Raw genomic sequence first — 225,163 nt, forward strand, 5'->3', positions numbered from 1 at the left:
GTTCTGGGCGGTGATCGAACGGAACTGTACGCCCATGAAAAAGCCCACCAAAAGGTGGGCTTCCTGTGTTGCTACGCCGATCAGAACAACTTGAGCTTCGGCGCTTCTTCTTTCACCGGCTCATTCTGCGCCGTCTGTTCGTTCCAACCGCCACCGAGGGCCTTGTACAAGGTCACTTCGCTGGTCAGTTGGGCCAGGCGGTCGGTGATCAGCGTTTGCTGGGCAGCGAACAGCTGGCGCTGGGCGTCGAGGAAGGTCAGGTTGCTATCAACCCCGATGCGGTAGCGACGCTCGGCCAGACGGTAGTAGTCCTGGTTGGCCGAGACGAAGTCACGCTGGGCCTGCAACTGTTGGTTGTAGGTCGCACGTGCTGCCAGGCCGTCGGAGACTTCCTGGAACGCGGTCTGGATCGACTTCTCGTAGGTCGCGACGTTGATCTCTTTCTGGATCTTCGAGTAGTCCAGGCTTGCGCGCAGGCTACCGGCGTTGAAGATCGGGATGTTGATCTGCGGTGCGAACGACCAGGTACCCGAGCCGCCCTTGAACAGGCCGCCGAGGTCCGGGCTCAAGGTCCCGGCATTGGCCGTCAGGCTGATGCTCGGGAAGAACGCAGCCCGTGCCGCGCCGATATTGGCGTTGGCAGCCTTGAGGTTGTGCTCGGCCTGGAGGATGTCGGGGCGACGTTGCAGCAGGTCTGAAGGCAGGCCGGCCGGTACTTCGCTCAACAGGTCGTCGGACAGCGGCTGAGTGACGAGATTCGCCGGCAGACCGGTGCCCAGCAGCAGGGTCAGGTTGTTTTCATCCTGGGCCACCTGGCGGGTGTAGCGGGCCAGTTGCACGCGGGCGCTTTCAACCGAGGTCCGCGCCTGGCTCAAGTCCAGGGCCGAGGCCACGCCGACTTCGTTGCTGCGCGAGGTGAGCTTGAAGCTCTGCTCGTAGGCGGCCAGGGTGTCCTGGGTCAGCTTCAGCAGTTCCTTGTCGGCCTGCCAGGTCAGGTAGGCATTGGCCACGCTGGCCACCAGGCTGATCTGCGTGCTGCGGCGTGCTTCTTCAGTGGCGAAGTACTTCTGCAACGCTTCTTCGCTCAGGCTGCGCACCCGGCCGAACAGGTCCAGTTCGTAGGCGTTGATCCCGAGGGTCGCCGAGTAGGAGCTGGTGATGTTCGATTCGCCGGTTTGCGAGGCCCGTGCCGGAACGCGCTGGCGGCTGCCGCTGCCATTGGCGCCGACGGCCGGGAACAGGTCGGCACGCTGGATGCGGTACTGCGCGGCAAAGGCGTCGATGTTCAGCGCGGCGACGCGCAGGTCACGGTTGTTGACCAACGCGACCTGAATCAGTTGCTGCAGGGCAGGGTCGTGGAAAAACTGCTTCCAGCCTTGCTCGGCCGCGGCCTGGCTTGGTGCCTGGGCCGACGAGTACGCCGGCCCCTGCGGGAACTGGGCGGCCACCGGCGCTTCAGGCTGCTGATAATCAGGGATCAGCGAGCAGCCACTGAGCACAAATGCCGTGACTGCCAGGGAGAGTAGCGACTTGCGCATTAGCCAGCCTCTTTAGGAGTATTCGGTGTATCGGACTTGTCAGTTTTTTTCCGGCTGCCAATGGCGGACACGGTCACGAAGAACAGTGGCACCCAGAAGATAGCCAGAACAGTGGCGGTGATCATACCGCCAATTACGCCGGTACCGATTGCGTGTTGGCTGCCCGAACCTGCACCCGAGGAGATCGCCAGCGGCAGTACGCCGAGGATGAACGCCATGGACGTCATGATGATCGGACGCAAACGCATGCGGGACGCCTCGATGGCCGCCTCGACGATGCCCTTGCCCTGTTCATGCAGTTCCTTGGCGAACTCGACGATCAGGATGGCGTTCTTCGAGGCCAGGCCCACGGTGACCAACAACCCCACCTGGAAGAACACGTCGTTGGACAGTCCTCGCAGGCTGGTGGCCATCAGTGCACCGATCACGCCCAGCGGTACTACCAGCACTACCGCAATCGGGATCGACCAGCTTTCGTACAACGCTGCCAGGCAAAGGAACACCACCAGCAACGACAGGGCATACAGCGCAGGTGCCTGGGAGCCGGACAAGCGTTCTTCATAGGACAGACCGGTCCAGGCATAGCCCACACCTGCCGGCAATTGCTTGGCGATGCGTTCGACTTCCGCCATCGCATCACCGGTGCTGTAGCCAGGCGCCGGGGTACCGAGGACTTCCATCGCCGCTACACCGTTGTACCGCGACAGTTTCGGCGAACCGAAGATCCAGTTGCCAGAGGCAATTGCTGATAGTGGCACCATTTTTCCGTCGTTGGCGCGCACGAACCATTTGTTCAGGTCTTCAGGGGTCATCCGGCCAGCGGCCTCACCCTGGATGTAGACCTTCTTCACTCGACCGCGGTCGATGAAGTCATTGACGTAGCTGCCACCCAAGGCAATCGCCAGGGTCTGGTTGATGCTCGACAGGCTGATGCCCTGGGCACTGGCTTTCTCGTCGTCGATGGTCAGCTCGTACTGCGGCTCATCGTTGACGCCGTTGGGACGTACGCCGGCCAGGATCTTGCTCTGCGCGGCCATGCCGAGGAACTGGTTACGTGCGTTCATCAACGCTTCGTGACCCACACCGCCCTGGTCCTGCAGGAACACGTCGAAACCGGTGGCGTTACCCAACTCCAGTACCGATGGGGGCACGATGGCAAACACCATGGCGTCCTTGAAGGTCTGGAAGAAGTAGCCCTGGGCACGCTTGGCCACTTCGAACACCGACATGGATGCGTCGCGCTGGTCCCATGGCTTGAGCATGACGAATGCCAGGCCCGAGCTTTGGCCACGACCGGCAAAGTTGAAGCCGTTTACGGTAAATACCGATTGCACGGCCTTGCCTTCACCGGGCTCGCCTTCCTTGTCGTTCAACAGGAAAGCACGCATGTCGTCGATAACGGTCTGGGTGCGTTCGGCCGAAGAACCAACCGGCGTCTGTACCTGGGCGAAGATCACGCCCTGGTCTTCCTCGGGCAGGAACGCGCTTGGGATACGGGTGAACAGCCAGATCATGCCGGCGAAGATGATCAGGTACACCAGGAACGAAGGCGCCTTGTGCTTGATCATGTTGCCCACGCCGCGCTCGTAGCTCAGTACGCCACGGTCGAAGGTGCGGTTGAACCAGCCGAAGAAACCACGCTTGGGTTGGCCGTGTTTCTCGGGGTCGACCGGCTTGAGCATGGTGGCGCACAGGGCCGGGGTGAAGATCAGTGCAACCAGTACCGAAAGTGCCATCGCCGACACAATGGTGATGGAGAACTGTTTATAGATGACCCCCGTCGAGCCGCCAAAGAACGCCATCGGCAGCAGTACCGCCGAGAGTACCAGGGCAATACCTACCAGGGCGCCCTGGATCTGGTCCATGGACTTGACCGTTGCCTCTTTAGGCGACAGATGCTCCTCGGCCATCACCCGCTCGACGTTTTCCACTACCACGATCGCATCGTCCACCAGCAAGCCGATGGCCAGGATCATGCCGAACATGGTCAAGGTGTTGATGGTGAAGCCGAAGGCCGCGAGGATGCCGAACGTACCCAGCAATACCACCGGTACTGTCATGGTGGTGATGATGGTGGCGCGGAAGTTTTGCAGGAACAGGTACATCACCAGGAACACCAGGATGATCGCCTCGACCAGGGTATCGACTACCCCGGAAATCGACTCGGTCACCACTGGGGTGGTGTCATACGGAACCACGGCTTTCATGCCTGGCGGGAAGAACGGCTCCAGGGACGCGACCGTGGCACGGATGGCCTTGGCGGTGTCCAGGGCGTTGGCGCCCGAGGCCAGTTTGATCGCCATGCCGGAAGCCGGCTTGCCGTTGAACTGGGCACTGATGCTGTAGTTCTGGCCACCCAACTCGACACGGGCGACATCGCCCAGGCGCACCTGGGAGCCATCGCTGTTCACGCGCAGCAGGATCTTTTCAAACTGCTCGGCGCTTTGCAGACGGGTCTTGCCGATGATGGTGGCGTTCAACTGGGTGCCGGGCAGGGCTGGCAGGCCGCCCAACTGGCCGGTGGCCACCTGGACGTTCTGCGCCGCAATGGCACTGCTGACATCCACCGGGGTCATCTGGAAGTTGTTCAACTTGGCCGGATCCAGCCAGATACGCATGGCGTACTGGGAACCGAAGACCTGGAAGTCACCCACGCCAGACGTCCGCGAAATCGGATCCTGGATGTTGGAAACGATGTAGTTGGACAGGTCATCCTTGCTCATGGTGCCGTCTTCGGACACTAGGCCGATCACCATCAGGAAGTTCTTCACCGACTTGGTTACGCGGATCCCTTGTTGCTGCACTTCTTGCGGCAGCAATGGGGTCGCCAGGTTCAGTTTGTTCTGCACCTGAACCTGGGCGATGTCCGGGTTGGTACCCTGGTTGAACGTCGCGGTGATGGTCATGCTGCCGTCGGAGTTACTGTCCGAGGCCACATAACGCAGGTTGTCGATACCGTTGAGCTGCTGCTCGATCACCTGTACCACGGTGTCCTGCACGGTTTGTGCGGACGCGCCTGGGTAGGTCACCTGGATATCAATGGCGGTTGGCGCGATGGCCGGGTATTGGTTGATGGGCAACTTCAGGATCGACAGTGCCCCGACCAGCATGATCACCAGGGCAATTACCCAGGCGAAAATGGGACGGTCGATAAAAAATTTCGACATGTATTACTCCCCTTTGCCAGCGGCGGCGGCAGGAGCAGTACCGGCAGGCTTGGCGTTGGTGGCTTCCTTCGCGTCAACCGTGATGCCCGGCTTGATGAACTGCAAGCCTTCGGTGATCACACGGTCACCGGCATTCAGGCCCTTTTCCACCAGCCAGTAGGCGCCAGCGGTACGGTTGGCCACCAGCACGCGCTGTTCGACCTTGTTGTCGGCGGTCACGACCAGCGCAGTCGGGATGCCCCGGATGTCGCGGGTCACGCCTTGTTGTGGGGCGAGGATCGCCTTGCTGTTCACGCCGGCCTGCAATTGGGCGTGGACAAACATGCCCGGCAACAGGGTGTGATCAGGGTTGGGGAACACGGCGCGCAGGGTTACCGAACCGGTGGTCTGGTCGACCGACACTTCAGAGAATTCCAGCTTGCCCTGTTGCGCGTACTCGCTGCCGTCTTCCAGGGTCAGCTTGACCATGGCCGCGTTTTCACCGGATTTCTGCAGTTGGCCGCTTTCCAGGTCGCGACGCAGCTTCAGCATCTCGGCGGAGGATTGCGTGACGTCGACGTAGATCGGGTCCAGTTGCTGGATCACGGCCATGGCATCGGCCTGGCCATTGCTGACCAGCGCGCCTTCGGTGACCGAGGAACGCCCGATACGCCCGGAGATCGGGGCAAACACCTTGGTGTAGCGCACGTTGATCTGGGCGGTCTGCAGGTTGGCTTCGGAAGTCATGCGGTTGGATACGGCGGTGTCGTATTCCTGGCGGCTGACGGCCTGCTCGTTGACCAGTTGTTTGTAGCGGTCGGCAATCGACTTGGTCTGTTGCAGGTTGGCCTGGGCGCTTTTCAGGGTCGCCTCATACACCGACGGGTCGATCTGATAGAGCTGCTGGCCTTCCTTGACGTCGCCGCCTTCCTTGAACAGACGCTTGAGAATGATGCCATTGACCTGCGGGCGGACTTCCGCGATGCGGAATGCAGTGGTGCGGCCCGGCAATTCGGAGGTCAGGGTATAGGCTTGAGGTTGAATAGTGACCACGCCGACCTGAGGGGTTTGAGCGGGCGGAGCCGCTTCTTCCTTTTTACATCCGCTGAGCAGCGATGCCAGGGCGACGGCAGTGACCAGAGCGGTAACAGCTGGCTTAAGTTGCATGAAGATCCTCGGGTCAGGCGCGCTCGATGCGCACAAGAAGTGTGGAAGGGTAAAAAACAGGCAGTGAGTAGATAAGTAGCTTGCTAGGCAATATACTTACGTTCATGGTTGTTTGTAAACTCTTGACAGGCTTCGCGGATTCCTTGCAAGGCAGCGCTGAAAGCCTCGATTCTATTACGTTCGGCGCCCTTGACGGTGTCGTCCCATAATTATTCAGAAGGTGGTTATCAACCACCGCTCGTGTCCTGATTGAGGTGTTACTGCCATGGTTCGTCGTACCAAAGAGGAAGCTCAGGAAACGCGCAGCCAGATTCTTGAAGCTGCCGAGCAAGCCTTTTATGAGCGTGGCGTTGCCCGTACTACGCTGGCGGATATCGCGGCGCGGGCGGGCGTGACGCGAGGCGCGATCTATTGGCACTTCAGCAACAAGTCGGACCTGCTGCAGGCGCTGCTGGACACGCTGCACGAGCCCCTGGACGAATTGGCCAGGGCCAGTGAAAGCGAGGATGAGGTAGATCCGCTGGGCTGCATGCGCAAGCTGCTGATCCATCTTTTTCATCAGGTGGCCCTGGACCCGAAAACCCGGCGCATTAATGAGATCTTGTTCCATAAGTGCGAATTTACCGATGAAATGTGTGACATGCGCCGTCAGCGCCAGACCCACAGCCTTGAGTGCAACCTGCGCATTGGCCTGACACTGCGCAATGCAGTCCACCGCGGGCAACTTCCGGAAAACCTCGACACCGCTCGCGGGGCAGTGTGCATTCATGCCTACATCAACGGGCTTATTGGCCAGTGGCTACTGGTGCCAGACAGCTTTGAGCTGTATCAGCAGGCCGAGCGTCTGGTGGATATCGGGCTGGACATGCTGCGCTTGAGTCCCAGCCTGCACAATTGATACAAAATGCGTAATTGCGTTCGTTGGTGTCAACAGTAAAGCCTAAGGATGATCAATCGTCCTTCCGACTTATTTGTGGGGTGACGTTATATACGCGCTGGCCCCAGGTTGAAAGGTAGCCGGCTAAGTATTTTGTAGCGATATTGTTTCATTGCTGTGAAGGATTGTTACCGAACCTGTGGGAGCGGGCGCGGTGTTTTCAAGATCCAATAAAAAGCCCCGGCTCTTGCGAGCCGGGGCTTTTGCATTGTTGCGGGTCAGAGCGCCAGGGTCGGGTAGTCGATATAGCCGACCGGGCCTGGGCTGTAGAAGGTTTGCGGGTTCGCTTCGTTTAATGATGCATCGGCCTTGAGACGGGCCGGCAGGTCCGGGTTGGCGATAAACGGCACGCCAAACGCCACCGCATCGGCCTTGCCCGAGGCCAGCCAGGCATTGGCGCTGTCCTTGGTGAAGCGTTCGTTGGCAATGTACGGACCGCCGAACGCGGCTTTCAATTGCGGGCCCAGGCTGTCGCCGGCTTCTTTCTCGCGGGCGCAGATAAAGGCGATGCCACGCTTGCCCAGTTCACGGGCGACGTAGGTGAAGGTTTCTGCCAGGTTGGCATCGCCCATGTCATGCAGGTCGGCCCGTGGCGACAGATGCATCCCCACGCGGCCGGCGCCCCAGACTTCGATCACCGCGTCAGTCACTTCCAGCAACAGTCGCGCGCGGTTTTCCAGGGAACCGCCGTATTCGTCGGTGCGCTGGTTGGTGCTGCTTTGCAGGAACTGGTCGAGCAGGTAGCCATTGGCGCCGTGCACTTCCACCCCGTCAAAACCGGCAGCCTTGGCGTTCTCGGCACCCACGCGATAGGCATCGACGATATCGGCGATTTCTGCGGTTTCCAGGGCTCGTGGGGTTGGGTAGTCGGCCAGCGGGCGCACCAGGCTGACGTGGCCGGCGGGCTGGATGGCGCTCGGGGCTACCGGGCTCTCGCCGTTCAGGTACGACGGGTGGGAGATCCGCCCCACGTGCCACAGTTGCAGGAAGATCTTGCCGCCGGCGCCGTGCACGGCCTTGGTGATGTTGGTCCAGCCGCGCACCTGGTCGTTGGACCAGATGCCTGGGGTGTTCGGGTAGCCCACGCCCATCGGCGTCACCGAAGTGGCTTCGCTGAGGATCAGGCCGGCAGACGCCCGCTGCACGTAGTATTCAGCCATCAGCGCATTGGGCACGCGACCGGCGTCGGCACGGCAGCGGGTCAGCGGTGCCATGATGATGCGGTTCGACAGCTGCACATCACCCAGTTTGATCGGATCGAAAATAGTCGTCATCGCAAATACTCGTCTGTTCTAAGTGATTAATGGGTAGCAGGGGCCAGGTCAGCATCGGCGCTCTGGCGGAAGGTGATCAGCGTGACCACCAGCGCCAGGATCGCCAGGGCCGCAGCCGCCAGCGGCACGCTGGTCAGGCCGAAACCGTGGGCAATCACACTGCCGCCGACCCAGGCGCCCAGGGCGTTGCCGATATTGAAAGCGCCGATATTGAGGGTCGACACCAGGTTGGGCGCGGCCTTGCCGAAGGTCACCACGTTGATCTGCAGTGCCGGTACGGCGGCAAACGACGCGGTGGCCCAGAGGAACAGGGTGATTTCGGTGGGGATGATGGCGACGCTGGTCCAGGTCAATGCGGTGGATACCACGGCCATGCTGATAAACACGCCGATCAGGGTCGCCGCCAGGCGTTTGTCCGCCAGTTTGCCGCCGATGATATTGCCCACGGTCAGGCCCAGGCCGATCAGCAGCAGGGTCCAGGTCACGCCTTTGGGCGAGACGCCGGTGACATCACCGAGCAGCGGCGCGACGTAGGTGAAGAGGGTGAACATCGACGCGGCAAACAGCGCGGTCATGCTCAGCGACAACCAGATCCCGGCACCCTTGAGGGCCGCCAGTTCGGCGCGCATATCGAGTTTCTCTTCATCACGCTTGGGCGGCAGGAAGCGGATCAGGCCGATCAGCGCGATCACACCAATCACCGTCACCGCCCAGAAGGTCGAGCGCCAGCCGGCTTCCTGGCCCAGCGCGGTGCCCAGGGGCACGCCGAGCACGTTGGCCAGGGTCAGGCCGGTGAACATCAGGGCCACGGCCGATGCGCGTTTGTTGGCTGGCACCAGGTTGGCGGCCACCACCGAGCCGATCCCAAAGAAGGCACCGTGGCACAACGCGGTGACTACCCGGGCAAACATCAACACGTTGTAGTCACTGGCCAGGGCGCAGAGCAGATTGCCGACGATGAAAATGCCCATCAACGCTACCAGGGCAGCCTTGCGCGGCAGTTTGGCGGTGGCCAGTGCCATGAAGGGTGCACCAATGGCCACGCCCAGGGCGTAGCCAGTCACCAGCCAGCCGGCGCCAGGAATCGACACACCAAGGTCGGCCGCCACATCGGGCAACAGGCCCATGATGACGAATTCGGTGGTGCCGATGGCGAAGGCGCTTAAGGCCAGTATGAGGAGCGAGAGAGGCATGCGGGATCCTTTACAGCGGTGGGCTGAGTTCTTCGGTGATGGCTTGGATAAACGCCTGGATGACGTCTTCATTGCGGCGGAAAAAGTGCCACTGCCCGGCTTTCTGGCTACTGATCAGGCCTGCTCGTTGCAGGGTTGCCAGGTGCGCCGACACAGTGGACTGCGACAGGCCGCAGCGTTGGTCGATCTGCCCGGCGCAGATGCCGTACTCGTGGTTGTGGACTTGTTCGGGGAACTGCACTTTCGGGTCTTTCAGCCAGTTGAGAATGTCTCGCCGTACTGGGTGTGCCAGGGCTTTTATTATTTCGTCGAGGTCAATGGACATGGCAGGGCTCGGTGTGGGTAAAACGTTATATCGCGATGAGGCGAACTTTAAATCGCTATATCCCGATATACCAATACGATTTTGATCTTGTTACTTAATAAATCGGTATATCGGGTTATAACGATACGTTGGCAGCAGTGCTAAACTGCGCGCCATGAATTATCTCGCACATCTGCACCTTGGCGGCCAACTTCCTGCACAACTGCTGGGCAGCCTCTATGGCGATTTCGTCAAAGGCCGCCTGCAGGGCCAGTACAGCCCGCAAATCGAGGCGGCGATCCAGCTGCATCGCTCCATCGACCGTTTCACCGACAGCCACCCATTGGTCGGGCAGGCGTTGTCACGGTTTACCCTGACTCGGCGTCGTTATGCGGGGATCGTCCTCGACGTGTTCTTCGACCATTGCCTGGCGCGGGATTGGGCGTTGTATGCCGATCAGCCACTGGAGCGCTTTACCTCCCAGGTGTACCAGGTGCTGGCGGCCGAACCGCAATTGCCGGGGCGCCTGGCGCAGATTGCACCGTCTATGGCGACGGATGACTGGCTGGGCTCCTACCGCGAGTTTGCGGTGATGGAGCATGTGCTGCGGGGGATTTCCCGGCGTCTGAGCCAACCCCAGGAACTGGACCAGGCGATGCAGGAGTTGCGGGTGCTGTATGAGCCGTTGAGCGAGGATTTTCGGGTGTTCTATCCCCAGTTGCAGGCGTTCTCGAATAGCCACTTGGTAATACAAACCTGAATGTGGGAGCAAGCCCCCACATTGGGTACTGCGTTTGCTTCAGGCCGCATACGCCGGCCGAACCGGCACTGGCTGGTTTTGTGGCACCGGCCCGAACAAGGCCTTCTGCACCGCCTGCTGCGCCTGATACGCCAGCGCCGCACGTTCCTGGCCGGCGCAGGCAATGGGCTTGAGCAGATGAATCTCAACGTCGCCCTGATCATTGGCAAACAAACGCATCAGGTGCGATAGCAAATCATCGTCACCAATAAACGGTGCGAGCGGATCAATCTGTCCCTCGCGCAAATAACGGATCGCCACCGGTTGTAGCGCCACCTCGGCATCAATCGCGCTGGCCAGTAGCCGGCCATGGAAGGTGCGCAGGCTGCGGCCATCGGTGGTGGTGCCTTCGGGGAACATCAGCAGCGGGTGTTTTTGCTCGAGATGACGAGTCATCTGTTTGCGAATCAACTGACTGTCCCCCGAGCCACGGCGGATAAACAGGCTGCCGGCCTTCGCGGCCAGCCAACCGGCCACTGGCCAGGTGCGCACTTCGGCCTTGGACAGGAATGACAGCGGCGCCACCATCCCCAGCAGCGGGATGTCGGTCCAGGACACATGGTTGCTGACCCACAGCATCGGCTGTTGCGGCAGCTCACCGTGCACCGTCACGCGAAAGGGCAGGGCATTGCTCAGGCGCGCCATGAAAAACCGCGACCAGCGCTGGCGCCGCACCATGGAGTTGGCGATTCCCAGGCGCTCGAACACACCAAACACGCCGGCCATGCTCAAGCCCAGGGCCACCACCAGCAGCACGCGGGCGATCCGCCCGTAGACCCGCAGGCGGCCCATCACATGGCCGCCTTGAAGTGGCGGGCATACCGCGGGCACAACTCGTCGCGTTTGAGCAGGATGAACACGTCGGCCACCTGGAAGTCCTCGTCCCAGCACGGCTCGCCGCAGATCTTTGCGCCCAGGCGCATGTAGGCCTTGAGCAGCGGCGGCATTTCGGCGATGACGTTGGACGGCAAGTCCAGGCTCGGCAGGGGTTTTTTCGGTTCGGCGCGCAGGTGTTCGTTGCACAGATAGCGTTCGCGCAGGCGCTGCATGATCGCATGGGCCTGGATGCCGCCGTCGTGCATCGGGATGCTCGCGCAGCCCATCAGGTAGCTGTAGCCGCCCTGGTTGAGCACCTCGGCCAACTCGCCCCACAGCACCGCGATGGTGCCGCCGTTACGGTAGGCCGGGTCGACACAGGTACGGCCGATCTCCAGGATCGGCCCCTGCAAATGCAGGAGGCCGTGGAGGCTGAACTCTTCTTCGCTGTAGAACCGGCCCAGGGTGCTGGCCGCCTGGTGATCCAGCAGGCGGGTGGTGGCCACCAGGCGCCCGGTGTTCAAGTCCCGTACGCCAATGTGGCTGCAGTGAACATCATAGTCATCCATGTCCAGGCCCAGCTCCGCGCCTTTCAGCTTGGCATTGAACTCGCCGCTGAAAACGCTGAAACGCAGGGCCTGAGCTTCCTGCAAAGCCTGGGCGCCGATCAGGCGTTCGGCTTGCAGACGGCGTTCATTGCCGGTGTCACTGATGCGGGCGATCTGAGTCATGGCGAGTCTCCAGGTGCCGGCCAGGGTTGCGGCCAGTCGACTTTGTTGTGCAAAGTCAGGCTATGTACCCCCGGTGTCATCTCCATGAATCTACGGTGACGCTTAGATGACAGCCCCCAAGGAGCCTTTCATGCCCTGGCACGCGTTGCTCGACCGACCTGCCCGACTGCCCGTCCACGCCAACCTGGCCGAGGGCTACAGCGTTTTATTGCAACGCCTGGGGCCGCTCACACCCTTTGAGTTGGCAACCCAGGGCGCCCGCCTGATGGCCACGCCCGGCCTGGCGTTCCTGGTGGGTTATCAAGCAGCGTTGCGCGCGTTATGGCCCAGCGCGCCCCACAGCCTGGGCGCCCTGTGTGCGACCGAACAGCGCAGCCTGCGCCCGTTGGATATGCAAACGCGCCTGGACGACCTGCGCCTGAGCGGACGCAAGGACTTCGTCACCGCCGGCGATGCCGCCGACTGGCTGTTGATCGCCGCCCGCTGCGAGGCCCCCGGCGAAAAGCCGCGCCTGACCCTGGCCGTGGTGCTGGCCGGCGAGCCCGGCGTGCGTGTGGAGCCCTTGCCGGCGATCCCCTTGATGCCCGATATCAGCCATGGTCGCGTCTACCTCGACCACGCCGCCTGCGAGCGCTTGCCGGGGGATGGCTGGGACGATTACGTCAAACCCTTCCGCACCCTGGAGGACACCTATGTACTCAGCGCGATGACCGCCTGGCTGCATGGCATCGGCCAGGAGTGCGACTGGCCCCAGGCCCTGCGTTTGCAGTTATTGGCATTGCTGGCCGGCTGCGCCGAGGTTGTTCGCCAACCCAGCGCGTCGGCGGCGGGGCATGTGTTGTTGGGGGGATTGTTTGTGCAGTTTGAGGCGCTGAAGGCGCAGGTCAATCAGGCGATGGGGGCGGGACCGTGGGCCGCGATGTGGCAGCGCGACCAAGCCGTGCTGGACCTCGCCGCCAGCGCCCGGGCCAAACGTCTGGAAAAAGCCCTGAACCCAGCCCCCCGCTGACTGTGGGATGAGCTTGTGTGGGAGCGGGCTTGCCCGCGATAGCAGGGGGGGCAGGCAATACAGGCGGTGACTGATATACCGCCATCGGGGCATAGGTATCTACACATCTCTTTAGTGATTCTTAGGTTTGTGTACATATCCGTTGCTGCGGTCATGGCCACTTAGGGTTCCGCCCTGACGGCGGCTCACTTTGGAAAAGCCCCAAAGTAAGCAAAGGGCTCTTGCCCCACCACTCGGCACCTCGCCTAGGCTCGGTGTGCCCGTCATCCGACATTGATTTGGGGGGCCGCCGCGATGGGCCATCCATGGCCCAGCGCGGCTAACCCGGCGTCCTGCCGGGTTACCCCCCAAATCAATATCGGATGACGGCCAGCGTGGTTTAACGGGGCGCCTCAGATCAAAAGCAAAGCAAAGCGAGGCGGCCTGACAGCCGACCTGATCGTCGAGATGTACGCATATACCTGTGGGAGCTGGCTTGCCTGCGAAGGCGGTGTATCAGCCAATACATTTATCGACTGATACACCGCCATCGCAGGCAAGCCAGCTCCCACAGGGGGGAATGCAGCTTCGCGCCCCGGCTTTGCTGTTGCTCTGCTGTTGCTCTGCTGTTGCTCTGCTTTTGATCTTGATCTTGGGCGCCCCGTTAAACCACGATGGCCGCAGGCAGGTATTGCGCAGTGGGCACCCCGGCATGGATGCCGGGGTAGCCGCGACACGGCCATGGATGGCCGATCGCGGCGGGCCCACGGAGCAATGCCTGACTGCGGGCATGCCGAGCCTAGGCGAGGTGCCGAGTGGTGGGGCAAGAGCCCTTTTGGTTACTTTTGGGGCTCTTTTCCAAAAGTGACCCGCTGTAAGAGCGGAACCAATAGCCGCCGTGACCACAGCAACGGATATGTACACAAACCCAATAAGCACTAGATAAAAGAGTTGTGTAGATACCTATGGCCATCGCGGGCAAGCCCGTTCCCACAGGCGTTATGTGGTGGTTCCCAGGCCTGTCGCCAAACCGTCATTTATCTGCATTAGGCTCGCGGGCTTGAATGCCCCCGAGTGCTTGTCCATGGTCAAAGGCCTGCTGTCCGTCGCCTTGCTGCTGTTCACCGCTACCGCACATGCCCAGACCTGGCCGACGAAGGATTGGTCCCAGGGCCCGCAGTTGGCCGGTCCCGCCGTCAAGGCGCTGGAGGACTATGCGTTCCCGGCGCGCAATGACATCACCCGCGAAGGCATCCGCACCGACGCGCTGCTGGTGATCCGCGATGGCGCAGTCATTTATGAGCGCTATGCAGCACCGACCACCGCCACCACGCCGCACCTGACCTGGTCCATCAGCAAAAGCCTGATGGCCACCGTGCTGGGCGTGGCGTACGGTGAAAACCGTTTCAAACTGAGCGACCCGGCCGCGCGCTTTTATCCACCGATGAAGCAGCACCCGACCATTACCCTGGGGCACCTGCTCAACTGGGCCTCGGGCCTGGACTGGCAGGAAGACTACGAATACGCGCCGCTGAAATCCTCGGTGGTGGCCATGCTCTACACCCGTGGCCGCGCTGATATGGCGGAGTTTGCCGCTGATACCAGCCCCTTCGCCGAACCTGGCCAGGCATTCCGCTACTCCAGCGGTGACAGCAATCTATTGTCTGCTGCCCTCAAGGGCATGCTTGGCCATAAGGCTTATGTCGATTACCCGTGGACCGCGCTGTTCACGCCCTTGGGCATTCGCAGTGCCAGCTGGGAAAGCGACGCCAATGAAACCTTTGTCGCCTCATCCTATGCCTATATGACTGCCCGCGATCTGGCACGGATTGGCTTGTTGATGGCGCGGGACGGGCGTTGGGGTGAGCGGCAATTGCTGCCCAAGGCCTGGGTCGATTTCAATCGCCAACCCCTGGCGCAGTACATCGCGGGCCAGGACGAGGCGGTACCCGGCGGCCACTGGTGGCTCAACCTCCACGTGCAGGGCGCTGCCCGGCCCTGGCCGGATGCGCCCGACGATGCCTTCGCGGCCCTGGGGCACTGGGGCCAAGCGTTGTATGTGTTGCCCGAGGCACAGCTGGTGATCGTGCGCTACGGCGATGACCGCGATGGCAGCTATCGCCACAACGAACTGCTCAAACGCGTGCTCGCGGCGGTGCAACCATGATCCGTCGTCGCCCGTTTATCAGCCTGTTTCTCCTGCTGTTGCTCGCCTTGCTGGGGTGGATCTGGCACGAGCGCGTCAACCTGCAAGCCTTCCCCGACATCATCGCGGCGTATACGGCCAAGGAGTATTGCTCGTGTCGGTATGTGGTGGGCAATCCTGCTGACTATTGCCTGGGGTATGTGAAGCAATACGTTCCCACCAGCGCCTTTGCCGATCATCCGCAAACGCGCCTGGTCACCGCCAGCGGCCTGGGCCGCAGCCACAGCGCCCAATGGCTGGGCGAACGCCAGGGTTGCCGCCTGCTGCCCTGAGGTTCCACAGGGTGGAACCACCTTTGATTGTCCTCGCACGCCCATCGCGGTTATCTGTGGCGGTGCCACAAAAAAGAACGGGAACACCCGCCTGCGAGGAGAGTCACCATGCGCCCACACCAGCACATCCTGGATTGGCTGAGCGATGTCGCCAGCGACCTGCACGCCGTGCGCCAGGACATCCACGCCCACCCTGAACTGGGGTTTGAAGAAAACCGCACCTCGGCCCTGGTCGCCCAATCCCTGAAGGACTGGGGCTTCGAGGTCCATACCGGCATCGGCCACACCGGCGTGGTCGGCGTGCTGCGCAATGGCAGCAGCCCACGCACCCTGGGGATCCGGGCCGATATGGATGCCTTGCCGATTATCGAAAACACCGGCGTCGCCTACAGCAGCCAGCACGCCGGCTGCATGCATGCCTGCGGTCACGACGGTCACACCGCCATGCTGCTGGGCGCCGCGCGCTACCTGGCGGCGACGCGTCAGTTCGACGGTACCCTCAACCTGATTTTCCAGCCGGCCGAAGAAGGCCAGGGCGGCGCCGAAGCGATGCTCGCCGATGGCTTGCTGGAGCGCTTCCCCTGCGACGCGCTGTTCGGCATGCACAATATGCCCGGCCTGCCCGCCGGCCACCTGGGCTTGCGGACCGGGCCGATGATGGCTTCCCAGGACCTGCTCACCGTGACCCTCGAAGGCGTCGGCGGTCACGGTTCCATGCCGCACCTGACCGTGGACCCGCTGGTGGCCGCCGCCAGTACGGTGATGGCTTTGCAGACGGTGGTCGCGCGCAATATCAATGCCCAGGAAGCTGCGGTAGTCACGGTCGGCGCCCTGCAAGCGGGGCAGGCCGCCAACGTGATTCCTCAGCAGGCCATCCTGCGCCTGAGTCTGCGTGCCCTCAATGCGCCGGTACGCGAGCAGATGCTGGAGCGGGTCAAGGCAATCATCCAGACCCAGGCCGCCAGCTTTGGTTGTACCGCACAGATCGAACACCGCCCGGCCTACCCGGTGCTGGTCAACCATGCCGACGAAACCGAGTTCGCCCGCCAGGTCGGCATTGCCTTGCTCGGTGAAGCGGCGGTCGACGCCAATACGCCCAAGTTGATGGGCAGTGAAGACTTCGCCTGGATGCTCCAACGCTGCCCCGGCAGCTACCTGTTTATCGGCAACGGCGTGTCGCGGCCGATGGTCCACAACCCTGCCTATGACTTCAACGACGAGATCCTGCTGACCGGCGCCGCCTATTGGGGCGCCCTGGCCGAGAGCTGGCTCAAGCCGGCCTGACCACCTGCCTTTTTCCTGCCGCTGGACCTTTCCTCAACAGGTTGAATGGAGTGTTCTCATGCAGACTTCAATAAAAGGTGTGTCCCGCACCCGGCAAGTGGTAGCGGCGGTGGTCGGCAACGCGCTGGAGTGGTACGACTTCATCGTCTATGGCTTTCTGGCCAGCATCATCGCCCGGCAGTTCTTCCCCTCTGACGATGAATACGCATCGCTGCTGATGGCCCTGGCCACCTTCGGCGTGGGCTTTTTCATGCGCCCGGTGGGCGGCATCCTGCTCGGCATGTACGCCGACCGCAAAGGCCGCAAGGCCGCCATGCAGTTGATTATCCGCTTGATGACCGTGTCTATCGCACTGATCGTGTTTGCGCCCAACTACGCCGCCATCGGCATGGGCGCGCCGCTGCTGATCGTAGTGGCGCGGATGCTCCAGGGCTTTGCCACCGGCGGCGAATATGCCAGCGCCACGGCGTTCCTGGTGGAAAGCGCACCGGCTCATCGCAAAGGCCTTTACGGCTCCTGGCAATTGGTCGGGCAGTGCCTGGCGGTGTTTGGCGGCGCGGCGATGGTGGCATTGGTCACTCACTTCTTTTCCCCGCAGACCCTCGACCTGTGGGGCTGGCGCCTGCCGTTTGTATTCGGCTTGCTGATCGGCCCGGTGGGCTTGTGGATTCGTCGGCACATGGAAGACCCCGAGGAGTTTATCGAAGCGCGCAAACAGGCCACTGGCCCGGCGCCGAGCCTGATGACAGTGCTGCGTGAGCATCGGCGCAGCATCCTGGTGAGCATGGGCCTGGCGTGCGGTGCGACGGTGTCGTTCTACGTGGTGCTGGTGAATATGCCGACCTTCGCCCACAAGAACCTCGGCCTGCCCCTGGACCAGGTATTGATGGTGCAGATGTTTGCCGTAGCGCTGATGACCGTGGTCATTCCCTTGTCCGGCCTGCTCTCGGATCGCCTGGGCCGGCGACCGGTGTTGATGGGCTTTACCCTGGCGTTCTTTGTGATGGTCTACCCGCTGTATGTGTGGGTCGCGGCGGCGCCGTCCATCGAGCGTTTATTGGTGATGCAAGTGATGCTGTGCACCGCCATCGGCGGCTTCTTCGGCCCGGCGCCGACCGCCCTGGCCGAGCAGTTTCCCATCGAGGTGCGTTCCACCGGTGTGTCGGTGGCCTATAACGTAGCGGTGATGGTGTTCGGCGGTTTTGCCCCGCTGATCGTCACCTGGTTGAGCAAAGAGTTGGGCACACCGGTGGCCCCGGCGTTTTATGTGCTGTTCGCTTGCGTCTTGACGCTGCTGGGCACTTACTGCATGCATGAAGCGCCGAGGGCTGCAGCGCCGGCGCGCTTTGCCAAGGGGGTGAAACCTTGAACATCGTTGAACTGGATGCGCTCGAGCTGTCCCGGGCGATCCATGCACGGCAGGTGTCCTGCCACGAAGTGATGCAGGCCTATCTGGCGCAGATCGCGCGCTTCAACCCCTCGGTCAATGCCCTGGTGTCGTTGCGCGACGAAGCCGATGTGCTGGCCGAAGCCCGTGCCTGTGACCTTGAGCTGGACCAGGGCCGCTCCCGTGGCTGGATGCACGGCATGCCCCAGGCCATCAAGGATCTGGCGGCGACCCAGGGCCTGCGCACCACCCTGGGCTCGCCCCTGTTCGCCGAGCAGATTCCCAGTGAAGACGCGATCGTCGTGGCGCGGGTGCGTGCCAGTGGCGCGATTATCATCGGCAAGAGCAACGTGCCGGAGTTCGGCCTGGGTTCGCAGACCTACAACAGCGTATTCGGCACCACCGGCAATGCCTATGACCCGACCTTGGTCGCGGGCGGCAGCAGCGGCGGGGCGGCGGTGGCCCTGGCGCTGCGCATGCTACCGGTGGCCGATGGCAGCGACATGATGGGCTCGCTGCGCAACCCGGCGGCGTTCAACAACGTGTTCGGCCTGCGTCCTTCCCTGGGCCGCGTACCCCATGGCCCGGCGCCGGAGGTGTTTGTCCAGCAACTGGCCACCGAAGGCCCGATGGGGCGCAGTGTGGCGGACGTGGCGCGGCTGTTGAGCGTCCAGGCCGGTTATGACCCGCGGGTGCCGTTGTCGCTCAAAGACGATCCCGGCGTGTTCGGCACGTCGTTGGCCCGTGATTTCAACGGCGCACGCCTGGGTTGGCTGGGGGACTACAACGGCTATCTGCCGATGGACGACGGCGTGCTGGGCCTGTGTGAGTCAGCCCTCGGCGATTTCGGCGCGCTGGGGTGCGAGGTAGAAAGCTGCCATCCGGACTTTTCCATGGCGCGCCTGTGGCAAACCTGGCTGGTCCATCGCCATTGGGTGGTGCAGGGCACGCTGGGGGCGGCCTATGCCGACCCCCATAAACGTGCGCTGCTCAAGCCTGAAGCGCAGTGGGAAGTCGAGGGCGGCCTGGGCCTGAGCGCGGCGGATGTGTATCAGGCGTCGCTGGCGCGCAGCGACTGGTATCGCGCCTTGGCCAGGTTGTTCGAACGTTACGATTTTCTGCTGCTGCCCAGCGCACAAGTGTTCCCTTTCGATGCACAACAGCCCTGGCCACGCGTCGTCGGGGGGCAAACCATGGACACTTATCATCGCTGGATGGAGGTGGTGATCGGCCCCACATTGGCCGGCCTGCCGAGCATGAGTGTGCCGGTGGGCTTCAACCACCGTGGCTTGCCCATGGGCTTGCAGATCATTGGCCCGGCCCAGGCGGATCGCGCCGTGCTGCAACTGGCGTATGCCCATGAACAACTGACGCGCTGGGTGCAGCGTCGCCCTCCGCAATGCTTGCGGGCGAACGCCTGAGCGGGTATCGGCCTGTATCTTGCTGTGAAATTCGATCATCCATCAGCAACCGGGAGATCAGCCATGGGCAGCAACGCCGACACAGGTACTGTGCGCTCAGTGGAGCGGGCACTGGCCATCATCGAGTTGCTCGGTGAGCACCAGGCCCTGGGGCTTGAGGAGCTGCATTACCTGACGCGCCTGCCCAAGGCCACGGTGTCGCGCATGCTGCTGACCTTGCAGGAGCAGGGCTGGATCTATCGCGGCCTGAGCGACCGGCGTTATCGCATCAGTGCCCAGCGTTTGTTTGGCGATACCCAGCAACGGTTCAAGCGCCGCCTGGTGGAATGCGCGGCGCCCTGGCTGCTGGAACTCAGCGAACGCACCGGGCTGGTGGCGGATTTGTCGAACTTTGACGGCGAACGCCTGGAAGTCATGGAGAGCGCGATCCCCACGGTGCTGCGCAAGCTGTACCCGAACAACTGCCAGATCGTCGGCCAGCATGCCAGTTTGTTCCACTCGGCCATGGGCAAGGCGTGCCTGGCCGAGTTGGCTTCTGATGAAGTAGAGCGCCTGGCCAGCCGCGAACATGTGCCGGCCGACGACCAGTACCGCGCCTGTGAGCAATCCCAGCACCAGGGGTTTGGCCAGCGTACCGAGGGGTACTGGGAGTATCCGGTGCGCTTGCCGTTCCTGATCCGAGCGGTGGCCCTGCCGGTGCGGGCCAATGGCCGGTTGGTGGGGAGCATGGCGTTGCACTGGCCGATGCACCAGGCGCCGGTGGAGCGGGTGTTGAGTTTGCATCTGGCCAGCCTGGAGGCGACTGTGCGTGGGGTACAGCATGCGTTGGGCTGAGGGGGATATACATTGCTGTCTCCCTTACATTGCGTGCAGCAAGCCGGCCAGTTAATGTTCAGGCAGGTTTTTCTCCGCGCGAGTGTTTAATGTTCAACACATCCCTCCTCAAACCCCTGGCTCTCTTGCTGCTGGCCACTGCCTCCCTGCCCGCACAGGCCGCCTGGTACCTGGATAACGAATCCTCACGGCTGTCGTTCGTCACCACCAAAAACACCGATGTTTCTGAAGTCCAGCGCTTCCTGGTGCTGCATGGCAAGGTCGATGAGAAAGGTGCCGCGCAGTTGGAAGTCGAGTTGGAGTCGATCAACAGTGGCATCCCGCTGCGTGACGAGCGCATGCGCAACGACCTGTTCCAGATCAAGACCTACCCTGATGCGCAGATCAACGCGCAAATCAATCTGCAGCCGATCAACGACCTGGCCACCGGCGCGCAACTGGAGTTGCGCCTGCCGCTGTCGGTCACCCTGCACGGCAAGACCCAGACCTACAACGCCGAGCTGCTGGCCACGCGCCTGGATGACCGGCGTTTCCAGGTGGTGACCCTGGAGCCGCTGGTGCTGCACGCCAAGGATTTTGATTTGCTCACCGGTGTCGAGACCCTGCGCAAGGCTGCCGGCCTGGACGCGATCAGCCTGTCGGTGCCGGTAGGTGCGGTGCTGATTTTCACGGCGCGCTGACATGAGTGGCGCGGTGTTCCCCTGGCGCAGCGCCAACCACTATGAATTGCTGATCGACGGCCCGAATTTTTTCCCGCAGATGCTCGTGGCGATTGCCCGTGCCGAGCACCAGGTGGAGCTTGAGCTGTATCTGGTGGAGGCGGGCGCCTGCGCCGAGGCGATGGTCCAGGCCCTGGTGCAGGCGGCCGAGCGTGGGGTGCAGGTGCGTTGCCTGTTCGATGACTACGGCAGCCAGGCGTTTACCCTCAGCCTGCGGCGCCGCCTGATCGAGGCCGGGGTGCAACTGCGATTCTACAATCCGCTACGCTGGCGCCGCGGGATGCGCAACCTCTACCGCGACCATCGCAAGCTGCTGTTGGTCGACCAGACCATTGCTGTGGTGGGCGGTACCGGGGTCACCGACGAGTTCTGGACCCCTGGCCAGGACACCTGTGACTGGCACGAAGTGATGGTGCAAATCAGCGGCCCGCTGGTGCAGGACTGGCAGGCCCTGTTCGACAGGCAATGGCGGGTCAACGACCACCGCCGGGCCTGGAAGCCGGCCACGCATTTTGGTTTGCCGCGCCTGCCCAAGGTGCCAGCGACCGGGCCGGGCCTGGGACGAGTGGCGTATGCCGACGCCGGGCAACACCGGGACATTTTGCAATCGCTGATCCGCGCCTTGAACAACGGCCAGCACCGTATCTGGCTGGCCACGCCGTACTTCTTGCCCACTTGGGGCGTGCGTCGGGCCCTGCGCCGTGCGGCAGGGCGTGGTGTGGACGTGCGCCTGCTGCTGACCGGGCCGCGTACCGACCACCCCTCGGTGCGTTACGCCGGGCACCGCTACTACCCGCGCCTGCTCAAGTCGGGGGTGAAAATCTTTGAGTACCAGCCGTGTTTCCTGCACCTGAAGATGGTGCTGGTGGACGACTGGGTGAGCATTGGCTCGTGCAATTTCGATCACTGGAACCTGCGTTTCAACCTGGAAGCCAATCTGGAAGCATTGGACCCGGCGTTGACGCTGGCGGTGGCGGGCAGTTTCGAGCGCGACTTTGCCCAGAGCCAGGCGGTCAGCCTTGAGGCGTGGAAGGCCCGACCGTTGTGGCGGCGGGTGAAGCAGCGGGTGTGGGGGTGGATCGACCGGTTGGTGGTCAATCTGCTGGATCGAAGAGGGTAGGGAACACACCGCAATCAACTGTAGGAGCTGGCTTGCCTGCGATGCAGGCACCTCGGTCTATCAGTTACACCGAGGTGCTGCCATCGCAGGCAAGCCAGCTCCTACATTGACCGTGTTTACAGCTTCAAGTCAGAGCAGTTCAAAGCTCTGCTGCTGCACATCCTGGGAGTCCAGGCCGATCTGCACATTGAACTGGCCAGGTTCGGCGGCGAACTTGAGCTGGGTGTTGTAGAACTTCAAGTCATCCTCGGTAATGCTGAAGTGCACCACCTTCGATTCGCCGGCCTTGAGCAGGATCTTCTGGAAGTTCTTCAGCTCCTTGATCGGGCGGATCATCGAGCCAGCCACGTCCTGAATGTACAACTGCACCACGGTTTCACCGTCAACTTTGCCGGTGTTTTTCAGGGTGACGCTGGCGTCGAGCTTGCCGGTCTTGTTCAGGGTGGTGGACGACAGCGCCATGTCCGACAGGCTGAAGCGGGTGTAGCTCAGGCCATAACCGAACGGGTACAGGGGGCCTGTGGTGTCGTCGAAGTACTGTGAGGTGTAGTTGCCCGGTTTGCCCGGGGTGAACGGCCGGCCAATGGTCAGGTGGTTGTAGTAGGTCGGAATCTGCCCCACGGAGCGTGGGAAGGTGATCGGCAGCTTGCCCGACGGGTTGTAGTCACCAAACAGCACGTCGGCAATCGCGTTGCCGCCTTCGGTGCCGGCGAACCAGGTTTCCAGGATCGCGTCGGCTTGCTGGTGCTCTTCGAGGATCGACAGTGGTCGGCCGTTCATCAACACCAGCACCAGCGGCTTGCCCGTGGCTTTCAGGGCCTTGATCAGGTCGCGCTGGCTTTGCGGGATGTTCAGGTCGGTACGGCTCGATGATTCGTGGGACATGCCACGGGATTCACCCACTGCAGCTACCACCACATCGGCGTTTTTCGCGGCCTTGACCGCTTCGTCAATCAGCACCTGGGCCGAGCGCGGGTCATCCACCACTTCCGGGGCATCGAAGTTGAGGAAGTTCAGGTAGTCCACCACCGCCTTGTCGCTGGTGATGTTGGCGCCACGGGCGTAGATCAGCTTGCCCTTTTCGCCGATCACCGCGTTCATGCCGTCCAGCAGGGTTACCGATTGCGCGGGCTTACCGGCGGCGGCCCAACTGCCCATCATGTCGATGGGGGCCTTGGCCAGCGGGCCGACCAGGGCGATGGTCGCGGATTTCTTCAGCGGCAGGGTGTCGTTCTGGTTTTTCAGCAACACCAGGCTGCGCCGCGCGATATCGCGCGCTTCGCTGCGGTGCAGGCGGCTTTCGGCATAGGTGTCGGCCGGATCATCCTCGGCCTTGCCGATACGCAGGTACGGGTCGGCAAACAGGCCCATGTCGTACTTGGCACCGAGCACTTCACGTACGGCGTTGTCGATGTCGCTCTGCTCGATCTCGCCGGACTTGAGCAGCCCTGGCAATTCCTTGCCGTAGAGCTGGTCGTTCATGCTCATGTCGATGCCGGCCTTGATCGCCAGCTTGGCCGCTTCGCGACCGTCCTTGGCCACGCCGTGCTTGATCAGCTCGAAGATCGCGCCGTGGTCGCTCACGGTCAGGCCCTTGAAGCCCCACTCCTTGCGCAGCAGGTCGTTCATCAGCCAGGTGTTGGCGGTAGCAGGCACGCCGTTGATCGAGTTCAGCGCCACCATCACGCCGCCAGCGCCGGCCTTGATGGCGGCGTGGTAGGGCGGCAGGTAGTCCTGGTACATCTTGACCGGGCTCATGTCGACCACGTTGTAGTCGCGACCGCCTTCCACTGCACCGTACAGGGCGAAGTGCTTGACGCTGGCCATGATGCTGTCGGCCTGGGCCGGGCTCGGGCCCTGGAAGGCCTTGACCATCACTTCGCTGATGCGCGACACCAGGTAGGTGTCTTCGCCAAAACCTTCGGAGGTCCGACCCCAGCGCGCGTCGCGGGAAATATCGACCATCGGCGCGAAGGTGATGTCGAGGCTGTCGGCGGCGGCTTCCTTGGCGGCAATGCGCCCGGAGCGGCCGATGGCGTCCATGTCCCAGCTCGAGGCCAGGGCCAGGCTGATCGGGAAAATGGTGCGGTGGCCGTGGATCACGTCATAGGCGAAGAACATCGGGATCTTCAAGCGGCTGCGCATGGCCGCGTCCTGCATCGGACGGTTTTCCGGGCGGGTGATGGAGTTGAACGTGCCACCAATGCGCCCGGCGGCGATTTCCTTGCGGATCATCTCGCGGGGCATTTCCGGGCCGATGCTGATCAGGCGCAACTGGCCGATCTTTTCATCCAGGGTCATCTGCCGGAGCAGGTCGCTGACGAACGCGTCCTTGTCTTTAAGCGCAGCGGGCTTGGTCTCGGCAACGACGGAGTGACTGGCCAGAGTGGCAACAAGGCCCAGCAAACACAGCTTTTTCATGAATATCCTTTTTCGGCGTACTGCGCAGCGTTCAGGTAAAACACTGCTCGGCCAAAATGTGGGGAGCGACTATTGTTGTTCGGGTGTTGTGTGGATAAATACCGCACACTTCTCAGCTCTTTATGAACTATCCATAAAGAAGGGCATCTTTTAGCTGATTGGCTCGCTGTAATCCAGTAGTGGCGGATTATGCCCCAAGCGCGTGATGTATAGGGTCAGTCGTCAAATTCCATAAGGTTGGTCAGGAGACACACCATGCAAGCAGCACAGACTATTCGATGGGGCTGGAAAGCCGCCGCCCTGCTACTGATCAGCAGCGTGCTGAGCGGTTGCGGCATCAACAAGATCCCGACCCTGGACGAACAGGTCAAGGCGGCCTGGGCCCAGGTGCAGAACCAGTATCAACGGCGTGCCGACCTGATCCCCAACCTGGTGGAAGTGGTCAAGGGCTATGCGGCCCATGAGCAGGACACGCTCACCGCCGTGATCGAAGCGCGGGCCAAGGCCACCTCGATCCAGGTCGATGCCAGCACCCTCGACAACCCGGAAAAACTCAAGCAGTTCCAGCAGGCCCAGGAAGGCCTGAGCGGAGCCCTCAGCCGCCTGATGGTGGTGTCCGAGCGCTATCCGGACCTCAAGGCCAACCAGAACTTCCTGGCCCTGCAATCCCAGCTTGAAGGCACCGAAAACCGCATCAGCGTGGCCCGTCGTGACTTTATCGCCGCGGTGCAGGCCTTCAACACCGAGATCCGTACCTTCCCTGGCCGCCTGTGGCACAGCGTGATGTACAGCGACTTGCCAGTACGCGCCAACTTCGAGGCCACCAGTGCCGATGCCGATAAAGCGCCGCAAGTGAAATTCTGATGACCCGGCGTGCTTGGTGGCTGGCGGCGCTGCTGCTGGCCTTTAGCCTGACTGCCCAGGCGGCCCCGGACTTTCCGGCGCTGACCGGGCGGGTGGTCGACAACGCGCAGATGATTGACCCGGCGGTGCGCACGCAACTGAACCAGCAATTGCAGGCGCTGGAGCAAACCCGTGGCGACCAGATAGTGGTCGTCACGGTGCCCGACCTGCAAGGCCTGCCCATTGAAGACTTCGGTTATCAACTGGGCCGGCACTGGGGCATCGGCCAGAAGGGCAAGGACAACGGCGCGCTGTTGATCGTGGCCCGGGACGAGCGTCAGTTGCGCATCGAAGTGGGCTACGGCCTGGAAGGCGTGCTCACCGATGCGCAGTCGTGGGTGATCATCAACCAGGTGATCGCGCCCAAGTTCAAGGCGGGCAATTTCACCCAGGGCATCAGCGACGGCGTGGCCGCCATGATCCAGGTGGTTGGCGGTGAGCCGTTGGCCGTGCCGGCCCATGTGGCGGATCCCAATTTCGCCAAGGACAACCCGGTATTTTCCATCGGTCTGTTCATCCTGTTGCTGGTGGTACTGTGGCTGTGCAACCGCATGGGGCTGCCGGTGGGCGCCATCCTGCTGGCGATTCTCAGCAGCAGCAGCGGGCGTGGCGGTGGCGGTGGTGGAGGCGGCGGTTTCCGGGGCGGCGGCGGTGGTTTTGGCGGCGGCGGGGCTTCGGGTGGCTGGTAATGACAATAACTAAAGAGCATCTACAACCATGGCTTTACTGACAGAACACGAGCAGCGCCAGGTGGCCGAAGCGATTGCCAGGGTCGAGCAACAGACCGATGCCGAACTGGTGACCGTACTCGCCGCCCGCGCCGACGACTACGCCTATATCCCGCTGTTGTGGGCCAGTGTGGTGGCGTTGGTGGTGCCGGGGATCGTGCATTACCTGTCGGGCTGGCTGACCATGCACACCTTGTTGCTGGCGCAATGGGCGACCTTCATTGTGCTGTGCCTGGTGTTCCGTCTGCCGGCCATCACCACCCGCTTGATCCCGCGATCGGTACGGCATTGGCGTGCGTCAAACCTGGCACGCCGGCAGTTCCTGGAGCAAAACCTGCACCACACCCTGGGTAGCACCGGAGTGTTGATTTTTGTCAGCGAGGCCGAGCGTTACGTGGAGATCCTGGTGGATGACGGCATTTCCACACGGCTGGATGACAGCAGTTGGGATGCCATCGTCAAGACGTTTACCCAGCAGGTGAAACAGGGGCAGACGTTGAGCGGGTTTATCACGTGCATTGAGGCCTGTGGCGAACTGCTCAAGGTGCATGTGCCGCAGACGCACACGCGCAATGAACTGCCCAACCGCTTGGTCGTCCTGAAATAACCTGTGGGAGCTGGCTTGTGTGGGAGCTGGCTCCTACACAAGCGACATTTTGAATTGCGCTGACCGTTGGGCAAATAACTCCGTGCCCTGAGCCCCCATCCCCCCTAAAATGCCCGGCATTCCCAGCCCGAGGCGTTTTTGTTCATGTCTGTCACCGCTAAACCTGCCAGCCCCGCGCCGGACCATCACGCCCAGTTCATCGAACTGCTGCGCGCAAGCCTTGAGCAGAACGCCTTTATCAAGCTGGTGCTGGCCAAGTATGTGGGCGACGAGGCGGACCTGCAGCGCCTGATCATCAAGCCAGTGACGGTCAAGGAGCAGGCCTGCCTGTCCTTTGTCTATCGCTACAAGACCCGTGACATCACCAAGAACTTCGCCCTGGCCGATGGGGTCGCGATGATTGCCGAGCTGCTGCCGGCCTCGTTCAAGAACGCGCACCTGCTGGCGTTGACCGATGAGGCACAGCTGGAATACAGCAAGAAGAACAAAAGCTCGCTGTTCAAAAGCAAGCCCCAGCAACTGCGTGAGGCGCCGTCGGCCGAGCACAACCGCGAGAAAAACCGCTTCCTTGACCTCAGCCGGCCATTTCTCGCCGACCTGGGCGTGACCAACGCCAAGCACGAGCTGATCCCGGCGATGTCGCGCAAGTGGAAGCAGATCAACAAGTTCATCGAAGTGTTCAGCCATGCGCTGACCTCATCCCCCTTGCAACTGGACCGGCCGGTACGTGTCGCGGACTTTGGTTCGGGCAAGGGCTACCTGACCTTCGCCATCCACGACTACCTGCGCAACACCCTCAAGGCCGAAGGCCAGGTGACGGGTGTGGAGTTGCGCGAAGACATGGTGACCCTGTGCAACAACGCCGCCGCCCGCCTGGACCACCCGGGGCTGGTGTTCAAGTGCGGTGACGTGCGCAGCGTGGCGCCCAGCGAGCTGGACGTGATGATCGCCCTGCATGCCTGCGACATCGCCACCGACTACGCAATCCACACCGGCATCCGCTCCGGGGCGTCGATCATCATGTGCTCGCCGTGCTGCCACAAACAGATCCGCTTGCAGATCCAGAGCCCGGCGCTGCTCAAACCGATGCTGCAATACGGCCTGCACCTGGGCCAGCAGGCAGAAATGGTCACCGACAGCTTGCGCGCCTTGTTCCTGGAAGCCTGTGGGTATGAGACCAAGGTCTTTGAGTTCATCTCCCTGGACCACACCAACAAGAACAAGATGATTTTGGCGGTCAAGCGTGCGGAGCCTGCGGATAACACGCAGTTGCTGGAGAAGATCCGGGAATTGAAGGCGTTTTATCAGATCAGTGAGCACTGCCTGGAAACCTTGCTGCGCGCTGACGGCTACCTATCCTGAAGAGTGCGCGGATCAAAATGTGGGAGCGGGCTTGCCCGCGATGACGGAGTGTCAGTCAACCTATCTGGCGCCTGATACACCGCTATCGCGGGCAAGCCTCCTCCCACATTAGATTGCATTTACCTTGGGAGAGGGTGCCGGCTGCACGGCGGTCTTGCGGCCCAGCATCACCGTCACGATTACCCCGCAGGCAAACAGCCAGGTAATCGGTTCGATGTGTTCGCCAAAAAACAGTGCGGAAAAGGCGATGGTGAAAAAGATCTGCAGCAGTTGGATCTGGCTGACCCGCGCAATGCCGCCCATGGCCAGCCCGGCGTACCAGGCAAAGAACCCCAGGAACTGCGAGAACAACGAGACGTAGCCAAATGCCCACCAGGTGCGCGCCGAGATTGCGCCGTCGTGTTGCAGCGCCAGGTACGTCACCGGCCCGATCAATAGCGGCGTCGACAGCACCAGCGCCCAGCAGATCACCTGCCAGCCGCCCATTTCCTTGGCCAGTCGGCCGCCTTCGGCATAACCCAGGCCACCCACGGCAATCGCCCCGAGCATCAACAAGTCGCCGGCCTGGATGCTGCCGGCACCGCTGATCAATGCATACCCGAGCACCAACGCACTGCCCAGCGCCGCGCAGGCCCAGAAGGCCTTGGACGGACGCTCATGGGACAACCACGCCGCATACAGCGCCACGCACAGCGGTTGCAGGCCGTTGACCAGGGCGCCATGGGAGGCCGGCAGGGTTTGCATGGCCCAGGCCGACAGCACTGGGAAACCAAGGATCACCCCGGCAATCACCAGCGTCAGGCCGCGCACCTGGCGCCAGGTCGGCCAGGCTTCGCGGCGCCACAGCAACAGCAAGGCCGCCGGCACCGCCGCGAACAGCGCGCGGCCCAGGCCGTTGAGCAGCGGATGGATTTCCTGCACCACGATGCGGGTGAAGGGCAGGGTCAGGCTGAAGATAACGACGCCGAGCAGGCCGAGGGCCATGCCGGTGTTTTCGCGGGAGTTCATGGGGCGCGACCGGATTCAAATGGGCTAGAGGTTGATGCCCATCTAGCCACAAAGCCCGCAGGATGCGGGCTTACAGCTGGTTGCAGATTGAACCGTACAGTTCCTGCAGGCGCTGGGGTTAGAAGAACCGCGTCACGCTGATCTTGGCGTTGCGCCCGACGCTGGTGGCGCTGTCGCCGCTCAAGGCTGGCATGTAGCTGCGGTTGAACAGGTTGTCGACGGTGAAGTTGACTTCGGTGCCCTTGAGGTACGCCTGTTGCGGCGTCCATTTGGCGAACAGGCCCTGGGTGTCGTAGCTGGCGTTGGGGTACTGGTCGTAGAAGCTGTCGCCGAAGCCGCTGTTCAGGCCGCCTGAGTATTTGTCGCTGGGCAGGCGATCGGTCTTGCGCACGAACTGACCTTGCCAACCCACCTGAGCGTCCCAGGCCGGAATCTTGGTGCCCAGCACGGCAACCCACTTGGCCGGTGGAATATCCCGGGCCCAGACGTGGATGTCGGTCGCCCATGGGTTGGTGTAGGGGTTTTCGCGTTTGCCGGTGGCCCACGAGTAACTCAGGGAGCCGAACAGATAAGTCGAGTCGTAGTAGCCCTCAAGCTCGAAGCCCTTGATGGTCATGCTGCCGACGTTGCGGTAGTTGGTCTTCGACGCCATATCGGTGCAGACCTCGGCGATGGAACCTTTGATGTAGTTCTGTTGCGCGCAGCCCAGGCCGGTGGCCTTGAAGATCTCGTCCTCGATCTTGTTGTGGAACAACGTGCTGCGCAGTTGCAGGCTGTCGCCGCTGGCGATCACGTTGGCGAAGCTGGTGACGTTACCCACGGTAATGGCGGTGATGCGTTCCGGGTCGAGGTTGCGGCTGGTGGAGGTGCGGCTGCCCAGGCCCTGGACTTCGTATTGCTCGTCGATCACCGGTGCGCGCCAGGTGCGGCTCCAGTTGGCGAACATCACCACGTCCGGGGTGACTTTCCAGAACACCGCCAGGCGCGGAGACCAGCCGGCATAGGTGCGGTCGCCGTAGTCATGGCCGTAGGCCGGATCGGGGTTGCTGTAGTACGGCGCATCGTTGGCTTTGCCACGGTTGAGCACGTGGTCATAACGCAGGGATGGGGTGATAGTCACGTCGCCCAGGGTGACCGCGTCCTGGATGTAGAACGCGTTGGTGTCGACCTTGCCGTGGGGCATGAACGCCGGCTGGAAATGCCCGTAGTTGTACTCAGGCGTGTCGTACTTGGCGCCGGGCATCCAGCTGTCGGTATCGCGGATGTGCTTGCGGATCTGCACCCCGGTGGTCAGGGCATGGTCCAGCGGGCCGGTGTTGAAGCGGCTGATGTTGCGCAGCTCCAGAATCTTGTCGGTGTAGGCGGTGTCCATCTTGCGCCCGCCGGTGGACAAGCCGACAACGGCCGTGGCGTCGCGCTCGTCGGTCTGGTCGGTGTTGGACTCCGAGTAGCTGAGCTTTATGTCGATCAGCGGGTTGTCCAGGGGGTGGTATTCGTACTTGCCCGACCACGTGGTATCGACGGTGTGGCGGTTGGCCAGGTACCGTCTTACGGCAGCATCGTAGCCATAGAGATCGATATCTTTCTGCAGCGGTGGCGATGGGTAGCTTCTGGACGAGAAGGGCGTCCAGCGTTCGCTGTTGGCCCGGGAGTAGGAGAAACCGAGGCTGTGTTCATCGGTGAGGTACATGTTCAGTTTGAACAGTTGACCGTCCACATCCTGGGCGCTGTTGGGCAGGCGCTGCGGGTTGATCGGGTAGCGCTTGCTGTCGTAGTCGCGCGCAGCGGCCAGCTTCAAATCGCCGCCGTCGCGTTGGGTCAGGTAGGCCAGGGCGTCGATGCGCCCGTCCTCGGTGCGGCCATACACGGCGCCGGTGTAGACCTGTTCGTGGTCGTTGCTGGCATACCCGTATTTGAGCATCGCACCGCTGTTGCGCCCGTCCTTGAGCAGGTCCGGTGCATCTTTGGTGACCATATTGACCGTGCCGCCAAACCCGCCGTTACCGGTGAAGGCCGAGTGCGGGCCTTTTTCCACCTCGACGTTCTTGATCATCTCGGGCTCGATAAAGATGGTGCCTTGCTGATAGCGCTCGAATCCGCTTTTGGTGGCGCCATCGACGGTCATCGGCACGTCTTCGGCCTCGCCCATGCCGCGAATGTTGATGATCTGCCCGCCCGGTTTCATCGAGCCGCCCATGGTCACCCCCGGCAGCGTCTGCACCAGGCTGGCGATGTTGTTGGGCTGCAGGCGGTCGATATCGGCCTGGGACAGGGTGGAGCGGCCGACGGTGCTGGCGTCGACCTGGTTACCGGTGCCGATCACGCTCAAGGCGTCCAGTTGTAAGCTGGCGCTGTTGGTGGTGCGGCTTTCTTCGGGGCGCACGACATAGGTGTTGCCCACTTTGATCAGGGTGAACGCGCCGGTATTGAGCAGGGTGCGGATCGCCACTTCGGGGGTGAAGTCGCCGTTGAGCGCGGGCGCCTGGATATTTTTCAGCAGGTCTTCATCGAACAGCAGCTGGATTTTTGCTTGTTGCGCCACCTGGCTCAGGGACGTGGCCAAGGGTTGGGCCGGCAGTTGCAGGGTGAACGACTCGGCCTGGGCCGTGAGGCTGACGGCCAGGCAGGCGGCGATCAGTGTCGGTCGAACAAACAGGTGCTGGGCAAGGCAAGGCGCGCGAAACATGAAATCCCCCAAAGCGGCTAAATAGCCAAAAAAGGCATGCGTATCAAACGCAGACCGGAGGAAGACGCGGCAGGAAAAAAAATCCTCACATGCGAATGCAAAATATTCTCAAGTGGTGTTACTTGCGCGCTTCGATACGGATCTTGCCATCGCCCAGGGCCACGGTTTTCACCGGCAACAGGGCCGGCAGGGCACTGATCAGCGCGTCCGGGTCATTCACGTCGAGATTGCCAGAAACCTTCAACCGCGCCACCGCGCCATCGGCCAACACCACGGCCTTGGGCCGGTACAGACTCAACTCATCCAGCAGGCTGGCCAGTTCGCGGTTGCGAAAGGACAGGTGCCCGCTGCGCCAGTCGGCGACTTCGCCAGCGGCCACGGTTTGCTGCTGCACGGAGCCCTTGGCGTAGCTGTAGGTCGCCCGCTGCTGGGCGCCGAGCATAACGGCGCTGGCTTTCTGGTCGGGGGCGAAGGCGACCATCCCGTGGGCTACGCTGACCACCAGCTGCTGCTGGCCGCGGCGCACATCAAAAGCGGTGCCCACCACCCGCACATCGGCCTCGCCTGCGCGCACGAACAGCGGCCGCTCCTTGTCGGGTGCCACCTCCAGGTACAACTGGCCCCGGTCCAGATGGATCACACGGCGATGGGCATCGAAGTCCACCCGCAACTGCGTGCTGGCATTGACGTACAAGGTGCTGCCGTCCGGCAGGTCCAAGGTGCGCATGCCTTTGTCCTGCGCCGCGATGTCGGTGTGATACAGCCCGCGCGGGGCCCCGAGGTTGCTGGCGAGCAAGGCGCAGACCAGCGCGGCTGCCACCGCCAGGGCGGGGCGCCAGGGCGCGGGTTTGCGGGCGGGCAAGGGCACGGGTTTGTTCAGTTGCTGCAACTCGCCGAGGTCGGCCCACAGCTGTTCGAATTCGGCGTAGGCGCGCGCATGGGCCGGCACGGCATGCCAGGCGGCGAAGGCCTTGCGCTCCTGCGTGTTGCCTTCGTTGCGATTGCGCGCAAACCAACTGGCAGCCTGGGCATCGATGCAGTCGTGCTCATCAATGTTGTGGCTGTCGCGGTTACTCAAGCGGGTCATTCTGGCTGCTCCTTGCCCGGTCTTTTTGAAGTCGCTGCTTGCAGTGCAGCAGGGCAAAGGCGATGTGCTTTTCCACCATGCTGATCGAAATACCCATGCGTTCGGCGATCTGCGCCTGGCTCAGGCCTTCGAAGCGGTGCAGCATAAGGGCTTCTCGCCTGCGGGGCGAGAGTTCGGCGAGGACTTCTTTCAACTGTTCCAGGCGTTGGAGGCGTTGGGCGGCGGCCAGGGGATCGTTTTGCTCGTCGCTGACAGGTTCGGCATCCCGTTCGGCCTGCTCGTGATGGACGCCGTGGCGCACCTTCTGTTTGCGCCAATGGTCGCGCAACAGGTTGCGCGCCATCTGAAACAGAAAGGCCCGTGGCTGCTCGACCTTGGCTCGGTCGCGGTAGTCCAGCCATTGGGTAAAGACATCCTGGGTCATGTCCGCCGCGTCGCTGGCATTGTCCGTGCGTTTACGCAGGTAATGCAGGATATCTGCATAGAACCCGCGAAAGGCATCGGCCGACAGCGGGTCGGGATTGAAACGAGGCATGGATATCCTTCTTGACGCAGCACGCTGCAGAAAAGTCGCGAATGATATCGAGAATTATTGCTATTTGTCTCCGTAAATTTAGCGATGCATACATTCCCCTGTGGGAGCGGGCTTGCCCGCGATGGCGGTGTGTCTGGTCCACCGCTATCGCGGGCAAGCCCGCTCCTACAGGGGGATGTTTTAGCTCAATGAGGTCAGCAGCTTCTGCAACTGCGCCTGACCCGCCATGTCCAGTGGGAACACCGGTAACCGTGGATCACCCACCTCCAGCCCGGTCAGGCGTAAGCCGGCCTTGATCGTCGCTGGCAAGCCGCCCTTGAGGATGAAGTCCAGCACCGGCAACTGCCGATAGAACAGCTCCCGCGCCTGGTTCAGGTCATTGGCCAGTATCGCCTGGTACAGGTCCAGGTTGAGTTGCGGGATCAGGTTCGGTGCAGCCGTGCACCAACCCTTGGCACCGGCGGCGAACGCTTCCAGGGCCAGTGGGTTGCAGCCGTTGTAGAACGGCACCTGGCCTTCGCTCTGGCGGTACAGCTGGTGCATGCGCTGGATATCGCCGGTGCTCTCCTTGACCATCGTCACGTTGTCGACGCTGTGGACGATACGCAGGATCAGCTCCACCGACATATCCGTGCCGCTGGTGGCCGGGTTGTTGTAGAGCATGATCGGCACGCCGACGCTGTCGCCGATGGCCGCGTAGTGCGCAAGGATCTGCGCCTCACTGAGCTTCCAGTACGACGTCGGCAGCACCATCACCACATCGGCGCCTTCGGCTTCGGCAAAGCGTGCGCGGCGCACGGCCTTGGCGGTGGTCAGGTCGGATACGCTGACGATGGTCGGCACGCGCTTGGCGACCTTTTGAATGCTGTAGGCGCTGACGTCGTCCCACTCGGCGTCGCTCAGGTAAGCGCCTTCACCGGTGCTGCCCAACGGGGCAATGGCGTGGACGCCGCTGTCGATCAAGCGGTCGATGGATTGGCCCAGGGCGTCGAGGTCAACGGTGCTGCCGTCGGCGCTGAACGGGGTGATGGTGTAGCCGATGATGCCGTGAATAGTAGGGCTGGACATGGAATATCTCCGGTCGAAAAAGGCTTCAGTTCAGGCAATCGGCGTGTTGACGCAGGTTCTGCCGAGCGTAGTAGTTGAACGCGGCGCCGTGGCGCTTGGGCTTGGAGATCCAGTCATGGGCCTCGCGTCCCAACTGCGGCAGGATCGGCTTGATGGTCCCGGCGGCCATGGCCAGCAATTGCAACTTGGCCGCCCGTTCGATCAATTGCGCGATCACGCAGGCTTCTTCGATGGTGCTTCCGGTGGACAGCTGCCCGTGGTGCGACAGCAGGATGGCGCGCTTGTCGCCCAGGGCTTGGGTGATGATTTCGCCTTCTTCGTTACCCACCGGCACACCCGGCCAGGCTTCGAGGAACGCGCAGTCTTCATACAGCGGGCACAGGTCCATGTGCGACACCTGCAGCGGTACTTCGAGCATCGACAGCGCGGCGATGTGGGTGGGGTGGGTGTGGATGATGCAGTTCACATCCGGCCGGCCACGGTACACCCAGCTGTGAAAACGGTTGGCCGGGTTGGGCATGCCGTGGCCTTCCAACACTTCCAGGTCTTCGTTGACCAGCAGCAGGTTGCTGGCGGTGATTTCATCGAAACCCAGGCCCAGTTGCTGGGTGTAGTAGGTGCCAGGCTGTGGGCCACGGGCAGTAATCTGCCCGGCCAGGCCCGAGTCGTGGCCGTTCTCGAACAGAATACGGCAGGTCAGGGCCAGCTTTTGCCGGTCGGTCCACGTATTATCCGCCAGGGTACTTTGCATCTGGGTCAGCGCTTGCTTGACCAGTTGTTCTTTCGGGAGTGCTAATGTCTTGGCCATATCGGTGTCCTTTGGGTGGTTCAATGGACGTCGATTTGCTGGTTCCCGCTGCTCGCAAGGTCGTTGGGTTCTGCAAATGACACTAAAGAGGCTATATGACACTTCGTGTCATTGGCAAGCAATAATCATCGCATTCTGCTTGGATTAATCGCTGCGCATGTCTATCCGTTTGAAACTATTGAGAAAAAAACTCGGCGTCACCCTGGAGGCATTGGCCGAAAAATCCGGGATGACCAAGAGTTACCTGTCCAAGGTCGAGCGCGGCTTGAACACCCCGTCGATTGCCGCCGCGCTGAAACTGGCCAAGGCGTTGAACGTCAAGGTCGAGGAACTGTTCAGCGAAGACAGCGTCAGCCTTGACAGCTACAGCCTGGTGCGCAGCCACGAGCGGCCCGAGACCGCGCCGGGTTATGCAGTACTGGCCCATCAGGTCAGCGAGCGCAGCCTGCTGCCGTTCATCATTTATCCGCCGGCAGAATTCAGCGACAAGACCTTCAAGGAGCATTTGGGGGAAGAGTTTCTGTTTGTGCATGAAGGCCGGGTGGAAGTGGACTTCATGACCGAACGGGTGCTGTTGGAGCGTGGCGATGCATTGCACTTCAACGCGCAAAAGCCCCATCGGATTCGCTCGGTGGGCGAGGTGCAGGCGCAGTTGCTGGTGGTGGTGCACAGCGCCGAGGAATAACGCCAACGCTGTGTTGGAACTCGGTCAATGTGGGAACTGGCTTGCCTGCGATAGCGGTGTGGCTGATACACCGCCATCGCAGGCAAACCGGCTGCTACATTTGATCGCCTTCGTTAACCCGATCAGTGTTCGACAGGTACCGCCAGGGCTGGGTTGCCGAGTGCATGGCTGCGTGCCGCAAAGAACCTGAGCTCCACTTCCATCCCCTCAAACAGTGCGGCAAACCGGCGTTTCTGCTGTTGGATAAACCCGTCGCTGCGGCCAAACACCGAGATCGCCAGGGTCTTGATCTTCGACCGGCGAATTGCCTCCACCAAGTGCCCATCCTGTTCGCTCAGGTGATGGCCGAACAGGCACAACGCACCTTCCTGTCCCAGCAATTGCTCATAGCAGAACGACAGGTAATCCGAGCTGCGAATGCTCTTGAGCTTTTCGCTGCTGGGGCCTTCGTTGATAAACAGCGGCACATCGTCGAGGGTCTTGATCGTGTTGTTGATCGCAAAGCTGCTCAGCAACGTGCTGTCGGTGGAGGCCAGCTTGCGCGCCGAACCATCCAGGTTGCGTACCAGGTGCAGGCCGCCGTGCAGGTACAGAATGCGCGTCGCGGTGGTTGCGGTATCGCGTAAGTCAAAGCGTGATTCGGCGCCGCGAAACAGGTCGTCGATACCCGGCGTATGCAGGATCGACCAGTAATTGAGCAGGTCGTAATTGCTGGTGAACACTGTCTTGTAGCTCGCCAGTTCCTGATTGATGGTCACCAGGGTCGACGGCTGTACCAGGCGCCACGGGATATGCACGGTGTGGACGGTATTGATCAGCGCTTCCTTGATCGCGTAGTAGCGATTGCGCGGCGCGGCGGAGCTGACGGCCAGGGCCTTGTTGACGCGGCTGGTGGTTTTCAGGGCGCCCAGCACCTGCTCGAAGCTGCGGGTCTGCATCGCGTCAAACACGCTCAGTTCGGAAGCGCTCAAGGGCTTTTCTTCCACGGTGCGTGCGTTTTCAAACAGCGAGTCGTAGGCAAAGTCTTCCCATACTGTGCGACTGGCGCCGTTGCCGATCAGGATGGCGTCGAAGGCGATGCTGTTGCGCAGTGCGTTCCAGTCTTCAAGGGTGGCGTCGATATCCTGGAAATCCTTCATTGCGGCGGGTCTACTCAAAAACGGCTGGGCGGTGACTTTATCACGGGCGGGCGTTGATCTTGGTCAAGATGCCGCAGGCGGGTGAGGTTGATGCTGTAGGAATCAACGCATCCCCGAGGATTCATCATGAGCAGCACGTTCTTCATTCCCGCCGTCAACATCATGGGCATCGACTGCCTCGACGAAGCCATGAACGCGATCCGCAACTACGGTTTTCGCAAAGCCCTGATTGTCACCGACGCCGGCCTGGCCAAGGCGGGCGTGGCCAGGATGATTGCCGAGAAACTGGCAATGCAGGACATCGACTCAGTGATTTACGACGGCGCCAAGCCCAACCCCAATGTGGAGAACGTCGAGAACGGCCTGGCGTTGTTGCAGCAAAGTGCCTGCGATTTCGTGGTGTCGCTGGGCGGCGGCTCGCCCCATGACTGCGCCAAGGGCATTGCCCTGTGTGCCACCAATGGCGGGCATATCGGCGACTACGAAGGTGTCGACCAATCGAGCAAGCCACAGCTGCCTCTGGTGGCGATCAACACCACCGCCGGCACCGCCAGCGAAATGACCCGTTTCTGCATCATCACCGACGAAACCCGCCACGTGAAAATGGCCATCGTCGACCGCAACGTCACGCCGCTGCTGTCGGTCAACGATCCTGCACTGATGGTCGCCATGCCCAAGGGCCTGACCGCCGCCACCGGCATGGACGCGCTGACCCACGCCATCGAAGCCTATGTGTCCACGGCCGCCAACCCGATCACCGACGCGTGCGCGATCAAGGCTATCGAGCTGATCAGCGCCAACCTGCGCCTGGCCGTGCGCGACGGCAGCGATATGGCGGCCCGGGAAAACATGGCCTACGCGCAGTTTCTCGCCGGCATGGCCTTCAACAACGCCTCCCTGGGGTTTGTCCACGCCATGGCCCACCAGTTGGGCGGCCTCTACGACTTGCCCCACGGCGTATGCAACGCGGTGCTGTTGCCCCACGTGCAAAGCTTCAACGCCAGTGTCAGCGCGGCGCGCCTGAGCGACGTCGGCCGCGCCCTTGGGGTGGATAACAAACACGCCAGCCCGGAAGAGGGCGCCCAGGCGGCCATCGCGGCGATCCGCTGCCTGTCCCAGGACGTCGATATCCCGGCCGGCCTGCGTGAGCTGGGCGCCAAGCTGCAGGACATCCCGCTGCTGGCCACCAACGCCCTTAAGGACGCGTGCGGCCTGACCAACCCACGGCGGGCGGACCAGCGCCAGATTGAGGAGATTTTCCGTAGCGCGTTTTAATCCGCCCTGGAACGGGCGACGCACCACAGTGCGCCGCCCGCCAGAGCTACACATAGCGCCGCCAATGGCCACACTTGCTGACTGACCAGCAAGCTGGCCACACCCCCTATCAGCGCCGCCAGCAACTGGTGCAAAAAGCCACTTAGGGCCATGGCGTACGAGCCGCTTATCGGAGAATGATCGTTGGCCAAGGACAGACTGATGGGGTAACTCATCGACTGCCCGAACACCGCCACGCAATATGGCAGCCACAGCAGCCAGGCCCAATCGCTGGCGAACCAGCCAGCGAGCAACATCACCGAGCTGCCGCCCATCACCAATGTCACACCCCATGTCATCATCGGCAGGCGCCCGCTGCGGGCAACCCAGCGATTGACCATCAGTGCGCCCGCCAGATAGGCCGCGCTGATCGGCCAGCCGAGCAGCCCGTACTGCGCGGCAGTCCACTCGAAGCGACCCTGCAGAATCAGCGGAGCGCAGGTGTTGAACGCAATGATCACGCCATACCCCAATCCGCCCGCCAACGCCGCTCGGAGAAACGCCGGGTGTTGCAAAATCATGTGGTAGATACGCCACGCAGAAACCTGTCCATCGGCTTTCATCCGCGCCGGGAACGCCACTCCTTGCAGTACGCCAATCAGCCCGATTGCCGCCAACGCCAGGCCATAGAAGATCGCCTCCCAACCAAACGCCACCTGCAATACCGAGCCAATGAACTGGCCGATGCCCAGGGCGATCACGAAGGTCATGCCCAGCCACGACAGCCCCTTGGCCAACAATGCACCGCTGAAACTGTCACGCACCAACACCCGAGCCATCACCGAAACGCCACCGGCGCCCAGGCCCTGGGCAAACCGTAGCGACAGAAACGTCTCGATGTTGTGAGCCAAGGGGATGGCCGCACTGGCCACTGCATACAGGGCCAATGCCGCCAGCAATACCGGCTTCCTGCCCAGGCGCTCACCCAGGCTGCCCCACAGCAGCATAGGCAGCGCCATGCCTACCAGATACACCGCCAAGGCGAGCGAAGCTTGAGCCTCCAGGGCCTGCAGCGCTTGGGAAATGGCCGGGACTGCGGGAAGGTAAATGCTGATGCCAACCTGGGACAGGAAGGCGGTGCAGCAGGCAATGGCGAGGGTTGTGGTGCTCTTCAAGGGGGCGAGTTCCTTTCTGAACGCTAAATTTCAGGCGCAAAGCTACAAGCTGTTAGTGTATTTGTCTTTAGCTTGAAACTTGCCACTGAGGCCTCCCTGATGAGAGTTCTGCTATTCGGCGCCACCGGCATGGTCGGCCAGGGCGTGTTGCGTGAGTGTCTGCTGGCCGCTGATGTGCAGGAAGTGGTGGCGGTGGGGCGCACGGCGTTGACCCAGGCGCATGGCAAGCTGCACCAGGTGTTGCATGCCGATATGTTCGACTTCCAGCCCCTGGAGCATTTGCTGCAGGGCTTTGATGCCTGTCTGTTTTGCCTGGGGGTGTCGTCGGTGGGCGTGGATGAAGCCACCTACACCCGGCAGACCTACGACCTGACCCTGGTCGCCGCCAGTACCCTGGCGCGGCTCAATCCGCAGATGACGTTTGTGTACGTGTCCGGTGCCGGCACCGACAGTTCCGAGCAGGGCAAGGTGATGTGGGCGCGGGTCAAGGGCAAGACCGAGAACGCCTTGCTGCGCCTGCCGTTCAAGGCGGTGTATCTGTTCCGGCCGGGGATCATTCAGCCGCTGCATGGCGTGCGTTCGAAAACCGCGCTCTACCAGACGATCTACAACCTGATCGGGCCGCTGCTGTCCCTGGTCCGGCGCATGCGGCCAGCCTGGGTGGTGAGTACCGAGACCGTGGGCCGGGCGATGCTCGCGGTGGTCCGGCATGGCGCTCCGCAAGCGGTGATTGAGCCTGCGCAGATCCATCGCCTGGCTGCCGAGCGTTTGTAATGCTCTCGAAAAGCCTGATCCGTCGCCTGGCGCCTGATGCCGTTGATCATGGTGTGTTATCTGTTTGCCTTTTTTGATCGCATCAATATCAGCTTCGCCAAGTTCCAGTTGCAGGCTGACCTGGGTTTGAGCAACACCGCCTAGGGTTTGGGCGCGGGGCTGTTTGTGATCGGGTATGTGATCTTCGAAGTCCCGAGCAACATGATGTTGTACAAGGTCGGCGCCCGGCGTTGGATTGCCCGGATCATGGTGTCCTGGGGGCTGGCGACGGCCGCGATGGTGTTTGTGACGGCCGAGTGGCAGTTCTATGCATTGCGCTGATCAATACGTTGGGCCAACTCGGTGGCATCGTCAGCCCGGTAATGGTCGGGCGCATCAAGGACATCACGGGCAGCACGACCCCGGCGCTGTATGTGATTGGCGTGTGTGCATTGATTGCGGCGGCGCTGCTGCTGTGGGGCTTGCCGCATAAGTTGCGCACCTCCGACAAGCGCTGACGACTCAGCTCACGCCAGCCAATGCCTTGGCTGGCGCGCTGCTGAACTGAATCAACACCACCCCGCCAATCAACATCAAAACCCCAAGCAAGCGGGGGGCGGTCAGTTGCCGCTCCACCAGACCAAACAGGCCGAAGTGGTCGAGCAACAATGACGCGAGGATTTGCCCGGCCATGGCCAGGGCGATAAACCCCGAGGCCCCGAGCTTGGGCAGCAGGACCAGGGCCAGGGAGATAAAGCACACGCCGAATGCGCCGCCGGTCCACATCCATAGCGGCGCCTTGGTGATAAAGCCGAGGCTTGGCAGCGGCAGCCGTAACGCCAGGATCACCGGCAATAACACCAGAATACTCACCAGCAGCGAGGCCAGGGTCGCCCACAACGGATGCCCGAGGCCGCGCCCGAGGTTGGCGTTGATTGCGCTTTGAAACGGCACCACCGCCCCGGCAATCACCGCCAGCAGTAACAAGCCCAGCCAATGCAACGTGGTCATGATCAATCTCCAAAAGGTTTTACTGGACTCTACGGTATTCGTCGCGCAGATTTAAATTCCAAGTTCTTATGCCGAACATGCATGCCATGAATGATCTGCGCCGTGTTGACCTCAACCTACTGGTGATCCTCGACGCGTTGCTCAGCGAGCAGCACGTCACCCGCGCTGCCGAGCGCCTGCACCTGAGCCAGCCGGCGGTCAGCCATGCGCTGGGGCGCTTGCGTGATTTGTTGGGCGACCCGTTGCTGGTGCGCCAAGGCGGCGGCCTGGTCGCCACCGCTCGCGCGCTGGAACTGGCGGCGCCGCTGGCTGATGCCTTGGTCCAGGTCCAGTCGTTGCTGGCGCCGAACCGTTTTGATCCGGCGTCGGCCAGGCGCACCTTTCGCCTGGCCATGTCCGATTACGGCGCGGCTCTCTTGTTGCCCGGGCTGGTGCGGGCGCTGCGCGAGCAGGCGCCGGGGATTGACTTGGCCATCACCCACGCCAGTCGCGAAGGCATGCAGGAAGGGGTGCTCAGTGGGGAGATCGACCTGGCCGCCGGCGTGTTTCCCGACCTGCCGGCCGAGTTGCGCAGCACGCCGTTATTCGAAGAGCACTACGCCTGCCTGGTGGACCGCGACAGCTTGCCCGCCGACGGCGGGCTCGACCTGCCGACCTACCTGGCACGGCCCCATGTGCTACTGGAAATGCGCGGCAGCGGCACCCCGGAAATCGAGCGGGCGCTGACCGCGATCCGCGAGCGACGGCACGTGGCGATCAGCCTGCCGCATTGGGGTATCGCGCCGCAGTTGATCCAGGGCACCGACCTGATCCTTACCGTGTCCTCCCAAGGGCTGCTGAACATCGACTCGCGGCACTTGCTGGTGGTGCCGCCGCCGTTTCATATCCCATCCTTCGGTTTTGTACTGGCCTGGCATAAACGCCGCGCGGGGGATGGCGCCTTGCAGTGGTTGATCACCCAAGTGCAAGACGTGTTGGCCAAACGTGCGGCCTAGCATTGCAGTGCCCGGTGGATTGTGCACAATCGACGCGCCCCCTCTTTTCTGAGCGTGTTACCCATGACTTCATCATTGCTGTTTGCCGTCATCGCCTCGGGCTTTATCTATGGCATCACGCCGGGCCCCGGGGTGCTGGCGGTATTTGGCATTGGTGCGGCACGCGGCCGTCGGGCCGGCGCGGGTTTTCTGTGCGGGCATTTGCTGGGCGATGTGCTGTGGTGCAGTACCGCGTTGGTGGCGATTGTCGGCGCCCGGGAGATCGGTAGCAGCGCGTTTGATGTGCTGGGTGTGCTCAGTGCCCTTTACCTGTTCTGGCTTGGCATCCGTGCCATTCGCACCCGCAACCGCAGCGGGGACGCGCCTCAGGGGGCGGCGCGCCAACCGTTCTGGCACGGCATTCTGTTTGGCCTGACCAACCCCAAGGCCTATCCGGTGGCCGTGGCCACGTTCACCGCACTCCTGTCGAGCCGGGCCGAGCTGCTGACCTGGAGCATGCTGCCGTGGTTGATTGTCCTGAGCTTTGTAGGCGGCCTGCTGGCTTACGGGATCCTCATCGGCGTCGTGGGTGCGCGGCAGGTGCGTACGGTGTATCAGCGTCATGAAGTGTTGATCACCAAGCTGTGCGGGGTGATGTTTATCGGCTTCGCGATCAATGCCCTGGCCCATGCGTTGCCGGGCTTGCTGGGCAGTAAAACGTCCTGAGTACCGACGACCGTTCGTCGCACCAGCAAGTTTTTTCTAAACCTTTGCCGCCCTGAAAATTCAGATTCAGGGCGGGGCTCGTTCCCCGGCATGTATTTATTACCTGGAGGAACCCATCATGAGCCGCATGGCTATCCGGTTACGCACCGCCACTTTCGCGATGCTGCTGGGCCTCGGCGCCAGCAATGCTTTTGCCCAAGGCCCCGCCGAATTTATCGAGCAAGCCTCGGCCAAGGGCATGGCCGATATCGAAACCAGCCGCATGGCCCACGCCAAGACCTCGTCTCAGGAAATCAAGGACTACACCATCGAGGTCATCAACGAACGCACCCTGGCCAATCAACATTTGGCGGCCATTGCGAAAAAACTCGACTTGCCGGTGGCGCCTCGCGACCAGATCGTCGACAAGGCTGAAACCTTGATGCCTGAGCTGACCGATGGCGACTCCTTTGACGCCGCCTACACGGCTCAGCAGGTCAAGGCCAACGAAGATGCAATCGCGTTGTTCAAGCAGGAAGGTGCTGCTTCGGATATCCCTGAGATAAAGGCATTGGTCGACGAAACCCTGCCCAAGCTGGAAACCCGCCTGGAAAAAGCCCGGGCGCTGGCTTCGTCCTACAGCAAGAGCCGCAACAGCGACGGTTGATCGCGGGCTTTGCCAGGAAACGGCGGTTGGAGCTGATCCAACCGCCGTTTTTTTACGCCTGGTTCAGGTCGGTCTTGCCTGGGTCCGCCGCTGTGCCGTCGCCGCCGAGGCTGACGGTATGGCGCTCGCCCAAGGTACGGTATTCGCTGCGCAGTTTTTCCAGGGCTTTGAAGTCCAGGCCATCGAGGCTTCATGGCGATGCTCCAGGTAAGTGCTGATGAAAGTACTGACCGTGGCGGCACGCTGAAATTTCTTTTTACAATTGTTGACCTGCATGAATTCGGTCGGGCCGTGCAACCGTTGGGCAGGTGCGGGGTGCAGGCATCGAACCCTGCTTGTGCAGGCTGGTCACTGTTTCATCACCCCGTTGAATGGAAGCGCGATCATGAGCCTCTCTCGTACTCTCTGCCTGGCCTGCTGCCTGGTGCTGTTGCAAGGCTGTTTCGACAGCTCTGACAATGAAACCCAGGACAACACCGACGGCAGCAAATCCTCGGTGCAAATGAAGGACTCCAAGGCTGATCAGCCCTAGCGTTAGGTGGTTGTCAGAACAACGACCTTGTGGCTTCGCTATCCTCGAGGGTCAGCAAGTACTGCTTGGCTTCAAGCCCGCCGGCAAACCCGGTGAGGCCGCCCGCAGCACCAATCACCCGATGGCAGGGCGCGACGATCGAAATAGGATTGCGCCCGTTTGCCGCCCCCACCGCGCGTACAGCCTTGGGGTTGCCGATCTGTTGGGCGATCTGGCTGTAGCTGCGGGTTTCACCGAAGGGAATAGTCAGCAGCGCACCCCAGACTTTTTTCTGGAACTCGGTGCCGTCAAAGTCCAGTTCCAGCTCGAAGCACTCGCGGGTGCCGGCAAAATACTCGTTCAACTGCCGCTCGGCCTCCAGCAGCACCGCGCTGTGGTTGACTTCCACCAGCTCGCCCAGGCGCACACGGTTGGCGCGCTCGGCCTCCCACAAGATGGCGGCGAGCTTGCCGTTGCGGGCAACCAGGGTCAGTTGGCCGACGGGGGAGGGCATGAGTTTGCATTCACACGGCATAAGCGGGCTCCTTGTTGAGTGGATCGTTTATCGCCTGCACTTTAGCGCTCGTCGCGGGTAGTTGAACTACGTTTCTTGCGCTCAAATTCGGCGATGTTATCGCTCCTGTTGCAGCACCTTCAGCGCTGCCGATGCCAGGAACCCCGAACGGCTTTTTTCTTCCGGGTGGTGCAGCACGTACTCATCAATGCGGTTGAGCAAGTAGCCAGGCAGCGTGATGTTGAGTTTTTGCGCCTTGCCCAGGTACTTGGTTACATCAATATCCACCACCGCCCAGGTACAGCCGGCGTACAGGGGGTTGGCTGCGTGCAGCGTGACCTTTTGTGCGCTGGGAATGGGCGCGCCCTCTTCGGCCAGCAGCTCAAAATGGCCTTCTATGGCTTCCCGTGCCATGGCCATGGCGTCGTCCAGGTCATCACCGGCAGAGAAGCAGCCAGGGATGTCAGGGACTTCTACGCCCCAGGCGTGGTGATCGTCGCCGGTTGAAATTGCAATCGGATACAGCATGTTCTTGTCCTCCAGGTACGCTTCAAGCGAGCAGAGCTTGTTTCAAGATGCTCTTGGCGGTCTTGTCCAACAGATGCTTCTTGGGGTGGGGAATGGTCACCAGCCCAGGCTTGGCAGGGTGTTTAAAATGATGATGGCTGCCCCTGACGCGCACCAGGTACCAGCCATCAGCCACGATATGGCCTATCAAATATCGGCTATCCACATCACCTCCTTGTGGTGTGTTGGTGGTGACTATAACTACTAAATAAAAATTATCAATACTCTACCCACCAACAAAAGAGGGCAGGCGGTGCAAGAAGTTTATGGGGGCGGGGCGAGGCTGCTGGATGAAGGTATTGCGGGGTTTTACTGATAAATCCCAGGCACAAAAAAACCGGCTTCAGGAGCCGGTTTTTTATTCATCCTCCATCAAGGTCAAGCTGATGGGGGAGGACAATCTGAGTGGAGCGGGTAGAGGGAATCGAACCCTCAACTAAAGCTTGGGAAGCTTTCGTTTTGCCACTAAACTATACCCGCTCAGAGCGGCTGACTTTGTACCAGAAGTGCGCGGCGATTTGAAGTTTTTCTTTGAAAAATGTGCAAGTTGCGAGCGTCAGCGGATGCTTTGAGCCCACCCCAGGCAGAAACGCTGCGCCGTCCCTGCCCAGGGCCTTGCTTTCAAATCGCAAACGCATGCAGGGCCTGGCCCTGGTGATGCCGCAGTCGACTCACCGACTGTTCCGGTTTCAAAAAGCCCATCAATGCCTGCCGACTGTCATTGCACGCGGCCTTGTGCTCCATGTCCAGAAAGTGCCCGGTGGCCTGGATGGTGCCGAAGCTGCTGTTCGCTACATGTTGCCCAAACAGCCGGGCATCCTCGGCACTGGTGTATTCGTCCCACTCGCCATTCAAGAACAGAACCGGAATGTCGATCTGCCGTGCGGCCTTGAGGTAGCACTGGCGGTCGCTATTGAGCACCTGGCTGATGTGGTAGTGCATCTGCCCGTACTCGTGCTCGGCCAGGGTGCTGACGTGTCGATAGTTGAAGCGCTTGAACAGTGGCGGCAGGTGTTTGCCGATGGTGCTGTTGACCAGGTTGCCGACGCTGTGACGGTCGAGGGTGCCGAGGTAGTCGACGCCACGTTCCAGGTAGTCGCGCATCGGTGCGTTGATCACTGGGGAGAAGGAGCTGATCACGGCTTTCTCCACGCGCCGGGGACGCTGGGACAGGGCGACGAGCGTGGCGACACCGCCCCAGGAAAACGACAGCACATGCTCGGCGGCGAAGTGTTCGATGAGTTCCAGAAGGATCTGGCCCTCAATGTCCTTCGTCAGCATTTGCTCATGGCGGTTGTGGGCTTTGGAACGACCGGCGTAGGGCTGATCGTACAAAACCACATTGAATTGCGGATGCAGGCTTTTCACGGTCTGGGCGAACGACGCGGTGGTGGCCATGGAGCCGTTGACCAGGATGATGGTCTTTTGAGCAGCGTCCGCGCGATAGAACTCCGTGTAAACCCGATACTGACCCTGTATATCCAGCACAGCGATTTCTGGCCTCATGTCGTAAGACTCCTGGCAAGCGGGTGATGCGCGCAGATCACTCTGCACGAGCTTTGTGACAGGTAGGCATACGCCTGGAAGGGAGGCCCATGTCGGTTCGATGAGGCTGGCCGACGGGTGTTGTTATGGCGGGCAACTTGCCTGGGCCCCTACGTCAAGCGGTACGGGCCGGCAATGTGTTTCTTGGAGGTCGGGTGACTCGCCAGTCAGATTGCGGCTGGCGGTTTGATTTAAGCAGGAGGCGGGCCAGGTCGCACGTTTGACCCTGGGCTTTTGCCGATCACCGGCTGAACGGTCATATCTGGCGGATTTCAGCTTCTGTCAGCGGCCGATATTGGCCGGGGGCGAGTTGTTCATCCAGCACCAGCGGGCCCATGCGTTCGCGATGCAGGCGCGTCACCTTGTTGTCGAAGTGCCCGAACATGCGCTTGACCTGGTGATAACGCCCTTCAATGATGCTCAGGCGCGCACTTTTGGGGCTCAACACTTGCAGGTCGGCCGGTTGGGTGGTCAGGTCTTCGAAGGCGAAGTACAGGCCGGCACTGAACGTTGCGGCGTACTGCGGGCCAATCGCCTGTTCGGTCTCCACGTAGTAGACCTTGGGCAGCTTGGTCCTGGGCTGGGTCAGGCGCCGGGACCACTGGCCATCATTGGTGATCAGCAGCAGGCCGGTGGTGTTGAAGTCCAGGCGGCCGGCGATATGCAGGTCGCCCTTGTCCGGCTCATCCAGCAGGTCGAGGACGGTGGGGTGTTGTGGGTCGACGGTGGCACTGACGCAGCCTGGCGGCTTGTGCAGCATGAAGTAGCGCGCGGGTTTCCCCACCTGCAGGATCTCGCCATCACATTCCACGCTGCTGAACTCGCGCACTTCATGGTGGGGGTCGGCAACCGGCAGCCCATCGACTTGAATCCGTCGCTCCGCCAGCAGTAAGCGCACTTGCTGGCGATTGAAGCGGGGCAGGTTACTGAGGAATCGGTCGATACGCATTACCGGGGCTCGGCTGCGCGCAGTTGTGCGTCGACCTGGGCACAGCGCGGGCACAGGCAGGCCTTGTTGCGCAGCTCCATCGGCAGGGCTTCGAGCACCTTGGGATCGATGGTGACGCTGTAGCACCAGCAGGCACGGTCAGCGGTGCGCGGGTCGGCCAGGGTGCAATCGTTGCGAGCGCCGCAGGCCGGGCAAAGTGTGGGAGTGTTCATCGGTCGGTTCAGGTGTCATGGCGTCGAGGTTCCGGCGAAACCGGTGTATTTGGCACGATACAGACCTGGGCGGTTTATTGCGCCATAGATGTATCAATCTATGTCCAAGTCGCACCAGATTTGCTTTTTGCGGTCTGATCTATTGTCATTCAGTGAAAGCTGTCTGTCGCCCCCCAGCGTCGCTGGTGTGTGCTCTTCCGCGGTCCAGGAGGCCGCCATGTATCGTCGATTGCTCATCATAGCTGTGCTCGGTTTGACCCTTTCTGCTTGCGTGCCCTATTACGATGGAGGCTCCAGCTACTATCGATCCGAAGTCTATACCGCACCCGCGCCGGTCTATTACTACGGCGGCGGTCCGTCATACCAGTACCGGCGCGGCTATTACGCACCGCCACCACGCTATTACCCGGCGCCGCGTTATTACCAGCCGGCGCCCCGTTACTATCAGGCCGGGCCAAGGGCGGGCTACCGTCCCTATCCCAGTCAGGGATGGGGGGATCATCGGGGCTACAACGGCCATGGTCGCGGCGATGGACGTGGCGGTGATCATGGCCGGGGACGTGGCGGGCATCGGTAGTCAGACTTTTCTTTGAAACGGCGCGAAATGCGCCGTTTTTTTGTGGGCGACCATCTGTCTGGGCTGTCATATTTAACAGCTATCTTAAGTGCTCTTCTAGGACTTTACTGGGTGGCAAGACCTCAGTAGCTCAACGGAATGACACATGATCAGCCGGGCACTTATTCTTTTTTTACTCGGTTTTTTTTCCTTCGCTCACGCCAGCGCAGAATTCAGCTGCCCCTATCCCTCGTCGATCAAGCGCAAGGCGGGCCATTTCCAAAGTGACAATGGCCACTGGAGGAGCCCTGCAGGCGGGGCCGACAGTTTTTTGGAAAGATTTGTCGGGGCGGTTTTTATTCCGGCCAATGACCAGGAGCGCAAACAAGGCTACTTGGAGTATTGCACCTACAAGGCGGCCAACAACCAGTGGGTCAACCTCAGGTTCCAGGCGCCCGAGCCCCTGTCCGGCATGTCGCTGACCGACTCCACCCATTGGATGCAGGCCCGCGGGCCGTTTGACCAGGAAATTTTTGTGTGCACGGACAGCCAGCCCGACAACTGTTCGTTCACCCTCGATCGCCCAAAATACTAGCCCGTCGCTTGACTTGCGTCTGTCATAAATCAGACAGGTCTGCCAGCGGATGGCGGCCTTCCCAGGCCTTGTGAAAGTGCGCCTCGACCACCGCCTCGGGAATGCGCTTGATATCTGGCCAGTGCCAGTGTGGCTGCTGATCCTTGTCGATCAGGCGAGCGCGTACCCCTTCGCTGAACTCCGGATGCCGACAGCAGTTGAGGCTCAAGGTGTATTCCATCTGGAACACCTGCGACAGAGAAAGGTGCCGCGCCCGTCGGATCTGCTCCCAGACCAGGTGTGCGGTCAGCGGGCAGCCCTCGCTCAAGGTCTTGCCGGCCCGGCTGAACAGCGGGTCGGCATGCTCGCGCAGTTGGCTCAAGGCGCGCCAGGCGCAGTGCACATCACCCACATCCAACCATGCGTCGATCTGCTGGCGGCGCGGCAGCCACTGTGGTTCGGGCTGCTGGCTGGCGGCCTCCTGGGCCAGGGCCTTGAACAGGCTGTTGAGCTGCATCGCCGTCTGTTCCTGCCAGTTCAGCTGTAACAGGCCCTCAAGCATTTCGTCCTGTTGCTCATCCAGCAGGAAGCGGTCGGCCAGGCCCAGGTCCAGGGCGTCGCGCCCGTTCATATGGGCGCCGGTGAGGCCCAGGAACAGGCCGAGCTTGCCGGGCAGGCGCGAGAGGAACCAACTGGCGCCGACATCCGGGTACAGGCCGATGCTGATTTCCGGCATGGCCAGCCGGCTGCTCGGGGTGACGATGCGGATGGCGGCGCTTTGCAGCAAGCCCATGCCACCGCCCAGAACATAGCCATGGCCCCAGCAAATCAGGGGCTTGGGGTAGGTGTGCAGGTGGTAGTCCAGACGATATTCGGCAGCAAAAAACTGCGCGGCCAGGGCGGGTACTTCGCCCGGGTGCTCGCGGCAGGCCTGGGCCAGGCTGCGCACTTCACCGCCGGCGCAAAACGCCTTGGCGCCGTTGCCGCGCAGCAGCACGCAGACGATTTGCGGGTCTTTGGCCCAACTCGCCAGGCGCTCGCCCAGGGCCAGGATCATCGGCAGGGAGAGGGCATTGAGGGACTTTTCTGCGTCCAGGCTGGCGATGCCGATACGGGCGCCGTCTGTGCCAGTGAGCTCTTCGAAGTGCAGATTCATCATGACCTCAATCGGTAAATTGAACGTTGAGTATGATCCCTTCGTGGGAAAGTGCCGGTTGCGCGTCAGATCAATTGACAAGTGGGGTGGGCTTTCCTAGGGTTCGCCCATTCTTTTTACATGATGCTTTTCTGATGACTGTCGACGACCGTATCAAACTTGAACCGAGCTGGAAACACGCCCTGCGTGAGGAATTCGAGCAGCCGTACATGAGCCAATTGCGCGAGTTCCTGCGCCAGGAGCATGCGGCGGGCAAGGAAATCTACCCGCCGGGCCCGTTGATCTTCAACGCGCTCAACTCCACGCCGCTGGACAAGGTCAAGGTGGTGATCCTCGGCCAGGACCCGTATCACGGCCCGGGCCAGGCCCACGGCCTGTGCTTCTCGGTGCAACCGGGCGTGCCGGCGCCGCCGTCCCTGGTCAATATCTATAAAGAGCTCAAGCGCGACCTCAATATCGAGATCCCCAGCCATGGCTGCCTGCAAAGCTGGGCCGACCAGGGTGTGTTGATGCTCAATACCACCATGACCGTGGAGCGCGCCAATGCCAACGCCCATGCGGGCAAGGGCTGGCAGTTCTTCACCGACCGGGTGATCGAGATTGTCAGCGAGCATCAGCCGCACCTGGTGTTCCTGCTGTGGGGCGCCCATGCCCAGGGCAAGCAAAAGCTGATCGACGCGACCAAGCATCTGGTGCTGACCTCGGTGCATCCGTCGCCGTTGTCGGCGTATCGCGGGTTTTTGGGCTGCGGGCATTTCAGCCGGACGAATAAGTTTCTTGAGCAGAATGGCGAGACGCCGATCGAGTGGCGGTTGCCGCCGCTCTGAAGGTCAGCACAAGTTAGAAGTTGCCTGCGATGACTGACAGTCTGCCGATATCTCTGTTGGCAGACACACCGCAATCGCAGGCAAGCCAGCGCCTATATTTAAATGGTGTCCGGCTGGCGGTTCCAATGGCGGAATAACGGCTCCGCCAGGAACAGCACAAACAACAGCCGCATCACCTGCATCGCCGTTACCAACGGCACCGACAGTTGCAGGGTCTCTGCCGTCAAACTCATCTCGGCAATCCCACCGGGCATCATCCCCAGCGTCAGCGAGCGCAGATCCAACTGCGTCAATGCACTCAAACCCACCGCCGCAAAGGTCGCGATCAGCATGCTCAGCAGTGTGCCAACCACCGTGCGGCCCATGAACGACGGTGCCCGTCGGAAGAACTGCCGGTTGAAGTGGCAACCCAGGCCACTGCCGATCAACCATTGGCCGATCTGGCTGCCACCTTCGGGCAGGCCGATGTGCAAATCCCAGGTGATACTGGCGACGGCACTGACCAGTAACGGCCCGAACAACCAGGGGTTGGGTTGGCGCAAGCGTTGCCAGCCCCAGGCCACCAGCGCGCCAATGGGAAACAGCAGGGCCAGCCAGGCCCAATCCACAGGCGCCGGGTGAAACTGTGGTGCGCCGCCGCCCAGTAAATACTTGAAGATTGCCGGCACACACAGCACCACCAGCAACACCCGTAGACTCTGGCCAGCCGCCACGCGACTGAGCACCGCGCCATTGCGTGCGCCCAGGTTGACCATCTCCCCGGAACCGCCCGGCATGCTTGAGAAAAACGCAGTGGCGCGATCTTCACCGCTGCGGCGCATCAACCACACGCCGACAATGCTCGACAGGCTGGTGACCAGCGCGCCGAAGAAGATCAGGCCAAAGTGGCTCATCACCTGTTCGATCACCACCGGGGTGAAGTGCAGGCCGATACCAATGCCCACCACCCACTGCCCGCATTTGCGCCCGCCGGGAATCTCGCCCAACTGCCAGGGCGTCAGGCAGCGCACCAGGATGATCGCCAGCAACGAGCCGACCATATACGGCAAAGGCCAGCCGACCAGGCTGGCCAGGTAACCGCCGGCCAGGCCGACCAGCGGTGTTCCCCACCATTGTCTAAGGGTGACCTCAGACATCGGCTACGGCACGACGCTGCAACGCGCGCTTGCGCCAGATACGCAGCAATGGCACGAGCAGCATGATGGCGGTCAGTACCCAGACGCCCAAAGTGATCGGGCTCGACCACAGAATTTCCAGCGTGCCATTGGAAATCGACAACGCACGCCGCAGGTTCTGCTCCATCAGGCCGCCGAGGATAAAGCCCAGCAGCAGCGGCGACAGTGGGAAGTCCAGCTTGCGCAGGATGTAGCCGAAGATGCCGATGGCGATCATCAGGAACAGATCGAAGGTGGTGGCGTGTACGGCATAGACGCCAATCGCGGTGATGATTGCGATCACCGGCACCAGTGCCCAGTTCGGCACGGCAAGGATGCGGGTGAAGATGCGGATCATCGGGATGTTGAGGACCACCAGCATGATGTTGGCGATAAACAACGAAGCGATCAGGCCCCAGACAATGTCCGGTTGCTGTTGGAACAGCAGCGGGCCAGGTGTGATGTTGTACAGCGACAGGGCGCCGATCATCACCGCCGTGGTGCCCGAGCCCGGAACGCCGAGGGTCAGCATTGGCACCATGGCACCGCAGACTGATGCGCCGATGGCGGTTTCCGGGGCGGCCAGGCCGCGCATGTCGCCTTGGCCGAACTTGCCGCTGGCGCCCGCGATACGTTTTTCGGTCATGTAGGCCACGGCCGAGGCCATGGTTGCGCCAGCACCTGGCAATACGCCGATGATGAAGCCCGATACACCGCAGCGCAGGTTCACGGTCAACACCGACAAGGCTTCCTTGACGTTGAACATCATGCGCCCGGTGGCCTTCACTGCCTCCTGGCCACGGTGGGTTTTTTCCAGGAGCAGGAGGATCTCACTGATGGAGAACAGACCCAGGACCAGGACCACGAACTGGATACCATCGGTCAGATGGATGTTGTCACCGGTAAATCGGTAGACACCGCTATTGGCATCGATGCCGACGCAGGCAAGGAACAGGCCGATCAACGCCGAGACAAAGGTCTTCAGCGGCTTGTCACCGGCCATGCCGCCCAGGCAGACAATCGCAAACACCATCAGTACGAAATATTCCGCAGGTCCGAAGGCAATCGCCCATTTGGCCAGCAGCGGGGCGAACAGCACCATGCCGCAGGTGGCGATAAACGCACCGATGAACGAGCTCCAGGCTGAGAGCGACAGCGCCACCCCGGCCATGCCTTTGCGGGCCATTGGGTAGCCGTCGAGGGTGGTCATCACGGTGGAGGCTTCGCCCGGGATGTTCAGCAGGATCGAGCTGATCCGGCCGCCGTATTCGCAGCCCAGGTACACGGCTGCCAACAGGATCAGTGCCGACTCGGGCGGCAGGCCCAAGGCAAATGCGATGGGGATCAACAACGCCACGCCGTTGATCGGGCCCAGGCCCGGCAACAGGCCGACGACGGTGCCGATCAGGGTGCCGCACAGTGCGGTCACCAGGTTATAGGGGCTCAGCGCGACGCCGAAGCCCTGGCCCAAATAGCCAAAAGTATCCATATCAGTTCTCCAGAACGTCGAGCAGACCGAGGGGCAGCGGTACGTCCATGGCTTTATCGAACAGCAGATAAAGACCGACGCTCATCAAGGTGATGATCACCACGCCGGGCAACCAGCGCCCTCCATACAGCCGTGCCATCGGAATACCAATCAGCATGCTGCTGAGAATGAAACCCAGAGATTCGAAAGTGCCGGCAAACACCAGCAGCAAGCTCACGCAGATCCCGATCTTAATCAGGGTCGGGCGGTCCAGCGGCGGTTCATCGTCAGTGTGTTTGGTCGGTTGCGGACGAATCAGCATGTAGGTCAGAGCCAGGCCCATCAGCCCGAGCAACAGCAGTGGGAAGGCCCGAGGCCCTACTGGCTCGTAGGAAAAGGCCGCCTGATAGGGCCAGGCCATCAGCGCCAGGCCGATACACACCAGTAACAGCACTGCGGCGAATATGCGTTGTAAGAGCATGTAGAACTCCTGGGCCACGCCCCCGGTTCAAAAGGGCGTGGCCGCGCGACAGAGGGGCGATTACTGGATCAGGCCGAACTCTTTGGCCAGCACTTTGTAGTCAGCCACCTGTTTCTTCACGTAGGTGTCCAGTTCCGGGCCGGTCAGGGCGAACGGGAACAGCTCGCGCTGGTCACGCAGCTTGGCGAACTCTTCGGAGGCCAGCAGCTTGTCGAACGCAGCCTTCCACCAGGCGTAGTCTTCATCGCTGACTTTTGGCCCGAGGTAGAAGCCCCGTACCACTGGCCAGACGATGTCGTAGCCTTGCTCTTTGGCGGTCGGAATATTCTTCATTTCCGGCTCGTCCAGGCGCTCTTCGGAGAACACTGCCAGCAGGCGCATATCGCCGCTGAGGATGTGTGGCATGGAGTCGGAGATATCGGTACTGCCTACCTGGATGTGACCACCGAGCAGGGCAGTGGCGATTTCACCGCCGCCTTCGAGGGCCACGTAACGCAGGTCACGCGGGTTGATCCCGGCAGCCTTGGCGATCAGTGCGGTCTGCATCCAGTCCTGGCTGCCGACGGTGCCGCCGGAACCAATCACCACTTTGCTCGGATCTTTCTTCAGGGCCTGTACCAGATCGTCGAGGCTCTTGTAGGGCGAGTCGGCTTTCACCGCAATCGCGCCATAGCTGGTGCCGACGGCGGCCAGCCATTTCACTGCGCTTTCATCAAATCGACCGAATTTGCCTTGGGCCAGGTTCAACAGCGAACCGCTGGACCAGGCCACCAGCGTGCCGGCATCGGCAGGGCGCTGGGCCACCACGGCGTTGTAGGCCACCGCGCCCACGCCGCCGGGCATGTAGGTCACGCGCATCGGTTTGCTCAGCAGTTTTTCGTTGATCAGCGCGCTTTGCACCAGCTTGCAGGTCAGGTCAAAACCACCGCCGGGGGAGGCTGGTGCGATGCATTCCGGGCGCTTGGGTTCTTCGGCAGCCAGCAGTTGGCCGGCAAACAGCATGCAGCCGGCGGCCAGGGCAAATTTACGCAGGGATGAGGACATGGGGAACTCCGTCATTGTTGTTATTGGGGATATGACTTGCAGGGTTACCACAGCGCGACGCTGTAACTGACCAGCACGCGCACTTCGTCTGCGTCCCGTGCCGAATAGTTGGAGCGGTAAGTGGCGTTACGCAGGCGTACGGCCACATCCTTGAGGGTGCCGCTTTGCACCACGTATTTGATCTCGGTGTTGCGTTCCCACTCTTTGCCGGTGTCGCCGTTCTTGAGTTGGATATTGTCACCGGACAGGTAGCGGCTCATGAAGCTCAGGCCGGGGATCCCCAGCTTGGCGAAGTCGTAGTCGTAGCGAGCCTGCCAGGAGCGTTCTTTGGCGCCGGCAAAGTCGTTGATCTGCACAAAGTTGACCAGGTACGGGTCGCTGCCATCCACATACGGGAACGCGCTATCGCCGGACATGTGCTGGTAGCCGGCGCTCAGTTTATGGCCGTTGAGGGCGTAGCTGAAAAGGCCGTTGAGGGATTTGTTATCAATGCTGCCGCCGCGCGCGCTGCCGGTGTCATCACTGATGGCCAGGCGCAGGTCGGTACCGAAGGTGCCGGGGCCCATCGGAGTGGAGGCGACCACACCGAGGAAGTGCTGGCGGTACACCTCGTCCAATTGGGCGAAGTGATAGCTGCCGGTGACCTTCTCGGCAAACTTGTAGTCCACGCCACCAAAGTTGAAGTGCTTGCCGGTGGCCCCGCTGACGAAGCGGCCGTTCTTGTTGTTGAGGGCGATGTCCTCGTAGTTGCTGTCGTCGCGGTCCTTGGCCTTGTCCAGGCGGCCGCCGGTGAACGTCAGGTGCTTGAACTCCTTGGAGGTCAGCAGGCCGCCGTTGAACGTCTGCGGCAGGATGCGTCCGTCGTTGGCCTTGAGGATTGGCAACTCAGGAATCAGCGAGCCGATTTTCAGCTCGGTAGCCGAGATTTTCACTTTGCCGGTCAGCCCCAGTTTCGAGTACTCGTCAGCAGCGCGCCCATCATCGTGGGTGGGCAGCAGGCCGCTGCCGGTGCGGTCCGGGCTGGAGTCGAGCTTGACCCCGAGCATGCCCAGTGCATCCACGCCAAAACCGACGGTACCGTCGGTGTAGCCCGATTGCAGGTTGAGCATGAAGCCCTGGGCCCATTCGTCGCGTTTGGATTGCTGGGCGCTGGTACCGTCGCGAAAGTCGCGGTTGAAGTACATGTTGCGGGTTTCCAGGGTCGCGCTACTGTCTTCGAAGAAGGCAGCCTGGCTAAGCGGCGAAAAACCGGCAAGGGCAGCGGCACTGGCGAGGGCGGTCTGGGTCAGGCGGGAAAAACGAACAGGCGGGCAAGCCTGGGGCTGTGTCGACAGCATCGTAGAGCACTCCGTTTATTGTTCTTATAGGGCGAAAACGCTTCGAGGCGTTTTTCGGGCGCTATGGGTGAAATAGCTCGGAAGGTGTAACCGTCCGTTTCTGGATGCTAATGGGCGAACCTTTCACTAACCTTTCAACGGTCTTTCAATGTTTTCGGGCTTCACAGCACAGGCGGCGGCTGTAAACTGAGCCGCGAGTCGGTAAACAGAGGGCGGCATCGGCTGCCCCTTAACGAGGTACAAATCCATGCGTGTCCTGCTCGTCGAAGACCATTTGCAGCTCGCCGAAAGTGTCGCCCAGGCGCTCAAGAGCACGGGCTTGACGGTGGATGTGCTGCACGATGGCGTGGCTGCGGACCTGGCCTTGAGCAGCGAGGAATACGCGGCAGTGATTCTCGACGTGGGCCTGCCGCGCATGGATGGTTTCGAGGTATTGGCACGCTTGCGGGCCCGTGGGAAAAATCTTCCGGTGCTGATGCTCACTGCCCGCAGTGATGTAAAGGATCGGGTGCATGGCCTTAACCTGGGCGCCGATGACTACCTGGCCAAGCCCTTTGAGCTGACCGAGCTGGAGGCCAGGGTCAAGGCGCTGTTGCGCCGCAGCGTGCTGGGTGGCGAGCGGCAGCAGACCTGTGGCGTGCTGGTGTATGACGTGGAAACCCGGCGCTTCACCCTCGGCGGTGACCTGCTGACCCTGACCTCTCGCGAGCAGGCGGTGCTCGAGGCGCTGATCGCCCGTCCCGGCCGGGTCATGAGCAAGGAGCAATTGGCGTCCCAGGTGTTTGGCCTGGATGAGGAGGCCAGCCCCGACGCCATCGAAATCTATGTGCACCGCTTGCGCAAGAAACTCGATGGCCAGCCGGTCGCCATCGTCACCTTCCGTGGCCTTGGCTACCTGCTGGAAGCCCGCGATGCGTAAGCACAGCAGCCTGCGTTGGCGCCTGCTGTGGAACCTGGCGCTGCTGTTGGTGGTGCTGATGCTGGCCAGCGGCCTGAGCGCCTACTGGAACGGTCGCGAGGCCGCAGACACTGCCTACGACCGCACCCTGCTGGCCTCGGCGCGGACCATCGCCGCCGGGCTGTCCCAGCGTGACGGCACCCTGAGTGCCGATGTGCCCTACGTGGCGCTGGACACTTTCGCCTATGACAGTGCCGGGCGGATTTACTACCAGGTCAATGATATTCACCAGAAGCTGATTTCCGGTTACGAACACCTGCCAGGCCCGCCGCCCGGGACGCCACGCACCGACGATTACCCGGCCCTGGCGCGGTTCTATAACGCCAAGTACCAGGGGCAGAATGTGCGGGTGGTGAGCCTGCTCAAGGCGGTGTCGGAGCCGAACATGAATGGCATGGCAGAAATCCGCGTCGCAGAAACCGACGAAGCCCGGGTCAGCATGGCCCGCAGCCTGATGGCCGATACCCTGCTGCGCCTGGGCATGCTGGGCGTCGGGGCCCTGCTGCTGGTGTGGTTTACCGTGAGTGCGGCGCTGCGCCCGCTGGAGCGTTTGCGCACGGCGGTAGAGGAGCGCCAGCCGGATGATCTGCGGCCGCTGCCGCTGGTTGAAGTGCAGCACGAACTCGGGCCGCTGGTGCGGGCGTTGAACCACTTCACCGAACGCCTGCGCGGGCAGTTCGAGCGCCAGGCACAGTTTATTGCCGACGCGTCCCACGAATTACGCACCCCGCTGGCCGCGCTCAAAGCCCGCCTGGAGCTGGGGCTGCGTGCCGAGGAGCCGGCGATCTGGCGCAGCACCCTGGAAACGGCGGCGCAAGGCACGGATCGCTTGACCCACCTGGCCAATCAGTTGTTGTCCCTGGCACGCATCGAAAACGGGGCGCGGGCGATTGCCGAGGGCGGCGCGCAATTGCTCGACCTCAGCCAATTGGCCCGTGAGTTGGGTATGGCCATGGCGCCCCTGGCACATGCCCGTGGGGTGGCGCTGGCGTTGGAGGCGGATGAGCCGGTGTGGCTGCGGGGCGAGCCGACCTTGTTGAACGAGCTGCTGAGCAACCTGGTGGATAACGCCCTGGCCCACACGCCGTCAGGTGGCAATGTGATCTTGCGGGTGACGGCGCCGGCAGTGCTGGAAGTGGAGGACGATGGCCCAGGGATTCCGCAGGACGAACGGGACCGGGTGTTCGAGCGATTCTATCGACGTAACCAGCAGGGCGCGGGTTCGGGCCTGGGGTTGGCGATTGTCGGGGAGATCTGCCGCGCACACCTGGCCCAGATCAGCCTGCATGATGGCGAGCTGAAAGGGCTTAAGGTGCGGGTGAGTTTTATCGCTGGGTAGGGCCGTGCTTGCCACACCGACCGGTCAATAGAACATCGAGCGCGCTTCGTCCAGCTCGGTGCGCACCGCTTCGTTGAGCGGGTCGATGCGCAGCTTCCTGAATGCCGGCAAGCTCGACAGCGCAGCGTTGGCCAGCGGGTGATCGGTATTCTTGTGGCAGTACAGCACCGCCACTTGCACCAGGTCGACGTAGTCCAGGCTGGCCGAATCGCGCTCGAGGTCCTGGTAGTGTGCGGGCACATTTACCAGCATTTCCGGGAAGTCCCAGCCCCTCAGCAGCTTGTCCCCCAGCAGCGGGTGGATGCTGTCAATCACATGGTTGAGGCTGACCGGGTCGGAGAGCAGTTCATAGTGATCTTCGGCGTAGGTCAGGATCGGCAGCACACCGATCTGGTGCACCAGCCCGCCGAGTGCCGCCTGGTCCGGCTTGAGCTGGCTGTGGTTGCGGCACAAGGCGTAGCAGACGCCTGCCACTTCCAGGCTGCGGCGCCAGACGTCACGCATCTTCTGTTCGACGACTTCTGAGCGGGCATGGAAGATTTGCTCCATCACCAGACCAATCGACAGGTTGCTGCTGTAGTTGGTGCCCAGGCGCGTGATGGCGGTGTGCAGGTCGGTGACCTCCTGGGTGGCGCGCAACAGTGGGCTGTTGACGACCTTGATCAGCCGCGCCGTCAGGGCGGTATCGCGGCTGATGACTTTGCTCAAATGACTGATGCTGACTTCGGGGTCTTCGGCGGCCTGACGAATTTTCAGGGCCACTTCCGGTAACGTGGGCAGAACCAGGTCATCGTTACCGATGGCCATCACCAACGCCTGTTGGACTTTTTCCGCCAGTTTATTCATTCATGCTCTCTAGGGTGCTGCAAAAGGGTACGGCGATTAGCGCTGGATCTCGCGATCACGGTCCAGTTGGTAAGGCAGGTCAAGTAACTTGAGGCCTGGGCCTTCCAGCGTGCCTAAATGCACGTTGCCACTGTCGGCTGCTTCGGCTTGCAGCACCGCCAGAAGTTCAATCCCTTCGTCGGCCCGGGCGGCGATGACTACCTCACCGATGGCGCTGTTATGGCTGGGGGCAAACAGTGGCGTGCCGGGCTCGGGCAGCGCATGGCTGTCGAGACTCAGGCGATACAGGCGGCGCTTGAGTTTGCCCAGGTATTGCATGCGGGCGACGATTTCCTGGCCGGTGTAGCAGCCTTTCTTGAAGCTTACGCCGCCGACCGCTTGCAGGTTGAGCATCTGCGGGATGAACAGCTCGCGGGTCTGGGCCATGACCTGGCCGATACCGGCACGAACCTGCCCCAGCAGCCAGGCATTGAGATCGCCTTCGGCAAGTGTGGCGGCCAGTTGGCTGCGCAGGGACTCGGCTTGCGCGGCGGGCGCCCAGAGTTCGGCGCGGCCCGGGGAGACGCGAATGGCCAGCAGTTCTTCATGGCGCGCCACACTGTCGGTCTCGGCCGGCAAATCCAGGCCCAGGCTGGCGAGGGCCTGATCGGCATTCACCAGACCGAAGCGGGCCCAGGTAGCACTTTCGTCCGTCAGCTTGGACTTGGAAAACACAGCGTATTTCTTCAGGTCCGCCAGTTGCGGTTCCAGCAGTTCGCTGGCCATGGCCAGCAGTACACCGTCACCTTGCAGCACGATCCGGAAGCTCGACTGCATGCGCCCCTTTTGGGTGCAGCGCGCGCCGAGGCTAGCGTGGGTGTCGTCGAGGTAATTGAGGTTGCAGGTCAGTTGCCCCTGGAGGAACTTGGCCGCGTCAGCGCCGCGAACGGCCAGGACACCTTCGTGGGACAGGGAGCAGAAGAAAGCAGAGTCAGCCATGGGTCATCGCAGTTGGAAAGTCATGAGTGCATCATAGAGGGGCGCCCGGCAAATGGGTAGTTTCATAAGCCCGACCAAAGCCGACTGTTCCGAGGGGCGTGGGCCTGTATACTTGCGCCCTATTTGAGGAGCGCTCCATGGTCGAAGATGTAGAAATCAATCGCCTGTACTGGCACAGCCGTCGCGGCATGCTGGAGTTGGATGTGTTGTTGGTACCGTTCACCAAAGAGGTGTACGCGACCCTCGATAAGGTAGACCGCGACCTCTACGTCAGGTTGCTGACCTGCGAAGACCAGGACATGTTCGGCTGGTTCATGGAGCGTGCCGAATCAGAAGATCCGGAGCTGCAGCGCATGGTCCGGATGATCCTGGATCGTGTCCAGCCCAAGTAATAGCTTCGAATGCCGCTGGCAGGCCTGCGGGCTGTTGCTGGCGGCGTATCTCCTCGCACAGGTGCTTGCACTGGGTGCGCTGTGTCTGCTGGCTATACCTTTTTCGATCGCGGCACTGGGTGTGCTCGCGTGCCTGGGCCACGCCCTGTGGACGCTGCCACGCCATATTCGCTTGACCCACCGTTCGTCGGTTCGTGGCCTGCGGCGCAATGCTGACGGCTGGCAACTGTGGAGCGTAGCGCGGGGTTGGCATGCGGTGCAGTTGCGTCCCGACAGCCTGGCGTTGCCGCTGATCGTGGTGCTGCGCTACCGACTGCCGGGAGACTGGCGAGTACGCTCGGTGTGCGTACCGCGCGGTTCGCAGGCCGCCGATGTGCATCGGCGCCTGCGCGTGCGCTTGAAGTTCAGTCGCCGTAGGTGGTTGGCACCAGGATAGTGTCGAGGGCCTCTGGCAGCATCTCGGGATAATCCAGCGTGTAGTGCAGCCCCCGGCTTTCCTTGCGCGCCATGGCCGAGCGGATCATCAGTTCGGCGACCTGGGCCAGGTTGCGCAACTCGATCAGGTCGCGGCTGACCTTGTAGTTGCTGTAGAACTCGTCGATTTCATCCAGCAACAACCGCACCCTATGCTGCGCCCGCGCCAAGCGCTTGTTGGTGCGCACGATACCCACGTAGTCCCACATAAAGCGCCGCAGCTCGTCCCAGTTGTGGGCGATGATCACGTCTTCGTCTGAGTCGGTGACCTGGCTCGCATCCCAGCGGGGCAGGGCGGCCGGTACCGGGATGCGTGGCAGTTGTTCGAGGATATCGGCGGCGGCGGAACGGGCGTAGACGAAGCATTCGAGCAACGAGTTGCTGGCCATGCGGTTGGCGCCGTGCAGGCCGGTGAAACTGGTCTCGCCAATCGCGTACAGGCCGGGGACATCGGTGCGGCCTTGCTGGTCGACCATCACGCCGCCGCAGGTGTAGTGCGCCGCCGGCACCACCGGGATCGGCCCTTGGGTGATATCAATATTGAAGGTCAGGCAGCGCTCGTAGACCGTCGGGAAATGGGTCTTGATGAAGTCGGCGGGCTTGTGGCTGATGTCCAGGTAGACGCAGTCGATGCCCAGGCGCTTCATCTCGTGGTCGATGGCGCGAGCCACGATGTCCCGTGGCGCCAGTTCGGCCCGTGGGTCAAAGCGCTGCATGAAGCGTTCGCCATTGGGCAGTTTGAGGTGCGCACCTTCCCCCCTGAGGGCTTCGGTGATGAGGAAACTCTTGGCCTGGGGGTGATACAGGCAGGTGGGGTGGAACTGGTTGAATTCCAGGTTCGCCACCCGGCAGCCCGAGCGCCAGGCCATGGCGATGCCATCCCCGCAGGCGCCATCGGGGTTGCTGGTGTAGAGGTAGACTTTGGCGGCGCCCCCTGAGGCCAGGATGGTGAAGCGCGCGCCGTAGGTATCCACTTCGCCGCTGGCGCGGTTGAGCACGTAGGCGCCGAGGCAGCGTTCACCCGCCAGGCCCAGGCGTTTCTCGGTGATCAGGTCGACGGCGACTCGTTGCTCGAGCAGTTCGATATTCGGCCGCTGCCGGGCCTGGGCGAGCAGGGTCTTGAAGATCGCGGCGCCGGTGGCGTCGGCGGCATGGATGATGCGCCGGTGGCTGTGGCCGCCTTCACGGGTCAGGTGAAACTCGAAACCGCCGTCGTCACTGCCGGCATGTTCATCGCGGGTAAAGGGTACGCCCTGGTCGATCAGCCACTGAATGGCTTCGCGACTGTGCTCGACGGTGAAGCGCACCGCGTCTTCATTGCACAGGCCGCCGCCGGCGTTGAGGGTGTCTTCAACGTGGGATTGCACCGTGTCGGTGTCATCCAGCACGGCGGCAACCCCGCCCTGGGCCCAGAACGTCGAACCGTTAGCCAGGTCGCCCTTGCTCAGGACGGCTATGCGCAGATGGCTCGGCAGAGTCAGAGCAAGGCTCAGGCCTGCGGCGCCGCTACCAATCACCAGGACATCGTGTTGAAACTGTTGGCTCATTTATGGGATTCCGCAAAAAGCGATCCGAAGGGGTGGCGCAAACAGGACGCCTGGATCGGCGAATCAAAGGGTCACACGGCCCACTAGTATATAGAGGGGGGGATCGGCACAATAGCCGGGCATTCGTGGCATTGTGAGACTACGGTGAACGAACTGCACGGTTTGATGAGGCGGTCCGGCGTCGAGGTGGGAACTTTTGTATCCACGCCGACTCCATAACAGGATGCCCGAAAGCTGGGAAAACGTTGGTTTTACTGATTGGCCTGGAGCATGGGAGCGTCAGAAAACCGGCGACAAGATTATTCACGCAGCCGGCTATGCCCGCGCTGCGTTTTTCGTGTGTGCCAAAACAGAGCCCACCGGAAACTTGCTTGAAGGGGGAGAACTTTTGCGAAAAGTCCTAGTCTATGTTTGCAAGCCTGATCGTTTAGTTATGCAAGCCTCCTTCAAGTACAACGAGGAGTGTTCATGCTAACCCAGGAAGAGGATCAGCAGCTGGTCGAGCGCGTTCAGCGCGGTGACAAGCGTGCATTTGATCTGCTAGTGCTGAAATACCAGCACAAAATTCTCGGGTTGATCGTGCGGTTTGTGCACGACACCCATGAAGCGCAGGACGTTGCACAGGAAGCCTTTATCAAGGCCTACCGTGCACTCGGTAATTTTCGCGGTGACAGTGCGTTCTACACGTGGCTGTACCGCATCGCCATCAACACGGCGAAGAACTATCTGGTGTCTCGCGGACGCCGCCCACCCGATAGTGATGTGAGTTCGGAAGATGCAGAATTTTACGATGGTGATCACGGCCTCAAGGATCTCGAGTCGCCGGAGCGTGCATTGCTGCGCGACGAGATCGAAGGCACTGTCCATCGCACTATTCAGCAACTGCCAGAAGATTTGCGTACGGCATTAACTTTACGTGAATTCGATGGTCTGAGTTACGAGGACATTGCGAGCGTCATGCAATGTCCGGTGGGGACCGTACGCTCCCGGATTTTCCGGGCTCGGGAAGCCATTGATAAAGCCTTGCAACCGTTGTTGCAGGAAAACTAAAGACAGCGGCGACAGCCAAGAGAGGAACCGCCATGAGTCGTGATGCCCTGCAGGAATCGCTGTCCGCAGTGATGGATAACGAAGCGGATGAACTGGAACTTCGTCGAGTGCTCAATGCATTTGATGATGCCGAAACCCGTGATACCTGGTCTCGTTACCAAGTCGCTCGGGCGGTGATGCACAAAGATCTGTTAATCCCTCGTCTGGATATTGCTGCGGCCGTTTCTGCTGCGCTGGCTGATGAAGCCGTTCCGGCAAAAGCTACTCGTGGTCCTTGGCGTAGCCTGGGTCGCCTGGCAGTCGCTGCCTCGGTGACGGTGGCCGTACTGGCTGGTGTGCGCCTGTACAACCAGGACGAGATCGCCGGTGCCGAACTGGCCCAGCAAACCCAGCAGCCGGTCATGGCCGGTCCGCAGGTCAAGGGTCCAGCTGTTCTGGCTGGCTACAAGGAAAGCTCCGACGCAACGGGTCCGATGGCCAATGGCGTGCTTCAAGGGCAATCCGGCTGGCAGGATCAGCGTCTGCCAGGCTATCTGCGCCAGCACGCTCAGGAATCGGCTGTAAAAGGCACTGAAAGCGCGCTGCCATACGCTCGCGCTGCAAGCCTGGAAAACCGCTAAACCGTTAAGGAGCCTTATGCGTGCCATACCGCTCCTTGCGCTTTTGCTCAGTGGCTGGTTTACAGTTCCCGCCCATGCCGATGAAGCCCAAGACTGGCTGAAGCGTCTTGGGCGGGCAGAGCAGCAGCAAAGCTACCAAGGTACATTTATCTACGAGCGTAACGGTAGTTTCTCTACCCATGACATCTGGCATCTAGTCCAGAATGGTCAGGTCCGCGAACGGATATTGCAGCTCGATGGATCAGCTCAGGAAGTCGTACGTGTCGATGGGCACACTCAATGTGTCAGCGGCAGCCTGGTAGCGGGTCTTGGTAACTCCCCGGGCGGTTCCGCCCATGTGCTTGATCCGCAAAAACTCAATTCTTTTTATACGCTTGCCACCATTGGCGAATCCCGTGTGGCTGGTCGTAAAGCGGTGATCGTCTCGTTGACGCCGCGCGACCAGCACCGCTACGGCTTTGAGATGCATCTGGATCGTGAAACCGCGCTGCCGCTCAAATCATTGTTGATCAATGACAAGGGGCAGTTGCTGGAGCGTTTCCAGTTCACTCAATTGAGTACCAAAGCCCCGGATGAAAGCGCTTTGCAACCCGGCAGGGACTGCAAGCCATTGTCGGTCGCCAGCAGCAAGGCCGAGGACGTGGTCGCCCCCCAGGCTTGGCATCCGAGCTGGCTGCCGCCTGGCTTCCAGTTGGCCCGTAGCGCTTCGCGTAAGGACTCCCGGACCCATGTGGTGGTAAACAGCTTGATGTACGAGGATGGGTTGGCGCGCTTTTCGGTGTTCCTGGAGCCCGTCAGTGGCGAGGCTGCGACGGAGAGCCGGGTGCAACTGGGGCCAACGGTTGCCGTATCGCGCCGCATGAATACCCCTCAAGGCGAGATCATGGTGACGGTGGTCGGGGAGATCCCCCTCGGCACCGCCGAACGGATCGCGCTGTCGGTGCGCAGTGGCACGGCGCCCGAAAAACCGTGAGCTGTTAATCCTATGCTCATCCAGATTGTTCACAGTAATGCGGGAAGTGCCTGCCCTGCTGCACAGAACATGAAATGTCTGGAGAGTATTTTCACTTGCAAAATTTCCTTATGTTTTTTATAGGTCAGAACTTCTCGGTTCTGGCCTTGTGTTGTTCACGCAATGTTGACGTCGGTAGTAGTAGTCTCCGGCGTTTAAAGAACCTTGTCGCCCAACCCTGCTCGTCGTAACGGGAGCTGTATGTCGATACCACGTTTGAAGTCTTACCTTTCCATAGTCGCCACGGTGCTGGTGCTGGGTCAGGCCGTTACCGCGCAAGCGGCGGAACTGCCTGACTTCACCCAGCTGGTAGAGCAAGCCTCGCCTGCCGTGGTGAACATCAGTACCACGCAGAAGCTGCCGGAGCGTAAAGTCTCGAACCAGCAGATGCCTGACCTTGAAGGCCTGCCGCCGATGCTGCGGGAGTTCTTCGAGCGCGGTATGCCTCAGCCGCGTTCACCCCGTGGCGGCGGTGGCGGTCAGCGTGAAGCCCAGTCCCTGGGGTCGGGTTTTATCATTTCGCCTGATGGCTACATCCTCACCAATAACCATGTGATCGCCGACGCCGACGAAATCCTCGTGCGCCTGGCAGATCGCAGTGAACTCAAGGCCAAGCTGGTCGGCACCGATCCACGCTCCGACGTGGCCTTGCTGAAGATCGAAGGCAAGGACCTGCCCGTGCTGAAACTGGGTAAGTCCCAGGATCTGAAAGCCGGGCAATGGGTGGTGGCCATCGGTTCGCCGTTTGGCTTTGACCACACCGTGACCCAGGGCATCGTCAGTGCCATTGGTCGTAGCCTGCCGAACGAGAACTACGTGCCGTTCATCCAGACCGACGTGCCGATCAACCCGGGTAACTCCGGTGGCCCGCTGTTCAACCTGGCGGGCGAAGTGGTGGGGATCAACTCGCAGATCTACACCCGTTCCGGCGGTTTCATGGGCGTCTCCTTCGCCATCCCGATTGATGTGGCCATGGATGTTTCCAACCAGCTCAAAGCCGGTGGCAAGGTCAGCCGTGGCTGGTTGGGCGTAGTGATCCAGGAAGTGAACAAAGACCTGGCCGAGTCCTTTGGCCTGGACAAGCCTGCTGGCGCCCTGGTCGCGCAGATTCAGGACGACGGCCCGGCGGCCAAAGGCGGCTTGCAGGTTGGCGATGTGATCCTGACCATGAACGGCCAGCCGATTGTCATGTCGGCCGACCTGCCGCACCTGGTCGGCGCACTCAAGGCGGGCAGCAAGGCCAAGCTGGAAGTGATCCGCGAAGGCAAGCGCCAGAACGTCGAGCTGACCGTGGGCGCGATCCCTGAAGAAGGTCAGGAGCTTGGCGCGCTGGGCGGTAAATCAGGTGCCGAGCGCAGCAGCAATCGCCTGGGCATCGCCGTGGTCGAGTTGACTGACGAGCAGAAGAAGAGCTTCGACCTCAAGAGTGGCGTGGTGATCAAGGAGGTCCAGGACGGCCCGGCCGCCCTGATCGGCCTGCAACCGGGTGATGTGATCACCCACTTGAACAACCAGGCGATCAACTCCACCAAGGAATTCACCGACATCGCCAAGGCGCTGCCGAAGAATCGCTCGGTGTCGATGCGCGTCCTGCGTCAAGGGCGTGCCAGCTTCATCACCTTCAAGCTGGCCGAGTAAGCCGCTAGCCGTAGGTCAATAAAAAGCCCCGCTCTCGATAGTCGAGAGCGGGGCTTTTTTGTGGGCGCTGGATTTAGCTCATCATGCCTTTGACGATGCGTTCCTGTTCGATCAACTCACGCTGGCGCGCATCAATGCGTGACGACAGCGGGAAGTTGCTGCCGGCCCGGCGCTTGGCAAAGTCCAGTTGCTGGATGGCCTGCTGGAAGTCGCCGACCAGCGCGAAGTACTCGGCGCGGGCTTGATGCAGGCCAATGATATTGCCGGACAGGCCGCGGGTCTCGGCCACCTGGTACCACACGTCCGGATCGTCGGAGCGCGACTTGAGCAGGCCTTCCAGGGCTTTTTCCGCGTCGGCGGTGCGGTTCTGCTTGAGCAGCAGGTCCACGCGCACCTGGTTCAGCGGGTAGTTGCTGGGGTACTGGGCCAGCATGCGGTCGGTGCGTTGCTGCGCATCGGGCATGCGATTGTTGGTGATATCCAGCTCAATCTGCGCCAGGTTGTAGGTGATGTCGTTGGGCGCCTTGGCCAGCAACGGCTTGAGGGTCTCGCGCGCCTCGTTGAGCTGGGTGCCCTTGATCTGGGCGATGGCCAATCCATAACGTGCTACATCGCTTTTCGGGTTCTCATCCAGTTGCGCACGGAAGCGTTTGGCGGCCAGCCCGGGCGTGTCTTCGTAATACAGCTGAACTCGGGCGCGAATCAGTTGATAGCGCAGGCTGTCTTCGGTGCCGCCGGTCTTGGCCTGTTCGGCGCGGTTGCGCGTATCGGCGATCCGCGATTCGGTGACCGGGTGCGTCAGCAGGAATTCCGGAGGTTTGGCATCGAAGCGGTACTGGCGCATCAAGCGTTCGAACATGGTCGGCATCGAGCGCGGGTCGTAACCGGCCTTGACCATGTTGAGGATGCCGATGCGGTCGGCCTCTTGTTCATTCTGCCGCGAGAAGCGCCGCTGCTCCTGAATCGCTGCAGCCTGGCTGCCGGCAATCGCGGCAATCCCGGCGTCACCGGCACCGGCGGCGGCCGCGATAATCCCGCCGAGCAGCGCGGCCATCATCGGGATCTGCATCCGTTGTTGGGCTTCCACGCCACGGGCGAAGTGGCGCTGGGACAAGTGCGCCAATTCGTGGGCCATCACTGAGGCGTATTCGCCTTCGGTCTGGGCATTGAGAAACAGGCCGCCGTTGACCCCGACAATCCCACCTGGCGCGGCAAACGCGTTGAGTTGCGGGCTGTTGATCAGGATGAACTCCAGGCGCCGGTCATTGACCTGGCTGGTCTCTACCAGCTTGTAGACGCTGGTCTCGACGTAATCCTTGAGCTGCGGGTCATTGAGGACCGAGACCTGGCCGCGCAGGAACGCCAGCCATGCCCGGCCCAGTTGGTGTTCCTGTTGTGGCGAGACAATGGCAGAACTGGCGTCGCCAAGTGACGGCAGGTCGTCGGCGAAGCCTGGAGAGGCAAGCAGGCAAGCCAGCGTCAGCAGGGTAGGGCGCAAAAAAGTCATGCACAAAGCCTTTCGACAAAGACCTTACTGTAGCCGGACACTGAGCCTGGGACCAGATATTCTAAGCATCCCCTGATGCCATCCGGAGCAAAACCATGACCGCTGCTGTAAACCACGACGCTGAGCTCGATGCCAGTGGCCTCAACTGCCCGTTGCCACTGCTCAAGGCCAAGATGGAGCTCAATCGGCTGGCCAGTGGTGCGGTGCTCAAGGTGATTGCCACGGATGCCGGGTCGCAGCGGGACTTCCGCACGTTTGCCAAGCTGGCGGGGCATGTGCTGGTGCACGAAGAGGCCGACAATGGCGTCTATCGCTACTGGTTGCGCAAGGCCTGAGCCTGCGGGGAGGGGGGGCGGATTCGGCGCCCACACTGGCCGGGCTGTCTTGCCTGGCACCGATCCAATGTGGGAGCTGGCTTGCCTGCGATAGCTATCTAACTGCCACTCGCCCCATCAAGCCTTGTGCAGTGCCTGTGCCGCGGCCAATACCGCCTCCACATGCCCCGGCACTTTCACGCCGCGCCATTCCTGGCGCAGCACGCCTTCCTTGTCGATCAGGAAGGTGCTGCGATCAACGCCCAGGTATTCCTTGCCGTATAGCTTCTTCAGCTTGATCACATCAAACAGCTGGCAAACCGCCTCATCCTTGTCGCTGATCAGCTCGAAGGGGAAGGCTTGCTTGGCCTTGAAGTTTTCATGGGACTTCAGGCTGTCCCGGGACACCCCAAACACCTCGGTGTTGGCAGCCTGGAAGGCAGCATGCTGGTCGCGGAACCCCTGGCCTTCAGTAGTGCAGCCCGGGGTGCTGTCCTTCGGGTAGAAATACAGGACCACTTGCTTGCCCTTGAGCCCGGCGAGGCTGAACGTCTGCCCGCTGGTCGCCTGGGCTTCGAAATCGGCCACTGGTGTGTCGATGACTACCGCCATGAAAAACCTCCTTACATTGGATTCTGTGGGCGCCACGGTTCGATCAGTGCATCCAGGTTCAGCGCATCGGCGAAATCCAGGAACTGGTCGCGCAGCCAACTGATCTGCACGCCTGCCGGCAAGGTCACGGTAAAGGTGGCGTTGAGCATGGTGCCGCCGGTCTGGGGGGCCTGATAGGTGTCGAAGGTCAGGTTTTCCAGTTCGACGTTATGGTCGATAAAGAACTGGCACAGCTCATTGACGATGTCCGAACGGTAGGCCGAACTGACGTAGGCCACATACGGCAGCGCCTGGGGACGGTTCTCCAAGGCTGCACTGCGTACTACATTGACGGTGAAGTCGTGCTTCTTGGCCAGGGTCGGCAAGCCGGCTTCCAGGCGCGCCAGGGCGTCCCAGCTCCCGGAAATCTGCAGGACCAGCGCGCTGCACTCGCCATGGCGAGTCAGGCGTGAAGTCACAACGGCGCAGCGATTTTCATGGCTGGCGCGGCACAGGACGTTAGTCAGCTCCATGGGGTTGGCGCCAAGGGCACTGATAACAAGGAATTGTTCGCGGACTGTGGGGGTGGACATGCAGCATTCCTAAAGCGATGAGCGGTCGATACGAACGTGCGGTACCGATCAAAGGATCAAGGGTAGCGAAAAGCGCCGCCAAGGGCTAGGACGTGGCGTTTTCATTGCATATTCAGCGGCATCTGGCCGTGCTTTGGCCCAATGATGGCGTTGCTGGCAACTAAGTTGATCCAGAACGCGTCCTCAGAGGGTACTTCGCTTGTGCAAGCATCTTGGCGCCAGTACCATTACGGCTCTCTTTTTCCGGCAGGAGCGGTTGCATGATTGCGGGCAGTATGGTGGCACTGGTCACACCCATGGATGCACAAGGTAATCTCGACTGGGACAGCCTGGGCAAACTGGTGGACTTTCACCTGCAAGAAGGCACCAACGCCATTGTGGCCGTCGGCACCACAGGTGAATCGGCCACGCTTGATGTGGAAGAACACATCAAGGTGATCGAGTTTGTGGTCAAGCGCGTGGCAGGGCGTATTACGGTGATAGCCGGTACGGGCGCCAACTCGACGCGCGAAGCGATCGAACTGACCAAGAACGCCAAGAAAGCCGGTGCGGATGCCTGCCTGCTGGTGACGCCGTACTACAACAAGCCGACCCAGGAAGGCTTGTACCAGCACTTCAAGACCATCGCCGAAGCCGTCGACATCCCGCAGATCCTGTACAACGTGCCAGGTCGCACAGCGTGCGACATGCAGGCCGCGACCGTGATCCGCCTGTCCACCGTGCCGAACATCATCGGTATCAAGGAAGCCACCGGCGACCTGCAACGCGCCAAGGACATCCTGGCCGGTGTGAGCAGCGACTTCCTGCTGTACTCCGGTGACGACGCCACGGCTGTTGAACTGATGCTGCTGGGTGGCAAGGGCAACATCTCGGTGACCGCCAATGTGGCCCCGCGTGCCATGAGCGAACTGTGTGCCGCTGCAATCGCCGGTGATGCCGTCAAGGCCCGGGCGATTCATGAGCAACTGATGCCGCTCAACAAAACCCTGTTTATCGAATCCAATCCAATCCCCGTGAAATGGGCGCTGCATGAGATGGGCCTGATGCCGGACGGTATCCGTCTGCCGCTCACCCCCCTCAGCCCCGCCTGTCACGAACCGCTGCGACAGGCCCTGCGCCAGTCCGGCGTCCTGGTTTAATTGAGGAAGCACTACGCATGAAGCGATTGGCCGGACTTTCCGCACTTGCCTTGATTATCTCCAGCACCAGTGGCTGCGGTTGGATCTGGGGCCCGGAAGGCTACTTCCGTGACCGCGGCAGCGATTACCTGGAAGCACAACAAACCGCACCGATGCAATTGCCGCCGGACGTCAATGTCGCCAAGCGCCTTGACCCGCTGTTGCCGATCCCGCGCAACGTGGCCGACGACACCGTCAAGGGCGAGTACGAAGTGCCGCGTCCACAGCCGATTTCGGCCATGGCCGATGCCAGCGACTACAGCCTGCAGAAAAGCGGTGACTCGCGCTGGATCATGGCTCAGCGCCCACCTGCCGAAGTCTGGCCGGTGGCGGTGCAGTTCTTCCAGGACAATGGCTTCCGTATCGACGAACAACGTCCGCAGACCGGTGAGTTCACCACCGCGTGGCAGCAGTCGAACGAACTGTCGGCCAATATGGCCAAGCGCCTGCAGGCCGGTGGTGTTGCCGCTGATGGCGAAAGCCGGATCCGCGTGCGCATCGAGCCAGGCGTGCAGCGCAATACCAGTGAAGTCTACGTGGTCAGCGCCGCGCGTCCTGCCGGCAGCACCGCCAACGTCGAGTTCACCAACCGTTCGGTCAACAGCGGCGTCGATGCTGCGCTGGTCGACGAGATGCTTGCCAGCATGAGCCGCATCTCCGAGAAGGGTGGTTCCGTATCCCTGCTCGCTGCCCGTGATTACGACACGCCTAGCCGTGTCAGCCTCACCGAAGACGGCAGCGGCAACGTCGTGCTCAACCTGGGTGAAGACCTGGATCGTGCCTGGGCCAGCGTCGGCCGTGCCCTGGAGCAAGGCCCATGGCGCGTCGAAGACATCAACCGCAGCCTGGGCCTGTACTACATCAACGTGGCTGAAAAGGCCGAGAAGAAAGACGAAGAGCGTGGTTTCTTCAGCAAGTTGTTCGGCAGCGAGCCGACCAAGGAAGAGATCGAGACCCGCGCCGAGCGTTATCAAGTGCGCTTGAGCAAGGTTGGCGACAACGTGCAAGTCACCGTCGAGAAGAACATCAACACCGTGGCGCCAGCAGAAACGGCGCGCAAAGTGTTGGGCGTGATTCAGGACAACCTGGGCTGATCTGATGCGTTTTGCTGTTCTCGGCAGCGGTAGCCAAGGGAACGGCACGCTTGTAGCCCACGACGACACGTACGTCCTGGTGGATTGTGGTTTCTCCCTGCGGGAAACCGAGCGACGCCTGCTGCGCCTGGGGGTTCACCCGGCGCAGTTGAGCGCGATTCTAGTGACCCACGAACATGCCGACCACGTGCATGGCGTGGGTTTGCTGTCTCGGCGCTACAATCTTCCGGTGTACCTGAGTCGCGGCACCTTGCGCGGTATGCGCAAACCCGTTGAGCCCGCAGGTTTCCTGGCTGGTGGCGAGCAACTGCAAGTGGGTGCCTTGAGCATCGACGTGATTGCCGTGGCCCACGATGCCCATGAGCCTACGCAATATGTATTCAGTGACGGCGAGCGCCGCTTCGGCCTGCTTACCGACCTGGGTTCCTACTGTGCCAAGGTGCTGGAAGGCTATCGGGACCTCGATGCATTGATGATCGAGTCTAACCATTGCCGGGACCTGCTGGCGCGCGGTCACTACCCGTACTTTCTCAAGCAACGGGTTGGTGGCGAGTTGGGACATTTGAACAACCACCAGGCGGCGTACCTGGTGTATGAGCTGGGCTGGCAAGACCTGCAACACCTGGTCCTGGCCCACCTGAGCAGCAAGAACAACCTGCCGCAGCTTGCCCGGCAATGTTTTGTCGACACCCTCGGGTGCGACCCGGACTGGCTGCAACTGGCCGATCAAGATTCAGGGCTCGACTGGCGACATATCGCCTAGCCCACCTACTTACCAAGCGGAGCCCATCATGGAAAAACGTGAAGAACTCTACCGCGGCAAAGCCAAGTCGGTTTACAAGACCGACGACGCCAACCGCTTGATCCTGCTGTTTCGCAACGACACCTCGGCGTTCGACGGCAAGCGCATCGAACAGCTCGACCGCAAGGGCATGGTGAACAACAAGTTCAACGCCTTCATCATGCAGAAGCTCGAAGCGGCCGGCATTCCGACCCAATTCGACAAACTGCTGGGCGACAACGAATGCCTGGTGAAAAAACTCGACATGATCCCGGTCGAGTGCGTCGTGCGTAACTACGCTGCCGGTAGCCTGGTCAAGCGCCTGGGCGTGGAAGAGGGCCTCAAGCTCAACCCTTACACGTTCGAACTGTTCCTCAAGGACGACGCCAAGGGTGACCCGTTCATCAACGAATCCCACGTCGTGGCATTCGGCTGGGGCACCGCAGAGCAACTGGCGCGCATGAAAGAGTTGTCCCTCAAGGTCAACGACGTCCTGAGCAAACTGTTCGACGACGCCGGCCTGCTGCTGGTGGACTTCAAACTGGAATTCGGCGTATTCCACGACGGCTCCATCGTCCTGGGCGACGAATTCAGCCCGGACGGCTGCCGCCTGTGGGACAAAGACACCCGCAAGAAGATGGACAAAGACCGCTTCCGCCAGGGCCTCGGTGACGTGATCGAAGCCTACGAAGAAGTCGCCAACCGTCTCGGCGTACCGCTGTAATCGACGCAAGCATCTGATAGCACGGAAAAAAATTGCTTCGGCGCTTTGCTTCCACGAAACAGACTGTTATGATGCGCGCCGTTGGAGAGATGCCAGAGTGGCCGAATGGGACGGATTCGAAATCCGTTGTACCTTCACCGGTACCTAGGGTTCGAATCCCTATCTCTCCGCCATTACACAGAAAAAGCCCCGTAGTTGAAAAACTACGGGGCTTTTTCGTTTCCGAAACTTGCTGAAAATACCGCCTCCTATGATTCACTCCCCGTACTACACAACACACCCACCTTTCGTGCAGGCTTCCAAAACGTTACGCACAGCGCCTGCGTTGCGCGCCCCTCTGTAAGTCAATATCGTTTGCCGTGCGCGAGATAGTTCTCCCATCCCAACACTGCAAAGGAATGCCTGATGAGCAAAAACACGAAAAAGACCTCCGACAAGATGGCCACGTTAGCAGCCGAAACCCTGAATAATCCAAGCGCCTCAGCTATCGCCAGAAGCCTGGCTGCCTCGGCGTTGGCTCAAAGTGGTACGGATAAGCAGACCAGTGCGCAGATGGAGGAAAAAGCTGGAAAGACGCTTCAGAGCGATCAGTACAGCGAGCAGACGAAAGCGCTTGCCGCCTCTGTGCTCTCCCAATCCAATAAAGAGCGAGGAAGCTGAGAGGCGACCCTTCTGAATAAGGCCGGTGGTTGTTTCCATAGGTTATGGGGGAATGGGCTGTCTTACCTGAGGCTGTCCATTTCTCACGAAAAGGCTTGGCTTGCCACCATCCATCAGAAAAGCTGCCCATGGCTATCTCCAGTTCTATGCTGGGTCATAAGACCAATTCTTATGGATGGGAGGTGGGTATGAATAACGAACCCAAGCCACGCGACGACTCGGCGCAGGAGCGGGCTCGGCGGCTTCACGAAGAAGAGAAACCGCAGACCTGGAAGCACCCGGATGATGGGACGGAATTGTCCGAGCGCGACCAGGAGCGCCCGCTTAAGCCCTGACGTCCGACGATGAGAGCGTCCCCAGCGCTTTCATCCGGCTATCGGCGTACACAGCTCTACCAGCGTGCCATCCGGGCAGCGCACGTATGACACTACCTGGCCCCAGGGCTTGCTGCTCGGTGCCGAGAGTTCGCTGGCACCTGCGGCCAGCGCTTTGGCGTGGGCCGCCGGTACGTCTTCGGTTACAAACCCCAGCTCCATGCCCAGCGGTTGCTTCGAGGTATGGGCGGCGACGTGCCCACCCTTGAAGTTCATCTCCCCCAGCTCATGGGCGGCGAAGGACAACGTAGTGCCCCCGGTTTCCAACTCGCCATAGGTCCCTGATTCATGCAGGAAGCGTCGGCTGAAGCCAAAGGCTTTTTCGAAAAACTGCAGTGACGCGGCCACGTCCGGGACGTAGACGATGGTGTAGGCGAATTTCATGGCTAAGCGCTCCTTGCTTGAAGAAAGTGGCTAATTAGAGGGCGAGGCGCCGGGCTCGTCAATCTGCCTATACCAGCAGCGCCGCGGGAAACCCCGACGCCAGGACCAGATACGCAACGATGGCGGCCAGGCACAGCCCGACAAACACCCGCAGCAGTGTCCTGGCGGTTGGGTGGGCGATGAGTCTGATACTCCAGATACACAGCCCGGCCATCAGGATGGCCAGGGCAAGAATGACCAGCACGGGGATGTTCTCGGTTGTCATGGAAGCTGATTTATAGTCTCAAACACGTGGGTTGGATAGTCGACGCATAGACGCAGGCCCCGCAGTGTTCCTAAACTGCCGGCAGTCTTGGGCTGTAGGGCGTTTGCCATGAATCGCAATGAATTACGCAAGGCCGACATCAACCTGATGGTGGTCTTTGAAACGCTGATGCTCGAGCGCAACGTAACGCGTGTGGCAGAGAAGCTGTTTCTCGGCCAACCCACGGTCAGTTCGGCCCTCAACCGCTTGCGCACGTTGTTCAACGACCCGCTGTTTATCCGTGTCGGCCATCGTATGGAGCCCACGGCGCGGGCCGAGGAGCTTATCTTGCATCTGTCGCCGGCCCTGGACTCGCTGTCGGCGGCGTTGAGCCTTACCCATGATTTCGATCCGTCTGTCAGTACCATGACCTTTCGCATCGGCCTGTCCGATGACGTCGAGTTCGGCCTGTTGCCGCCGCTGCTGCGGGCCCTGCGTACCGAAGCGCCGCAGGTGGTGTTTGTGGTGCAGCATGTCGATTACTGGCGGATCCCGGACTTGCTGGCCTCTGGCGATATCACCGTCGGCATCACCCAGACCCGTGGCCTGCCGGCCAATGCCAAGCGCAAGTTGCTGCGCCATATCCGCCCCAGCGTGCTACGCGCCGATGCCTCGGACCAGCCGCTGACCCTCGATGAATATTGCTCACGACCCCATGTGCTGGTGTCCCACACCGCCAACGTCGCAGGGTTTGCCGATGAGTGGCTGGCGGAGATCGGTCGCAAGCGGCATGTGGTGTTATCTGTGCCGCAATACAGCTCCTTGCCGGCACTGCTGGCCGGCACCGATATGATTGCCAGCCTGCCGGATTACACGGCCCAGGCCATGGCCGCAGCGGGCAATCTGTTTTGTGAGCCGTTCCCGTTCGATACGCCGACCCTGGACTTGTCCATGGTCTGGCTCAGCCACGTTGACAGTGACCCCGCCGAACGCTGGATGCGCTCGCGGCTGGAAGCATTTATGGGGGGTTGAGAGGACTAAGCGGCACGTCATATCTGCGCTTCTTTTGCCGCATCCTGCTTGACGCTTGCCACTGCCTTGACCACCTGCTCGCGAAACCACGCGTTGGCAGTTTCCTGCTCGCTGACGTCGTTCCACTGCATATCCAGAGTGAACCCCGGCAGGCCGTTGGGGGCTTCGCAGTGGCCGAACTGCGGCTCCAGGGCCAGCAGCTGTTGCACACGCCGGGGCAGGGTGACGATAAAGTCGGTGCCGGCAATCATCTTCAGCGCCGCGCTGTAGCTGTTGGCCCGGGCAATAACCTGGCGCTTGTGGGCCTGGCGGGCGAGCCAGCCGTCGATCATGTTGGTGTCCGAGGTCCAGGGTGTCGGGAATACATGGCGGCGGGCCACAAACGACTGCAGGCTGAACGCCGGCTCGCGTGGGGCAGCGCGCTTATCGAAGACGCAGACCAGGTCGTCCTCCAGCAGCATCTGCGTCCTGAGATCCTTGTGCTCACGGTGAAAGTGCGGGCCGAAGCAAATCACCAGGTCCAGGCGCCCGTCGCGCAGGGCCTCGACGGGAATCTCGGTTTCCAGCTTCTGCACATTGACGATCACTGGCAGGTCGGCGTGATCGAAGTGTTTCAGCAACCTGGGCAGGATCAGTTGCTCGAAGTATTCGGGCGCGCAAAGGTTGAAGGTGACGGCTTTTTGCGTGGGGTCGAACGTCTGGGCGCCCGCGTGGCAGAGGTTGATGCTTTCGAGGATTTTCTGCACATGCCCGTACATGCTGCTGGCTTTGTAGGTCGGGCGCATGCCCGCACGGGTGTTGATAAACAGATCGTCTTCGAAGCTGGTGCGCAGTTTCTTCAGGCTGTAACTGACCGTGGACTGGCTGACAAACAGGGTTTCGGACACATCGGTGACGCTGCTTTGCTCATACACAGCGACAAAAACCATCAGGTCCTGCATATCGAGCTTTCTAAGCAAGTTGCTGTTTAGCATTCGTTCCGTCCGTGAGCCTGTTGCGCGACCGCAGCGCAAACAAGGCAAAATGTTAACGGAACGCTCGTGCCAATAGAAAGGTCTGTCGGACCTTTCTATGTCTGTTGTGGGACAGATACTGTTTGGAACACGACGCCCTAGCGAATATGCCGTGCGTAGTGGCGCGGGTCGAAGCGCAGGACCATCAGCAGCATCACCCCCACCACCGCCGTGAGCGACCACCAGGCCCATTCGAAACTGCCCAGTTGGTCGCGAATCACCCCAGCGATCAGTGGCGACACGCCAGCAATCAGGTAGCCGATACCCTGCACGAAGGCTGTCAGGCCACCCGCACGGCGCGGGTTGTCCAGGTGGTCCAGGGACAGGATCAGGCTCATTGGGAACAACCCGCCAATGCCCAGGCCCAGCAGGCATGGCCACAGTAGGGTGAGGTGCTGTGGGGAGAGGATCAGGCCACAGAAGCCGGCGATGATCAGCACCAGCAACACGGCCACCACCGCGCGCTTGTCCTGGCGCCGGTTGGCGATGGCCGGGGTGATCAGCCCGGAGACCACCTCCATGGCGGTCAGGAAACCCAGCAGCAAACCGGCACTCTGTTCGCTCCAGCCCTGCTCGACGTAGTACGGCGCCAGCCATGCCAGCACGCAGGTGTAGGAAGCGGTCCCGAGGCCGAAGAATATCGCCAGCAACCACGCGCGGCGATTACCCAAAAACGACGCCTGCGCACCGGTAGCGGCGTGGGGCAGGGGAGGCAATGCCGCGCGCTGGGCATACCAGAACAGCAGCGCCAGCACGGCGAGCACCGCCCAGATGGCCAGGCCGATCCGCCAACTGCCGGTCTGCACCTGGATAAACGGCGAGAACGACGCCGCCAATGCCGCGCCGCCCATGATCGCGGTGACGTATAGGCCCATGAACAGTGAAACATTGTCACGAAAGCGCGACTTGATCAGCGCCGGCATCAACGCCTGGATCAGCGCAATGCCCACGCCGGCGGCGATGGCGCTGAGGATCAATTCGGCGGCGGAGTCGAGAAACAGCCGTGACAGGGTGGCGAGGCCAATCACTACCAGCGACAGCACGATGCTGCGATGTTCGCCAAAGCGTTTGCCCAGGCCCATGCCGAAGAACATCGCCAAGCCCATCGCCATCACCGGCAGCATGGTCAACAACGACGCGGTGCTGAAACTCAGCGGCATATCACCACGGATCGACGATAACAAAGGACCGACTGCTGCCATGGACGGGCGCAGGTTGAGGGCCACCAGCACAACACTGATCATCAGCCAGAGGGCGGTGGTGGGTTTGGCGTGGACGTTTTCCATGGGCGGGCCTTGAATGGACAAGGCTGCTATTAGGCGGCTGCGCAGGGCAGTGGGCAAATCAGAAAGTCGCAGGGACTATTGAAAAAACCGGCACCGGCTTGTGTGGGAACCGGGTAAGACAGTTCCCACACAAGCCAGGGCGATTTCGTCGGCAGGGTGTGTCAGTAACCCACGGTAAAGCGTTGGCGCGAATGCTTCGGTGTTTCCACTTCGTCAATCAGGGCAATGGCGAAGTCGGCAAAGCTGATCCAACTACGGCCTGCACTGCTCACCAACAGGTCGTCCTGGCCCAGGCGGAACGTGCCGGTGCGCGCGGTCTCGACAAATTCTGCCGAGGGCGAAAGGAAGGTCCAGTCCAGGTCCTTTTCCTGACGCAAGGTGTCGAGGAATGCCGCGCCAGCACTGGCCTCGGCCTTGTATTCGGCAGGGAAACCCTGGCTGTCGATGACCCGCCCGCCGTCCGGCAACAGCAGCGAGCCCGCGCCACCCACTACCAGCAGACGCTTCACGCCCGCCTGTTTTACCGGCCCGATCACCGCAGGGGCCGGCAGGGTGGCGAAGTGCGCAGCGCTGATCACCACGTCGCTGCCGCTGATGGCCTGTTGCAGCGCTGCAGCGTCCAGGGCGTCGGCCTGTTTGACGGTCAAGCCCGGGCGCGCGGCGATAGCTCCAGTGTTGCGTGCGATGGCCGTGACCGTATGGCCGCGACGCAGGGCTTCTTCCAGCAGTTGGCTACCGGCACGGCCGGTGGCACCAATGATTGCGATCTTGCTCATGACGTTCTCCAGTGCGGTAAGAGTTGGATCAATTCACCACTGCATTTCGCCCTTGGCGACTTTGGCACTCAGCTCCAGGGAGCTTTCATCGGCCAGCTTCGGGTAGCGTTTTTTCATGGCTGCGATCAGGGCGGCGGAATCCTTGGCCTTGGCGGTTTCTACATCGAAAGCCTTGATGTAGTCGGCCGTGAAGGCGACGGATTTGACCGAAGGCGTGCCCAGGTAGTGGCCTGGCACCACGGTGACCGGCTTGAGTTTTTCGATACGTTGCAGGGTGCCCAGCCAATCGGCGTGGGATTGCGCACCCTGGGTGTCGGCCATCCACAAGTGGATATTGTCCGAGACCACCACGCCGCCGATCACGGCCTTGATTGATGGGATCCAGACGAAACTGCGATCCGGCTGCGGGCCGTCCAGGCCGATGACTTCCAGCGGTTGCCCTTCGAGCGTCAGGCTATGGCCTTCGAGGACCTGAGGAATGATGGTCTTGGCGGGTTTGTCGGCACCCATTTTCGGGCCCCAGTAGGCGACTTTTCCGGCAACGGTGGCCTTGATATGGTCGACCACCGGCTGCGGTGCAAGGATCTTGGCCTGTGGGAAAGCACTGGCCAGGGTGTCGAGGCCGAAGTAGTAATCCGGGTCGCCATGGCTGATGTAGATGGTGGTCAGCTGTTTGCCACTGGCGCGGATCTTCTGCACCAGTTGCTCGGCCTGGCCCTTGCCGAACTGCGCGTCTACCAGGATCGCGTCTTTCTCGCCGCTGACCAGCACCGAGCTGACGGGGAAGATCGCCGATTCACCGGGGTTGTACACGTCGAGAGTAAGGTCGGCGGCAGCTGCGTGAGCGGCAAAGCCGAGTACGGTGGTGGCCAATACAAAGCGCTTGAGGGTGGTGAGCATGTTCAGGTCCAGGTCAGAGGTGCCTTGGCAGGCGATGGACAGAGCTTAGTTGCACTTAACGCAGCAAAAAATGCGATGCTGGAACATAGTTTGTTTCTAAAACCGGGCAAATCATGGATCGTCTTCAAGCAATGCGCGTGTTTGTCACGGTGGTCGACCTGGGCAGCCAGTCTGCGGCCGCCGATCATCTGGACCTGTCGCGCCCAGTCGTGTCGCGCTACCTGGCAGAGCTGGAGGACTGGGTGGGCGCGCGCCTGATGCACCGCACCACGCGCAAGCTCAGCCTGACCGCCGCCGGCAGCGAAACCCTGCCGCGTTGCCGGCAGATGCTGGAATTGTCCTGCGACATGCAGGCCGCCGTCAGCGAACCGGACGACACCCCTCGGGGCCTGGTGCGCCTGAGTGTCAGCACCTCGTTTGGCCAGGCGCAATTGGCGGAGGCGATGGCCGAATACGTCAAGCGCTACCCGCAGGTGACCATTGATCTGCAAATGCTCGACCGCACGGTGAACCTGGTGGATGAGCGCATCGACCTGGCGATCCGCACCAGCAACGACCTGGACCCCAACCTGATTGCGCGGCACCTGACGGTATGCCGCTCGGTGATCTGCGCGTCGCCGGCCTATCTGCTGGAACATCCGCAACCGCAGCGGGTAGAAGAGCTGGCGGGGCACAATTGCCTGACCCATTCCTACTTCGGCAAAAGCCTGTGGCATTTCGAGGAAGATGGCGAGCCGGTGTCGGTGCCGGTACACGGCAACATCAGCGCCAATGAAGCCAGCACCTTGCTACGCGTGACCCTGGCCGGGGCGGGGGTGGCGATGTTGCCGACCTACCAGGCCGGCGACTACATCCGCAGCGGCCAGTTGATCCGCCTGCTGCCCCATGCCGAGCCACGGCAGATGAACATGTACGCGGTGTATGCCTCGCGCAAGCACATGCCCCAGGCGTTGCGCAGCCTTCTGGATTTCCTGGTGTTGAGGTTCCCGCCGCAGCCGCAATGGGATGCAGGGCTGGACGTGCGATAAGGCGCCTGAATACCCCTCAATACTGGCAACTCGCCCTGGCTGACCTATGCTTACCACAGCACCTTCTTGATCTGTCCGGAGGTCACCGCCATGACGATCAAAACCAGAAAGTACCTGATGATTTTTACCCTCTGCGCCCTGGCCACGGCCCTCTATGGCACCGCCGCCTACCGCGCCGAACAGGCCCGCATGCAGCCCGGCATGGCCGCAACCTGCAACCACGGACAATGCACCTACTCGGCGACCCTGAGCGCGTTGCGCTAAGCCGGAGGGCTGTGGTGGCAATGGGGCTCCTGTGGCTTCTGGGGCTTCTATGGCTCTTGTGGCGAGGGAGCTTGCTCCCGTTGGGCTGCGTAGCAGTCCCATTTCAGGGCCGCTTCGCGCCCCAACGGGGGCAAGCCCCCTCAGCACAACAAACCTTCTCACCACGGTAAATCGGCCTACAGAAGGTGGGCGGACGATCACTCTGCATTCAACTGTTCGCGAAACACCTTGGGTGAAAACCCGACGCGGCGGCGAAACAGTCGAGAAAAGTTCGTCGGATCAGAGAACCCCAGTACGTCGGACATTTCATTGATGGTCATGCTGGTGTAGGTCAGCAGGCGCTTGGCCTCCAGTAATTGGCGGTCGTGCATGATCTGCAAGGCCGGCTGCCCGCCCAGTTCGCGGCAGGTGCCGTTGAGGTGCGACACCGAGATCCCCAGCTTGTGCGCCAGGTCTTCGATCTTCGGGTGTTCGCGGTAGTGCTGCTCCACCAACTGGGTGAAGCGCCGAAAATACTCAAGGCTGCGTGGCACCCGGGTATGGCAGCGCTGGATGGCCTGGCGGCTGATCCACACCAACAGCACGCTGACCAGAGCGTGCATCATCATGTCCCGGGCCGGGAAGTTGTCGTTGTATTCATCCTGCAACCGGGCAAACAGGCTATTGAGGTAGTCACTGTCCTGGCCCGCCGGATAACTGCCCAGGGCGCTCAAGCCATCTACCGCCGAGCCCAGTTGGCCTTGCAGATGCGCCACCAGCGGCGCAGCCAGCGTCACCACAAACCCTTGCACATCCTCGGCAAACCGAAACCCATGCACGCATAACGGCGGCAGCACTTGCAGGGTCGATTCCGTCAGCGTCGTGCGCTGGCCCTCGATCTCCAACTGCGCCTGGCCTTTGTACACGTAGAGCAACTGGCACAGGTCCGCATGTCGGTGGGGCTGGATCTCCCACTGGTACTCACGGCTGCGCCGGGAGATGGTTTCACAGTGCAACAAATCCGGGGTCGGCCACTGTTGGCTTTCCCCATAGAGTTTGAACACTGGAACGGCGGGACTGGCATTTTTGGTCATGGTTTCAATCCGATACTCAGGACAGTGGTTCGGTAATCGCCCCAATTGGCGAAAAGCGCAGGCTTTGGCTCAGTTTTCACCTTCTTATGGGGCTCACTCAAGGGAAAAATGCCAGCACCAAAACCAATGACAACGCTTTCACTGAATACGTTCGGGGGAAGCAGGCGGGCCATAAAAATAATGAAAACCCTGAAAACCCAAGTCGCCATTATCGGCGCCGGCCCTTCGGGGCTGCTGCTCGGCCAGTTGCTGCACAATGCCGGAATTGAAACCCTGATTCTTGAGCGCCAGGCCCCCGACTATGTCCTCGGACGTATTCGCGCCGGTGTGCTGGAGCAGGGCATGGTCGACCTGTTGCGCCAGGCCGGGGTCAGCCAGCGAATGGATGCCGAGGGCCTGGTACATGCAGGCTTCGAGCTGGCGCTGAACGGGCGCTTGCAACATATCGACCTGAAATCACTGACCGGCGGCAAGACCGTGATGATCTACGGCCAGACCGAAGTCACCCGCGACCTGATGGCGGCCCGCGAGCAAGCCGGCGCGATCACCCTGTATGAAGCGCGCAATGTTCAGCCCCACGACCTCAAGGGCGAACGGCCCTGGCTGACCTTCGAGCACCAGGGCCAACACGTGCGCCTGGACTGCGACTACATCGCCGGCTGCGATGGCTTCCACGGCGTGGCACGCCAGTCGATCCCCGCCGATGTGCTCCAGACCTTCGAGCGGGTCTACCCGTTCGGCTGGCTGGGTATCCTCGCCGATACCCCGCCGGTCCACGCCGAACTGGTCTACGCCAAGCACCCACGCGGCTTTGCCCTGTGCAGCATGCGTTCGCCCAGCCGCAGCCGTTATTACCTGCAGGTGCCGGCCGAGGAGTCGCTTGAGGCATGGTCCGACCAGCGCTTCTGGGATGAACTCAAGGCGCGCCTGCCCGATGAGTTGGCCGCGCAATTGGTGACCGGGCCGTCGATCGAAAAGAGCATCGCCCCGCTGCGCAGTTTCGTGGTGGAGCCGATGCAGTACGGGCGTCTGTTCCTGCTGGGGGACGCCGCCCATATCGTGCCACCCACTGGCGCCAAGGGCCTGAACCTGGCGGCCAGTGATGTCAGCACCTTGTTCAGCATCTTGCGCAAGGTGTACCGGGAAGGGCGCGTGGAGTTGCTGGAGAAATACTCACAGATCTGCCTGCGGCGCATCTGGAAGGCTGAACGGTTTTCCTGGTGGATGACCTCGATGCTGCACCAGTTTCCCGAGGCGGATGGCTTCAGCCAACGCATTGCCCAGAGCGAGCTGGAGTACTTTGTCGAGTCGCAGGCGGGGCGCAAAACCATTGCAGAAAATTACGTCGGACTTCCTTACGAGGCTATCGAGTAGCCGGCTATCGAGTAAGCTATCGGGCATTGCCACGGGGCTCTTTTCCCGTGGGCCTTGCCTACAGGTTCTGTCGTGACCCCGCCCACTCCTTCTGTACGCAGTATCCTCGCCGCCCTGATGCTGGCGATTTTCCTCGGCGCGCTGGACCAGACTATCGTCGCCGTGTCGATGCCGGCCATTTCTGCGCAGTTCAACGACGTCAACCTGCTGGCCTGGGTCATCTCCGGCTACATGGTGGCGATGACTGTGGCCGTGCCGATCTACGGCAAGCTCGGCGACCTGTATGGGCGGCGGCCGATGATGCTGATCGGCATGGGCCTGTTTACCGTCGCCTCGCTGTTTTGTGGCATGGCGCAAAGCATGGAACAACTGGTGCTGGCGCGCATCCTCCAGGGCATTGGCGCAGGCGGGATGATTTCCGTGAGCCAGGCGATCATCGGCGACATTATCCCGCCCCGTGAGCGTGGGCGTTACCAGGGTTACTTCAGCAGCATGTACGCGGTCGCCAGCGTGGCCGGGCCGGTGTTGGGCGGTTATATGACCGAGTACTTGTCGTGGCGCTGGGTGTTTTTGATCAACCTGCCATTGGGCGCGGGTGCCTGGTGGGTGGCCCATCGCACCCTGGTGGGGCTGCCGGTGCCGCAGCGCAAGCCGGTCATTGATTACCTCGGCACGCTGCTGATGATCATTGGCTTGACGGCATTGTTGCTGGGCATCACCGAAATCGGCCAGGGCCATCATTGGCGTGATGAACAGGTGCTGAGCCTGCTGGCGTGTGCCCTGGTGGCGCTGAGCATATTTGTCTGGCATGAGCGCCGGGCGCGGGAGCCCTTGTTGCCCATGCACCTGTTCGCCAACCGCAGCGCGGTGTTGTGCTGGTGCACGATTTTCTTCACCAGCTTCCAGGCCATCTCGCTGATCGTGCTGATGCCCCTGCGTTACCAGAGCGTCACCGGTGCCGGTGCCGACAGCGCCGCCTTGCATCTGCTGCCGCTGGCCATAGGCTTGCCGATGGGCGCGTTCTTTGCCGGGCGCATGACCTCGGTGACCGGTCGCTATAAACCGATGATCCTTGGCGGGGCGCTGCTCACGCCGATTGCGATCCTCGGCATGGCCTTCAGCGCACCCCAATCGCTGATGCTCAGCAGCCTGTTCATGGTGCTCAGCGGCATTGCCTCGGGCATGCAGTTCCCGACTTCCCTGGTGGGCACGCAAAACTCGGTGGCGCAACACGACATCGGCGTCGCCACCAGCACCACCAACCTGTTCCGCTCACTGGGTGGCGCGGTTGGGGTGGCGTGCATGTCGGCCTTGCTGTTGGCGTTGTTGCAGGATTCGAGTTTTGCCCATCTGGCCAGTGGTTCGATGATGGCCGAAGGCAACTCCGGCAATGTGCTGCTCGATGGCCTCAACGCGGCGCCTGGCCCGGCGCAGGATGCGTTGCGGAGGGAGTTGCTGAGCACCTTCCGGCATTTACTGATGGTCAGTGCGGCGGTGTCGTTGCTGGGGTTGGCGGCGGCGATTGCGATGCCAAACCACCTGTTGCGGGGGCGCGAAGACAAGGCGCGATAGCGTAGGCGCCGGCAAGCCGGCTCCTACATGGAGTGCAACTGTGCGCGTAGCCCGCTTACGGGCTGTAGTAACCCACCGCCACCAGAAAATGCCCGCTCTTACGCAGATAGGCATGCTTGTTTTCCACCTTGCCGGTCACCGGGTTTTTCCAGCGGTATTGATATTCCCCCTGATCCTGCTCCTTCATCAGTTGCAGGATCGGCTCGCCCACGGGCTTGCCGTCCGGGTCCTTGACCTTGGCGAAGTCGGTGTTGATCAGGCGCAGGTTGGTGCCGTGGGCCACATAGCGCCCGGTATCCAGGTCGACCACAAACACATACAGGTCGTCCTGCAAAAATCCGCCTTGCAGCGCATTGATGGCTTTCAACGCGCCGGCTTCGTTTTTCTCCAGTTCCCTGACCGCTTTGTCCCGCAGGGCCTTGGCCTGTTCGGGTGTGGCCCGGGGCAGGTAATAGCCGACGGCGAGGATGCGCTGGCCGATGCGCTGGTAGAACACATGTTTGCGCTCCACCTTGCCGTCGTTCCAGTTCTGCCAGCGGTACTCGGCCTGCTGGATGCCATTGCCTTCCGGGATCTTCAGCGCCGCCTTGAACGACTGGCGCAGGTCCGGCCCTAGCACTTCGGACACGTCGCGCCCGATCAGCGCCGATGACGGACCGCCACTGGCCAGCAGCACGCCCTTGGTATCGACCACGAACACATAGCGGTCCTTGTCGACAAACTCGCCCTGGCGGCTGAAGGCGGCGAAGGCCTTGTCACCGTTGTCGTGGTAATAAGCCAGGGCCTTCTCCAGCAGCGGCTTGGCGGCCTGGGCGTCCTGTTCATTGGGGGTTGCGGCCTGGGCCTGGCTGAAACACAGCAACAGTAGCAGCCAGGTGGCGCGGAGCATTCCCTTCATTACCCGTCCCTCGTTCTTGTGAATGTCCCAAGAGCGTAGACGGTTGCCCGGGGATTAGAACGGCTGGGTCGGCAGGTATTTTCCGTCCAGGGTAATGACCGCGCGGGAGCCTCCGTCCGGGTCTTCGACCTTTTTGATGTCCAGCTTGAAGTTGATGGCGCTGATGATGCCATCGCCAAACTGCTCGTGGACCAGGGCTTTGAGGGTTGAACCATAGACCTGCAGCATTTCATAGAAACGGTACACGGTCGGGTCCGTCGGAATGCCACCGGGGATGCTGCCGCGCAGAGGCACGCTTTGCAGCAGACGGCTGGCGTCCGCGTCCAGGCCCAGTTTGGCGCACACCACATCGGCTGCGTCCTTGGGCAGCGGGTGTTGCCCGAGCAGGGCCGCGGTGACGAACGCCAGGCTCAGGCCGGTGCCGTCGCTGAGGTCCTGCCAGGACAGGTTTTTGCGGGCCTTGATATCAATCACGGTGTCAGCCAGGGCCAGGCGTGGGGTTTGGGACAATTGGGATTGCAGCATGATGACTTCCTCTTCGGTTAAATAAGGTTCAGGCGGCGTGTGCGCGGGTCTGTGGATTGTCCAGCAGGGATACAAAGCGAGCGGTGCGGCCATCCAGGGCGTTGATGCAGCCGCTTTCGATATCGTAGACCCAGCCATGCAGGCTCAGCCGGCCCTGTTCCAGCGCCAGGGCGACGCTGGGATGAGTCTTGAGGTTGGCCAATTGTGCGACCACGTTTTCCCGTACCAGAGCGCTCAGTCGCTCTGCATCCGAGGCATGGGTACGTGCGGCGTTGATCACCTTGGCCGACTCGGCATGGCGTAGCCAGTTGGCCACGGCGGGCAAGTGATCCAGGCATTTGCAGGTGGAAATGGCCGTCATGGCGCCGCAGTCGGAATGGCCGCAAATCACGATATCGCTGACCCCCAGCACGGCCACCGCATATTCGACCGTGGCCGAGACCCCGCCAGGCTCCGGGCCGTAGGACGGCACGATATTGCCGGCATTGCGGATCACAAACAGATCGCCTGGTTCCTGCTGGGTCAACAACTCCGGGACTACACGGCTGTCGGAGCAGGAAATAAACAGCGTGCTGGGGTGTTGCGTGGTTGCCAGTTGCTTGAACAGGTCACTGCGCTGGCTGAAGGCTTCGCTCTGGAACTTGCGCAAGCCGTCGATGAGATGCTGCATGGTGTTTCTCCTTGCGTCGCTGATGGGGCAAGGATGGAAGTGTTTGGTTATAGCGTCCAAGACCGGCTTATTATGGTTTCTATAAGTCATGCCTATAGTTGGAGTGTTTTGCATGCTGCTACGCCATATCCGCTACCTGCTGGCCGTCGCCGAGCACCGTAACTTCACGCGGGCCGCCGAGGCGTTGCATGTGTCGCAGCCGACATTGTCGCAACAGATCAAGCAACTCGAAGAGAGCCTGGGGGCACCGCTGCTGGATCGTTCCGGGCGCAGTGTCAACCTGACCGACGCGGGCCAGGCCTATGTGCGGTTTGCCCGCCTGGCGCTGCAGGATCTGCAGGCGGGCACCCGGGCCATGCATGACGTGCAGGACCTGAGCCGCGGCAATTTACGCCTGGCCATGACCCCGACGTTCACCGCGTACCTGATTGGGCCGCTGCTGGCTCGGTTTTATCGGCAGTATCCGGGGATCACCGTCAGCGTCGAGGAAATGCCCCAGGACCGTCTTGAGCGCGCGCTGACCGAGGATCAGCTGGATATCGGCATTGGCTTCAGCGGCGAGCACATGCCAGACATCGAATGCCAAGGGGTGTTTGTCGAGGAGTTGAGCGTAGTGGCCAGCGCCAGTCATCCAACCTTGAAGCGCAAACAGTGGCTCAAGCTGGCTGACTTCAAGCAGCAACCCCTAGTGCTGTTGAACAGCGGATTTGCGACGAGACGTTACATTGATGACTACTGCCGGACGCTGGAGATAACGCCGCAGATTGCCATGCAGGCCAATTCGATCAGTGCGGTGATTGAAATTATTCGCCATACCCAACTGGCGACGATCCTGCCCCGCGAGGTGGCCATGGCCCAGCAGGGCTTGCACGCGGTGCAACTGCGCCCGCCGTTGCCGCAGCGCACGGTGGCCCTGCTCAGTCGCAAGGGCGCTTATCGCAGCGCGGCATGCCGGGCGTTTGTCGACGTGGTGAGTGGGTGGCGAATGTTTAGTCATCCTGAAAGTGAACTCCACCAAGACTGAATTTAAGGGCGTAACCCAGCGTGTGAGGCTGGCGCTCATCTCTTCACTGTGATCCCTGCATGGACGGTTCCCCCGACACTCATCCCGAGGCCTCGCCTGGCGCCACCGCGCCCAGCCGCCCGGTGTGTCGGCTGGGCGTTGATGCACTGCCTTCTGAACTGGCCTTTTGGGCACTGTGGCACTGCCGCCATGCCCGCCCGCCGGATACCGCTCCCTTACGCTGATTGCCCCCATCACGGGTGCGCCGTCGCGCGCGCCTGCCTGACGCAAACGTAAGAGAGTTGCCATGAGTACCGTCTTTGCCAGCCTGCACGAAGCCCAATCCTTTCTTGACCAAAACCCCGATATCGAGATGTTCGAGCTGTTCATCCTCGACAGCAACGGCGTGCCCCGCGGCAAGCTGCTGCACCGTGATGAACTGCTGGCGGCCTACGCCACCGGCCGGCCGCTGCCCAGTACCATCCTGGGCCTGACCCTCAATGGCGATGACGTGGAAAACTCCGGCCTGGTGTGGGAGGTGGGGGATATCGACTGCCGCGCCTACCCGATCAGCGGCAGTTTGCAGCGTATGCCGTGGCGGTTGATTCCCACGGCGGCGGTGCAGGTCAGCATGCACCCGGAGGAAGGCTTGCCGGCGACCGTGGCCGACCCCCGACACCTGCTGGCCAAGGTCATCGACGGGCTCAAGGCCGATGGTTATTACCCGGTGATGGCGGCGGAACTGGAGTTCTACCTGCTGGACCAGAAGCCCGACAGTAACGGCCGCCCACAACCGGCGCGTGATATGGACGGCGGTCGCCCGCGCTCGACCCAGGTCTACGGCCTGCGCGAGCTGGAGCAGATCGAGCCGTTTCTGGCCGACCTGTACAGCGCCTGCAAGCTGCAAGGCATTCCCGCGCGCACGGCGATTTCCGAATACGCCCCCGGCCAGGTGGAGATCACCCTCGAGCATCGCAGCGATGCGTTGCAGGCGATGGACGAGGCGGTGCGCTACAAGCGCCTGGTCAAGGGCGTGGCCCACAAACACGGGATGACCGCCTGTTTCATGGCCAAGCCGTTCGACGACCTGGCCGGCACCGGCATGCACATGCACGTCAGCCTGGCGGACGCCGATGGCAACAATCTGTTTGCCAGCGAGGCAGCCGACGGTACGCCGCTGCTGCGCCAGGCGGTCGGCGGGATGCTCAGTACCTTGCTCGATTCCTTGCTGCTGTTCTGTCCCAACGCCAACTCTTACCGGCGTTTCCAGAGCAACAGCTATGCGCCGCTGGCGGCCACCTGGGGTGTCGACAACCGCACCGTCAGCCTGCGGGTGCCGGGTGGGCCGGCGTTTTCGCGGCATATCGAACACCGCATCTGTGGCGCCGATGCCAACCCGTACCTGGCGGCGGCGGCCATTCTTGCGGGGATCCACCGTGGCATTCGCGAGCAGCGCGATCCCGGCGCGCCGGTGACGGGCAACGGTTATGCCCAGGCCAAGGAGCTGCTGCCCACCGACTGGCTCACCACTTTGCGTGCCTTGGAAGGTTCGGCCTGGGCGCGTGAAGCGTTCGGCGAGGAATTTCTCGGCGTGTACCTGGCGGTCAAGCGGGCCGAGTACCGGCAGTTCATGGGCGAGGTGGGCGAGCAGGACTGGCGCTGGTACCTGCACCAGGCGTGATGATGAACCCTGAGTCTTTCGACCTTTTTTTCACGCGGGGGTGATTAAGCTGAAAGTCCAGTGTCCGTAGAGACCGGTTCATCTACATGAGTACCGTGATGTCGTCGCAACCCCCATCGTCCATCGAGGCTGAATTCGCCGCGCGCTGTGATCGTGACCACGCTCGCGTCTGTGGTGACCCACGGCCGCCAGGCTTGTTGCGGCGCCTGTGGTTATGGCGCGACGAGCGCCTGGTGCGCCAGGCTCTGAAAGTCGCGGGGGAGCCCGGCCTGTTGCTGGACCTGGCCTGTGGGGCGGGACGCTTCTGGCCGGTGCTGGCCGAGCACAGCAATCGCGTGATCCTGGCCTCGGACTTTTCCCAGACCATGCTTGATCATGCCCAGAGCCACTATGGCGCGGCCTTTCTGCGGCGGATCAAGACGTTCCAGGGGTCGGCATTTTCCATCGGCCTGTCGGCCAACGCGGTGGACTGTATTTTTTGCCTGGAACTGTTTCGCCACGTCTCCAGTGTCGAAGCGCGACTGACGCTGTTGCGCGAGTTTCACCGGGTCAGCCGCGACACGGTGATTGTCGCGGTGGACAGTGACAGCCGCCATCGTCAGCTCCACCCGCCGGGCACAGGGCAACCCTTGTTGTCCCATCGTGTGGAGGTGGAAGCGGAGTTTCGCCAGGCGGGCTTCACGGTGCTGAACCAGCAAGAGTTCATGCCCGGCTCGGCCCTGTGGCGGGTTTATGTACTGCGCAAAAGAGGATAACCCTCAACTGTCGGGCTATTCTTCGTCTCCTGTCAGAGTTTTCATGATAGCTGGCACACTGCGGGTGCTCGAAAGTCCCGCTGGCGATATATACTGCGCGCCATTCTTCAAGGGAGAGCCGTGTGGCCATCGATATTCACTGGATCTGCGACAACGATAGCCTCGGCCAGCATTGCGCCGAATGGCAGCAGTTGCCATTCGTCGCCCTCGACACCGAATTCATGCGGGTCGACACCTTCTATCCCATCGCCGGGTTGATCCAGATCGGGGATGGTGTACGCGCTTATCTGATCGATCCCCTGACCATTGATAACTGGCAACCCCTGGCCGCCTTGCTGGAAAACCCGGCGGTGATCAAGGTGGTGCATGCCTGCAGTGAAGACCTGGAAGTGCTGCTGCGTCTGACCGGCAGCCTGCCGGTGCCATTGTTCGATACCCAACTGGCAGCCGCCTACTTGAACCTCGGTTTCTCCATGGGCTACTCGCGCCTGGTGCAAGCGGTGCTGGACATCGAGTTGCCCAAGGGCGAGACCCGTTCGGACTGGCTGCAGCGGCCATTGTCCGAGACCCAGGTCAGTTACGCCGCCGAAGACGCGGTGCACCTGGCGGAAGTCTATACACGCCTGCGTCCGCGACTTTCGGACGAAAAATACGCCTGGGTTCTGGAAGACGGCGCCGAGCTGGTGGCCAACCTGCGCCGGGAAATCGACCCTTACGAGGTGTACCGCGACGCCAAGCTGGCCTGGAAACTGTCCCGTGCCCAGCTCGCCGTCCTGCGCGAACTGTGCGCCTGGCGCGAGCAGCAAGCCCGTGCCCGCGACCTGCCACGCAACCGCATCGTCCGCGAACACTCGCTATGGCCCCTGGCCAAGTCGCAGCCGGATAACCTCGCGGCCTTGGGCAAAATCGAAGACATGCACCCGCGTACCGTGCGCCAGGACGGCGAATTCCTGCTGGGCCTGATCAAGCGTGCCGCCAGTGTGCCGATGGACCAATGGCCGCCGGCCGTGCCTGAGCCGTTGCCGGTGGATGCCGCTGTGCTGATCAAGCAACTGCGCGCCCTCGGCCAGACCTTCGCCGAACGCCTGGACATGGCCCCGGAGCTGATGCTGCGCAAGAAAACCCTCGAGGCACTGGTCAAGAGTGGCTACCCCGATGGGCCTTACCAATTGCCTGACTCGCTGCGTGGCTGGCGCCGCGAGTTGATGGGCCAGGCGCTGCTCGACAGCCTGGCCACTGCCGGAGAACAGCCTTGAAACATATTTGTTCCATCTACCGCAGCCCGAAACGCGCAGGCATGTACCTCTATGTGCTCAAAAGCGATGCCCTGGAACGCGTGCCCGAGGGCCTGCTGACCGTGTTCGGCAAGCCGGTACACGCGTTCAACCTGGTGCTGACGCCGGAACGCAAACTGCAGCAGGAAGATATCGTCGCGGTCCTGGACAACCTGCAAAAGCAGGGCTACCACCTGCAAATGCCACCGCCGGATGACGAGTACATCGAGCACTTGCCCGAAGAACTGCTGCGCCGTAACGACCCGATGTGATCGACCCGTGTCCCGCTCGGGACACGTTTGAATCGAATGACCTGGCGAGCCCCGAGCCCTGCAGTCAGTTTGCTGTCGGTGGCCGCCTGCACTGTTTTTGAAAGGTTTGAACCATGCGCGTTCTGATAGCAGAACAGGACCACCCGCTGTACGCCCGACTGCTGCGCGAAGCGGCGCCGGATCTTGAAGTCCTGACCAGTGGCGACTCGGCCCAATTGTCGCGCCATGCCGCCGATTGCCCGGTATGGCTGGGCCAGCCGGACCTGCTGGCAACCCTGCTGCGCCAGGGCCATCACCCGCAATGGCTGCAATCGACCTGGGCTGGCATCACGCCGCTGCTGGCCGATGGCTTGCCTCGGGATTATCGCCTGACCCGCGCGGTCGGCATTTTTGGCCAGGTGATGGCCGAGTACGTGCTCACCTACATGCTCGGTCACGAGCGTGAGGTGCTGGCGCGCCTGGTCAGCCAGGTCGAGCGCAAGTGGGACAACCGCATGGGCCAGAGCCTGGCGGGGCGCAAGGTGCTGATTGTCGGCACCGGTGATATCGGCCAGAGCGTGGCGCAATTCCTGCTGCCCTTTGGTGTGGAGTTGTACGGCATTGCCAGCCAAGCCCGGGAGCAGGCCCCGTTTATCGAGGTAGCCGGGCCGGATCAACTGGGCCGTCTGGTGGGCGAGGTGGACTATGTGGTCAACCTGCTGCCCAACACCCCCAATACCCACGATCTGTACGATGCGGCGCTGTTTAAGCAGTTCAAGCCCACCGGCCTGTTTATCAACGTCGGCCGGGGTGTGGCGGTGGTGGATGCCGATCTGGTCGAGGCCCTGAAAGAAGGGCACCTGGCCGGCGCGGTCATCGACGTTTGTCGCCAGGAACCACTGCCACAGCGCCATCCGTTCTGGACCGCCTGGGGCTTGTTGCTGACCGGCCACAGCTCGGCGCCGACCTGCCCGCGGCGCATGGTGGCACTGTTTGTCGAAAATCTGCGGGCGTACCAGGCCAAGGATTCGCTGCGTGGCGAGGTGAGTTTCGAGCGGGGATACTGAAACACCCCACATCGCGAGTAGCGCGCATCTGATTTTATCGCTGGCGGCAACGTGGGAGGCTCACTGACCTTAAGAAGGGAGGCCTCTCCATGCTTGAATCGCGCTCTGTTGCTTCGCAACCGTCTCTGGGGGCCATGCTGCCCGCATCGTTGGCTGATCCCGTCAGCACCCCACCGACGGAATCCAACCTGGCAACTGGCGGCGAAGAGGTCCGGATCAGCCTGGTCGAGGAGAAGCCAGGCCTTGAGGCTGCACTGGGCGACAGGCAGAACCTCAAGGTACTGGGGCAAAAGCTCTACGAAGTCGCCACCCGGCTGGGGGTAAACGCCACACCCCAGGCAGTGCAGGCCGCGTTGGCGCATACCCCCCTGGACATAGACGCCGGCTCCTCCTATCCCCTGGCAGACGGCAAGAGCGCCACTTTGGCGAGCGTCATCAGGCACCTCGGCCTGTTCCTGCCCCTCAGCCACTTTCATCTCATCAGCCTCGCCGATGCAGTCACTGCAAGAGCCCTGGAGCATCCGCTTGGCGATTTTGGCGGAGGGTTGTCGTGGCCGGTGCCCATGAGCCCGGATGAGCAACGCAGGCTGGGTGCGTTCGCCCAGAGCCACCTCGCAGAGCAGCCGCAGGGCGCACAAGGCCAGGGGCTGCTGGATTTTCTGGACCAGCGCCAGCCCGTTGCCACACCGGTATCGAGCAACCCCGTCAAGGCCCTGGAATCCCTGGTGAGTTCCGCTGAAGGGCAGCGGCTGGGAAAGCATCTGCAAGAGCAAATGGGCGGGATAGCCACCGACCGCAGCGTCAACGACTATCTGCTGGCCGCCATCGCGGTGCAGTTGGATCCGCAGTCCATCGCCGCGCCTCATCGCAACAAGGTGGCGGGTTTCGACCTGGCCAGCGATGCGCACTGGGGCAAACCTGCCTCCTTCGTGGTGGACAGGTTGAGCAGGCACCTGAGCAGCAGTGGCAAGACCAGCCCGCAGATGGCCGGGGTAGGCGCCTATGGGTTGCTGGCCCGCAAGGCGCCTGAATTTCTGGTCAAGGACATCCCGGACCGGGTGACCTATGGCAGCCCGGCCTGGGTCAGCCTGGCAATTGCTGCGGCGACCATCGAGGCCCAGTCGCCGGGGAAAGTGCCGAACATGACCTTCGCCCAGGTCATGCAGCAGGCAGAAAGTGCGGGCACGGCCGATCCTGGTCTTACCCGCGATGTGCAGCGGGCGGCCCTGGTGGGCTGGGGTGTGGTCAATGGCCTGCTCGAACGCAAGGAGGATGAGCGCTACACCGACGCAGAGCTGAACCTGCTGCAAACCACCTTCAACACCCGCCAGCGGCAAATGATCACTGCCAGCCAGTCCTTGGATAAGGACATTCCCAGTCGCAAAGCGATGGCCCTGAAGGCGCTCAAGCACCGGTTTGGCGAGCTGGGCGGGCTTTTTGAAGAGCCGTTGATCAACACCACCCATCATCCTCGTGGTGGCCCCGGAACACCGGCAACCACACTGGTCGGCCATCATTCGCTGTTGGATATCGCCATGATGGACCTGCCGTCGCCGGCGGTGTTCTATTCGGCGGACAGTCGCATTCCCCTGGCCGAATTGAATGCCAATCACCGATTTGGCATAACCGAGGCATTCAACCAGCAGTTCAATGACACGATCCGGAGTAAAAAGGCTGCGATCGCTGTCGCCATCAAACACTTGATCGCACAGCTTCCATTGGCGGATCGGAAGAAATTCGAATATGGAAAAATCACCTTCTATCAAAACCTGTCCCACACGCTAGGCCTTGGATTTGCGGATAAAACCGATCATCCCAAGGGGCAGGAACTGCTGTTGAAAATTGAAGGGGAGGGTGAGCCTGCAGCATACGAAATCAACTTTGCCCAAGGTGTTATTCGATCGACGGACCTCTGGCGAGCGGATGTGCGCACTTCAAGAAAGGCCAATCTTGTCCGCGAGACCCGAGAGTTCGTACCGCGCAATGACGCTGTGCAGCAGAAAAAACAAAGCGTTCCGGTAAGCAACGCGTTACTGGATAGCTTTGCTTCGGATCGCACTCGATACATCGCCGATGCATTTGTTGAACACCTTGATCTCGATGATCCCGACATAAAGGAACACGCGCGGGGGCAGACCACGTTGGACAAACAGCGGGGCAGGGCAGCAGTGGCTGAAGCGTATCTGTTGAGCCTTGTTCCGTTTTATTCGGCGATTGGCAATTTCCAGCAGGGTAATTATGGCGAAGGGGCTACTGACCTTGCGCTGGATATCTTTGGCTTGCTCAGCGCTGGCGCTGCAAACGCAGGGAAATTGGGCCGATTGGGTGGTACTGCGTTATCCGCAGCGGCGAAGGTTTTACAGGGCGCAAAGATCATTGGGGCTGCCACGATCAGTGCATTGAACCCCCTTGGCGGGTGGGGCGAGTTGGCGGTCGGCGGTGCCAGGTTGGTCGGCAAAGGCGTTTCCAAAGGGATTGAGGCGGTTAACCGGCTCAGGGGGGCTTCCGGCAGCTATGACTTGTTGAAGGCGGTCAGTAAGGACTATGGCACCGCGGCCACGGGCACGTTCAGGGTCGCAGGGCAGCGTGTCGAGGGCGGTGCGGTGCTCCAGGGCGGCAAATGGTATGCCTTCGACGCCGACAAGATGCGGCCTTATGGCGGGCCCCTTGAAGGGTTCACCGCAGAAACCAAGGCGATGGGCGGCACGCTCGCCGTGGCGCGTATTGCGCCGGGCAGTGAGCTGAGCAATCGGATGCTGCTCGAGTACAGCGTTGCACCCGCAAGCATTGCCGGGCTTTCGCGCAATAGTCAGGGGGTCTACGTCGCGGCTGATGGCCACCTGTCCCATATCCGCCACACCGACAGCGCTGGTAAGACTGCGGTCTATGAAGTCCGCCAAGTCACCCGTACCGAGGATGGGGTGGTGCAGGCTCGGATCTATCACAAAGGTCGGCAGACGCCGCTGCTGGTTCAGCATGTACAGGGCGATCAGTGGCAGCGCCTGCGTTTGCCCGGCGCCGCTCCGCAATCGGTGGCAGACGATCTGGGGGAGGTGATTGGACTTGGCGGCGAGGGGGTCATCTACGCAAGTCGCGACGGGAAAAGTGTCTACAAGGATCTTGGCCCTACCTCAATCAAACCTCCCGCTAAATACGTCAGCATGGAGGCGATATCGCTGAATAAATATTATGGTGAGGGGTTTGCAAGTGTGATCATCGAGGACGGTCGTAAATATATAAAGATGGGCAAAGTCGATGGCGTGGATCTCAGTAAGTTTGAGAGAAACAGTTTGCCGCCAGAAGCGCGATCATTAATGGATGATGTATTGGCGCAGATGGAGGCCAAGGATATCTATCACAATGATCTGCAATTAAAGAACTTTATGTATTCGGCCAAAGACCAGAAGATTTATCCGGTGGATATGGATTCGCAGGGCGCGGAGTTTATGGTGCCGGTGGTGATGGCGGCTTATAAGCGACAGAAGGAGGAACTGCGCAGGGCGTTTGCCAGCCTTGTCGCTAAAGCCCCTTGAGCAACTTGCGATGCCCCCTGCCGGTGTTTAACGGCAGGGGGGGCGGCGACTGCCCTGGCCACAGGCGGATCCCGTGCTTAAAGGTTGAAATCCCCTTCAGCCACCAACTCGGTCAAAGGCCGGCGCGGGCTGGGAGCCTCCCGGGCCTGCAGGTAGTCCGCCAGAGTCGATTTGTCACCGAGCTTGCCCACGGCGACGGCCGCGTGCAGCGCATAACCCTCGGGGATCTTCAGTTCCTTGCGGGTCAGCTCCTGATCGAAACCGGCCATGCCGTGGGTGTGCCAGCCGCTGAGGCTGGCCTGCAGCGCCAGGTGGCCCCAGGCCGAGCCGGTGTCAAAGGTGTGCCAGAGTGCCGGGGTTTCTTCACTGGCGCCGGGCACCGCAAAGTCGGTTTTCGAGATCACGATCACCAATGCCGACGCATGTTGTGCCCAGCCACGGTTGAACTCGTTCAGCAGGCCCAGATACCGTTGCCAATCCGGCGTATCGCGCCGCGCGTACAAAAAGCGCCAGGGCTGCGAGTTATAAGCCGAAGGTGCCCAGCGTGCGGCTTCGAAGAAACTCAGCAGGGTTTCCACCGCAATGCTCTCGCCGGTAAACGCACGCGGCGACCAACGTTCGGTGAACTGCGGATGAATCGGATAATCGGCAACGCGTGGCTCAGTGCTCATAAGCGCATCCTGATGAAAAAAACGGCCTTCAAAGCTACGTCGCCACTGCACGTCTGACAAGTCTCGCCTTACCGGCAGTCGTAAGCGCTTGGCCCCAGGGGGCTTGGGCACTAGACTGGCGACCTTTTCACCTACCGATACTGATGTAGAGCCATGGCCGCTAAAGTCGAACCTTTCTGGATACGCAAAACCCTTGAGCACCTCGACCAGGAGGAGTGGGAGTCGCTGTGCGACGGCTGTGGCCTGTGCTGCCTGCAAAAGCTTGAAGACGAAGACGACAACAGCGTCTATTACACGCGTATCGCTTGCAAACTGCTGGACCTGAAAACCTGCCAGTGCACCGACTACCCAAACCGCCGGGACTCGGTGCCCGATTGCATCCAGCTCACCCCGGGCCAGGCCGACCAGTTCAAGTGGCTGCCGCCGACCTGTGGCTATCGCCTGGTCAGTGAGCGCAAGGATTTGCCGCTCTGGCACCACCTGGTCTGCGGTGACCGCGATGCGGTGCACCACGAACGTATTTCCCAGTCCGGCCGCATGCTCAGCGAAGGCAGCGTGCCCGAGGACGATTGGGAGGATTACCTGATTTTCCGCGCAGGCTGAGGAGAGCGTATGACGGTCCAAGCCAAGCTGGCGGCGAGCCTGCTGTTGCTGGGGTTGAGCGCGTCGGCGTGGTCGGCGAAAAAGGTCGACCTCGATTATCACGTCAAACTGTTGCCCCAGAGCGATCAGGCCGAGGTGCGCCTGAGCCTGTCCCAGGGTTCGGCTGTGCGCAGCCTGAACTTCGACCTGGGTCGCGACGGTGACTACAGCGACTTCAAGGCTGATGGCCAGTGGCAGGTCACGCCTGACGCGGGGGCCAGTCGCGGCCTGTGGCAGCCGGGTGCCGACAAGGCCAGCCTGACCTACCGCGTGCGCCTGAGCCATGCGCGCAAGGCCGGCATCTACGAGTCGCGCATGACCCCCAGTTGGGCGCTGTTTCGCGGCGAGGATCTGGTGCCGGCGGCTCGCCTGGACCAGCAGGACGGCGTGGAGTTGGTGTCCCGGCTGACCTTCGAGCTGCCGCCGGGCTGGAAAAGCGTCGAGACCGCCTGGCCACGGATCGGCAAGCATAAGTTCCGTATCGACAATGTCTCCCGGCTGTTCGACCGGCCCACCGGCTGGATGGTCGCCGGCAGCCTGGGCAGCCGCCGGGTGCGCCTGGGCGAAACCGAAATCACCGTGTCCTCGCCCAAGGGCCAGGCCATGCGCCGTATGGACGTGCTGACCTTGCTGACATTTGTCTGGCCCCAGGTACAAGCGGCGTTTCCCCGGCATCCGGCCAAGCTGCTGCTGGTGGGCGCCAGTGACCCGATGCGCCGCGGCGCGTTCGCCGGGCGCGATTCGGTGTACCTCAATAGCCGTACGCCGCTGGTCAGTGAAAACGGCAGTAGCCCGCTGATCCGCGAAGTGGTGCAGGCCATTGGCCGGTTCAATGACCATCAGGGCAGTGACTGGATCAGTGAGGGCCTTGCGGAGTATTACGCCATCGAACTGCTGCGTCGCGCAGGCGGTATCAGCGATGAGCGTTATGGGGCGATACAGGCGCGCTTGAGCAAGGACGGCAAGGGCGTAACGACGTTACGCGGTGAGCACGTCAACGGCGCCACAGTGGCGCGGGCAGTGCTGGTGTTGCAGGAGCTGGATCGTGAAATTCGCCTGAAAACCCACAACAAACGCTCCCTGGACGACCTGACCCAGGCACTGATGCGCCTGGACAGCTTCAGCACCAAGGAGTTTGTGCAGTTGGCCGAAAGCGTGATCGGCCAATCCTCGGTGGTGCTCGACAGCAAATTGCTGCGCTGAAGCTCAACGGTGGAAGCAGGTTTGTGTAGGAGTTGGGTCGCCGCATCGCTGCGATGGCGGTCTACCAGTGGCCAATGTGCTGACTGAGCTACCGTCATCGCAGGCAAGCCAGCTCCCACAGGAGTCCGCGCACGCCTCGACGATCAGGTCGGCTGTCAGGCCGCCTCGCTTTGCTTGTGATCTTGATCTTAGGCGCCCCGTTAAACCACGCTGGCCGTCATCCGATTTTGATTTGGGGGGTAACCCGGCAGGACGCCGGGTTAGCCGCGCTGGGCCATGGATGGCCCATCGCGGCGGCCCCCCAAATCAATGTCGGATGACGGGCACACCGAGCCTAGGCGAGGTGCCGAGTGGTGGGGCAAGAGCGTTTTGCTTACTTTGGCGCTTCTCCAAAGTGAGCCGCCGTAAGGGCGGAACCAATAGCCGCCGTGACCCCAGCAACGGATATGTACACAACCCCAAGAACCACTAGAGAAAAGAGCTGTGTAGATACCTATGCTGCGCCCCGACAAGCCAGCTCCCACACAAGCCAGCCCCCACCTTTGGCTTGTGCCTCAGGGCGTAGTTTTTTCGGCAGCCACTTCAGCCCGAGTCTTGAGATTCTTAAGTTCCTCACCCGCGCGCTCGATGCGGGTGCGCACGCTATTCATATCCTGGCGGCTTTTTTCCAGCAGCGACTTGGCCGAACTATGGCCGCTGATCCCGCGCGCCAAGGCCACACCACCAATCGCCACCTGGATCAGGCCGAAAAAGCCACCGCGGCGAATGCCCTTGCCCATCATCACTACGCCACCGGCCAGTGAGCCAATGCGCTCCCAGCCCTGGACGTTCTGGGTCGGCTGGGTCTGGAACGGTGTCGATTCAATCATGGGTTTGAGGGTTTTGCTGTCGCTCATGGTCTGTCTCCAACAAAGGGCCATAGATATGTAACTGACTGCGGGCCAGAGGTGGATGTTCCCGCCAAATCAGTACTTGGGCCCCGAACGGGTGTTATTGCCCTTGGCCAGGCGATCGTAGAGCACCACGTTGACGGTGGCCGCAAGGTTCATGCAGCCGGTGGTCGGGATGTAGACCACATCTTCGCACCACTCGCGGATCTCTTTATCGAGGGAGCCATCTTCGGGGCCGAAGATATACAGCGCACGATCAGGATGGGTGTATTCCGGCAGCGGCCGGGCACCGTCCACCAGCTCCACGGCAACCGGAATGCAGCCCAGGGGCAGGATCTTTTTCAGGTCGTCGATGCCGATCAGCGGGATGTCGTGGTGGACTTTCTTGGTGTCGGTAATAAAGTCCCGGGCCCGCTCATAGCGTTTACCGGTGTAGAACACCGAAGCCACCCCATAGCAGCCAGCAGCGCGCATGACCGAACCGACGTTTTCGGGGGATTTGGGGTTATACAGACCGATGCAGCTGTAGCGTTTATTGCCCACGGGAGAGGGTGCCTTCGAGAAAAACCGCAATTATACGGGGATTGCTCGAGCAGCGGTCGCTATAGAAATGGTGTGTTTGGGCGATTGTCATCGCGGGCAAGCCCGGCTCCCACAGGTGAACACATTTCAAATGTGGGAGCCGGGCTTGCCCGCGATGACGTCGTAACGTTCAGCGACGACCGTCAGTCGTCCTTCTTCATCAACCCCGCCAACGCCGCAAACGGGTTGTGCGTGGCCTTGGCGATGGTCGGGCTGCTGGTGGAGCCTTCGCCGAAATACTGTTGGTCGGTATAGCGCGAGTGCTCGTTGTCATGGCAGTACAAGCAGAGCAATTCCCAGTTGGAACCGTCCTGGGGGTTGTCGTCATGGTTGTGGTTACGGTGGTGCACAGTCAGTTCGCTGAGGCGCTTGCCGGCGAATTCACGGGCACAGCGGCCACACACATGGGGGTACATTTTCAGGGCTTTGTCGCGGTAGCCCATTTCCCGGTCGCGCTGGGCATCGGCAAGGATGCGGTCCAGCTTGGCGGTGTGGGAGGGCGGGTTGCTTGAGCTCATCATGGCTCCTGTTTTCTAGTGGATCACGGATGGCGTTGATTCTAGCTGCTCGCGGGGCAATAAGCCCTTGGCTTTTTCAGCCCGGGGGCCGGCCGGCGATGGGGTGCTGTGGAGCGGGGTAATAATGCCCGCCTATCTATTTAAAAACCGTTGGGAAGTTAAAGAGCGCAAAAGTTACTCTGGGGCGAGAAAGTGTTGGACTAACTTTGCCAAGTTCTTTAATGTGGCGCCTCTTGGCCCACCGCCGCTGTGGTGTCGAGTATTCAATAAGCCTGGTCTTTCCGGGCGACCGTTAGTTTCCCGTGCAATCGGGTTTTCCCATCACGATATCAGCCTCCGCGGCTGGCGTTGTGGCGTTTCAAATCAGAGGCGCTCGTCCAGAGCGTGCTGCTGCCTATCACCGAAGTCGGGTGGGTTGAAGAGTCTGATGATCGTCTTTCCAATAATAAAAAACGACGAATTACCCTGTACTTATAAATTCATGACTCTGGAATTATATTCTGTGTGAGTTGTAAGTTTGTGGTGCGTGTTAATAAGTTTTGATGCTCATTTTGCTTATATTCAACGGCTCGGTCTTCAATTCAATACATGCAATTTGTTGTAGAGGCTGTTGTGTCTAAAGGTGTTGTTCTGGCGGTTTCCGCTTCCTTCCTGTTTGGCGTGCTGTATTTCTTTACCTCTCTTCTTGAGCCCTTGGATGGCCAGCAGATATTTGCCTGGCGAATCCTTATTTCGTTGCCCTTCATGACGCTGCTGCTCGCCCTGTCCGGGGATTGGCAATGGGTGCCGCTGATCTACAAGCGCTTGCGCGAGAAACCGGCCTTGCTGCCCTGCGTGGTGCTGACCAGCGCGCTGGTGGGGGTGCAGTTATGGATCTTTATGTGGGCGCCGCTCAATGGCCACGGCCTGGACGTTTCCCTGGGTTACTTCCTGTTGCCGCTGACCATGGTCATTACCGGGCGTATCGTTTATGGCGAACGCCTTTCCCATCTGCAAAAGATTGCCGCCGTGTTGGCTGCGGTGGGGGTGGGCAATGAGTTGTACCGCACGGGTGGGTTTTCCTGGACCACCCTGGTGGTCTGCGTCGGTTACCCGCTGTATTTCGTCCTGCGCCGGCGCTGTGGCACCGACAACCTGGGCGGTTTATGGCTGGACATGATGCTGATGATCCCGGTGGCGCTGTGGTTCATCCTCGGCGGCCACCCCATCGGCGAGACGCTGGCGCAGCGCCCGGCGTTGTACTGGCTGGTGCCAGTGATGGGCCTGGTCAGTGCGGCGGCAGGTTATTGCTACATCCTCGCCAGCCGCCTGTTGCCCTTCAGCCTGTTCGGTCTGCTCAGTTACGCTGAGCCGGTGCTGCTGGTGGCGGTGTCGCTGATGCTGGGCGACAGCCTCAAGCCGGGCCAGTGGATGACCTACCTGCCCATCTGGCTGGCGGTGGTGGTGTTGGTGCTGGAAGGTTTGCGGCATCTGAATCGCCTGCGCCGCTCGATCTGACCGGCGCGCCCTTCAGCCCTTGAGTTTCTCGGCAATCCAGATGGTATGCCGGGTGCCCTTGTTGCCATGGGCAAAGACTTGCACTTCCTCGGCCTTGAAGCCGGCCTTGCGCAATTTGTCGCTGAACTGCTTGTCGGCGCTGGCCGACCACACGGCCAGCACGCCCTTGGGGCGCAGGGCCTTGGCGCAGGCGCTGAGGCCGCCGGCGGAGTACAGCCAGCTGTTGGCTTTCTGCGTCAGGCCTTCGGGGCCGTTGTCGACGTCGAGCATGATTGCATCAAAGCCCTGGGGCTCGGCCTGCAGCACCTTGGCCACGTCTTCCAGGCGGATCACGGTGCGCGGGTCCTGCAGCGGGTTGCCGGATTTTTCCCCGAGCGGGCCGCGATTCCACTCCACGACGCCCGGCACCAATTCAGCCACCACCACTTCGGCCGTCTTGCCCAGGTGCTTGAGGGCCGAGGCCAGGGTGAAGCCCATGCCCAGGCCGCCAATCAATACCCGTGAACCGGGGCGTCCGGCGACCTTGCGGCAGGGAATCTCTGCCAGGGCATCTTCGGAACCGTGCATGCGCGTGTTCATCAATTGCCCGCCGTCACCGCCCTGGATCTTGATCACAAAATCCTCGCCGTATTCGAACAGGCACAGGGCGCCGCCGTTATCGGGGATCGGGGTGGTGTCGAGCAGCACGAAACGTTTCATGGAAATCTCATTGGGAAGGGCATTCTTGCGCGGTTGGGAGTAGCCTTGGGACTGGTTAACAGTCAGGCCATGGAGCCATCGATGAAGTGCAGCATTCTAGCGGTCATTGTAGGAAGTGTGCTCACATTGGGTGCCGCACATGCCCAGCAGTTGCAACCGGTGCCGAACACGCCGGCGACCACCACCGGCGCGCCGGGCACTGCAACGCCGACCCCGTATCCGCAAATCACCCCGCCAACCGCACCCAAGCCACAAGGGGCCGGGGTGCCGTTGCCACCGATTGAAATGCCCAAGCCGCCCAAGGATCAGACCTTGCCCGGCCTGCAGCAAAACGACAGCAAGCCGAAGGCGGCGGGCTCTTAAACCAGCCCCAGGGCCTTGAACACAAAGGCGTATTCCAGGGCCACATCACGCAACCCCTGGTAACGCCCGCTCATGCCGCCATGGCCGGCGCCCAGTTCGGTCTTGAGCAGCAGCAGGTTGTCGTCGGTCTTGGTGGCCCGCAGCTTGGCCACCCATTTGGCGGCTTCCCAGTACTGCACGCGGCTGTCGTTATAGCCGGCGATCACCAGCATCGCCGGGTAGGCCTGGGCGCTGACGTTTTCGTAGGGCGCATAGGCCTTGATCCGCTCATACACCTCGGGCTCCTGTGGGTTGCCCCATTCGTCATATTCGGTGACGGTCAGTGGCAGGTCCGGGTCGAGCATGGTGTTGAGTACATCGACAAAAGGCACTTCGGCAATCGCCGCCTGGAACAACTCCGGGCGTTGGTTGAGCACGGCACCGATCAACAGCCCGCCGGCGCTGCCGCCGCTGATAGCCAGTTGTTTGGAGGTGGTCAGGCCCTCGGCGATCAGGTGTTCGGCGCAGGCGATAAAATCGCTGAACGTGTTTTGCTTGTGCTCCTGCTTGCCGGCGCGGTACCAGGCTTCGCCCAATTCGCCGCCACCGCGCACATGGGCAATGGCAAACGCCACGCCACGGTCCAGCAGGCTCAGGCGCGCATGGGAAAACCACGGGTCGAGGCTCGAACCGTAGGCGCCGTAGCCGTACAGGTACAGCGGCGTTGGCTGGCCCACCTGGTCGCGCTTGACCACCAGGCTGATCGGCACCTGGGTACCATCGGCAGAAGTGGCCCATAGCCGCTGGCTGACATAATCGTCGGCATTGAACACGCCCAATACCGGGGTTTCCTTGAGCACTTGCTGCGCGCCGCTGGCCAGTTCCAACTGGCGGACCTGGGCCGGACGATTGAGTGCTTCATAGCGCAGGCGGATCTTGTCGCTGTCGAATTCCAGGCTGTTTTGCACGTACAGGCTGTAGGCCGCGTCTGGTAATTCCACGCGGTAAGTCGGCAGGCCTTGTGGGTGCACGTCGATTACCGGCAAGCCGCCAATGCGCAGGCTCAGGGTCATGGCCCGGGCGTTGAGGGTCACGCCATCGAGCATCACTGCGTCATCGTGGGCAATCAGGTTGTGCCACTGGTCTTCAGTGGGCACGCTGCCGTTGTCAGCCGCCTGGAACAGCGCAAAGTTGATGCCATCGCGGTTGCTGCGGATAAACCAGGTCCATTGGTCGTCCAGCTTGCCGTGGTCGACATCGTATTCATGACCTTCAACCCGTGGCGCCAGGCAGGCAAATGCCTGTTGCGGCTGCTCGGCGTCCAGGGCCCAGACTTCGCTGGTGGTCTTGCTGCCCAGCGACAGCAGCAATTGGCGCTCGGAACTGGAGCGGTAGCAATGCAGGAAAAAGCGCCCGTCGGGCTCGTGAAACACTTCTTCGGCGGCGGTGCCGTCCAGCCGATAGCGATACAGCTTGTGCGGGCGATGGGTGTCGTCCAGTTCACCGAAGAACAGCGTCAGGCTGTCGTTGGCCCAGGTCATGCTGCCGTCGCAGTCTTCGAAGGCCAGTTCACTGACCTTGCCTGAAGACAATTCCTTCACGTACAGGGTGTAGATCTCTTCGCCATTGGTATCCAGGCTGTAGGCCAGGCGCTTGTGGTCCGGGCTGATGCTGAAGGCACCGAGGGAGAAAAAACCACCATTGGCCAGCACATTCGGGTCCAGCAGCAATTCTTCGGCGCTTTCGTCGATCTGCTGGCTGTCGTCGGCCGGGCGTGGGCAGCGGTAATGCCGCGCGTATTCGTCACCGGCAGTGGTGCGTGTGTAATACAGGTACGGGCCCCAGGGCGAGGGCAGTGACAGGTCGGTCTCGAGGATACGGCCCTTGATTTCCTGGAACAGGCTTTCGCGCAACGCGCTCTGCTCCTCAAGTTGCGCCTCTTGCCAGGCATTTTCGGCCTTGAGGTAGTCGAGCACCTCGCTGTTGTCGCGCTCCTGCAACCAGGCGTACGGGTCCTGGCCTGAATCCTGGCGGGCAATTGGGGCGGCAGCGGCGTGGGTCGATGAAGGCATGGATCACTCTCTGTCTGGGGGTGGGCCGACGGCGTTGCAGCCGTGGCACTCAAAAGCCGTTATCATACGGGCCTGTTTGCCTACCTTGCCATGGACACCATGACCGAGAACGACTATCTGACCGCTTGGGGCCTTTACGCCTTCGCCGCTTTGGGCTGCCTGCTGGTGTGGTTTCGCCTGACCCGCTGGATCTGGCGCTGGCTGCGCGAACCGCTGCGGTTGCTGATGGCGGTGCTGCTGTTGAGCCCGACCATTGTCGACCCGGTCAAGGAGCAATTCGCCCCGGCCGTGGCCATCACCGCCCTGGATCTGTTGCTCAAAGTGGGCAATAACGCCTGGCGGGCGGTGTCCGACTTGCTGATGTACGCCATGATCGCCTTTGGCCTGTACCTGGTCTTTGTGCTGATCCGCTGGCCCATCGAACGTGCCGCCAAGGCCCGGCGTGAGCAGAAAGCCGCGGCTGCGGCAGCGGTTGCGGCCGAGCCTGAGGACGACGAACCCTATGGCCGTGCGCCGGCCCCCGTCAGTGGTATGCGGGTCGAACCGCGTCTTTAACGTTGTTTGCCCAGCATCGAGAGTCCTGGCATGTGTGAATTATTGGGCATGAGTGCCAACGTACCGACCGACATCGTGTTCAGCTTCACCGGGCTGATGCAGCGCGGTGGGCGCACCGGGCCGCACCGCGATGGCTGGGGCATTGCCTTCTACGAGGGCCGTGGCTTGCGGCTGTTCCAGGACCCGGCGGCCAGCAGCGAGTCGGAAGTGGCGCTGCTGGTGCAGCGTTATCCGATCAAGAGTGAAGTGGTGATTGGCCATATCCGCCAGGCCAACGTCGGCAAGGTGAGCCTGTCCAACACCCATCCGTTCGTCCGCGAGTTGTGGGGGCGCAATTGGTGTTTCGCCCATAACGGCCAACTCGCCGACTTCACGCCCCGGGCCACGTTCTACCGCCCGGTGGGCGATACCGACAGCGAAGCCGCCTTCTGCGACCTGCTCAACCGCATCCGTGAGGCGTTTCCCGAGCCCGTGGATATCGAGCAGGTGCTGCCGGACCTGATCGCCGCCTGCGCCGAATACCGCAGCAAGGGCGTGTTCAACTGCCTGCTCAGTGATGGTGATTGGCTGTTTTGCTACTGCTCGACCAAACTGGCGCAGATCACCCGCCGCGCACCCTTTGGCCCGGCGCGCCTCAAAGATGTCGACGTGATCGTCGATTTTCAGGCCGAAACCACGCCAAACGATGTGGTGACAGTGATTGCCACCGAACCCTTGACCGAAAACGAGACCTGGACCCGCTACGAACCGGGCCAGTGGAGCCTATGGCGGCGCGGCGAATGCGTCAGCCAGGGCACAACTGCATAAGGACGTTGATTATGTTGCTCAGCTATCTGCGCCTGGTGTTGTTTGCCATTGGCTTGTTGGTCGGGGTGCAAGTCCCGGGGTTTATCAACGACTACGCCAAGCGGGTCGAGGCCCATTTGATCGAGGCCCAGACCGGCCTGCGCGGTTTTGAAAGCACTGCGCAGCAGTTCTTCAAAGGCGATTTACAGGCCCTGGTCGCCCATTACCGCGCCAGCGATGACCCGGTATTCCGCAGCGATGCCAACAGCCTCGGCAGTTTGCTCGATCGCCAGGTGGCGTTGGACAAGCAGTTCCAGGCCATGCAGGGACCGTGGTACATCCGCGCCTTGCAGGTGGCGGTGGCCGCCGACCCGGATATTCGCCGGGAAACCTGGAATGGCTACAGCTACCAGATCCTCCTGACCCCCGAGGCCATGGGCTGGGGTTTGGGCGGGGCGATGCTGCTGTCGTTCGGCCTGGAGTGCCTGTTCCGTTTGATTGACTGGGTGGTGCTGGGCGGCAAGCGTCTGCGCCAGAGCCGGCCGATTGAAGAGCGGGACCTCAAAGGCCTCTGAATACGCCACAGATCTCAAGGTTGGAGCCAGCTCCCACCGTGAGGAATGCAGCTTCACGCTCTGGCTCTGCTTTTGATCCGGCTTTTGATCTGGCTTTTGATCTGGCTTTTGATCTTGATCTTAGGCGCCCCGTTAAACCACGATGGCCGCAGGCAGGTATTGCGCAGTGGGCACCCCCGGCATGGATGCCGGGGTAGCCGCGACACGGCCATGGATGGCCGATCGCGGCGGGCCCACGGAGCAATGCCTGACTGCGGGCATGCCGAGCCTAGGCGAGGCACCGAGTGGTGGGGCAAGAGCCCTTTTGGTTACTTTTGGGGCTCTTTTCCAAAAGTGACCCGCCGTAAGGGCGGAACCAATAGCCGCCGTTACCGCAGCAATGGATATGTACACATACCCAGAGGATAGCGGTGTAGATACCCATGCTGCGATAGCGTCACCGCGGTGCAACCGATGTACCGAGGTGCTTGCATCGCAGGCAAGCCAGCTCCCACACAAACCAGCTCCTACACAAGCCAGCTCCCAAACAAGCCCGCGCCTGCTAGGTTTAATCGGGTTTCTTCTGGTTGAGCACCATGCGCTCTTCACCCACTTCCTCGGCATACCGCGCCGCTACGCTTTGGCACAGCGCGACGATTTCCTCCACCAACTCCACCCCCACCCGCCACGACACCACCACCTGCAGGTTCGGCAAGCGCTGCGCCATGGGCAGCAATATCAACTCACCCCGCGCCAACTCTTCGCTGACCAGCACCGGCGGCAACGCGCCGATACCGAAGCCGTCGCGCAGCAAGCGGGTGATGGCCGACACCGAGTTCACGCAGTTCATGCGCGGCGCCGCGACGCCATGGGCTTGCATCAGGCTCAGCACATCCTGGTGCGGATGGGAGTTTTTCGAGTAGGTGATGATCCGTTCCTGGGCCAGTTCGGCCAGGGAGGTGTAATCACGGTTGTAGATCGAATGGCTGGCGACGATCCAGCCCATGGGGTGGCTGGCCAGCTCCAGGCTGCGCACCGATTCCTGGCGCAGCAGGTCGGTTTGCAGGATCAGGTCGAGAAAGCCTTTTTGCAGCTGATCGCAGAGGTTCAGCGCGGTATCGGCGACCAGCTCGATTTCCACCAGGGGGAAATGGTTCATCAACTCGGTCACCAAGGGGCTGAGCCAGGTATGAATCACCGTGTCCATCACGCCGATACGGATGCGTCCGACCTTGCTGCTGGTGGTTTCCAGCGACTGCTTGAGCCCCTGCATGGTGATCATCATCTGCTCGGCATACTCGAGCACCTTCACCCCATCCGGGGTCAGGCTCACGCCACGCGAGTCACGCAGGAACAGTTTCACCCCCAACTCGCTTTCCAGCACCGCAATGCGGCTGGAGATCGAGGCCTGGGTGGTGAACAGCTTCTCTGCCGTGAGCCGGAAGCTCTTGAGTCGGGCCACCCAGACGAAGGTTTCGAGGAACTTCAAATTCATGGGATCAACTTTTTCTTATGCATGGATCGGTTTTTATTAGTTGGACGCAACAGGGGCTGCGCGCCAAAAATCGGGCTGTCTCACGATAAGCGTCGTCGGGGCTCAGGACAACATCGTTGCGAGATCTTGGTAAAAGATCCCACACTACAAAAAAATAAAGCCTACAGGAGTCTTCACCGTGAGCCGCCTGCTATTGAACTGCGACATCGGCGAAAGTTTTGGCGCCTGGACCATGGGTCTGGATGCCGAGGTCATGCCATTCATTGATTGCGCCAATATCGCCTGCGGCTTCCACGCCGGCGACCCGAGCATCATGCGCAAGACCGTCGCCCTGGCGTTGCAGCATGGCGTGCAGATCGGTGCGCACCCGGCGTATCAGGACCTGGCAGGTTTTGGCCGGCGCTCCATGGCCTATGCACCTCAGGAAATCCAGGACCTGCTGCACTACCAGATCGGTGCCCTCGATGGTATTTGCCGGGCCCAGGGTGGCCGGGTCAGCTACGTCAAACCCCATGGTGCGATGTACAACGACATGATGGCCAAGCCTGCGCAACTGCGTGCAGTGATCCAGGCCGTGGCGGCGTATGACGCCAGCCTGCCCTTGATGCTGATGGCCACTCGTGACAACAGCGCCGCCCAGGCCTTGGGGGATGAGTACGGCGTGACCCTGTGGTTCGAAGCCTTCGCCGACCGCGCCTATGACAACGCCGGGCACCTGGTCTCGCGGCAGTTGCCGGGTGCTGTGCATCACGATGCGCAGGTCATTCTCGAGCAGGCCTTGACCATTGCCCGTGGCGAAACCCTGGTTGCCAGCGATGGCAGCCCCTTGCTGTTGCAGGCCAACACCCTCTGCGTGCATGGCGATAACGCCAGCTCGGTGGCGGCGGTGCAGCGTATTCGCCAGGCGTTGACGCCAGCATGAACCCACGGATTGAAGTGGTAGCCATCGACTGCCTGATGGTGCGCCTGTTTGACGTGATCGCCGAAGACAACATGCCCTGGATGCTCGCTGCCACGCGCCGCCTGCGCGAGGGGTTTGGCGCGGCGCTGGTGGACCTGGTGCCTTCCTACACGACCCTGATGGTGCATTACGACCTGCTGGCGCTGAGTCCGGCACAGGCGCGGGAACTGATCAATCAGGCCCTCACGGGCTTGCAGCCGCAGGCCCAGGGCAGCGGGCAGTGTCATGTCTTGCCGGTGTGGTACGACCTCAGCGTCGGCCCTGAGCTGACCTTGCTCGCCCAGCGCAGCGGGCTTGCGGTCAACGAGGTGATTCGCCGCCACAGCCAGCATCAATACCAGGTCTTCGCCCTTGGTTTTGCCCCCGGTTTTGCCTTTATGGGGCTGGTGGAAGAGCAACTCGCGGCGCCGCGTCTGGGTACCCCGCGTAAACGGGTGGCGGCGGGCAGCGTCGGCATTGCCGAGCGCCAGACCGCAGCCTATCCGGTGGAATCCCCGGGTGGCTGGAACCTGATCGGGCGCACCCCGGCCAAATTGTTCGACCGCGAGCGCGACGGCTACAGCCTGATGCAGCCGGGCGACAGTGTGCGTTTCGAAGCCATCGGGCGTGCTGAATTTATCAACCTGGGTGGCGATGACACGCCCTTGGAGGCCCAGGTATGAGCCGCTTGTTGATCGAGGCCAGCACCGCGCTGTGCTTGTTGCAGGATGCCGGGCGTTTTGGTGTGCGGCATCTGGGCGTGACCCAGGGCGGCGCGCTGGATTGGGTGTCGATGTCCTGGGCCAACTGGCTGCTGGGCAATTCGCTGGATGCGCCGGTGGTGGAAATCACCCTGGGCGGTTTTACCGTGCAGGCCGAGGAGCTTTGCGTGCTGGCCCTGGCCGGCGCGGACCTGGGCGCGTACATCGACGAGCGCGCCATCAGCCCAGGCCGCAGTTTCATTCTGCAAAAAGGCCAGCGCTTGCGCTTCACCCAACCCCACCGCGGTGCACGGGCTTACCTGGCGGCGCCAGGCGGGTTTGACGCGCCCAAGGTGCTGGGCAGTTGTGCCAGTGTCGGGCGCGAAGCCCTGGGCGGGCTGGACGGTTTTGGCCGGGCCCTGGCTGAAGGTGGGTCCCTGGTGTATTCCGGTACCGGCAGTGAGTTGCGTGAGTTGCCGGTTGAGCGGTTGCAATCTACCGCGCCCTTGGACGTGATCCTCGGCGCGCAGATCGGCCAGTTCAGTGGCCAGAGCCTGTTCGATGCCTTCAATACCGAATGGACCCTGGACAGCCGCGCCGACCGCATGGGCATGCGCCTGCTGGGCACGCCGTTGGCGTATCAGGGACCGTCGCTGATCTCCGAAGGCATCCCGTTGGGTGCGATCCAGGTCCCGCCGGATGGGCAGCCGATTGTATTGCTCAATGATCGCCAGACCATTGGCGGCTATCCGCGATTGGGCGCGTTGACGCCATTGGCGTTGGCGCGCCTGGCCCAGTGTCTGCCGGGGGAGAAGGTGAGGCTGGCGCCGGTGATGCAGGAGACGGCGCATCGCGAGCATCTGAGCTATTTGCAGCGATTTACGAATCGCTAAAGGCATCGCAGGCAAGCCAGCTCCCACATTTGGACTGCATTCACAAAGCAAAATATGTGAATGCATGCTGAATGTGGGAGCTGGCTTGCCTGCGATAGTGGCGGTGAATCCACCCCCTACTTGGAGAGAAACCGCATCCCCTCTTCAAGCCCGCGCAAGGTCAACGGATACATCTGGTCCTCAATCAAATCCCGCACGATATTGGTCGACGAGGTATAGCCCCAGGTGTCTTTCGGGTACGGATTAATCCAGATCAGCTTCTTGTACTTCTCCATGAACCGCTGCATCCACACATACCCCGGCTCTTCGTTCCAGTGCTCCACGCTGCCACCGGCCTGGGTGATTTCGTAGGGGGCCATGGCCGCGTCGCCGATAAAGATCACCTTATAGTCGGCGCCGTACTTGTGCAGCAGGTCCTGGGTCGAGGTGCGCTCGGAAGTGCGGCGCATGTTGTTCTTCCACACCGATTCATAAATGAAGTTGTGGAAGTAGAAGTACTCCAGGTGCTTGAACTCGGTCTTGCAGGCCGAGAACAGCTCTTCGCAAGTCTTGACGTGGGCATCCATCGAGCCGCCGATGTCGAACAGCAACAGCAGCTTGACCGTGTTGCGCCGTTCCGGGCGCATCTGGATATTCAGCAGGCCGGCGTCACGGGCGGTGTGGTCGATGGTGCCGTCGATATCCAGCTCTTCGGCTGCACCCTGGCGCGCAAACTTGCGCAGGCGGCGCAGGGCCACCTTGATATTGCGTGTGCCCAGTTCCACCGAGTCATCGAGGTTCTTGTACTCGCGCTGGTCCCAGACCTTGACCGCCTTGCCCTGGCGCTTGCCGGCATCGCCCACGCGAATGCCCTCGGGGTTGAAGCCGCCGGAACCGAACGGGCTGGTGCCGCCAGTACCGATCCACTTGTTGCCGCCGGCGTGGCGCTCCTTCTGTTCCTCCAGGCGTTTCTTGAACTCTTCGATCAGCTTGTCCAGGCCGCCCAGGGATTGAATCTGCGCGCGCTCTTCATCGCTCAGCGAACGCTCGAACTCCTTGCGCAACCAGTCTTCGGGAATCAATGCCTGCAAGTGGTCGTCGAGTTTCTCCAGGCCATTGAAGTAGGCGCCGAAAGCCCGATCGAACTTGTCGAAGTGGCGTTCGTCCTTCACCAGGATCGCCCGGGACAAGTAATAGAACTCGTCCATGTCAGCGAAGGTCACCCGTTGTTTCAGGGCGTTGATCAGGTCCAGCAGCTCACGTACCGAGACCGGCACCTTGGCTGCACGCATTTCATTGAACAGGTTGAGCAGCATGGCAAAAGCCCTTATCGAGTGCCGCGACGGCTCATGAACGCCAGGCGCTCAAGCAGTTGCACATCTTGCTCGTTTTTCACCAGGGCGCCGGCCAGGGGCGGGATGGCCTTGGTTGGATCACGCTCGCGCAGCACCGCCTCGCCGATGTTGTCGGCCATCAGCAGCTTGAGCCAGTCCACCAGCTCGGAGGTGGAGGGCTTTTTCTTCAGGCCGGGTACCTTGCGCACGTCGAAGAACACGTCCAGCGCTTCGCTGACCAGGTCTTTCTTGATGTCGGGGTAATGCACGTCGACGATTTTCTGCAGGGTGGTGCGGTCGGGGAAGGCGATGTAATGGAAGAAGCAGCGACGCAGGAACGCGTCCGGCAGCTCTTTCTCGTTGTTGGAGGTAATGATGATGATCGGGCGCTTCTTGGCCTTGATGGTCTCGTCGATTTCGTAGACGTAGAACTCCATCTTGTCGAGTTCTTGCAGCAGGTCGTTGGGGAACTCGATATCGGCCTTGTCGATCTCGTCGATCAGCAGGATCACCCGCTCCTCGGACTCGAAAGCCTCCCACAGCTTGCCTTTCTTCAGGTAGTTGCGCACGTCGTGGACCTTGTCCACGCCCAGCTGCGAGTCGCGCAGGCGGCTGACCGCATCGTATTCATACAGGCCCTGGTGCGCCTTGGTGGTGGACTTGATGTGCCAGGTGATCAACCGCGCGCCAAACGATTCGGCCAGTTGTTCGGCAAGCATGGTCTTGCCGGTGCCCGGCTCGCCCTTGACCAGCAGCGGACGCTCCAGCGTGATGGCAGCGTTGACAGCCAGTTTCAGGTCATCGGTGGCAACGTAGGCCTGGGTGCCTTCGAACTTCATTTCTCAATCCTCGAACATGACGCCGGTAGTCAGCATGCCTGCGACTATAGCGCGCAGCCCCGGTGACTGTGAACGCAGACGGGTTATTCAGTCTCTGAATGACCAGTCACGCCAGGGTCACTCCGCACTGGGTTTGGGTTGTTCGTAGCGGGCGTTGAACGCCTGGACGAAACCATTGCGCAAAATCTGCAAAAACGCCTGGAACGCGCTGATATCTTGCTGGTGAACGCTGCCGCTGAGTTCCACCCGGGTGGCGAACTGGTTTTTGCTCTGGTTCTTCAGCACGGTTTCGCTGGCACCGACCACGGCTTCCCAGATCGAGCGGAAAATCCCCTTGTCCTGGTTCTCCACGTCCTGTTGCCAGTCAAACACCTCCACATCCCGCAGCAGCGGTTTGATATAGCCGGTCAATTGGGCTTTTTCAGCCTGGGCTTCAATCACCACGTCGCCGGTGCCGGCATTGAAGTCGAACTTGCCGTAGGCCGAGGCGAAGTCGTTCATGCGCTTGAGCTGGATATCACGGGCGCGCAAGCGGAACTCGAAGTCTTCAAAATTGCTCAGCGGGTCGAAGGTCGCGCTGGCTTCCAGCGGCGCATGCCCCAGTAACAGGGCCTTGCCGTCAAAGCGCGCATCGCGCTTGCCTTCGACGTCCACCACGTTGGTCAGGTTGTAGAAGCTGGCATTGACCTGGGTGGCGCCCATATTGACCGGCGGCTTGGAGCTGAAATTGTGGAAGGCGATCTTGCCGTCGTCGATCCGCACTTCGTTGAGGGTAATGGGCAGCAGCTTGCCCAGTTGGGCGCGCCAATCGGTGCCGCGACCGGTCTGGGACGCCTGTTTGTTGGCGCCGCCGTCGACGAAGTTGAGTTCCGGCTTGACGAATTGCACTTCGGCCACCACCGCGTGGTTGTACCATAAGGAATGCCAACTGACCGACAGGTCGATCACTGGCGCCTTGACGAACGGCACGGGCACCTTGCCATCGACTTTGACGATCTGCAGGCCATTGATCCGGTACGCGCCGCGCCACAGGGCCAGGTCGACATCGGTCACCTGGCCACGGTAGTCGCCCATGTCGGCGAGTTTTTCATTGAGGTAGTTGCGCACCAGGTAGGGCAGGGCGATATCCAGTGCCACCAGCACGACCACCAGCCCGGCGACCGTCCATATCGGCCAACTGTAGCGACGCTTCATAGGTTGTTCCTCCCTGTGTATAGGCGATTGACTACACAGGCAGCGTCAACGTTCCTCGACTGGACGCCTTGGAGTACGAGGCATACCCTTGTTGCCTTCCTGAAAACCGCCTAAAGGACCCCGCCATGAGCCGCATTTTTGCAGACAACGCGCACTCCATCGGTAACACGCCCCTGGTTCAGATCAACCGTATCGCGCCCCGTGGCGTGACCATCCTGGCCAAGATCGAAGGGCGTAACCCTGGGTATTCGGTGAAGTGCCGGATCGGCGCGAACATGATCTGGGACGCGGAAAGCAGCGGCAAACTCAAGCCGGGCATGACCATCGTCGAGCCGACCTCAGGCAACACCGGGATTGGCCTGGCCTTTGTCGCCGCGGCCCGTGGCTACAAATTGTTGCTGACCATGCCCGCGTCCATGAGTATCGAGCGGCGCAAGGTGCTCAAGGCCCTGGGTGCCGAACTGGTGCTGACCGAGCCGGCCAAGGGCATGAAAGGCGCCATCGAGAAAGCCAGTGAAATCCTTGCCAGCGCCCCGGCGACCTATTTCATGCCGGCCCAGTTCGACAACCCGGCCAACCCGGCCATCCACGAAAAAACCACCGGCCCGGAAATCTGGAACGACACCGATGGCGCGGTGGATGTGCTGGTGGCAGGCGTTGGCACGGGCGGGACCCTCACGGGTGTATCGCGCTACATCAAGAACACTGCAGGCAAGCCGATCCTCTCGGTGGCGGTGGAGCCCATCAGCTCGCCGGTGATTACCCAGGCGCTGGCTGGCGAAGAGATCAAGCCCAGCCCCCACAAGATCCAGGGGATTGGCGCGGGTTTTGTGCCGAAGAACCTTGATCTGTCGATGGTGGACCGGGTGGAGCTGGTCAGTGACGACGAATCCAAGGCCATGGCCCTGCGGTTGATGCAGGAAGAAGGCATCCTGTGCGGGATTTCCTGTGGCGCGGCCATGGCGGTGGCGGTGCGTCTGGCCGAAAAACCGGAAATGCAGGGCAAGACCATCGTGGTGATCCTGCCGGACTCCGGTGAGCGCTACCTGTCGAGCATGCTGTTCAGCGATCTGTTCACCGATCAGGAAAACCAGGCCTGAGGTTGCGGGTGTCGGTGTACCGAAATCGGGTTGATCCATATCAGCCCGGTTTTATGCCTCATATGCATAATTGATTGCTCGCCGCGGGCCCCTTAAAACGGATTGTTGGATAACGCGGGTTTTTCCTCCGGCCCGGAGTGTTTATCATGGCCGGCTGCTATGTCTGGTTTCCCGCTGCCGGGAGGCTATTTCCAGGAGTTGCTGCATGACCTTTTCTTTGGCCGCCAAGCTGTCGGTGCTGTTGCTGTTTATCGGCAGTACGCTGTACGTGCATTTGCGCGGCAAGGCACGTTTGCCGGTGCTGCGCCAGTTCGTCAACCATTCGGCGTTGTTCGCCCCGTATAACGCCTTGATGTACATCTTCTCGGCGGTGCCGTCCAAGCCCTACCTGGACCGCAGCAAGTTCCCCGAGCTGGATGTGCTCAAGGACAACTGGGAAGTGATTCGCGACGAGGCCATGCACCTGTTCGACGAAGGCTATATCCGCGCCGCCGAGAAGAACAACGATGCCGGTTTTGGCTCGTTCTTCAAGAAAGGCTGGAAGCGCTTCTACCTCAAGTGGTACGACAAACCGCTGCCGTCGGCCGAGCTGCTGTGCCCGAAAACCGTGGCCCTGGTCAGCAGCATTCCCAACGTCAAGGGCGCCATGTTTGCGCTGTTGCCCGGTGGCAGCCACCTCAACCCCCATCGCGATCCGTTCGCCGGCTCCCTGCGCTATCACTTGGGGTTGTCGACACCCAATTCCGACGACTGCCGCATTTTCGTCGATGGCCAGATCTACGCCTGGCGTGATGGCGAAGACGTGATGTTCGACGAAACCTACGTGCACTGGGTAAAGAACGAAACCGAGAAGACCCGGGTGATTCTGTTCTGTGATATCGAGCGACCACTGAGCAACCGGCTGATGACCCGCATCAACCGTTGGGTCAGTGCCCAGCTAGGCCGTGCAACCGCGCCACAGAACCTGGATGACGAGCGTGTGGGCGGGATCAACCAGGCCTACGCCTGGAGCAAGAGCTTCAGCGATCGCTTCAGTGGGGTGGTCAAGCAGTGGAAGCGCAAGCATCCCAAAGCCTATCGCATCATGCGGCCGGTGTTGGCGGCGGTGGTGGTTGTGGCGTTGGTGTATTGGTTATTTGGCTGATGGGTTCAAAAAAACCGCTCGTATGAGCGGTTTTTTTATACGTTCTCCCATGCAGCCTCCACAATTGATCATTAATTGAACATGTTTTCGAAGCTATTTGTTCTCTACCGCTATCACAAGCCTGCCCCGTGAATCGAAGTCAAAGCCCAGGTTTTGATAGAGGGGAGATGCGTCGATGCAGTAGCAAGGCGTAAGGCTTTGGATCGGTAGAGCTGGTATCGCAAGGCGCCGCGTGTTTTTGGCATTGGCGGTCATGCGTCGAAAGTCTCCTTAAGTGGAGTGCGTTGGTTTTTCCCAAGGCTAGAGGTGGTTTCTCAACGTGTCCTTACTGGCCTTTTGGCAAAGCCATTGCAAAGCGTGTCGCCGGCTGGTTATAGTCGGCGCCAGGTGTTTCGCAGCACCTTTCATCCCTTCAAAAAAGATCAGCCCATGCCTGCATCCCCATGCATAGCGGTAGTCGATTCAGCGGTCAACGCTGCGGTCGTGCCGTGCGGGAATCAGCAGCCTGTGCAGATCAGTCATTACCCCCCACCTGTCAGTAGCACGCCGGTGTACGCAGTCGTATCACCGCCGGGCGTTGGCGTTTCGGGCTGATCAGCAGACCGCTGTTCCCCGTTGCCCGCCTGTACCGAACCTACTGAATTTCAGCCTTGGCTGAGTTGGCTTTTTGCCTGACTACAGGTGTTCTTATGTCTGTTATTTCGAAACAATCCGTGGCCGCGGCGGCCTCGACGAGCCTGTTTGTCCTGCTGTGGAGCAGCGGGGCGATTTTCTCCAAGTTGGGCCTGGCCCATGCGTCACCCTTTGCCTTCCTGTTGATCCGCTTTGCCATTGCCCTGGCGGGTCTGGTGCTGCTGGTGCCGATCCTCAAGCTGCAGTTGCCGCGCACGGGCAAACCGCTGTGGTATGCGGCGGCCACCGGGCTGGTGCTATTGGGGGCCTATCAGATTTTTTATCTGCTGGCCCTGGACCTGAAGGTCACCCCCGGCGTGATGGCGACCATCATGGGTGTGCAACCGATCCTCACCGTGGTGCTGATGGAGCGCCAGCGTTCATGGCGCCGGATGTTCGGCCTGGCGTTGGGGTTGGCGGGCCTGATCATGGTGGTGTACCAGGGCATCGGTCTGGCCGGCATGTCCCTGGCCGGCATGCTGTTTGGTTTGCTGGCGCTGGCGAGCATGACCCTGGGCTCGATCATGCAAAAGCGCATCACCGATAACCCATTGGGCACTTTGCCGGTGCAGTACCTGGCGGGCTTGTTGCTGTGCGCAGTGTTCGTGCCGTTCCAGCCCTTTGCTTTCGAGCACAACAGCGGCTTCTACCTGCCGGTGCTGTGGATGGGGCTGGTGGTGTCTGTGTTGGCGACGCTGCTGCTGTACCGCCTGATTGCACGGGGTAACCTGGTGAATGTCACCAGCCTGTTCTACCTGGTGCCGGCAGTCACTGCGGTGATGGACTACCTGATCTTCGGCAATCGGCTGGCAGTGCTGAGCGTGCTGGGGATGGGTTTGATCATCATTGGGTTGGTATTCGTCTTCCGTAAAGCGTGATAACCCTGTGTAGGAGCCGAAAGCCGGCTCCTACACAGCTTTGATCAATTTCCCCGGCCGCAGCACCAGCCACAATGCCCCCGCGATCAACATCCCGCCATACAGGTGCGCCATGGACAATGGCTCATCCAGCAGCAACGCCCCCCACAACACGCCGAATGGCGGAATCATGAAGGTGACCGTCATCGACTTCACTGGCCCGATGGAGGTCAGCAAACGGAAGTACAAGATGTAGGCGAACGCCGTACACAGCAGCCCCAGGCCCAGCAACGACAACCACACATTCCAGCCGCCCCAACTGGCCGGCGGATGGCTGATGGCGTTCCAGCCAAACCAGGGTAAGAGAAACAATGTGGCGCCGAGCATGCTGCCCAGTGCTGAAAGGCGGCTGTCCAGGCCACCCTGTTGATCCAGCCAGCGGCGCGCCAGGAAGCCGGCGAAGCCGTAGCAGGTGGTGGCCAGCAGGCAGGCGAGGGCGCCCATCAGCAGTTCCAGGTCAAATGCCACCGGCCCGGCCCGCGTCAGGATGCCTACGCCGAACAGCCCCAGGCACACCCCGGCGATCTTCGAGGGGGTCAGCCGTTCATGGAAAAACAGCCCGCCAATCAACACCCCCATCAACGGCGTCGTCGCATTGAAAATCGCCGAGTAACCCGCCGGCAAGACCTGGGCCGCCACCGAATACATGGTGGCGGGAATGCCCGAGTTGATCACCCCCAGCAACAGCACGGTCTTGAACTTGCCCTGGAAGTCCCAGCGCACCCGCAGTAGGGCCAGGATCACCAGCAGGCCGGCGGCGGCTATCGAAACGCGGAAAAACGCCGTGGGCAGCGTACCGATTTCCGGTGCGATGATTCGCATGAACAAAAAGCTCGCGCCCCAGATGGCGGCCAGTACCAGCAGGTACAGGGTGTCGACAGGTCTCACGGACAACTCCTTCTTAACCAGGGCGAGAGTGTTGCCCAGGGGACTGCCTGACACAATCTTTTACGTATCCACTGCACAATAAAGCGCGTCACCCTGCCACTGAGGTGCACGGCCCGGGTTTGAAGCCCCTCTATCCGGGACACAGCTCCCAGCAAAAATTGTACTTCTCCTGGCTGCGGACACTGGCTAATCTCAGGTCTTCCGAATGCCCGCAGAGGTCTCCGACATGCCGCAGCAAACGTCTGCCATCGACACCGCGCAGTCCATCGCCCAGATGATCCTCGATGGCTTCGACGATTACCGCGAACACTTTCGCCAGATCACCGACGGCGCCCGTGAGCGTTTTGAAAAGGCCCAGTGGCAAGAGGCGCAAACGGCCTCGGCGGCGCGGATCAACCTGTATGAAGAGAAGGTCGGCGAAGTCACCACGCGTTTGCGGGCTACCTTCGACGAGGGCGCGCTGCTGGATATCCAGTCCTGGCCCCTGGTCAAGAGTGCCTATATCAGCCTGATCGACCTGCGGTTTGACGATGAGCTGTCCGAGACCTGGTACAACTCGATCTTTTGCGGGCTGTTCAGCCACGACCTGATCAGCGACGGCTGCATGTTCATCCATACCACCCGCCCGAGCCTGCGCCGCGCCCGTGCTGCGCAAACCCGTACCTACAAGCCCCAGGGCCAACTGGCGGGCATGCTCGAGCAGATCTTCAGCGACTACCGCTTCAGCGAGCCCTACGCCGACCTGCCCGCCGACCTGCAGCGCCTGGAAGCACAACTGCGCGAGAACCTGCCGGACTGGGTGTGCAAGGATCCGGACCTCAACGTCGAGCTGTTTTCCTCGGTGCTCTATCGCAACAAGGGCGCGTACCTGGTGGGCCGCCTCTACACCCGCGATGAACAGTGGCCGCTGGTAATTCCGCTGCTGCACCGCGAAGGGCAGGGTATCCGCATCGACGCGCTGATCACCGATGAAGCCGATGTGTCGATCATCTTCTCGTTCACCCGCTCCTATTTCATGGTGGATGTGCCGGTGCCGGCGGAATTCATCGGCTTTCTCAAACGCATCCTGCCGGGCAAGCACATCGCCGAGCTGTACACCTCCATCGGCTTCTACAAACACGGCAAGTCGGAGTTCTACCGGGCGCTGATCAACCACCTGGCCAGCACCGATGACCAGTTCATCATGGCCCCGGGCGTGCGCGGGATGGTCATGAGCGTGTTCACCCTGCCGGGTTTCAACACGGTGTTCAAAATCATCAAGGACCGTTTCTCACCATCGAAAAACGTCAACCGCGCCACGGTGATCGAGAAGTACCGCCTGGTGAAAAGTGTCGACCGGGTCGGGCGCATGGCCGACACCCAGGAGTTTGCCGACTTCCGTTTCCCCTTGAGCAAATTCGAGCCTGAATGCCTGGCCGAATTGCTGGAAGTGGCTGCCGGCACAGTCGAGGTGGAAGGCGATACGGTACTGATTCGTCACTGCTGGACCGAGCGGCGCATGACCCCGCTCAACCTCTACCTGGAGAACGCCAACGAGGCCCAGGTGCGCGAAGCCCTCGAAGACTACGGCCTGGCCATCAAGCAACTGGCGGCGGCGAATATCTTTCCCGGCGACATGCTGCTGAAAAACTTTGGCGTCACCCGTCATGGTCGCGTGGTGTTCTACGACTACGACGAGATCTGCTTCCTCACCGAAGCCAACTTCCGCCATATCCCGGCACCGCGTACCCCGGAAGATGAAATGGCCTCCGAGCCCTGGTACTCAATCGGCCCGCTGGACGTGTTCCCCGAGGAGTTCCCGCCATTTCTGTTTGCCGATGCCGGGCAACGGCGTTTGTTCGATGAGCTGCACGGCGAGTTGTACAACGCCGACTACTGGAAAGGCCTGCAGGAGGCGATTCGGGCGGGGAAGGTGATTGATGTGTTCCCGTATCGGCGCAAGGGCCTGGATAACGAATAGGCGCTAAACCCTGTGGGAGCTGTCGAGCCCCGGCGAGGCTGCGATAGCGCTGGGCCTGGCAGCATTGATGTTGGCCGTGCCGCCGTCATCGCAGCCTCGCCGGGGCTCGACAGCTCCCACGCGTGATTTACGCGGCCTTTAACGTTGTGTGCGCTTTTCTGCCACAATTGCCGGCCGTGCATAAATAGACGACCTTCAAAGTACCTGATGACTGACCAAGCGCCCGCTATCGACCAACTCCTGAAAAACCTCGATCACGCCATGCTCGCCGACCGCCACCGCTTGCGTCGGCAGTTGCTTGAGCTGCGCAAGAAGCCCGATGAGGAGAAGCTGGCGCAGTGGGTGGCGCGCATGCAGGCGTCCTGTGCCCAGGTCACGGCGCGCGCGGCCAGCGTGCCGCAGGTCCGCTATGACGACAGCCTGCCCATCGCCGCCAAGCGCGACGAGATCAAGGCGGCGTTGCTCAAGCATCAGGTGCTGATCATCGCGGGCGAAACCGGCTCGGGTAAAACCACGCAGTTGCCGAAGATCTGCCTGGAAATCGGTCGCGGCCAGTACGGCTTGATCGGCCATACCCAGCCCCGGCGGATCGCCGCGCGCAGTGTGGCGAGCCGGGTCGCGGAAGAGTTGGCCACCCCGCTGGGGGCGCTGGTGGGCTATCAGGTGCGGTTCGAGGACCAGAGCGACGCCAACACCCTGATCAAGCTGATGACCGACGGCATCCTGCTGGCCGAAACCCAGAACGACCGATACCTCGAGCGCTACGACACAATCATCGTCGACGAAGCCCACGAGCGCAGCCTGAACATCGACTTCCTGCTTGGTTACCTGAAGACCCTGCTGCCACGCCGCCCGGACCTGAAAGTCATCATCACCTCGGCGACCATCGACCTGGAGCGTTTTTCCAAGCACTTCGACGATGCGCCGATTGTCGAGGTCTCCGGGCGCACGTTCCCGGTGGAAACCTGGTATCGCCCGCTGACCCTGGAGCAGGACGAGGAAGGCAACCGCGTCGAAGACGACTTGACCGTGGACCAGGCGATCCTTGCCACCCTCGATGAAATCGCCGCCTTTGAACGCAGCGAGCGCAAGAGCCCAGGCGATGTGCTGGTGTTCCTGCCCGGTGAGCGCGAGATCCGCGATGCCGCCGATATGCTGCGCAAGGCCCAGCTCAAGCACACGGAAATCCTGCCGTTGTACGCGCGCCTGTCGCCGGCCGAGCAGCAGCGTATTTTCCAGTCCCATCCGGGGCGGCGCGTGGTGCTGGCAACCAACGTCGCGGAAACCTCGCTGACCGTGCCGGGCATCCGCTATGTGATCGACAGCGGCACCGCACGCATCAGCCGCTACAGCTACCGGGCCAAGGTCCAGCGCCTGCCGATCGAGGCGATTTCCCAGGCCAGCGCCAACCAGCGCAAGGGCCGCTGCGGTCGGGTCGAGCCGGGCATTTGCGTGCGCCTGTTCAGCGAAGAAGATTTTATCGGGCGCCCGGAATTTACCGACCCGGAGATCCTGCGCACTAACCTGGCGGCGGTGATCCTGCAGATGCTGCACCTGCGCCTGGGTGAAATCACCGACTTCCCGTTTATCGAGCCGCCGGATGGCAAGGCCATCAGCGATGGCTTCAACCTGCTGCAGGAACTCTCGGCGGTGGACCGTAACAGCCAGCTGACACCCCTGGGCCGGCAACTGGCGCGCCTGCCGGTGGACCCGCGCATGGGCCGCATGCTGTTGGAAGCGGCCAAGCTCGGCAGTTTGCAGGAAGTGCTGATCGTCGCCAGTGCCATGTCGATCCAGGACCCGCGCGAGCGCCCGCCGGAGCGCCAGCAAGCGGCCGACCAGGCCCACGCGCAATGGAAGGATCCCGATTCGGACTTCGCCGGGCTGGTCAATCTGTGGCGCGGCTTTGAAGAGCAGCGCCAGGAACTGACCGCCAGCCCGCTGCGCAACTGGTGCCGCAAGAACTTCCTCAATTACCTGCGCCTGCGTGAGTGGCGTGACTCCCATCGCCAGTTGAGCCTGATCTGCCGTGATATGCAGCTGACGGTCAACAAGGAACCGGCGGACTTCGCGAAACTGCACAAGGCGGTGCTGTCCGGCCTGTTGAGCCAGATCGGCCAGAAAACCGAAGACGGCGACTACCTCGGCGCCCGCCAGCGGCGTTTCTGGATTCATCCGTCATCGGGCATCGGCAAGAAGCGCCCGCAATGGTTGATGACCGCCGAACTGGTGGAAACCACAAAGCTGTATGCGCGCATGGTGGCCAAGATTGATGCCGACTGGATCGAGCCATTGGCCGGGCACCTGATCAAGAAAAACCACTTCGAACCCCACTGGGAGAAGAAGCGCGGCCAGGTCGTGGCCTTTGAACAGATCACCCTGTTCGGCCTGATAGTGGTGGGGCGCCGGCCCGTGCATTACGGGCCGGTGGACCCCGTGGTGTCCCGCGAGCTGTTTATCCGCGAAGGCCTGGTGCGTGGCGAGATCCAGTCCCGGGCCAAGTGCCTGACTGCCAATCAACAGCTGCTGGAGCAATTGGACGAACTGGAAGCCAAGGCCCGGCGCCGCGATATCCTGGCTGACGAAGAAACCCTGTACGCCTTCTACGACGCGCGCCTGCCGGCAGAGATCCACCAGACGGCGACCTTCGACAGTTGGTACAAGATCACCAGCCAGAAAGACCCGCAACTGCTGATCATGCGCGAAGAAGACGTGCTGGCCCGCGAAGCCAGTGAAGTCACCGCCGCCCATTACCCCGACACCTTGCACCTGGGCGACCTGGCCCTGGCCTTGAGTTATCACTTTGAACCCAACCACCCGCGCGACGGTGTGACCTTGCGCGTGCCCGCACCGCTGTTGCCGGCCTTGCCCGCCGAGCGTCTGGAGTGGCTGGTGCCCGGGCTGATCGAAGCCAAGTGCATTGCCCTGGTGCGCAACCTGCCCAAGGCCCTGCGCAAGAACTTCGTGCCGGTGCCGGACTTCGTCAAGGCCGCGCTGCAACGGATCGAATTTGCCCAGGGCTCGCTGCCCCAGGCGCTGGGGCGTGAGCTGTTGCGCATGACCGGCGCGCGGGTCAGCGACGAAGCCTGGAGCGAAGCCGCGCAGCAGGTGGAAAACCACCTGAAGATGAACCTGGAAGTGGTCGATGCTCAGGGCAAGTTCCTCGGTGAGGGCCGCGACCTGGCAGCGCTGACTGCGCGGTTTGTCGAAGCCAGCCAGGCCGCCCTGGCAGTGCCGCAAACTGCCAAAAGCCAGCAGCCGGTGGAGGCCAAGGTCTTCGCGGCGGTTGCCGAAACTACCCAGCAGAAGATTGCGGGCCTGTCGATGACGGTGTATCCGGCGCTGGTAGAAGAAAACGGCACGGTCAAGGAAGGACGTTTCTCCACGGCCGCCGAAGCCGAGTTCCAGCATCGCCGCGCCTTGCAGCGCTTGTTGATGCAGCAATTGGCCGAGCCGGCAAAATTCCTGCGCGGCAAGCTGCCGGGCCTTACCGAGCTGGGGCTGATGTACCGCGAGCTGGGACGTATCGACGCCCTGGTGGAAGACATTTTGCTGGCCAGCCTCGACACCTGCGTGCTGGAAGGCGAGGCCAGCCTGCCCCGGGATGGCGCGGGCCTGGCAGCCCTGGCCGAGCGCAAGCGTGGTAGCTGGACCGAGCACGCTGAACGCCTGGCGCGCCTGACCCTGGAAGTATTGAAGCTGTGGCATGGCCTGCAAAAACGTTTCAAGGGCAAGATCGACCTGGCCCAGGCCGTGGCACTCAACGATATCAAGCAGCAACTAAGCAATCTGGTGTACCCGGGCTTTGTGCGCGAAACCCCGGCGCAGTGGTTCAAGGAACTGCCGCGCTATCTCAAGGCCATCGAGCTACGCCTGGAAAAACTGCCCAGCCAAGTGCAGAAGGACCGGGTCTGGAGCAGCGAGTTGAGTGGTCTGTGGAGCCAGTACCAGACGCGCCTGAACAAGCACACCCAGGAAGGCAAGCGCGATCCGCAGCTGGCGCTTTACCGCTGGTGGCTGGAGGAATACCGGGTGTCGTTGTTTGCCCAGCAGTTGGGCACCAAGGCACCGATTTCCGATAAGCGCTTGAGCAAACAGTGGAGCCAGGTCGAACCTTGACCTGTAGTGCCGGGGGCGGGTGTGCGCGTGACAGGCGCCAAACCCCCCCGGTTTATGGCAAACTTCGCCGCTATAAATGCCGGGATCGTCTAGATTGGCTGTATCAGCCTCGACGCGCCGGGACAAAGCGTTTCCCCGTTTGATGTCCGCGCGGCGGACTAGAGCGACTTACGGTTTGGTACGAAGGTACCAATCCCTTCTGCCTGAACAGATTTAGAGGAACGACCGTGCATAACGTCGTCATCAGCGGCACAGGCCTGTACACCCCGGCCAACAGCATCTCCAACGAAGAGCTGGTGCAGTCTTTCAATGCTTACGTTCAACAGTTCAATGCCGACAACGCCGTGGCCATCGAGCAGGGCGACGTTCAGGCGTTGACCGAATCCAGCGCCGCCTTTATCGAAAAGGCTTCGGGTATCAAGAGCCGTTTTGTCATGGACAAGGACGGCATCCTCGACCCCAAGCGCATGACCCCCCGCCTGCCGGAGCGCTCCAACGACGAGTGGTCGATCCTCTGCCAGATGGCCGTGGGCGCCGCCGAGCAAGCCCTGCAGCGTGCCGGCAAGACCGCCGCCGATATCGACGGGGTGATCGTCGCCTGCTCCAACCTGCAACGCGCCTATCCGGCCATTGCCATCGAAGTCCAGGAAGCCCTGGGCATCCAGGGTTTTGGTTTTGACATGAACGTGGCGTGTTCTTCGGCGACTTTCGGTATCCAGAACGCCTGCAACAGCATCCAGCTGGGCCAGGCCCGGGCGATCCTGATGGTCAACCCGGAGATCTGCACCGGCCACCTGAACTTCCGTGACCGTGACAGCCACTTTATCTTTGGCGACGCGGCGACTGCGGTGATTCTGGAACGTGCCGACCTGGCGACGTCCGAGCACCAGTTCGACGTGGTGAGCACCAAGTTGCTGACCAAGTTTTCCAACACCATTCGCAACAATTTCGGCTTCCTCAACCGCGCGGCGGAAGAGGGGATTGGTGCACCCGACAAGCTTTTCGTGCAAGAAGGCCGCAAAGTCTTCCGTGATGTCTGCCCGATGGTTGCCGAATTGATCGGCCAGCACCTGACGGAAAACCAGTTGAGCGTTACCGATGTGAAACGCTTCTGGCTGCACCAGGCCAACCTGAGCATGAACCATCTGATCGTCAAGAAGCTGCTGGGCCGTGAAGCCGAGATCGAAGAAGCGCCGGTGATTCTCGATACCTACGCCAACACCAGTTCGGCAGGTTCGGTGATTGCGTTCCACACCTACCAGGACGACCTGCCCAAGGGCGCGCTGGCGGTACTCAGCTCGTTTGGCGCCGGGTATTCGATTGGCAGCGTGATCCTGCGCAAGCGCTAAGAGCCAGGCAACTGCGGTCACGTCTTGCACAATGAGGTTTTGAATGGCAGCAGCCGACGACGCGCACCTGCTTGAACGCCTGCTCAAGGGTGAGCAGCAGGCCTACAAGGAGTTGGTCACCACCTACCAGAGTGCGATGCGTGCAGTGGCCTACGCCATCGTTGGCCAGCGCCATGCCGACGAGGTGGTGCAGGACGCCTGGCTCTCGGTGGTGCGCAGCCTTGCCCGGTTTGAGGGGCGTTCCAGCCTCAAGACCTGGCTGCTGACCATCACCGCCAACTCGGCCAAGGGGCGCTACAAGCAGAACCGTCGCGAGGTGTTGCTGGACGACCTGCCGTCGCCCCACGGCACCATCGGCGATGAGCGCTTTGCCGCCGGCGATGAGCATTGGCTGATCGCGCCCTTTGCCTGGCACCAGGACACTCCCGAGGCGCTGCTCACCGAAAACGAGCTGCGTGAGTGTCTGGAGCACACCTTGCTGAGCCTTTCCGAGCTGCAAAGCAGCGTGCTGCTGTTGCGCGAGCGCCAGGGGCTGGAGCTGGAGGAGATTTGTAATCTTCTACAGATCTCGCTCTCCAATGTGCGTGTACTGCTGCACCGGGCGCGGCTTAAAGTCTTCGCTACGGTGGAGCATTTCGAGGAAACCGGCGAATGTTGACCTGCAAAGAACAAGTGGCGCGCTCCAGCGATCTTCTCGATGGGCAACTGACCTTTCGTGAGCGCCTGTTGATGCGCCATCACTTGATGTTTTGTGCCAATTGCCGGCGCTTCATTCGCCAGATGCGCCTGATGCAGGCCACCTTGCGCCTCCTGCCCGAACCGCCGGTGAGCGATGCCGAGGCGTTGGCTGAACGCCTGGCTTCGGAGCGTAAACGCAACTCCTGACCCCAGAGCTGTCTGCGCTTCCCAAGGCCTGCGACGTCATTGTCGTGGGCTTTTTTACGTCGCTGAAAAGCCTTTCGGTGAAAAACATTGCAGGTTTGTAAGTTTTTTTCACCTTTTTTTCACCTGGCATTTCTCGTACTTTTTCTGCTCAAACCCACGCCGGCCGTAGCGTTGCGCTTATTCCCGGTGGTTGTAAGAAAGTTCCCCTGTAATAAAATATTTATCTTGCGGCAACTTGTCTGAAATATCCCCTCGCCAAGATCCCCTCCCAACACCAGCGGGCCAGAACCCGTGTGTTTTCCAACGCAAAAGACCACCAATTAGGGGAATTCTTCGATGATCCGTAAGCACTTCGCCGGTTTCGCGGCCAGCGCCCTGGCCCTGGCCGTTACCGCCCAGGCTTTCGCTGGTACTGTCACTACTGACGGCGCCGATATCGTTGTCAAAACCAAGGGCGGCCTTGAGGTTGCTACCACCGACCAGAACTTCAGCTTCAAGCTGGGTGGTCGCTTGCAAGCCGATTACGGCACATTTGACGGCTTCTACACCAAGAACGGTGACTCGGGCGACGCTGCATACTTCCGTCGCGCCTTCCTGGAACTGGGTGGCACCGTCTACAAGGATTTCAAATACCAGCTTAACTACGACTTCTCCCACAACTCGGGTAACTCCGACGACGGTTACTTCGACGAAGCGTCCATGTCCTATGTGGGCTTCAAGCCGGTGACCATCCGCGTCGGTCGCTTTGACCCGGATTTCGGTCTGGAAAAAGCCACCAGCTCCAAGTGGATCACCGCCATGGAGCGTAACTCGGCTTACGAGGTTGCAGACTGGGTCAACACCCACGAAAACGGCATGGGCATCCAGGTCAGCGGCACTGCGGCTGATATGTTCTACGGCTCCGCCAGCCTGGCTTCCAAGGACATCAACGACGAAGACGGCAAGGGCGTTAAGCAATTCAACGGCCGTATCGTGTTGGCACCGATGAACAAAGGCGGCAACGTCCTGCACTTCGGCTTGAACCTGGCGGCACGTGACCTGAACGACGCCGCCTTCGACTCGCGGATCCGTCCGCGTCTCGGCGCCCGTGGTGTAGCAACTACCGGTGGTAACGATGCCGGCTCCAACGGCAACCGCGCGACCTTCGGCGGTGGTGTGGGCCTGAACGCCAGCAACCTGACTGCGGTTGGCGCCTACGATACCGACACGGTATTCGGGGGTGAATTTGCCTTCGCCAGCGGTCCATTCTCGGTGCAGGCTGAAGCCCTGAGCCGCAAGATGAAAGCTGACAGCAATGCCTACCAGGACGTGAAAACCAGCGGTTTCTACGGCCAACTGGCCTACACCCTGACCGGCGAATCCCGTGCCTACAAGCTCGACGGCGGCAAGTTCGACGCCATCAAGCCTGAGAACAAGCAGTACGGCGCCTGGGAAGTGTTCTACCGCTACGACAACATCAAGGTTGACGACAAAAACATCGTCGTCAGCAGCGCTACCCGCGAAACCGGCGATGCCAAGGCCAACGTCAACACCCTGGGTGTGAACTGGTACGCCAACGAAGCGGTCAAGCTGTCCCTGAACTACAGCAAGGTCAGCACCGACAAGATCACCAACGCCAATGGCGATGACAGCGGTGATTCCATCGTCGGTCGTGTGCAGTACGTGTTCTAAGCAACGGTCATACCGCTCCAACGCGCTCTTTCTTCATCCGTTAAAGCGCGATCCTCTTTTTTACCCCGCCGATTGGCGGGGTTTTTTTTTGCTGCCCGCGCGGGCGGCGGGTTCTGTCAGAATGGCCTGAATATTGTGAGCGAGCGTTTACCGTCGGGGAATGGCATGCCGTTGAAACGTTTGAATAGCCTGTCCGAAGTATCGCCTGATGAATGGAACGCGTTGGTCCCCGAGGATCAGCCGTTTCTGCGCCATGCCTTCCTCAGTGCGCTGGAAGACAGTGCCAGCCTTGGCCGGCATTCTGGCTGGCAGCCGGAGCACTTGCTGCATTACGAGGGAGAGCGGCTGGTGGCGGCGCTGCCCAGCTACCGCAAATGGCACTCCTATGGCGAATACGTGTTCGACCATGGCTGGGCTGACGCTTGCGCACGCGCGGGCATCGAGTACTACCCCAAACTGCTGACAGCAGTGCCTTTCAGCCCGGTCAGCGGGCCGCGCTTGCTGGTGGCCAATGGTGCGGACGGCCTGGAGTTGCTCCAGAGCCTGCCTGGTTACCTGGAAATCGAAGGGCTTTCCAGTGCCCATATCAACTTCACCGATGCCCTGGCCGATGCCGCCCTGGGCCAGCAACCCGGTTGGCTTGCGCGTCTGGGTTGCCAGTTCCACTGGCAGAACCGCAGTTATCGCGACTTCCAGGACTTCCTTGACGCCCTGAGTTCGCGCAAACGCAAACAGATGCGCAAGGAGCGCGAACAGGTCGCGGGGCAGGGCATCGAGTTCGAGTGGCTGCAAGGCCATGAGCTGAGCGAGGCCCAGTGGGATTTTGTCTACGCCTGCTACGCCAACACCTACGCCGTGCGCCGGCAGTCGCCGTACCTGACTCGCGCGTTTTTCAGCCTGCTGGCCGAGCGCATGCCGCAGGCGATACGGGTGGTGCTGGCCAAGCAAGGGGCGCGGCCGGTGGCCATGGCGTTCAGCCTGGTGGGGGGCGACAGCCTATATGGCCGCTATTGGGGCTGCCTGGGCGAATTCGACCGGCTGCATTTCGAGACCTGCTTCTATCAAGGCATGGACTACGCGATCGCCAATGGCCTGCAGCGTTTCGACGCCGGGGCCCAGGGCGAGCACAAGTTGATTCGTGGGTTTGAGCCGGTGATTACCCATTCCTGGCACTACTTGCGCCATCCAGGCTTGAAAACCGCCGTGGCGGATTTCCTGGAGCGCGAGCGGGTGGGGATTCTGGCGTATGCCGAGGAGGCGCGTTTGGCGTTGCCTTATCGACAGGTGTAGGAGCCAGCTTGCCGGCGATGACGGTGTATCTGCCCATGATGTGCTGGCAGGGAGTCCGTTATCGCCGGCAAGCCAGCGTCTACAAGGTGCATCGCGGTTGGATCAGGCCTTTTCTTCCTTGCCCAACCAACGGTAGGTGATGCCACCGATCACCGCGCCAAGGATCGGCGCCAGCCAGAACAGCCACAGTTGCTGGATTGCCCACCCGCCGACAATCAGCGCAGGGCCGGTGCTGCGGGCCGGGTTGACCGAGGTGTTGGTGACCGGAATGGAGATCAGGTGGATCAGCGTCAGCCCCAGGCCAATGGCGATGGGCGCCAGGCCAGCAGGCGCACGACGGTCGGTGGCGCCGAGGATGATCAGCACGAACATCGCGGTCATCACCAGTTCAGTGACAAACCCCGCCGCCATTGAATAGCCGCCCGGCGAATGTTCACCGTAACCATTGGATGCCAGCCCCGCCGCCAGTTCGAAACCCGGTTTGCCGCTGGCGATGAAGTACAGCAAGGCCGCCGCCACCACGCCGCCAATGACTTGCGCGACGATATACGCAGGCATCTCCTTGGCCGCAAACCTGCCGCCGACCACCAAGCCCACGGTGACTGCCGGGTTGAGGTGACAGCCGCTGATATGGCCAATGGCAAATGCCATGGTCAACACGGTAAGCCCGAAGGCCAGCGATACACCCAGCAGGCCGATTCCGACATCCGGGAAGGCTGCGGCCAGAACGGCACTCCCGCAGCCACCCAACACCAGCCAAAACGTACCCAACCCTTCCGTAACGGAACGTCTGAACAGAGACATGAACGCGTCCTTCTAAATCAACGGGTGTGATGCTTCCCTGCAGTCTGATGTCAGGGCCCTCCTGGACCCTGATTGCAGTACAGCAGGATTGTGATACACGGCCAGCAAGATAGAAAAAACTGTCAGAATTGTTCGGAATTGATAGCGCCGTTAGTAGTCCGAAATCAGTCGATACCTACGAAACCTCCGGTCTGGTGCTGCCACAATCGCGAGTACAGGCCGCCATGTGCCAGCAACTGGGCATGGCTGCCACTCTCGGCGATCTGGCCTTTTTCCAGGACCACCAACCTGTCCATTCGGGCAATCGTGGACAGGCGGTGAGCGATGGCGATCACCGTCTTGCCTTGCATCAGGGTTTCCAGGCTTTCCTGGATGGCCGCTTCCACTTCCGAGTCCAGGGCCGAGGTGGCTTCGTCCATGATCAGGATCGGTGCGTCCTTGAGCAGGACCCGGGCGATAGCGATGCGCTGGCGTTGCCCGCCGGAGAGTTTCACCCCGCGCTCACCGACGTGGGCATCCAGGCCAATCCGGCCCTCGGCGTCCGACAGCAGCGGGATAAATTCGTCGGCGCGGGCCTTGCGGATCGCGTCCCAGAGCTCTTGGTCAGTGGCATCGGGCTTGCCATACAGCAAGTTGTCGCGGATCGAGCGGTGCAGCAGCGAGGTGTCCTGGGTAATCATGCCGATGCGTTCGCGCAGGCTTTCCTGGGCCACTTCGGCGATGTTCTGGCCGTCGATCAGGATGCGTCCGCCTTGCAGGTCGTAGAGGCGCAGCAGCAGGTTGACCAGGGTCGATTTGCCGGCACCGGACGGGCCAATCAGGCCGATTTTCTCCCCCGGTTTGATGACCAGGTTCAGGCCACCGATGATGCCGCTGCTCTTGCCATAGTGGAAGTCGACCTGTTCGAAGCGCACTTCGCCGTGGGGCACGCTCAGGCGCGGGGCGTTTTCGCGGTCGATCACCGCCAGCGGCTGGGCGATGGTTTTCAGGCCGTCCTGGACCATGCCGATGTTCTCGAAAATGCCGTTGACCACCCACATGATCCAGCCGGACATGTTGACGATGCGGATCACCAGGCCGGTGGCCAGGGCAATGGCACCGACCGAGATCAGCGACTGCGTCCACAGCCACAGGGCCAGGCCGGTGGTGGTGACGATCAGCAGGCCGTTCATGGTGGTGATGACCACGTCCATGCTGGTGACCACGCGGCTGGCCAGCTGGGTTTTTTCGGTCTGCTCGATGATCGCTTCCTTGGCGTACTCCTGTTCGGACTGGGTGTGGGCGAACAGCTTCAAGGTGGTGATATTGGTGTAGCCATCAACGATGCGGCCCATCAATTTGGAGCGCGCCTCGGACGAGATGACCGAGCGTTCCTTGACCCGTGGCACGAAGTAGCGCAGGGCCAGGCTGTAGGCGATGATCCAGGTGACCAGCGGGATCATCAGGCGCCAGTCGGCTTCGGCGAACAGCACCAGGGAGCTGATGGCGTAGATTGCTACGTGCCAGATGGCATCGACGGCGGCCACGGCCGAGTCGCGCAGCGAGTTGCCGGTCTGCATGATGCGCTGGGCAATACGCCCGGCGAAGTCGTTCTGGAAGAAGTTCAGGCTCTGCTTGAGCACATAGCTGTGGTTCTGCCAGCGGATCAGGCTGGTCATGCCGGGGCTGATGGTCTGGTGCACCAGCAAATCGTGCAGGGCACCGAAGATCGGGCGCAGCAGCAAGGCAACCACGGCCATCCAGATCAACTCGGTGGCGTGGATCTGGAAGAAGTTGGCCGGCGGCGTGCCTTGGGCCAGGTCGATGATGCGGCTCAGGTAGCTGAACAGCGCCACTTCAATCAGCGCGCCGATCAGGCCCACCACCAACAGCGCGGCAAAACACGGCCACACCTGGCGCAGGTAATAGAGGTAGAAGGGTAGGACTTTATCCGGAGGTGCCGCGCTGGGAGCGTCGCGGAAGATGTCGATCAGTTGTTCAAAACGACGATAGAGCATTAGGTCTGACGCCCGCCGGGCGGGCTCTCCTTGTTAAAGACGCGCGCGGCCTTGTGGGCGGCGCGCGCAACTCCCTGTGAACCTTAGTCGATGCGCTTGGCCGACTTGATCAGGACAGGGTCGATAGGCACGTTTTGCATGCCTTGTTTGGTAGTGGTTTGCGAGTTGACGATGATATCGACCACGTCCATGCCCTTGACCACTTTGGCGAACACCGCGTAGCCCGCATCGCGGCCTGGGTCGAGGAAGGCGTTGTCGGCCACGTTGATAAAGAACTGGCTGGTGGCCGAGTTCGGATTGCTGGTGCGGGCCATGGACAAGGTGCCGCGCACGTTATGCAAGCCGTTGCTGGCTTCGTTCTTGATCGGCGCTTCAGTAGGCTTTTGCGACATCTGCTGGGTGAACCCGCCACCTTGCACCATAAAACCCGGGATCACCCGATGAAAAATGGTGTTGGTGTAGAAGCCCTTGTCGACGTAGGACAGGAAGTTCTCGGTACTGATCGGCGCCTTGACCGGATCCAGTTCGATTTCGATGTCGCCATTGGTGGTGGAGATCAATACGTGTGGTGCCTTGGCCGGCGTGGCCGCCATCAGGTTGGCAGCAAACAGAACAGAACCGGCAAAAACGGCGATTTTTTTCAGCATGGGTCAGTGATCCTGGGAAGTGGTTTCGACTGTCTTGAGAAAATCGAGCAGGGTTGTGTTGAAGGTTTCGGGTTGGTCCAGCGGTGTCGCGTGACGCGAATCCTCGATCACCACCAACCGCGCATCAGGCAGCAGTTTTACATAGATTTCTTTTTGCGCCACTGGGGTGTAGTCGTGGTCGGCGCTGATGACCAGGGTTGGACAGGCGATTCTGCAGAGTCGTTCCTGTACGCCCCAGCCCACAATGGCATCGAAGCTGGCGAGGTAAGCACGTTTGTCGTTTCTTGCCCAGCGTTCGCGCATTTTGCGCCGCAGGTCGGCCTGTGCGGGTTTGGGGAACAACCGGTCGCCGAGTGCCTTGCCGATGGTATTCAAGCTGAGCACGCGGGCCAGGCCCCAGCGCTTGGCCCATTGCCAATAGTCATTGGCGCTGCGCACCTTGACCTCGGGCGCGCTGTTGACGATACACAGGCTCTTGAGCAACTGCGGTTGGTCGACCGCCAGTTGAAAGGCGATCATCCCGCCCATCGACAGGCCGACCACATGGGCAGCGGGCAGTTGCAGGTGTTCGATCAACGCCACCAGGTCTGCGGTAAAGCCGGCGATGCTGTAGCGCTCCCGGGGTTTGTCAGAGCGTCCGTGACCGCGCACATCCAGCAGCACCAGGCGGTAATGTCGGGACAACACGGGGATTTGCAGTTCCCAATCCTGGCAACTGGAGCCCAGGCCGTGGATCAGGATCAGTGGCACGCCGTGGCCATATTCCTCGTAATGCAGGGTGCAACCTTCATGTTCGAAATAGGCCATGGGTGAACTCCGTGTCAGGCTTGCCGGGGAGCGGCAAAGGGTGCGTCCAGCGGTGCAGTATCGAAGGTGCGCAGCAGCTCGACCAGAATCTGCGTGGCCGGGCCCAGGGGCTTGTCCTTGTTCGAGTACAGGTAGAACGTGGGGTGGCGGCTGCCGCCTTGCTCCAGGGGTAGTTGCTTGAGCAGGCCTTCCTTTAGCTCACGCTCGATCATGTGCCGGGGCAGCCAGGCAAACCCCAGGCCGCTGCCGACGAAGGCGGCGGCGGTGGCCAGGCTGCCCACGGTCCAGCGCTGCTCGGCGCCGAGCCAGCCGACGTCCCGCGGTTGCTGGCGACCGGAGTCGCGGATCACCACCTGCATCTGGCTTTCCAGGTCCTGGAAGCTCAGTTCGCGGTTGAGCCGGTGCAACGGGTGTTCAGGGTGGGCCACGGCGACAAATTCCACGTCGCTCATTTCCGTGCCCAGGTAGCCGGGAATGCTGAAACCGCTGATCGCCAGGTCGGCCACGCCTTCAATCAGCAGCTCCTCGACACCCGACAGCACTTCTTCGCGCAGGCGCACGCGGCAGCCCCGGCTTTGCGGCATAAAGGCGGTGAGGGCGCGCACCAGGCGGGCGTTGGGGTAGGCGGCATCGACCACCAGGCGTACTTCGGCCTCCCAGCCTTGTTCCATATGATGGGCCAGGTCTTCCAACTGGCTGGCGTTTTTGACCAGTTGCCGGGAGCGGCGCAACAGCACCTCGCCGGCCTCGGTGAGCACGGCCTTGCGCCCGTCGATGCGCAACAGAGGCACGCCCAACTGGTCTTGCATGCGGGCCACGGTGTAGCTCACCGAGGATTGCGAGCGGTGCAGCACTTCGGCTGCCTGGGCGAAGCCGCCATGGTCAACCACGGCTTGCAACGTGCGCCATTGATCAAGGGTCACGCGGGGCGCTTTCAAGATGAGCTCCTCTTGTCCTAAGCTGGCGGTCCTTATTGGAGACTGCCGAATGAGAAAATTCTGTTGTGTATTGCTGGCACTGTTGCCGTTGAGCGCGTTCGCCTATCCGATCGATGTGTCAAAGTCGATCAAGGGGGTCAGCATCGACTACAACGCTTCCGATGTTGACGGTGATATCAGCTCCATCCAGCTCAGTAACTACGGCAGCAACGACGCTGCGTGTACGGTCGCGTTTACCAATGGCCCGGAGCCAGCGCGGGTGCGCAAGGTCACGGTCCCTGCCGGGAAAAGCACCAACACTACGGTCAAGTTCAGCCGCGCGATTATCAAGATGCGGATCAAACTGACCTGCGAACCCAAATAATTCGCTGCGGGGCCTTGGCCATGCCCCGCTTATAAACAACTTTATAGATGGGTTATAGCAGTTTTTTGCGCTTTTTTATCGAATTGGCTCTGTTTAACCTTCACTCCATCGACTTACAGCAATTACCGATGGAGCTTACAAAGCCATGTCTAACGTTCTGATCATCGAAAGCAGCGCCCGCCAGCAGGATTCTATTTCCCGCCAACTGACCCAACAGTTCATCAGCCAATGGCAGGCGGCCCATCCGGCCGATCAGATCACCGTGCGCGACCTGGCCGTCAACCCAGTGCCGCACCTGGACGCCAACCTGCTGGGCGGCTGGATGAAGCCGGCCGAGCAGCGCAGCGCCGATGAGCAGGCGTCCCTGGAGCGCTCCAACCACCTGACCGACGAACTGCTGGCCGCCGATGTGCTGGTGATGGCCGCGCCGATGTACAACTTCGCCATCCCCAGCACCCTCAAGGCCTGGCTTGACCATGTGTTGCGGGCCGGCGTGACCTTCAAGTACACCGCCACCGGTCCCCAGGGCCTGTTGACCGGCAAGCGCGCGTTTGTGCTGACCGCCCGTGGTGGCATCCACACCGGCGCGAGCAGCGATCATCAGGAACCGTATCTGCGCCAGGTCATGGGTTTTATCGGGATCCATGATGTGACCTTTATCCACGCCGAAGGGGTGAACCTGGGTGGCGACTTCCAGGAAAAGGGCTTGAACCACGCCAAGGCCCTGCTGGCACAGGTTGCCTGACGCGTTAATCGCCAGATAATCGCACGGTGTTTTTATAGCTCCACGCAACCCTTCAAGTACGCGTATCGAACCTCCCTTTGCACTTGTTGCTCCTGAGTGCTCCTGCCCGACTGCCGCTTTAGCGAGGTCGGGTTTTTTTTGCGCCGAGTTTCGCCCCGCCGTGAAAGACGCTAATGTCGCGCCCATTCGAATATGAGGCGCACATGGGCTACTTACTGATTGTCACGCTGATCCAGGCGTTTTCCTTCAGCCTGATCGGCGAATACCTGGCGGGTCATGTCGACAGCTATTTCGCCGTGCTGGTGCGCGTGCTGCTGGCCGGGCTGGTGTTTATCCCCCTGACCCGCTGGCGCTCGGTGGAGCCTGCGTTCATGCGCGGCATGCTGCTGATCGGCGCGTTGCAGTTCGGCGTGACGTACGTGTGTCTGTATTTGAGCTTCCGCGTGCTGACGGTGCCGGAGGTTTTGCTGTTCACCATCCTCACGCCGCTGCATGTGACCTTGATCGAAGACGCGTTGAACCGGCGCTTCAACCCCTGGGCGCTGATTGCCGCGCTGGTGGCGGTGGCGGGGGCGGCGGTGATCCGCTTTGACCAGATCAACCCGGACTTCTTCATGGGCTTTTTGTTGCTGCAACTGGCCAACTTCACCTACGCCGCCGGGCAGGTGCTGTACCGGCGCCTGGTGGCACGACACCCGAGCGACCTGCCGCACTACCGGCGCTTTGGCTATTTCTACCTGGGGGCATTGGCCGTGGTGTTGCCGGCGTTCCTGCTGTTCGGCAAGGCCAACTTCCTGCCTGAAGCACCGTTGCAGTGGGGTGTGTTGCTGTTTCTGGGCCTGGTCAGCACTGCGTTGGGTCTGTACTGGTGGAACAAGGGCGCCTGCCTGGTCAACGGCGGCACCCTGGCGGTGATGAACAACCTGCATGTGCCGGTGGGGCTGCTGCTCAATCTGCTGATCTGGAACCAGCATGAGCCGCTGGGGCGCCTGTTCCTGGGCGGGGCGGTGATTGTGGCGGCGGTGTGGATCAGCCGGTTGGGGATTCGCCCGGCGCCGCTCAGCCGGCAATGATCGTTCCCAAAGGTGGGATCGGGCTTGCCCGCGATAGCGGACGATCAGTAACAGATGTGTTGACTGACCCACCGCTATCGCGGGCAAGCCCGCTCCCACAGGGGCGCTGCTTCGCGCCTGGTTAGAGCGTAGCCTTCTCCGGCACCGGCAAATGACTGGCACCCAACACCGCCGGCAGTACTCCGGCCCGCAGGTCATTACCACTCGGCTGCTGATACAGGCTCAAGCCAAACTCCGGCAGCACCGCCAGTAAGTAGTCAAAAATATCCCCCTGGATCCGCTCGTAATCCGCCCACGCCGTGGTGCGGGTAAAGCAGTAGATTTCCAGGGGCACACCCTGGGAGGTGGTCTGCATCTGGCGCACCATGCAGGTCATGTTCGGTTGGATATCCGGATGGCTCTTCAGATAAGCCAGGGCATAGGCGCGGAAGGTGCCCAGGTTGGTCATGCGCCGGCGGTTGGTCGACAACTGCGCGCTGTGGCCCTGGGCTTCGTTCCATGCCTTCAATTCTGCCTGTTTGCGGCTGATGTAGTCGGTCAGCAGGTGGACCTGGGTCATCCGCACTTCTTCATCATCACGCAGGAAACGCACGCCGGCCGCGTCGATAAACAGGCTGCGCTTGATCCGCCGCCCGCCCGAGGCCTGCATGCCGCGCCAGTTCTTGAACGATTCGGACATCAGGCGCCAGGTGGGGATCGAGACGATGGTCTTGTCGAAGTTCTGCACCTTGACCGTATGCAAGGTGATGTCCACCACATCGCCATCGGCGCCGACCTGAGGCATTTCGATCCAGTCGCCGACCCGCAGCATGTCGTTGCTGGTCAATTGCACACTGGCGACAAATGACAGCAGCGTGTCCTTGTACACCAACAGGATCACCGCCGACATCGCACCCAGCCCTGACAGCAGCAACAGCGGCGAGCGGTCGATCAAGGTTGCAACGATGATGATCGCGCCAAACACGAACAGCACCATTTTCGCCAGTTGCACATAGCCCTTGATCGAGCGCGTGCGGGCATGTTCGGTGCGTGCGTAGATATCCAGCAGGGCGTTGAGCAGGGCGCTCATGGCCAATACCTGGAACAGAATGGTGAACGCCAGCGCCACGTTGCCGATAAACAGCGCACTGGTCTTGCTCAATTCCGGCACCAGGTGCAGGCCGAACTGGATCACCAGCGACGGCGTCATCTGGGCCAGGCGGTGGAAGACTTTGTTATGGCGCAGGTCATTGAGCCAATGCAGGGCAGGTTGGCGGCCGAGCAACTTGACCGCATGCAGGATCAGGTAGCGTGCCACCCGTCCGACCAGCAGGGCCACCACCAGCAGCACCAGCAAAGCCAGGCTTGAATGCAGTAGCGGATGTTGGTCCAGGGCACCCCAGAGGTCTTGGACGTTGAGCCAGAGCTGTTTGATATCCATGGTTTAACGCGATTCTTCTGTAAGACATGACGGGGCGATTAGAGCATTTAAGTGCTGCAAAGTTGTGCAGGCAGACAAATCACCTGACAAAAAACCATCTGTTTGGCCCACTTCGCGTAAAGAAACTCGGCCTGAGCGCCCGAAACCGTTACCCTATGCAGCTGATTTTTTGTATTTCTTCGAGGTAGCACCCGTGTTTTCCCAATTCGCCCTGCACGAACGCCTGCTCAAAGCCGTGGCCGAGCTTAAATTTGTCGAGCCTACGCCTGTGCAAGCAGCGGCCATCCCGCTCGCGCTCGAAGGGCGTGACCTGCGGGTGACGGCTCAAACCGGGAGTGGCAAGACCGCCGCTTTCGTCCTGCCGATCCTCAACCGTCTGATCGGCCCGGCCAAGATCCGCGTCAGCATCAAGACCTTGATCCTGCTGCCTACCCGTGAGCTGGCCCAGCAGACCTTGAAGGAAGTGGAACGCTTCTCGCAGTTCACCTTCATCAAGTCCGGCCTGATCACCGGGGGCGAAGACTTCAAGGTCCAGGCCGCCATGCTGCGCAAGGTCCCGGATATCCTGATCGGTACCCCTGGGCGGATGATCGAGCAACTGAACGCCGGCAACCTGGACCTCAAGGAAGTCGAAGTGCTGGTGCTGGACGAAGCCGACCGCATGCTCGACATGGGCTTTGCCGACGACGTGCAGCGCCTCGTCGAAGAGTGCGTCAACCGCCAGCAGACCATGCTGTTCTCCGCCACCACCGGCGGCTCGACCCTGCGCGAGATGGTCGCCAAGGTCCTGAACAACCCTGAGCACCTGCAGGTCAATAACGTCAGCGACCTGAACTCCACCACCCGCCAGCAGATCGTCACCGCTGACCACAATGTGCATAAAGAGCAGATTCTCAACTGGCTGCTGGCCAACGAGACTTATCAGAAAGCCATCGTGTTCACCAACACCCGTGCCATGGCCGACCGGATCTACGGGCGCCTGGTGGCGCAGGAGTACAAGGCGTTTGTGTTGCACGGTGAGAAGGACCAGAAGGACCGCAAGCTGGCGATCGACCGCCTCAAGCAGGGCGGCGTGAAGATTCTGGTAGCCACCGACGTCGCCGCCCGCGGCCTGGACGTGGAAGGCCTGGACATGGTGATCAACTTCGATATGCCGCGCAGCGGCGACGAGTATGTGCACCGTATTGGCCGTACCGGGCGTGCCGGCAACGATGGCCTGGCCATCTCGCTGATCTGCCATGGCGACTGGAACCTGATGTCGAGCATCGAGCGCTACCTCAAGCAGTCGTTCGAGCGCCGCACCATCAAGGAAGTCAAAGGCACCTACACCGGGCCGAAGAAGGTCAAGGCTTCGGGCAAGGCCGTGGGCGTGAAGAAGAAAAAGGTCGACGCCAAGGGCGACAAGAAGAAAACCGGCGCCAAGTCGCCGACCAAGCGCAAGATCGCCAACCGGCCGAAGACCGACAACTTGTCGTTGGTCAGCAAGGACGGCATGGCGCCGCTCAAGCGCCGCAAGCCAGAAGCACCGGCTGCCGAGTAATACGCCAGCGCACTAAAAAACCGGACAATGTCCGGTTTTTTTATGCCCTCAGTTTTTCGCCTTGGCCGCCGCTTCCTTCAACTCCTTGAGTCGCGCCTCGATCAACTGGCACTTGTCGGGAAATTTCGCACTTTCGGTGTCCAGGTCCATCTGCTGCAGCTCGTCGTTGATTTCCTTGGCCTTGGTCGGGTTCTGCTGGGTGAGGGTGCTGACTTCCTTGGCCAGTTGTTCGCGTTTTTCCGTGGCTTCTTCCGGGGTACAGGCCCAGGCGGGCAGGGCGCTCAACAGGGCGGCGGCGACAGCCAGTTGCATCAGGGTTTTCATGGGGTAGACCTCCTTGGCGGTGATACCCGGTTGAGGGGGCTGGCCTGTGAAAAGTTCAGTGCAATCACGCCCGTCTACCCGGCTGAACGCCCGCAGCCGCCACAGGTCACAACTTTTGAAGGCACTCAGTCGGTGTGCCTGCAGGAGGATTCAGAATGAGCACTTACAATTGGGATCTGATCGAACGTCTGTTGCATGAAGTACAGAACGGCGAGGGCAGCTTTGCCCCGCGCAAATATGCCGAACAGGAAGCGGCCGATAAGGCCACGGCCGGCGAGTTCACTGGCGATCTGGATGCGTTGAAAAAGACCGCCGCCGATTACGAAGCGCTGTTGTTCAAGCGCGGCTTTATCGAGTCCCGGCCTGAAGACGAGGGCGGCAACGGCGAGAATTTCATTTTGACGCCCTTGGGCGCGCAGCTGCTGGCATTGATCGACAGCGCCATCCCGGGTAACGATCACCCGCGCCAAGTGCTCGACGAGCAGGCCGACGCGCTGGACCCGTCGACGTTCGAGATGGTGGCGGCCAAGGCGCAAATCGCCTGAACCGGCTGCAACTGTCAAATCGGTAATCTTGTACAGCCCCGGGCAACCGGGTGTGCTGTCGGGCACCTGTCTATCGGCCAGGCCGCAGTCAATATCACCGGTAGAGTGCGCACCGAGCTGACCATCCTGGGCGTGCGCCTGCGGTTCTGAGGGAGGTGTAGACGTCTAGGCCGCGCTGCCCTTGAGGCACTTGAGTGCCTGGAAATCGCTGCGCACCTTAGCGATTCTCTGCACCAGCTTCTGGCGTTGCTGCACCGTGCTTTCGGCCATCACGTCCACCAGCAGGCTGCGGGCTGCGGCTTCGGTCTGGGCATAGGCTTGGCGATAGTCCGCGGTCCACAGGCTTTCACGGTCCACCAGCAACTGCTCCATCTTGCGTGGGAAGTCGCTGCTGGCCCGTTGATTGACTGCGGCGATGAACTGCGCCTGCCAATGGGCGCGGTTGCCGATCCATTGCTGGTTCTGCGCGCCGAGGGCAGTGGACCAGGCCAGCACACGCTCTTGCTGGCTGGCGCTCAGTGGGCCTAGCCAGGCATCCAGGCGCTTGCTCATGCGCTCGCTACGCTCCTTGATCTGTTGCTCCAGGCGCGGCTTGAGGTATTCGTCCTGGCGTTTGCCCAGGTCCTTGGTCAGCGCGGCATCCATCTCGCGCACTTGCTGCTCATCCAGCCCGCGCAGCAACTCGATGGCTGATGGGGTGATTTGCCGGGCGACGTCGGCGATTGCTTGCTTGGCTTCAAGGGCGTGGGCTTGCAGGGCGGCGTCACTGACCTGGTGGCTGTCAACCATCTGCTGCAGGCGGTCGAGCCAGTCCAGGTAGCCAGGTAATTGGGTGGTGCAGTGCCAGGCCAGGTGTTCCTTGAGCGTTTCGTTGAACCAGCTTTTCTGCCCGGCGTTCATGTCCAGGTAGTCGTTGAGGGTCCAGGGGATGATCACGTCGAGATTGCGATAGGCCAGGCCCACGCGGTTGCAGCCGGCAAGCAGGACGCTCAGGACCAGTAAAGCAGCCAGGATTCTTAACCGACGCAGCATGGGCGAGTCCTTGCGCAGACCAGGGATGTTCATCTGAACCCGCCGGGGGCGTGACAGTTCAGCCCATCAATAAAACGACCGCTCGGCCTTTAGGGTCAACAGGCCATCACATTGCGAATTGTGTCCGGAGTAGGCCGAACAGTCGCTGCCGTTGAGGTTGGAGTCGCTGTAGATCAGGTCCAGGTCCATGCCCATCCACGGTCGGGAAAATTTCACCGACCAGTCGCTGAAACTGCGGATAGAGCCGCCCTCCACCGAGGCCGGGGCGCCCAACTGATGAGTGGTGTACTTCATGCTCACGCCAATGCCAAACGGCTGGGTGCCGCCCAGGTCGGCAAACAGGGTGCTGTCGCGACGGTCGGGGTCATTGCCCAGTGACACGCCAAACCGATTGCCCAGCAGGTTCAGGCCGCCGTAGAACTCCTGGCTGTCGAGGGGGCTCAGCTTGGGGTAGCTGTAGTGAATCATCCCCAGTTCATAGCCCAGGGTCTGGTCGAACGGGCGCTTGAAGCCCATGTAGGAATCGACTTCCAGTTTGCTCGCGGGCGACAGGCCCATGCTCGGAGAGAACTGGCCGAAGTACAGGCCGCTGGCGTGGCTCAGGTCGAGGCCGCCGTGAAACGAGTTGCTGCCCGGTGTGGTGGGTTTGACCAGGCCCTGGGCCATGCTGCGGCCGGGCGTGGTGCCCAGTTTCAAGTCGAAGTCGCCCAGTTCACGCTGGAAAACCTGCGCTTCGGCGAGGGGGCTGGCAAGCAGGGCGCTGACCAGAAAAATACAGGGTTTGAGCACGCTTCACTCCATGAAAAGCGAGGAGCAGTAACGGGAGAAATCGGGCAAATGCCCGTTCTAGACGTGTGCAAGCATACCGGCGAAAGTCAGGTATTGAGACCCGTTCGTCGATTGGCGTGGTTGAATGTGTGTCGGGGGGATGTTGCTGGCTCTAGTCCTAGCGCCTTGATAGGCAAGGCGCTTAGGGACCAGGTGGGGTGCGTAGGCGGCTTGCGCGCTTACTTCTTACCCAGGGTGATCTGCTTGGACGGGCCGAATGTCTGGCCGCTCACGCCCTTGGCGATCTGCTGGATTTCGCCACCGGACTTGAGGAACGCGGCGATTTGGTTGTTGATCGATTCGCTGGTTTCAACGGCGGGAGCTGGCTTTGCTTTGCTGTTGGATGCTTTTACGCGCATGGCGGCCACTAACCTGTAGAAAATTAACTTGGCCAGGCATCGTACATGAAATGCTTGACAATTGCTTGGTAAATATCTCCCAGGAATAAGCTGCGCTATTATAAAAGCCCGAAGTTGGTCTTTGGTCGAAGGCCCTAACTCGCTGTTTTAAATAGAAACCGTGGGTAAAAATAGCACCTGGCCATTGCTGCACGGCGGCAGCTTGACCTGACGAGCGGGGCAATTGTCGGCAAGTGCCCGGCAAACCCGCGATTTTTCAGGGTTGCGCGCCTGGACACGGGACCGCCGCCTTCAACTCGGGTAGAATGCCGCCCACGCAATGAGGGTATTGGAAATGGCTTTAGTCGGGCGCTACAACAGTTTACAAGTGGTTAAACACACTAACTTTGGTTTGTATCTGGACGGTGAACAAGAGGGCGAAATCCTCTTGCCCAATCGTTATATTCCCAAAGATATTCCCAGTGAAGATGAAGACTGGCTTAACGTTTTTATTTATCTGGACAGCGATGACAAACTTATCGCCACCACTGAAAAACCAAAAGTGCAGGTGGGCGAGTTCGCCAGCCTGAAAGTGGTTGAAGTCAACAGCATCGGGGTGTTCCTCGACTGGGGCCTGCCCAAGGACCTGCTGCTGCCGTATTCCGAAGAAAAACGCCAGCTGACCGCCGGTGAATACTGTGTGGTGCACGTCTACCTCGACAAACACACCAAGCGCATCACCGCCACCGCGCGCCTGGACCGTTACCTGGACAAGACGCCGGCCAACTACACCGTGGGCCAGGAAGTCGACTTGCTGGTTGCCGAAGCCACTGATATGGGCTTCAAGGCAATCATCAATAACAAGCACTGGGGCCTGATCCACAAGAACGAAGTGTTCAAGTTCCTGCGTCCGGGCAAGGAAGAGAAGGGCTTCATCAAGGAAATCCGCGCCGACGGCAATATCAGTCTGAGCCTGCAGCCGGTCGGCGAGCAAGCGGCGTCCAGCCTGAACTCGAAGATCCTCGCCAAGTTGCGTGAAAACAACGGCAGCCTGCCGGTCAGCGACAAGAGTGACCCGACCGTGATCAGCAACTTGTTTGGCGTGAGCAAGGGCAACTTCAAGAAGGCCATTGGTGCGCTGTACAAGCAGGGGCAGATCGTAATTCACGCTGATCGTATTGAACTAAGCTGATTGCAACCTGCTCTTGTGTAGGCGTCGCTATCGCCGGTCAGCCGGCTCCTGCAGTGGGTCATCGCCATGAGCAAAAAAGTCGTGTTTGCTTACCTCGGTACGTTGTTGGCTTTTTTAGTGCTCGATGGCCTCTGGCTTGGGGTATTGATGGGGCCGACCTACAAGGGCCTGCTCGGGCCGCTGATGCTTGAGCAACCGCGATTGCTCCCGGCGGCGCTGTTCTACTGCCTTTATGTGTTCGGCTGCGTGGCCTTTGTAGTGTTGCCGGCGCTGGCCAGTGGCGGCTGGCAACGGGCTGCCCGCCTCGGTGCCTTGCTTGGGTTGGTCGCCTATGGCACCTACGACCTGAGCAACTGGGCGACCTTGCAAGGCTGGTCTGCGGGGCTGGCAGTGATGGACATGGCGTGGGGCACCTTTCTCACCGCTGCCTGCTGCTCGCTGGGATACTGGGCGGCGCGGCGCGTCAGCGGCTGACCGGCGCCCGGCAATCAACCTTTACCTGGGCGGGGCGTAGCAGTAGCGCTCCGGCCAGTATCAAGCCGCTGCCGGCTAACGTCAGTGCCGGCTGCAAGCCGCCGCTAAAATGGTTGCTCAACGACGCCAGCAGCGGGCCACTTAACTGGCCCAGGGCAAAACATGCCGTCAGCAGGCCGGTGCTCCGTTGCGCGCCGTGGGGCGCAACTTCCCGCGAACGTTGCATCACCAATTGCATGCAGGCCAGAAATGGCAGCCCACAGAGCAAGACACCCAGCACCAATCCCACGCCATTGCCCCACAGACAGGCGAAGACGCCAATCGCTTGCATCCACAGGGTTGCCATCAACCAGTAGCGTGTGGTGTCGGGGTTGGGCTTGCGCAGACTGACCAGCAACACGCCCAGGGCCGCCGCCAAGCCAAAGCATGGCCAGAACAGGTCTGCCTGCCAGGCGCCCTTGAACTGCGCGCTGGCCATTTGCGACAGGAAGGTGGCCGGAATGATGTAGCCCAGGCCATACAGCAGGTAAATCCAGCCCAGATGCGCGATGCTGCCGTTGCGCCCGGCAGGGGCGCTGCTTTGCGGCGCCCCCCTGTCCGGCTTGGGCAGGAACGGCAGGATCACCAGCAACATGCCCAGGGCGACCACGCCGTACACCAGCCACAGCGTTGCCGAATCCTCGCCCAACAGGTTGGAGGCCAGTGCCAACAATCCCGTCAGCAGGATCCCCAGTCCAGGCCCGGCAAACACCAGTGCCCCCAGCCGCGGGCGCCCGGCGGCAATCGCCAGCGGCTGGCTCAGGCCGGTAATCATCACCAGCACCCAGGCGCTGGCCACACCCGTGCCGAAGCGCAGCAACAGGTGCGACCAGAAGCCGTTGGCCCAGAACGACGCTAGGGTCAGCAGCACACACAACCACAACCCGCCGAGCAACCGTCCTCGTATGTGGTGATGACTGCGCGCGAACATCGAGTCCACGGCCCCCACGAAATAGCCCAGGTAGTTGGCCGCGGCAATCAGCCCGGCGGCGGTCAGGTCGATTTGCCCTTCGCTGAGCAAGTGCGGCATCTGCGGGGTGAGAGCAAAGCGGCCAATGCCCATGGCCATCATCAGGGCGATAAAACTGGCGAGTAAACGAATCAGGGGAGACATGGGCCAAATTCCAGGAAGAAGCGATGACCTCAGGCTAAGGTGGATTAGTGTTCAGTAAAAATGAATAATACTGAGTAACTTGTTCAGTTTAGGAGAAAGGTCGTGGAGTTCAGCCAACTGCGTATTTTCCAGGCCGTGGCCGAAGAGGGCTCCATCACCCGTGCTGCAGAGCGTCTGCACCGGGTGCCATCGAACCTCTCGACCCGCCTCAAGCAAATGGAAGAGCAACTGGGCGTCGAGCTGTTCGTGCGCGAGCGCCAGCGCCTGCAACTGTCGCCTGCCGGCAAGGTGCTGCTCGACTACAGCACGCGCCTTTTGGCCCTGCATGATGAAGCGCACGGTGCCGTGCAGGGTGGCCAACCGGCCGGGGATTTTGTGCTGGGCAGCATGTACAGCACCGCCGCGATCCATTTGCCGAAACTGCTGGCGCAATATCACAAGGCTTACCCCATGGTGAACCTGCAAGTGCAGTCGGCGCCCAGTGGTGAACTGCTCGAAGGCCTGATCACCGGGCGCCTGGATGCGGCGCTGGTGGATGGCCCGTTGACCCTGGCGACCCTGGACGGCGTACCGCTGTGTGAGGAGCGCCTGCTGCTGATCTGCGAGGCGGACCACCCACCGGTACGCGGCCCGCAGGATGTGGCCGGGCGCGCGGTGTTCACCTTCCGACGCAGTTGTTCCTATCGGGCGCGCCTGGAGGCGTGGTTTTCCCACGACCGTGTGGCCATGGGCCGCGCCATCGAGATCGAGTCCTATCAAGGCATGCTTGCATGTGTGATTGCTGGTTCCGGGGTTGCGTTGATGTCCGAGTCGATGCTCGACAGCCTGCCTGGCAAGGACAGCGTGTCGATCCACCCCCTGGCCGAGCCATTTGCCCATGCCACCACCTGGCTGATGTGGCGCAAAGGCATGCTCGGGGCTAATCTCAATGCATGGATTGACCTGCAGCAAGAGGGCAAGACGCGGCCTGTACAAGAGTCCCGGGCGATTGCCTGACCGCCCCGTCAGGATTTGTATCAATTCAGTAATGGTTCGTTGCGGTTTCAGACAAGCATTACCTGGGACTTAGTACTACTATCTGTAGGAAGCAGCCACAGAATTCCAGCTGCTCGGCACTACCCTCAAAGGGGGCACCATGAAAGAAAAACTGCAAAACTGGCTGCACGACCTCGGCGTCGCACTCGGCTTGATCGAGCCACCGCTGCAACCGGTGCCAATCCGCACCGATGACGAACAGCGCCGCCCGCGTCGCAGGTAAGTCCGGAAAAGCGCTCAGACATTGGTGTTTGGGCGCGATCACTTGTCACACAGTCCCTGAAGCACAGTAGATTGGGCGTGCGGTTGTATGCGATTGCTTTGTACCAGTCGAAGTCCGGACTCCTAAATAAAGTTGCGCTCACCTTGTCTGACCCTGGAAGTATTCTGGTCGGACGTTTCTTTTTGTCTGCTCCCTCGACCACTTCCGTGTTTGGACGCTTTATATTCCTGCTCTCTTCAAGGAAGGAAGACAGGGCTATGTCGTGTGTTAACAGTGATGGAATGCTGGTTTCCGCCAAGGTGATACTGCGTCGGTTTTACGCGATTGAGCATGGGGATCTGCACGGTATACATGCTTTAGTTGTCCACCAGACGGATGCACCTACTGCGCAACATACGTTCAACGGCTACCTTGCAAAAGGCAGTGGTGCGCACTTTCTGATTGATAAAAATGGCTTTGTTTACCAGACGGCCAGCTTGAAAAAGCGCTGCTACCACGTTGGAAAGCTCATACGCTCGAAGTGCCTGGCGATTGATAAAAAATCGTGTGACAGCGCCCAGATGGCCCGTATTCAAGCGTTATCGTGGACTGCGCAGATCAAGGCGTTGGACGCACATGAGCGAGCAAAAAGCTATCCTGTGAACTCCGACTCTATTGGCATCGAATTGGTGGGCAAACACTTGGATACCTCGCGGTATGAGTCCGTTACCCCCTTGCAGAACCAATCCCTTCAATGGCTCGTCAACGAGTTATATGTTCATTTCAACCTGTCCTCGGGTGATGTCTACAGGCACCCGCAGATATCCTATAAAAACCCGGGTGAAGCCAGTAGTGCGGTGTGGGAATGATGCCGATCAAAGCATGGCCGATAGGCGCATTACTCGTTCTTGCGGGATGTACGGATCGGCACACGCCCGACCTTGAAGGCATTGTTGTCTCCAGCTTCCAATCCCAAGAACCTGAGAGTTGCCGGCCTTCTGATGTGCCCCTTGATCCAAACCGTGTGCAGGCGTTTTTCCAGCGCGCCTCGAAGATTGATAGCCGCACCCTGCATGACCGTTACGAGTGGGCCCCTTGTTATCTGGAGGGCAACCTGAAGTACAACGGGCATATCTGCACATGGCAGGTTAGGGCGGGAGCTACTGGGGTCATCTGGTGTTCGGCGAAAGAGCAGTACTTTGCCTGTGACGAATGTGGTGATCTGTTTGAAAGACCTGAACAGTAAATAAGAGGGTGGGTGCGACAACCGACATCGCACCCGCTCAAGTCTGCTTCAATCAGGCTGCATCGGCCGCCGCCACCTCTGGCCGACGCGACAGCAGACTCACCAGCACAAAACTCACCACACTCACGCCCAGGCTGTAATAGATCGGCGTGTTTGCCTCCAAGCCATCCTTGACCATAAACACCAGTGACGTGACAAACCCCAATGCCATGGCGCTGATCGCACCCGCCGTCGTAGCGCGTTTCCAGTAAATCGCCCCGATCAATGGGATCAGCATGCCGCCGACCAGCAGGTTATAGGCCAGGGTCAGTGCGCTGATCACGTCGGTGACTATCAAGGCGATACCCAGCACGGCCATCCCAGTCAGCAGGGTGAACAAGCGGTTGATGTTCAGGCTCGACTGCTTGCCGCCGCGCAGGCGCGGCAGCAGGTCTTCGGTCAGCACGGTGGACGCGGCGAGCAGGCCGGCGCTGGCGGTGGACATCATCGCCGCCAGGGCCGCCGCGATCACCAGGCCGCGCAGGCCATCGGGCAACGACAGTTTGACGATGGCGGCGAAGGCGTTGTTGACGTTGTCCAGGTCCGGGATCAGCACATGGGCGGCCATGCCGATCAGGGCGCAGGCCAGGCCGTAGAGGATGCAGTAGAAGCCGGCGAAGGTTCCTGCGTACTGGGCGACTTTTGCGTCACGGGCGGTAAACACCCGTTGCCAGATGTCCTGGCCGATCAGGATGCCGAAAAAGTAGATCATGAAGTAGGTGATGATGGTGTCCCAGCCGATGCTGGTGAAGCTGAAACTGGCCGCCGGCAGTTTGGCCACCAGTTCATCCCAGCCGCCTACGCGGTACAGGCAGATCGGCAGCAGGATAAACATCAGGCCGACGGTCTTGATCACAAACTGCACGATATCGGTTAGCGTCAGCGACCACATGCCGCCAATGGTCGAATACACCAGCACCACGCCACCACCCAGCAGGATGGCGGCCCAGAACGGCAGGTCAAACATCACTTGCAATACGGTGCCGATCCCCAGGATCGAGGTCACCGCCAGCATCAGCGCATAGGCCAGCATGATCAGCCCGCTGGCCTGGCGGGCCGTGGGGTTGTAGCGCTGCTCCAGGACCTGGGTCACGGTGAAGATTTTCAGCTTGAGCAAGGGTTTTGCGAGAAACAGGTTCAGCGCAATGATCCCCGTGCCCAGCGCCGCGCAGAGCCAGAACCCGGAAATACCATGCACATAACCCAGGCGCACGCTGCCCACCGTGGACGCGCCGCCCAGCACCGTCGCGGCCATGGTGCCCATGTACAGGGTCGGCCCCAGGTTGCGCCCGGCGACCAGGTAATCTTCATGGGTCTTGGCCCGGCGCATGCCGAAATAGCCGAGCACGAGCATGCCGGCGGCGTAGATAAGTACGACGAATAGATCCAGAGCCATGGTGGCGCCTCTCCAGTTATTGTTTTTATGGACTAATCAGGTGACGCGCTACATCAACGGTGCGTGACTCCAGGCAGCACGCAGAGCATTTCGTACAGCAGGTTGGCGCCCAGCAACGAGGTGTTGCCGGTGGTGTCGTAGGGCGGCGAAACCTCCACCAGATCACAACCAATCAGGTCCAGGCCCTGGCAGCCCCGGATGATCTCGATCGCCTGGATGGTGGTCAGCCCGCCGATTTCCGGGGTGCCGGTGCCGGGCGCCCAGGCCGGGTCGATGCCGTCGATGTCGAAACTCAGGTACACCGGGCCGCCGCCGACCTTTTCCCGAACTTCGGCCATCAACGGCGCGAGGGAGTGGTGCCAGCATTCTTCGGCCTGGACCACGCGGAACCCCTGTTTGCGGCTCCAATTGAAGTCTTCGGCGGTATAGCCCTGGGCGCGCAGGCCGATTTGCACCACACGCTCGCAATCGAGCAGGCCCTCTTCGACGGCCCGGCGGAAGGTGGTGCCGTGGGCGATTTTCTCGCCGAACATATGGTCGTTGACGTCGGCGTGGGCATCGATATGCACCAGCCCGACCTTGCCGTGTTTCTTGTGGATCGCCCGCAGGATCGGCAGGGTGATGGTGTGGTCGCCGCCCAGGGTCAGCGGGATTACGTTATGGCCGAGGATCTCATCGTAGGCTTCTTCGATAATGCGCACGGCGTCCAGCAGGTTGAAGGTGTTGATCGCCACGTCGCCGATGTCTGCCACCGACAGCGAGTCGAACGGCGCAGCGCCGGTGGCCATGTTGTAGGGGCGGATCATCACCGACTCAGCGCGGATTTCACGCGGCCCGAAGCGGGTGCCGGCGCGCAGCGAGGTGCCGATATCCAGGGGCACGCCGACAAAGGCCGCATCCAGGCCGGCGGCGGTTTGCAGGTGGGGCAGGCGCATCATGGTGGCGATGCCGGCAAAGCGCGGCATTTCGTTGCCGCCCAGTGGTTGGTGAAAGATCTTGTCCACGGCAGTGCCTCATCGTTGTTGTGGTTATCAGAGGCCGATTCTGCGAAATGCCCGGCAACGGAAGAATCGCTGTGGGGAAATACTTAGTTCAGATTTTTCTAAACTAATGCCTGGGGTAGACTTCACCGGTTTGCGAAACCTGTTCCCTGTCCGCCGACTTTTTGCCTGGAGCGTCCATGGCCAATGCCTTGCCCGACCTGAAATTGCTGCGCATCTTCGTCAGCGTCGTGCGCTACCAGGGGTTTGCCAATGCCCAGCATGAGCTCAACCTGTCGACGTCGGCCATCAGCACCTATATGAGCCAACTGGAAGGCGCGTTGGGCCTGGTGCTGTGCCATCGCGGGCGTGGCGGGTTCAGCCTGACCAGCAAGGGCGAGTTGTTTCACCAGGAAACCTTGCGCCTGCTGGGCGAACTGGAGGGCTTCGAGCAATACGCGGCGGCGCTCAAGGGCGAACTGCGTGGCACGCTCAAACTGGGCGTGCTCGACTCCACGGTCAGCGACAAGGCCCTGCCATTTGCCGAAGTCATCGGCGCCTACAGCCTTGAGCACCCGGCGGTGCATCTGCACTTATCGGTGATGAGCCCCTACGAGCTGCAACTGGGGGTGCAGGACAATCGCCTGGACCTGGCCATCGGCGCCTTCTCCAACCGCATGAGCGGCTTGGTCTACATGCCGCTGTACCGCGAACAACACTGGCTTTATTGCAGCTCGCGGCATCCGCTGTTCAGCGAGCGACGCATTCCGGAGCAGGTGATTACCCAGCAACGCATGGTCGGGCGCGGTTACTGGAGCCAGGCGGAACTGGCGCGCCATGGCTTCAAACACAGCGCCGCCACTGTAGAAAGTATGGAGGCGCAGTTGATCCTGGTGTTGTCCGGCGCCTACATCGGCTACTTGCCCGAGCACTACGCCCAGGCCTGGGCCGACAAGGGCGACTTGCGGGTGCTGCTGCCGGCGACCTTTGGCTACCAGGCGCCGTTTTCGCTGATCATGCGCCGTGGGCGCAGCCGCGAGCCGTTGATCCAGACCTTCCGCGATTTACTCAAAGCACAGCTCAATCAGGCCTGAACATGTCCAGACCCCAATGCCCCCGCTGCCTGCGGCCGACCACCCACTGCCTGTGCGCGCTGATCCCGAGCCTGCACAGCCGGACCCGGGTGTTGCTGTTGCAGCATCCCAGCGAGGTCAACCATGCGCTCAACACCGCGCGCCTCGCCGCGTTGGGCCTGGTGAATGCGCAGTTGGTAGTGGGCGAAGTATTTGAAGACTTGCAGACCTTGCTCAACCCTCCGGGGTATCAGGCACGGCTGCTGTTTCCTGGCGAAGAGGCGCAGTCGCTGCAGACCTATGGCCCATCCGATGAGCCGTTGCTGCTGGTGGTGCCCGACGGTACCTGGCGCAAGGCGCGCAAGTTGCTGCACCTCAACCCGCTGCTGGCGGCGTTGCCACGGGTGACGCTGGCGGCGGGCGCAGTGTCCCGCTACCGATTGCGCAAGGCACCGGGGCCGGGGGCGTTGTCGACGGTGGAGGCAATTGTGCTGGCGTTGCAGGTGCTGGAGGCGCCGCAGTCATTTGATCCGTTGTTGCGGCCGTTTGAGGCGTTGATCGACGGGCAGATTGCAGCGATGGGGGAGGAGGTGTTTCAGCGCAATCATGGGGGTGATTAGCCGGTTCACCCAGGTCCAGCTCCCCCATTGACCGCGCCGCTCAAGACATACGCGGTCGATGTAGGAGCTGGCTTGCCGGCGATGGCGCCTGCCCAAACACCGCTAACGCTCGCGCATCGCCTCCGTGCGTGCCTTCAACACCGGCTTGAGCAAGTAATCCAGCACGCTTTTCTCCCCGGTAATAATGTCCACCGTTGCCACCATCCCCGGGATGATCAGCAACGGTTTTTTATCCCCGCCAAGATGGTTCTTATCGGTGCGCACCTGGATCAGGTAGAAGCTGTTGCCCTTGTCGTCGGTAATCGTATCGGCGCCGATCAGTTCCAGTTTCGCCGCCAGCCCGCCGTAGATCGTGTAGTCATAGGCACTGAACTTGACCATCGCCTTCTGCCCCGGATGCAAGAACGCCACGTCCTGAGGCCGTACTTTGGCCTCGATCAGCAGGTTGTCTTCCAGCGGGACGATTTCCACCATGTCGCTGCCCGGCTGGACGACGCCGCCGATGGTGTTGACCTTCAATTGCTTGATCACCCCATGCACCGGCGAGACCACGGTGGTGCGGCTCACGCGGTCATCAATGGCGATGCTGGTGGCGGTGATTTTTGACAGGTCGGTGCGTTTTTCGTTGAGTTCCTTGGCGGCTTCCGAGCGGAAGGTCTGTACCGATTCGTCGATCTTGCTCTTGATCTCATTGATCGCCGATTCCGCCCGGGGGATTGCCAGGGTGGTAGCGTTCAACGAGCCACGGATCTCCACGGCGCTGCGTTTGAGGCGCAGGATTTCCACCGGTGACACCGCGCCGGTGCCCACCAGAGGGGCCGACATGTTCATCTCTTGTTGCAGCAGCGCCAGGCTGGAGCTGAATTGGCCCTGTTTGGAGCGAAACTCCGCCAGCTCCTGGGTTTTCTGCCGCAACTGTTCACTCAAGGTCCGTTGCTCGCTGCTCAAGCGCCGCTGGCGTTGTTCAAACAGCGAGCGCTCGTCTTCAGCCACTTGCGGAGCCTTGGCGATCACTTCATCGGACAATTTGAACGGCCGCCCCTCGGCCTCGGCCGACAGGCGCTCGACCTGGGCGGTGAGGGCATACCGGTCGACTTCGCTTTCGCCTTTGTTCGAGCGGAACCGCGTGTCGTCCAGTTGCAGCAGTTTGTCGCCCTTGTCCACCATCTGCCCTTCGCGCACGTAGATCTGGGTGACGATGCCGCCTTCCAGGTTCTGGATCACTTGCACCTTGCTCGACGGGATGGCCTTGCCTTCGCCCATGGTCACTTCATCGAGAACGGCAAAGTTGGCCCACAGCAGGGCGCAGATGATCAGGCCGGCGGTCAGCCACACGATAATCCGTGAACGGCGCGGCGAGTCCTGCAGCGAAGCACCCGCCAGTTCGGGCATGAATTCGCTGTCAGCGGTTTTGCCAAAGCTCTTGAAGTAGCCCGGTGGCGCGGGAGTGGCTGACATGGTGGGCTCCTAGACGGCGGCCGAGCCGACACGGCCCTTGCGCAGTGCATCAATCACACTTTCTTTGGGGCCGTCGGCAACGATGCGGCCGTTGTCCAGCACGATCAAGCGGTCGACCAGGCTGAGCATCGAGGTGCGGTGCGTGACCAACAGCAATGTCTTGCCCTTGACCCACAGCTCCAGGCGCTGGCGCAGGGTTTCTTCGCTGCTGTTGTCCATGGCGCTGGTGGGTTCATCCAGCAGCAGGATCGGCGGGTCGAGCAGCAACGCGCGGGCCAGCAACACCGCCTGGCGCTGGCCGCCGGACAGCAGTTGCCCGCGCTCGCCCACCGGCCGGTCGAAGCCTTGTGGGTGCTGGCGGGCCAGTTCGCTGACGCCGGTCAGTTCGGCCACTTCGAGCATCCGCGCATCGCTGATATAGCGCGCGCCCAGGGTCAGGTTATCGCGCAGGCTACCGGCCAACAGCGGCAGGTCATGGGCCACATAGCCCACTTGTTGGCGCAGGTCGGCCACATCCAGCTGGCGCAGGTCGAGGCCATCGAGCAGTAACTGGCCTTCTTCTGGCGCGTAGAAGCCCATCACCAGGCGGCCCAGGGTGCTTTTGCCCGAACCGCTGCGGCCGATAATGCCTACGCGCTCGCCGGCCTTGAGCTGGAAACTGACCTGGCTCAGGGCCGGGGTGTTCTGCCCGGCATAGCGGAAGGTGACCTGGCTGACTTCCAGGGCGCCACTCAGTTGCGTGCGCTCCAGTGGGCGCTGCTGCGGGTCGCGCTCCTGGGGCAGGGCCATCAGCGCGTCGGTGCTGCGCATGGTCAATTGCGCCTGCTGGTAGCGGGTGATCAACCCGGCGATCTGCCCCAGCGGCGCCAATACCCGGCTGCCGAGCATGTAGGTGGCCACCAGCGCGCCGACACTGAGGCTGCCGGCGATGATGCTGTAGACCCCGGCGACAATGGTCGCCATCCCGGAAAACTGCTGGATGAACAGCGTGCCATTGGTGGCCAGCGCCGAGAGGTTGCGCGCATGGCTGTCGAGGCGGGTGAGGGCGCCGTGGGTGCTTTCCCACTGGTGCTGGCGCTCGCTTTCGGCGCTGCAGGCCTTGAGGGTTTCCAGGCCGCTGAGGGTTTCGATCAACAGCGCCTGGCGTTCGGCGCCCAGGCTCAGGCTTTTTTGCACGGTGTCGCGCAGGCGTACCTGGATCAGCATTGCAAAGCCGATGGTCAGCGGGAACGCACACAAAGGGATGATCACCAGCCAGCCGCCGAGCAGGCCGATCACCACCAGCATCAGCACGGCGAAGGGCAGGTCGATCAGGCTGGTAAGGGTCACCGCGGTGAGGAATTCGCGCAGGCCCTGAAAGTCATGGATGCTCTGGGCGAAACCACCGATGGTGGCGGGGCGCGCCTTCATCGACATGCCGGTGATGCGCTCGAACAGGGTCGCTGACAAAATCACATCGGTCTTCTTGCCGGCGGTGTCCAGTAGATGGGCGCGCACCACCCGCAGTACCAGCTCGAACGCCGTGCCGATCAGCAGGCCGATCACCAGTACCCACAAGGTCGAGGTGGCCTGGTTCGGCACCACGCGGTCGTAGGTCTGCATCACGAACAGCGGCACCATCAGGCCCAGCAGGTTGATCAGCAAACTGGCGAGAATTGCATCGCTGTACAGCCAGCGCGACAGCTTCAAGGTGTCGCGAAACCACGCCTCGACTCTTGGCACCAGCGGCGCGCGCAGGTCTTCGATTTCGTGCCGTGGCCGGGCAAACAGGGCCTGGCCGCTGTAGGCCGCGTCGAGCTCTTCGCGGCTGACCCACTGTTCGCCGCCTTCGGCTTCGCTGGGCAGGATCAGCGCCTGGCCATCCTCGCCCCAGCGCCGCAACACCGCGCAGCGGCCTTCGTTGAGCAGCAACAGCACTGGCAGGTTCAGCGCCGAGATGGCCTTCAAGTCCCGGCGCAATACCCGCGCCTGCAAGCTGGCCCGGGCCGCGGCCCGTGGCAGCAAGTCCAGGCTCAGGCGTTGTTGCGCCAAGGGCAGGCCGGCGCTCAGGCTGCTACGGCTGACGCTGCAGCCGTGCAGCTTGCAGAGGATCAGCAGGCCGTCGAGCAACGGGTCATCAAAGCTCTGGCGCGGGTCGACACCCGGGTTCAGCGGTTCCATCTGGCTCACGGCGATCTGCTCCACGTCGTTGGCTACTTCAGGTCAGGCAGGTGGGCTTCGCTTCTGACTTCCGACTGGGCAATGGCTTCGGCCGGCACCACCACGCGCTCCTTGTTCAGCAACTCGCCCATATTGGCCAGCACGCGGTACATGGAGAACTCTTCGGTGTAGCGCACTTCGGTGTAGCGCCGGTTGGCGTTGTACAGCTCGTTTTCACTGTCCAGCAGGTCCAGCAGGGTGCGTTGGCCCAGGCCGAACTGGTCCTGATAGGCCGCGCGCACGCGCTGGGTGGTTTCGGCATATTCGCGGGCGGTGGGGGTCTGGATGCGGGCGTTGTCCATGGCATGCCAGGCCAGGTTGAGGTTCTCGTTGAGCATGCGCAGGGCGTTGTTGCGGATGTCCATGGCCTGGTTGATCTTGTGCGAGTCCGACGCCAGGCGGGCCTTGTCGCTGCCGCCACGGAACAGGTTGTAGTTCATCACCACACCCACCCGCCATTCGTTGTCGTGGCCCAGGTCGCCCTGCACATTGTTATTGGCGCCCACCGCCGCCTCGGCATCGAAGCGTGGATAGAACGGCGACTTGGCCACCTCGTACTGGCTTTCGGCGGCCATCACATCGGACTGGGCCGACTTCAGATAGGGGTTGTTCTCCAGCATGCTGCGCCGGGCGCCGAGTTGGTCGCTGGGCAGCTCGCCCTTGATCGACGCCGGGCTTTCCAATTCATCCGGCATGCGCCCGACCACGCTATAGAAGTTCGATTCGGCGTCTTGCAGGTCGACCAGTGCGGTCTGGTAGTTGTTGTCTGCCAGGGCCCGGCGGGCGGTGGACTGGTCGCGGTCGGCGGTGCTGCCGATGCCGCGCTCGGTGCGCAGGCCGATCTGGTCGGTGACGCGCAGGTGCGCCTGCAGGTTGTTCTTGGCCAATGTCAGCAGGTCGCGGCGCTTGAGCACTTCCAGGTACACCTCGACGGTGCGCAGGGCCAGGCTCTCGGCGGTGCCACGGGTGTAATAGGCGCGGGAGTTGACCACCGCCCCGGTGCGCTGCACTTCGTTGGAGGTGTTGAAACCGTCGAACAGCATCTGGCGCAGGCGCAGTTCCGACTGGGTGTAGTTGTCGGTCTCGGTGTGGTGATTGCCACCACGGGCGCGGGTGGTGCTGTTGTCGCTGTAGCCACGGCCGTAGGCGGCATTGAGGTCGAGGCTGGGGTAGAAGCCGCCTTTGGCGACTTTTACATCTTCATCGGCCGAAAGCCGGCTGTTACGGCTGGCATTCAGTTCCGGGTGAGTGTCCAGCGTGCTTTGGATCGCTTGGGTCAGTGACATTGCTTGGGTGTTGGTGCAGGCCATGGCGATCAGAATCGCGCTGCAGAGGGGGGTAAAGGCGCGCATGGGTACATCTCCCGGTGTCAGTGTTACTGGTCTGTCGCCATTTATTTGACGAATTTAGAGGGCAAACCGTCTCAGGCTTGTAACAACACAGCTAAGAACATTTGCGGGGGGACCTAAGAAGGATTTCTCATAATGTTTATGTCCAAAAAAACTTATGCGTTCTGCGCGAAGCAAGACATTGTTCAAAGCACAAGCCTTGAGTTATGTGCGCTGTGGCGTGTTTTTCGGCTCGGGGAAAGTTCAATCGCAAGTGCAAGCAGGTGATGGGGTAGCGAAAAAAGGGGCGATTTTTTGTGACGGTTTTTTGTCACTGCTTCTTTTGAAGGGCTCTCTGTAACGGGGTTGAAGCGCGGGTTGGCGGCTGATTTGAATCAGTTTTGTGCCACTTCCGGACCCCCCGATCCACTGCACTTGTGCACGTAACCGAGGTGCCGACTACTGGGGTCGGACAGGGAGATAAGCGCATGGCCAAGTTAATCGGTGTTGTCAGCAAGGTGGTTGGGGAAGTCTTTGCCGTGGCAGGAGATGGCAGTCGCCGAAGCCTGATCGAAGGCGACCGACTGTTTGCCGGCGAGCAACTGCAGACCGGTGCGGCCGGTGCAGTCGCGGTGCAACTGACCAACGGCCAGGAGCTGACCCTGGGGCGCGACAGCAGCCTGGGCCTTTCCCCGCAATTGCTGGCTGGCCAGGCGCCGCAGATTCACGCCTCGGAAGACCTCGCACCGAGCCAGGCACAGTTGACCGACGTGCAGCAACTGCAAAAAGCCATCGCCGCCGGTGACGACCCGACCCAGACCGCTGAAGCCACGGCCGCCGGCCAAACCGGCAGCACGGCGGCAGGTGAGCTGGGCGGTGGGCACTCCTTTGTGTTGTTGACCGAAGTTGCCGGGCGGGTGGAGCCGGTCATCGGCTTTCCCACGGCAGGGTTTGGCGGGATCCCTGAGTTTCCGTTGTTCCAGGTCGCCGGCCAGCCCGATACCGGCAACGACCAGCCCGTGGTAGTGCCTCCCGACAACCCGGTGAGCCTGGGTGGGCTGGAGGTCGAGGGCGGCGAGTTGACGCTCAACGAGGCCAATCTTGCACAAGGTTCGGCCAGCAATCCGGCGGCGCTGGTGCAGACCGGCACCTTCAACGTCTCGGCGCCCGATGGCCTGCAAAGCCTGACCGTGGGCGGCATCAGCGTGGTCAGCGGCGGGGTGGCCAGCAGCTTCCCGCAAACTATCACCACCGGGCTGGGCAACACCCTGAGCATCACCGGCTACAACGCAGCCACCGGGGTGATCAGCTACAGCTACACCTTGACCGGCAATGAGGCCCATCCGTCGGGCAACGGCAGCAACAGCCTGGGTGAGCAATTCGCGGTGGTCGCCACCGATAGCGATAACGACAGCGCCACCGGCTCGCTGGATATCACCCTCATCGACGACGTGCCCAAGGCGCTGGATGACAGCCATGAGGGCCGCGCTTCGGAAAGCCTGCTGACCCTCAGCGGCAACGTCCTGGATAACGACACCCAAGGTGCCGACCGCGTCGCCAGCGGCCCGATCACCGGCGGCACGTTCAGCGGTCAATACGGCACCCTGGTGCTGGCGGCTGACGGCAGCTACACCTACACGCTGAACACTGCCGACCCTGATTTTGTCGCGCTGCAGGGCGGCGGCAATGGCAGCGAAACCTTCACCTACACCCTGACCGACGCCGACGGCGACAGCAGCACCGCCAACCTGGTGCTGCAAGTGCACAACAATGATGACCCGGTGGTGATTGGCGGCATCAGCGTAAATGGCGCCGACCTGACCCTCTATGAAAAAAACCTGGTGGACGGCAGCAGCCCTGACGCTGGCGCGCTGACCCGCGCCGGCAGCCTGACCGTATCGGCCGTGGACGGCTTGCAGAACCTGTCGGTGGGCGGTATCAGCGTGGTGTCCGGCGGTGTCGCCGCCGGCTTCCCGCAATCCATCGCCACCGGCCTGGGCAATACCCTGACCATCACCGGGTTTGACCCGGCCACCGGGGTGATCAGCTACAGCTATACCCTGACGGGCACCGAGGCGCATCCGTCGGCGGGCGGGTTGAATGACCTGACCGAGAGCTTAAGCGTTATCGCCAACGACACCAACAACAGCACCGCCACCGGCACCCTGCACGTGAGTGTGGTGGACGATGTACCGACCGCTGCCGATGACGGCAATGCGCAAGTGGCCTCCGAAAGCCTGCTGACCCTGAGCGGCACGGTGTTGACCAATGACGCGCAAGGCGCCGATCGGGTCGCGTCCGGGCCGATTACGCCGGGCTCCTTCACGGGGCTTTACGGCACGTTGGAGTTGGCGGCGAATGGCACGTATGTGTACACGCTGAATACCGCCGATAGCGATTTTCTGGCATTGAATGGCGGCGGTAATGGGACTGAAACCTTTACCTATACCCTGACGGATGCCGATGGCGACACCAGCACCGCCAACCTTGTGTTGCAGGTGCATAACAATGACGACCCGGTGGTGTTGACGGGGCTTGAGGTGAATGGCGGGGAGGTTACGGTCTATGAGAAGAACCTGCCGTTGGGCAGTGCTATTGATGGGCCTGCGCTGACCCAATCCGGCACCTTCACGGTGACCGCCTTGGACGGCCTGAAAAACCTGACTGTGGGCGGGATTAGCGTCGTCACCAACGGCGTTGCCGCTACTTTTCCGCAGTCGGAACCTACCGGCTTCGGCAACACCCTGACCATCACTGGCTACAACGCCAGCACGGGGGTGATCAGCTATAGCTACACGCTCAACGGTATCGACAGCCACCCAGCCGGCGCGGGTACCAATAGCATCAGCGAGTCGTTTACGGTGGTCGCCACCGACAGTAACAACAGCAGTGCCAATGGTTCGCTGGACGTCAGTGTGGTCGACGACGTGCCGACTGCAGTTGATGACACCAATACACAAGTGGCCTCGGAAAGTCTGTTGACCTTGAGCGGCAGTGTTTTGGGTAATGACGTACAAGGTGCTGACCGCATTGCCAGCGGGCCTGTCACGCCAACTACCATCGTCGGCACCTACGGCACTCTGCAGCTGTTCGCGGATGGCAGCTACACCTACACCCTCGACAAGACTGACCCGCAGTTCATGGCCCTGAATGGCGGCGGCAGCGGCACTGAAACCTTCACCTATCAGCTTAACGATCTCGACGGCGACACCAGCACCGCCAACCTGGTGTTGCAGGTGCATAACAACGACGACCCAGTGGTGTTGACCGGCCTGAACGTCAATGGTGGAGAAGTCACCGTCTACGAGAAAAACCTGCCGTTAGGCAGTGCTAACGATGGGTCTGCTCTGACCCAATCCGGCACCTTCACGGTGACGGCATTGGATGGCCTGAAAAACCTGACTGTGGGCGGCATCAGCGTCGTCACCAACGGCGTAGCCGCGACCTTCCCACAATCGGAACCCACCGGCCTCGGCAACACCCTGACCATCACTGGCTACAACGCCAGCACCGGGGTGATCAGCTACAGCTACACCCTCAACGGTATCGACAGCCACCCAAACGGCGCGGGCACCAATAGCATCAGTGAGTCGTTCGCGGTGGTCGCCACCGACAGCAACAACAGCAGCGACAATGGTTTACTGGACGTCAATGTGGTCGACGACGTGCCAAAAGCCGTCGACGACAACCCCGCTGGTATTGCTTCTGAGAGCCAGCTCATTCTGAGCGGCAGCGTGCTGGGCAATGATGTACAAGGTGCTGACCGCATAACGACCGGGCCTGTTACGCCAACTACCATCGTGGGTACCTACGGCACCCTGCAACTGTTTGCCGATGGCAGTTATGTCTACACCCTCGACAAGACTGACCCGCAGTTCATGGCCCTGAATGGCGGCGGCAACGGCACCGAAACCTTCACCTATCAGCTTAACGATCTCGACGGCGACACCAGCACCGCCAACCTGGTGTTGCAGGTGCATAACAACGACGACCCAGTGGTGTTGACCGGCCTGAACGTCAATGGTGGCGAAGTCACCGTCTACGAGAAAAACCTGCCGTTGGGCAGCGCTAACGATGGGCCGGCCTTGACTCAATCCGGCACCTTCACGGTGACCGCCTTGGACGGCCTGAAAGACCTGACTGTGGGCGGTATCAGCGTCGTCACCAACGGCGTCGCCGCGACCTTCCCACAATCGGAACCCACTGGCTTCGGAAACACCCTGACCATCACCGGTTACAACGCCAGCACGGGTGTGATCAGTTACAGCTACACCCTCAACGGCACCGATAGCCACCCAACCGGCGCTGGTACTAACAGCATCAGTGAGTCGTTCGCGGTGGTCGCCACTGACACCAACAACAGCAGCGACAATGGTTCGCTGGACGTTAATGTGGTCGACGATGTGCCTACTGCAGTTGATGACGCCAATGCACAAGTGGCCTCGGAAAGTCTGCTGACCTTGAGCGGCAGTGTTTTGGGTAATGACGTACAAGGTGCTGACCGCATTGCCACCGGCCCGGTTACGCCCAACACCATCGTCGGCACCTACGGCACTCTGCAGCTGTTCGCGGATGGCAGCTACACCTACACCCTGGACAAGACCGACCCGCAATTTGTCGCCCTGAATGGCGGTGGCAGCGGTACTGAAACCTTCACCTATCAGCTTAATGATCTCGACGGCGATACCAGCACCGCTAACCTAGTGTTGCAGGTGCATAACAACGATGACCCTGTGGTGTTGACGGGGCTTGAGGTGAATGGCGGGGAAGTTACGGTCTACGAGAAAAACCTGCCGTTGGGTAGTGCTAACGATGGGTCTGCTCTGACCCAATCCGGCACTTTCACGGTGACGGCCTTGGACGGCCTGAAAAACCTGACTGTGGGCGGCATCAGCGTCGTCACCAACGGCGTCGCTGCGACCTTCCCACAATCGGAACCCACCGGCTTCGGCAACACCCTGACCATCACCGGTTACAACGCCAGCACCGGGGTGATCAGCTACAGCTACACCCTCAACGGCACCGATAGCCACCCAACCGGCGCGGGTGCCAATAGCATTAGCGAGTCGTTCACGGTGGTTGCCACTGACACCAACAACAGTAGCGACAATGGTTTACTGGACGTCAATGTGGTCGACGATGTGCCAAAAGCCGTCGACGACAACCCCGCTGGTATTGCTTCTGAGAGCCAGCTCATCCTGAGCGGCAGCGTCCTCGGTAACGACGTACAAGGCGCCGACCGCATCGCCACCGGCCCGGTTACGCCCAACACCATCGTCGGTACCTACGGCACATTGCAGCTGTTCGCGGATGGCAGCTACACCTACACCCTGGACAAAACTGACCCACAATTTATCGCCCTGAATGGCGGCGGCAACGGCACCGAAACCTTCACCTATCAGCTTAACGATCTCGACGGCGACACCAGCACCGCCAACCTGGTGTTGCAGGTGCATAACAACGACGACCCAGTGGTGTTGACCGGCCTGAACGTCAATGGTGGCGAAGTCACCGTCTACGAGAAAAACCTGCCGTTAGGCAGTGCTAACGATGGGCCTGCGCTGACCCAATCCGGCACTTTCACGGTGACGGCCTTGGACGGCCTGAAAAACCTGACTGTGGGCGGCATCAGCGTCGTCACCAACGGCGTCGCCGCGACCTTTCCACAATCGGAACCCACCGGCCTCGGCAACACCCTGACCATCACTGGCTACAACGCCAGCACCGGGGTGATCAGCTACAGCTACACCCTCAACGGCACCGATAGCCACCCAACCGGCGCTGGTACCAATAGCATTAGCGAGTCGTTCACGGTGGTTGCCACTGACACCAACAACAGCAGCGACAATGGTTTACTGGACGTCAATGTGGTCGACGATGTGCCAAAAGCCGTCGACGACAACCCCGCAGGCATCGCCTCCGAGAGCCTGCTGACCCTGAGCGGTAGCGTGCTGGGCAACGACGTACAAGGCGCCGACCGCATCGCCACCGGCCCGGTTACGCCCAACACTATCGTCGGTACCTACGGCACATTGCAGCTGTTCGCGGATGGCAGCTACACCTACACCCTGGACAAAACTGACCCGCAATTTATCGCCCTGAATGGCGGCGGCAACGGCACCGAAACCTTCACCTATCAGCTTAATGATCTCGACGGCGACACCAGCACCGCCAACCTGGTGCTACAGGTGCATAACAACAACGACCCGGTCGTGCTCACCGGCCTGGACGTCACTGGCGGCGAGTTGACCGTCTATGAGAAAAACCTGGTTGATGGTTCCAGCCCGAACATCCCGTTGTTGACCCAGACCGGTACCTTCACGGTGACCGCCTTGGACGGCCTGAAGAACCTGACTGTGGGCGGCATCAGCGTCGTCACTAACGGCGTCGCCGCGACCTTCCCACAATCGGAACCTACCGGCTTCGGCAACACCCTGACCATCACTGGCTACAACGCCAGCACCGGGGTGGTCAGCTACCGCTACACCTTGCTCGACAATGAAGCGCACCCCAATGCCAGCGGCGATAACAGTCTGTCGGAGCAGATCACGGTCACGGCCAGCGATAACGACACCAATACTGCGACGGGTACGATCGACATCAACATCATTGATGACCTGCCCACTGCCAACCCCGACGTGCGTTCGGTGATAGAAGGCGGTGTGGTCAGCGCCAATGTGTTGGGCAATGATGTCGGCGGCGCCGATAGCCCCACATTGGCTGGCGCGGTAGTCGGGGTGCGGGCGGGCAGCAACATCGGCACCCCGGCCTCTGGCGGCCTGGGCGCTAACATCAACGGCACTTATGGTTACCTGACTCTGGATGCCAACGGCAACGCCGTGTACCACAGCAACCCCAACGCGGTGAGCCCTCCGGGGGCGGTGGACACCTTCGTCTATACCGTGCGGGATGCCGACGGTGACCTAAGCACCACCACCCTGACGATTACAGTGACCGACAGCGGCCTCAAGGCGGTGGTTGACGGCGATGTCACGGTCTACGAGAAAGCCCTGGACCTGAACCTCGACGGCCAGGACCTGGCGCCTGGCACCGTGGTCGGCAGCGACCCGACGGCCACCACGGAAACCGCCAGCGGCAACCTCGCAGATTCGGTAACCGGCGGCAGTGGTCCGCTGAGTTTCAGCCTGGTCGGCAGCGCTACCGGCACTTATGGGCAGATCCTGCTCAACCCCAACGGCACCTACACCTACACCCTGACCTCGGCACCCAAGACCTTGCCCAACAGCAACGACGGGCCGAATGTATTGACCGAGACTTTCACTTATAAGGCCACCGACCAATTGGGCAACACCACCACCAGCAGCATTGTGGTGAGCATTGTCGATGATGTGCCCAAAGTGGTGTCCAGCGCGCGTGAAGTCACGGCGACGGAGGTGGACTCCAACCTGCTGCTGATCATTGATATTTCCGGCAGCATGAACGACGCCTCGGGGGCCGGCGGCACGCGGCTTGACCTGGCCAAGGCGTCCATCACCGAGTTGCTTAACCGCTACGACGAGATGGGTGATGTGAAGGTGCAGATCGTGACCTTCAACGACAGCTCCCAGCAATTGAGCAGCCAATGGGTCAGCGTCGCCACGGCCAAGACCCTGGTCAACAACCTCACGGCGTTCAACGGCACCAACTACGACTCGGCCCTCGGCACCGCGCAGACCGCCTATGGCACTGCCGGCAAGCTGGAAGGTGCGCAGAACGTGGCGTATTTCTTCTCGGACGGTAACCCCACCACGTCCAACACCAATAATCCGAACAACCCCGGCAACGTGGTCAACCCGGAATACGGCGACGGGATCGACGCCACTGAAGAGGGCGTATGGCGAGCCTTCCTCGATGCCAACGGCATCAAGGCCTATGCCATAGGCCTGGGGGCGGGGGTCAACAGTATTTACCTGGACCCGGTGGCCTACGACGGCAGCACCCACACCAACACCAACGCGGTGGTGGTGGCCAACCTGGCGGGCCTGGATGCGGTGCTGGCCGGCACGGTACAGGGCGCGCCGGTCACCGGCAGCCTGCTGACGGACGGCTCGTTCGGCGCTGACGGTGGCTTCGTCAAAGCCCTCACGGTGGATGGCATCACCTACACCTACAATCCGGCGGCGGGGGGCTCGATGAGTGCCAACCTGCCAGGCGGCCACGGTACGTTCGACACCGTCAGCAACAGTGTCACCATCACCACCAACCAGGGCGGCACGCTGGTGGTGGACATGGACAACGGCGAGTTCCGCTACACGCCGCCGAAGCTGACCGACTCGCTGGTCACCGAAACCTTTGGCGTGACCGTCAGCGACAACGACGGCGATCTCGCGACGTCCAGCCTGGTAGTCAAGGTCAACCCGAACGTGGCGCCGGTGGCGGGTGATGACCATGTGATCACCAATATCCTGTTGAGCAATATTGTGGTGCCTGCCGAGTTGCTGCTGGCCAATGACAGCGATGCCAACCATGACAACCTGACGGCTATCCCCACCAGTTTTCCAACCGGCTGGGTGGCCAAAGGCGCGGCCTTTACCGGGACGGGGACCAGAACGCTCACCGGTACAACTGTGGGGGATGTACGTACCTCGTTTGCCGGTGATGCGGCGAACCTCACTGCAGCACTTTTGATCACCGGCAGTCTCGGCAATGTCGGTGGCGCTACGGCCGACGATCGTTTAACGGTCACGCTCAAGGCGGGTGAGACCCTCAGCCTGGATCACAACCGGCCGGTCGGTAACATCGTCATGGCCTATTCGATCAACGGTGGCAGCGAGCTCCCTCTTGCGGATGGCACGACGCTGACTGCGTTAGCGGACGGTAGCTATCAGATTCACATTACCAACACCTCCAATCCAACAGGCGGCAACCCCAATGGCACAGAAAGCTACCAGTTGGACATGAAGATCAACTACGCCGGCGCCCAGGACTACACACCGCAGTACCACGGCAACTACTCGGTCAGCGATAACCACGGCGGCAGCGACAGCGCCGCGGTAGACATCAGCTACCAGGCCGGTACGACCCTCACCGGTACCAACGGTGATGACATCATCATGGCCGGGCCCGGCAACAACACCCTCAATGGCGGCGATGGCAACGACGTGCTCACCGCCGGCACCGGCAACAACCAGATGCACGGCGGCAATGGCAATGACCTGCTGTTCAGCGGCACCGGCAATGACCTGCTCGATGGCGGGGCGGGCCTCGACACCGTCAGCTATGCCCATGCCACGGCAGGCGTGACCGTCAACCTTGGCCTGGCGACGGGGCAAATCACTGGCGGCGCCGGAACCGATACATTGATGGCCCTGGAGAACCTGGTGGGCTCCAACTTCAATGACTTCCTCACGGGCAACGGCAACAACAACCTGATCTCCGGCGGGCTGGGCAATGACACCCTCAAGGGCGAGGGGGGCGATGACATCCTGATCGGCGGCCTGGGTAACAACACCCTGACCGGTGGCCCTGGCGCCGATACCTTCCAGTACCTGACCGGCGGTAGCGGGCACGATGTCATCACCGACTTTGCGGTGGGCACCGACAAGCTCGACCTGTCGCAACTGCTGCAAGGCGAGAATGCGACGACGGCGTCCCTGGATGACTACCTGCACTTCAAGGTGGTGGGCGGTACGACCACCATCGACATCAGCGCCGTTGCAGGTGCCACGCCGAACCAGACCATCGACCTGGCCGGGGTCAACCTGGCGACCCAATACGGCGTCACGCCGGGCGCGGGCGGGTTGATTGCGGGCGGGGCGGATACGGCGACGATCATCAATGGGATGTTGAATGACCATTCGTTGAAGGTGGATACCGTGTAATCCCCTGTGGCGAGGGAGCTTGCTCCCGTTGGACTGCGTAGCAGCCCCATTCAGGGCCGCTTCGCGCCCCAACGGGAGCAAGCTCCCTCGCCACAGACAGGTACTGGCCTGTGGCTTTAGCTCATTGAGTTATAAGCACCATACTTTGCGTGATATGGCCCGCCAGCGTTTGCCGGTATGATAGGCGCCCCCGCAGTCTGGATTGCGAATACGCCATGACCCTGCAATACCCAACCATCGCCGATTGCGTCGGCAACACACCTTTGGTCCGCTTGCAGCGCATGGCGGGTAACACCAGCAATACCTTGCTGCTCAAGCTCGAGGGGAATAACCCGGCGGGCTCGGTCAAGGACCGTCCGGCGCTGACGATGATCGCCCGTGCCGAGCAGCGCGGGCAGATCAAGCCCGGCGACACCCTGATCGAAGCCACCTCCGGTAATACCGGGATTGCCCTGGCCATGGCCGCAGCGATCAAGGGCTACAAAATGATCCTGATCATGCCCGACAACGGCAGCGCCGAGCGCAAGGCCGCGATGACCGCCTATGGCGCCGAGCTGGTCCTGGTGACCCAGGAAGAGGGCATGGAAGGCGCGCGTGATCTCGCCGAGCGCATGGCCGCCGAAGGCCGTGGCCAGGTGTTGGACCAGTTCGCCAACGGTGACAACCCCGAGGCGCACTACACCAGCACCGGCCCGGAAATCTGGCGCCAGACCCAGGGCACCATCACCCATTTCGTCAGCTCCATGGGCACCACCGGCACCATCATGGGCAACTCGCGCTACCTCAAGGAGCAGAACCCGGCGATCCAGATCGTTGGCCTGCAACCGATGGAAGGCGCGGCGATCCCGGGGATCCGCCGTTGGCCCGAAGAGTACCTGCCCAAGATCTACAACGCCGCCCGCGTCGATCGCATCATCGACATGGCCCAGCGTGAAGCTGAAGACACCACCCGTCGCCTGGCCCGTGAAGAAGGCATCTTCTGCGGCGTGTCCTCCGGCGGTGCGGTGGCAGGGATGTTGCGTTTGTCTGCAGAACTGGAAAACGCGGTGATCGTCGCGATCATCTGTGACCGAGGCGACCGCTACCTGTCGACCGGCATTTTCGACGCGCCCAACTGATGGCCAAGCAAGAGCGAGGCCTGCGCTTCCAGCCCACGGGTGGCAGCCGGGCGCCCCAAGTACCGGTCGGCAAAAAGCAGCGCCTGACCATTGAGCGCCTGGCCAATGATGGCCGGGGGATCGTGTTTTTCGAAGGCCGCACCTGGTTTGTGGTGGGTGCCCTGGCCGGCGAGGAAGTCGAGGCGCGGGTGCTGGGCGCCCATGGCAAAGTGGTCGAGGCCCGCACCGAGCGGGTGTTCAAGGCCAGCGAACTGCGCCGCCCGGCGCCGTGCGTCCATGCCGGTCGTTGTGGCGGTTGCAGCCTGCAACATTTGCCCCATGGCGAACAGCTTGCCCTGAAACAGCGCATGCTCACCGAGCAATTGTCCCGTGTCGCCGGGGTCGAGCCCCAGGAGTGGGCCGCGCCGTTGAGCGGGCCCGAGTTCGGCTATCGCCGCCGCGCCCGTGTCGCGGTGCGCTGGGACGCCAAGGCCAAGCGCCTGGACGTGGGTTTTCGCGCCGTGGCCAGCCAGGACATCGTGGCCATCGACGATTGCCTGGTGCTGGTACAGGCCTTGCAACCGATCATGCAGCGTCTGCCCAATATGTTGCGGCGCCTGAGCAAACCTCAGGCCCTGGGGCATGTCGAGTTGTTCAGCGGCTCGTCGATTGCCGTGTTGCTGCGGCATATGGCGCCGTTGTCCGACGCTGACCTGCTGGTGCTGCAGGAATTTTGCGCGTTCCATGACGCCCAGTTGTGGCTGCATGGAGAGGGTGAGCCGCAGCCGTTCGCGGCCGGGCAGGCCCTGGGCTATCGTCTGGAGCAGTGGGACCTGGAGCTGGCGTACCGGCCGGGGGATTTTGTCCAGGTCAACGCCGGGGTCAACGAAGCGATGGTGGCCCAGGCGCTGGACTGGCTGGCACCGCGCTCCGACGAACGGGTGCTGGACCTGTTTTGTGGCCTGGGCAACTTTGCCTTGCCCCTGGCCCGCCAGGTGCGTGAAGTGGTGGCGGTAGAGGGCGTGCAGGCCATGGTGGACCGCGCGGCCCTCAACGCAGGCAGCAATAATTTGCATAATGTGCAGTTTTTTCAGGCCGATTTGTCCCAGCCTTTGAGTGACGCGCAATGGGCCAAAGCAGGCTTTTGTGCGGTACTCTTGGACCCACCCCGCGATGGTGCCCTGGAGGTTGTGCGCAAGCTCGCCACTCTGGGGGCTGATCGCCTGGTGTATGTGTCCTGCAATCCAGCCACGCTGGCGCGGGACACTGTCGAGTTGGTCAAGCAAGGCTACCGGCTAAAACGTGCCGGGATCCTCGATATGTTTCCGCAAACCGCGCATGTCGAGGCGATGGCGTTATTTGAAGCGAGCTAGGATGCTCGCTTAGTCCGACTGGCCTGCGTTCTCCTGGGCCTGTGACCTGCCAGGGAGTTCGCGTTACAAGGGTCAGCGATTTTGACGCGCTACAGGCGCGTCGTAGGGAAGGTAAGCAAGATGGTACAGGTGAGAGCACACCAGCCGATCAACACCGACGGCAGTATCAATCTCGAGGCATGGCTGGATCATGCCGTCAGTGTCGATCCGGCACTGGACCGTGAAGCCTTGAAAGCCGCCTGCGAGTTCGCTCGCGAGGCCGAACAGCAAGACAATGCGGCCAAGAATCTGTGGGCCGAAGGAACTTCCAGTTTCCGTACCGGGCTTGAAATCGCCGAGATCCTCGCCGACCTCAAGCTGGATCAGGACTCGCTGATCGCCGCGGTGCTCTATCGCGGCGTGCGCGAAGGGCATATTGCGTTGCCCTTGGTCAGCCAGCGTTTCGGCGCGGTGGTGGCCAAGCTGATCGACGGCGTGCTGCGCATGGCTGCGATCAGCGCCAGCCTCAGCCCGCGCCAGTCGATGGTGCTGGGCACCCAGGGCCAGGTGGAAAACCTGCGCAAGATGCTGGTGGCGATGGTCGACGACGTACGCGTGGCGCTGATCAAGCTGGCCGAACGTACCTGCGCGATCCGTGCGGTGAAAACCGCCGATGACGAAAAGCGCAACCGCGTCGCCCGCGAGGTCTTCGATATCTACGCGCCCCTGGCCCACCGCCTGGGGATCGGCCATATCAAGTGGGAGCTGGAGGACCTGTCCTTCCGCTACCTCGAACCCGATCAATACAAACAGATCGCCACCCTGCTGCATGAGCGGCGGCTGGATCGTGAGCGCTTTATCAGCGATGTGATGGGCCAGTTGCGCTCGGAGTTGCAGGCGACCGGCGTCGAAGCCGATATCAGCGGCCGCGCCAAACACATCTATTCGATCTGGCGCAAAATGCAGCGCAAGGGCCTGGCCTTCAGCCAGATCTACGACGTGCGCGCCGTACGCGTGCTGGTGCCGGAAATGCGCGATTGCTACACCGCGCTGGGCATCGTCCACACCCTGTGGCGGCATATTCCCAAGGAGTTCGACGACTACATCGCCAACCCCAAGGAAAACGGCTACCGCTCGCTGCACACGGCGGTGATCGGCCCCGAGGGCAAGGTGCTGGAAGTGCAGATCCGCACCCACGCCATGCACGAAGAAGCCGAGCTGGGGGTTTGCGCGCACTGGCGCTACAAGGGTACCGACGTCAAGGCGGGCTCCAACCAGTACGAAGAGAAAATCTCCTGGCTACGCCAAGTGCTGGAGTGGCACGAAGAACTCGGCGATATCGGCGGCCTGGCCGAACAGTTGCGGGTGGATATCGAGCCAGACCGGGTCTATATCTTCACCCCCGACGGCCACGCCATCGACCTGCCCAAGGGCGCGACACCGCTGGACTTCGCCTACCGGGTGCACACCGAGATCGGCCACAACTGCCGTGGCGCCAAGATCAACGGGCGTATCGTGCCGCTCAACTACAGCCTGCAGACTGGTGAACAGGTCGAGATCATCACCAGCAAGCACGGCACCCCGAGCCGCGACTGGCTGAACCCGAACCTGGGCTACATCACCACGTCGCGGGCGCGGGCGAAGATTGTCCACTGGTTCAAGCTGCAGGCGCGGGACCAGAACGTCGCCGCCGGCAAGACCCTGCTCGAGCGCGAGCTGGGGCGCCTGGGCCTGCCCCAGGTGGATTTCGACAAGTTGGCCGAAAAAGCCAACATGAAGATTGCCGAAGACATGTTCGCCGCCCTCGGCGCCGGCGACCTGCGCCTGGCGCAACTGGTCAACCTGGCCCAGCAGTTGGTGGAGCCGGAGCGCGGCAGCGAACAACTGGAGCTGATTCCCCGCAAGGCCACCGGCTACAAGCCGGGCAAGCGCGGCGATATCCAGATCCAGGGCGTGGGCAACCTGATGACCCAGATGGCCGGCTGCTGCCAGCCGTTGCCGGGCGACGCGATCGTCGGCTACATCACCCAGGGCCGTGGGGTGAGCATTCACCGCCAGGATTGTGCCTCGGTGTTGCAACTGGGCGGGCGCGAGCCGGAGCGGATCATCCAGGTCAGCTGGGGCCCGGTGCCGGTGCTCACCTACCCGGTGGACATCATCATCCGCGCCTACGACCGTTCGGGGTTGCTGCGTGACGTCTCGCAAGTGCTGCTCAACGAGCGGATCAACGTACTGGCGGTCAACACCCGCTCGAACAAGGAGGACAACACCGCGTTGATGTCCCTGACCATCGAGATTCCGGGTCTGGACGCGTTGGGGCGGCTGCTGGGGCGTATCTCCCAACTGCCGAACATCATCGAGACCCGGCGTAACCGCACGCCATGAATCGCTGGATGAGTGCGGCCTGAAATGTGGGAGCGGGCTTGTGTGGGAGCTGGCTTGCCTGCGATACAGGCGCCTCGGTCTACCCGATACCGAGGTGCCTGCATCGCGGGCAAGCCCGGCGCCCACATTTGCTCGGTGGTTTTCCCACTTGATCGGATAGAGAACGATGTATTCACTTGAAGACCTGCTACACCTGATGAACCGTCTGCGCGACCCGCAATACGGTTGCCCGTGGGACATCAGGCAAACCTACGCCAGTATCGTGCCTCACACCCTGGAAGAAGCCTACGAAGTCGCCGACGCCATCGAGCGTGGGGATTTTGATCATCTGCAAGGCGAGCTGGGCGACCTGTTGTTCCAGGTGGTCTATTACAGCCAACTGGCCCGGGAAGAAGGGCGCTTCGAGTTCACCGGCGTGGTCGACAGCATCACCCGCAAGCTGATTCGCCGGCATCCCCATGTGTTCCCCACCGGCGACCTGTATGCGCCGCTGGATATCCCTCAGTTAAGCGAAGAGCAGGTCAAGGCGCGCTGGGAGCAAATCAAGGCCGAGGAGCGCGCAGAAAAATCCGACGCCCCACAGCAACTGTCCCTGCTTGATGATGTACCCCACGCCTTGCCGTCCCTGTCCCGCGCCGCCAAATTGCAAAAGCGCGCGAGCCAGGTCGGCTTCGACTGGCCAGCGGCGCTGCCGGTGGTGGATAACGTGCGTGAAGAGCTCGATGAGGTGCTCGAAGCCATGGCCGACAACGACCCGGCAGCGATTGCCGATGAAGTCGGTGACCTGCTGTTTGCAGCGGTCAACCTGGCCCGGCACCTCAAGGTGGACCCGGAAACCGCCCTGCGCGGTGCCAATGCCAAATTCGAAAGGCGATTCCGATTTATCGAACAGGCATTGCGCGACACCCACCGTCCCATGGAAGATTGCACCCTCGAAGAGTTGGACGCCCTCTGGGGCGAAGCCAAACGCCAGGAAAAGAATGTGTCCAACTGCGGTTGAGCAGTTGCCTAAGTGAGTAAGCACCATGAGCATTTCCCTTCGCGACCAGTTGCTCAAAGCAGGCCTGGTCAATCAGAAGCAGGCCAAGCAGGTCGGCAAAGACAAGCAGAAGCAGCAGCGCCTGGTTCACAAAGGCCAGGCCCAGGCCGATGACACCCAGCAGCGCCTGGCCCTGGAAGCGCAGGCCGAGAAGGTCAAGCGCGACCAGGAGCTCAACCGCCAGCAGCAGGAAAAGGTCGAGGCCAAGGCCCGTGCCGCGCAGGTCAAGCAATTGATCGAGACCTCGCGCCTGCCCAAGTTGACCACCGAGGACTATTACAACTTCGTGGACGACAAGAAGGTCAAGCGCCTGTCGGTCAACACCTTGATGCGCAACAAGCTGAGCAACGGCTCGTTGGCGATTGTCCATCACGGTGGCGGTTACGAAGTGATTCCACGGGAGGCCGCGCTGAAAATCCAGGAGCGCGCACCTGAGCGTATCGTCCAGATGAACATCCTCACCGAGACCCAGGTGCCGGATGAGGATGATCCGTACGCCGCCTATCAGATCCCTGACGACCTGATGTGGTAAGGCGTTAAAAACAACAAACCCCGCTCAAAAGGCGGGGTTTGTGTTTATAGACACTGCGGCTGCGTGGGCCGGGTGGCTATGGGATTTCAGCGCTTCAGGCGCTTGATGCCTGGCGTCTCATTTCGAGGGTTTCGAGCTCGTTTTTATAGTTATGGGCGTCGCACTCGTTGTGAAACATACCGACCAGCAGGTCTTGTTGATGCACATCCCAGATATGAATCCCGTGGGCCAGGGCCTCGTGGGACATATGGGCATCGTCGCGTTCCGTTACTTTTACTGTCATCTGCTTGCTCCAGTCTCTGGTTGATCTGCGGCAAGGCGTCGCAGGCCTTTGTTATATATTTTGTTAGCTTGCTAAGTAAACTGACTTTGCACGCAACAATTCATTGCAGCAAACGCAACAATGCTCCAGGCCACGTAAACCGCGACATTGCGTCGCAGGGCCTGGAGTTTTATGACAAAAGCTTCATGTTCGAGTCAGGCTTTGGCCGGGTGCCAGGCCTTCCACCGCTATCCCAGGCGAGCCAGCTCCCACCTTGGAATGCACCACCTGTGGGAGCTGGCTTGCCTGCGATAACGTCAGTCGCCTCACTCCAAACGCCAGGCGAAAAAAAGCCCCGCATTTAGCGAGGCTCTTTTAAACACTCAACGATCAGCTGCCTTTCACAGCCTTGCCGTTGACCGTGCCGTCCAACAGCATGATGTTGTATTCCTTGCCGTCGGTTTCGACTTGTTGCAGGCGAACCAGCAGGTAATCCCAATCCTTGGCAAACCACATCACAGTAATGCGCTTGCTTTGCGTCGGGTCGCGCACGCGCTCAACCTTGATGGCGTCGATCTTGCCGGCCTTGGTCTCGACTTTCTCGGCACCCAGCACGCGGAAGTCATAGGTGTCGACTTCGCCGTCATCCACCACCTGGTAGCTCATGGTTTTCTTGCCGGCGGCCACGTCATGCTGCAGGGCCAACTGGTAAGTGGATTTGTCGACCATGCCACGGTTCAGCGGGATCTTCACCGCATCACCGCGATCGGTGCCGGTGACCATCTTGGCGGTCCAATCGAAGTCCAGGTCGGCTTTCTTGGCTTTACCCAGCCCACCCCGTTCAAAGTGGTAGGACTGTGGCAGCAAAGTATCCTTGTCCAGGGTCAAGGTGCTGGTTTCGGTCAGGCTGGCGATCATCATCGAGGCCTTGAAGCTGAGCTTCCAGGTACCGTCGGCGTTTTTTTCCAGGCTGCGTTCCGCAGTGCCGCTCATGGGCAACTGCTTCCAGTCGGCGGTATAGCTGGCGGAGAAAGGCTGAAGGTCTGCCGCGTGCACGGCAGGCAGTGCAAACAGAGCAAAAGCGAAGAGCAGGGCGCGACGCATAAAATCTCCTAGGTACGAATCAAGTGGCCGCTGGCCGCAAGTAACTGGCCATCCAACAATGCACCCTGTTCACCGAGAACCAAGCGGCCTTCGGCAAACCAGCGAACCGCCAGCGGGTAAATCCTGTGTTCCTGGGTGTGAACCCGTTGCGCAAGGCTCTGCGCTGAGTCCGCAGACTCTACCGGAACTACTGCCTGTACGACCAGAGGCCCGCCATCGAGTTCCTCGGTGACAAAGTGCACGCTGCAGCCGTGCTCCGTATCGCCGGCCTCAAGGGCCCGTTGGTGAGTGTGTAACCCTTTGTATTTAGGCAGCAGGGAAGGGTGGATATTCAGCAGGCGCCCCTGGTAATGGCGCACGAAATCAGCGCTGAGAATGCGCATGAAACCGGCGAGGACCACGAGCTTGGGGTTGAAGGCGTCGATCAGTTCGATCAAGGCTGCATCGAAGGCCTCGCGACCGTCGAACGCCTTGTGATCCAGGGCGCGGGTGTCGATACCCGCGTCCTGGGCGCGTTGCAGGCCGTAGGCGTCGCTGCGGTTGGAAATCACCGCAGCGATGCGCACCGGGCTGTCGCCGGCGCGCGTGCTGTCGATCAGGGCCTGCAAGTTACTGCCGGTGCCGGAGAGCAGCACCACGACATCACAGGTTGCTGGCATCAGTGAGCCTTGAGGTTCTTCAGTTCAACCTGGGCAGCACCTTCGGCAGCCGTGGCGATCTGGCCGATCACCCATGGCTGCTCGCCGGCTTCACGCAGAACGTTCAGCGCGGTTTCCACGTGCTCTTGAGCCACGCAGATGACCATGCCCACGCCGCAGTTCAGCACGCGGTGCATTTCGGTCTCGTTGACGTTGCCTTTCTCTTGCAGCCAGTCGAAGACCGCCGGGCGCTGCCAGCTGGCCACGTCGACGATGGCCTGGGCGCCTTTTGGCAGTACGCGCGGGATGTTGTCCAGCAGGCCGCCACCGGTGATGTGGGCCATGGCCTTGACCGCGCCGGTGTCCTTGATCAGCTTGAGCAATGGCTTGACGTAGATGCGGGTCGGGGCCATCAGCAGGTCGGTCAGAGGCTTGCCGTCGAGCTGGGTGTTCTCGATGTCGGCGCCGGACACTTCGATGATCTTGCGGATCAGCGAGTAGCCGTTGGAGTGCGGGCCGGACGATGGCAGGGCCAGCAGGGCGTCACCGGCCGCCACCTTGGAGCCGTCGATGATCTCGGCTTTTTCCACGACGCCGACGCAGAAGCCGGCCAGGTCGTAGTCTTCGCCTTCGTACATGCCTGGCATTTCAGCGGTTTCGCCGCCGACCAGGGAGCAACCCGACAGTTCGCAGCCAGCGCCGATACCGGTGACCACTTGTGCAGCGGTCTCCACGTTGAGCTTGCCGGTGGCGTAGTAGTCGAGGAAGAACAACGGCTCGGCGCCGCATACCACCAGGTCGTTGACGCACATGGCCACCAGGTCGATGCCGATGGTGTCGTGCTTGTTCAGGTTCAGGGCCAGGCGCAGCTTGGTGCCCACGCCGTCGGTGCCGGAGACCAGCACTGGCTGCTTGTAGCCGGCCGGGATCTCGCAGAGGGCGCCGAAACCGCCCAGGCCGCCCATGACTTCGGGGCGCGCAGTGCGCTTGGCGACGCTCTTGATGCGTTCGACCAATGCTTCACCGGCGTCGATGTCTACACCGGCGTCCTTGTAGCTCAGGGAGGGTTGCTTGCTCATGATCCAGGCCTTTAGGGGGGATTCAGGGGTAACGACCGATGCGGTGGGCACAGAAGCTGAACACTTCAGGACGCCCAGCCGTTGACGGTCTGCGAAGGCGCGCGATTTTATCAGGCTTGAGGGGCAGCGGCCATCCTCGGGCCGACGGGCAGGGGCATATGGTGCTAAAAAAACCTTAATAGGCGCCGCGATCGCCTGTATTAAGGTATAGCCTTTAACCCGCTATCGTTATGACAGTACGAAAACTTACCGGGGCCTTGTGAATGTTTTGCCGGTCGCTGTGGTCACAGCCTTGCTTAACCTTCTTCACGCGGCCTGTTCCAGCCGCTTTTTTGTCGTTCGGGAATCTTTTTTCATGGGTCTGAGTAGATACTTTTTTGTTGGCTGTTTGTCGTTGGTCAGCCTGGCCAGTCATGCCGAAACCGTTAATGGTCTTTATCAAGTGCTGGAGCCGGTCAGCAGCCAGGCGCCGGAGGAGCGTGAACAAGCTACCCAGCGCGCCCTGCAGACCCTGGTAGCCCGCCTCACCGGCGACGCCAAGGCCGCCCAGGGCCCTGGCCTGGCGGCGATCCGCAAGGATCCGCAACAGATCATCAGCCAGTACGGTTACGACGCCGGCCCGCCGGAAAGCCTGCAAGTGGATTTCGATCCGGTCAGCACCGACCGCGCCCTGCGCGATGCCGGCCTGGCGTTGTGGGGCAACAATCGGCCGTCGATCCTCGGCTGGTGGCTGAGCGATTCCACTGAAGGCAGCAGCCTGGTCGGTGATGGCCAGTCGGCTGCCGAGCCGCTGCGCCGTGCGGCGCAGCATCGCGGCCTGCCTTTGCGCCTGCCGCTGGGCGATCTCGATGAGCAGATCGTCGCCACCGCACCCACTCTTGAAAGTGCCGATCCGGCCCCTCTGCGTGCGGCCTCCGAACGTTATGGCGCCGACGCCTTGCTGGCGGTGCATGCCCGTGAAGACGCGGGCCAATGGCAAGCCAAGTGGCGCCTGTGGCTGGGTGATAAAGCCGAGCAGGGCACGGTGCAGGGCGCCGATCCCGCGGCGTTGGCCGATGCCGTGCTGCTGGCAGTCAGCGAGCGCCTGGCGCCCCGTTTTGCGGTAAAGACCGGGGTGTCCAGCGAGCAGTTGCTGCAAGTGCAGGGCATGACCCTGGAGCGCTACGCCGCCCTCGGTCATCTGCTGGAGCCGTTTGGTGCGCAGTTGCAGCGGGTGGAGGGTGACCGGATCGTCTATCGCGTCAACGGCAGCAGCGAGCAGTTGCGCAGCCAATTGAGCCTGGCCAAGTTGCAGGAAGTGCCGGCTGGTGAGGCGCTCGCGCCACAACCTGTGCCGTCGCCCGTGGCCGAAGGCGCGCAGCCGGTGCCGGTGCCGCAAGCCGAGCCTGAGCCGCAACTGCGTTTCCGTTGGTAAATGTTCTTCCTTATATAGAAGCAAATAACAGATGGAGTGGTTTATGGCGGATACGCGTCGTTGGGTGTGGCTTGGCGGGATTGTCCTGCTGTGCGTCTTGGTGTTCTTGCTGCATTCGATCCTGACGCCGTTCCTGGTCGCGTTGCTGCTGGCCTATCTGTTCGATCCGGTGGTGGATCGCCTGGAAAAGGCCGGGCTGTCGCGCACCTGGGGCGTGGTGGCGGTGTTTGCGCTGTTTACCCTGATCGTCATGGCGCTGTTGCTGGTGCTGGTGCCGATGCTGGCCAAGCAACTGTTGCGCCTGTACGAACTGGCGCCGCAAATGCTCGATTGGCTGCAGCACACGGCCATGCCCTGGGTGCAGTCCAAACTCGGCCTGGCCGATGGCTTCTGGAAGTTCGACAAGGTCAAGGCCGCGATCAGCGAGCATATGGGCCAGACCACCGATATCGTCGGGGTGATCCTCAGTCAGGCCACGGCATCCAGCCTGGCATTGATTGGCTGGCTGACCAACCTGGTATTGATCCCGGTGGTGGCGTTCTACCTGCTGCGTGACTGGGACATCATGATGGCCAAGATCCGCAGCCTGCTGCCCCGTGATCGCGAGGAGCGCATCGTGTCCCTGGCCGGGGAGTGCCATGAGGTGCTGGGCGCCTTTGTCCGTGGGCAATTGCTGGTGATGGTGGCGCTGGGGATTATCTACGCTGGCGGGCTAATGGCGATCGGCCTGGAACTGGGCCTGTTGATCGGCATGATTGCCGGCCTCGCGGCGATTGTGCCGTACATGGGCTTTGTCATCGGGATTGGTGCGGCGCTGGTGGCTGGCCTGTTCCAGTTTGGCGGCGACTTGTACCCGATGCTGGGGATTGTCGCGGTGTTCATGGTCGGCCAGGCTCTGGAAGGCATGGTGCTGACGCCGCTGCTGGTGGGCGACCGCATCGGCCTGCATCCGGTGGCGGTGATCTTTGCGATCCTGGCGGGCGGCGAGTTGTTCGGCTTTACCGGCATCCTCCTGGCGCTGCCGGTAGCGGCGGTGATCATGGTGCTGGTGCGCCATGTGCACGATGTGTACAAGGATTCGGACGTCTATACGGGCGCCGATGACCCTCAGTTGTAAGACTGATCACAAACCCGGCTCAAGGCCGGGTTTGTTGTCTGCGCGGCTTGGCATTTAGCCATCGCGCCAAACAATCTCCAAAAAATCCAATCAGTTAACGCAAACCTTTGATTTTGCTTATGGTCTGTTGCATTGTGCGCCCGGCGTCACGGGTATAAACTTTGCAAACTTTTCACAGAGGCCACTAACGGTTCGATTGGAACCGTTCAGTCAGCATGAAACCGATTCAGCTGCCCCTAGGTGTGCGTCTGCGTGACGACGCTACCTTCATCAATTACTACCCAGGCGCCAATGCCGCTGCACTCGGCTATGTCGAGCGGCTCTGCGAAGCCGACGCCGGGTGGACGGAAAGCCTGATCTACCTCTGGGGCAAGGACGGCGTGGGGCGTACCCACCTGTTGCAGGCCGCCTGCCTGCGCTTTGAGCAGATGGGGGAGCCGGCGGTGTATTTGCCGTTGGCCGAGCTGCTGGACCGTGGCATCGGCATCCTCGATAACCTCGAGCAATACGAACTGGTGTGCCTGGATGACCTGCAAGCCGTTGCCGGCCGGGCGGACTGGGAAGAAGCGCTGTTCCATCTGTTCAACCGCCTGCGCGACAGCGGCCGGCGTCTGTTGATTGCCGCCTCTACCTCGCCACGGGAATTGCCGGTCAAGCTGGCAGACCTCAAGTCGCGGCTGACCCTGGCGCTGATCTTCCAGATGCGCCCACTGTCCGACGAAGACAAGCTGCGTGCCCTGCAACTGCGCGCTTCGCGTCGTGGCCTGCACCTGACCGATGAAGTCGGGCATTTCATCCTCACCCGTGGCACCCGCAGCATGAGCGCGCTGTTCGACTTGCTCGAACAACTCGACCAGGCCTCCTTGCAGGCCCAGCGCAAGCTCACCATTCCCTTCCTCAAAGAAACCCTCGGCTGGTAGCCAGCCCTTTAAAACCGGGGTTCTTGGCAAATTACAGGCGTCAGAAAACCTGCGTTTGGGCCGCTCTGGCCACGCAAAAGGGTCTAAATGGGGTTTAAGGGCTTAGATGACATAGGTCAAACAAGAAGTCACATAGATCACGATTGAATTTGCAAATCGATGTCATAGAAGGCATAGTCTCGGCTTCTTTACATATCAGCCACGGTCGTGCCCATGCTAAATCGCTTCGCACCCCTCGTGCCTCTCGCACTCGTTACCCTGTTGTTTGGTTGCGCCACCCACCCCCAGCAGGTGGTCGAGCAGCAAAAGCCACAACAACAGCATCAAGCCAAATTCGTCGCAGCACAGTCTTCTTCTGTTTATGAAGAAGAGGTGGCGACCGAAAAAGAACTGGCCCAGTTTGCCGACAGCAAGCCTTATCAGCTGCCACTGCTGGCCGACAGTATCCTCGAACGCGGCATGTCGCTGATCGGTACCCGTTACCGTTTCGGTGGTACCTCTGAAGCCGGTTTCGACTGCAGTGGCTTTATCGGCTACCTGTTTCGTGAAGAAGCCGGCATGAACCTGCCGCGCTCCACCCGCGAAATGATCAACGTGGATGCACCGTTGGTCGCACGAAACAACCTCAAGCCCGGCGATCTGCTTTTCTTCAGTACCAACGGCCGTGGTCGCGTCAGCCACGCCGGTATCTACCTGGGCGATGACCAGTTCATCCACTCCAGCAGCCGCCGTAGCGGTGGGGTGCGGGTCGATAAGCTGGGTGACAGCTACTGGAGCAAAACCTTCATCGAAGCCAAGCGCGCTTTGGCGATGGCCCCGACTACCGTTACCGCTCGCAAGTAAAGTTAAAGTGATACTTGAAGTTTGACGCGTAAGCGCTAGAATCCTGAGATATTGTTGCGAACCAGACCGCGCAAGCTTGCTTGCGCGGTCTAGTTTTCAGCGTTCGGCAGCGAAAGCCGCATCCAGATCAGGATTGTTCTGCCCATGTCGACCTCGGCCCGCCTAATTCTTGTTGTTTGCGCCGCACTGCTCAGTGCCTGCGCCAGCCGTCCTCCACCTGCGCCTGTGGCCGTCAAGCCCAAGCCGGTATTCAACTATTCCACCCAGAACTTTTCGCCAGTGGCCGAAGATGTGCTGTTTCGCGCCCTGGGCCTGGTGGGCACGCCTTACCGCTGGGGCGGCAACACCCCGGATTCGGGGTTTGATTGCAGTGGTTTGATTGGTTTTGTCTACCGCGACGCCGCGGGCATCTCGCTGCCGCGCACCACTCGCGAGCTGATTGTGATGCGGGCCCAGGACGTGCGCGAAGACGCGCTGCAGACCGGCGACCTGCTGTTCTTCGCCACGGGCGGCGGCTCGCAGGTCAGCCATGCCGGTATCTACGTGGGTGAAGGGCGTTTCGTGCATGCGCCGCAAACCGGCGGTACGGTGAAGCTTGATACCTTGTCCAAGGCCTACTGGCAGAATGCCTATTTGAGCGCCAAGCGCGTGTTGCCGGCGGGGCAATTGGCGCGTAATCCCTAAGTCAAATATAAAACCCAATGTGGGAGCGGGCTTGCCCGCGATGGCGGTGTGTCAGTGGATAGATTCCTGACTGATCCACAGCCATCGCGGGCAAGCCCGCTCCCACAGTTGTTTTGGGGTGTTTACAAATCATTTATTTGGCTGAAGACACCCGCCACACCTTATTCCCCACATCGTCCGCCACCAGCAACCCGCCTTGCTGGTCGATCACCACGCCCACCGGCCGGCCCATGGCTTTCTCATCACTGTTGAGAAAGCCGGTCAGCACATCCACCGGCGCGCCGTTGGGCTTGCCCCCCGCAAATGGCACAAAGATCACCTTGTACCCACTGTGCGGCTTGCGATTCCACGAGCCGTGCTGGCCGATAAAAGCGCCATGGGCAAATTGCGCCGGTAGGGTGTTGCCCTCGGCAAAGGTCAGGCCCAGCGACGCGGTGTGGGGGCCGACGGCATAGTCCGGCGCAATGGCCTTGGCCACCAGGTCCGGGTCCTGCGGCGTGACCCGTACATCCACGTGTTGGCCGTAGTAGCTGAACGGCCAGCCGTAAAAGCCGCCATCCTTGACCGAGGTGATGTAGTCCGGCACCAGGTCGCTGCCGATTTCATCGCGCTCGTTGACTGCCGTCCACAGCTTGCCGCTTTGCGGCTCCCAGGCCATGCCATTGGGGTTGCGCAGCCCGGAGGCAAAAATCCGCTGCTTGCCGCTGGCCCGGTCGACTTCCCAGATCGCCGCACGCCCCTGTTCGGCTTCCAGGCCGTTTTCACCGACGTTGCTGTTGGAACCCACGCTCACATACAACGTGCTGCCGTCCTTGCTGGCCACCACGTTTTTCGTCCAGTGGTGGTTGAGCGGGCCGCCCGGCAGGTCGATGACCTTGGTGCCCTGGGCCTTGATCGCGGTTTCTCCCGGTTGATAGGGGAAGCGCAGCAGCTTGTCCGAGTCGGCCACATACAGGTCGTTGCCCACCAGGGTCATGCCAAACGGCGAGTTGAGGTTTTCCAGGAACACCGTGCGGGTCTCCGCCACGCCATCATGGTTGGCATCGCGTAGCAGGGTGATACGGTTCGGGCTGGGTACGCCGGCACCGGCACGGCCCATGACCTTTTCCATGACCCAGCCGCGAATGCCCTTGGAGTCATCCGGCTTGGGCGGCGCATTGGTCTCGGCCACCAGCACGTCGCCATTGGGCAATACATACAGCCAGCGCGGGTGATCCAGGCCTTCGGCGAAGGCGCCAACCTGGGTGCCGGCGGCGGCCTTGGGCTTGGCCCCGGCGGGCCAGCCAATCGCCGGAGCGATGTTGACGGTGGGGATCAGGGTTTTATTCGGTTCCGGCAGCTTGGGCGACGGCCCGGTGCCATCGGATACCTGCAAGGTTGAGCTTTCGCCACAGGCAGCGAGTGCGCCTGCGGCCATGATCAGTAGGGCGAGTCGGGTCTTGTGCATGTTTTTCTCCTCAATGCCTGTAGTCATAGAGGTATGGCGCGCGGCGATGGTTCAAGTACGTGGCCGGCTTTAATTGACGCTGTACCCCCAACCCACTAACCTTCGCCGCTTGTTTCAGGTGCTCTGTGGCGTACGCGCCGACCGAGTGAAACAGGGAAGCCGGTGAGTGCGCGCACTTTTCTACAGTGTGGCCACGATCCCGGCGCTGCCCCCGCAACGGTAAATGAGTCAAGACGCTGCTTTTGCCACTGTATCGCCTGCGATATGGGAAGGCGCATCGTCGGCTTGCCCTGGTCAATCGGGCGCCACTCATGAGCCCGGAGACCGGCCTGATTCATCCAACAGCATCACGGTGGGCGATGCTTGGCTTCATTTAAGTTGTCTTTTCCTGCCCGCCGTTTTTGTCCAGCCCCAACGGAGAGCTGCCATGACTGATACCCCTGATCGTGACGAACGCCACCTGGCGCGCATGCTGCGCAAAAAAGCGGTGATTGACGAGCGCATTGCCAATTCACCGAATGAATGCGGTTTGCTGCTGGTGTTGACCGGCAACGGCAAAGGCAAGAGCAGCTCGGCGTTTGGCATGCTCGCCCGGGCCATGGGGCACGGTATGCAATGCGGTGTGGTGCAGTTCATCAAGGGCCGTAACAGCACCGGTGAAGAGCTGTTCTTCCGCCGCTTCCCCGAGCAGGTGCGCTTCCATGTGATGGGCGAGGGCTTTACCTGGGAGACCCAGGACCGCCAGCGCGATCTCGCTGCCGCCGAAGCGGCCTGGAAGGTTTCCCGGGAAATGTTGCAGGATCCATCCATCGGCCTGGTGGTGCTGGATGAGCTGAACATCGCGCTCAAGCACGGCTATCTGGACCTGGACCAAGTGTTGAGCGACCTGCAAGCCCGGCCACCGATGCAGCACGTGCTGGTCACCGGCCGCGGGGCCAAACCGGAACTGATTGAAATGGCCGATACCGTCACCGAAATGGGCATGCTCAAGCACGCGTTCCAGGCGGGTATCAAGGCACAGAAAGGCATCGAACTTTGAACCAGCCGCGCCATTGCCCAGCAGTGCTGATCGCCGCGCCGGCGTCAGGCCAGGGCAAGACCACTGTCACCGCCGCGCTGGCCCGTTTGCATCGCAACCTGGGGCGCAAGGTCCGGGTGTTCAAGTGCGGCCCGGACTTTCTCGACCCGATGATCCATGAGCGCGCCAGTGGTGCGCCGGTCTATCAATTGGACATGTGGATGGTCGGCGAGCAGGAAAGTCGTCGCCTGTTGTGGGAAGCTGCGGGGGAGGCGGACCTGATCCTGATCGAGGGCGTGATGGGCCTGTTCGACGGCACACCGTCCAGCGCCGACCTGGCGCGCCACTTTGGCGTGCCGGTGCTGGCAGTGATCGACGGCACCGCCATGGCCCAAACCTTTGGCGCCCTGGCGCTGGGGTTGGCGCGTTACCAGGCGGACCTGCCGTTCGCCGGGGTCCTGGCCAACCGCGTCGGCACCGTGCGCCATGCGCAGTTGCTGGAAGGCAGCCTGACCGAAGGCCTGCGCTGGTACGGCGCGCTGTCCCGGGAAACCGGGATCGAGCTGCCCAGCCGCCACCTGGGCCTGGTGCAGGCCAGCGAGTTGAATGACCTCGACCTGCGCCTGGATGCCGCCGCCGCCGCCCTGGCCAGCAGTTGCGAGGTAGCGCTGCCACCGCCGGTGGAATTCGCTGCGCCCGAGGTGATCGAGGCCCAGCCGTTGCTGGCCGGGGTGCGGATTGCCGTGGCCCGTGACGAAGCCTTTGCCTTCACCTATGGCGCCAGCCTCGACTTACTGCGGGCGATGGGCGCGCAGTTGCACTTCTTCTCGCCGATCCATGACCGCGTGCTGCCCGACGCCGACAGCCTCTATCTGCCCGGTGGCTACCCGGAATTGCATCATCAGGCGCTGTCGCAAAACACCGCGATGCTGCAGGCGATCCGCGCCCACCACAGCGCCGGCAAACCATTGCTGGCCGAATGCGGCGGCATGCTCTACCTGCTCGACTCCCTGACCGATGTCGAGGGCACGCGTGCCGAACTGCTGGGGCTGCTGCAAGGCGATGCGGTCATGCAGAAACGCCTGGCGGCCCTGGCCCTGCAAACGGTCGAATTGCCGGAAGGCGAATTGCGCGGCCACACCTACCATCATTCCCTGACCAGCACGCCGTGGCAGCCGATTGCCCGTGGCCTGAGCCCCAATGGCGGGCGCGGCGCCGAGGCGGTGTATCGCCAGGGGCGGATGACGGCCTCCTATGTGCACTTTTATTTCCCGTCGAACCCGGTTGCAGTGGCCGCGCTGTTTGCACCGGATCGAGACGCCGCCAACGCAGGCGATTGTATTGCAACGGTAGGCACGGGCTTGCCCGCGATAGTGTCATGACCGACAACGCCTTCCCCCAGGCCGAGCGCGACGCCATCTACCGCGCCATTGCCGAACGCCGCGACATGCGCCACTTCAGTGGCGGCACCGTCGCCCCCGAGTTGTTGCACCGCCTGCTGCACGCCGCGCACCAGGCGCCCAGCGTCGGCTTGATGCAGCCCTGGCGCTTTATCCGCATCAGCGACCGCAACCTGCGCGGGCAGATCCAGCAGTTGGTGGAAGCCGAACGCATCCGCACCGCGCAAGCCCTGGGCGAGCGCTCGGACGACTTTATGAGGCTCAAGGTCGAAGGCATCCACGACTGCGCCGAGGTGCTGGTGGCGGCATTGATGGATGACCGTGAACGGCATATTTTCGGGCGTCGGACCTTGCCGGAAATGGACCTGGCCTCACTGTCCTGTGCGATCCAGAATCTATGGCTGGCGTCCCGCGCCGAAGGCCTGGGCATGGGCTGGGTGTCACTGTTCGAACCCCGGGACCTGGCCGACCTGCTGGGCCTGCCACCCGGTGCCAAGCCCCTGGCCGTGCTGTGCCTGGGCCCGGTGACGGAGTTCTACCCGGCACCGATGTTGCAACTCGAAGGCTGGACCGAACCGCGTCCGCTGAGTGACATGCTGTATGAGAATTATTGGGGAGTGAGTCAATGAGTGTGGCCTTGCTGAGTGTCGCTGCAGTGGCGCTGGATGCGCTGCTGGGCGAGCCCAGGCGCTGGCATCCGCTGGTGGCGTTCGGCAATTTTGCCGGGCGCATCGAGCAACGTTTCAACTCCGCGGGGCGTGGCTGGCGCAGCCATGGCGTGAGCGCGTGGTTTATTACGGTGATACCGCTGACCTTGCTGGCCACGGCCTTGTCCTGGGCGCCTTACTTCGGCTGGGTGATCGAGATCCTCGCGTTGTACCTGGCCCTGGGCATGCGCAGCCTGGGTGAGCACGTGTTGCCGGTGGCCCAGGCCCTGCGCAGCGGCGACCTGGACGAAGCACGCACGCGCGTGAGTTACCTGGTCAGCCGCCAGACCAGTGAGCTGGACAGCACCGAAGTGGCCCGCGCAGCCACCGAGTCGGTGCTGGAAAACGGCAGTGACGCGGTGTTTGCCGCGCTGTTCTGGTTTGTCGTGGCCGGCGTGCCCGGCGTGGTGCTGTACCGCCTGAGCAATACCCTGGATGCCATGTGGGGCTATCACAATGAACGTTTTGAACGTTTTGGCTGGGCGGCGGCGAAGATTGATGACCTGCTGAATTACATTCCTGCGCGGCTGGTCGCGTTGACCTACGCCGTGCTCGGCAAGACGCGCCTGGCGCTCACATGCTGGCGTCGCCAGGGGCCGACCTGGGACAGCCCGAATGCCGGGCCGGTGATGGCTGCGGGCGCTGGTGCCCTGGGCGTCGAGTTGGGCGGGGCAGCGATTTATCACGGTGAGTTGCACCAGCGTCCGATCCTCGGCGAAGGGCCGCCGGCCGATGCCGATTCCATCGAGCGTGGCTGGCAGTTGGTGCAGCGCGGCGTGTGGCTGTGGGTGTTGATCCTGTGTGCGGGGGCGCATTTCTATGCTTGAACACGGTGGACGGCTGCGCAAGGCGGCGCTGCAGTACGGCATTGCCCAGGAAGACTGGCTGGACCTGTCCAGTGGCCTCGCGCCCTGGCCCTGGCCCATCCCGCCTATCCCGCTGCGGGCCTGGGCCCGCTTGCCAGAGACCGATGATGGCCTTGAACAAGCAGCCTGTGATTACTACGGCGCGGCCCAGGTATTACCGGTGCCGGGCTCCCAGGCGGCCATCCAGTTGCTGCCGCGCCTGCGCCGGGCGGGCAAGGTCGGCGTGTTGTCGCCGTGCTATGCCGAGCATGCCGAAGCCTGGCGCCGCGCCGGTTACATCGTGCGCGAGGTGCTGGAGCAGGAAGTCGACTTCTTCCTCGACAGCCTCGACGTGTTGGTGGTGGTCAATCCCAACAACCCCACCGGCCTGAGCCTCACGCCCCAGCGCCTGCTGGATTGGCATGCGCGCCTGGCCGAGCGCGGTGGCTGGCTGGTGGTGGATGAGGCCTTTATGGACAACACCCCGCACTTGAGCCTGGCGAGCCAGGCCAATCAAGTCGGGCTGATTGTGTTGCGCTCGTTCGGCAAGTTTTTCGGCCTGGCCGGGGTGCGCCTGGGTTTTGTGCTGGCCGAACGCAAACTGCTCAAGCTGCTGGCCGAACAGGTCGGGCCTTGGGCTGTAAGCGGGCCGACCCGGGAGTTGGGCCAGGTCTGCCTGCGCGACAGCGCCGGCCATACCTACCAGCGCCAGCGCTGTGAAGACGCCAGCCAGCGCCTGTTCCGCCTGCTGGAGCAGTATGGCCTGCGCCCGCAAGGTGGCTGCGCGCTGTTCCAGTGGCTGATCACCGATCACGCCGAGCAGTTGCATGAATTCATGGCCCAGCGCGGCATCCTGCTGCGCCTGTTTGTCCACGACAGCAGCCTGCGTTTTGGCCTGCCCGGGACTGATGCCGATTGGCTGCGCCTTGAACAGGCCCTGACTGCCTGGAAGCAAACCTCATGACCACCCTGATGGTGCAAGGCACCACCTCCGACGCGGGCAAAAGCACCCTGGTGACCGCACTGTGCCGTTGGGTCGTGCGCCAGGGCGTGCCGGTGGTGCCCTTCAAGCCGCAGAACATGGCGCTCAACAGCGCGGTGACGGCAGAAGGTGGCGAGATCGGCCGCGCCCAGGCTGTGCAGGCCCAGGCTGCCAACCTGGCGCCGCACACCGATATGAACCCGGTGCTGCTCAAGCCCAATAGCGACACCGGCTCCCAGGTCATCATCCATGGCCGCGCCGTGACCAGCATGAATGCCGTGGCCTATCACGACTACAAGGCCATCGCCATGCAGGCGGTGCTGGCCTCCCACGCGCGTTTGAGTGCGGCCTACCCGGTGGTGATGGTCGAAGGCGCAGGCTCGCCAGCCGAGATCAACCTGCGGGCCAATGACATTGCCAATATGGGCTTCGCCGAAGCGGTGGATTGCCCGGTGTTACTGATTGCCGATATCAATCGCGGCGGGGTATTCGCCCATCTGGTGGGCACCCTGGAGCTGTTGTCGCCGTCGGAACAGGCGCGGGTCAAGGGCTTTATCATCAACCGCTTTCGCGGCGATATCGCCCTGCTGCAACCGGGCCTCGATTGGCTTGAGGCGCGCACCGGCAAGCCGGTGGTGGGGGTGCTGCCGTATGTGATGGATCTGCACCTGGAAGCCGAGGATGGCATCGACCAGCGCCAGATCGACAAGGCGGCGCAGGTGCTCAAGGTGGTGGTGCCGGTGCTGCCACGCATCAGCAACCACACCGACTTTGACCCGCTGCGCCTGCATCCCCAGGTGGATTTGCAGTTTGTCGGGCCGGGCCAGGCAATCCCCGCCGCCGACCTGATCATCCTGCCCGGCTCGAAAAGCGTGCGCAGCGACCTGGCCTATCTGCGCGCCAATGGCTGGGACACGGCCATTGCCCGGCACTTGCGTTACGGCGGCAAGGTGCTGGGCATCTGCGGTGGCCTGCAGATGCTGGGCGAGCAGGTCCACGACCCACTGGGCCTGGAAGGGCCTGAGGGCTCCAGTGATGGCCTGGGCCTCCTGGCGTTCAGCACCACCCTGGAAGCCGAGAAACAATTGCGCAATGTGCGCGGCCGGCTGGTGCTGGAAGAGGCGCCGGTCAGCGGGTATGAGATCCATGCAGGCGTGACCCGAGGTGCCGCCCTGGCGCAGCCAGCGGTACGCCTGGATGACGGCCGCAGTGACGGTGCCTGCAGCGATGACGGGCAAATCCTCGGCACGTATCTGCATGGCCTGTTCGAAACCCCGGCGGCCTGCAGCGCCGTGTTGCGCTGGGCCGGTTTGCAGGACGTGCAGGAAGTGGATTACCACGGCTTGCGCGAGCGCGATATCGAGCGCTTGGCAGACCTGGTGGAGCAGCATCTGGATACCCGATTGCTGCGCCAGTTATGTGGGATTTGAGGGCTTGACCATGTTGCAACTGATCCTCGGCGGCGCCCGCTCCGGTAAAAGCCGCCTGGCGGAAAAACTCGCCAGCGACAGCGCCTTGCCCGTCACCTATATCGCCACCAGCCAACCCCTGGACGGTGAAATGAACGCGCGCGTCGCCCTGCATCGCCAGCGCCGTCCCAGCCAGTGGGGGTTGATCGAGGAACCGCTGGAACTGGCGCGGGTACTGCGTGAAAACGCGGCCCCTGGGCATTGCCTGCTGGTCGATTGCCTGACCCTGTGGCTCACCAACCTGTTGCTGCTGGACGACCCACAGCGCCTGGGCGTCGAGCGTGACTCCCTGCTGGACTGCCTGGCGTCACTGCCGGGCGAAATCATTTTTGTCAGCAACGAGACCGGTCTGGGTGTCGTACCGCTGGGCGAATTGACTCGCCGCTATGTGGATGAAGCCGGATGGCTGCATCAAGCCTTGGCCGAGCGGTGTCAGCGTGTAGTGCTGACCGTTGCCGGCCTGCCCCTGACTTTGAAAGGTACTGCGTTATGAGCCCATCCTGGTGGCTGGACCCGTGCAAGGCGCTGGACGCTGCGGCTTATGAACAAGCCCTGGCCCGCCAGCAACAACTGACCAAGCCCGCCGGGTCCCTGGGGCAACTGGAAGCGTTGGCGGTGCAACTGGCCGGTTTGCAGGGCCGGGTCAAACCGACGGTCGAGCAGGTGTGGATCGCCATCTTTGCCGGCGATCACGGAGTGGTCGCGGAAGGGGTCTCGGCCTATCCCCAGGAAGTCACCGGGCAGATGCTGCATAACTTTGTCAGCGGTGGCGCGGCGATCAGTGTGCTGGCCCGCCAACTGGATGCACAGCTGGAAGTGGTGGATCTGGGTACCGTGACGCCGTCGCTCGACCTGCCGGGCGTGCGCCACCTGAATATCGCCCCGGGCACGGCCAATTTTGTGCTGGGCGCGGCCATGACCGAGGCCCAGGGCCAGTTGGCCCTGGCGGCGGGGCGTGACAGCGTGCAGCGCGCGATCAACGCCGGTGCGCAGCTGTTTATTGGCGGTGAGATGGGCATCGGCAACACCACTGCCGCCAGTGCGCTGGCCTGTGCCTTGCTCGATTGCCAGGTCAGCGACCTGACCGGTCCCGGCACCGGCCTGAATGCCCAGGGCGTGAGCCATAAAGTGGCGGTGATCGAGCGGGCCCTGGCATTGCATGCCGGGCAGCGGGGCGACCCGTTGCAGACCTTGTTCAATCTCGGTGGCCTGGAGATCGCCGGGTTGGTGGGGGCCTATCTGGCCTGCGCCCAGGCGGGGGTGGTGGTGCTGGTCGACGGGTTTATCTGCAGCGTCGCGGCGCTGGTCGCCACGCGCCTCAACCCGTCGTGCCGGCCCTGGCTGTTGTTCGGCCATCGGGGCGCCGAGCCGGGCCATCGCCATGTGTTGCAAAGCCTTGAAGCCCAGCCGCTGCTGGAACTGGGCCTGCGCTTGGGCGAGGGCAGCGGCGCGGCGCTGGCGGTGCCGCTGTTGCGTCTGGCCTGTGCGTTACACGGGCAGATGGCGACATTCGCAGAAGCGGCCGTGGCGGACCGCCCGGCATGACCTTGCACCTGGACCTGCTACGCCATGGTGAGACCGAACTGGGCGGCGGTTTGCGCGGCAGCCTGGATGATGCCCTGACCGCCAAGGGCTGGGCGCAGATGCGCGAGGCGGTGCTGGCGCGCGGGCCGTGGGATCGCCTGGTCAGCTCGCCGCTGCAGCGCTGCGCGCGTTTTGCTGAGGAGTTGGGCGCACGCCTGAACCTGCCGGTGAGCCTGGAACAGGATCTGCAGGAACTGCACTTCGGCGCCTGGGAAGGGCAGAGCGCGGTGCAATTGATGGAAACCGATGCCGAAGCATTGGGGCTTTTCTGGGCTGATCCGTATAGCTTTACGCCGCCGGATGGCGAGCCTGTCGAGGCGTTTTCCCAGCGTGTACGCGCTGCTGTCCTACGTCTGCATCAGCTGTATGCCGGCCAACGGGTGCTGCTGATCAGTCATGGTGGCGTCATGCGTTTACTGCTGGCCCAGGCCCGCGGCTTGCCCCGTGAGCAGTTGCTGAATGTCGAGGTGGGCCACGGCGGCCTGTTCAGCCTGCGGGTCGAGGCCGACGGTGTGTTGAGCGAGGGCGCCTGAATGTTGCCATTCTGGATTGCCTTGCAGTTTCTCAGCAGCCTGCCGATTCGCCTACCGGGCATGCCGCAACCCCAGGAACTGGGGCGCTCGCTGCTGTTTTATCCGCTGGTAGGGCTGTTGTTCGGGTTGCTACTGTGGGGCTTGAACACGCTGTTGATGGGCACGCCCTTGCTGTTGCACGGGGCCCTGCTGCTGACGGCGTGGGTGTTGCTCAGTGGCGGCCTGCACCTGGATGGCCTGGCGGACAGCGCCGACGCCTGGCTGGGTGGCTTTGGCGACCGCGAACGCACCCTGAGCATCATGAAGGATCCGCGCAGCGGCCCGATTGCTGTCGTGACCCTGGGCTTGGTGCTGCTGCTTAAATTCACCGCGCTGGTGGCGCTGATCGAGCAACACAATGGCGCCGCCTTGATCCTCGCCCCACTGATCGGTCGCAGCTCGTTGCTGGCACTGTTTCTCACCACCCGCTATGTGCGTGCCGGGGGCCTGGGCCAGGCGCTGGCTGACCATTTGCCACGGATTGTCGGGCAGCAGGTGCTGATCCTCAGTGGCCTGGCGTGTGTGTTGATCGGCGGTTTCAGCGGCGGGATTGCGGTGTTGCTGGCGGCCATCTGCTTTGTGGGCTTGCGGCAGCTGATGATCAATCGGCTGGGCGGCACCACCGGTGACACGGCCGGCGCCTTGCTGGAACTGCTCGAAGTGGCGGTGTTGATCGGCCTGGCTCTGTAACACTTTCTTGCATTTCCTTAATCGCGGGTATATACACGTTCCATGCTTGCCTCCCAATGTTTATGCACCAACCTGCGTCGTGCCGCCCGTGGCGTCAGCAGGCATTACGACGGCGCCCTCGATGGCTTCGGAATCAACGTCGCCCAGTATTCTTTGCTGTGTAACCTGCAGCGTCTGAATCAACCGAGTATTTCCAGCCTGGCCGATGCCATGGGCCTGGACCGCAGCACCCTGGGGCGTAACCTGCGGGTGCTGGAGGGCGAAGGCCTGGTGCGGTTGGTCGAAGGCGATGACCTGCGCAACCGCCTGGTGGTGCTCACGGAGCAAGGCAAACAGCGCCTGGCGGCCGCATTGCCGGCCTGGGAAGCGGCGCAACAGAAACTGATCGATAAATTGGGCGTGCAAAAACGCGAAACCCTGTTGGCCTTGCTGGATGAACTCGCTTAAACGCGGGCTTGTTCGAATACAAGCGGGTATATACCCGTAGCGGAGAATAATAATGACCTCGATGTGGCGTACCAGTGGCTGGATTCTTGTCGGGAGTGCGCTGATCCTGGCTCTTTCCCTGGGCGTGCGGCATGGCTTTGGTTTGTTTCTGGCGCCCATGAGCGCCGAGTTCGGCTGGGGTCGTGAAACCTTTGCCTTTGCCATCGCCTTGCAAAACCTGATCTGGGGCCTGGCGCAGCCGTTTACCGGAGCCCTGGCCGACCGCTTTGGCGCGGCCAAAGTGGTGATGATCGGTGGCGTGCTGTATGCCTTGGGCCTGGTGTTCATGGGCTTGTCCGATTCGGCGTGGTCGCTGTCCTTGAGTGCCGGCTTGTTGATCGGTATCGGCCTGTCCGGCACCTCATTCTCGGTGATCCTCGGCGTGGTCGGACGTGCCGTGGCCCCGGAAAAGCGCAGCATGGCCATGGGTATTGCCAGCGCCGCCGGTTCCTTTGGCCAGTTCGCCATGTTGCCGGGCACCCTCGGCCTGATTGGTTGGCTGGGCTGGTCCGCCGCCTTGTTGGTGCTGGGTCTGCTGGTGGCGCTGATCGTGCCGCTGGTGACGATGATCAAGGACCGCCCGCTGCCGGTCATGGCTGGTCAGCAAACCCTGCGCGAGGCTTTGCATGAAGCCTGTTCCCATTCCGGTTTCTGGTTGTTGGCCTTTGGTTTTTTTGTCTGCGGATTCCAAGTGGTGTTTATCGGCGTGCACTTGCCGGCCTACCTGGTGGATCAGCACCTGCCGGCGACCGTCGGCACCACGGTGTTGGCGCTGATCGGCCTGTTCAATATCTTCGGCACCTACACGGCGGGCTGGCTCGGCGGGCGGATGTCCAAACCGCGTTTGCTCACCGCGCTGTACCTGCTGCGGGCGGTGGTGATCGTGTTGTTCCTGTGGGCGCCGGTGACGCAAATGAGTGCCTACCTGTTCGGCATGGCCATGGGCTTTTTATGGCTGTCGACCGTGCCGCTGACCAACGGTACGGTGGCGACCTTATTTGGTGTGAGAAACCTGTCGATGCTGGGTGGGATCGTGTTCCTGTTCCATCAGTTGGGCTCGTTCCTCGGCGGCTGGCTGGGGGGCGTGGTCTATGATCGAACCGGTAACTACGATTTGATCTGGCAGGTGGCGATCGTCTTGAGCCTGGTCGCGGCCGCCCTTAATTGGCCCGTGCGTGAGCGGCCTGTGGCCAGGTTGCAAGCGCAGATGGGGGTAGCATGAACTCGATCGGGTACTGGGTTGGCGCAGCCGGCCTGCTGACGCTATTGCTGCTGGCCTGGTGGGGCTGGCAGCGCAGCGGGCTGGCGTTGATGCAACTGGGTATGTCGATCTGTTAAGTTGTTTGCCTGACTTTGTCCAAGGACACCCGACATGTTAATGCGTTGGCTTGCAGTACCCGCCCTGATGATGGGCCTTGGTGGTGTCGCCATGGCCGCCGATTGCCCAACGTTGCTTGAGGGCCAGTTGCCCAAATTGCGCGCCAAGGAGTCCATCGACCTGTGCCAGCGCTTTGCCGGCAAGCCCCTGGTGATCGTCAATACCGCCAGTTTTTGTGGGTTCGCCCCGCAGTTCAAGGGACTGGAGGCGTTGTATCAGCGCTACAAAGGTGACGGCCTGGAAGTGATTGGTGTGCCCTCCGATGACTTCAAGCAAGAAGCCAAGACAGGCGAGGAAACGGCCAAGGTCTGCTATGTGAACTACGGCGTGACGTTCACCATGACCGAGCCACAGAAGGTCAGGGGCTCCGATGCGGCGCACCTGTTCAAGGTCCTGGCCGAGCAGAGCAACGCGCCGAAATGGAATTTCTACAAGTATGTGGTGGATCGCCAGGGCAAGGTGATCGCCAGCTTCTCCAGCCTGACCAAACCGGACAGCCCGGATCTGATCGAGGCCGTGGAGCAGGCATTGGCTTCCAAACCCTGATTATCGGCCACTAAAAAGCCCCGCCTCCTTTGCAGGAGAGCGGGGCTTTTTTATGCAGCGTTGGATCAGAACTTGTACGTCATGCCCAGGCCGAAACCGTTGGCGCTGTTTTCATACTTGGCATTGTAAGTCTGGCCCAGCTTGTTGTGGCTGTTGACCTTGATGTCTTCTTCCTGCAGGTACGAGTAGGCCAGGTCGATGGTCATGTTATCCATGACCGCGTAGCCCAGGCCAACACTGAAGATGGTCCGGTCGCCGGTAGGGATACGTGGCGAACGATTAGTGTTGTTGGTAGGCGACTGGTCGAAGGTCAGGCCAGTGCGCAGGACCACTTGCTTGGTCAGCTGGTACGAGGTACCGACTGCGTAAGCCCAGGTGTCGTGCCAGTTCTGGTCTTCCTTGATGGTGCCCACCAGCTGTGGCCCTGCACCGCCGCCGTTGCCCGTAGTTACACCTTCGTTGTTGACGGTGATGTCTTTCAGGCGGCTCCAGCGTGTCCACGTCGCGCCGGCATACAGCTTCCAGGCATCGTTCATGTCCTGGGTCACCGACAGGTCCCAGGATTCAGGGGTGTCGATCTTCAGCGAAGCGTCGTAGCGGTTGCCGCGCAGCAGCTGCGGTGGAACGCCAGCGCCCGGGGACACTTCGGTGTGGCCTTCGAGTTTGTACTTCACTTTCGAGTGGTAGGTCAGGCCCACACGGGTGGTGTCGGTGGCTTGTACCAGCACGCCAACGTTAAAGCCCAGGGCGGTATCGTCACCCTTGATCTTGATGTTGTTGACGGCGTTAGGTGCTTGCGGCAACGAAACATCCGACTCCAGCGTACCGGCGATGCGGTTGAAGGTCGGACCAAAACCTACGGACACGCGGTCGTTGAAGGCATAGCTGACAGTTGGCTGGAAGGTAATGACCTTCACTTCGCTCTTGCTGCCAAAGCCACGGCCCTGGAAGCCACGTTCGTAGTCAGTGACGAGGCCGAACGGCGCATAGACGCCGAAACCGACTGCCCATTGATCATTGAGTTTGTTGGTGTAGAAACCGAACGGTACGGCAGTGAAAGGCACCATATCGCCTTTGTTGCTACCGGAAGTGTTGGTGTTGCCGCTGACCTGGCTGATATTGGTCGTGGCATCAATCGCCGCAACACCGCCCGTGACTTGCTGGCCTTCAAGGCGAGCCATACCGGCAGGGTTGCCAAAAACAGTGCTTGCATCATCGGCAGAAGAAGAACGGCCCGCGAACCCGGTACCCATCCCGCTGACGCTTTGTTCGTTGAGGGCAAAGCCGCTTGCGAACAGTTGGGAAGAGGCCATGGCAACGGCGAGGCTAAGTGTGGTCTTGAGCATTACTTTTTTCATTATTAGAACTCCGGGGTGATCACCGCTGCGGAAAGTATCAATAAAATTAACTTAGCGCTATAGGCTGTAATGCTGGAGATAGAGCGGTTTTGTAGGACAATCCGACCAAAATTGCCGCTTTTTGCCGAATCTTGCAAAGTGCCCGATCAGCACGCGACCTGATTCATTGGGTTTACACAGGTTTGCCAGGCCTGGGTGTAATCCCGTAGCCGACCCTGAGGGTGAAATATTTCTTTCCAGATACGCGCCATTGCCAGCAGATCGTCGGGTTGGGGCAGTTCGGGGCGATGTTGTTCCACCAGCAACCAGGCAATGGCGGTGGCGTAGCGCAGGTTGACCGTCAGCTCCAACTGCGGCCCGCTGAGGAAGGCATGCTGGCTGGCGAGGCCGCGCACCAGGCTGGCACGTTCCGGGTCGAGGGCCAGGTAGCTGTCCCATAAGGCTCTGTGGCGCGATTCGGTAATGCGATACAGGCCGTGGCCGCGCCGGTCATGCAGGGCCGAGCCCAGTTCCGATTGGCTGGCGGCAACCCCCAACAGCAGGGATTCTGCGGTTTGGCTGTGGCGACCCAGGTAAATCAGCGTGGGTCTAATCACATAACGACACAATTCGCTGGCGGCAATGCCCATAGAACCCTCGGAACCCTTGAAAATGGTCGGCGATGCCTGAGAAGGGGGGCTTGGCAGCGGTGGATCGGATCTCAGGCTCGCCGGAGGCGGATCATGCCGCCTGAGTTGAAGTGTAGTGTCAGATTCACGACGTAAAGGTCTGTTTTTAAAATATTTCCGGTGGGGGGTTATAAGCGTTATATCTGTTTGACCTAAAGCCAACCGACAAAAAACCGAATTCCAGGCAATAAAAAACCCTGCTTTGCGGGCAGGGTTTTCGATGTTCAGCGTCGGGTCAATCAGGCAACCAGGGCCTGACGGGTACGCTCGATCACGGCCTGCAGCGGCTCTGCGCTGGAGTATTGATCGGGGTACAGGCGTTCGCTGTGACGAGCGATGCCGTGTTCGTTGACCAGGGTGAAGCTGAAGCAGCCTTTGCGAGCGGCCATGATCAGGCAGTTCATTGGAGCAAAAGCATTGGTGAGGGTGCGAATGGCATCCTGAGTATGGATTTGAGTGGACATATTATTGGTGTTCCTACAAATGACACGGATAAGAACCGTGCAACGTTAAAACGTTCCAGTGACGCTGATCACCATTGATCATGCGAAGAACCCGACTGGAACAAAGCAGCCAGTTTGAAGCGCTGAATAATTTGGCGCGCTTGGGCTGGCAGGTAGGTACTTAGGAGGGCAGGCAACACAACAGGGGCAAAGGTTCTGGGCCCAGGGTGAAGATCCTGATCAATTTGCAGGTTGGTTCGGTCAGAGTATGGAAACTTCGCGACACCCTTTGCATTGTTCAAAGGCAGTGTCGTCTCAAGTGATACCTGGAAACCATCGAGGTGGTCGATCCCATCAAGATTGACAAAACTTCTCTTTAGGGAAGCTACGTCGCGGGGATTTGTTCGACCAGAATTGACTTTCAGCTTGGTACTAACGCTGCGGATAGTAATGGCTTGAAACCGGTAAAGCAAGTGTGTTAGCAAAAATACCTTACTTGGGCCCCTGGTACAGCCCACGCTTGTGTGTCACCCCTGTAACGTTTTGGGCCACAAAGCGGCGGCGATATAACCACCAGGCAGGTAGTTGTGCACATTGGTTGCGCAGTGTGTCACCCGGAAGGCGCATGGTCGGATTAGCCCACGAATGCCTGCATCGAAAATTTAAGTCAATGAAAAATCTGGCTTTTTTTTATTGGTGAAAAAATCGTCAGTTTAAGCGCGGCCCCCGTTCCATGGGCCTTTGCGCGAGTTAAAGCACGGTTGTCCACTGAGTTATCCACAGCTTCTGTGGATTGTCCCAAGCGCTTGCTCTAGAACGGGCGTGCCGGGTTTTTTCAGCTTTACCCGTACGAAAAAAGGAGTAGAGTGGCGCGCCTTCCGTTCTGCCCTACAGTGTTTTATGAAGTTTCGCTCAGTATCACCCGCTGTTACCGACAACCCTCCGAGTGTTACCCCGCCCAAGCGTTTCTCTTTGAAAGTCGCGCTGTGGCTGCTGGATAACCCGCGCATTGGCGATAACCCCAATATCAAGCACTTCGCCGGGCGTTTGCTCAAGCAGCCCGCCCGTGAAGGGGTGGTCGTGGCGCAGAGTCGCCTGGGCCTGTTGATGTGCCGTGAGTGCGGCAATGCCCGGGACCGCCGCATCGGCCACGACCTGCTGCGCCAGGCCGCCCGTGCCGGCGACCCTGGCGCTCAGCGTGAACTGGGTCAGATCAAAGACTGAGCTGTCCACGAAGCGCCTGCTTGGTTAACCTTCCTCTTTTACCGTAATGGCAGGAATGGCTATGGCTTTTGACTGGACCAGTGTGGCACTGGGCCTCGCCGCTGCGGCGTTGCCTCTGATGGTCCTGTGCTGGCAGATCCAGCGTCGCCTGAACGCTCGCAGCGCCGGTTGGGAGCTGTTGGAGGAGCGCCTGGCTACCGCGCAGATGGCCCAGGAAGGGCTGGCCGCACAACTGGACGCCAGCCGTGATGAGATCAGCGACCTGAGCCAGGCCAATGCGGCCAAACAGGCCGACCTGGCGGCGGTACGCCGGGAAGTCGAGCTGCTGCAGATCGACCGCGACAACGCCCGCGATGCGGCCCACGCCTGGAACCTCGAGCGCTCCGCCAAGGAAGGCGAGCTGCGCCGCCTGGACGCCTTGTCGGCCTCCCTGCGTGCCGAACTGCGCGAGCAGCAGGACAGCCATCAACAACGCCTTAACGACCTGCAAGGCTCGCGGGATGAGCTGCGCGCGCAGTTCGCCGAGTTGGCCGGGAAGATCTTCGACGAGCGCGAGCAGCGATTTGCCGAAACCAGCCAGCAACGCCTCGGGCAATTGCTTGACCCGCTGAAGGAGCGCATCCAGTCGTTCGAAAAACGCGTGGAAGAAAGCTATCAGAACGAGGCGCGGGAGCGATTTTCCCTGGGCAAGGAGCTGGAGCGCCTACAGCAATTGAACCTGCGTCTGTCGGACGAAGCCACCAACCTCACCCGCGCCCTCAAGGGGCAGAAGACCCAAGGCAACTGGGGTGAGTTGATTCTGGAGCGGGTGCTGGAACATGCCGGCCTGGAGAAGGGCCGCGAGTACCAGACCCAGGTCAGCCTCAAGGGCCCCGATGGCGAGCGTTTCCAGCCCGACGTGCTGATCATGTTGCCGGGCGACAAGCAGGTAGTGGTGGACTCCAAGGTCAGCCTCACTGCGTATCAGCAGTACGTGGCGGCCGATGACGAGGTGATCGGCCAAGCCGCCCTCAAGCAGCACGTGCTGTCGCTGCGCAATCATGTCAAAGGCTTGGCCGGCAAGGACTACAAGCGTCTTGAAGGCTTGCACAGCCTGGATTTCGTGTTGTTGTTCGTGCCCATCGAGGCCGCGTTTTCGGCTGCGTTGCAGGCCGAGCCGAACCTGTTCCAGGAGGCCTTCGACCGCCATATCGTAATCGTCAGCCCGACCACCTTGCTGGCGACCCTGCGGGTGATCGACAGCCTGTGGAAGCAGGAGCGGCAAAGCCAGAACGCCCGGGAAATTGCCGAACGCGCCGGCTGGCTGTACGACAAGTTCGTATTGTTTATCCAGGACCTGGATGAAGTGGGTAATCGCCTACAACAGCTGGATAAGGCTTACAGTGCAGCGCGCAACAAGCTCACAGATGGTCGCGGCAATCTGGTCAGCCGGGTGGAACAATTGAAGCTGCTCGGCGCGCGCGCCAGTAAAGGTCTGCCTGCGGATCTGTTGGAAAAAGCGATGACCGACGAAGATGGCGTCGCCCAGCTACCTGACTAGACGCAGAACCGAAATGCGGGAGTGGGCTTTTGTGGGAGCCGGAGGACGCGCACGCTTCAATGATCAGGTCGGCTCTAAGGCCGCCTCGCTTTGCTTGTGATTTTGATCTCAGGCGCCCCGTTAAACCACGCTGGCCGTCATCCGATATTGATTTGGGGGGTAACCCGGCAGGACGCCGGGTTAGCCGCGCTGGGCCATGGATGGCCCATCGCGGCGGCCCCCCAAATCAATGTCGGATGACGGGCACACCGAGCCTAGGCGAGGTGCCGAGTGGTGGGGCAGGAGCCCTTTTGGTTACTTTTGGGGCTCTTTTCCAAAAGTGACCCGCCGTAAGGGCGGAACCAATAGCCGCCGTGACCGTAGCAATGGATCTGTACACAACCCCAAGAACCACGAAAGAGTCGTGTAGATACCGTTGACCATCGCAGGCAAACCAACTCCCACACGTTACAACGGCAAATGCCGATTCAGCAGCGCCCGCAACGCCGCCGGTTTCACCGGTTTGGCCAGGTAATCCAACCCCGCCGCATGCACCTCGGCCACCATTTCCGGCCGGCCATCGGCGCTGATCACCACCCCCGGAATCGGTTCCGCCAGTTGTGCGCGCAGCCAACCCATCAATTCGGTACCCGTCTCGCCGTGGTCCAGGTGGTAATCCACCAGGGCCAATTGCGGGCGCATGCCTTCTGCCAGCAACACGGCGCATTGCGCCTGGTCGCGTGCGGTCCAGACCTGGCAGCCCCAGCGGCTCAACAGGCTGCGCATGCCAATCAGGATGCTGTCCTCGTTGTCCACGCACAGCACCTGGGCGCCGCTCAACGGCAGGCCCTTTTCCGGTGTGGCTTGTACCTGCACGCTGGTCTGCGCCTTGGCCAGCGGCACGCTGACGCTGAACACGCTGCCTTTGCCTGGCCATGAGCGCACGCGCAAGCGGTGGCCGAGCACTCGGCACAGGCCGTCAGCAATGGCCAGGCCAAGGCCCAGGCCCTTCTCGGCACGGGTCTGGTGGCTGTCCAGGCGCTTGAACTCTTCGAAGATGACTTTCTGTTTATCCAGCGGGATGCCCGGGCCACGGTCCCACACTTCCAGGCGCAGTTCGCCACGCCGCCGTCGTACACCCAGCAGCACCGGGCCGTGGGCATAGCGGAAGGCGTTGGTCAGGAAGTTCTGCAGGATCCGCCGCAGCAGTTTGATATCACTGTCGACGCGCAAGCGACTGCCGCGCAGGCGGAAACGCAAGCCTTGCTCCTGGGCCAGCACCTTGAACTCCGCGCCCAGGGCGTCGAACAGTTCACTCAAGGCAAATGGCTGACGCTGAGGGTTGATCTTGCCGTTTTCCAGGCGGGAGATATCCAGCAAGTCGCTGATCAGGTCTTCGGCCGAGCGCAACGAACTGTCCAGGTGCTGCACCAGTTGCCGGGCTTCGCCGGACAAACCTTCGCTCTGGTGGGAGAGGGCGGCCGAGAACAGTCGCGCAGCGTTCAGCGGTTGCATCAGGTCATGACTGACCGCGGCGAGGAAGCGGGTTTTCGACTGGTTGGCCGACTCGGCCACACCTTTGGCATCGGTCAGGGCCACGTTCAGTTGCGACAGTTCATGGGTACGCTCGGTGACCCGCTGCTCCAGACCCTCGTTGGCCTCGGTCAGGGCCTGCTCGGCCTCGCGGAAGGCAGTAATGTCAGTAAAACTCATGACGAACCCGCCACCCGGCATCGGGTTGCCGATCAGCTCGATCACCCGGCCATTGGGAAACAGTCGTTCCGAAGTATGGGCCCGGCCCTGGCGCATCCAGTGCAGGCGCCGTGCCACGTGGACTTCGGCCTCGCCCGGGCCGCACAGCCCGCGCTCGGCGTTGTAGCGAATAATGTCGGCAATCGGCCGGCCGACGCTGATCAGGCCCTCGGGATAGTTGAACAGCTCCAGGTAACGACGGTTCCAGGCCACCAGCTTGAGGGACTGATCCACCACGCTGATGCCCTGGGTGATGTTCTCGATCGCGCCCTGCAACAGCGCCCGGTTGAACTGCAGCACTTCGGAGGCTTCGTCAGCGATACGGACTACGTCCTCCAGCTGCATTTCGCGGCCTTCAATCGCTGCTTTCACCACCGCCCGCGTCGATGATGCACCCAGTACGCCAGCCAGCAGCCGTTCAGTGTGGGCGATCCAGTCGTTGTCGGCATTCTGGTTGGGGTTAAAGCCCTTGCCTTGGCGGTAGGCGAAGCGGATGAAGCTCTGTTGCGCCCGTTCTTCGCCGACAAAACGCGCGGCCAGGCTCAACAGGTCATTGATCTGCACCGAGAGCATGGAGCGGGCGCTGGCGCGCTGGCTGGTTTCCTGGCCGATGAACCGCCCGGCCTGCCAATGCTCCGAGACCCGTGTGCGCGACAGCACCGAGACCCAGGCGAACAGGGTGAAGTTACCCGCCAAAGACAGCACCACGCCCTGGGTCAGTGGGGTGATCGGCAGCCCCAGTGGGTTGCCATGCAACCAGGCCAGGCCCGGGAAGATATTCAGCGACCAGCCCAGGCTATGGGCGGCAATTGGCAACACCAGGGTGTAGAACCACAGGAAAGTGCCCGCCGCCAGGCCGGCAAACACGCCGCGCCGGTTGGCTTGCTTCCAGTACAGCGCGCCGAGCATCGCCGGTGCCAGCTGGGTCACGGCGGCAAACGCAATCTGGCCGATGGTCGCCAGGCTGGCGGTGGAGCCGAGCAGGCGGTAGCTGACATAGGCCAGCAGCAGAATGATCACGATACTGACCCGGCGTACCGAGAGCATCCAGTGACGGAAGACTTCGAACGGGCGCTCGGCGTTGGTCCGGCGCAGCAGCCACGGCAGCAACATATCGTTGGAGACCATAGTCGACAGCGCCACACTCGCCACAATGACCATGCCGGTCGCCGCCGAAGCACCGCCGATAAACGCCAGCAGTGCCAGGGCCGGATGGGCTTCGGCCAGAGGCAGGCTGATCACGTAGGAGTCCGGCAGTACCGAGCTGGGCAGCAGCATCTTGCCGCCCAGGGCAATCGGCACTACAAACAGTGCGGCCAGCACCAGATACGCCGGGAACACCCACTTGGCCAGGCGCAGGTCCTGGGGCTCGATGTTCTCCACTACAGTGACGTGGAACTGGCGGGGTAGACAGATGATCGCCATCATCGCCACGCCGGTCTGCACCACCATCGAGGGCCAGTTGACGGTCTCTTTCCAGTATTCCTCCAGCCTCGGCGCAAGCATTGCCTGGCTGAACAGATCGTTGAAACCGTCGTACAGGCCGTAGGTCACAAACGCACCCACGGCGAGAAACGCGAACAGCTTGACCAGAGACTCGAAGGCAATCGCCAGCACCATGCCACGGTGGTGCTCCGTCGCGTCGAGGTTGCGCGTGCCGAACACGATGGTGAACAGCGCCAGCACCAGGGACACGATCAGGGCGGTGTCTTGGGCCCGCGTGCCGGTGGCATCGGCGCCGGCGCCAATCAGCAGGTTGACCCCCAGCACGATGCCTTTGAGTTGCAGGGCAATATAAGGCAGCACGCCCACCAGGCAGATCAGCGCCACGACCACGGCCAGGGACTGGGATTTGCCATAGCGCGCGGCGATAAAGTCGGCGATGGAGGTGATGTTTTCCTGCTTGCTGATCAGAATCATCTTTTGCAGGACCCAGGGCGCCAGCACCAGCAGCAGGACGGGGCCCAGGTAGATCGGTAAAAATGCCCACAACTGTTCGGCGGCCTGACCTACAGCGCCGAAGAAGGTCCAACTGGTGCAGTACACCGCCAGCGACAGGCTATACACCCACGCACGCACCCGTGGCGGCAGGGGCGCACGGCGGCGGTCACCGTAGAAGGCGATGGCAAACATAATGGCCATATAGGCCAGGGCAACGGCGGCGATCAGCCCGCTGGACAGCGTCATGAATACTCCGGACATAAGAACGCCCAGGCATTCCAGGCCCGGGACGACAGTCTCGCATGATGGCCGGGGTTAGTCAGTGCCGACGAAGGTCGGGTAGGGGGCAGTTCCTACGATCGTGGCGGCAGGGTCTTCTGGCGCAGAATGTAGATTGTCACCAACACCGCACTGGTCAACATAAAACCCCGTGCCCAGGGCAATGGCACCAGGTAGCAAGAGATGCCGATGCTCAGCCACATCAGGCCGATTGCATAGACTTTGCCCTTGAGTGGGATGCCGTTGCCATCGAGGTAATCCCGAATCCAAGGGCCCAGGCGCGGATGGTTGACCAGCCAGTCGTAGAAGCGCGGTGAACTACGGGCAAAGCAGCCGGCGGCCAATAGCAGGAAGGGGGTGGTCGGCAAGACCGGCAGGAAGATTCCGATCACCCCGAGCACTACGCTCAACCAGCCAATGGCCAGCAGCACGTAGCGCACAATCGGGGAGCGGTTGCCCATGGGCGCCACGGGCGGGGGACTCAGTGATGGCGAGGCTTGAGGATCGCCGGTTTTTCGTCGGGGGCGTTGCACAGCAGGTACAGGGCGGTCAGTGCTTCCGGGATCTGTACGATCATGTCGTCCATCAGATTGGCATCGCTGGCGATGTCGGCGAACTCAGGCTGGTCGTCGAACAGGCCGGAACCGACCATGATCGGCAGCAGCATTTCGCTGACTTCTTCCTCGGCGGTTTCGAACCAGGCGGCTTCACGCAGGAACACACCTTCCATGAAACCAATGCACCAGCCGCGCAGGTCGGAGTCGTCCGGCTCTTCGCCGAGGTCGAGCTCGCAGGGCAGCTCGAACTCTTCATCGGAGGCCAGTTGGCGGGAGATGTGGGCCTTGAGCTGGATCAGGGTTTCTTCGATCTCGCTGCGCTGGGCCTCATCCTTATAGTGCGGCTCTTCGGCGAACAGGGCGTCGATCCATTCACGATCAGGAACCGGTTCGGAGCAGATCGACAGCGCAGTCAGGTAGCCATGGGCGGCCACGTAGTCCAGCGCCTCGTCATGCAGCTCATCGGCATCGAGGAAGGCTTGCAGGCGGTTTAGTTGCTCAGCGAAGGACATTGAAAGACTACCTTGGGAATATACGATGCTGAATTCTAGGCTTTCTTGAGCGTGCAGGCCAGCCGCACGGCATATTTGCAAGGTTTTCAGATGGGCCGCTATTCGTCAGCGGCGCCCTTTGCCGGGGAGTGCTCGGGTATACTGCCGCGTTTTGTGATGCCCCTGCAGGCTGGATGCGGTTGCGGGAAAAGTTCGCTTACGGATTATTTTCCGGCCAGGCGTGCTTTTTCAGCCAGCCTGTACAGAGGGATTTCGGTGGAATTTGGAGTTTTTCATGCTTGAACAGGCTCAACGCGTCCTCAAGGACATCTTCGGCTACGACAGCTTTCGTGGCCGCCAGGGTGCGATCATTGAGCGCGTGGCCAGCGGCGGTGATGCCCTGGTCCTGATGCCTACCGGCGGCGGTAAGTCGTTGTGCTTCCAAGTGCCGGCATTGTTGCGCGAAGGGCTGGCGGTGGTGGTCTCGCCGTTGATCGCGCTGATGGACGATCAAGTGGCCACCCTGGAAGAACTGGGCGTCGCCGCCGCCGCGTTGAACTCTACCCTGAGCGCCGAGCAGCAGCGCGACCTGGCGGCGCGGATCCGCCGCGGCGAAGTGAAAATGCTCTACCTGGCGCCCGAGCGTCTGGTCCAGCCGCGGATGCTGGCGTTCCTGCAGAGCCTGGAAATCTCCCTGTTCGCAATCGACGAGGCCCACTGTGTATCCCAGTGGGGCCACGATTTCCGCCGTGAATACCTGCAATTGGGGCAACTGGCCGAACTGTTCCCCAACGTGCCGCGCATCGCCCTGACCGCCACGGCCGACAAGCGCACCCGCGAAGAGATCGTCGAGCGCCTGCACCTGCAGAACGCCGAACGTTTTCTCTCCAGCTTCGACCGTCCGAATATCTTTTACCGCATCGTGCCCAAGGAACAGCCGCGCAAGCAGTTGCTGGCGTTCCTTTCGGAGCGGCGCAGCGATGCCGGGATTGTCTACTGCCTGTCGCGCAAGAAGGTCGATGAAGTGGCGGCGTTCCTGTGCGAGCAGGGCTACCCTGCGCTGCCTTACCACGCTGGCCTGCCCAACGAACTGCGGGCCTACCACCAGAAGCGCTTCCTCAACGAGGAAGGCCTGATCATGGTCGCGACCATTGCGTTTGGCATGGGCATCGACAAGTCCAACGTGCGCTTCGTGGCCCATATGGACTTGCCCAAATCCCTGGAAGCGTACTACCAGGAAACCGGGCGGGCCGGGCGTGATGGCCTGCCGGCGGACGCCTGGATGGTCTATGGCCTGCAGGATGTGGTGATGCTCAAGCAGATGCTGCAGAACTCCGAGGGCGATGAGCGCCACAAGCGCCTGGAGCAGCACAAGCTCGACGCCATGCTGTCGCTGTGCGAAGAAACCCGCTGCCGTCGCCAGACCTTGCTCGCCTATTTCGACGAAGACATGCCCCAGCCCTGCGGGCATTGCGACAACTGTGTAGATGGTGTGCAGACCTGGGATGCCACTGAGCCAGCACGTCAGGGCCTGTCGGCGATCTTCCGTACCGGCCAGCGTTATGGCGTCGGCCATCTGGTGGATGTGCTGCTGGGCAAGGACAACGAAAAAATTCGCAGCTTTGGTCACCAGCACCTGTCGGTGTATGGCGTGGGCAAGGCGCGGGCTGAAGGCGAATGGCGCTCGCTGTTCCGCCAGATGGTGGCCCGTGGCCTGGTGGATATCGACCTGGAAGGCTACGGCGGCCTGCGCTTGAACGACAGTTGCCGGCCACTGCTCAAAGGCGAGGTCAGCCTGGAGCTGCGCCGCGACCTCAAGCCGCAGACCACTGCCAAATCCAGCAGCACCAGCCAGGCCAGCCAACTGGTGCGTGGCGAAGAGCGCGAGCAGTGGGAAGCCCTGCGTGCCTTGCGCCGCAAGCTGGCGCAAGAGCACAGCGTGCCGCCCTACGTCATCTTCCCCGACTCCACCTTGCTGGAAATGTTGCGTGAGCAGCCCACCACCATGGCCGAAATGGCTCGGGTCAGTGGCGTCGGTGCGCGCAAGCTGGAGCGTTATGGCCAGGCCTTCCTGGAAGTCCTGGGTGGCCAGGCCGAGGCGCCGAAGGAAGTCGCCGATATCCGTCACGAACTGATCAGCCTGGCCCGCGCCGGCATGACCCCGATCCAGATCGCCGGGCAGTTGCAGTGCTCGGAAAAGAACGTCTACACCTTGCTGGCCGAGTCCATTGGCAAGCAACAGCTGTCATTGGAACAGGCCCTTGATCTGCCGGAAGACTTGCTGGGTGAAATCCAGGATGCGTTTCTCGATGGTGAAGGCGAGTTGCCACCCGTTTCCGATATAGCTCCGCTGTTCACCGGGCGAGTGCCTGAGGGTGTTTTGTACTGTGTACGGGCCGCTTTGCAGTCGGAATTCGAGATTTGATGCGTCAATTACGACAATGTAACGAATCAGTACATTGCAAGCCTTGCCTACTGTCATAGGTCATGCTTAGCTGACTAATAATTAGCCACACTTTATTTTCAGTCTAACCCATGAGTTTTTTATGCCGTTAACCGATCAACACCGTTTTGGCATGCAGTTGGCGCAAATGTCCCGTGGCTGGCGCGCCGAGTTGGATCGCCGTCTGGCAGGGCTTGGGCTGTCCCAGGCCCGCTGGCTGGTGCTGCTGCATCTGGCCCGCTTTGAAGAAGCGCCGACCCAGCGTGAGCTGGCCCAGAGCGTCGGGGTGGAAGGGCCCACATTGGCGCGTCTGCTCGACAGCCTGGAAAGCCAGGGCTTGGTGCAACGCCAGGCTGTGGTAGAAGACCGGCGCGCCAAGCGCATTGTGTTGTGTGATCCGGCAAGGCCGCTGATTGATCAGATCGAGACTATTGCCACGGCTTTGCGCCAGGAGCTTTTTGTGGGGGTCGATGAGGAGGATATGCGGGTGTGCATGCGGGTGCATGGGCATATCCTGGCGAACCTGGAAAAGACCTGATCCGATTACGCCGCTGATCAAAATGTGGGGGCGGGCTTGCTCGCGAAAGAGGTGTGTCAGCCAATGTATCCGGTGACTGAACCACTGTTTTCGCGAGCAAGCCCGCTCCCACACAAGCCTGCTCCATCTCGGCTAAGTGTTTTTCTTAGAACGTCTGCCCAAGATTCAGATACACCGCCTTCTGATTGTCATCATTGAACCCATAACTGAAATTCAACGGCCCCAGCGGTGTGTCAAACCCGAGGAAGATGCTCGCGGCATTGATATAGCCACTGTCGAATTCATTGTCGTTGTTCCACGCCCGCCCCCGCTCCAGGGAGGCGCCCAGGTACAGTGGGAAGTCCAGCGGCAGGTACGAGCGTGGGGTCAGGCGGCGGTAGTAGACGGCGCGCATCAGGCTGATGTTCTGCCCGGAAATCGCATCCTGGCGGAACCCTGACAGCTGCCGCGCACCGCCCAGCAGGAAGCTGGAAATCACCACGTCTGAATTGTCCAGAGTGCGCCCGTAGCGACCGCCCAATACCAGGGTGTCCGGGCCGTGGCTCATGGCCTTGTCCAGCTTGAACTCCCATTGCCGGTAGCGCTGGTCGGAGCCCAGGCCGGGTTCGAATTCGCGGTAGGCCAGGCCAATGTCTTCGCCGGTATGGGGGAAGTACACGTTATCCAGGGAGTCGAACGAGTACTTCAGTTCGTAGAAGCCCTCGCTGAAGCTCACGCTTGGCAAATCGCGGTCGCCAATGCGCACATCGGCCTTGCCCCAGGCCTCGCCGACACCGAAGCGGATTTCGCCGCTGTTGCCGATCTGCCGCCCGACGTTCAAGCCAAAACCATAGCGCTCCAGGCGGTACTCGGAGATCGGGTCGTTATCCAGGATCAGTTCGACGTTCTGCGCCTGGGCGCTGATATAGGGGGCGACGAAATAGCGGGAGCCGGTATCCATCGGCTGGTAGAACTCGCTGTACAGCTCCTGGCGATCACCGATCTGCACCCGGGTCAGCCATTCGGCGCCGAGGCGGTTGATGCCGTTGATGCGGTAGCTGGCGCCGAGGTTGAAGGCGCTGTCGCCGCGCATGTCATCGGACAGGTTGAGCCCCAGGCGCAGGTAATCGGTGCCGCTGCGTTTGCCACGCGCGCTGATGACCAGGGTGTTGTCCGGGCCTTTTTTCACCACGCGGTATTGCACCTGTTCGAAGTAATCCAGGCCGTACAGGGTGCCCATATCCGATTGCAGGCGCGCCAGGTTCAGGGGCTCGCCAATGGGTTGGCGGATGTAGTAGCGGATCACGTCGTCGCCGACTTTCGAGTCGTTCTCCACCTTGATTGCGGTAATCGTCGGGTTGCGCTGGCCCGGCGTGCGGGCGGCGGTCAGTTCGGCGTCCACGGACCCGGTTGGGCGCAGGCGTGCCAGGCGGGTATCCAGCGCGCGGGTGGCGCGGTAGCCGGCGTCGATCATGTCTTTGGCGCGGCCAAAATCGGTCACGCCATACGCGGCCAATGGTGGCTGGATCAGCACATCGCCTGCGTGCAGGGCCTTGAGTTGTTCTTCGGAATTTCGGCGGGTCATCAGGGTGATGGACTGGTTGAGCACATCCACCACCGTCGTCAATTGCTTGCGGCTGCGCAAGGGCGTGCCGATATCCACCACAATGGCGATATCGACCCCCATCTCACGCGCCACATCCAGGGGGATGTTGTCGGTCATGCCGCCATCCACCAGCAGCCGGCCATCCAGCTCCACCGGGGCGAACACTGCGGGGATCGACATGCTGGCGCGAATCACCTGGGGCAGATGGCCCTTGCGAAACACCACTTTTTCGCCGCTGGTGATGTCAGTGGCCACGGCGCGGAATGGAATCGGCAGCTTGTCGAAGTCGCGGGTGTTGCTGCTGTGGGCGAACATGCTCTCCAGCAGCAGCGCCAGGTTCTGGCCCTGGATCACGCCCAGGGGCAGGCCCAGGCTGCCGTCATCGCGAAAACTCAGTTTCTGCTTGATCAGGAAGTCCCGGTCATCCTGTTTGCGCCGGAACGGCACGTCTTCCCTGGGCGGGGCATCGGACAGCGCCAACTGCCAGTCGATGCTCAGGGCGAGCTTTTCCAGTTCATCGATCTTGTAGCCTGATGCGTACAGCCCGCCAATCACCGCGCCCATGCTGGTGCCGGCAATCGCGTCGATGTGGATGCCTTGCTCTTCCAGGGCCTTGAGCACGCCGATGTGGGCCAGGCCGCGGGCAGCGCCGCCGGAGAGCACCAGGCCGATTTTCGGGCGCGGGGCTTCCACGGCGTGGACAAAGACAGGGAGTAGGCACAGCAACAGGCAGGACAACAGGCGGCGCATCATCAATCTCGGGGCTGGACGATAAAGGCCGGTATTATAGCCATCCGATTCACCTGTCCCGTCATGCAGGAGTCTGTCATTTCATGTCCACTGCCAAGCCTGAGATTGTCATCACCTATTGCACCCAATGCCAGTGGCTGCTGCGCGCTGCGTGGCTGGCCCAGGAACTGTTGAGCACCTTTGCCGATGACCTCGGCAAAGTGGCGCTGGAGCCGGCGACCGGCGGGGCGTTTCGCATTACGTGCGACGGTGTACAGATCTGGGAGCGCAAGGCCGATGGCGGGTTCCCGGAGGCCAAGGTGCTCAAGCAGCGGGTGCGCGACCAGATTGATCCGCAGCGTGACCTGGGGCACAACGACCGCGCCTCGTAAACGGCACTGCCGGCGCTTGGCCGGCAGTGTCGGGTGCTTTACTTGGCGGCCATTTTATTCTTGATCCAGCCGACGACAAACGTCAGCACCAAGCCGCCCACACCACCGCCAACGATATTGCTGCCCACCGCCGCAACATCCAGGGCTCCGCCCGCCGGCATGCCGCTGATGGCCGAGACGATTTGCCCCAGCACCAGGCCGCCGACGCCGCCGACCAGGGTGTTGAGCCCGGAACCCAGGCCTTGCTTGCTCAGGCCGGCGATATTGCCGCCGACCGCGCCGCTGATGATCTGAATGATCAGGGTGATAAACATGTCCATGGTGAAACTCCTGCAGAGCGTTAGGGGAGTGACCACTCGCATGCAGCAACTTCAAGGACCACGGCTGTCGTCGAGGAGTCTGTATCCGTTGAACGACAGCTGACTGTTGCGGATACAAAAAGTATAGATCAGGCCGCGGCCGCCGGTTGTCTGGCCTTGACAGGGCGGCTCATCAAGCCTGAGACGACTATGGCGGCAATAATCAGCACACCGCCCAGCAGCATGCGCAGGGTCGGGGTTTCGCTGAACAGCAGCCAGGCCACGGTGATGCCATACACCGGCTCCATGGCGAATACCACAGCAGCGGTGCGCGCCTTGAGCACCTTGAGGCTGGCGACAAACAAACTGTGGGCCAGGCCGGTACAGAACACCCCCAGCAGGCCGATCCACAACCAGTCCAGGGCGCGTACTTCTGCGAGGCCTGGGGCCGCGACAGGTAGCAGGCACAGGGCGACTACCACGTTCTGGCACAAGGCCGCCTGCACGGGCGGGATGCTGGCGCTGGCCCGGTTGTTCAATGACAGCAGCGAGAACAGCAGGCCCGAGACCACGGCCCAGACCAGGCCGCTGGTGGCCTGGCTGGCGAGGTCGAAGTCCGGGGTGACCAGCACCAGGCCGACGCTGACCAGCACCACCAGCACCATTTCATTGGCGCGGATCCGCTCGCGAAAGATCAGCCCTTCGAGGATCACCGTAAACGCCGGGAACGTGGTGAAACCCAGCGTCGCAATCGCCACGCCGGCCACTTTCACCGCAATAAAGAAACTCACCCAGTGCCCGGCCAGCAGCAAGCCGCTGAGCAGCAGGCGCCGCAGGTCGGCGCTGTACAGCTTGTGCCAGGGTGTGTTGCTGGCGAAGCGGGCGAATAATGCCAGGGCTAGCACGGCGAAGGCGGCGCGGCCAAACACGATAATGCTCGGCGAGGCGGCGGCGAGTTTGCCGAAGACGCCGGTAAGGCCAAACATTAATGCACCGATGTGCAGGGCGCCGAGGGCAGTGCGCGGGGTCATGACAATCCTTAAAACAGTGTGCGGGCAGGCATCCAGTCTAGAGCGCCTGGCGCCTGGGTGTCTGTCGTGGGAATCGCCGTTTTTATCGCAGGACTAGCGCCGCTTGTCGAGTCGGCGCAAGGCTCCGGGCGAGCTGCCGAACTCGCGCAACACGGCGGCGGCAAACGCACTTTGCGAGGCATAGCCAACCCGCGCGGCGATCTCACCAATCGGCAGGTGGCTGTCGCGCAGCAAGCCGCGGGCCATGTGCAGGCGACGGTTGCGGATGTAGTCCATGGGGGTCAGCCCGCATTCGGCGACAAAGCGTGCGTGCAGGCGGGCGACGGACATATCCGCCAGCCGTGCCAGATCCGCGACCTGCAGCGGGTAGGCCGCATGCTGGTCGATATGGGCATTGAAGGCGCCATAGGGCAGGCGTCGTGCGCCGGTGTGCGCAGGTGGCTGGCTATTGAGCGTGGCCAGTAGCAGCACCGCACCTTGTTGGGCGATCAAGGGGTCATCCAGTGCGCCGCTCGCCAGCCAGTTGACCAACTGGCCCTGGCGGCTATCCAGGCTCACCCGCGCCGGCCGATCCAGCAGGCGGCGACTGGCATCCGCGTGCTCGCCCAAGGATTGCACCATCCACTGTTCGTCGGGCACATCCAGTACCAGGCAGTGGCTGCCCTGGGGGCTGCCGCAGGCGTGATGGGTGGAGAAGGGCAGGACCATCACCCCTTGCGGGCAAACTTCGCCGCCGATGCCTTCCACCTCGAAATCCAGGCGGCCGGCCAGGCCGAACACCAGTTGCGCATGGTCATGGCTATGGGCAATCAGGTCGTGGGTGTAATGGCGCAGCGTGAGGGTCGGTCTCATCGCAATCTCCCGGGCAGGCCGGCAGTTTACACCGCCCGACGGGCGGCGGGCGCTGTCATCTGCCTGACGCAAGACTGTCATGGGCTATTAATTGCCCGGGCGCAAGCTGGCGAAAACACCCCTGAGGTATGCCCATGACCAGCGCCGAGCTCGCCAAACCCAGCCGCAAGCAACGGGTTCGTACCCTGTGGATCTCCGACGTGCACCTGGGCACCCGGGACTGCCAGGCCGAACATCTGTCGCAGTTCCTCAAGGGCTACCACGCCGACAAGGTGTACCTGGTGGGCGATATCATCGACGGCTGGAAACTGCGCAGCGGCATGTACTGGCCCCAGGCCCACACCAACGTGATCCGCCGCCTGCTGACCATGAGCAAGCGTGGCACCGAGGTGATCTACGTCACCGGCAACCACGACGAGTTCCTGCGCCGCTATTCAAAGCTGATCCTGGGCAATATCCAACTGGTGGACGAAGCGGTGCATGTGACTGCCGATGGCCGGCATCTGCTGGTGATCCACGGCGACCAGTTCGATGTAATCACCCGTTACCACCGTTGGCTGGCGTTTCTTGGCGATTCGGCCTACGAGTTCACCCTGACCCTCAACCGCTGGCTGAACCACTGGCGGGCGCGTTATGGCTATGGCTACTGGTCACTGTCGGCGTACCTCAAGCATAAGGTGAAGACAGCGGTGAGCTTTATCAGCGATTTCGAGGAAGCCATCGCCCATGAAGTGACCAAGCGCGAGCTGCACGGCGTGGTGTGCGGGCATATCCACCATGCGGAGATTCGCAAGGTGGGCGAGGTGGACTACCTCAATTGCGGGGATTGGGTGGAGTCGTGCACGGCATTGATCGAGCACTGGGATGGGCATATCGAGTTGTATCGGTTGGCGGATGCCCAGGCCAAGGAGGCGCAGGTCAAGGCCGAGATGGTTGCTGGCTGAAGATCGCCTCGGTCAAAAAATGTGGGAGCGGGCTTGCTCCCACATTTGGATAGCGTTTTGTCTTAGGGTTTACATACGTGCGCAATGGCATCGGCAAGCAACCCCAGGCGCGTCTCATCAATCCCGGCCACGTTGGCCCGCCCGGAACTGACCATGTACACGCTGTGTTTTTCTCGCAGCTGTTTCACCTGTTCGGCGCTCAGGCCGGTATAGGAAAACATCCCGCGCTGCACGCCGACATGGGCAAAACGCTCAGACAGCCCATGGGGCGCCAGCGCTTCGACCAGGCCCGAACGCAATTGCGCGATACGCGAGCGCATGCCTTCGACTTCGCTGCTCCACAGCTGTTTGAGCTCCCTATCACCGAGGATGGTCGCGACCACGGCAGCGCCATGATCCGGCGGTGTCGACCACAGGTTGCGCGCGATAAACGCCAGTTGGCTGCGTACATCCAGCAGCTTCTCGGCATCGTTGGCACACACAATCAGCGCGCCGACGCGGTCGCTGTACAAACCGAAATTCTTCGAGCAGGAGCTGGTGATCAGAACCTCAGGCAGTTCATCGGCAAACAAGCGCACCGCCCACGCGTCCTGTTCCAGGCCATCGCCAAAACCCTGATAGGCGAAGTCGATCAGCGGCAGTAGTTGGCGCTCGCGCACGATCTGCAGGACCTGGCGCCAGTCGTCCTGGGACAGGTCGAAACCGGTGGGGTTGTGGCAGCAGGCGTGCAGCAGCACCACGTCGCCCTCGGGCACCGTGGCCAGGGTGGCGAGCATGGCTGGTACGTCGAGGCGGTTGTCACTGCCCACATAGGGGTAGTGGCTGACCTTGAGTCCGGCCTTGGCGAAGATGGTTTCGTGGATCGGCCACGTCGGGTTGCTCAGCCACACGCCACGGCCTGGCAGGCAGTGGGCGATAAAGTCGGCGCTCAGGCGCAGGGCACCGGTGCCACCTGGGGTTTGCGTGGCGCCGGCGCGGTGTGCCTTGAGCAGCGCGGAACCGGCGCCCAGCACCAATTCATTGATCAGGCGGCCGAAAGCCGGGTCGCCATGCCCGCCGATGTAAGTCTTGGTGGTTTGCTGGTCGACCAGGCGCTGCTCGGCGCGTTTGACCGCCTGCAGGATCGGGGTCAAGCCCTGGGCATCTTTATAGACGCCCACGCCCAAGTCGAACTTTTGCGGGTTGGTGTCCTTGGCATAGGACTCCATCAGCCCCAGGATCGGATCACCGGGTACCCGGCCAATCGCGGCGAAATGCATTACTTGCGGCCCTCGGCGTCCTTGGCCACTTCGTCAGTGCGTGCGGCCATGATGAAGTCGTTGCGGTGCAGGCCCTTGATGGAGTGGCTCCACCAGGTCACGGTGACTTTGCCCCATTCGGTCAGCAGGCCAGGGTGATGACCTTCAGCCTCGGAGATTTCGCCCATGGCGTTGGTAAAGGCCAGGGCGAATTTGAAGTTCTTGAACAGGAATACTTTTTCCAGTTGCATCACGCCGTCGCGCACTTCGATGTTCCAGTCGGGGATCTGCTTGATCAGCGCCGGCAGTTCTGCGTCGCTGACTTGTGGGGCATCGGCGCGGCAGGCTTCGCAATGGGCTTGGTTCAAGGTGGTCATAACGGTGTTCCTGAAATCGAGTATGTGGAATTCGGTTGCCAGTCGCGTCACCCTAAAGCAACGCGCGGCCAGGGAACAGACTCACCTGGCCTTTAAAGCATCAGTTCAAGCCGCCTTGGGCTTGGGGGGGAACTTTGGCGCATGCAACCCCAGCTGCATGCCGCGTTCGACCATGCCCATGATGTCTTCCTGCGCCACTTCGAACAGGCGCTTGAGGTTGGGCAGGGCGAAATACAGCGGCTGCAGGATGTCGATGCGATACGGCGTGCGCATGGCTTCCAGCGGGTCGAAGGCCTGATGCTCGGGCTCATCCGACAGGCAGTACACCGTCTCTTTCGGTGACGACAAAATACCGCCACCGTAGATGCGCCGGCCTTGGGGGGTGTCCACCAGGCCAAACTCGATGGTCATCCAGTACAGGCGCGCCAGGTACACGCGCTGCTCCTTGGTGGCCGCCAGGCCGAGCTTGCCGTAGGTGTGGGTGAATTCGGCGAACCAGGGGTTGGTCAGCAGTGGGCAGTGGCCGAAAATCTCGTGGAAAATATCCGGCTCTTGCAGGTAATCCAGCTCTTCGCGGGTACGAATAAAGGTCGCCACCGGAAACTGCTTGTTGGCGAGCAATTCAAAGAAGGTCTGGAAGGGGATCAGCGCCGGCACCCGCGCCACCTGCCAGCCAGTAGTTTCGGCCAGCACTTTGTTGATTTCGGCGAGTTGCGGAATACGGTCATGGGGCAGGCCGAGCTTGTCGATGCCGTCCAGGTATTCCTGGCAGGCGCGACCCTCGATCACTTTCAGTTGACGGGTGATCAGGGTGTTCCACACCGCGTGTTCTTCGGGCGGGTAGTGGATAAAACCTTGCGCATCGGGCTCGCGGGCCACGTAGTGCGTCTGTTTCATACGGCTCTCCTGCTAGGCATTCGTTCTTGTTATGTCCTGCTATGGGCTTATTGATACTCCGCCTGGCCGTGGATTCCACCCGTTGTTAAGGGAAGCCTGTAGGAAAAGTCGGCGTCTTTCGTAAAATATTCGTTACGATTTTGCCGTCGAGCACGCTGCATTGCGTTTTGCTGGTTTGAAAAGGGCGCTGGCTGTCACATAATCTTGACGACTATCTGCGTCCGGTGACAAAAAGACGCAGCCCGATCAGCCCTCCTACAACAAACCGGGCCTTTACATGCGTATCAAAGTGCATTGCCAGAACCGCATCGGCATCCTGCGGGACATCCTCAACCTGCTGGTGGAGTACGGGGTCAACGTGGCCAAGGGCGAGGTTGGCGGCGAACATGGCAATGCCATCTACCTGTACTGCCCGAACCTGGTGAATATGCAATTCCAGGCCCTGCGCCCGCAGTTCGAGGCGATTGCCGGGGTGTTTGGCGTCAAGCGGGTAGGGCTGATGCCCAGCGAGCGCCGGCACATGGAACTCAACGCCTTGCTGGGGGCGTTGGAATTCCCGGTGCTGTCCATCGACATGGGCGGCTCGATTGTCGCGGCCAACCGCGCGGCGGCGCAGTTGCTCGGGGTGCGGGTGGACGAAGTGCCGGGGATTCCCCTGTCACGCTACGCCGAGGACTTCGACCTGCCGGAGCTGGTGCGTGCCAGCAAGTCGCGGATCAATGGCCTGCGGGTCAAGGTCAAGGGCGACGTGTTTCTCGCCGATATCGCCCCGCTGCAATCCTCCGAACATGACGACAGCGAAGCCATGGCCGGCGCCGTACTGACTCTGCACCGCGCCGACCGGGTCGGTGAGCGCATCTACAATGTGCGCAAGCAGGAGCTGCGAGGCTTCGACAGCATTTTCCAGAGCTCTAAAGTGATGGCGGCGGTGGTGCGTGAAGCCCGACGCATGGCGCCCCTCGATGCGCCCCTATTAATAGAAGGCGAAACCGGCACCGGTAAAGAATTGTTGGCGCGCGCCTGTCACCTGGCCAGCCCACGTGGGCAGTCGCCGTTGATGGCACTCAATTGCGCGGGGTTGCCGGAGTCGATGGCCGAGACCGAGCTGTTCGGCTACGGCCCTGGCGCGTTTGAAGGGGCGCGGGCAGAGGGCAAGTTGGGGCTGTTGGAACTGACGGCGGGCGGTACGTTGTTTCTGGATGGCGTGGGTGAAATGAGCGCGCGATTGCAGGTGAAATTGCTGCGCTTTCTGCAGGACGGCTGCTTCCGGCGCGTGGGCAGTGATGAAGAGGTTTACCTGGATGTGCGAGTGATTTGCGCGACCCAGGTGGACTTATCGGAATTGTGTGCCCGTGGCGAGTTTCGCCAGGACCTGTATCACCGGCTCAATGTGTTGTCGTTGCATATCCCGCCGCTGCGCGAATGCCTCGACGGTTTACCGCCGCTGGTCGAGCACTTTATCGACCAGGCCAGCCGTCTGATTGGCTGCCCGCTGCCCAAGCTGGCGCCGGCGGCCATGGAGCGCCTCAGCCACTACCATTGGCCGGGCAATGTGCGGCAGTTGGAAAACGTGCTGTTCCAGGCGGTGTCGCTGTGTGAGGGCGGCACGATCAAGGCTGAACATATTCGCTTGCCGGACTACGGCGTGCGTCAGCCGCTTGGCGACTTTTCCCTGGAGGGTGGCTTGGAGGAGATCGTCGGGCGGTTTGAAAAGGCCGTGCTCGAAAGCCTGTATGCCGAGCACCCCAGCAGCCGGTTGCTGGGTAAGCGCCTGGGCGTGTCCCACACCACCATCGCCAATAAATTGCGCGATTACGAAGTGCTCAAGGCCGACAAATAAGCCCCTGACACAACGGGATAAAAATGTGGGAGCGGGCTTGCTCGCGAAGGCAGTGGATCAGTCAATACAGGTACCGACCGATCCACCGCCTTCGCGAGCAAGCCCGCTCCCACAATGGATCTGTGTTAATGCCAAGACCGGTGTTTGCCGCAACCGGCAGAACTCCGCCGTTTTTCCGACTCGTCCTGCCCCTCCAATAATCCTTGATACGCCCCAACCCCTTGCCCCGCCTGCCTTTCCCCGACTTTTAAAAAGTTGGTGCGCAAATTGCTAAAGACTCCTCAGTACATCGGTGGGCGGCAAACGTCCGTCAGTAAGAGGAATGAGCGTGGACAAGTACCTTTATGTGGCAATGACCGGCGCCAGCCAGAATGCTCTGGCGCAAAAGGCCCATGCCAACAACCTGGCGAACATTTCCACCAACGGTTTTCAGCGTGACCTGGAGCAGGCCCGTTCGATGCCGGTGTTTGGTGACAGCTTTCCGGCGCGGGCGTTTGCCTTGACCGAGCGTCCTGGTACCGATTTTTCTCCGGGTTCGATGGTCGAGACCGGCCGTGACCTGGACGTTGCCGTCGGCGGCGATGGCTGGATCGCCGTGCAAACCCCCGATGGCGGCGAAGCCTACGTGCGTACCGCGAGCATGAATATCGACGCACTGGGCGTGCTGCGGGCCGGCAACGGCATGCCGATCATGGGCAATGGCGGGCCGATTTCGGTGCCACCCGAGCAGAAGGTCGAAGTCGGCGAAGACGGCACCATCAGCATCCGCGCCATGGGCGAAGGCCCACGGGTGATGGCAGAGGTGGACCGTATCAAGCTGGTCAAGCCGGACCTGGCCAATATGACCAAGGGCCTGGATGGCGCGATCCACACCAAGGACGGCCAGCCGGCGGTGGCCGATGCCAGCGTCAAGGTGAATTCGGGCTTCCTGCAGTCGAGCAACGTCAATGCCGTCGAAGAAATGACGGCGGTGCTGGCCCTGTCCAAGCAGTTCGAATTGCACGTGAAAATGATGAACAGCGCCAAAGAAGACGACCAGGCCATGACTCGCGTCATGCAGATGAGCTGATTGCAGCGCCACTGACTACTAATTTTGTAACGCGGCGCCAACAAACAGGCGCACGAAGGAGAACAGCATGCTTCCGGCTCTATGGGTTGCCAAAACCGGTCTGTCCGCCCAGGACACCAACCTGACCGTTATTTCCAACAACCTGGCGAACGTTTCGACCACGGGCTTCAAACGTGATCGCGCCGAGTTCCAGGACCTGCTCTATCAGATCAAGCGCCAGCCGGGTGCGCAGTCGACCCAGGACAGCGAATTGCCGTCGGGCCTGCAAGTGGGTACCGGTGTGTCCATCGTCGGCACCCAGAAGAACTTCACCGCCGGCAACCTGCAGCAAACCGGGCAGCCGCTGGACATGGCGATCAATGGCCGTGGCTTCTTCCAGATCCTGCAGCCGGATGGCACTACCTCCTACACCCGTGACGGCACCTTCCACCTGGACTCCAACGGCCAGGTCGTGACCGCCAACGGTTTTGCCCTGGAGCCGGCGATTGTCGTGCCCAACGATGCCCAGACCTTCACGGTCGGCGCCGACGGCACCGTGTCCGTCACCATCGCCGGCAACCCGGCGTCGCAAGTGATCGGCAACCTGCAGACCGCCGACTTCATCAACCCGGCCGGCCTGCAAGCCACCGGGAACAACCTGTTCCTGGAAACCGCTGCCAGCGGCGCGCCGCAAGTCGGCACGCCGGGCCTCAACGGGTTTGGCACCACCCTGCAAAGCACCCTGGAAACCTCCAACGTCAGCACCGTGGAAGAGATGGTCAACATGATCACCACCCAGCGTGCCTACGAGATGAACTCCAAGGTGATTTCCACCGCCGACCAGATGCTTTCGTTCGTTACGCAGAATCTGTAATCCAGTCTATGGGGCGCTCATAAGGCGCCTGCAACACCGTGAGGTAAGGGTCATGAGTCGCTTTGTTTCTGTTCTGGCATTGAGTGGGATTGCCGTGCTCGCGGGCTGTGTCGCCCCGACGCCAAAACCCAATGACCCGTACTACGCGCCGGTGTTGCCGCGCACGCCACTGCCAGCCGCTGCCAACAATGGCTCGATCTACCAGGCCGGTTTTGAGCAGAACCTGTACAGCGACCGCAAGGCGTTCCGTGTTGGCGACATCATCACCATTACCCTCAACGAGCGCACCACGGCGAGCAAGAACGCCAACTCCCAGGTGGCCAAGAACAGCAAGACCGGCATCGGCCTGACCTCGCTGTTTGGCGGTGGCTTGAACACCAACAACCCCCTGGGCAGTGGTGACTTGAGCCTGGACGTGGGCTACAGCGGCGACCGCGCCACCAACGGCAGCAGCAAGGCCGGGCAGGGCAACAGCCTGGTGGGCTCGATCACCGTGACCGTGGCCGACGTGCTGCCCAACGGCATCATTGCCGTGCGCGGCGAGAAGTGGATGACCCTCAACACCGGTGACGAACTGGTGCGCATCGCCGGCATGGTGCGGGCGGACGATATCGCCACCGACAACACCGTGCCGTCCACACGGATTGCCGATGCACGCATTACCTATTCGGGTACGGGTTCGTTTGCCGACGCCAGTCAGCCGGGTTGGTTCGACCGTTTCTTCCTTAGCCCGCTGTTCCCTTTCTAGGTGATCACTTTGAATCTCAAACAGCTGATGGCAGCGGTGTTGTTGCTCTCCCTGAGCGTTGCTGCCCAGGCCGAACGCCTGAAGGACATCGCCAGTATTTCCGGGGTGCGCAGCAACCAGTTGATCGGCTATGGCCTGGTGGTGGGGCTCAACGGCACGGGCGACCAGACCACCCAGACCCCGTTCACCCTGCAGACCTTCAACAACATGCTCTCGCAGTTCGGGATCAAGGTGCCGCCAGGTTCGGGCAACGTGCAGTTGAAGAACGTCGCGGCGGTGTCGATCAGTGCCGATCTGCCGGCGTTCTCCAAGCCGGGGCAGGTGGTGGACATCACCGTATCCTCTATTGGTAACTCGAAAAGCCTGCGTGGCGGCACCTTGCTGATGACGCCGCTCAAAGGTATCGACGGCAACGTCTACGCCATCGCCCAGGGCAACCTGGTGGTGGGCGGGTTTGATGCCGAAGGGCGTGACGGTTCGAAGATCACCGTCAACGTGCCATCGGCCGGGCGGATTCCTGGCGGCGCCACGGTGGAACGTACCGTGCCCAGCGGTTTCAACCAAGGCAACAGCCTGACCCTGAACCTCAACCGTTCGGATTTCACCACCGCCAAGCGTGTGGTCGACAAGATCAACGACATGCTCGGCCCAGGCGTGGCCCAGGCCATCGACGGCGGCTCGATCCGCGTGACCGCGCCGCTGGACCCAAGCCAGCGTGTGGACTACCTGTCGATCCTGGAAAACCTTGAGGTCGATCCGGGCCAGGCGGTGGCCAAGGTCATCATCAACTCGCGTACCGGCACTATCGTGATCGGCCAGAACGTCAAGGTGTCGCCAGCGGCCGTGACCCACGGCAGCCTGACCGTGACCATTACCGAAGACCCGATTGTCAGCCAGCCCGGGCCGTTGTCCGGTGGCCAGACCGCCGTGGTCCCACGCTCCCGGGTCAATGCCCAGCAAGAAGCCAAGCCGATGTTCAAGTTCGGTCCCGGCACCACCCTGGACGAGATTGTCCGTGCGGTGAACCAGGTGGGCGCGGCGCCCGGCGACTTGATGGCAATCCTCGAAGCCCTGAAACAGGCCGGCGCCTTGCAAGCCGACCTGATCGTGATTTGAGGCCATGGCCATGGACATGCGCAAGAGCGGTATCGCCAGCACGGCAGACTCGGGGTCCTACTCCGACCTGAACCGGCTTAACCAGCTCAAGTTCGGCGACAAGAACAGCGACGGCAACATGCGCAAAGTGGCGCAGGAGTTCGAGTCGCTGTTTCTCAACGAGATGCTCAAATCCATGCGCTCGGCCACCGATGCCCTGGGCAAGGACAACCCGCTGAATACTCCGGCGGCCAAGCAGTATCAGGAAATGTACGACCAGCAACTGGCGGTCTCGCTGTCTCGCGAGGGCGGCGGTATAGGCCTGGCGGACGTTTTGCTGCGCCAGATGCAAAAGAACAAGCCGGTGGAAGGGCAGGCCTCGACCCTGCAGGGCCCGGACGCGGCAGAGAAGAAAGTCGACGTGCCGACCCCGATTGCCGCCGGCACCCAGGCGGATGGCCCGTTGGGTCGTTCCAATGGCCAGCGTGCGCTGTGGGCGGCGCGGGTCGAAGTGGCGCCGCGGGCCGATGAA

General features: G+C 61.5%; 212 protein-coding genes, 2 tRNA genes, 2 pseudogenes and 1 riboswitch (1 of these 217 cut by a window edge). Of the genes and pseudogenes, 124 read left to right on the plus strand and 92 right to left on the minus strand.

Annotated elements, in window-relative coordinates; translation table 11 throughout:
• Window positions 1-80 precede the first annotated feature (80 nt).
• Genes adeC through PSFL_RS24395 form a run of 3 tightly spaced genes read right to left on the minus strand, consistent with a single transcriptional unit; the run spans window position 81 to window position 5,851 of the window.
• A complete protein-coding gene (gene adeC / locus PSFL_RS24385) occupies window positions 81-1,538 on the minus strand; it encodes an AdeC/AdeK/OprM family multidrug efflux complex outer membrane factor (protein ID WP_057958747.1) in 1,458 nt (485 codons plus the stop codon).
• Window positions 1,538-4,705 carry an efflux RND transporter permease subunit gene (locus tag PSFL_RS24390; RefSeq protein ID WP_057958748.1) on the minus strand — a complete coding sequence of 1,056 codons (3,168 nt, stop codon included), beginning with the start codon at window positions 4,703-4,705 and terminating at the stop codon, window positions 1,538-1,540. The genes adeC and PSFL_RS24390 overlap by 1 nt, the downstream gene beginning before the upstream one ends.
• A 3-nt stretch (window positions 4,706-4,708) precedes the next feature.
• The gene (locus PSFL_RS24395; RefSeq protein ID WP_057439798.1) at window positions 4,709-5,851 is read right to left on the minus strand and encodes an efflux RND transporter periplasmic adaptor subunit; all 1,143 of its coding nucleotides are present in this window, start codon (window positions 5,849-5,851) and stop codon (window positions 4,709-4,711) included.
• Between the two features lie 265 nt (window positions 5,852-6,116).
• Here PSFL_RS24395 and PSFL_RS24400 point away from each other — a divergent pair, with 265 nt between their 5' ends.
• Window positions 6,117-6,749, plus strand: a complete 633-nt coding sequence (locus tag PSFL_RS24400) for a TetR family transcriptional regulator (RefSeq protein WP_057439796.1) — start codon at window positions 6,117-6,119, stop codon at window positions 6,747-6,749.
• A 257-nt stretch (window positions 6,750-7,006) separates the two neighbouring features.
• Here PSFL_RS24400 and PSFL_RS24405 read toward each other — a convergent pair whose 3' ends face one another.
• The 3 genes from PSFL_RS24405 to PSFL_RS24415 are packed head-to-tail and all read right to left on the minus strand — an operon-like array spanning window position 7,007 to window position 9,580.
• A complete protein-coding gene (locus PSFL_RS24405; protein WP_057439794.1) occupies window positions 7,007-8,062 on the minus strand; it encodes an alkene reductase in 1,056 nt (351 codons plus the stop codon).
• Window positions 8,063-8,088: 26 nt separating this feature from the next.
• Window positions 8,089-9,255, minus strand: coding sequence for an MFS transporter (locus tag PSFL_RS24410; RefSeq protein ID WP_397470595.1), 1,167 nt, complete (start codon window positions 9,253-9,255; stop codon window positions 8,089-8,091).
• Between the two features lie 10 nt (window positions 9,256-9,265).
• Window positions 9,266-9,580: a helix-turn-helix transcriptional regulator gene (locus tag PSFL_RS24415; protein WP_029297039.1), complete on the minus strand. Its 315-nt coding sequence runs from the start codon at window positions 9,578-9,580 to the stop codon at window positions 9,266-9,268.
• A gap of 154 nt (window positions 9,581-9,734) precedes the next feature.
• Between PSFL_RS24415 and PSFL_RS24420 the strand changes: the two genes are divergently transcribed.
• Window positions 9,735-10,319, plus strand: coding sequence for an ACP phosphodiesterase (locus tag PSFL_RS24420; RefSeq protein WP_115127561.1), 585 nt, complete (start codon window positions 9,735-9,737; stop codon window positions 10,317-10,319).
• A 39-nt stretch (window positions 10,320-10,358) separates the two neighbouring features.
• Here PSFL_RS24420 and PSFL_RS24425 read toward each other — a convergent pair whose 3' ends face one another.
• Window positions 10,359-11,150 (minus strand): 1-acyl-sn-glycerol-3-phosphate acyltransferase, encoded by a 792-nt coding sequence (locus PSFL_RS24425; protein ID WP_115127562.1) that lies wholly within the window; start codon window positions 11,148-11,150, stop codon window positions 10,359-10,361.
• Window positions 11,150-11,905 carry an L-ornithine N(alpha)-acyltransferase gene (gene olsB / locus PSFL_RS24430; RefSeq protein ID WP_057439788.1) on the minus strand — a complete coding sequence of 252 codons (756 nt, stop codon included), beginning with the start codon at window positions 11,903-11,905 and terminating at the stop codon, window positions 11,150-11,152. The genes PSFL_RS24425 and olsB overlap by 1 nt, the downstream gene beginning before the upstream one ends.
• 130 nt (window positions 11,906-12,035) lie before the next feature.
• On the opposite strand from olsB, the gene PSFL_RS24435 reads away from it, so the two are divergent.
• From PSFL_RS24435 to PSFL_RS24475, 9 genes are all read left to right on the plus strand, one after another.
• A complete protein-coding gene (locus PSFL_RS24435) occupies window positions 12,036-12,914 on the plus strand; it encodes an acyl-CoA dehydrogenase family protein (RefSeq protein WP_169960702.1) in 879 nt (292 codons plus the stop codon).
• Between the two features lie 1,063 nt (window positions 12,915-13,977).
• Window positions 13,978-15,060, plus strand: a complete 1,083-nt coding sequence (locus PSFL_RS24440) for a serine hydrolase (RefSeq protein ID WP_115127564.1) — start codon at window positions 13,978-13,980, stop codon at window positions 15,058-15,060.
• A complete protein-coding gene (locus PSFL_RS24445; protein ID WP_397470596.1) occupies window positions 15,057-15,371 on the plus strand; it encodes an amidase in 315 nt (104 codons plus the stop codon). Before PSFL_RS24440 ends, PSFL_RS24445 begins: the two co-directional genes overlap by 4 nt.
• Window positions 15,372-15,479: 108 nt before the next feature.
• Window positions 15,480-16,655 carry a M20 aminoacylase family protein gene (locus PSFL_RS24450; protein ID WP_057439780.1) on the plus strand — a complete coding sequence of 392 codons (1,176 nt, stop codon included), beginning with the start codon at window positions 15,480-15,482 and terminating at the stop codon, window positions 16,653-16,655.
• Between the two features lie 58 nt (window positions 16,656-16,713).
• The gene (locus tag PSFL_RS24455) at window positions 16,714-18,024 is read left to right on the plus strand and encodes a citrate-proton symporter (RefSeq protein WP_057439778.1); all 1,311 of its coding nucleotides are present in this window, start codon (window positions 16,714-16,716) and stop codon (window positions 18,022-18,024) included.
• On the plus strand, window positions 18,021-19,463 hold the full coding sequence (locus PSFL_RS24460) for an amidase (RefSeq protein WP_397470597.1): 1,443 nt from the start codon (window positions 18,021-18,023) through the stop codon (window positions 19,461-19,463). The genes PSFL_RS24455 and PSFL_RS24460 overlap by 4 nt, the downstream gene beginning before the upstream one ends.
• A gap of 63 nt (window positions 19,464-19,526) precedes the next feature.
• Entirely contained in the window at window positions 19,527-20,297 is a 771-nt protein-coding gene (locus PSFL_RS24465; RefSeq protein ID WP_057439776.1) for an IclR family transcriptional regulator, read from the plus strand.
• Window positions 20,298-20,386: 89 nt separating this feature from the next.
• Window positions 20,387-20,977 carry a YceI family protein gene (locus PSFL_RS24470; protein ID WP_115127567.1) on the plus strand — a complete coding sequence of 197 codons (591 nt, stop codon included), beginning with the start codon at window positions 20,387-20,389 and terminating at the stop codon, window positions 20,975-20,977.
• 1 nt (window position 20,978) lies between these two features.
• Entirely contained in the window at window positions 20,979-22,136 is a 1,158-nt protein-coding gene (locus PSFL_RS24475) for a phosphatidylserine/phosphatidylglycerophosphate/cardiolipin synthase family protein (RefSeq protein WP_397470598.1), read from the plus strand.
• Between the two features lie 129 nt (window positions 22,137-22,265).
• On the opposite strand, the gene bglX is transcribed toward PSFL_RS24475, so the two are convergent.
• Window positions 22,266-24,557, minus strand: a complete 2,292-nt coding sequence (bglX, locus tag PSFL_RS24480; RefSeq protein WP_057439773.1) for a beta-glucosidase BglX — start codon at window positions 24,555-24,557, stop codon at window positions 22,266-22,268.
• Window positions 24,558-24,812: 255 nt separating this feature from the next.
• On the opposite strand from bglX, the gene PSFL_RS24485 reads away from it, so the two are divergent.
• The 4 genes from PSFL_RS24485 (at window position 24,813) to PSFL_RS24500 (ending at window position 28,157) form a co-directional block, all read left to right on the plus strand.
• Window positions 24,813-25,421, plus strand: a complete 609-nt coding sequence (locus tag PSFL_RS24485) for a LemA family protein (protein WP_029297013.1) — start codon at window positions 24,813-24,815, stop codon at window positions 25,419-25,421.
• Window positions 25,421-26,149 carry a TPM domain-containing protein gene (locus tag PSFL_RS24490; protein ID WP_397470599.1) on the plus strand — a complete coding sequence of 243 codons (729 nt, stop codon included), beginning with the start codon at window positions 25,421-25,423 and terminating at the stop codon, window positions 26,147-26,149. The genes PSFL_RS24485 and PSFL_RS24490 overlap by 1 nt, the downstream gene beginning before the upstream one ends.
• A 28-nt stretch (window positions 26,150-26,177) precedes the next feature.
• Window positions 26,178-26,795: a TPM domain-containing protein gene (locus tag PSFL_RS24495; RefSeq protein ID WP_198818355.1), complete on the plus strand. Its 618-nt coding sequence runs from the start codon at window positions 26,178-26,180 to the stop codon at window positions 26,793-26,795.
• A 144-nt stretch (window positions 26,796-26,939) separates the two neighbouring features.
• Window positions 26,940-28,157 carry an SAM-dependent methyltransferase gene (locus PSFL_RS24500; protein ID WP_115127571.1) on the plus strand — a complete coding sequence of 406 codons (1,218 nt, stop codon included), beginning with the start codon at window positions 26,940-26,942 and terminating at the stop codon, window positions 28,155-28,157.
• A gap of 108 nt (window positions 28,158-28,265) precedes the next feature.
• Here the strand turns inward: PSFL_RS24500 and PSFL_RS24505 are convergent, their stop codons facing one another.
• From PSFL_RS24505 to PSFL_RS24530, 6 genes and pseudogenes are all read right to left on the minus strand, one after another.
• Window positions 28,266-29,165: a DMT family transporter gene (locus tag PSFL_RS24505; protein WP_057958761.1), complete on the minus strand. Its 900-nt coding sequence runs from the start codon at window positions 29,163-29,165 to the stop codon at window positions 28,266-28,268.
• Between the two features lie 118 nt (window positions 29,166-29,283).
• Window positions 29,284-31,851 carry a TonB-dependent receptor gene (locus PSFL_RS24510; RefSeq protein WP_198830727.1) on the minus strand — a complete coding sequence of 856 codons (2,568 nt, stop codon included), beginning with the start codon at window positions 31,849-31,851 and terminating at the stop codon, window positions 29,284-29,286.
• 118 nt (window positions 31,852-31,969) lie between these two features.
• On the minus strand, window positions 31,970-32,938 hold the full coding sequence (locus PSFL_RS24515) for a FecR domain-containing protein (protein ID WP_170059959.1): 969 nt from the start codon (window positions 32,936-32,938) through the stop codon (window positions 31,970-31,972).
• Window positions 32,935-33,473, minus strand: a pseudogene (locus tag PSFL_RS24520) (RNA polymerase sigma factor). The gene PSFL_RS24515 and the pseudogene PSFL_RS24520 overlap by 4 nt, the downstream one beginning before the upstream one ends.
• A 180-nt stretch (window positions 33,474-33,653) precedes the next feature.
• Entirely contained in the window at window positions 33,654-34,541 is an 888-nt protein-coding gene (locus PSFL_RS24525) for a dihydrodipicolinate synthase family protein (protein ID WP_057958764.1), read from the minus strand.
• A gap of 25 nt (window positions 34,542-34,566) precedes the next feature.
• Window positions 34,567-35,349, minus strand: coding sequence for an aldolase (locus PSFL_RS24530; RefSeq protein ID WP_057439765.1), 783 nt, complete (start codon window positions 35,347-35,349; stop codon window positions 34,567-34,569).
• Between the two features lie 157 nt (window positions 35,350-35,506).
• On the opposite strand from PSFL_RS24530, the gene PSFL_RS24535 reads away from it, so the two are divergent.
• Window positions 35,507-36,034 (plus strand): helix-turn-helix domain-containing protein, encoded by a 528-nt coding sequence (locus PSFL_RS24535; RefSeq protein WP_057439764.1) that lies wholly within the window; start codon window positions 35,507-35,509, stop codon window positions 36,032-36,034.
• A 122-nt stretch (window positions 36,035-36,156) separates the two neighbouring features.
• On the opposite strand, the gene PSFL_RS24540 is transcribed toward PSFL_RS24535, so the two are convergent.
• Window positions 36,157-37,173, minus strand: a complete 1,017-nt coding sequence (locus PSFL_RS24540; RefSeq protein WP_397470600.1) for a DUF4917 family protein — start codon at window positions 37,171-37,173, stop codon at window positions 36,157-36,159.
• Window positions 37,174-37,299: 126 nt separating this feature from the next.
• On the opposite strand from PSFL_RS24540, the gene yiaY reads away from it, so the two are divergent.
• On the plus strand, window positions 37,300-38,448 hold the full coding sequence (yiaY, locus tag PSFL_RS24545; protein ID WP_057439762.1) for an L-threonine dehydrogenase: 1,149 nt from the start codon (window positions 37,300-37,302) through the stop codon (window positions 38,446-38,448).
• On the opposite strand, the gene PSFL_RS24550 is transcribed toward yiaY, so the two are convergent.
• Window positions 38,445-39,602: an MFS transporter gene (locus PSFL_RS24550; RefSeq protein ID WP_200660305.1), complete on the minus strand. Its 1,158-nt coding sequence runs from the start codon at window positions 39,600-39,602 to the stop codon at window positions 38,445-38,447. The genes yiaY and PSFL_RS24550 overlap by 4 nt on opposite strands.
• A gap of 99 nt (window positions 39,603-39,701) precedes the next feature.
• Between PSFL_RS24550 and PSFL_RS24555 the strand changes: the two genes are divergently transcribed.
• From PSFL_RS24555 to PSFL_RS24565, 3 genes and pseudogenes are all read left to right on the plus strand, one after another.
• Window positions 39,702-40,376: an NAD-dependent epimerase/dehydratase family protein gene (locus PSFL_RS24555; protein WP_057958766.1), complete on the plus strand. Its 675-nt coding sequence runs from the start codon at window positions 39,702-39,704 to the stop codon at window positions 40,374-40,376.
• A gap of 21 nt (window positions 40,377-40,397) precedes the next feature.
• Window positions 40,398-40,694 (plus strand): annotated as a pseudogene (locus tag PSFL_RS24560) (MFS transporter); the annotation flags it as partial.
• Window positions 40,673-40,873 carry a hypothetical protein gene (locus PSFL_RS24565; RefSeq protein ID WP_233096830.1) on the plus strand — a complete coding sequence of 67 codons (201 nt, stop codon included), beginning with the start codon at window positions 40,673-40,675 and terminating at the stop codon, window positions 40,871-40,873. The pseudogene PSFL_RS24560 and the gene PSFL_RS24565, both read left to right, overlap by 22 nt.
• Window positions 40,874-40,877: 4 nt before the next feature.
• Here the strand turns inward: PSFL_RS24565 and PSFL_RS24570 are convergent, their stop codons facing one another.
• Window positions 40,878-41,366 carry a DMT family transporter gene (locus PSFL_RS24570; protein WP_057958768.1) on the minus strand — a complete coding sequence of 163 codons (489 nt, stop codon included), beginning with the start codon at window positions 41,364-41,366 and terminating at the stop codon, window positions 40,878-40,880.
• 77 nt (window positions 41,367-41,443) lie between these two features.
• Between PSFL_RS24570 and PSFL_RS24575 the strand changes: the two genes are divergently transcribed.
• The 4 genes from PSFL_RS24575 (at window position 41,444) to PSFL_RS24590 (ending at window position 44,244) form a co-directional block, all read left to right on the plus strand.
• Complete coding sequence (locus PSFL_RS24575; RefSeq protein ID WP_233096829.1) at window positions 41,444-42,361, plus strand: LysR family transcriptional regulator; 918 nt, start codon at window positions 41,444-41,446, stop codon at window positions 42,359-42,361.
• A gap of 63 nt (window positions 42,362-42,424) precedes the next feature.
• Window positions 42,425-43,066: a LysE family translocator gene (locus tag PSFL_RS24580; protein ID WP_057439757.1), complete on the plus strand. Its 642-nt coding sequence runs from the start codon at window positions 42,425-42,427 to the stop codon at window positions 43,064-43,066.
• 118 nt (window positions 43,067-43,184) lie between these two features.
• A complete protein-coding gene (locus tag PSFL_RS24585; RefSeq protein ID WP_057439756.1) occupies window positions 43,185-43,712 on the plus strand; it encodes a DUF4142 domain-containing protein in 528 nt (175 codons plus the stop codon).
• 385 nt (window positions 43,713-44,097) lie between these two features.
• Entirely contained in the window at window positions 44,098-44,244 is a 147-nt protein-coding gene (locus tag PSFL_RS24590; RefSeq protein WP_162947704.1) for a hypothetical protein, read from the plus strand.
• Window positions 44,245-44,257: 13 nt separating this feature from the next.
• Here the strand turns inward: PSFL_RS24590 and PSFL_RS24595 are convergent, their stop codons facing one another.
• The 7 genes from PSFL_RS24595 to PSFL_RS24625 all read right to left on the minus strand — a co-directional run bounded on the left by PSFL_RS24595 (window position 44,258) and on the right by PSFL_RS24625 (window position 48,010).
• A complete protein-coding gene (locus tag PSFL_RS24595) occupies window positions 44,258-44,758 on the minus strand; it encodes a methylated-DNA--[protein]-cysteine S-methyltransferase (RefSeq protein WP_397470601.1) in 501 nt (166 codons plus the stop codon).
• A gap of 96 nt (window positions 44,759-44,854) precedes the next feature.
• Window positions 44,855-45,265: a type II toxin-antitoxin system HicB family antitoxin gene (locus PSFL_RS24600; RefSeq protein WP_120732022.1), complete on the minus strand. Its 411-nt coding sequence runs from the start codon at window positions 45,263-45,265 to the stop codon at window positions 44,855-44,857.
• A 22-nt stretch (window positions 45,266-45,287) separates the two neighbouring features.
• A complete protein-coding gene (locus PSFL_RS24605) occupies window positions 45,288-45,470 on the minus strand; it encodes a type II toxin-antitoxin system HicA family toxin (RefSeq protein WP_115127579.1) in 183 nt (60 codons plus the stop codon).
• 240 nt (window positions 45,471-45,710) lie between these two features.
• Window positions 45,711-45,784: transfer RNA gene (locus PSFL_RS24610), tRNA-Gly, on the minus strand.
• Between the two features lie 141 nt (window positions 45,785-45,925).
• Window positions 45,926-46,810: an alpha/beta fold hydrolase gene (locus tag PSFL_RS24615; RefSeq protein WP_115127580.1), complete on the minus strand. Its 885-nt coding sequence runs from the start codon at window positions 46,808-46,810 to the stop codon at window positions 45,926-45,928.
• A gap of 295 nt (window positions 46,811-47,105) precedes the next feature.
• Window positions 47,106-47,798, minus strand: a complete 693-nt coding sequence (locus tag PSFL_RS24620) for a 16S rRNA pseudouridine(516) synthase (RefSeq protein WP_115127581.1) — start codon at window positions 47,796-47,798, stop codon at window positions 47,106-47,108.
• Window positions 47,798-48,010, minus strand: a complete 213-nt coding sequence (locus tag PSFL_RS24625) for a cysteine-rich CWC family protein (RefSeq protein WP_057439751.1) — start codon at window positions 48,008-48,010, stop codon at window positions 47,798-47,800. Before PSFL_RS24625 ends, PSFL_RS24620 begins: the two co-directional genes overlap by 1 nt.
• Before the next feature lie 217 nt (window positions 48,011-48,227).
• On the opposite strand from PSFL_RS24625, the gene PSFL_RS24630 reads away from it, so the two are divergent.
• Together PSFL_RS24630 and PSFL_RS24635 are read left to right on the plus strand one after the other, a co-directional pair.
• Complete coding sequence (locus PSFL_RS24630; protein ID WP_115127582.1) at window positions 48,228-48,587, plus strand: hypothetical protein; 360 nt, start codon at window positions 48,228-48,230, stop codon at window positions 48,585-48,587.
• Between the two features lie 145 nt (window positions 48,588-48,732).
• On the plus strand, window positions 48,733-49,161 hold the full coding sequence (locus PSFL_RS24635; protein WP_170045540.1) for a DUF3757 domain-containing protein: 429 nt from the start codon (window positions 48,733-48,735) through the stop codon (window positions 49,159-49,161).
• A 22-nt stretch (window positions 49,162-49,183) separates the two neighbouring features.
• Here the strand turns inward: PSFL_RS24635 and PSFL_RS24640 are convergent, their stop codons facing one another.
• Window positions 49,184-50,296 (minus strand): enoyl-CoA hydratase/isomerase family protein, encoded by a 1,113-nt coding sequence (locus PSFL_RS24640; protein WP_057439749.1) that lies wholly within the window; start codon window positions 50,294-50,296, stop codon window positions 49,184-49,186.
• A gap of 134 nt (window positions 50,297-50,430) precedes the next feature.
• Between PSFL_RS24640 and ung the strand changes: the two genes are divergently transcribed.
• The gene (gene ung / locus PSFL_RS24645) at window positions 50,431-51,123 is read left to right on the plus strand and encodes a uracil-DNA glycosylase (RefSeq protein WP_057439748.1); all 693 of its coding nucleotides are present in this window, start codon (window positions 50,431-50,433) and stop codon (window positions 51,121-51,123) included.
• 98 nt (window positions 51,124-51,221) lie between these two features.
• Here the strand turns inward: ung and PSFL_RS24650 are convergent, their stop codons facing one another.
• From PSFL_RS24650 to PSFL_RS24670, 5 genes are read right to left on the minus strand one after another with little or no spacing between them, the layout of a single operon-like run.
• The gene (locus tag PSFL_RS24650) at window positions 51,222-52,259 is read right to left on the minus strand and encodes an AbrB family transcriptional regulator (RefSeq protein ID WP_057958777.1); all 1,038 of its coding nucleotides are present in this window, start codon (window positions 52,257-52,259) and stop codon (window positions 51,222-51,224) included.
• Window positions 52,252-53,766 carry a tripartite tricarboxylate transporter permease gene (locus PSFL_RS24655; protein ID WP_057439746.1) on the minus strand — a complete coding sequence of 505 codons (1,515 nt, stop codon included), beginning with the start codon at window positions 53,764-53,766 and terminating at the stop codon, window positions 52,252-52,254. Before PSFL_RS24655 ends, PSFL_RS24650 begins: the two co-directional genes overlap by 8 nt.
• A gap of 1 nt (window position 53,767) precedes the next feature.
• Window positions 53,768-54,226: a tripartite tricarboxylate transporter TctB family protein gene (locus tag PSFL_RS24660; protein WP_115127583.1), complete on the minus strand. Its 459-nt coding sequence runs from the start codon at window positions 54,224-54,226 to the stop codon at window positions 53,768-53,770.
• A gap of 60 nt (window positions 54,227-54,286) precedes the next feature.
• Complete coding sequence (locus PSFL_RS24665) at window positions 54,287-55,270, minus strand: tripartite tricarboxylate transporter substrate binding protein (protein ID WP_057439744.1); 984 nt, start codon at window positions 55,268-55,270, stop codon at window positions 54,287-54,289.
• Window positions 55,271-55,314: 44 nt separating this feature from the next.
• The gene (locus tag PSFL_RS24670) at window positions 55,315-56,607 is read right to left on the minus strand and encodes an OprD family porin (protein ID WP_397470602.1); all 1,293 of its coding nucleotides are present in this window, start codon (window positions 56,605-56,607) and stop codon (window positions 55,315-55,317) included.
• Between the two features lie 247 nt (window positions 56,608-56,854).
• Here PSFL_RS24670 and PSFL_RS24675 point away from each other — a divergent pair, with 247 nt between their 5' ends.
• Window positions 56,855-57,526, plus strand: coding sequence for a response regulator (locus PSFL_RS24675; RefSeq protein ID WP_057958781.1), 672 nt, complete (start codon window positions 56,855-56,857; stop codon window positions 57,524-57,526).
• Window positions 57,519-58,904 carry a sensor histidine kinase gene (locus tag PSFL_RS24680; RefSeq protein WP_057439741.1) on the plus strand — a complete coding sequence of 462 codons (1,386 nt, stop codon included), beginning with the start codon at window positions 57,519-57,521 and terminating at the stop codon, window positions 58,902-58,904. Before PSFL_RS24675 ends, PSFL_RS24680 begins: the two co-directional genes overlap by 8 nt.
• Window positions 58,905-58,928: 24 nt before the next feature.
• Here PSFL_RS24680 and PSFL_RS24685 read toward each other — a convergent pair whose 3' ends face one another.
• Window positions 58,929-59,750, minus strand: a complete 822-nt coding sequence (locus tag PSFL_RS24685; RefSeq protein WP_115127585.1) for an HDOD domain-containing protein — start codon at window positions 59,748-59,750, stop codon at window positions 58,929-58,931.
• A gap of 36 nt (window positions 59,751-59,786) precedes the next feature.
• Window positions 59,787-60,728, minus strand: a complete 942-nt coding sequence (locus tag PSFL_RS24690) for a folate-binding protein YgfZ (RefSeq protein WP_057958783.1) — start codon at window positions 60,726-60,728, stop codon at window positions 59,787-59,789.
• 137 nt (window positions 60,729-60,865) lie between these two features.
• Between PSFL_RS24690 and PSFL_RS24695 the strand changes: the two genes are divergently transcribed.
• Both PSFL_RS24695 and PSFL_RS24700 read left to right on the plus strand, forming a co-directional pair.
• The gene (locus tag PSFL_RS24695; protein ID WP_017736358.1) at window positions 60,866-61,120 is read left to right on the plus strand and encodes a succinate dehydrogenase assembly factor 2; all 255 of its coding nucleotides are present in this window, start codon (window positions 60,866-60,868) and stop codon (window positions 61,118-61,120) included.
• Window positions 61,104-61,556 (plus strand): hypothetical protein, encoded by a 453-nt coding sequence (locus PSFL_RS24700; protein ID WP_057958784.1) that lies wholly within the window; start codon window positions 61,104-61,106, stop codon window positions 61,554-61,556. Before PSFL_RS24695 ends, PSFL_RS24700 begins: the two co-directional genes overlap by 17 nt.
• Here the strand turns inward: PSFL_RS24700 and nadB are convergent.
• Window positions 61,525-63,141, minus strand: coding sequence for an L-aspartate oxidase (gene nadB / locus PSFL_RS24705; RefSeq protein ID WP_057958785.1), 1,617 nt, complete (start codon window positions 63,139-63,141; stop codon window positions 61,525-61,527). The genes PSFL_RS24700 and nadB overlap by 32 nt on opposite strands.
• A 468-nt stretch (window positions 63,142-63,609) precedes the next feature.
• Here nadB and rpoE point away from each other — a divergent pair, with 468 nt between their 5' ends.
• The 4 genes from rpoE to PSFL_RS24725 all read left to right on the plus strand — a co-directional run bounded on the left by rpoE (window position 63,610) and on the right by PSFL_RS24725 (window position 67,461).
• The gene (rpoE, locus tag PSFL_RS24710) at window positions 63,610-64,191 is read left to right on the plus strand and encodes an RNA polymerase sigma factor RpoE (RefSeq protein WP_003172477.1); all 582 of its coding nucleotides are present in this window, start codon (window positions 63,610-63,612) and stop codon (window positions 64,189-64,191) included.
• 32 nt (window positions 64,192-64,223) lie between these two features.
• Window positions 64,224-64,811, plus strand: coding sequence for a sigma-E factor negative regulatory protein (locus PSFL_RS24715; RefSeq protein WP_397470603.1), 588 nt, complete (start codon window positions 64,224-64,226; stop codon window positions 64,809-64,811).
• A 16-nt stretch (window positions 64,812-64,827) separates the two neighbouring features.
• The gene (locus tag PSFL_RS24720) at window positions 64,828-65,784 is read left to right on the plus strand and encodes a MucB/RseB C-terminal domain-containing protein (RefSeq protein ID WP_057444333.1); all 957 of its coding nucleotides are present in this window, start codon (window positions 64,828-64,830) and stop codon (window positions 65,782-65,784) included.
• 240 nt (window positions 65,785-66,024) lie between these two features.
• A complete protein-coding gene (locus PSFL_RS24725) occupies window positions 66,025-67,461 on the plus strand; it encodes a DegQ family serine endoprotease (RefSeq protein WP_057958788.1) in 1,437 nt (478 codons plus the stop codon).
• Window positions 67,462-67,534: 73 nt separating this feature from the next.
• Here PSFL_RS24725 and PSFL_RS24730 read toward each other — a convergent pair whose 3' ends face one another.
• Window positions 67,535-68,968 (minus strand): M48 family metalloprotease, encoded by a 1,434-nt coding sequence (locus tag PSFL_RS24730; RefSeq protein ID WP_029299078.1) that lies wholly within the window; start codon window positions 68,966-68,968, stop codon window positions 67,535-67,537.
• 95 nt (window positions 68,969-69,063) lie between these two features.
• Here PSFL_RS24730 and PSFL_RS24735 point away from each other — a divergent pair, with 95 nt between their 5' ends.
• Window positions 69,064-69,303 (plus strand): sulfurtransferase TusA family protein, encoded by a 240-nt coding sequence (locus PSFL_RS24735; RefSeq protein ID WP_057958789.1) that lies wholly within the window; start codon window positions 69,064-69,066, stop codon window positions 69,301-69,303.
• A 117-nt stretch (window positions 69,304-69,420) separates the two neighbouring features.
• On the opposite strand, the gene PSFL_RS24740 is transcribed toward PSFL_RS24735, so the two are convergent.
• A complete protein-coding gene (locus tag PSFL_RS24740) occupies window positions 69,421-69,894 on the minus strand; it encodes a peroxiredoxin (RefSeq protein WP_057958790.1) in 474 nt (157 codons plus the stop codon).
• 11 nt (window positions 69,895-69,905) lie between these two features.
• Window positions 69,906-70,466, minus strand: coding sequence for a glycine cleavage system protein R (locus PSFL_RS24745; protein WP_029299075.1), 561 nt, complete (start codon window positions 70,464-70,466; stop codon window positions 69,906-69,908).
• 260 nt (window positions 70,467-70,726) lie between these two features.
• On the opposite strand from PSFL_RS24745, the gene dapA reads away from it, so the two are divergent.
• The 7 genes from dapA to PSFL_RS24780 all read left to right on the plus strand — a co-directional run bounded on the left by dapA (window position 70,727) and on the right by PSFL_RS24780 (window position 75,238).
• On the plus strand, window positions 70,727-71,605 hold the full coding sequence (gene dapA, locus PSFL_RS24750; protein ID WP_057444335.1) for a 4-hydroxy-tetrahydrodipicolinate synthase: 879 nt from the start codon (window positions 70,727-70,729) through the stop codon (window positions 71,603-71,605).
• Between the two features lie 17 nt (window positions 71,606-71,622).
• Entirely contained in the window at window positions 71,623-72,738 is a 1,116-nt protein-coding gene (gene bamC / locus PSFL_RS24755; RefSeq protein ID WP_057441316.1) for an outer membrane protein assembly factor BamC, read from the plus strand.
• Window positions 72,739-72,742: 4 nt separating this feature from the next.
• Window positions 72,743-73,501, plus strand: coding sequence for an MBL fold metallo-hydrolase (locus PSFL_RS24760; RefSeq protein WP_057958791.1), 759 nt, complete (start codon window positions 72,743-72,745; stop codon window positions 73,499-73,501).
• A 28-nt stretch (window positions 73,502-73,529) separates the two neighbouring features.
• Window positions 73,530-74,243, plus strand: a complete 714-nt coding sequence (gene purC / locus PSFL_RS24765) for a phosphoribosylaminoimidazolesuccinocarboxamide synthase (RefSeq protein WP_003211975.1) — start codon at window positions 73,530-73,532, stop codon at window positions 74,241-74,243.
• Between the two features lie 83 nt (window positions 74,244-74,326).
• Window positions 74,327-74,416, plus strand: a tRNA-Ser gene (locus PSFL_RS24770).
• A gap of 232 nt (window positions 74,417-74,648) precedes the next feature.
• Complete coding sequence (locus tag PSFL_RS24775; RefSeq protein WP_170045522.1) at window positions 74,649-74,903, plus strand: hypothetical protein; 255 nt, start codon at window positions 74,649-74,651, stop codon at window positions 74,901-74,903.
• Window positions 74,904-75,091: 188 nt separating this feature from the next.
• Entirely contained in the window at window positions 75,092-75,238 is a 147-nt protein-coding gene (locus tag PSFL_RS24780; protein WP_162947713.1) for a hypothetical protein, read from the plus strand.
• A 30-nt stretch (window positions 75,239-75,268) separates the two neighbouring features.
• Here the strand turns inward: PSFL_RS24780 and PSFL_RS24785 are convergent, their stop codons facing one another.
• A complete protein-coding gene (locus PSFL_RS24785) occupies window positions 75,269-75,661 on the minus strand; it encodes a VOC family protein (RefSeq protein ID WP_057441310.1) in 393 nt (130 codons plus the stop codon).
• A gap of 67 nt (window positions 75,662-75,728) precedes the next feature.
• Window positions 75,729-75,926: a hypothetical protein gene (locus PSFL_RS24790; protein WP_169960365.1), complete on the minus strand. Its 198-nt coding sequence runs from the start codon at window positions 75,924-75,926 to the stop codon at window positions 75,729-75,731.
• A 108-nt stretch (window positions 75,927-76,034) separates the two neighbouring features.
• On the opposite strand from PSFL_RS24790, the gene PSFL_RS24795 reads away from it, so the two are divergent.
• Entirely contained in the window at window positions 76,035-76,937 is a 903-nt protein-coding gene (locus PSFL_RS24795) for a LysR family transcriptional regulator (RefSeq protein WP_057958792.1), read from the plus strand.
• Window positions 76,938-76,954: 17 nt separating this feature from the next.
• On the opposite strand, the gene PSFL_RS24800 is transcribed toward PSFL_RS24795, so the two are convergent.
• From PSFL_RS24800 to PSFL_RS24815, 4 genes are all read right to left on the minus strand, one after another.
• On the minus strand, window positions 76,955-77,911 hold the full coding sequence (locus PSFL_RS24800) for a LysR family transcriptional regulator (protein WP_120732136.1): 957 nt from the start codon (window positions 77,909-77,911) through the stop codon (window positions 76,955-76,957).
• Between the two features lie 137 nt (window positions 77,912-78,048).
• Window positions 78,049-79,236: a cyanate transporter gene (locus PSFL_RS24805; RefSeq protein ID WP_273865198.1), complete on the minus strand. Its 1,188-nt coding sequence runs from the start codon at window positions 79,234-79,236 to the stop codon at window positions 78,049-78,051.
• Window positions 79,237-79,397: 161 nt separating this feature from the next.
• Window positions 79,398-80,012, minus strand: coding sequence for an NAD(P)-dependent oxidoreductase (locus PSFL_RS24810; protein ID WP_397470604.1), 615 nt, complete (start codon window positions 80,010-80,012; stop codon window positions 79,398-79,400).
• 33 nt (window positions 80,013-80,045) lie between these two features.
• Window positions 80,046-80,912 carry an MBL fold metallo-hydrolase gene (locus PSFL_RS24815; protein WP_115127602.1) on the minus strand — a complete coding sequence of 289 codons (867 nt, stop codon included), beginning with the start codon at window positions 80,910-80,912 and terminating at the stop codon, window positions 80,046-80,048.
• A 113-nt stretch (window positions 80,913-81,025) separates the two neighbouring features.
• On the opposite strand from PSFL_RS24815, the gene PSFL_RS24820 reads away from it, so the two are divergent.
• Entirely contained in the window at window positions 81,026-81,940 is a 915-nt protein-coding gene (locus PSFL_RS24820) for a LysR family transcriptional regulator (protein ID WP_057441299.1), read from the plus strand.
• Window positions 81,941-82,030: 90 nt separating this feature from the next.
• Complete coding sequence (locus tag PSFL_RS24825; protein ID WP_162947714.1) at window positions 82,031-82,204, plus strand: hypothetical protein; 174 nt, start codon at window positions 82,031-82,033, stop codon at window positions 82,202-82,204.
• Window positions 82,205-82,401: 197 nt separating this feature from the next.
• Here the strand turns inward: PSFL_RS24825 and PSFL_RS24830 are convergent, their stop codons facing one another.
• Complete coding sequence (locus PSFL_RS24830; protein WP_115127604.1) at window positions 82,402-83,277, minus strand: helix-turn-helix domain-containing protein; 876 nt, start codon at window positions 83,275-83,277, stop codon at window positions 82,402-82,404.
• A gap of 189 nt (window positions 83,278-83,466) precedes the next feature.
• Here PSFL_RS24830 and pobA point away from each other — a divergent pair, with 189 nt between their 5' ends.
• Both pobA and PSFL_RS24840 read left to right on the plus strand, forming a co-directional pair.
• On the plus strand, window positions 83,467-84,651 hold the full coding sequence (gene pobA, locus PSFL_RS24835; RefSeq protein ID WP_169989441.1) for a 4-hydroxybenzoate 3-monooxygenase: 1,185 nt from the start codon (window positions 83,467-83,469) through the stop codon (window positions 84,649-84,651).
• Window positions 84,652-84,768: 117 nt separating this feature from the next.
• The gene (locus PSFL_RS24840; protein ID WP_397470631.1) at window positions 84,769-86,223 is read left to right on the plus strand and encodes an MDR family MFS transporter; all 1,455 of its coding nucleotides are present in this window, start codon (window positions 84,769-84,771) and stop codon (window positions 86,221-86,223) included.
• 55 nt (window positions 86,224-86,278) lie between these two features.
• On the opposite strand, the gene PSFL_RS24845 is transcribed toward PSFL_RS24840, so the two are convergent.
• The 3 genes from PSFL_RS24845 to PSFL_RS24855 are packed head-to-tail and all read right to left on the minus strand — an operon-like array spanning window position 86,279 to window position 88,316.
• Complete coding sequence (locus PSFL_RS24845) at window positions 86,279-87,121, minus strand: cache domain-containing protein (protein ID WP_397470605.1); 843 nt, start codon at window positions 87,119-87,121, stop codon at window positions 86,279-86,281.
• A gap of 54 nt (window positions 87,122-87,175) precedes the next feature.
• Complete coding sequence (cynS, locus tag PSFL_RS24850) at window positions 87,176-87,646, minus strand: cyanase (RefSeq protein ID WP_057958800.1); 471 nt, start codon at window positions 87,644-87,646, stop codon at window positions 87,176-87,178.
• A 28-nt stretch (window positions 87,647-87,674) separates the two neighbouring features.
• On the minus strand, window positions 87,675-88,316 hold the full coding sequence (locus PSFL_RS24855) for a carbonic anhydrase (protein ID WP_057958801.1): 642 nt from the start codon (window positions 88,314-88,316) through the stop codon (window positions 87,675-87,677).
• A gap of 112 nt (window positions 88,317-88,428) precedes the next feature.
• Here PSFL_RS24855 and cynR point away from each other — a divergent pair, with 112 nt between their 5' ends.
• From cynR to PSFL_RS24890, 7 genes are all read left to right on the plus strand, one after another.
• Complete coding sequence (gene cynR, locus PSFL_RS24860; protein ID WP_252117763.1) at window positions 88,429-89,340, plus strand: transcriptional regulator CynR; 912 nt, start codon at window positions 88,429-88,431, stop codon at window positions 89,338-89,340.
• Between the two features lie 286 nt (window positions 89,341-89,626).
• Window positions 89,627-91,000, plus strand: a complete 1,374-nt coding sequence (locus PSFL_RS24865; RefSeq protein ID WP_397470606.1) for a glutamine synthetase family protein — start codon at window positions 89,627-89,629, stop codon at window positions 90,998-91,000.
• Window positions 91,001-91,098: 98 nt separating this feature from the next.
• Window positions 91,099-91,755: a class I SAM-dependent methyltransferase gene (locus PSFL_RS24870; protein ID WP_057441289.1), complete on the plus strand. Its 657-nt coding sequence runs from the start codon at window positions 91,099-91,101 to the stop codon at window positions 91,753-91,755.
• Between the two features lie 122 nt (window positions 91,756-91,877).
• Complete coding sequence (rnd, locus tag PSFL_RS24875) at window positions 91,878-93,011, plus strand: ribonuclease D (RefSeq protein WP_057958805.1); 1,134 nt, start codon at window positions 91,878-91,880, stop codon at window positions 93,009-93,011.
• Window positions 93,008-93,301, plus strand: a complete 294-nt coding sequence (locus PSFL_RS24880; RefSeq protein WP_057441287.1) for a YcgL domain-containing protein — start codon at window positions 93,008-93,010, stop codon at window positions 93,299-93,301. Before rnd ends, PSFL_RS24880 begins: the two co-directional genes overlap by 4 nt.
• Window positions 93,302-93,414: 113 nt before the next feature.
• Window positions 93,415-94,347, plus strand: coding sequence for a D-2-hydroxyacid dehydrogenase (locus tag PSFL_RS24885; protein WP_057441285.1), 933 nt, complete (start codon window positions 93,415-93,417; stop codon window positions 94,345-94,347).
• A gap of 3,161 nt (window positions 94,348-97,508) precedes the next feature.
• Window positions 97,509-97,880 carry a hypothetical protein gene (locus PSFL_RS24890; RefSeq protein ID WP_397470632.1) on the plus strand — a complete coding sequence of 124 codons (372 nt, stop codon included), beginning with the start codon at window positions 97,509-97,511 and terminating at the stop codon, window positions 97,878-97,880.
• A gap of 77 nt (window positions 97,881-97,957) precedes the next feature.
• Here the strand turns inward: PSFL_RS24890 and PSFL_RS24895 are convergent, their stop codons facing one another.
• A complete protein-coding gene (locus PSFL_RS24895) occupies window positions 97,958-98,551 on the minus strand; it encodes a nitroreductase family protein (RefSeq protein WP_057958808.1) in 594 nt (197 codons plus the stop codon).
• 153 nt (window positions 98,552-98,704) lie between these two features.
• Here PSFL_RS24895 and PSFL_RS24900 point away from each other — a divergent pair, with 153 nt between their 5' ends.
• Both PSFL_RS24900 and PSFL_RS24905 read left to right on the plus strand, forming a co-directional pair.
• Window positions 98,705-99,154 (plus strand): YcgN family cysteine cluster protein, encoded by a 450-nt coding sequence (locus PSFL_RS24900; protein ID WP_029292333.1) that lies wholly within the window; start codon window positions 98,705-98,707, stop codon window positions 99,152-99,154.
• Between the two features lie 9 nt (window positions 99,155-99,163).
• Window positions 99,164-100,396 (plus strand): hypothetical protein, encoded by a 1,233-nt coding sequence (locus tag PSFL_RS24905; RefSeq protein ID WP_397470607.1) that lies wholly within the window; start codon window positions 99,164-99,166, stop codon window positions 100,394-100,396.
• 554 nt (window positions 100,397-100,950) lie between these two features.
• On the opposite strand, the gene PSFL_RS24910 is transcribed toward PSFL_RS24905, so the two are convergent.
• The 3 genes from PSFL_RS24910 to PSFL_RS24920 all read right to left on the minus strand — a co-directional run bounded on the left by PSFL_RS24910 (window position 100,951) and on the right by PSFL_RS24920 (window position 102,386).
• Complete coding sequence (locus tag PSFL_RS24910) at window positions 100,951-101,292, minus strand: DUF2892 domain-containing protein (protein WP_170060468.1); 342 nt, start codon at window positions 101,290-101,292, stop codon at window positions 100,951-100,953.
• A gap of 69 nt (window positions 101,293-101,361) precedes the next feature.
• A complete protein-coding gene (locus tag PSFL_RS24915; protein WP_057441281.1) occupies window positions 101,362-101,829 on the minus strand; it encodes an RNA methyltransferase in 468 nt (155 codons plus the stop codon).
• A 182-nt stretch (window positions 101,830-102,011) separates the two neighbouring features.
• A complete protein-coding gene (locus PSFL_RS24920; RefSeq protein ID WP_038448187.1) occupies window positions 102,012-102,386 on the minus strand; it encodes a YajD family HNH nuclease in 375 nt (124 codons plus the stop codon).
• 612 nt (window positions 102,387-102,998) lie between these two features.
• Between PSFL_RS24920 and rarD the strand changes: the two genes are divergently transcribed.
• Window positions 102,999-103,883, plus strand: a complete 885-nt coding sequence (gene rarD / locus PSFL_RS24925; RefSeq protein ID WP_057441280.1) for an EamA family transporter RarD — start codon at window positions 102,999-103,001, stop codon at window positions 103,881-103,883.
• A 12-nt stretch (window positions 103,884-103,895) separates the two neighbouring features.
• Here rarD and PSFL_RS24930 read toward each other — a convergent pair whose 3' ends face one another.
• On the minus strand, window positions 103,896-104,582 hold the full coding sequence (locus tag PSFL_RS24930) for a spermidine synthase (protein ID WP_057441278.1): 687 nt from the start codon (window positions 104,580-104,582) through the stop codon (window positions 103,896-103,898).
• 81 nt (window positions 104,583-104,663) lie between these two features.
• Between PSFL_RS24930 and PSFL_RS24935 the strand changes: the two genes are divergently transcribed.
• Window positions 104,664-104,945: a hypothetical protein gene (locus tag PSFL_RS24935; protein WP_057441276.1), complete on the plus strand. Its 282-nt coding sequence runs from the start codon at window positions 104,664-104,666 to the stop codon at window positions 104,943-104,945.
• On the opposite strand, the gene PSFL_RS24940 is transcribed toward PSFL_RS24935, so the two are convergent.
• Window positions 104,942-106,996: a S9 family peptidase gene (locus PSFL_RS24940; RefSeq protein WP_057958811.1), complete on the minus strand. Its 2,055-nt coding sequence runs from the start codon at window positions 106,994-106,996 to the stop codon at window positions 104,942-104,944. The two genes, PSFL_RS24935 and PSFL_RS24940, sit on opposite strands and share 4 nt — an antisense overlap.
• Before the next feature lie 90 nt (window positions 106,997-107,086).
• Between PSFL_RS24940 and PSFL_RS24945 the strand changes: the two genes are divergently transcribed.
• The 3 genes from PSFL_RS24945 to PSFL_RS24955 are packed head-to-tail and all read left to right on the plus strand — an operon-like array spanning window position 107,087 to window position 108,912.
• The gene (locus tag PSFL_RS24945) at window positions 107,087-107,551 is read left to right on the plus strand and encodes an MFS transporter (protein ID WP_225923868.1); all 465 of its coding nucleotides are present in this window, start codon (window positions 107,087-107,089) and stop codon (window positions 107,549-107,551) included.
• A 30-nt stretch (window positions 107,552-107,581) separates the two neighbouring features.
• Entirely contained in the window at window positions 107,582-108,358 is a 777-nt protein-coding gene (locus PSFL_RS24950; RefSeq protein WP_057441274.1) for a class II glutamine amidotransferase, read from the plus strand.
• Between the two features lie 11 nt (window positions 108,359-108,369).
• Window positions 108,370-108,912: a DUF2937 family protein gene (locus PSFL_RS24955; protein WP_057958812.1), complete on the plus strand. Its 543-nt coding sequence runs from the start codon at window positions 108,370-108,372 to the stop codon at window positions 108,910-108,912.
• A 547-nt stretch (window positions 108,913-109,459) separates the two neighbouring features.
• Here the strand turns inward: PSFL_RS24955 and PSFL_RS24960 are convergent.
• Window positions 109,460-110,386, minus strand: coding sequence for a LysR family transcriptional regulator (locus PSFL_RS24960; protein WP_169960399.1), 927 nt, complete (start codon window positions 110,384-110,386; stop codon window positions 109,460-109,462).
• 178 nt (window positions 110,387-110,564) lie between these two features.
• Between PSFL_RS24960 and PSFL_RS24965 the strand changes: the two genes are divergently transcribed.
• From PSFL_RS24965 to PSFL_RS24975, 3 genes are read left to right on the plus strand one after another with little or no spacing between them, the layout of a single operon-like run.
• Window positions 110,565-111,308: a 5-oxoprolinase subunit PxpA gene (locus tag PSFL_RS24965; RefSeq protein WP_169989930.1), complete on the plus strand. Its 744-nt coding sequence runs from the start codon at window positions 110,565-110,567 to the stop codon at window positions 111,306-111,308.
• Window positions 111,305-112,009 (plus strand): 5-oxoprolinase subunit PxpB, encoded by a 705-nt coding sequence (gene pxpB / locus PSFL_RS24970; protein WP_170045512.1) that lies wholly within the window; start codon window positions 111,305-111,307, stop codon window positions 112,007-112,009. Before PSFL_RS24965 ends, pxpB begins: the two co-directional genes overlap by 4 nt.
• Window positions 112,006-112,920: a biotin-dependent carboxyltransferase family protein gene (locus PSFL_RS24975; RefSeq protein WP_057958817.1), complete on the plus strand. Its 915-nt coding sequence runs from the start codon at window positions 112,006-112,008 to the stop codon at window positions 112,918-112,920. The genes pxpB and PSFL_RS24975 overlap by 4 nt, the downstream gene beginning before the upstream one ends.
• Before the next feature lie 116 nt (window positions 112,921-113,036).
• On the opposite strand, the gene PSFL_RS24980 is transcribed toward PSFL_RS24975, so the two are convergent.
• From PSFL_RS24980 to PSFL_RS24990, 3 genes are all read right to left on the minus strand, one after another.
• Complete coding sequence (locus tag PSFL_RS24980) at window positions 113,037-114,215, minus strand: VWA domain-containing protein (protein WP_057441266.1); 1,179 nt, start codon at window positions 114,213-114,215, stop codon at window positions 113,037-113,039.
• An 11-nt stretch (window positions 114,216-114,226) separates the two neighbouring features.
• Window positions 114,227-115,072, minus strand: a complete 846-nt coding sequence (locus tag PSFL_RS24985; RefSeq protein ID WP_029292347.1) for a MoxR family ATPase — start codon at window positions 115,070-115,072, stop codon at window positions 114,227-114,229.
• Between the two features lie 117 nt (window positions 115,073-115,189).
• Window positions 115,190-116,266: a DUF748 domain-containing protein gene (locus tag PSFL_RS24990; RefSeq protein ID WP_397470608.1), complete on the minus strand. Its 1,077-nt coding sequence runs from the start codon at window positions 116,264-116,266 to the stop codon at window positions 115,190-115,192.
• Between the two features lie 125 nt (window positions 116,267-116,391).
• On the opposite strand from PSFL_RS24990, the gene cysK reads away from it, so the two are divergent.
• The 3 genes from cysK (at window position 116,392) to PSFL_RS25005 (ending at window position 120,060) form a co-directional block, all read left to right on the plus strand.
• Complete coding sequence (gene cysK, locus PSFL_RS24995) at window positions 116,392-117,366, plus strand: cysteine synthase A (RefSeq protein WP_397470609.1); 975 nt, start codon at window positions 116,392-116,394, stop codon at window positions 117,364-117,366.
• Between the two features lie 205 nt (window positions 117,367-117,571).
• A complete protein-coding gene (locus PSFL_RS25000) occupies window positions 117,572-118,510 on the plus strand; it encodes an aspartyl/asparaginyl beta-hydroxylase domain-containing protein (RefSeq protein ID WP_057441260.1) in 939 nt (312 codons plus the stop codon).
• Between the two features lie 689 nt (window positions 118,511-119,199).
• Window positions 119,200-120,060: a DMT family transporter gene (locus PSFL_RS25005; RefSeq protein WP_198830781.1), complete on the plus strand. Its 861-nt coding sequence runs from the start codon at window positions 119,200-119,202 to the stop codon at window positions 120,058-120,060.
• A 30-nt stretch (window positions 120,061-120,090) separates the two neighbouring features.
• Here the strand turns inward: PSFL_RS25005 and PSFL_RS25010 are convergent, their stop codons facing one another.
• A complete protein-coding gene (locus tag PSFL_RS25010; protein ID WP_120732165.1) occupies window positions 120,091-120,987 on the minus strand; it encodes a DMT family transporter in 897 nt (298 codons plus the stop codon).
• 226 nt (window positions 120,988-121,213) lie between these two features.
• On the opposite strand from PSFL_RS25010, the gene aceK reads away from it, so the two are divergent.
• The 7 genes from aceK (at window position 121,214) to PSFL_RS25045 (ending at window position 132,261) form a co-directional block, all read left to right on the plus strand.
• On the plus strand, window positions 121,214-122,947 hold the full coding sequence (gene aceK / locus PSFL_RS25015) for a bifunctional isocitrate dehydrogenase kinase/phosphatase (protein WP_057441325.1): 1,734 nt from the start codon (window positions 121,214-121,216) through the stop codon (window positions 122,945-122,947).
• A 207-nt stretch (window positions 122,948-123,154) separates the two neighbouring features.
• Window positions 123,155-127,066 carry an ATP-dependent RNA helicase HrpA gene (hrpA, locus tag PSFL_RS25020; protein WP_057958822.1) on the plus strand — a complete coding sequence of 1,304 codons (3,912 nt, stop codon included), beginning with the start codon at window positions 123,155-123,157 and terminating at the stop codon, window positions 127,064-127,066.
• A gap of 227 nt (window positions 127,067-127,293) precedes the next feature.
• Window positions 127,294-128,415, plus strand: a complete 1,122-nt coding sequence (locus tag PSFL_RS25025; RefSeq protein WP_057958823.1) for a beta-ketoacyl-ACP synthase III — start codon at window positions 127,294-127,296, stop codon at window positions 128,413-128,415.
• A gap of 43 nt (window positions 128,416-128,458) precedes the next feature.
• Entirely contained in the window at window positions 128,459-129,073 is a 615-nt protein-coding gene (locus tag PSFL_RS25030; RefSeq protein WP_057441254.1) for an RNA polymerase sigma factor, read from the plus strand.
• On the plus strand, window positions 129,067-129,300 hold the full coding sequence (locus PSFL_RS25035; protein ID WP_397470610.1) for an anti-sigma factor family protein: 234 nt from the start codon (window positions 129,067-129,069) through the stop codon (window positions 129,298-129,300). The genes PSFL_RS25030 and PSFL_RS25035 overlap by 7 nt, the downstream gene beginning before the upstream one ends.
• 336 nt (window positions 129,301-129,636) lie before the next feature.
• Complete coding sequence (locus PSFL_RS25040) at window positions 129,637-130,971, plus strand: OprO/OprP family phosphate-selective porin (protein WP_057441247.1); 1,335 nt, start codon at window positions 129,637-129,639, stop codon at window positions 130,969-130,971.
• Between the two features lie 165 nt (window positions 130,972-131,136).
• Window positions 131,137-132,261, plus strand: coding sequence for a GNAT family N-acetyltransferase (locus PSFL_RS25045; RefSeq protein ID WP_170060460.1), 1,125 nt, complete (start codon window positions 131,137-131,139; stop codon window positions 132,259-132,261).
• Between the two features lie 102 nt (window positions 132,262-132,363).
• On the opposite strand, the gene aqpZ is transcribed toward PSFL_RS25045, so the two are convergent.
• The 5 genes from aqpZ to PSFL_RS25070 all read right to left on the minus strand — a co-directional run bounded on the left by aqpZ (window position 132,364) and on the right by PSFL_RS25070 (window position 137,454).
• Window positions 132,364-133,065, minus strand: a complete 702-nt coding sequence (gene aqpZ, locus PSFL_RS25050) for an aquaporin Z (RefSeq protein WP_057441240.1) — start codon at window positions 133,063-133,065, stop codon at window positions 132,364-132,366.
• A 164-nt stretch (window positions 133,066-133,229) separates the two neighbouring features.
• Window positions 133,230-135,062 carry an ABC transporter ATP-binding protein gene (locus PSFL_RS25055; RefSeq protein WP_057441238.1) on the minus strand — a complete coding sequence of 611 codons (1,833 nt, stop codon included), beginning with the start codon at window positions 135,060-135,062 and terminating at the stop codon, window positions 133,230-133,232.
• Window positions 135,063-135,145: 83 nt separating this feature from the next.
• Complete coding sequence (locus PSFL_RS25060; RefSeq protein ID WP_057441236.1) at window positions 135,146-135,709, minus strand: peptidylprolyl isomerase; 564 nt, start codon at window positions 135,707-135,709, stop codon at window positions 135,146-135,148.
• A 3-nt stretch (window positions 135,710-135,712) separates the two neighbouring features.
• Entirely contained in the window at window positions 135,713-136,516 is an 804-nt protein-coding gene (locus PSFL_RS25065; RefSeq protein WP_057958826.1) for an alpha/beta fold hydrolase, read from the minus strand.
• A 14-nt stretch (window positions 136,517-136,530) separates the two neighbouring features.
• Window positions 136,531-137,454: a LysR family transcriptional regulator gene (locus PSFL_RS25070; protein ID WP_057441231.1), complete on the minus strand. Its 924-nt coding sequence runs from the start codon at window positions 137,452-137,454 to the stop codon at window positions 136,531-136,533.
• A 49-nt stretch (window positions 137,455-137,503) separates the two neighbouring features.
• Between PSFL_RS25070 and PSFL_RS25075 the strand changes: the two genes are divergently transcribed.
• From PSFL_RS25075 to PSFL_RS25085, 3 genes are all read left to right on the plus strand, one after another.
• On the plus strand, window positions 137,504-137,818 hold the full coding sequence (locus PSFL_RS25075; RefSeq protein ID WP_057441229.1) for a hypothetical protein: 315 nt from the start codon (window positions 137,504-137,506) through the stop codon (window positions 137,816-137,818).
• A 145-nt stretch (window positions 137,819-137,963) separates the two neighbouring features.
• Window positions 137,964-138,563, plus strand: a complete 600-nt coding sequence (locus tag PSFL_RS25080; RefSeq protein WP_169960387.1) for an FMN-dependent NADH-azoreductase — start codon at window positions 137,964-137,966, stop codon at window positions 138,561-138,563.
• Window positions 138,564-138,766: 203 nt separating this feature from the next.
• On the plus strand, window positions 138,767-139,636 hold the full coding sequence (locus PSFL_RS25085) for a carboxylate/amino acid/amine transporter (protein ID WP_057441227.1): 870 nt from the start codon (window positions 138,767-138,769) through the stop codon (window positions 139,634-139,636).
• Window positions 139,637-139,757: 121 nt separating this feature from the next.
• On the opposite strand, the gene PSFL_RS25090 is transcribed toward PSFL_RS25085, so the two are convergent.
• Window positions 139,758-141,056, minus strand: a complete 1,299-nt coding sequence (locus PSFL_RS25090; protein ID WP_273871545.1) for a mechanosensitive ion channel family protein — start codon at window positions 141,054-141,056, stop codon at window positions 139,758-139,760.
• 193 nt (window positions 141,057-141,249) lie between these two features.
• On the opposite strand from PSFL_RS25090, the gene PSFL_RS25095 reads away from it, so the two are divergent.
• Entirely contained in the window at window positions 141,250-142,596 is a 1,347-nt protein-coding gene (locus tag PSFL_RS25095; protein WP_057441220.1) for a DEAD/DEAH box helicase, read from the plus strand.
• A gap of 48 nt (window positions 142,597-142,644) precedes the next feature.
• On the opposite strand, the gene PSFL_RS25100 is transcribed toward PSFL_RS25095, so the two are convergent.
• Entirely contained in the window at window positions 142,645-142,920 is a 276-nt protein-coding gene (locus tag PSFL_RS25100) for a hypothetical protein (RefSeq protein ID WP_057441219.1), read from the minus strand.
• A gap of 155 nt (window positions 142,921-143,075) precedes the next feature.
• Here PSFL_RS25100 and PSFL_RS25105 point away from each other — a divergent pair, with 155 nt between their 5' ends.
• Entirely contained in the window at window positions 143,076-143,465 is a 390-nt protein-coding gene (locus PSFL_RS25105) for a transcriptional regulator (RefSeq protein WP_397470611.1), read from the plus strand.
• 165 nt (window positions 143,466-143,630) lie between these two features.
• On the opposite strand, the gene PSFL_RS25110 is transcribed toward PSFL_RS25105, so the two are convergent.
• From PSFL_RS25110 to PSFL_RS25120, 3 genes are all read right to left on the minus strand, one after another.
• Window positions 143,631-144,497 (minus strand): DUF6279 family lipoprotein, encoded by an 867-nt coding sequence (locus PSFL_RS25110; protein ID WP_397470633.1) that lies wholly within the window; start codon window positions 144,495-144,497, stop codon window positions 143,631-143,633.
• A 66-nt stretch (window positions 144,498-144,563) separates the two neighbouring features.
• Window positions 144,564-145,286: a TorF family putative porin gene (locus PSFL_RS25115; protein ID WP_057958836.1), complete on the minus strand. Its 723-nt coding sequence runs from the start codon at window positions 145,284-145,286 to the stop codon at window positions 144,564-144,566.
• A gap of 218 nt (window positions 145,287-145,504) precedes the next feature.
• Window positions 145,505-145,684 (minus strand): hypothetical protein, encoded by a 180-nt coding sequence (locus PSFL_RS25120; RefSeq protein WP_007946007.1) that lies wholly within the window; start codon window positions 145,682-145,684, stop codon window positions 145,505-145,507.
• Window positions 145,685-146,018: 334 nt separating this feature from the next.
• Here PSFL_RS25120 and PSFL_RS25125 point away from each other — a divergent pair, with 334 nt between their 5' ends.
• Both PSFL_RS25125 and PSFL_RS25130 read left to right on the plus strand, forming a co-directional pair.
• Entirely contained in the window at window positions 146,019-146,855 is an 837-nt protein-coding gene (locus PSFL_RS25125; RefSeq protein WP_029292380.1) for a S1 RNA-binding domain-containing protein, read from the plus strand.
• A gap of 66 nt (window positions 146,856-146,921) precedes the next feature.
• The gene (locus PSFL_RS25130) at window positions 146,922-147,329 is read left to right on the plus strand and encodes a DUF2177 family protein (protein ID WP_120732179.1); all 408 of its coding nucleotides are present in this window, start codon (window positions 146,922-146,924) and stop codon (window positions 147,327-147,329) included.
• Here PSFL_RS25130 and PSFL_RS25135 read toward each other — a convergent pair.
• On the minus strand, window positions 147,319-148,482 hold the full coding sequence (locus PSFL_RS25135; RefSeq protein WP_115127626.1) for a YbfB/YjiJ family MFS transporter: 1,164 nt from the start codon (window positions 148,480-148,482) through the stop codon (window positions 147,319-147,321). The two genes, PSFL_RS25130 and PSFL_RS25135, sit on opposite strands and share 11 nt — an antisense overlap.
• 102 nt (window positions 148,483-148,584) lie before the next feature.
• Here PSFL_RS25135 and PSFL_RS25140 point away from each other — a divergent pair, with 102 nt between their 5' ends.
• The 4 genes from PSFL_RS25140 (at window position 148,585) to PSFL_RS25155 (ending at window position 150,965) form a co-directional block, all read left to right on the plus strand.
• On the plus strand, window positions 148,585-149,478 hold the full coding sequence (locus PSFL_RS25140) for a LysR family transcriptional regulator (protein ID WP_057441212.1): 894 nt from the start codon (window positions 148,585-148,587) through the stop codon (window positions 149,476-149,478).
• Window positions 149,479-149,617: 139 nt separating this feature from the next.
• Window positions 149,618-149,740 carry a PA1414 family protein gene (locus PSFL_RS25145; RefSeq protein ID WP_003210728.1) on the plus strand — a complete coding sequence of 41 codons (123 nt, stop codon included), beginning with the start codon at window positions 149,618-149,620 and terminating at the stop codon, window positions 149,738-149,740.
• Between the two features lie 281 nt (window positions 149,741-150,021).
• Window positions 150,022-150,588, plus strand: coding sequence for an N-acetylmuramoyl-L-alanine amidase (locus PSFL_RS25150; RefSeq protein ID WP_232545708.1), 567 nt, complete (start codon window positions 150,022-150,024; stop codon window positions 150,586-150,588).
• The gene (locus tag PSFL_RS25155; protein ID WP_178112939.1) at window positions 150,585-150,965 is read left to right on the plus strand and encodes a hypothetical protein; all 381 of its coding nucleotides are present in this window, start codon (window positions 150,585-150,587) and stop codon (window positions 150,963-150,965) included. Before PSFL_RS25150 ends, PSFL_RS25155 begins: the two co-directional genes overlap by 4 nt.
• 52 nt (window positions 150,966-151,017) lie before the next feature.
• Here the strand turns inward: PSFL_RS25155 and PSFL_RS25160 are convergent, their stop codons facing one another.
• Both PSFL_RS25160 and speB read right to left on the minus strand, forming a co-directional pair.
• Complete coding sequence (locus PSFL_RS25160; RefSeq protein WP_170045799.1) at window positions 151,018-152,400, minus strand: sodium:solute symporter; 1,383 nt, start codon at window positions 152,398-152,400, stop codon at window positions 151,018-151,020.
• Between the two features lie 53 nt (window positions 152,401-152,453).
• Complete coding sequence (gene speB, locus PSFL_RS25165) at window positions 152,454-153,404, minus strand: agmatinase (RefSeq protein ID WP_397470612.1); 951 nt, start codon at window positions 153,402-153,404, stop codon at window positions 152,454-152,456.
• Between the two features lie 176 nt (window positions 153,405-153,580).
• Here speB and PSFL_RS25170 point away from each other — a divergent pair, with 176 nt between their 5' ends.
• On the plus strand, window positions 153,581-154,474 hold the full coding sequence (locus tag PSFL_RS25170) for a LysR family transcriptional regulator (RefSeq protein ID WP_397470613.1): 894 nt from the start codon (window positions 153,581-153,583) through the stop codon (window positions 154,472-154,474).
• Between the two features lie 2 nt (window positions 154,475-154,476).
• Entirely contained in the window at window positions 154,477-155,073 is a 597-nt protein-coding gene (locus PSFL_RS25175; RefSeq protein WP_397470614.1) for a tRNA-uridine aminocarboxypropyltransferase, read from the plus strand.
• Window positions 155,074-155,175: 102 nt separating this feature from the next.
• Here PSFL_RS25175 and PSFL_RS25180 read toward each other — a convergent pair whose 3' ends face one another.
• The 3 genes from PSFL_RS25180 to PSFL_RS25190 are packed head-to-tail and all read right to left on the minus strand — an operon-like array spanning window position 155,176 to window position 160,082.
• Window positions 155,176-156,531, minus strand: a complete 1,356-nt coding sequence (locus PSFL_RS25180) for an HlyD family type I secretion periplasmic adaptor subunit (RefSeq protein ID WP_057441200.1) — start codon at window positions 156,529-156,531, stop codon at window positions 155,176-155,178.
• Between the two features lie 9 nt (window positions 156,532-156,540).
• Window positions 156,541-158,700 (minus strand): type I secretion system permease/ATPase, encoded by a 2,160-nt coding sequence (locus PSFL_RS25185; RefSeq protein WP_169960383.1) that lies wholly within the window; start codon window positions 158,698-158,700, stop codon window positions 156,541-156,543.
• Between the two features lie 23 nt (window positions 158,701-158,723).
• Entirely contained in the window at window positions 158,724-160,082 is a 1,359-nt protein-coding gene (locus PSFL_RS25190) for a TolC family outer membrane protein (protein WP_115127631.1), read from the minus strand.
• A 464-nt stretch (window positions 160,083-160,546) separates the two neighbouring features.
• Between PSFL_RS25190 and PSFL_RS25195 the strand changes: the two genes are divergently transcribed.
• The 6 genes from PSFL_RS25195 to PSFL_RS25220 all read left to right on the plus strand — a co-directional run bounded on the left by PSFL_RS25195 (window position 160,547) and on the right by PSFL_RS25220 (window position 176,284).
• On the plus strand, window positions 160,547-169,879 hold the full coding sequence (locus PSFL_RS25195; RefSeq protein WP_397470615.1) for a retention module-containing protein: 9,333 nt from the start codon (window positions 160,547-160,549) through the stop codon (window positions 169,877-169,879).
• 215 nt (window positions 169,880-170,094) lie between these two features.
• Window positions 170,095-170,997 (plus strand): cysteine synthase CysM, encoded by a 903-nt coding sequence (cysM, locus tag PSFL_RS25200; protein ID WP_397470616.1) that lies wholly within the window; start codon window positions 170,095-170,097, stop codon window positions 170,995-170,997.
• Complete coding sequence (gene rlmD / locus PSFL_RS25205; protein ID WP_397470617.1) at window positions 170,997-172,349, plus strand: 23S rRNA (uracil(1939)-C(5))-methyltransferase RlmD; 1,353 nt, start codon at window positions 170,997-170,999, stop codon at window positions 172,347-172,349. The genes cysM and rlmD overlap by 1 nt, the downstream gene beginning before the upstream one ends.
• A gap of 120 nt (window positions 172,350-172,469) precedes the next feature.
• On the plus strand, window positions 172,470-174,713 hold the full coding sequence (gene relA / locus PSFL_RS25210; RefSeq protein WP_038446847.1) for a GTP diphosphokinase: 2,244 nt from the start codon (window positions 172,470-172,472) through the stop codon (window positions 174,711-174,713).
• A 166-nt stretch (window positions 174,714-174,879) separates the two neighbouring features.
• Complete coding sequence (gene mazG / locus PSFL_RS25215; RefSeq protein ID WP_273865211.1) at window positions 174,880-175,713, plus strand: nucleoside triphosphate pyrophosphohydrolase; 834 nt, start codon at window positions 174,880-174,882, stop codon at window positions 175,711-175,713.
• 25 nt (window positions 175,714-175,738) lie between these two features.
• Window positions 175,739-176,284: a DUF2058 domain-containing protein gene (locus PSFL_RS25220; RefSeq protein ID WP_057958846.1), complete on the plus strand. Its 546-nt coding sequence runs from the start codon at window positions 175,739-175,741 to the stop codon at window positions 176,282-176,284.
• A 94-nt stretch (window positions 176,285-176,378) separates the two neighbouring features.
• On the opposite strand, the gene PSFL_RS25225 is transcribed toward PSFL_RS25220, so the two are convergent.
• The 4 genes from PSFL_RS25225 to purM form a co-directional block, all read right to left on the minus strand.
• Complete coding sequence (locus PSFL_RS25225; RefSeq protein WP_057438755.1) at window positions 176,379-176,567, minus strand: hypothetical protein; 189 nt, start codon at window positions 176,565-176,567, stop codon at window positions 176,379-176,381.
• 369 nt (window positions 176,568-176,936) lie between these two features.
• Window positions 176,937-177,650, minus strand: coding sequence for a DUF3108 domain-containing protein (locus PSFL_RS25230; RefSeq protein WP_057444555.1), 714 nt, complete (start codon window positions 177,648-177,650; stop codon window positions 176,937-176,939).
• 8 nt (window positions 177,651-177,658) lie between these two features.
• The gene (gene purN / locus PSFL_RS25235) at window positions 177,659-178,309 is read right to left on the minus strand and encodes a phosphoribosylglycinamide formyltransferase (protein ID WP_057438756.1); all 651 of its coding nucleotides are present in this window, start codon (window positions 178,307-178,309) and stop codon (window positions 177,659-177,661) included.
• Window positions 178,309-179,367: a phosphoribosylformylglycinamidine cyclo-ligase gene (purM, locus tag PSFL_RS25240; RefSeq protein ID WP_032857036.1), complete on the minus strand. Its 1,059-nt coding sequence runs from the start codon at window positions 179,365-179,367 to the stop codon at window positions 178,309-178,311. Before purM ends, purN begins: the two co-directional genes overlap by 1 nt.
• Before the next feature lie 355 nt (window positions 179,368-179,722).
• Between purM and PSFL_RS25245 the strand changes: the two genes are divergently transcribed.
• The 5 genes from PSFL_RS25245 to PSFL_RS25265 all read left to right on the plus strand — a co-directional run bounded on the left by PSFL_RS25245 (window position 179,723) and on the right by PSFL_RS25265 (window position 184,345).
• Window positions 179,723-180,781: a DUF2066 domain-containing protein gene (locus PSFL_RS25245; protein WP_170060560.1), complete on the plus strand. Its 1,059-nt coding sequence runs from the start codon at window positions 179,723-179,725 to the stop codon at window positions 180,779-180,781.
• Between the two features lie 43 nt (window positions 180,782-180,824).
• Window positions 180,825-181,898 (plus strand): AI-2E family transporter, encoded by a 1,074-nt coding sequence (locus tag PSFL_RS25250; protein WP_115127636.1) that lies wholly within the window; start codon window positions 180,825-180,827, stop codon window positions 181,896-181,898.
• Between the two features lie 215 nt (window positions 181,899-182,113).
• Window positions 182,114-182,818: a DnaA regulatory inactivator Hda gene (hda, locus tag PSFL_RS25255; protein ID WP_032857040.1), complete on the plus strand. Its 705-nt coding sequence runs from the start codon at window positions 182,114-182,116 to the stop codon at window positions 182,816-182,818.
• A 213-nt stretch (window positions 182,819-183,031) separates the two neighbouring features.
• Complete coding sequence (locus PSFL_RS25260; protein WP_057438759.1) at window positions 183,032-183,661, plus strand: C40 family peptidase; 630 nt, start codon at window positions 183,032-183,034, stop codon at window positions 183,659-183,661.
• Window positions 183,662-183,805: 144 nt separating this feature from the next.
• A complete protein-coding gene (locus PSFL_RS25265; protein WP_057444557.1) occupies window positions 183,806-184,345 on the plus strand; it encodes a C40 family peptidase in 540 nt (179 codons plus the stop codon).
• Window positions 184,346-184,478: 133 nt separating this feature from the next.
• Here the strand turns inward: PSFL_RS25265 and PSFL_RS25270 are convergent, their stop codons facing one another.
• A complete protein-coding gene (locus tag PSFL_RS25270; protein WP_170060561.1) occupies window positions 184,479-185,792 on the minus strand; it encodes a sorbosone dehydrogenase family protein in 1,314 nt (437 codons plus the stop codon).
• Between the two features lie 99 nt (window positions 185,793-185,891).
• Window positions 185,892-186,140, plus strand: a riboswitch (cobalamin riboswitch).
• A 79-nt stretch (window positions 186,141-186,219) separates the two neighbouring features.
• Here PSFL_RS25270 and cobO point away from each other — a divergent pair.
• The 13 genes from cobO to PSFL_RS25335 all read left to right on the plus strand — a co-directional run bounded on the left by cobO (window position 186,220) and on the right by PSFL_RS25335 (window position 197,469).
• On the plus strand, window positions 186,220-186,831 hold the full coding sequence (gene cobO / locus PSFL_RS25275; protein WP_170060562.1) for a cob(I)yrinic acid a,c-diamide adenosyltransferase: 612 nt from the start codon (window positions 186,220-186,222) through the stop codon (window positions 186,829-186,831).
• The gene (locus PSFL_RS25280; protein WP_170060563.1) at window positions 186,828-188,192 is read left to right on the plus strand and encodes a cobyrinate a,c-diamide synthase; all 1,365 of its coding nucleotides are present in this window, start codon (window positions 186,828-186,830) and stop codon (window positions 188,190-188,192) included. The genes cobO and PSFL_RS25280 overlap by 4 nt, the downstream gene beginning before the upstream one ends.
• Window positions 188,189-188,839, plus strand: coding sequence for a 5,6-dimethylbenzimidazole synthase (gene bluB / locus PSFL_RS25285; protein WP_057438763.1), 651 nt, complete (start codon window positions 188,189-188,191; stop codon window positions 188,837-188,839). Before PSFL_RS25280 ends, bluB begins: the two co-directional genes overlap by 4 nt.
• Entirely contained in the window at window positions 188,836-189,744 is a 909-nt protein-coding gene (cbiB, locus tag PSFL_RS25290) for an adenosylcobinamide-phosphate synthase CbiB (protein WP_170060564.1), read from the plus strand. The genes bluB and cbiB overlap by 4 nt, the downstream gene beginning before the upstream one ends.
• Entirely contained in the window at window positions 189,737-190,726 is a 990-nt protein-coding gene (cobD, locus tag PSFL_RS25295; protein WP_170060565.1) for a threonine-phosphate decarboxylase CobD, read from the plus strand. Before cbiB ends, cobD begins: the two co-directional genes overlap by 8 nt.
• Window positions 190,723-192,174: a cobyric acid synthase gene (locus PSFL_RS25300; RefSeq protein ID WP_169960377.1), complete on the plus strand. Its 1,452-nt coding sequence runs from the start codon at window positions 190,723-190,725 to the stop codon at window positions 192,172-192,174. The genes cobD and PSFL_RS25300 overlap by 4 nt, the downstream gene beginning before the upstream one ends.
• A 10-nt stretch (window positions 192,175-192,184) precedes the next feature.
• On the plus strand, window positions 192,185-192,706 hold the full coding sequence (gene cobU, locus PSFL_RS25305; protein WP_170060566.1) for a bifunctional adenosylcobinamide kinase/adenosylcobinamide-phosphate guanylyltransferase: 522 nt from the start codon (window positions 192,185-192,187) through the stop codon (window positions 192,704-192,706).
• Window positions 192,703-193,758, plus strand: a complete 1,056-nt coding sequence (gene cobT, locus PSFL_RS25310) for a nicotinate-nucleotide--dimethylbenzimidazole phosphoribosyltransferase (protein ID WP_397470618.1) — start codon at window positions 192,703-192,705, stop codon at window positions 193,756-193,758. Before cobU ends, cobT begins: the two co-directional genes overlap by 4 nt.
• A complete protein-coding gene (cobC, locus tag PSFL_RS25315; RefSeq protein ID WP_397470619.1) occupies window positions 193,755-194,330 on the plus strand; it encodes an alpha-ribazole phosphatase family protein in 576 nt (191 codons plus the stop codon). The genes cobT and cobC overlap by 4 nt, the downstream gene beginning before the upstream one ends.
• Entirely contained in the window at window positions 194,331-195,059 is a 729-nt protein-coding gene (locus PSFL_RS25320) for an adenosylcobinamide-GDP ribazoletransferase (protein WP_170045704.1), read from the plus strand.
• A 42-nt stretch (window positions 195,060-195,101) separates the two neighbouring features.
• On the plus strand, window positions 195,102-195,506 hold the full coding sequence (locus PSFL_RS25325) for a MarR family winged helix-turn-helix transcriptional regulator (protein ID WP_057438770.1): 405 nt from the start codon (window positions 195,102-195,104) through the stop codon (window positions 195,504-195,506).
• Between the two features lie 61 nt (window positions 195,507-195,567).
• Window positions 195,568-196,767 carry an MFS transporter gene (locus tag PSFL_RS25330; RefSeq protein WP_162947787.1) on the plus strand — a complete coding sequence of 400 codons (1,200 nt, stop codon included), beginning with the start codon at window positions 195,568-195,570 and terminating at the stop codon, window positions 196,765-196,767.
• A gap of 150 nt (window positions 196,768-196,917) precedes the next feature.
• Window positions 196,918-197,469: a glutathione peroxidase gene (locus PSFL_RS25335; RefSeq protein ID WP_397470620.1), complete on the plus strand. Its 552-nt coding sequence runs from the start codon at window positions 196,918-196,920 to the stop codon at window positions 197,467-197,469.
• Window positions 197,470-197,534: 65 nt separating this feature from the next.
• Here the strand turns inward: PSFL_RS25335 and PSFL_RS25340 are convergent, their stop codons facing one another.
• The 3 genes from PSFL_RS25340 to PSFL_RS25350 all read right to left on the minus strand — a co-directional run bounded on the left by PSFL_RS25340 (window position 197,535) and on the right by PSFL_RS25350 (window position 199,959).
• Window positions 197,535-198,827: an OmpP1/FadL family transporter gene (locus PSFL_RS25340; protein ID WP_057438773.1), complete on the minus strand. Its 1,293-nt coding sequence runs from the start codon at window positions 198,825-198,827 to the stop codon at window positions 197,535-197,537.
• Between the two features lie 146 nt (window positions 198,828-198,973).
• On the minus strand, window positions 198,974-199,456 hold the full coding sequence (locus tag PSFL_RS25345; protein WP_057958860.1) for a hypothetical protein: 483 nt from the start codon (window positions 199,454-199,456) through the stop codon (window positions 198,974-198,976).
• A gap of 278 nt (window positions 199,457-199,734) precedes the next feature.
• On the minus strand, window positions 199,735-199,959 hold the full coding sequence (locus PSFL_RS25350) for a hypothetical protein (RefSeq protein WP_007898912.1): 225 nt from the start codon (window positions 199,957-199,959) through the stop codon (window positions 199,735-199,737).
• A gap of 879 nt (window positions 199,960-200,838) precedes the next feature.
• Here PSFL_RS25350 and PSFL_RS25355 point away from each other — a divergent pair.
• Both PSFL_RS25355 and rmuC read left to right on the plus strand, forming a co-directional pair.
• The gene (locus PSFL_RS25355; protein WP_057438775.1) at window positions 200,839-201,162 is read left to right on the plus strand and encodes a sel1 repeat family protein; all 324 of its coding nucleotides are present in this window, start codon (window positions 200,839-200,841) and stop codon (window positions 201,160-201,162) included.
• 175 nt (window positions 201,163-201,337) lie between these two features.
• Window positions 201,338-202,702 carry a DNA recombination protein RmuC gene (gene rmuC / locus PSFL_RS25360; protein WP_169960423.1) on the plus strand — a complete coding sequence of 455 codons (1,365 nt, stop codon included), beginning with the start codon at window positions 201,338-201,340 and terminating at the stop codon, window positions 202,700-202,702.
• A 447-nt stretch (window positions 202,703-203,149) separates the two neighbouring features.
• Here rmuC and PSFL_RS25365 read toward each other — a convergent pair whose 3' ends face one another.
• From PSFL_RS25365 to PSFL_RS25375, 3 genes are all read right to left on the minus strand, one after another.
• Window positions 203,150-206,620 (minus strand): PAS domain-containing hybrid sensor histidine kinase/response regulator, encoded by a 3,471-nt coding sequence (locus PSFL_RS25365; RefSeq protein WP_115127648.1) that lies wholly within the window; start codon window positions 206,618-206,620, stop codon window positions 203,150-203,152.
• A gap of 107 nt (window positions 206,621-206,727) precedes the next feature.
• Window positions 206,728-207,114, minus strand: coding sequence for a YbaN family protein (locus PSFL_RS25370; RefSeq protein ID WP_057438777.1), 387 nt, complete (start codon window positions 207,112-207,114; stop codon window positions 206,728-206,730).
• Between the two features lie 20 nt (window positions 207,115-207,134).
• On the minus strand, window positions 207,135-207,722 hold the full coding sequence (locus PSFL_RS25375) for a YecA family protein (RefSeq protein ID WP_057438778.1): 588 nt from the start codon (window positions 207,720-207,722) through the stop codon (window positions 207,135-207,137).
• Between the two features lie 274 nt (window positions 207,723-207,996).
• Here PSFL_RS25375 and recQ point away from each other — a divergent pair, with 274 nt between their 5' ends.
• Entirely contained in the window at window positions 207,997-210,126 is a 2,130-nt protein-coding gene (recQ, locus tag PSFL_RS25380) for a DNA helicase RecQ (protein ID WP_057438779.1), read from the plus strand.
• A 121-nt stretch (window positions 210,127-210,247) separates the two neighbouring features.
• A complete protein-coding gene (locus tag PSFL_RS25385) occupies window positions 210,248-210,682 on the plus strand; it encodes a MarR family transcriptional regulator (RefSeq protein ID WP_198792348.1) in 435 nt (144 codons plus the stop codon).
• A gap of 145 nt (window positions 210,683-210,827) precedes the next feature.
• Here PSFL_RS25385 and PSFL_RS25390 read toward each other — a convergent pair whose 3' ends face one another.
• Complete coding sequence (locus PSFL_RS25390) at window positions 210,828-213,017, minus strand: patatin-like phospholipase family protein (protein WP_115127649.1); 2,190 nt, start codon at window positions 213,015-213,017, stop codon at window positions 210,828-210,830.
• An 83-nt stretch (window positions 213,018-213,100) separates the two neighbouring features.
• Between PSFL_RS25390 and PSFL_RS25395 the strand changes: the two genes are divergently transcribed.
• Window positions 213,101-213,388 (plus strand): SelT/SelW/SelH family protein, encoded by a 288-nt coding sequence (locus tag PSFL_RS25395; RefSeq protein ID WP_057438781.1) that lies wholly within the window; start codon window positions 213,101-213,103, stop codon window positions 213,386-213,388.
• A gap of 38 nt (window positions 213,389-213,426) precedes the next feature.
• On the opposite strand, the gene PSFL_RS25400 is transcribed toward PSFL_RS25395, so the two are convergent.
• The 3 genes from PSFL_RS25400 to PSFL_RS25410 form a co-directional block, all read right to left on the minus strand.
• A complete protein-coding gene (locus tag PSFL_RS25400) occupies window positions 213,427-213,708 on the minus strand; it encodes a hypothetical protein (RefSeq protein ID WP_057958864.1) in 282 nt (93 codons plus the stop codon).
• A 128-nt stretch (window positions 213,709-213,836) separates the two neighbouring features.
• Window positions 213,837-214,718, minus strand: coding sequence for a DMT family transporter (locus PSFL_RS25405; protein ID WP_057438783.1), 882 nt, complete (start codon window positions 214,716-214,718; stop codon window positions 213,837-213,839).
• Window positions 214,719-214,811: 93 nt separating this feature from the next.
• Complete coding sequence (locus PSFL_RS25410; protein ID WP_397470621.1) at window positions 214,812-215,570, minus strand: AraC family transcriptional regulator; 759 nt, start codon at window positions 215,568-215,570, stop codon at window positions 214,812-214,814.
• A 134-nt stretch (window positions 215,571-215,704) separates the two neighbouring features.
• On the opposite strand from PSFL_RS25410, the gene PSFL_RS25415 reads away from it, so the two are divergent.
• Window positions 215,705-216,514: a UDP-2,3-diacylglucosamine diphosphatase gene (locus PSFL_RS25415; protein WP_057438785.1), complete on the plus strand. Its 810-nt coding sequence runs from the start codon at window positions 215,705-215,707 to the stop codon at window positions 216,512-216,514.
• 62 nt (window positions 216,515-216,576) lie between these two features.
• Here PSFL_RS25415 and PSFL_RS25420 read toward each other — a convergent pair whose 3' ends face one another.
• The 3 genes from PSFL_RS25420 to phhA form a co-directional block, all read right to left on the minus strand.
• Window positions 216,577-217,773 (minus strand): amino acid aminotransferase, encoded by a 1,197-nt coding sequence (locus PSFL_RS25420; protein ID WP_397470622.1) that lies wholly within the window; start codon window positions 217,771-217,773, stop codon window positions 216,577-216,579.
• Window positions 217,773-218,129, minus strand: coding sequence for a 4a-hydroxytetrahydrobiopterin dehydratase (locus PSFL_RS25425; RefSeq protein WP_115127653.1), 357 nt, complete (start codon window positions 218,127-218,129; stop codon window positions 217,773-217,775). The genes PSFL_RS25420 and PSFL_RS25425 overlap by 1 nt, the downstream gene beginning before the upstream one ends.
• Window positions 218,130-218,234: 105 nt before the next feature.
• Window positions 218,235-219,026, minus strand: coding sequence for a phenylalanine 4-monooxygenase (gene phhA / locus PSFL_RS25430; protein ID WP_057444562.1), 792 nt, complete (start codon window positions 219,024-219,026; stop codon window positions 218,235-218,237).
• A gap of 277 nt (window positions 219,027-219,303) precedes the next feature.
• Here phhA and PSFL_RS25435 point away from each other — a divergent pair, with 277 nt between their 5' ends.
• The 6 genes from PSFL_RS25435 to flgJ form a co-directional block, all read left to right on the plus strand.
• The gene (locus PSFL_RS25435) at window positions 219,304-220,866 is read left to right on the plus strand and encodes a sigma-54-dependent transcriptional regulator (protein WP_057438789.1); all 1,563 of its coding nucleotides are present in this window, start codon (window positions 219,304-219,306) and stop codon (window positions 220,864-220,866) included.
• A gap of 328 nt (window positions 220,867-221,194) precedes the next feature.
• Window positions 221,195-221,935 carry a flagellar basal body rod protein FlgF gene (locus PSFL_RS25440; RefSeq protein WP_057438904.1) on the plus strand — a complete coding sequence of 247 codons (741 nt, stop codon included), beginning with the start codon at window positions 221,195-221,197 and terminating at the stop codon, window positions 221,933-221,935.
• A 67-nt stretch (window positions 221,936-222,002) separates the two neighbouring features.
• A complete protein-coding gene (gene flgG, locus PSFL_RS25445; protein ID WP_057958870.1) occupies window positions 222,003-222,788 on the plus strand; it encodes a flagellar basal-body rod protein FlgG in 786 nt (261 codons plus the stop codon).
• 52 nt (window positions 222,789-222,840) lie between these two features.
• Window positions 222,841-223,536 carry a flagellar basal body L-ring protein FlgH gene (gene flgH, locus PSFL_RS25450; RefSeq protein ID WP_032859002.1) on the plus strand — a complete coding sequence of 232 codons (696 nt, stop codon included), beginning with the start codon at window positions 222,841-222,843 and terminating at the stop codon, window positions 223,534-223,536.
• A 27-nt stretch (window positions 223,537-223,563) separates the two neighbouring features.
• Entirely contained in the window at window positions 223,564-224,652 is a 1,089-nt protein-coding gene (locus PSFL_RS25455; protein WP_081044199.1) for a flagellar basal body P-ring protein FlgI, read from the plus strand.
• A 4-nt stretch (window positions 224,653-224,656) separates the two neighbouring features.
• Window positions 224,657-225,163, plus strand: partial view of a flagellar assembly peptidoglycan hydrolase FlgJ gene (flgJ, locus tag PSFL_RS25460; RefSeq protein ID WP_057438792.1) — the 5' portion only. 756 nt of this gene lie beyond the right edge of the window; 507 of the gene's 1,263 nt are visible here — the first part of the coding sequence; the start codon lies at window positions 224,657-224,659; its stop codon lies off the right edge, out of view.

The organism is Pseudomonas sp. DD1 (genome assembly GCF_044510355.1).
Lineage (GTDB): Bacteria > Pseudomonadota > Gammaproteobacteria > Pseudomonadales > Pseudomonadaceae > Aquipseudomonas > Aquipseudomonas shahriarae.

What these genes read in the sequence shown, in the direction of transcription:
- adeC (WP_057958747.1), bottom strand. Translation starts at nt 1,538, where the DNA reads ATGCGCAAGTCGCTACTCTCCCTGGCAGTCACGGCATTTGTGCTCAGT.
- PSFL_RS24390 (WP_057958748.1), bottom strand. Translation starts at nt 4,705, where the DNA reads ATGTCGAAATTTTTTATCGACCGTCCCATTTTCGCCTGGGTAATTGCC.
- PSFL_RS24395 (WP_057439798.1), bottom strand. Translation starts at nt 5,851, where the DNA reads ATGCAACTTAAGCCAGCTGTTACCGCTCTGGTCACTGCCGTCGCCCTG.
- PSFL_RS24400 (WP_057439796.1), top strand. Translation starts at nt 6,117, where the DNA reads ATGGTTCGTCGTACCAAAGAGGAAGCTCAGGAAACGCGCAGCCAGATT.
- PSFL_RS24405 (WP_057439794.1), bottom strand. Translation starts at nt 8,062, where the DNA reads ATGACGACTATTTTCGATCCGATCAAACTGGGTGATGTGCAGCTGTCG.
- PSFL_RS24410 (WP_397470595.1), bottom strand. Translation starts at nt 9,255, where the DNA reads ATGCCTCTCTCGCTCCTCATACTGGCCTTAAGCGCCTTCGCCATCGGC.
- PSFL_RS24415 (WP_029297039.1), bottom strand. Translation starts at nt 9,580, where the DNA reads ATGTCCATTGACCTCGACGAAATAATAAAAGCCCTGGCACACCCAGTA.
- PSFL_RS24420 (WP_115127561.1), top strand. Translation starts at nt 9,735, where the DNA reads ATGAATTATCTCGCACATCTGCACCTTGGCGGCCAACTTCCTGCACAA.
- PSFL_RS24425 (WP_115127562.1), bottom strand. Translation starts at nt 11,150, where the DNA reads ATGGGCCGCCTGCGGGTCTACGGGCGGATCGCCCGCGTGCTGCTGGTG.
- olsB (WP_057439788.1), bottom strand. Translation starts at nt 11,905, where the DNA reads ATGACTCAGATCGCCCGCATCAGTGACACCGGCAATGAACGCCGTCTG.
- PSFL_RS24435 (WP_169960702.1), top strand. Translation starts at nt 12,036, where the DNA reads ATGCCCTGGCACGCGTTGCTCGACCGACCTGCCCGACTGCCCGTCCAC.
- PSFL_RS24440 (WP_115127564.1), top strand. Translation starts at nt 13,978, where the DNA reads ATGGTCAAAGGCCTGCTGTCCGTCGCCTTGCTGCTGTTCACCGCTACC.
- PSFL_RS24445 (WP_397470596.1), top strand. Translation starts at nt 15,057, where the DNA reads ATGATCCGTCGTCGCCCGTTTATCAGCCTGTTTCTCCTGCTGTTGCTC.
- PSFL_RS24450 (WP_057439780.1), top strand. Translation starts at nt 15,480, where the DNA reads ATGCGCCCACACCAGCACATCCTGGATTGGCTGAGCGATGTCGCCAGC.
- PSFL_RS24455 (WP_057439778.1), top strand. Translation starts at nt 16,714, where the DNA reads ATGCAGACTTCAATAAAAGGTGTGTCCCGCACCCGGCAAGTGGTAGCG.
- PSFL_RS24465 (WP_057439776.1), top strand. Translation starts at nt 19,527, where the DNA reads ATGGGCAGCAACGCCGACACAGGTACTGTGCGCTCAGTGGAGCGGGCA.
- PSFL_RS24470 (WP_115127567.1), top strand. Translation starts at nt 20,387, where the DNA reads ATGTTCAACACATCCCTCCTCAAACCCCTGGCTCTCTTGCTGCTGGCC.
- PSFL_RS24475 (WP_397470598.1), top strand. Translation starts at nt 20,979, where the DNA reads ATGAGTGGCGCGGTGTTCCCCTGGCGCAGCGCCAACCACTATGAATTG.
- bglX (WP_057439773.1), bottom strand. Translation starts at nt 24,557, where the DNA reads ATGAAAAAGCTGTGTTTGCTGGGCCTTGTTGCCACTCTGGCCAGTCAC.
- PSFL_RS24485 (WP_029297013.1), top strand. Translation starts at nt 24,813, where the DNA reads ATGCAAGCAGCACAGACTATTCGATGGGGCTGGAAAGCCGCCGCCCTG.
- PSFL_RS24490 (WP_397470599.1), top strand. Translation starts at nt 25,421, where the DNA reads ATGACCCGGCGTGCTTGGTGGCTGGCGGCGCTGCTGCTGGCCTTTAGC.
- PSFL_RS24495 (WP_198818355.1), top strand. Translation starts at nt 26,178, where the DNA reads ATGGCTTTACTGACAGAACACGAGCAGCGCCAGGTGGCCGAAGCGATT.
- PSFL_RS24500 (WP_115127571.1), top strand. Translation starts at nt 26,940, where the DNA reads ATGTCTGTCACCGCTAAACCTGCCAGCCCCGCGCCGGACCATCACGCC.
- PSFL_RS24505 (WP_057958761.1), bottom strand. Translation starts at nt 29,165, where the DNA reads ATGAACTCCCGCGAAAACACCGGCATGGCCCTCGGCCTGCTCGGCGTC.
- PSFL_RS24510 (WP_198830727.1), bottom strand. Translation starts at nt 31,851, where the DNA reads ATGTTTCGCGCGCCTTGCCTTGCCCAGCACCTGTTTGTTCGACCGACA.
- PSFL_RS24515 (WP_170059959.1), bottom strand. Translation starts at nt 32,938, where the DNA reads ATGACCCGCTTGAGTAACCGCGACAGCCACAACATTGATGAGCACGAC.
- PSFL_RS24525 (WP_057958764.1), bottom strand. Translation starts at nt 34,541, where the DNA reads ATGTCCAGCCCTACTATTCACGGCATCATCGGCTACACCATCACCCCG.
- PSFL_RS24530 (WP_057439765.1), bottom strand. Translation starts at nt 35,349, where the DNA reads ATGGCCAAGACATTAGCACTCCCGAAAGAACAACTGGTCAAGCAAGCG.
- PSFL_RS24535 (WP_057439764.1), top strand. Translation starts at nt 35,507, where the DNA reads ATGTCTATCCGTTTGAAACTATTGAGAAAAAAACTCGGCGTCACCCTG.
- PSFL_RS24540 (WP_397470600.1), bottom strand. Translation starts at nt 37,173, where the DNA reads ATGAAGGATTTCCAGGATATCGACGCCACCCTTGAAGACTGGAACGCA.
- yiaY (WP_057439762.1), top strand. Translation starts at nt 37,300, where the DNA reads ATGAGCAGCACGTTCTTCATTCCCGCCGTCAACATCATGGGCATCGAC.
- PSFL_RS24555 (WP_057958766.1), top strand. Translation starts at nt 39,702, where the DNA reads ATGAGAGTTCTGCTATTCGGCGCCACCGGCATGGTCGGCCAGGGCGTG.
- PSFL_RS24570 (WP_057958768.1), bottom strand. Translation starts at nt 41,366, where the DNA reads ATGACCACGTTGCATTGGCTGGGCTTGTTACTGCTGGCGGTGATTGCC.
- PSFL_RS24575 (WP_233096829.1), top strand. Translation starts at nt 41,444, where the DNA reads ATGCATGCCATGAATGATCTGCGCCGTGTTGACCTCAACCTACTGGTG.
- PSFL_RS24580 (WP_057439757.1), top strand. Translation starts at nt 42,425, where the DNA reads ATGACTTCATCATTGCTGTTTGCCGTCATCGCCTCGGGCTTTATCTAT.
- PSFL_RS24585 (WP_057439756.1), top strand. Translation starts at nt 43,185, where the DNA reads ATGAGCCGCATGGCTATCCGGTTACGCACCGCCACTTTCGCGATGCTG.
- PSFL_RS24590 (WP_162947704.1), top strand. Translation starts at nt 44,098, where the DNA reads ATGAGCCTCTCTCGTACTCTCTGCCTGGCCTGCTGCCTGGTGCTGTTG.
- PSFL_RS24595 (WP_397470601.1), bottom strand. Translation starts at nt 44,758, where the DNA reads ATGCCGTGTGAATGCAAACTCATGCCCTCCCCCGTCGGCCAACTGACC.
- PSFL_RS24600 (WP_120732022.1), bottom strand. Translation starts at nt 45,265, where the DNA reads ATGCTGTATCCGATTGCAATTTCAACCGGCGACGATCACCACGCCTGG.
- PSFL_RS24615 (WP_115127580.1), bottom strand. Translation starts at nt 46,810, where the DNA reads ATGAGGCCAGAAATCGCTGTGCTGGATATACAGGGTCAGTATCGGGTT.
- PSFL_RS24620 (WP_115127581.1), bottom strand. Translation starts at nt 47,798, where the DNA reads ATGCGTATCGACCGATTCCTCAGTAACCTGCCCCGCTTCAATCGCCAG.
- PSFL_RS24625 (WP_057439751.1), bottom strand. Translation starts at nt 48,010, where the DNA reads ATGAACACTCCCACACTTTGCCCGGCCTGCGGCGCTCGCAACGATTGC.
- PSFL_RS24630 (WP_115127582.1), top strand. Translation starts at nt 48,228, where the DNA reads ATGTATCGTCGATTGCTCATCATAGCTGTGCTCGGTTTGACCCTTTCT.
- PSFL_RS24635 (WP_170045540.1), top strand. Translation starts at nt 48,733, where the DNA reads ATGATCAGCCGGGCACTTATTCTTTTTTTACTCGGTTTTTTTTCCTTC.
- PSFL_RS24640 (WP_057439749.1), bottom strand. Translation starts at nt 50,296, where the DNA reads ATGAATCTGCACTTCGAAGAGCTCACTGGCACAGACGGCGCCCGTATC.
- ung (WP_057439748.1), top strand. Translation starts at nt 50,431, where the DNA reads ATGACTGTCGACGACCGTATCAAACTTGAACCGAGCTGGAAACACGCC.
- PSFL_RS24650 (WP_057958777.1), bottom strand. Translation starts at nt 52,259, where the DNA reads ATGTCTGAGGTCACCCTTAGACAATGGTGGGGAACACCGCTGGTCGGC.
- PSFL_RS24655 (WP_057439746.1), bottom strand. Translation starts at nt 53,766, where the DNA reads ATGGATACTTTTGGCTATTTGGGCCAGGGCTTCGGCGTCGCGCTGAGC.
- PSFL_RS24660 (WP_115127583.1), bottom strand. Translation starts at nt 54,226, where the DNA reads ATGCTCTTACAACGCATATTCGCCGCAGTGCTGTTACTGGTGTGTATC.
- PSFL_RS24665 (WP_057439744.1), bottom strand. Translation starts at nt 55,270, where the DNA reads ATGTCCTCATCCCTGCGTAAATTTGCCCTGGCCGCCGGCTGCATGCTG.
- PSFL_RS24670 (WP_397470602.1), bottom strand. Translation starts at nt 56,607, where the DNA reads ATGCTGTCGACACAGCCCCAGGCTTGCCCGCCTGTTCGTTTTTCCCGC.
- PSFL_RS24675 (WP_057958781.1), top strand. Translation starts at nt 56,855, where the DNA reads ATGCGTGTCCTGCTCGTCGAAGACCATTTGCAGCTCGCCGAAAGTGTC.
- PSFL_RS24680 (WP_057439741.1), top strand. Translation starts at nt 57,519, where the DNA reads ATGCGTAAGCACAGCAGCCTGCGTTGGCGCCTGCTGTGGAACCTGGCG.
- PSFL_RS24685 (WP_115127585.1), bottom strand. Translation starts at nt 59,750, where the DNA reads ATGAATAAACTGGCGGAAAAAGTCCAACAGGCGTTGGTGATGGCCATC.
- PSFL_RS24690 (WP_057958783.1), bottom strand. Translation starts at nt 60,728, where the DNA reads ATGGCTGACTCTGCTTTCTTCTGCTCCCTGTCCCACGAAGGTGTCCTG.
- PSFL_RS24695 (WP_017736358.1), top strand. Translation starts at nt 60,866, where the DNA reads ATGGTCGAAGATGTAGAAATCAATCGCCTGTACTGGCACAGCCGTCGC.
- nadB (WP_057958785.1), bottom strand. Translation starts at nt 63,141, where the DNA reads ATGAGCCAACAGTTTCAACACGATGTCCTGGTGATTGGTAGCGGCGCC.
- rpoE (WP_003172477.1), top strand. Translation starts at nt 63,610, where the DNA reads ATGCTAACCCAGGAAGAGGATCAGCAGCTGGTCGAGCGCGTTCAGCGC.
- PSFL_RS24715 (WP_397470603.1), top strand. Translation starts at nt 64,224, where the DNA reads ATGAGTCGTGATGCCCTGCAGGAATCGCTGTCCGCAGTGATGGATAAC.
- PSFL_RS24720 (WP_057444333.1), top strand. Translation starts at nt 64,828, where the DNA reads ATGCGTGCCATACCGCTCCTTGCGCTTTTGCTCAGTGGCTGGTTTACA.
- PSFL_RS24725 (WP_057958788.1), top strand. Translation starts at nt 66,025, where the DNA reads ATGTCGATACCACGTTTGAAGTCTTACCTTTCCATAGTCGCCACGGTG.
- PSFL_RS24730 (WP_029299078.1), bottom strand. Translation starts at nt 68,968, where the DNA reads ATGACTTTTTTGCGCCCTACCCTGCTGACGCTGGCTTGCCTGCTTGCC.
- PSFL_RS24735 (WP_057958789.1), top strand. Translation starts at nt 69,064, where the DNA reads ATGACCGCTGCTGTAAACCACGACGCTGAGCTCGATGCCAGTGGCCTC.
- PSFL_RS24740 (WP_057958790.1), bottom strand. Translation starts at nt 69,894, where the DNA reads ATGGCGGTAGTCATCGACACACCAGTGGCCGATTTCGAAGCCCAGGCG.
- PSFL_RS24745 (WP_029299075.1), bottom strand. Translation starts at nt 70,466, where the DNA reads ATGTCCACCCCCACAGTCCGCGAACAATTCCTTGTTATCAGTGCCCTT.
- dapA (WP_057444335.1), top strand. Translation starts at nt 70,727, where the DNA reads ATGATTGCGGGCAGTATGGTGGCACTGGTCACACCCATGGATGCACAA.
- bamC (WP_057441316.1), top strand. Translation starts at nt 71,623, where the DNA reads ATGAAGCGATTGGCCGGACTTTCCGCACTTGCCTTGATTATCTCCAGC.
- PSFL_RS24760 (WP_057958791.1), top strand. Translation starts at nt 72,743, where the DNA reads ATGCGTTTTGCTGTTCTCGGCAGCGGTAGCCAAGGGAACGGCACGCTT.
- purC (WP_003211975.1), top strand. Translation starts at nt 73,530, where the DNA reads ATGGAAAAACGTGAAGAACTCTACCGCGGCAAAGCCAAGTCGGTTTAC.
- PSFL_RS24775 (WP_170045522.1), top strand. Translation starts at nt 74,649, where the DNA reads ATGAGCAAAAACACGAAAAAGACCTCCGACAAGATGGCCACGTTAGCA.
- PSFL_RS24780 (WP_162947713.1), top strand. Translation starts at nt 75,092, where the DNA reads ATGAATAACGAACCCAAGCCACGCGACGACTCGGCGCAGGAGCGGGCT.
- PSFL_RS24785 (WP_057441310.1), bottom strand. Translation starts at nt 75,661, where the DNA reads ATGAAATTCGCCTACACCATCGTCTACGTCCCGGACGTGGCCGCGTCA.
- PSFL_RS24790 (WP_169960365.1), bottom strand. Translation starts at nt 75,926, where the DNA reads ATGACAACCGAGAACATCCCCGTGCTGGTCATTCTTGCCCTGGCCATC.
- PSFL_RS24795 (WP_057958792.1), top strand. Translation starts at nt 76,035, where the DNA reads ATGAATCGCAATGAATTACGCAAGGCCGACATCAACCTGATGGTGGTC.
- PSFL_RS24800 (WP_120732136.1), bottom strand. Translation starts at nt 77,911, where the DNA reads ATGCTAAACAGCAACTTGCTTAGAAAGCTCGATATGCAGGACCTGATG.
- PSFL_RS24805 (WP_273865198.1), bottom strand. Translation starts at nt 79,236, where the DNA reads ATGGAAAACGTCCACGCCAAACCCACCACCGCCCTCTGGCTGATGATC.
- PSFL_RS24810 (WP_397470604.1), bottom strand. Translation starts at nt 80,012, where the DNA reads ATGAGCAAGATCGCAATCATTGGTGCCACCGGCCGTGCCGGTAGCCAA.
- PSFL_RS24815 (WP_115127602.1), bottom strand. Translation starts at nt 80,912, where the DNA reads ATGCTCACCACCCTCAAGCGCTTTGTATTGGCCACCACCGTACTCGGC.
- PSFL_RS24820 (WP_057441299.1), top strand. Translation starts at nt 81,026, where the DNA reads ATGGATCGTCTTCAAGCAATGCGCGTGTTTGTCACGGTGGTCGACCTG.
- PSFL_RS24825 (WP_162947714.1), top strand. Translation starts at nt 82,031, where the DNA reads ATGACGATCAAAACCAGAAAGTACCTGATGATTTTTACCCTCTGCGCC.
- PSFL_RS24830 (WP_115127604.1), bottom strand. Translation starts at nt 83,277, where the DNA reads ATGACCAAAAATGCCAGTCCCGCCGTTCCAGTGTTCAAACTCTATGGG.
- PSFL_RS24840 (WP_397470631.1), top strand. Translation starts at nt 84,769, where the DNA reads ATGCTGGCGATTTTCCTCGGCGCGCTGGACCAGACTATCGTCGCCGTG.
- PSFL_RS24845 (WP_397470605.1), bottom strand. Translation starts at nt 87,121, where the DNA reads ATGAAGGGAATGCTCCGCGCCACCTGGCTGCTACTGTTGCTGTGTTTC.
- cynS (WP_057958800.1), bottom strand. Translation starts at nt 87,646, where the DNA reads ATGCTGCAATCCCAATTGTCCCAAACCCCACGCCTGGCCCTGGCTGAC.
- PSFL_RS24855 (WP_057958801.1), bottom strand. Translation starts at nt 88,316, where the DNA reads ATGCAGCATCTCATCGACGGCTTGCGCAAGTTCCAGAGCGAAGCCTTC.
- cynR (WP_252117763.1), top strand. Translation starts at nt 88,429, where the DNA reads ATGCTGCTACGCCATATCCGCTACCTGCTGGCCGTCGCCGAGCACCGT.
- PSFL_RS24865 (WP_397470606.1), top strand. Translation starts at nt 89,627, where the DNA reads ATGAGTACCGTCTTTGCCAGCCTGCACGAAGCCCAATCCTTTCTTGAC.
- PSFL_RS24870 (WP_057441289.1), top strand. Translation starts at nt 91,099, where the DNA reads ATGTCGTCGCAACCCCCATCGTCCATCGAGGCTGAATTCGCCGCGCGC.
- PSFL_RS24885 (WP_057441285.1), top strand. Translation starts at nt 93,415, where the DNA reads ATGCGCGTTCTGATAGCAGAACAGGACCACCCGCTGTACGCCCGACTG.
- PSFL_RS24890 (WP_397470632.1), top strand. Translation starts at nt 97,509, where the DNA reads ATGGAGGCGATATCGCTGAATAAATATTATGGTGAGGGGTTTGCAAGT.
- PSFL_RS24895 (WP_057958808.1), bottom strand. Translation starts at nt 98,551, where the DNA reads ATGAGCACTGAGCCACGCGTTGCCGATTATCCGATTCATCCGCAGTTC.
- PSFL_RS24900 (WP_029292333.1), top strand. Translation starts at nt 98,705, where the DNA reads ATGGCCGCTAAAGTCGAACCTTTCTGGATACGCAAAACCCTTGAGCAC.
- PSFL_RS24905 (WP_397470607.1), top strand. Translation starts at nt 99,164, where the DNA reads ATGACGGTCCAAGCCAAGCTGGCGGCGAGCCTGCTGTTGCTGGGGTTG.
- PSFL_RS24910 (WP_170060468.1), bottom strand. Translation starts at nt 101,292, where the DNA reads ATGAGCGACAGCAAAACCCTCAAACCCATGATTGAATCGACACCGTTC.
- PSFL_RS24920 (WP_038448187.1), bottom strand. Translation starts at nt 102,386, where the DNA reads ATGAGCTCAAGCAACCCGCCCTCCCACACCGCCAAGCTGGACCGCATC.
- PSFL_RS24930 (WP_057441278.1), bottom strand. Translation starts at nt 104,582, where the DNA reads ATGAAACGTTTCGTGCTGCTCGACACCACCCCGATCCCCGATAACGGC.
- PSFL_RS24935 (WP_057441276.1), top strand. Translation starts at nt 104,664, where the DNA reads ATGAAGTGCAGCATTCTAGCGGTCATTGTAGGAAGTGTGCTCACATTG.
- PSFL_RS24940 (WP_057958811.1), bottom strand. Translation starts at nt 106,996, where the DNA reads ATGCCTTCATCGACCCACGCCGCTGCCGCCCCAATTGCCCGCCAGGAT.
- PSFL_RS24945 (WP_225923868.1), top strand. Translation starts at nt 107,087, where the DNA reads ATGGACACCATGACCGAGAACGACTATCTGACCGCTTGGGGCCTTTAC.
- PSFL_RS24950 (WP_057441274.1), top strand. Translation starts at nt 107,582, where the DNA reads ATGTGTGAATTATTGGGCATGAGTGCCAACGTACCGACCGACATCGTG.
- PSFL_RS24955 (WP_057958812.1), top strand. Translation starts at nt 108,370, where the DNA reads ATGTTGCTCAGCTATCTGCGCCTGGTGTTGTTTGCCATTGGCTTGTTG.
- PSFL_RS24960 (WP_169960399.1), bottom strand. Translation starts at nt 110,386, where the DNA reads ATGAATTTGAAGTTCCTCGAAACCTTCGTCTGGGTGGCCCGACTCAAG.
- pxpB (WP_170045512.1), top strand. Translation starts at nt 111,305, where the DNA reads ATGAACCCACGGATTGAAGTGGTAGCCATCGACTGCCTGATGGTGCGC.
- PSFL_RS24975 (WP_057958817.1), top strand. Translation starts at nt 112,006, where the DNA reads ATGAGCCGCTTGTTGATCGAGGCCAGCACCGCGCTGTGCTTGTTGCAG.
- PSFL_RS24980 (WP_057441266.1), bottom strand. Translation starts at nt 114,215, where the DNA reads ATGCTGCTCAACCTGTTCAATGAAATGCGTGCAGCCAAGGTGCCGGTC.
- PSFL_RS24985 (WP_029292347.1), bottom strand. Translation starts at nt 115,072, where the DNA reads ATGAAGTTCGAAGGCACCCAGGCCTACGTTGCCACCGATGACCTGAAA.
- PSFL_RS24990 (WP_397470608.1), bottom strand. Translation starts at nt 116,266, where the DNA reads ATGAAGCGTCGCTACAGTTGGCCGATATGGACGGTCGCCGGGCTGGTG.
- cysK (WP_397470609.1), top strand. Translation starts at nt 116,392, where the DNA reads ATGAGCCGCATTTTTGCAGACAACGCGCACTCCATCGGTAACACGCCC.
- PSFL_RS25000 (WP_057441260.1), top strand. Translation starts at nt 117,572, where the DNA reads ATGACCTTTTCTTTGGCCGCCAAGCTGTCGGTGCTGTTGCTGTTTATC.
- PSFL_RS25005 (WP_198830781.1), top strand. Translation starts at nt 119,200, where the DNA reads ATGTCTGTTATTTCGAAACAATCCGTGGCCGCGGCGGCCTCGACGAGC.
- aceK (WP_057441325.1), top strand. Translation starts at nt 121,214, where the DNA reads ATGCCGCAGCAAACGTCTGCCATCGACACCGCGCAGTCCATCGCCCAG.
- hrpA (WP_057958822.1), top strand. Translation starts at nt 123,155, where the DNA reads ATGACTGACCAAGCGCCCGCTATCGACCAACTCCTGAAAAACCTCGAT.
- PSFL_RS25030 (WP_057441254.1), top strand. Translation starts at nt 128,459, where the DNA reads ATGGCAGCAGCCGACGACGCGCACCTGCTTGAACGCCTGCTCAAGGGT.
- PSFL_RS25035 (WP_397470610.1), top strand. Translation starts at nt 129,067, where the DNA reads ATGTTGACCTGCAAAGAACAAGTGGCGCGCTCCAGCGATCTTCTCGAT.
- PSFL_RS25040 (WP_057441247.1), top strand. Translation starts at nt 129,637, where the DNA reads ATGATCCGTAAGCACTTCGCCGGTTTCGCGGCCAGCGCCCTGGCCCTG.
- PSFL_RS25045 (WP_170060460.1), top strand. Translation starts at nt 131,137, where the DNA reads ATGCCGTTGAAACGTTTGAATAGCCTGTCCGAAGTATCGCCTGATGAA.
- aqpZ (WP_057441240.1), bottom strand. Translation starts at nt 133,065, where the DNA reads ATGTCTCTGTTCAGACGTTCCGTTACGGAAGGGTTGGGTACGTTTTGG.
- PSFL_RS25055 (WP_057441238.1), bottom strand. Translation starts at nt 135,062, where the DNA reads ATGCTCTATCGTCGTTTTGAACAACTGATCGACATCTTCCGCGACGCT.
- PSFL_RS25060 (WP_057441236.1), bottom strand. Translation starts at nt 135,709, where the DNA reads ATGCTGAAAAAAATCGCCGTTTTTGCCGGTTCTGTTCTGTTTGCTGCC.
- PSFL_RS25065 (WP_057958826.1), bottom strand. Translation starts at nt 136,516, where the DNA reads ATGGCCTATTTCGAACATGAAGGTTGCACCCTGCATTACGAGGAATAT.
- PSFL_RS25075 (WP_057441229.1), top strand. Translation starts at nt 137,504, where the DNA reads ATGAGAAAATTCTGTTGTGTATTGCTGGCACTGTTGCCGTTGAGCGCG.
- PSFL_RS25080 (WP_169960387.1), top strand. Translation starts at nt 137,964, where the DNA reads ATGTCTAACGTTCTGATCATCGAAAGCAGCGCCCGCCAGCAGGATTCT.
- PSFL_RS25085 (WP_057441227.1), top strand. Translation starts at nt 138,767, where the DNA reads ATGGGCTACTTACTGATTGTCACGCTGATCCAGGCGTTTTCCTTCAGC.
- PSFL_RS25090 (WP_273871545.1), bottom strand. Translation starts at nt 141,056, where the DNA reads ATGGATATCAAACAGCTCTGGCTCAACGTCCAAGACCTCTGGGGTGCC.
- PSFL_RS25100 (WP_057441219.1), bottom strand. Translation starts at nt 142,920, where the DNA reads ATGAAAACCCTGATGCAACTGGCTGTCGCCGCCGCCCTGTTGAGCGCC.
- PSFL_RS25105 (WP_397470611.1), top strand. Translation starts at nt 143,076, where the DNA reads ATGAGCACTTACAATTGGGATCTGATCGAACGTCTGTTGCATGAAGTA.
- PSFL_RS25110 (WP_397470633.1), bottom strand. Translation starts at nt 144,497, where the DNA reads ATGCTGCGTCGGTTAAGAATCCTGGCTGCTTTACTGGTCCTGAGCGTC.
- PSFL_RS25120 (WP_007946007.1), bottom strand. Translation starts at nt 145,684, where the DNA reads ATGCGCGTAAAAGCATCCAACAGCAAAGCAAAGCCAGCTCCCGCCGTT.
- PSFL_RS25125 (WP_029292380.1), top strand. Translation starts at nt 146,019, where the DNA reads ATGGCTTTAGTCGGGCGCTACAACAGTTTACAAGTGGTTAAACACACT.
- PSFL_RS25130 (WP_120732179.1), top strand. Translation starts at nt 146,922, where the DNA reads ATGAGCAAAAAAGTCGTGTTTGCTTACCTCGGTACGTTGTTGGCTTTT.
- PSFL_RS25135 (WP_115127626.1), bottom strand. Translation starts at nt 148,482, where the DNA reads ATGTCTCCCCTGATTCGTTTACTCGCCAGTTTTATCGCCCTGATGATG.
- PSFL_RS25145 (WP_003210728.1), top strand. Translation starts at nt 149,618, where the DNA reads ATGAAAGAAAAACTGCAAAACTGGCTGCACGACCTCGGCGTCGCACTC.
- PSFL_RS25150 (WP_232545708.1), top strand. Translation starts at nt 150,022, where the DNA reads ATGCTGGTTTCCGCCAAGGTGATACTGCGTCGGTTTTACGCGATTGAG.
- PSFL_RS25155 (WP_178112939.1), top strand. Translation starts at nt 150,585, where the DNA reads ATGATGCCGATCAAAGCATGGCCGATAGGCGCATTACTCGTTCTTGCG.
- PSFL_RS25160 (WP_170045799.1), bottom strand. Translation starts at nt 152,400, where the DNA reads ATGGCTCTGGATCTATTCGTCGTACTTATCTACGCCGCCGGCATGCTC.
- PSFL_RS25170 (WP_397470613.1), top strand. Translation starts at nt 153,581, where the DNA reads ATGGCCAATGCCTTGCCCGACCTGAAATTGCTGCGCATCTTCGTCAGC.
- PSFL_RS25175 (WP_397470614.1), top strand. Translation starts at nt 154,477, where the DNA reads ATGTCCAGACCCCAATGCCCCCGCTGCCTGCGGCCGACCACCCACTGC.
- PSFL_RS25180 (WP_057441200.1), bottom strand. Translation starts at nt 156,531, where the DNA reads ATGTCAGCCACTCCCGCGCCACCGGGCTACTTCAAGAGCTTTGGCAAA.
- PSFL_RS25190 (WP_115127631.1), bottom strand. Translation starts at nt 160,082, where the DNA reads ATGCGCGCCTTTACCCCCCTCTGCAGCGCGATTCTGATCGCCATGGCC.
- PSFL_RS25195 (WP_397470615.1), top strand. Translation starts at nt 160,547, where the DNA reads ATGGCCAAGTTAATCGGTGTTGTCAGCAAGGTGGTTGGGGAAGTCTTT.
- cysM (WP_397470616.1), top strand. Translation starts at nt 170,095, where the DNA reads ATGACCCTGCAATACCCAACCATCGCCGATTGCGTCGGCAACACACCT.
- rlmD (WP_397470617.1), top strand. Translation starts at nt 170,997, where the DNA reads ATGGCCAAGCAAGAGCGAGGCCTGCGCTTCCAGCCCACGGGTGGCAGC.
- relA (WP_038446847.1), top strand. Translation starts at nt 172,470, where the DNA reads ATGGTACAGGTGAGAGCACACCAGCCGATCAACACCGACGGCAGTATC.
- mazG (WP_273865211.1), top strand. Translation starts at nt 174,880, where the DNA reads ATGTATTCACTTGAAGACCTGCTACACCTGATGAACCGTCTGCGCGAC.
- PSFL_RS25220 (WP_057958846.1), top strand. Translation starts at nt 175,739, where the DNA reads ATGAGCATTTCCCTTCGCGACCAGTTGCTCAAAGCAGGCCTGGTCAAT.
- PSFL_RS25225 (WP_057438755.1), bottom strand. Translation starts at nt 176,567, where the DNA reads ATGACAGTAAAAGTAACGGAACGCGACGATGCCCATATGTCCCACGAG.
- PSFL_RS25230 (WP_057444555.1), bottom strand. Translation starts at nt 177,650, where the DNA reads ATGCGTCGCGCCCTGCTCTTCGCTTTTGCTCTGTTTGCACTGCCTGCC.
- purN (WP_057438756.1), bottom strand. Translation starts at nt 178,309, where the DNA reads ATGCCAGCAACCTGTGATGTCGTGGTGCTGCTCTCCGGCACCGGCAGT.
- purM (WP_032857036.1), bottom strand. Translation starts at nt 179,367, where the DNA reads ATGAGCAAGCAACCCTCCCTGAGCTACAAGGACGCCGGTGTAGACATC.
- PSFL_RS25245 (WP_170060560.1), top strand. Translation starts at nt 179,723, where the DNA reads ATGGGTCTGAGTAGATACTTTTTTGTTGGCTGTTTGTCGTTGGTCAGC.
- PSFL_RS25250 (WP_115127636.1), top strand. Translation starts at nt 180,825, where the DNA reads ATGGCGGATACGCGTCGTTGGGTGTGGCTTGGCGGGATTGTCCTGCTG.
- hda (WP_032857040.1), top strand. Translation starts at nt 182,114, where the DNA reads ATGAAACCGATTCAGCTGCCCCTAGGTGTGCGTCTGCGTGACGACGCT.
- PSFL_RS25260 (WP_057438759.1), top strand. Translation starts at nt 183,032, where the DNA reads ATGCTAAATCGCTTCGCACCCCTCGTGCCTCTCGCACTCGTTACCCTG.
- PSFL_RS25265 (WP_057444557.1), top strand. Translation starts at nt 183,806, where the DNA reads ATGTCGACCTCGGCCCGCCTAATTCTTGTTGTTTGCGCCGCACTGCTC.
- PSFL_RS25270 (WP_170060561.1), bottom strand. Translation starts at nt 185,792, where the DNA reads ATGCACAAGACCCGACTCGCCCTACTGATCATGGCCGCAGGCGCACTC.
- cobO (WP_170060562.1), top strand. Translation starts at nt 186,220, where the DNA reads ATGACTGATACCCCTGATCGTGACGAACGCCACCTGGCGCGCATGCTG.
- bluB (WP_057438763.1), top strand. Translation starts at nt 188,189, where the DNA reads ATGACCGACAACGCCTTCCCCCAGGCCGAGCGCGACGCCATCTACCGC.
- cbiB (WP_170060564.1), top strand. Translation starts at nt 188,836, where the DNA reads ATGAGTGTGGCCTTGCTGAGTGTCGCTGCAGTGGCGCTGGATGCGCTG.
- cobD (WP_170060565.1), top strand. Translation starts at nt 189,737, where the DNA reads ATGCTTGAACACGGTGGACGGCTGCGCAAGGCGGCGCTGCAGTACGGC.
- PSFL_RS25300 (WP_169960377.1), top strand. Translation starts at nt 190,723, where the DNA reads ATGACCACCCTGATGGTGCAAGGCACCACCTCCGACGCGGGCAAAAGC.
- cobU (WP_170060566.1), top strand. Translation starts at nt 192,185, where the DNA reads ATGTTGCAACTGATCCTCGGCGGCGCCCGCTCCGGTAAAAGCCGCCTG.
- cobT (WP_397470618.1), top strand. Translation starts at nt 192,703, where the DNA reads ATGAGCCCATCCTGGTGGCTGGACCCGTGCAAGGCGCTGGACGCTGCG.
- cobC (WP_397470619.1), top strand. Translation starts at nt 193,755, where the DNA reads ATGACCTTGCACCTGGACCTGCTACGCCATGGTGAGACCGAACTGGGC.
- PSFL_RS25320 (WP_170045704.1), top strand. Translation starts at nt 194,331, where the DNA reads ATGTTGCCATTCTGGATTGCCTTGCAGTTTCTCAGCAGCCTGCCGATT.
- PSFL_RS25325 (WP_057438770.1), top strand. Translation starts at nt 195,102, where the DNA reads ATGCTTGCCTCCCAATGTTTATGCACCAACCTGCGTCGTGCCGCCCGT.
- PSFL_RS25330 (WP_162947787.1), top strand. Translation starts at nt 195,568, where the DNA reads ATGTGGCGTACCAGTGGCTGGATTCTTGTCGGGAGTGCGCTGATCCTG.
- PSFL_RS25335 (WP_397470620.1), top strand. Translation starts at nt 196,918, where the DNA reads ATGTTAATGCGTTGGCTTGCAGTACCCGCCCTGATGATGGGCCTTGGT.
- PSFL_RS25340 (WP_057438773.1), bottom strand. Translation starts at nt 198,827, where the DNA reads ATGAAAAAAGTAATGCTCAAGACCACACTTAGCCTCGCCGTTGCCATG.
- PSFL_RS25345 (WP_057958860.1), bottom strand. Translation starts at nt 199,456, where the DNA reads ATGGGCATTGCCGCCAGCGAATTGTGTCGTTATGTGATTAGACCCACG.
- PSFL_RS25350 (WP_007898912.1), bottom strand. Translation starts at nt 199,959, where the DNA reads ATGTCCACTCAAATCCATACTCAGGATGCCATTCGCACCCTCACCAAT.
- PSFL_RS25355 (WP_057438775.1), top strand. Translation starts at nt 200,839, where the DNA reads ATGAAGTTTCGCTCAGTATCACCCGCTGTTACCGACAACCCTCCGAGT.
- PSFL_RS25365 (WP_115127648.1), bottom strand. Translation starts at nt 206,620, where the DNA reads ATGACGCTGTCCAGCGGGCTGATCGCCGCCGTTGCCCTGGCCTATATG.
- PSFL_RS25370 (WP_057438777.1), bottom strand. Translation starts at nt 207,114, where the DNA reads ATGGGCAACCGCTCCCCGATTGTGCGCTACGTGCTGCTGGCCATTGGC.
- PSFL_RS25375 (WP_057438778.1), bottom strand. Translation starts at nt 207,722, where the DNA reads ATGTCCTTCGCTGAGCAACTAAACCGCCTGCAAGCCTTCCTCGATGCC.
- recQ (WP_057438779.1), top strand. Translation starts at nt 207,997, where the DNA reads ATGCTTGAACAGGCTCAACGCGTCCTCAAGGACATCTTCGGCTACGAC.
- PSFL_RS25385 (WP_198792348.1), top strand. Translation starts at nt 210,248, where the DNA reads ATGCCGTTAACCGATCAACACCGTTTTGGCATGCAGTTGGCGCAAATG.
- PSFL_RS25390 (WP_115127649.1), bottom strand. Translation starts at nt 213,017, where the DNA reads ATGCGCCGCCTGTTGTCCTGCCTGTTGCTGTGCCTACTCCCTGTCTTT.
- PSFL_RS25395 (WP_057438781.1), top strand. Translation starts at nt 213,101, where the DNA reads ATGTCCACTGCCAAGCCTGAGATTGTCATCACCTATTGCACCCAATGC.
- PSFL_RS25400 (WP_057958864.1), bottom strand. Translation starts at nt 213,708, where the DNA reads ATGGACATGTTTATCACCCTGATCATTCAGATCATCAGCGGCGCGGTC.
- PSFL_RS25405 (WP_057438783.1), bottom strand. Translation starts at nt 214,718, where the DNA reads ATGACCCCGCGCACTGCCCTCGGCGCCCTGCACATCGGTGCATTAATG.
- PSFL_RS25410 (WP_397470621.1), bottom strand. Translation starts at nt 215,570, where the DNA reads ATGAGACCGACCCTCACGCTGCGCCATTACACCCACGACCTGATTGCC.
- PSFL_RS25415 (WP_057438785.1), top strand. Translation starts at nt 215,705, where the DNA reads ATGACCAGCGCCGAGCTCGCCAAACCCAGCCGCAAGCAACGGGTTCGT.
- PSFL_RS25420 (WP_397470622.1), bottom strand. Translation starts at nt 217,773, where the DNA reads ATGCATTTCGCCGCGATTGGCCGGGTACCCGGTGATCCGATCCTGGGG.
- PSFL_RS25425 (WP_115127653.1), bottom strand. Translation starts at nt 218,129, where the DNA reads ATGACCACCTTGAACCAAGCCCATTGCGAAGCCTGCCGCGCCGATGCC.
- phhA (WP_057444562.1), bottom strand. Translation starts at nt 219,026, where the DNA reads ATGAAACAGACGCACTACGTGGCCCGCGAGCCCGATGCGCAAGGTTTT.
- PSFL_RS25435 (WP_057438789.1), top strand. Translation starts at nt 219,304, where the DNA reads ATGCGTATCAAAGTGCATTGCCAGAACCGCATCGGCATCCTGCGGGAC.
- flgG (WP_057958870.1), top strand. Translation starts at nt 222,003, where the DNA reads ATGCTTCCGGCTCTATGGGTTGCCAAAACCGGTCTGTCCGCCCAGGAC.
- flgH (WP_032859002.1), top strand. Translation starts at nt 222,841, where the DNA reads ATGAGTCGCTTTGTTTCTGTTCTGGCATTGAGTGGGATTGCCGTGCTC.
- PSFL_RS25455 (WP_081044199.1), top strand. Translation starts at nt 223,564, where the DNA reads ATGGCAGCGGTGTTGTTGCTCTCCCTGAGCGTTGCTGCCCAGGCCGAA.